General features: G+C 72.3%; 204 protein-coding genes, 2 tRNA genes and 1 pseudogene (2 of these 207 cut by a window edge). 154 read left to right on the top strand and 53 right to left on the bottom strand.

The features are described from left to right. The 5 genes from epsC to ASG23_RS05565 form a co-directional block, all read right to left on the bottom strand. A protein-coding gene (epsC, locus tag ASG23_RS05585) for a serine O-acetyltransferase EpsC (protein WP_235520902.1) crosses the window boundary here: on the bottom strand, positions 1 to 49 show its beginning. The gene continues 539 nt to the left of window position 1, outside the view; only the first 49 of its 588 coding nucleotides appear in the window; the start codon lies at positions 47 to 49; its stop codon lies beyond the left edge, outside the window. Positions 50 to 96: 47 nt separating this feature from the next. Continuing rightward, positions 97 to 1,032: a cysteine synthase A gene (gene cysK / locus ASG23_RS05580; protein WP_056021440.1), complete on the bottom strand. Its 936-nt coding sequence runs from the start codon at positions 1,030 to 1,032 to the stop codon at positions 97 to 99. Between the two features lie 402 nt (positions 1,033 to 1,434). After that, on the bottom strand, positions 1,435 to 2,073 hold the full coding sequence (locus tag ASG23_RS05575) for an SGNH/GDSL hydrolase family protein (protein ID WP_056021438.1): 639 nt from the start codon (positions 2,071 to 2,073) through the stop codon (positions 1,435 to 1,437). A gap of 70 nt (positions 2,074 to 2,143) precedes the next feature. Next, positions 2,144 to 3,337, bottom strand: a complete 1,194-nt coding sequence (locus ASG23_RS05570) for an NAD(P)-binding domain-containing protein (RefSeq protein ID WP_056021436.1) — start codon at positions 3,335 to 3,337, stop codon at positions 2,144 to 2,146. 9 nt (positions 3,338 to 3,346) lie between these two features. Beyond that, positions 3,347 to 3,763 carry a VOC family protein gene (locus ASG23_RS05565; RefSeq protein ID WP_056021433.1) on the bottom strand — a complete coding sequence of 139 codons (417 nt, stop codon included), beginning with the start codon at positions 3,761 to 3,763 and terminating at the stop codon, positions 3,347 to 3,349. 500 nt (positions 3,764 to 4,263) lie between these two features. On the opposite strand from ASG23_RS05565, the gene ASG23_RS05560 reads away from it, so the two are divergent. Continuing rightward, positions 4,264 to 4,464 (top strand): hypothetical protein, encoded by a 201-nt coding sequence (locus ASG23_RS05560; protein WP_056021429.1) that lies wholly within the window; start codon positions 4,264 to 4,266, stop codon positions 4,462 to 4,464. Between the two features lie 94 nt (positions 4,465 to 4,558). Here the strand turns inward: ASG23_RS05560 and ASG23_RS05555 are convergent, their stop codons facing one another. Beyond that, positions 4,559 to 5,308 carry a GH25 family lysozyme gene (locus tag ASG23_RS05555; protein WP_235520900.1) on the bottom strand — a complete coding sequence of 250 codons (750 nt, stop codon included), beginning with the start codon at positions 5,306 to 5,308 and terminating at the stop codon, positions 4,559 to 4,561. A gap of 100 nt (positions 5,309 to 5,408) precedes the next feature. Between ASG23_RS05555 and ASG23_RS05550 the strand changes: the two genes are divergently transcribed. The 11 genes from ASG23_RS05550 to ASG23_RS05500 all read left to right on the top strand — a co-directional run bounded on the left by ASG23_RS05550 (position 5,409) and on the right by ASG23_RS05500 (position 19,777). Then, positions 5,409 to 6,428 carry a LacI family DNA-binding transcriptional regulator gene (locus ASG23_RS05550; protein WP_235520899.1) on the top strand — a complete coding sequence of 340 codons (1,020 nt, stop codon included), beginning with the start codon at positions 5,409 to 5,411 and terminating at the stop codon, positions 6,426 to 6,428. After that, positions 6,425 to 7,432 carry a LacI family DNA-binding transcriptional regulator gene (locus ASG23_RS05545; protein WP_056021427.1) on the top strand — a complete coding sequence of 336 codons (1,008 nt, stop codon included), beginning with the start codon at positions 6,425 to 6,427 and terminating at the stop codon, positions 7,430 to 7,432. The genes ASG23_RS05550 and ASG23_RS05545 overlap by 4 nt, the downstream gene beginning before the upstream one ends. Before the next feature lie 260 nt (positions 7,433 to 7,692). After that, complete coding sequence (locus ASG23_RS05540) at positions 7,693 to 9,348, top strand: extracellular solute-binding protein (RefSeq protein WP_056021423.1); 1,656 nt, start codon at positions 7,693 to 7,695, stop codon at positions 9,346 to 9,348. Between the two features lie 189 nt (positions 9,349 to 9,537). After that, a complete protein-coding gene (locus ASG23_RS05535) occupies positions 9,538 to 10,434 on the top strand; it encodes an ABC transporter permease (protein ID WP_235520897.1) in 897 nt (298 codons plus the stop codon). 26 nt (positions 10,435 to 10,460) lie between these two features. Then, positions 10,461 to 11,387 (top strand): carbohydrate ABC transporter permease, encoded by a 927-nt coding sequence (locus tag ASG23_RS05530; protein WP_056021421.1) that lies wholly within the window; start codon positions 10,461 to 10,463, stop codon positions 11,385 to 11,387. After that, positions 11,387 to 12,055, top strand: a complete 669-nt coding sequence (locus ASG23_RS05525; protein WP_056021418.1) for a YesL family protein — start codon at positions 11,387 to 11,389, stop codon at positions 12,053 to 12,055. The genes ASG23_RS05530 and ASG23_RS05525 overlap by 1 nt, the downstream gene beginning before the upstream one ends. Positions 12,056 to 12,120: 65 nt before the next feature. Beyond that, on the top strand, positions 12,121 to 14,160 hold the full coding sequence (locus tag ASG23_RS05520; protein ID WP_056021415.1) for a glycoside hydrolase family 31 protein: 2,040 nt from the start codon (positions 12,121 to 12,123) through the stop codon (positions 14,158 to 14,160). 62 nt (positions 14,161 to 14,222) lie between these two features. Beyond that, entirely contained in the window at positions 14,223 to 15,743 is a 1,521-nt protein-coding gene (gene arfA, locus ASG23_RS05515) for an arabinosylfuranosidase ArfA (RefSeq protein ID WP_056021412.1), read from the top strand. Further along, on the top strand, positions 15,743 to 18,031 hold the full coding sequence (locus tag ASG23_RS05510; protein ID WP_056021409.1) for a beta-L-arabinofuranosidase domain-containing protein: 2,289 nt from the start codon (positions 15,743 to 15,745) through the stop codon (positions 18,029 to 18,031). The genes arfA and ASG23_RS05510 overlap by 1 nt, the downstream gene beginning before the upstream one ends. Positions 18,032 to 18,591: 560 nt before the next feature. Beyond that, the gene (locus ASG23_RS05505) at positions 18,592 to 18,900 is read left to right on the top strand and encodes a hypothetical protein (RefSeq protein WP_157465531.1); all 309 of its coding nucleotides are present in this window, start codon (positions 18,592 to 18,594) and stop codon (positions 18,898 to 18,900) included. A gap of 316 nt (positions 18,901 to 19,216) precedes the next feature. Continuing rightward, positions 19,217 to 19,777, top strand: coding sequence for an AMIN-like domain-containing (lipo)protein (locus ASG23_RS05500; RefSeq protein ID WP_056021403.1), 561 nt, complete (start codon positions 19,217 to 19,219; stop codon positions 19,775 to 19,777). 27 nt (positions 19,778 to 19,804) lie between these two features. Here the strand turns inward: ASG23_RS05500 and ASG23_RS05495 are convergent. Then, positions 19,805 to 19,875, bottom strand: a tRNA-Gly gene (locus ASG23_RS05495). A gap of 102 nt (positions 19,876 to 19,977) precedes the next feature. Between ASG23_RS05495 and ASG23_RS05490 the strand changes: the two genes are divergently transcribed. From ASG23_RS05490 to ASG23_RS05450, 9 genes are all read left to right on the top strand, one after another. Next, positions 19,978 to 20,051: transfer RNA gene (locus tag ASG23_RS05490), tRNA-Pro, on the top strand. An 88-nt stretch (positions 20,052 to 20,139) separates the two neighbouring features. Continuing rightward, on the top strand, positions 20,140 to 21,102 hold the full coding sequence (locus tag ASG23_RS05485; protein ID WP_056021400.1) for a DUF389 domain-containing protein: 963 nt from the start codon (positions 20,140 to 20,142) through the stop codon (positions 21,100 to 21,102). A gap of 72 nt (positions 21,103 to 21,174) precedes the next feature. Then, positions 21,175 to 22,467 (top strand): glycosyltransferase, encoded by a 1,293-nt coding sequence (locus ASG23_RS05480; RefSeq protein WP_056021397.1) that lies wholly within the window; start codon positions 21,175 to 21,177, stop codon positions 22,465 to 22,467. Between the two features lie 194 nt (positions 22,468 to 22,661). Continuing rightward, entirely contained in the window at positions 22,662 to 24,065 is a 1,404-nt protein-coding gene (tig, locus tag ASG23_RS05475; protein WP_056022615.1) for a trigger factor, read from the top strand. Between the two features lie 212 nt (positions 24,066 to 24,277). Then, positions 24,278 to 24,895 carry an ATP-dependent Clp protease proteolytic subunit gene (locus tag ASG23_RS05470; RefSeq protein WP_056021395.1) on the top strand — a complete coding sequence of 206 codons (618 nt, stop codon included), beginning with the start codon at positions 24,278 to 24,280 and terminating at the stop codon, positions 24,893 to 24,895. Between the two features lie 48 nt (positions 24,896 to 24,943). Then, positions 24,944 to 25,645, top strand: a complete 702-nt coding sequence (locus ASG23_RS05465) for an ATP-dependent Clp protease proteolytic subunit (RefSeq protein WP_056021393.1) — start codon at positions 24,944 to 24,946, stop codon at positions 25,643 to 25,645. A gap of 222 nt (positions 25,646 to 25,867) precedes the next feature. Beyond that, positions 25,868 to 27,148: an ATP-dependent Clp protease ATP-binding subunit ClpX gene (clpX, locus tag ASG23_RS05460; protein WP_056021391.1), complete on the top strand. Its 1,281-nt coding sequence runs from the start codon at positions 25,868 to 25,870 to the stop codon at positions 27,146 to 27,148. A 31-nt stretch (positions 27,149 to 27,179) separates the two neighbouring features. Continuing rightward, entirely contained in the window at positions 27,180 to 27,494 is a 315-nt protein-coding gene (locus ASG23_RS05455; RefSeq protein ID WP_056021389.1) for a chorismate mutase, read from the top strand. A gap of 115 nt (positions 27,495 to 27,609) precedes the next feature. After that, the gene (locus ASG23_RS05450) at positions 27,610 to 28,806 is read left to right on the top strand and encodes a baeRF2 domain-containing protein (protein ID WP_056021386.1); all 1,197 of its coding nucleotides are present in this window, start codon (positions 27,610 to 27,612) and stop codon (positions 28,804 to 28,806) included. A 113-nt stretch (positions 28,807 to 28,919) separates the two neighbouring features. On the opposite strand, the gene ASG23_RS05445 is transcribed toward ASG23_RS05450, so the two are convergent. Together ASG23_RS05445 and valS are read right to left on the bottom strand one after the other, a co-directional pair. Continuing rightward, complete coding sequence (locus ASG23_RS05445) at positions 28,920 to 30,722, bottom strand: AMP-dependent synthetase/ligase (protein WP_056021383.1); 1,803 nt, start codon at positions 30,720 to 30,722, stop codon at positions 28,920 to 28,922. A 1-nt stretch (position 30,723) separates the two neighbouring features. Then, a complete protein-coding gene (gene valS, locus ASG23_RS05440) occupies positions 30,724 to 33,360 on the bottom strand; it encodes a valine--tRNA ligase (protein ID WP_056021381.1) in 2,637 nt (878 codons plus the stop codon). A gap of 172 nt (positions 33,361 to 33,532) precedes the next feature. Between valS and ASG23_RS05435 the strand changes: the two genes are divergently transcribed. From ASG23_RS05435 to ASG23_RS05420, 4 genes are read left to right on the top strand one after another with little or no spacing between them, the layout of a single operon-like run. Continuing rightward, positions 33,533 to 37,378, top strand: coding sequence for a Pls/PosA family non-ribosomal peptide synthetase (locus ASG23_RS05435; RefSeq protein ID WP_082515857.1), 3,846 nt, complete (start codon positions 33,533 to 33,535; stop codon positions 37,376 to 37,378). Beyond that, complete coding sequence (locus ASG23_RS05430; RefSeq protein ID WP_200941520.1) at positions 37,375 to 38,721, top strand: M1 family metallopeptidase; 1,347 nt, start codon at positions 37,375 to 37,377, stop codon at positions 38,719 to 38,721. Before ASG23_RS05435 ends, ASG23_RS05430 begins: the two co-directional genes overlap by 4 nt. Positions 38,722 to 38,775: 54 nt before the next feature. After that, the gene (locus tag ASG23_RS05425) at positions 38,776 to 39,792 is read left to right on the top strand and encodes a TIGR03557 family F420-dependent LLM class oxidoreductase (RefSeq protein ID WP_056021371.1); all 1,017 of its coding nucleotides are present in this window, start codon (positions 38,776 to 38,778) and stop codon (positions 39,790 to 39,792) included. Further along, the gene (locus tag ASG23_RS05420) at positions 39,789 to 40,556 is read left to right on the top strand and encodes a coenzyme F420-0:L-glutamate ligase (RefSeq protein WP_056021368.1); all 768 of its coding nucleotides are present in this window, start codon (positions 39,789 to 39,791) and stop codon (positions 40,554 to 40,556) included. Before ASG23_RS05425 ends, ASG23_RS05420 begins: the two co-directional genes overlap by 4 nt. Here ASG23_RS05420 and ASG23_RS05415 read toward each other — a convergent pair. Then, entirely contained in the window at positions 40,540 to 41,118 is a 579-nt protein-coding gene (locus ASG23_RS05415; protein ID WP_056021366.1) for an HhH-GPD-type base excision DNA repair protein, read from the bottom strand. The genes ASG23_RS05420 and ASG23_RS05415 overlap by 17 nt on opposite strands. Positions 41,119 to 41,154: 36 nt before the next feature. On the opposite strand from ASG23_RS05415, the gene cofC reads away from it, so the two are divergent. After that, positions 41,155 to 41,757 carry a 2-phospho-L-lactate guanylyltransferase gene (gene cofC, locus ASG23_RS05410; RefSeq protein ID WP_056021363.1) on the top strand — a complete coding sequence of 201 codons (603 nt, stop codon included), beginning with the start codon at positions 41,155 to 41,157 and terminating at the stop codon, positions 41,755 to 41,757. A gap of 9 nt (positions 41,758 to 41,766) precedes the next feature. Beyond that, positions 41,767 to 42,816, top strand: a complete 1,050-nt coding sequence (locus ASG23_RS05405; RefSeq protein WP_082515855.1) for a zinc-binding metallopeptidase family protein — start codon at positions 41,767 to 41,769, stop codon at positions 42,814 to 42,816. Here ASG23_RS05405 and cofD read toward each other — a convergent pair. The 6 genes from cofD to ASG23_RS05375 all read right to left on the bottom strand — a co-directional run bounded on the left by cofD (position 42,813) and on the right by ASG23_RS05375 (position 48,780). Then, a complete protein-coding gene (gene cofD / locus ASG23_RS05400; RefSeq protein ID WP_056022611.1) occupies positions 42,813 to 43,778 on the bottom strand; it encodes a 2-phospho-L-lactate transferase in 966 nt (321 codons plus the stop codon). The genes ASG23_RS05405 and cofD overlap by 4 nt on opposite strands. A 5-nt stretch (positions 43,779 to 43,783) precedes the next feature. Then, positions 43,784 to 44,554, bottom strand: a complete 771-nt coding sequence (locus ASG23_RS05395; RefSeq protein ID WP_056021360.1) for a putative F420-0 ABC transporter ATP-binding protein — start codon at positions 44,552 to 44,554, stop codon at positions 43,784 to 43,786. Then, positions 44,545 to 45,564 (bottom strand): putative F420-0 ABC transporter permease subunit, encoded by a 1,020-nt coding sequence (locus ASG23_RS05390; protein WP_200941519.1) that lies wholly within the window; start codon positions 45,562 to 45,564, stop codon positions 44,545 to 44,547. The genes ASG23_RS05395 and ASG23_RS05390 overlap by 10 nt, the downstream gene beginning before the upstream one ends. Continuing rightward, positions 45,561 to 46,544 carry a putative F420-0 ABC transporter substrate-binding protein gene (locus tag ASG23_RS05385; RefSeq protein WP_056021357.1) on the bottom strand — a complete coding sequence of 328 codons (984 nt, stop codon included), beginning with the start codon at positions 46,542 to 46,544 and terminating at the stop codon, positions 45,561 to 45,563. Before ASG23_RS05385 ends, ASG23_RS05390 begins: the two co-directional genes overlap by 4 nt. A gap of 452 nt (positions 46,545 to 46,996) precedes the next feature. Further along, positions 46,997 to 47,659, bottom strand: a complete 663-nt coding sequence (locus tag ASG23_RS05380; protein WP_056021354.1) for a response regulator — start codon at positions 47,657 to 47,659, stop codon at positions 46,997 to 46,999. After that, positions 47,656 to 48,780 (bottom strand): sensor histidine kinase, encoded by a 1,125-nt coding sequence (locus ASG23_RS05375; protein ID WP_056021351.1) that lies wholly within the window; start codon positions 48,778 to 48,780, stop codon positions 47,656 to 47,658. The genes ASG23_RS05380 and ASG23_RS05375 overlap by 4 nt, the downstream gene beginning before the upstream one ends. A 190-nt stretch (positions 48,781 to 48,970) precedes the next feature. Here ASG23_RS05375 and ASG23_RS05370 point away from each other — a divergent pair, with 190 nt between their 5' ends. Next, the gene (locus tag ASG23_RS05370; protein ID WP_056021347.1) at positions 48,971 to 49,447 is read left to right on the top strand and encodes a DUF6223 family protein; all 477 of its coding nucleotides are present in this window, start codon (positions 48,971 to 48,973) and stop codon (positions 49,445 to 49,447) included. Between the two features lie 58 nt (positions 49,448 to 49,505). Here the strand turns inward: ASG23_RS05370 and ASG23_RS05365 are convergent, their stop codons facing one another. Beyond that, on the bottom strand, positions 49,506 to 50,891 hold the full coding sequence (locus tag ASG23_RS05365) for an aminotransferase-like domain-containing protein (RefSeq protein WP_056021345.1): 1,386 nt from the start codon (positions 50,889 to 50,891) through the stop codon (positions 49,506 to 49,508). A gap of 225 nt (positions 50,892 to 51,116) precedes the next feature. Between ASG23_RS05365 and ASG23_RS05360 the strand changes: the two genes are divergently transcribed. The 11 genes from ASG23_RS05360 to ASG23_RS05310 all read left to right on the top strand — a co-directional run bounded on the left by ASG23_RS05360 (position 51,117) and on the right by ASG23_RS05310 (position 64,154). Further along, complete coding sequence (locus ASG23_RS05360) at positions 51,117 to 51,965, top strand: nitrilase-related carbon-nitrogen hydrolase (protein WP_056021343.1); 849 nt, start codon at positions 51,117 to 51,119, stop codon at positions 51,963 to 51,965. Between the two features lie 25 nt (positions 51,966 to 51,990). Next, on the top strand, positions 51,991 to 53,409 hold the full coding sequence (gene hydA / locus ASG23_RS05355) for a dihydropyrimidinase (protein ID WP_056021341.1): 1,419 nt from the start codon (positions 51,991 to 51,993) through the stop codon (positions 53,407 to 53,409). Between the two features lie 11 nt (positions 53,410 to 53,420). Continuing rightward, positions 53,421 to 54,449 carry a TIGR03842 family LLM class F420-dependent oxidoreductase gene (locus tag ASG23_RS05350; protein ID WP_056021338.1) on the top strand — a complete coding sequence of 343 codons (1,029 nt, stop codon included), beginning with the start codon at positions 53,421 to 53,423 and terminating at the stop codon, positions 54,447 to 54,449. Next, a complete protein-coding gene (locus tag ASG23_RS05345; protein ID WP_056021335.1) occupies positions 54,446 to 55,381 on the top strand; it encodes an ABC transporter permease in 936 nt (311 codons plus the stop codon). Before ASG23_RS05350 ends, ASG23_RS05345 begins: the two co-directional genes overlap by 4 nt. Next, on the top strand, positions 55,378 to 56,172 hold the full coding sequence (locus ASG23_RS05340; protein WP_056021332.1) for an ABC transporter ATP-binding protein: 795 nt from the start codon (positions 55,378 to 55,380) through the stop codon (positions 56,170 to 56,172). The genes ASG23_RS05345 and ASG23_RS05340 overlap by 4 nt, the downstream gene beginning before the upstream one ends. Further along, a complete protein-coding gene (locus tag ASG23_RS05335) occupies positions 56,169 to 56,930 on the top strand; it encodes an ABC transporter permease (protein WP_056021329.1) in 762 nt (253 codons plus the stop codon). Before ASG23_RS05340 ends, ASG23_RS05335 begins: the two co-directional genes overlap by 4 nt. A 67-nt stretch (positions 56,931 to 56,997) precedes the next feature. After that, positions 56,998 to 58,164, top strand: a complete 1,167-nt coding sequence (locus ASG23_RS05330) for an ABC transporter substrate-binding protein (protein ID WP_056021325.1) — start codon at positions 56,998 to 57,000, stop codon at positions 58,162 to 58,164. 65 nt (positions 58,165 to 58,229) lie between these two features. Further along, the gene (locus ASG23_RS05325) at positions 58,230 to 59,534 is read left to right on the top strand and encodes an aspartate aminotransferase family protein (RefSeq protein WP_056021322.1); all 1,305 of its coding nucleotides are present in this window, start codon (positions 58,230 to 58,232) and stop codon (positions 59,532 to 59,534) included. An 84-nt stretch (positions 59,535 to 59,618) separates the two neighbouring features. Continuing rightward, positions 59,619 to 60,383 (top strand): SDR family oxidoreductase, encoded by a 765-nt coding sequence (locus tag ASG23_RS05320; RefSeq protein WP_056022606.1) that lies wholly within the window; start codon positions 59,619 to 59,621, stop codon positions 60,381 to 60,383. A gap of 106 nt (positions 60,384 to 60,489) precedes the next feature. Then, on the top strand, positions 60,490 to 62,316 hold the full coding sequence (locus tag ASG23_RS05315; RefSeq protein ID WP_056021318.1) for an ABC transporter ATP-binding protein: 1,827 nt from the start codon (positions 60,490 to 60,492) through the stop codon (positions 62,314 to 62,316). After that, a complete protein-coding gene (locus tag ASG23_RS05310; RefSeq protein WP_157465530.1) occupies positions 62,313 to 64,154 on the top strand; it encodes an ABC transporter ATP-binding protein in 1,842 nt (613 codons plus the stop codon). Before ASG23_RS05315 ends, ASG23_RS05310 begins: the two co-directional genes overlap by 4 nt. Positions 64,155 to 64,208: 54 nt before the next feature. Here ASG23_RS05310 and ASG23_RS05305 read toward each other — a convergent pair whose 3' ends face one another. Both ASG23_RS05305 and ASG23_RS05300 read right to left on the bottom strand, forming a co-directional pair. After that, positions 64,209 to 64,964: a MerR family transcriptional regulator gene (locus ASG23_RS05305; protein ID WP_056021315.1), complete on the bottom strand. Its 756-nt coding sequence runs from the start codon at positions 64,962 to 64,964 to the stop codon at positions 64,209 to 64,211. 51 nt (positions 64,965 to 65,015) lie between these two features. Further along, positions 65,016 to 65,693: an HAD hydrolase-like protein gene (locus ASG23_RS05300; protein ID WP_082515852.1), complete on the bottom strand. Its 678-nt coding sequence runs from the start codon at positions 65,691 to 65,693 to the stop codon at positions 65,016 to 65,018. 37 nt (positions 65,694 to 65,730) lie between these two features. Here ASG23_RS05300 and pnuC point away from each other — a divergent pair, with 37 nt between their 5' ends. The 39 genes and pseudogenes from pnuC to whiG all read left to right on the top strand — a co-directional run bounded on the left by pnuC (position 65,731) and on the right by whiG (position 107,874). Then, the gene (pnuC, locus tag ASG23_RS05295) at positions 65,731 to 66,321 is read left to right on the top strand and encodes a nicotinamide riboside transporter PnuC (protein ID WP_157465529.1); all 591 of its coding nucleotides are present in this window, start codon (positions 65,731 to 65,733) and stop codon (positions 66,319 to 66,321) included. Then, positions 66,318 to 67,397 (top strand): AAA family ATPase, encoded by a 1,080-nt coding sequence (locus tag ASG23_RS05290; protein WP_056022600.1) that lies wholly within the window; start codon positions 66,318 to 66,320, stop codon positions 67,395 to 67,397. Before pnuC ends, ASG23_RS05290 begins: the two co-directional genes overlap by 4 nt. Next, positions 67,394 to 68,989, top strand: coding sequence for an AAA family ATPase (locus ASG23_RS05285; protein ID WP_056021307.1), 1,596 nt, complete (start codon positions 67,394 to 67,396; stop codon positions 68,987 to 68,989). Before ASG23_RS05290 ends, ASG23_RS05285 begins: the two co-directional genes overlap by 4 nt. Continuing rightward, complete coding sequence (locus tag ASG23_RS05280; protein WP_157465528.1) at positions 68,986 to 69,939, top strand: hypothetical protein; 954 nt, start codon at positions 68,986 to 68,988, stop codon at positions 69,937 to 69,939. Before ASG23_RS05285 ends, ASG23_RS05280 begins: the two co-directional genes overlap by 4 nt. Next, positions 69,936 to 71,675: a hypothetical protein gene (locus tag ASG23_RS05275; protein ID WP_056021300.1), complete on the top strand. Its 1,740-nt coding sequence runs from the start codon at positions 69,936 to 69,938 to the stop codon at positions 71,673 to 71,675. Before ASG23_RS05280 ends, ASG23_RS05275 begins: the two co-directional genes overlap by 4 nt. Beyond that, on the top strand, positions 71,656 to 72,300 hold the full coding sequence (locus tag ASG23_RS05270; protein WP_056021297.1) for a hypothetical protein: 645 nt from the start codon (positions 71,656 to 71,658) through the stop codon (positions 72,298 to 72,300). The genes ASG23_RS05275 and ASG23_RS05270 overlap by 20 nt, the downstream gene beginning before the upstream one ends. Then, positions 72,287 to 73,738, top strand: coding sequence for an AMP-binding protein (locus tag ASG23_RS05265; RefSeq protein WP_056021293.1), 1,452 nt, complete (start codon positions 72,287 to 72,289; stop codon positions 73,736 to 73,738). The genes ASG23_RS05270 and ASG23_RS05265 overlap by 14 nt, the downstream gene beginning before the upstream one ends. Beyond that, a pseudogene (locus ASG23_RS05260) lies at positions 73,735 to 75,018 on the top strand (glycoside hydrolase family 9 protein); the annotation flags it as partial. The gene ASG23_RS05265 and the pseudogene ASG23_RS05260, both read left to right, overlap by 4 nt. 23 nt (positions 75,019 to 75,041) lie before the next feature. After that, positions 75,042 to 75,482, top strand: coding sequence for a glycoside hydrolase family 9 protein (locus ASG23_RS20675; protein ID WP_268760887.1), 441 nt, complete (start codon positions 75,042 to 75,044; stop codon positions 75,480 to 75,482). A gap of 235 nt (positions 75,483 to 75,717) precedes the next feature. Beyond that, complete coding sequence (gene ileS / locus ASG23_RS05255; protein ID WP_056021286.1) at positions 75,718 to 78,954, top strand: isoleucine--tRNA ligase; 3,237 nt, start codon at positions 75,718 to 75,720, stop codon at positions 78,952 to 78,954. After that, on the top strand, positions 78,951 to 80,348 hold the full coding sequence (locus ASG23_RS05250) for a bifunctional folylpolyglutamate synthase/dihydrofolate synthase (protein WP_056021283.1): 1,398 nt from the start codon (positions 78,951 to 78,953) through the stop codon (positions 80,346 to 80,348). The genes ileS and ASG23_RS05250 overlap by 4 nt, the downstream gene beginning before the upstream one ends. Before the next feature lie 198 nt (positions 80,349 to 80,546). Continuing rightward, positions 80,547 to 81,536, top strand: coding sequence for a dihydroxyacetone kinase subunit DhaK (dhaK, locus tag ASG23_RS05245; protein ID WP_056021279.1), 990 nt, complete (start codon positions 80,547 to 80,549; stop codon positions 81,534 to 81,536). Positions 81,537 to 81,589: 53 nt separating this feature from the next. Further along, positions 81,590 to 82,222 (top strand): dihydroxyacetone kinase subunit DhaL, encoded by a 633-nt coding sequence (dhaL, locus tag ASG23_RS05240; protein ID WP_056022596.1) that lies wholly within the window; start codon positions 81,590 to 81,592, stop codon positions 82,220 to 82,222. Next, a complete protein-coding gene (dhaM, locus tag ASG23_RS05235; protein WP_056021276.1) occupies positions 82,219 to 82,935 on the top strand; it encodes a dihydroxyacetone kinase phosphoryl donor subunit DhaM in 717 nt (238 codons plus the stop codon). Before dhaL ends, dhaM begins: the two co-directional genes overlap by 4 nt. A gap of 71 nt (positions 82,936 to 83,006) precedes the next feature. Beyond that, on the top strand, positions 83,007 to 83,630 hold the full coding sequence (locus tag ASG23_RS05230; protein ID WP_056021273.1) for a TetR/AcrR family transcriptional regulator: 624 nt from the start codon (positions 83,007 to 83,009) through the stop codon (positions 83,628 to 83,630). A gap of 36 nt (positions 83,631 to 83,666) precedes the next feature. Then, positions 83,667 to 85,367 (top strand): MDR family MFS transporter, encoded by a 1,701-nt coding sequence (locus ASG23_RS05225; RefSeq protein WP_056021270.1) that lies wholly within the window; start codon positions 83,667 to 83,669, stop codon positions 85,365 to 85,367. Between the two features lie 19 nt (positions 85,368 to 85,386). Beyond that, the gene (locus ASG23_RS05220) at positions 85,387 to 85,791 is read left to right on the top strand and encodes a DUF4233 domain-containing protein (protein WP_056021267.1); all 405 of its coding nucleotides are present in this window, start codon (positions 85,387 to 85,389) and stop codon (positions 85,789 to 85,791) included. A 42-nt stretch (positions 85,792 to 85,833) separates the two neighbouring features. Further along, positions 85,834 to 86,268 carry a nucleoside-diphosphate kinase gene (ndk, locus tag ASG23_RS05215; protein ID WP_056021264.1) on the top strand — a complete coding sequence of 145 codons (435 nt, stop codon included), beginning with the start codon at positions 85,834 to 85,836 and terminating at the stop codon, positions 86,266 to 86,268. A 59-nt stretch (positions 86,269 to 86,327) separates the two neighbouring features. Next, positions 86,328 to 89,894 (top strand): chromosome segregation protein SMC, encoded by a 3,567-nt coding sequence (gene smc / locus ASG23_RS05210; protein ID WP_056021261.1) that lies wholly within the window; start codon positions 86,328 to 86,330, stop codon positions 89,892 to 89,894. 93 nt (positions 89,895 to 89,987) lie between these two features. Continuing rightward, a complete protein-coding gene (locus tag ASG23_RS19775; RefSeq protein ID WP_056021259.1) occupies positions 89,988 to 90,317 on the top strand; it encodes a hypothetical protein in 330 nt (109 codons plus the stop codon). Positions 90,318 to 90,385: 68 nt separating this feature from the next. Then, positions 90,386 to 91,594, top strand: coding sequence for a signal recognition particle-docking protein FtsY (gene ftsY / locus ASG23_RS05200; RefSeq protein ID WP_056021256.1), 1,209 nt, complete (start codon positions 90,386 to 90,388; stop codon positions 91,592 to 91,594). 258 nt (positions 91,595 to 91,852) lie between these two features. Then, a complete protein-coding gene (locus ASG23_RS05195) occupies positions 91,853 to 93,160 on the top strand; it encodes an ammonium transporter (RefSeq protein ID WP_056021253.1) in 1,308 nt (435 codons plus the stop codon). Then, positions 93,160 to 93,501, top strand: coding sequence for a P-II family nitrogen regulator (locus tag ASG23_RS05190; RefSeq protein ID WP_056021250.1), 342 nt, complete (start codon positions 93,160 to 93,162; stop codon positions 93,499 to 93,501). Before ASG23_RS05195 ends, ASG23_RS05190 begins: the two co-directional genes overlap by 1 nt. 22 nt (positions 93,502 to 93,523) lie before the next feature. Then, a complete protein-coding gene (locus ASG23_RS05185; RefSeq protein ID WP_056021247.1) occupies positions 93,524 to 95,320 on the top strand; it encodes a [protein-PII] uridylyltransferase in 1,797 nt (598 codons plus the stop codon). A gap of 24 nt (positions 95,321 to 95,344) precedes the next feature. Further along, positions 95,345 to 96,937, top strand: a complete 1,593-nt coding sequence (gene ffh, locus ASG23_RS05180) for a signal recognition particle protein (RefSeq protein ID WP_056021244.1) — start codon at positions 95,345 to 95,347, stop codon at positions 96,935 to 96,937. Positions 96,938 to 96,943: 6 nt separating this feature from the next. Beyond that, positions 96,944 to 98,026, top strand: a complete 1,083-nt coding sequence (locus ASG23_RS05175) for an amidohydrolase family protein (protein WP_056021241.1) — start codon at positions 96,944 to 96,946, stop codon at positions 98,024 to 98,026. A 185-nt stretch (positions 98,027 to 98,211) separates the two neighbouring features. Continuing rightward, the gene (gene rpsP / locus ASG23_RS05170) at positions 98,212 to 98,637 is read left to right on the top strand and encodes a 30S ribosomal protein S16 (protein ID WP_055922285.1); all 426 of its coding nucleotides are present in this window, start codon (positions 98,212 to 98,214) and stop codon (positions 98,635 to 98,637) included. Then, positions 98,637 to 98,876: an RNA-binding protein gene (locus tag ASG23_RS05165; RefSeq protein WP_055922281.1), complete on the top strand. Its 240-nt coding sequence runs from the start codon at positions 98,637 to 98,639 to the stop codon at positions 98,874 to 98,876. The genes rpsP and ASG23_RS05165 overlap by 1 nt, the downstream gene beginning before the upstream one ends. 97 nt (positions 98,877 to 98,973) lie before the next feature. Continuing rightward, positions 98,974 to 99,534: a ribosome maturation factor RimM gene (gene rimM / locus ASG23_RS05160; protein WP_056021237.1), complete on the top strand. Its 561-nt coding sequence runs from the start codon at positions 98,974 to 98,976 to the stop codon at positions 99,532 to 99,534. A gap of 1 nt (position 99,535) precedes the next feature. Further along, positions 99,536 to 100,306, top strand: coding sequence for a tRNA (guanosine(37)-N1)-methyltransferase TrmD (gene trmD, locus ASG23_RS05155; RefSeq protein ID WP_056021234.1), 771 nt, complete (start codon positions 99,536 to 99,538; stop codon positions 100,304 to 100,306). Positions 100,307 to 100,541: 235 nt separating this feature from the next. After that, positions 100,542 to 100,910, top strand: a complete 369-nt coding sequence (rplS, locus tag ASG23_RS05150) for a 50S ribosomal protein L19 (RefSeq protein WP_056021231.1) — start codon at positions 100,542 to 100,544, stop codon at positions 100,908 to 100,910. Between the two features lie 196 nt (positions 100,911 to 101,106). After that, on the top strand, positions 101,107 to 101,973 hold the full coding sequence (gene lepB / locus ASG23_RS05145) for a signal peptidase I (RefSeq protein WP_235520893.1): 867 nt from the start codon (positions 101,107 to 101,109) through the stop codon (positions 101,971 to 101,973). Beyond that, positions 101,970 to 102,776 (top strand): ribonuclease HII, encoded by an 807-nt coding sequence (locus tag ASG23_RS05140; RefSeq protein WP_056021228.1) that lies wholly within the window; start codon positions 101,970 to 101,972, stop codon positions 102,774 to 102,776. The genes lepB and ASG23_RS05140 overlap by 4 nt, the downstream gene beginning before the upstream one ends. Positions 102,777 to 102,834: 58 nt before the next feature. Continuing rightward, positions 102,835 to 103,158 carry a DUF2469 domain-containing protein gene (locus tag ASG23_RS05135; protein ID WP_055922267.1) on the top strand — a complete coding sequence of 108 codons (324 nt, stop codon included), beginning with the start codon at positions 102,835 to 102,837 and terminating at the stop codon, positions 103,156 to 103,158. Between the two features lie 116 nt (positions 103,159 to 103,274). Continuing rightward, positions 103,275 to 103,631 carry a YraN family protein gene (locus ASG23_RS05130; protein ID WP_056021226.1) on the top strand — a complete coding sequence of 119 codons (357 nt, stop codon included), beginning with the start codon at positions 103,275 to 103,277 and terminating at the stop codon, positions 103,629 to 103,631. Further along, positions 103,632 to 105,155 (top strand): YifB family Mg chelatase-like AAA ATPase, encoded by a 1,524-nt coding sequence (locus tag ASG23_RS05125; protein WP_056021223.1) that lies wholly within the window; start codon positions 103,632 to 103,634, stop codon positions 105,153 to 105,155. Further along, complete coding sequence (gene dprA, locus ASG23_RS05120) at positions 105,152 to 106,357, top strand: DNA-processing protein DprA (protein WP_056021220.1); 1,206 nt, start codon at positions 105,152 to 105,154, stop codon at positions 106,355 to 106,357. The genes ASG23_RS05125 and dprA overlap by 4 nt, the downstream gene beginning before the upstream one ends. Positions 106,358 to 106,555: 198 nt before the next feature. Next, positions 106,556 to 106,945 carry a hypothetical protein gene (locus tag ASG23_RS05115; protein WP_056021217.1) on the top strand — a complete coding sequence of 130 codons (390 nt, stop codon included), beginning with the start codon at positions 106,556 to 106,558 and terminating at the stop codon, positions 106,943 to 106,945. Positions 106,946 to 106,965: 20 nt separating this feature from the next. Then, positions 106,966 to 107,874 (top strand): RNA polymerase sigma factor WhiG, encoded by a 909-nt coding sequence (gene whiG / locus ASG23_RS05110; protein WP_082515950.1) that lies wholly within the window; start codon positions 106,966 to 106,968, stop codon positions 107,872 to 107,874. Between the two features lie 70 nt (positions 107,875 to 107,944). Here whiG and ASG23_RS05105 read toward each other — a convergent pair whose 3' ends face one another. Further along, entirely contained in the window at positions 107,945 to 108,508 is a 564-nt protein-coding gene (locus tag ASG23_RS05105) for a M23 family metallopeptidase (RefSeq protein WP_056021214.1), read from the bottom strand. A 487-nt stretch (positions 108,509 to 108,995) separates the two neighbouring features. Between ASG23_RS05105 and rpsB the strand changes: the two genes are divergently transcribed. From rpsB to dxr, 8 genes are all read left to right on the top strand, one after another. Continuing rightward, on the top strand, positions 108,996 to 110,042 hold the full coding sequence (gene rpsB, locus ASG23_RS05100; RefSeq protein ID WP_056021211.1) for a 30S ribosomal protein S2: 1,047 nt from the start codon (positions 108,996 to 108,998) through the stop codon (positions 110,040 to 110,042). Between the two features lie 109 nt (positions 110,043 to 110,151). Further along, positions 110,152 to 110,997 (top strand): translation elongation factor Ts, encoded by an 846-nt coding sequence (tsf, locus tag ASG23_RS05095; RefSeq protein WP_056021208.1) that lies wholly within the window; start codon positions 110,152 to 110,154, stop codon positions 110,995 to 110,997. Between the two features lie 84 nt (positions 110,998 to 111,081). Further along, positions 111,082 to 111,825: a UMP kinase gene (pyrH, locus tag ASG23_RS05090; protein WP_056021205.1), complete on the top strand. Its 744-nt coding sequence runs from the start codon at positions 111,082 to 111,084 to the stop codon at positions 111,823 to 111,825. 56 nt (positions 111,826 to 111,881) lie between these two features. Then, positions 111,882 to 112,439, top strand: a complete 558-nt coding sequence (frr, locus tag ASG23_RS05085) for a ribosome recycling factor (RefSeq protein ID WP_056021202.1) — start codon at positions 111,882 to 111,884, stop codon at positions 112,437 to 112,439. Next, positions 112,439 to 113,281, top strand: a complete 843-nt coding sequence (locus tag ASG23_RS05080) for a phosphatidate cytidylyltransferase (RefSeq protein ID WP_056021199.1) — start codon at positions 112,439 to 112,441, stop codon at positions 113,279 to 113,281. The genes frr and ASG23_RS05080 overlap by 1 nt, the downstream gene beginning before the upstream one ends. Positions 113,282 to 113,312: 31 nt before the next feature. Next, positions 113,313 to 114,440 carry a 23S rRNA (adenine(2503)-C(2))-methyltransferase RlmN gene (rlmN, locus tag ASG23_RS05075; protein ID WP_056021196.1) on the top strand — a complete coding sequence of 376 codons (1,128 nt, stop codon included), beginning with the start codon at positions 113,313 to 113,315 and terminating at the stop codon, positions 114,438 to 114,440. Next, entirely contained in the window at positions 114,437 to 114,991 is a 555-nt protein-coding gene (locus ASG23_RS05070) for a DivIVA domain-containing protein (protein WP_056021194.1), read from the top strand. The genes rlmN and ASG23_RS05070 overlap by 4 nt, the downstream gene beginning before the upstream one ends. Before the next feature lie 52 nt (positions 114,992 to 115,043). Beyond that, a complete protein-coding gene (gene dxr / locus ASG23_RS05065; RefSeq protein ID WP_235520892.1) occupies positions 115,044 to 116,201 on the top strand; it encodes a 1-deoxy-D-xylulose-5-phosphate reductoisomerase in 1,158 nt (385 codons plus the stop codon). Between the two features lie 4 nt (positions 116,202 to 116,205). On the opposite strand, the gene ASG23_RS05060 is transcribed toward dxr, so the two are convergent. Together ASG23_RS05060 and ASG23_RS05055 are read right to left on the bottom strand one after the other, a co-directional pair. Then, positions 116,206 to 117,561 (bottom strand): NAD(P)/FAD-dependent oxidoreductase, encoded by a 1,356-nt coding sequence (locus ASG23_RS05060; RefSeq protein WP_056021190.1) that lies wholly within the window; start codon positions 117,559 to 117,561, stop codon positions 116,206 to 116,208. A gap of 91 nt (positions 117,562 to 117,652) precedes the next feature. Beyond that, complete coding sequence (locus ASG23_RS05055; protein WP_056021188.1) at positions 117,653 to 118,129, bottom strand: Lrp/AsnC family transcriptional regulator; 477 nt, start codon at positions 118,127 to 118,129, stop codon at positions 117,653 to 117,655. Positions 118,130 to 118,302: 173 nt separating this feature from the next. Here ASG23_RS05055 and ASG23_RS05050 point away from each other — a divergent pair, with 173 nt between their 5' ends. Then, a complete protein-coding gene (locus tag ASG23_RS05050; RefSeq protein WP_056021186.1) occupies positions 118,303 to 119,748 on the top strand; it encodes a gamma-aminobutyraldehyde dehydrogenase in 1,446 nt (481 codons plus the stop codon). Positions 119,749 to 119,754: 6 nt separating this feature from the next. Here ASG23_RS05050 and gabT read toward each other — a convergent pair whose 3' ends face one another. Further along, the gene (gabT, locus tag ASG23_RS05045; RefSeq protein WP_056021184.1) at positions 119,755 to 121,095 is read right to left on the bottom strand and encodes a 4-aminobutyrate--2-oxoglutarate transaminase; all 1,341 of its coding nucleotides are present in this window, start codon (positions 121,093 to 121,095) and stop codon (positions 119,755 to 119,757) included. A 205-nt stretch (positions 121,096 to 121,300) separates the two neighbouring features. On the opposite strand from gabT, the gene ASG23_RS05040 reads away from it, so the two are divergent. From ASG23_RS05040 to ASG23_RS05030, 3 genes are all read left to right on the top strand, one after another. Next, positions 121,301 to 122,611: a M50 family metallopeptidase gene (locus ASG23_RS05040; RefSeq protein ID WP_056022583.1), complete on the top strand. Its 1,311-nt coding sequence runs from the start codon at positions 121,301 to 121,303 to the stop codon at positions 122,609 to 122,611. Positions 122,612 to 122,702: 91 nt separating this feature from the next. Beyond that, complete coding sequence (ispG, locus tag ASG23_RS05035; protein WP_056021182.1) at positions 122,703 to 123,863, top strand: flavodoxin-dependent (E)-4-hydroxy-3-methylbut-2-enyl-diphosphate synthase; 1,161 nt, start codon at positions 122,703 to 122,705, stop codon at positions 123,861 to 123,863. An 81-nt stretch (positions 123,864 to 123,944) separates the two neighbouring features. After that, positions 123,945 to 124,859, top strand: coding sequence for a GNAT family N-acetyltransferase (locus tag ASG23_RS05030; protein ID WP_056021179.1), 915 nt, complete (start codon positions 123,945 to 123,947; stop codon positions 124,857 to 124,859). 7 nt (positions 124,860 to 124,866) lie between these two features. Here ASG23_RS05030 and ASG23_RS05025 read toward each other — a convergent pair whose 3' ends face one another. Next, positions 124,867 to 125,757, bottom strand: coding sequence for an Fpg/Nei family DNA glycosylase (locus ASG23_RS05025; protein WP_056021176.1), 891 nt, complete (start codon positions 125,755 to 125,757; stop codon positions 124,867 to 124,869). Positions 125,758 to 125,823: 66 nt separating this feature from the next. Between ASG23_RS05025 and ASG23_RS05020 the strand changes: the two genes are divergently transcribed. Then, positions 125,824 to 127,620 (top strand): proline--tRNA ligase, encoded by a 1,797-nt coding sequence (locus ASG23_RS05020; protein ID WP_056021173.1) that lies wholly within the window; start codon positions 125,824 to 125,826, stop codon positions 127,618 to 127,620. 22 nt (positions 127,621 to 127,642) lie between these two features. On the opposite strand, the gene ASG23_RS05015 is transcribed toward ASG23_RS05020, so the two are convergent. After that, a complete protein-coding gene (locus ASG23_RS05015) occupies positions 127,643 to 128,713 on the bottom strand; it encodes a DUF4439 domain-containing protein (protein ID WP_056021170.1) in 1,071 nt (356 codons plus the stop codon). Between the two features lie 129 nt (positions 128,714 to 128,842). On the opposite strand from ASG23_RS05015, the gene rimP reads away from it, so the two are divergent. The 5 genes from rimP (at position 128,843) to rbfA (ending at position 134,466) form a co-directional block, all read left to right on the top strand. Further along, positions 128,843 to 129,424 carry a ribosome maturation factor RimP gene (gene rimP / locus ASG23_RS05010; protein ID WP_056021167.1) on the top strand — a complete coding sequence of 194 codons (582 nt, stop codon included), beginning with the start codon at positions 128,843 to 128,845 and terminating at the stop codon, positions 129,422 to 129,424. A gap of 1 nt (position 129,425) precedes the next feature. Beyond that, on the top strand, positions 129,426 to 130,496 hold the full coding sequence (nusA, locus tag ASG23_RS05005; RefSeq protein ID WP_056021163.1) for a transcription termination factor NusA: 1,071 nt from the start codon (positions 129,426 to 129,428) through the stop codon (positions 130,494 to 130,496). A gap of 116 nt (positions 130,497 to 130,612) precedes the next feature. After that, positions 130,613 to 130,903 carry a YlxR family protein gene (locus ASG23_RS05000; RefSeq protein WP_082515842.1) on the top strand — a complete coding sequence of 97 codons (291 nt, stop codon included), beginning with the start codon at positions 130,613 to 130,615 and terminating at the stop codon, positions 130,901 to 130,903. A gap of 148 nt (positions 130,904 to 131,051) precedes the next feature. After that, positions 131,052 to 133,940, top strand: coding sequence for a translation initiation factor IF-2 (infB, locus tag ASG23_RS04995; protein ID WP_056021157.1), 2,889 nt, complete (start codon positions 131,052 to 131,054; stop codon positions 133,938 to 133,940). 82 nt (positions 133,941 to 134,022) lie between these two features. Continuing rightward, complete coding sequence (gene rbfA / locus ASG23_RS04990; protein ID WP_056021154.1) at positions 134,023 to 134,466, top strand: 30S ribosome-binding factor RbfA; 444 nt, start codon at positions 134,023 to 134,025, stop codon at positions 134,464 to 134,466. A 53-nt stretch (positions 134,467 to 134,519) separates the two neighbouring features. On the opposite strand, the gene ASG23_RS04985 is transcribed toward rbfA, so the two are convergent. Beyond that, entirely contained in the window at positions 134,520 to 135,953 is a 1,434-nt protein-coding gene (locus ASG23_RS04985; protein ID WP_056021151.1) for an MFS transporter, read from the bottom strand. A 74-nt stretch (positions 135,954 to 136,027) separates the two neighbouring features. Between ASG23_RS04985 and ASG23_RS04980 the strand changes: the two genes are divergently transcribed. From ASG23_RS04980 to ASG23_RS04935, 10 genes are all read left to right on the top strand, one after another. Then, the gene (locus ASG23_RS04980) at positions 136,028 to 136,621 is read left to right on the top strand and encodes a TetR/AcrR family transcriptional regulator (protein WP_235520890.1); all 594 of its coding nucleotides are present in this window, start codon (positions 136,028 to 136,030) and stop codon (positions 136,619 to 136,621) included. Next, entirely contained in the window at positions 136,618 to 137,592 is a 975-nt protein-coding gene (gene truB, locus ASG23_RS04975) for a tRNA pseudouridine(55) synthase TruB (protein ID WP_056021148.1), read from the top strand. Before ASG23_RS04980 ends, truB begins: the two co-directional genes overlap by 4 nt. A gap of 119 nt (positions 137,593 to 137,711) precedes the next feature. Continuing rightward, positions 137,712 to 140,753 carry a glycoside hydrolase family 9 protein gene (locus tag ASG23_RS04970; protein WP_082515840.1) on the top strand — a complete coding sequence of 1,014 codons (3,042 nt, stop codon included), beginning with the start codon at positions 137,712 to 137,714 and terminating at the stop codon, positions 140,751 to 140,753. Between the two features lie 114 nt (positions 140,754 to 140,867). Next, complete coding sequence (locus tag ASG23_RS04965) at positions 140,868 to 141,950, top strand: bifunctional riboflavin kinase/FAD synthetase (protein ID WP_056021144.1); 1,083 nt, start codon at positions 140,868 to 140,870, stop codon at positions 141,948 to 141,950. A gap of 92 nt (positions 141,951 to 142,042) precedes the next feature. Beyond that, positions 142,043 to 142,312, top strand: a complete 270-nt coding sequence (gene rpsO, locus ASG23_RS04960) for a 30S ribosomal protein S15 (RefSeq protein WP_055922151.1) — start codon at positions 142,043 to 142,045, stop codon at positions 142,310 to 142,312. A gap of 225 nt (positions 142,313 to 142,537) precedes the next feature. Beyond that, positions 142,538 to 144,796 (top strand): polyribonucleotide nucleotidyltransferase, encoded by a 2,259-nt coding sequence (locus tag ASG23_RS04955; protein ID WP_056021141.1) that lies wholly within the window; start codon positions 142,538 to 142,540, stop codon positions 144,794 to 144,796. Positions 144,797 to 144,798: 2 nt separating this feature from the next. After that, a complete protein-coding gene (locus tag ASG23_RS04950) occupies positions 144,799 to 146,145 on the top strand; it encodes a M16 family metallopeptidase (protein WP_082515836.1) in 1,347 nt (448 codons plus the stop codon). Between the two features lie 83 nt (positions 146,146 to 146,228). Beyond that, on the top strand, positions 146,229 to 147,056 hold the full coding sequence (locus ASG23_RS04945) for a hypothetical protein (RefSeq protein ID WP_056021135.1): 828 nt from the start codon (positions 146,229 to 146,231) through the stop codon (positions 147,054 to 147,056). Between the two features lie 17 nt (positions 147,057 to 147,073). Next, a complete protein-coding gene (dapB, locus tag ASG23_RS04940) occupies positions 147,074 to 147,829 on the top strand; it encodes a 4-hydroxy-tetrahydrodipicolinate reductase (protein ID WP_082515834.1) in 756 nt (251 codons plus the stop codon). A gap of 2 nt (positions 147,830 to 147,831) precedes the next feature. Continuing rightward, entirely contained in the window at positions 147,832 to 148,296 is a 465-nt protein-coding gene (locus ASG23_RS04935; RefSeq protein WP_056022572.1) for a hypothetical protein, read from the top strand. Here ASG23_RS04935 and ASG23_RS04930 read toward each other — a convergent pair. The 5 genes from ASG23_RS04930 to ASG23_RS04910 form a co-directional block, all read right to left on the bottom strand. Next, positions 148,293 to 148,859 carry a GNAT family N-acetyltransferase gene (locus ASG23_RS04930; protein WP_056021132.1) on the bottom strand — a complete coding sequence of 189 codons (567 nt, stop codon included), beginning with the start codon at positions 148,857 to 148,859 and terminating at the stop codon, positions 148,293 to 148,295. The genes ASG23_RS04935 and ASG23_RS04930 overlap by 4 nt on opposite strands. Then, complete coding sequence (locus ASG23_RS04925) at positions 148,859 to 149,485, bottom strand: TIGR00645 family protein (RefSeq protein ID WP_200941518.1); 627 nt, start codon at positions 149,483 to 149,485, stop codon at positions 148,859 to 148,861. Before ASG23_RS04925 ends, ASG23_RS04930 begins: the two co-directional genes overlap by 1 nt. 108 nt (positions 149,486 to 149,593) lie before the next feature. After that, positions 149,594 to 149,914 carry an AzlD domain-containing protein gene (locus ASG23_RS04920; protein ID WP_056021130.1) on the bottom strand — a complete coding sequence of 107 codons (321 nt, stop codon included), beginning with the start codon at positions 149,912 to 149,914 and terminating at the stop codon, positions 149,594 to 149,596. After that, on the bottom strand, positions 149,911 to 150,603 hold the full coding sequence (locus ASG23_RS04915; protein WP_056021127.1) for an AzlC family ABC transporter permease: 693 nt from the start codon (positions 150,601 to 150,603) through the stop codon (positions 149,911 to 149,913). The genes ASG23_RS04920 and ASG23_RS04915 overlap by 4 nt, the downstream gene beginning before the upstream one ends. A 41-nt stretch (positions 150,604 to 150,644) precedes the next feature. Then, positions 150,645 to 152,117 carry an NAD-dependent succinate-semialdehyde dehydrogenase gene (locus tag ASG23_RS04910; RefSeq protein WP_056021124.1) on the bottom strand — a complete coding sequence of 491 codons (1,473 nt, stop codon included), beginning with the start codon at positions 152,115 to 152,117 and terminating at the stop codon, positions 150,645 to 150,647. 71 nt (positions 152,118 to 152,188) lie between these two features. Between ASG23_RS04910 and ASG23_RS04905 the strand changes: the two genes are divergently transcribed. The 4 genes from ASG23_RS04905 to ASG23_RS04890 are packed head-to-tail and all read left to right on the top strand — an operon-like array spanning position 152,189 to position 156,169. Next, positions 152,189 to 152,992, top strand: a complete 804-nt coding sequence (locus tag ASG23_RS04905; RefSeq protein ID WP_056021121.1) for a thymidylate synthase — start codon at positions 152,189 to 152,191, stop codon at positions 152,990 to 152,992. Continuing rightward, positions 152,989 to 153,489 (top strand): dihydrofolate reductase, encoded by a 501-nt coding sequence (locus ASG23_RS04900; RefSeq protein WP_056021120.1) that lies wholly within the window; start codon positions 152,989 to 152,991, stop codon positions 153,487 to 153,489. Before ASG23_RS04905 ends, ASG23_RS04900 begins: the two co-directional genes overlap by 4 nt. Positions 153,490 to 153,539: 50 nt before the next feature. Then, the gene (gene dapA / locus ASG23_RS04895; protein ID WP_056021117.1) at positions 153,540 to 154,457 is read left to right on the top strand and encodes a 4-hydroxy-tetrahydrodipicolinate synthase; all 918 of its coding nucleotides are present in this window, start codon (positions 153,540 to 153,542) and stop codon (positions 154,455 to 154,457) included. 26 nt (positions 154,458 to 154,483) lie between these two features. Continuing rightward, a complete protein-coding gene (locus ASG23_RS04890) occupies positions 154,484 to 156,169 on the top strand; it encodes a ribonuclease J (protein ID WP_056021114.1) in 1,686 nt (561 codons plus the stop codon). Between the two features lie 56 nt (positions 156,170 to 156,225). Here the strand turns inward: ASG23_RS04890 and ASG23_RS04885 are convergent, their stop codons facing one another. Both ASG23_RS04885 and ASG23_RS04880 read right to left on the bottom strand, forming a co-directional pair. Next, the gene (locus ASG23_RS04885; protein ID WP_082515832.1) at positions 156,226 to 157,170 is read right to left on the bottom strand and encodes a DMT family transporter; all 945 of its coding nucleotides are present in this window, start codon (positions 157,168 to 157,170) and stop codon (positions 156,226 to 156,228) included. 62 nt (positions 157,171 to 157,232) lie between these two features. Next, positions 157,233 to 158,183 (bottom strand): GlxA family transcriptional regulator, encoded by a 951-nt coding sequence (locus ASG23_RS04880; RefSeq protein WP_056021111.1) that lies wholly within the window; start codon positions 158,181 to 158,183, stop codon positions 157,233 to 157,235. A 70-nt stretch (positions 158,184 to 158,253) separates the two neighbouring features. Here ASG23_RS04880 and ASG23_RS04875 point away from each other — a divergent pair, with 70 nt between their 5' ends. Continuing rightward, complete coding sequence (locus ASG23_RS04875) at positions 158,254 to 159,012, top strand: MBL fold metallo-hydrolase (RefSeq protein ID WP_056021108.1); 759 nt, start codon at positions 158,254 to 158,256, stop codon at positions 159,010 to 159,012. Between the two features lie 10 nt (positions 159,013 to 159,022). Here the strand turns inward: ASG23_RS04875 and ASG23_RS04870 are convergent, their stop codons facing one another. Both ASG23_RS04870 and ASG23_RS04865 read right to left on the bottom strand, forming a co-directional pair. Further along, positions 159,023 to 160,141 (bottom strand): winged helix DNA-binding domain-containing protein, encoded by a 1,119-nt coding sequence (locus ASG23_RS04870; RefSeq protein ID WP_056021105.1) that lies wholly within the window; start codon positions 160,139 to 160,141, stop codon positions 159,023 to 159,025. Positions 160,142 to 160,179: 38 nt separating this feature from the next. Next, positions 160,180 to 160,758 carry a TetR/AcrR family transcriptional regulator gene (locus ASG23_RS04865; RefSeq protein WP_056021102.1) on the bottom strand — a complete coding sequence of 193 codons (579 nt, stop codon included), beginning with the start codon at positions 160,756 to 160,758 and terminating at the stop codon, positions 160,180 to 160,182. Between the two features lie 72 nt (positions 160,759 to 160,830). On the opposite strand from ASG23_RS04865, the gene ASG23_RS04860 reads away from it, so the two are divergent. The 6 genes from ASG23_RS04860 to ASG23_RS04835 all read left to right on the top strand — a co-directional run bounded on the left by ASG23_RS04860 (position 160,831) and on the right by ASG23_RS04835 (position 167,924). Beyond that, positions 160,831 to 161,241 (top strand): hypothetical protein, encoded by a 411-nt coding sequence (locus ASG23_RS04860; RefSeq protein WP_056021099.1) that lies wholly within the window; start codon positions 160,831 to 160,833, stop codon positions 161,239 to 161,241. Between the two features lie 64 nt (positions 161,242 to 161,305). Then, complete coding sequence (locus tag ASG23_RS04855) at positions 161,306 to 163,984, top strand: FtsK/SpoIIIE family DNA translocase (protein WP_082515831.1); 2,679 nt, start codon at positions 161,306 to 161,308, stop codon at positions 163,982 to 163,984. Continuing rightward, positions 163,981 to 166,179: a putative bifunctional diguanylate cyclase/phosphodiesterase gene (locus tag ASG23_RS04850; protein ID WP_056021096.1), complete on the top strand. Its 2,199-nt coding sequence runs from the start codon at positions 163,981 to 163,983 to the stop codon at positions 166,177 to 166,179. Before ASG23_RS04855 ends, ASG23_RS04850 begins: the two co-directional genes overlap by 4 nt. An 82-nt stretch (positions 166,180 to 166,261) precedes the next feature. After that, positions 166,262 to 166,855: a CDP-diacylglycerol--glycerol-3-phosphate 3-phosphatidyltransferase gene (gene pgsA, locus ASG23_RS04845; protein ID WP_056021094.1), complete on the top strand. Its 594-nt coding sequence runs from the start codon at positions 166,262 to 166,264 to the stop codon at positions 166,853 to 166,855. Then, positions 166,821 to 167,330 (top strand): CinA family protein, encoded by a 510-nt coding sequence (locus ASG23_RS04840; protein ID WP_235520888.1) that lies wholly within the window; start codon positions 166,821 to 166,823, stop codon positions 167,328 to 167,330. Before pgsA ends, ASG23_RS04840 begins: the two co-directional genes overlap by 35 nt. A gap of 252 nt (positions 167,331 to 167,582) precedes the next feature. Continuing rightward, entirely contained in the window at positions 167,583 to 167,924 is a 342-nt protein-coding gene (locus ASG23_RS04835) for a helix-turn-helix domain-containing protein (protein ID WP_056021088.1), read from the top strand. A gap of 156 nt (positions 167,925 to 168,080) precedes the next feature. Here the strand turns inward: ASG23_RS04835 and ASG23_RS04830 are convergent, their stop codons facing one another. Both ASG23_RS04830 and ASG23_RS04825 read right to left on the bottom strand, forming a co-directional pair. After that, a complete protein-coding gene (locus tag ASG23_RS04830; RefSeq protein WP_056021085.1) occupies positions 168,081 to 168,848 on the bottom strand; it encodes a DNA-formamidopyrimidine glycosylase family protein in 768 nt (255 codons plus the stop codon). A 6-nt stretch (positions 168,849 to 168,854) separates the two neighbouring features. Further along, entirely contained in the window at positions 168,855 to 173,732 is a 4,878-nt protein-coding gene (locus ASG23_RS04825; RefSeq protein ID WP_056021083.1) for an ATP-dependent helicase, read from the bottom strand. Positions 173,733 to 173,793: 61 nt separating this feature from the next. On the opposite strand from ASG23_RS04825, the gene ASG23_RS04820 reads away from it, so the two are divergent. From ASG23_RS04820 to rny, 6 genes are all read left to right on the top strand, one after another. Continuing rightward, positions 173,794 to 174,027, top strand: coding sequence for a DUF3046 domain-containing protein (locus ASG23_RS04820; RefSeq protein WP_056021080.1), 234 nt, complete (start codon positions 173,794 to 173,796; stop codon positions 174,025 to 174,027). A 48-nt stretch (positions 174,028 to 174,075) separates the two neighbouring features. After that, positions 174,076 to 176,118, top strand: a complete 2,043-nt coding sequence (locus tag ASG23_RS04815; protein ID WP_235520886.1) for an alkaline phosphatase family protein — start codon at positions 174,076 to 174,078, stop codon at positions 176,116 to 176,118. Continuing rightward, positions 176,115 to 176,891 carry an MBL fold metallo-hydrolase gene (locus ASG23_RS04810; RefSeq protein WP_056021073.1) on the top strand — a complete coding sequence of 259 codons (777 nt, stop codon included), beginning with the start codon at positions 176,115 to 176,117 and terminating at the stop codon, positions 176,889 to 176,891. The genes ASG23_RS04815 and ASG23_RS04810 overlap by 4 nt, the downstream gene beginning before the upstream one ends. Before the next feature lie 207 nt (positions 176,892 to 177,098). Continuing rightward, positions 177,099 to 178,139: a recombinase RecA gene (gene recA / locus ASG23_RS04805; protein ID WP_056021071.1), complete on the top strand. Its 1,041-nt coding sequence runs from the start codon at positions 177,099 to 177,101 to the stop codon at positions 178,137 to 178,139. An 8-nt stretch (positions 178,140 to 178,147) separates the two neighbouring features. Continuing rightward, complete coding sequence (locus tag ASG23_RS04800; RefSeq protein WP_056021068.1) at positions 178,148 to 178,735, top strand: regulatory protein RecX; 588 nt, start codon at positions 178,148 to 178,150, stop codon at positions 178,733 to 178,735. Positions 178,736 to 178,977: 242 nt separating this feature from the next. Beyond that, positions 178,978 to 180,477: a ribonuclease Y gene (rny, locus tag ASG23_RS04795; RefSeq protein ID WP_056022567.1), complete on the top strand. Its 1,500-nt coding sequence runs from the start codon at positions 178,978 to 178,980 to the stop codon at positions 180,475 to 180,477. On the opposite strand, the gene ASG23_RS04790 is transcribed toward rny, so the two are convergent. From ASG23_RS04790 to ASG23_RS04775, 4 genes are all read right to left on the bottom strand, one after another. Beyond that, complete coding sequence (locus ASG23_RS04790) at positions 180,478 to 181,338, bottom strand: amino acid ABC transporter permease (protein WP_056021065.1); 861 nt, start codon at positions 181,336 to 181,338, stop codon at positions 180,478 to 180,480. It abuts the gene before it with no gap. After that, on the bottom strand, positions 181,335 to 182,024 hold the full coding sequence (locus ASG23_RS04785) for an amino acid ABC transporter permease (protein ID WP_056021062.1): 690 nt from the start codon (positions 182,022 to 182,024) through the stop codon (positions 181,335 to 181,337). The genes ASG23_RS04790 and ASG23_RS04785 overlap by 4 nt, the downstream gene beginning before the upstream one ends. Positions 182,025 to 182,104: 80 nt before the next feature. Continuing rightward, on the bottom strand, positions 182,105 to 182,977 hold the full coding sequence (locus ASG23_RS04780; protein WP_056021059.1) for a glutamate ABC transporter substrate-binding protein: 873 nt from the start codon (positions 182,975 to 182,977) through the stop codon (positions 182,105 to 182,107). A gap of 64 nt (positions 182,978 to 183,041) precedes the next feature. Next, entirely contained in the window at positions 183,042 to 183,824 is a 783-nt protein-coding gene (locus ASG23_RS04775; protein WP_056021056.1) for an amino acid ABC transporter ATP-binding protein, read from the bottom strand. A 123-nt stretch (positions 183,825 to 183,947) separates the two neighbouring features. Between ASG23_RS04775 and miaB the strand changes: the two genes are divergently transcribed. Next, positions 183,948 to 185,516: a tRNA (N6-isopentenyl adenosine(37)-C2)-methylthiotransferase MiaB gene (miaB, locus tag ASG23_RS04770; RefSeq protein ID WP_056021054.1), complete on the top strand. Its 1,569-nt coding sequence runs from the start codon at positions 183,948 to 183,950 to the stop codon at positions 185,514 to 185,516. Positions 185,517 to 185,520: 4 nt separating this feature from the next. Here the strand turns inward: miaB and ASG23_RS04765 are convergent, their stop codons facing one another. Further along, entirely contained in the window at positions 185,521 to 186,042 is a 522-nt protein-coding gene (locus ASG23_RS04765) for a YbjN domain-containing protein (protein WP_056021051.1), read from the bottom strand. A 49-nt stretch (positions 186,043 to 186,091) separates the two neighbouring features. Continuing rightward, the gene (locus ASG23_RS04760) at positions 186,092 to 186,688 is read right to left on the bottom strand and encodes a YbjN domain-containing protein (protein ID WP_056021048.1); all 597 of its coding nucleotides are present in this window, start codon (positions 186,686 to 186,688) and stop codon (positions 186,092 to 186,094) included. A 78-nt stretch (positions 186,689 to 186,766) separates the two neighbouring features. Here ASG23_RS04760 and ASG23_RS04755 point away from each other — a divergent pair, with 78 nt between their 5' ends. From ASG23_RS04755 to ASG23_RS04735, 5 genes are read left to right on the top strand one after another with little or no spacing between them, the layout of a single operon-like run. Continuing rightward, positions 186,767 to 187,504, top strand: coding sequence for a hypothetical protein (locus ASG23_RS04755; RefSeq protein WP_056021046.1), 738 nt, complete (start codon positions 186,767 to 186,769; stop codon positions 187,502 to 187,504). 39 nt (positions 187,505 to 187,543) lie between these two features. Next, complete coding sequence (locus tag ASG23_RS04750; protein WP_082515828.1) at positions 187,544 to 188,059, top strand: YbjN domain-containing protein; 516 nt, start codon at positions 187,544 to 187,546, stop codon at positions 188,057 to 188,059. 5 nt (positions 188,060 to 188,064) lie between these two features. Beyond that, on the top strand, positions 188,065 to 189,021 hold the full coding sequence (gene miaA / locus ASG23_RS04745; RefSeq protein WP_056021043.1) for a tRNA (adenosine(37)-N6)-dimethylallyltransferase MiaA: 957 nt from the start codon (positions 188,065 to 188,067) through the stop codon (positions 189,019 to 189,021). Next, entirely contained in the window at positions 189,018 to 189,974 is a 957-nt protein-coding gene (dapF, locus tag ASG23_RS04740) for a diaminopimelate epimerase (protein WP_056021040.1), read from the top strand. The genes miaA and dapF overlap by 4 nt, the downstream gene beginning before the upstream one ends. A 5-nt stretch (positions 189,975 to 189,979) precedes the next feature. Continuing rightward, complete coding sequence (locus tag ASG23_RS04735; protein WP_235520883.1) at positions 189,980 to 190,303, top strand: thioredoxin family protein; 324 nt, start codon at positions 189,980 to 189,982, stop codon at positions 190,301 to 190,303. Here ASG23_RS04735 and ASG23_RS04730 read toward each other — a convergent pair. Together ASG23_RS04730 and ASG23_RS04725 are read right to left on the bottom strand one after the other, a co-directional pair. Beyond that, complete coding sequence (locus tag ASG23_RS04730) at positions 190,252 to 191,631, bottom strand: MFS transporter (RefSeq protein ID WP_056021038.1); 1,380 nt, start codon at positions 191,629 to 191,631, stop codon at positions 190,252 to 190,254. The two genes, ASG23_RS04735 and ASG23_RS04730, sit on opposite strands and share 52 nt — an antisense overlap. Further along, entirely contained in the window at positions 191,628 to 192,233 is a 606-nt protein-coding gene (locus ASG23_RS04725; RefSeq protein WP_056021035.1) for a class I SAM-dependent methyltransferase, read from the bottom strand. The genes ASG23_RS04730 and ASG23_RS04725 overlap by 4 nt, the downstream gene beginning before the upstream one ends. Positions 192,234 to 192,338: 105 nt before the next feature. Here ASG23_RS04725 and hflX point away from each other — a divergent pair, with 105 nt between their 5' ends. The 3 genes from hflX to ASG23_RS04710 are packed head-to-tail and all read left to right on the top strand — an operon-like array spanning position 192,339 to position 196,985. Further along, positions 192,339 to 193,862, top strand: a complete 1,524-nt coding sequence (gene hflX / locus ASG23_RS04720; protein WP_056021032.1) for a GTPase HflX — start codon at positions 192,339 to 192,341, stop codon at positions 193,860 to 193,862. Positions 193,863 to 193,901: 39 nt separating this feature from the next. After that, complete coding sequence (locus ASG23_RS04715; protein WP_056021024.1) at positions 193,902 to 195,974, top strand: ATP-dependent DNA helicase; 2,073 nt, start codon at positions 193,902 to 193,904, stop codon at positions 195,972 to 195,974. A 9-nt stretch (positions 195,975 to 195,983) separates the two neighbouring features. After that, positions 195,984 to 196,985 (top strand): L-lactate dehydrogenase, encoded by a 1,002-nt coding sequence (locus tag ASG23_RS04710; protein WP_056021021.1) that lies wholly within the window; start codon positions 195,984 to 195,986, stop codon positions 196,983 to 196,985. 48 nt (positions 196,986 to 197,033) lie between these two features. On the opposite strand, the gene lexA is transcribed toward ASG23_RS04710, so the two are convergent. After that, the gene (gene lexA / locus ASG23_RS04705) at positions 197,034 to 197,786 is read right to left on the bottom strand and encodes a transcriptional repressor LexA (RefSeq protein WP_056021018.1); all 753 of its coding nucleotides are present in this window, start codon (positions 197,784 to 197,786) and stop codon (positions 197,034 to 197,036) included. A gap of 328 nt (positions 197,787 to 198,114) precedes the next feature. Here lexA and ASG23_RS04700 point away from each other — a divergent pair, with 328 nt between their 5' ends. The 3 genes from ASG23_RS04700 (at position 198,115) to ASG23_RS04690 (ending at position 201,513) form a co-directional block, all read left to right on the top strand. Next, on the top strand, positions 198,115 to 198,537 hold the full coding sequence (locus tag ASG23_RS04700) for a LysM peptidoglycan-binding domain-containing protein (protein ID WP_056021015.1): 423 nt from the start codon (positions 198,115 to 198,117) through the stop codon (positions 198,535 to 198,537). Positions 198,538 to 198,936: 399 nt separating this feature from the next. Continuing rightward, complete coding sequence (gene nrdR / locus ASG23_RS04695; protein WP_056021011.1) at positions 198,937 to 199,473, top strand: transcriptional regulator NrdR; 537 nt, start codon at positions 198,937 to 198,939, stop codon at positions 199,471 to 199,473. Between the two features lie 51 nt (positions 199,474 to 199,524). Beyond that, positions 199,525 to 201,513 (top strand): S9 family peptidase, encoded by a 1,989-nt coding sequence (locus ASG23_RS04690; protein ID WP_056021008.1) that lies wholly within the window; start codon positions 199,525 to 199,527, stop codon positions 201,511 to 201,513. A 2-nt stretch (positions 201,514 to 201,515) separates the two neighbouring features. On the opposite strand, the gene ASG23_RS04685 is transcribed toward ASG23_RS04690, so the two are convergent. After that, on the bottom strand, positions 201,516 to 202,547 hold the full coding sequence (locus ASG23_RS04685; protein ID WP_056021005.1) for an aldo/keto reductase: 1,032 nt from the start codon (positions 202,545 to 202,547) through the stop codon (positions 201,516 to 201,518). A 113-nt stretch (positions 202,548 to 202,660) separates the two neighbouring features. On the opposite strand from ASG23_RS04685, the gene ASG23_RS04680 reads away from it, so the two are divergent. Next, positions 202,661 to 202,861, top strand: coding sequence for a DUF5302 domain-containing protein (locus tag ASG23_RS04680; RefSeq protein ID WP_056021003.1), 201 nt, complete (start codon positions 202,661 to 202,663; stop codon positions 202,859 to 202,861). A gap of 60 nt (positions 202,862 to 202,921) precedes the next feature. Here the strand turns inward: ASG23_RS04680 and serA are convergent, their stop codons facing one another. Beyond that, a complete protein-coding gene (gene serA, locus ASG23_RS04675) occupies positions 202,922 to 204,121 on the bottom strand; it encodes a phosphoglycerate dehydrogenase (protein WP_056020999.1) in 1,200 nt (399 codons plus the stop codon). 82 nt (positions 204,122 to 204,203) lie between these two features. Beyond that, positions 204,204 to 206,432 (bottom strand): HelD family protein, encoded by a 2,229-nt coding sequence (locus ASG23_RS04670; RefSeq protein ID WP_442856807.1) that lies wholly within the window; start codon positions 206,430 to 206,432, stop codon positions 204,204 to 204,206. A gap of 253 nt (positions 206,433 to 206,685) precedes the next feature. Here ASG23_RS04670 and ASG23_RS04665 point away from each other — a divergent pair, with 253 nt between their 5' ends. The 5 genes from ASG23_RS04665 to ASG23_RS04645 all read left to right on the top strand — a co-directional run bounded on the left by ASG23_RS04665 (position 206,686) and on the right by ASG23_RS04645 (position 211,377). Beyond that, positions 206,686 to 207,867, top strand: a complete 1,182-nt coding sequence (locus ASG23_RS04665) for a PP2C family protein-serine/threonine phosphatase (RefSeq protein ID WP_082515826.1) — start codon at positions 206,686 to 206,688, stop codon at positions 207,865 to 207,867. After that, on the top strand, positions 207,864 to 209,432 hold the full coding sequence (locus ASG23_RS04660; RefSeq protein ID WP_056022559.1) for a sensor histidine kinase: 1,569 nt from the start codon (positions 207,864 to 207,866) through the stop codon (positions 209,430 to 209,432). Before ASG23_RS04665 ends, ASG23_RS04660 begins: the two co-directional genes overlap by 4 nt. A gap of 14 nt (positions 209,433 to 209,446) precedes the next feature. Beyond that, a complete protein-coding gene (locus ASG23_RS04655; RefSeq protein WP_056020993.1) occupies positions 209,447 to 209,887 on the top strand; it encodes a response regulator in 441 nt (146 codons plus the stop codon). A 79-nt stretch (positions 209,888 to 209,966) separates the two neighbouring features. Further along, positions 209,967 to 210,902 (top strand): proteasome assembly chaperone family protein, encoded by a 936-nt coding sequence (locus ASG23_RS04650; RefSeq protein WP_056020990.1) that lies wholly within the window; start codon positions 209,967 to 209,969, stop codon positions 210,900 to 210,902. A gap of 271 nt (positions 210,903 to 211,173) precedes the next feature. Then, positions 211,174 to 211,377, top strand: coding sequence for a cold-shock protein (locus tag ASG23_RS04645; protein WP_055921997.1), 204 nt, complete (start codon positions 211,174 to 211,176; stop codon positions 211,375 to 211,377). Between the two features lie 44 nt (positions 211,378 to 211,421). On the opposite strand, the gene ASG23_RS04640 is transcribed toward ASG23_RS04645, so the two are convergent. After that, positions 211,422 to 212,300, bottom strand: a complete 879-nt coding sequence (locus ASG23_RS04640) for a spermidine synthase (protein WP_056020987.1) — start codon at positions 212,298 to 212,300, stop codon at positions 211,422 to 211,424. 99 nt (positions 212,301 to 212,399) lie between these two features. Between ASG23_RS04640 and ASG23_RS04635 the strand changes: the two genes are divergently transcribed. Genes ASG23_RS04635 through ASG23_RS04625 form a run of 3 tightly spaced genes read left to right on the top strand, consistent with a single transcriptional unit; the run spans position 212,400 to position 214,645 of the window. After that, entirely contained in the window at positions 212,400 to 212,870 is a 471-nt protein-coding gene (locus tag ASG23_RS04635) for an SAV_6107 family HEPN domain-containing protein (protein WP_056020984.1), read from the top strand. Between the two features lie 55 nt (positions 212,871 to 212,925). After that, the gene (gene dinB, locus ASG23_RS04630) at positions 212,926 to 214,200 is read left to right on the top strand and encodes a DNA polymerase IV (RefSeq protein ID WP_056020981.1); all 1,275 of its coding nucleotides are present in this window, start codon (positions 212,926 to 212,928) and stop codon (positions 214,198 to 214,200) included. Positions 214,201 to 214,240: 40 nt separating this feature from the next. Next, entirely contained in the window at positions 214,241 to 214,645 is a 405-nt protein-coding gene (locus ASG23_RS04625; RefSeq protein ID WP_056020978.1) for a DUF3040 domain-containing protein, read from the top strand. Here the strand turns inward: ASG23_RS04625 and ASG23_RS04620 are convergent. Genes ASG23_RS04620 through ASG23_RS04610 form a run of 3 tightly spaced genes read right to left on the bottom strand, consistent with a single transcriptional unit; the run spans position 214,590 to position 219,120 of the window. Continuing rightward, positions 214,590 to 216,875, bottom strand: a complete 2,286-nt coding sequence (locus tag ASG23_RS04620; protein ID WP_056020977.1) for a transglutaminase family protein — start codon at positions 216,873 to 216,875, stop codon at positions 214,590 to 214,592. The genes ASG23_RS04625 and ASG23_RS04620 overlap by 56 nt on opposite strands. Beyond that, the gene (locus tag ASG23_RS04615; protein WP_056020974.1) at positions 216,872 to 218,119 is read right to left on the bottom strand and encodes a DUF58 domain-containing protein; all 1,248 of its coding nucleotides are present in this window, start codon (positions 218,117 to 218,119) and stop codon (positions 216,872 to 216,874) included. Before ASG23_RS04615 ends, ASG23_RS04620 begins: the two co-directional genes overlap by 4 nt. Further along, positions 218,119 to 219,120 (bottom strand): AAA family ATPase, encoded by a 1,002-nt coding sequence (locus ASG23_RS04610; RefSeq protein ID WP_056020971.1) that lies wholly within the window; start codon positions 219,118 to 219,120, stop codon positions 218,119 to 218,121. Before ASG23_RS04610 ends, ASG23_RS04615 begins: the two co-directional genes overlap by 1 nt. Before the next feature lie 379 nt (positions 219,121 to 219,499). Here ASG23_RS04610 and mraZ point away from each other — a divergent pair, with 379 nt between their 5' ends. The 10 genes from mraZ to murG form a co-directional block, all read left to right on the top strand. After that, positions 219,500 to 219,976: a division/cell wall cluster transcriptional repressor MraZ gene (mraZ, locus tag ASG23_RS04605; protein ID WP_055921977.1), complete on the top strand. Its 477-nt coding sequence runs from the start codon at positions 219,500 to 219,502 to the stop codon at positions 219,974 to 219,976. Between the two features lie 153 nt (positions 219,977 to 220,129). Continuing rightward, on the top strand, positions 220,130 to 221,155 hold the full coding sequence (gene rsmH / locus ASG23_RS04600) for a 16S rRNA (cytosine(1402)-N(4))-methyltransferase RsmH (RefSeq protein WP_056020968.1): 1,026 nt from the start codon (positions 220,130 to 220,132) through the stop codon (positions 221,153 to 221,155). Between the two features lie 146 nt (positions 221,156 to 221,301). Then, the gene (locus ASG23_RS20475; protein ID WP_235520881.1) at positions 221,302 to 221,577 is read left to right on the top strand and encodes a hypothetical protein; all 276 of its coding nucleotides are present in this window, start codon (positions 221,302 to 221,304) and stop codon (positions 221,575 to 221,577) included. Beyond that, positions 221,574 to 223,472 carry a peptidoglycan D,D-transpeptidase FtsI family protein gene (locus tag ASG23_RS04590; RefSeq protein WP_056020962.1) on the top strand — a complete coding sequence of 633 codons (1,899 nt, stop codon included), beginning with the start codon at positions 221,574 to 221,576 and terminating at the stop codon, positions 223,470 to 223,472. The genes ASG23_RS20475 and ASG23_RS04590 overlap by 4 nt, the downstream gene beginning before the upstream one ends. Before the next feature lie 60 nt (positions 223,473 to 223,532). Further along, positions 223,533 to 225,110 (top strand): UDP-N-acetylmuramoyl-L-alanyl-D-glutamate--2,6-diaminopimelate ligase, encoded by a 1,578-nt coding sequence (locus tag ASG23_RS04585; protein WP_056020958.1) that lies wholly within the window; start codon positions 223,533 to 223,535, stop codon positions 225,108 to 225,110. Continuing rightward, positions 225,107 to 226,558: a UDP-N-acetylmuramoyl-tripeptide--D-alanyl-D-alanine ligase gene (locus tag ASG23_RS04580; RefSeq protein WP_056020955.1), complete on the top strand. Its 1,452-nt coding sequence runs from the start codon at positions 225,107 to 225,109 to the stop codon at positions 226,556 to 226,558. Before ASG23_RS04585 ends, ASG23_RS04580 begins: the two co-directional genes overlap by 4 nt. Continuing rightward, entirely contained in the window at positions 226,555 to 227,637 is a 1,083-nt protein-coding gene (gene mraY, locus ASG23_RS04575; protein ID WP_056020952.1) for a phospho-N-acetylmuramoyl-pentapeptide-transferase, read from the top strand. The genes ASG23_RS04580 and mraY overlap by 4 nt, the downstream gene beginning before the upstream one ends. Continuing rightward, entirely contained in the window at positions 227,638 to 229,074 is a 1,437-nt protein-coding gene (gene murD, locus ASG23_RS04570) for a UDP-N-acetylmuramoyl-L-alanine--D-glutamate ligase (RefSeq protein WP_056020947.1), read from the top strand. 19 nt (positions 229,075 to 229,093) lie between these two features. After that, entirely contained in the window at positions 229,094 to 230,347 is a 1,254-nt protein-coding gene (gene ftsW / locus ASG23_RS04565) for a putative lipid II flippase FtsW (protein ID WP_056020944.1), read from the top strand. 22 nt (positions 230,348 to 230,369) lie between these two features. Next, positions 230,370 to 230,686 carry the beginning of an undecaprenyldiphospho-muramoylpentapeptide beta-N-acetylglucosaminyltransferase gene (murG, locus tag ASG23_RS04560; protein ID WP_056022557.1) on the top strand. Its footprint extends 790 nt past the window's final position, so the window shows 317 of its 1,107 coding nt (coding positions 1-317); the start codon lies at positions 230,370 to 230,372; its stop codon lies off the right edge, out of view.

The raw sequence follows: 230,686 nt of genomic DNA, 5'->3' as shown, positions 1-230,686 counted from the left end.
CGAGGTCTTCCCTGAGGGTCGCGAAGAAGTGCAGGTGGTGGTCGGACACGGTGCCTTCGTCCTGTCGGTGGGGTGGTCGTGCGCGCGTGCCCGAGGTCAGTCGACGAGGTCCGCGTAGAGCACGGTCGACAGGTAGCGCTCGCCGAACGACGGGACGATGGCGACGATGAGCTTGCCGGCGTTCTCCGGGCGCTGGGCCAGGAGTGTCGCGGCGTGCAGGGCGGCGCCGGACGAGATGCCGACCAGCAGGCCTTCCTCGGCGGCCGCGCGGCGGGCGACCTTGACGGCCGTCTCGGCGTCGACGTCGATGATCTCGTCGTAGACCGTCGTGTCGAGGATCTCCGGCACGAAGTTGGCGCCGATGCCCTGGATCTTGTGCGGGCCGGGGGCGCCACCGTTGAGGATCGGCGACTCGGCCGGCTCGACGCCGACGATCTTGACGCCGGGCTTGCGGGCCTTGAGCACCTGGCCCACGCCGGTGATGGTGCCACCGGTGCCGATGCCGGCGACGAGGATGTCGATCTCGCCGTCGGTGTCCGCCCAGATCTCCTCGGCGGTCGTCGTGCGGTGGATCTCGGGGTTGGCCTCGTTGGCGAACTGGCGGGCCAGGATGGCACCCGGACGCTCGGCGACGATCTCGTCGGCACGGTTGACGGCCCCGCGCATGCCCTCGGAGCCGGGCGTGAGGATGAGCTCGGCGCCGAACGCGCGCAGCAGGAGCTTGCGCTCCTTGGACATGGTCTCCGGCATGGTCAGGACGACGTCGTAGCCGCGGGCCGCACCGACGAACGCGAGGGCGATGCCCGTGTTGCCGCTGGTGGCCTCGACGATCGTGCCACCGGGCTTGAGCTCGCCGGACGCCTCCGCCGCGTTGATGATCGCGACGCCGATGCGGTCCTTGACCGAGTTGGCCGGGTTGTAGAACTCGAGCTTCGCGACGACGGTGGCGGGGGCCCCGTCGGTGATCTTGTTGATGCGGACGAGCGGGGTGTTGCCGATGAGCGCGGTGGCGTCGTCGTAGATGCGTGCCATGGTTCCTCTTTGGTCGAGCTGCCGGCCGGCCGACAGCTGGTGGGGGACTGACTAGCGATGCGTCTGGGGCTCCGGCGGCGCAGGTGTGCCGGCCGGGGGGGCGGATCGGCCCGAGGGCGGTCCGTCGGGTGCGGGGCGAGCGCTGGCGCGGGAGGCGGCCCCTGGGTCAGGGGTCCTCGCGCGAAGGAGCAGCCAGCGCTCTACAGACAGCGACAACAGGTCAGCGCCACGCAGGCGCGACCGAGGACGGCGGGGGCGGCAGGCTGCACGCGCATCGCTTCGTCCTCCGGGACCATTCGGTCGGCTGTCGATCGCGGGGATCCCGCGAGTGCGGGACACGATCGGCCACGACGCTAGCGTCAACGCCCACGCGTGCGCAAAGGATCCCCACCAGGCGGACGCTCAGCCGAGGCCGACCGCCACCAGCCAGGCCTCCGCGAGCAGCCCGTGACCGGCCGGCGTGGGGTGCACGCCGTCGTCTGCCCAGGTCGCGGGACCCGTCCAGGCGGCCGCGGCGGCGAACAGTCCGTCCGCCGGAACGAGCACGGCACGCCGCTCGGTTGCTAGGCGGCGCACGACCGCGATCCGCGGGTCCAGGTCCTCGCGCCAGGCGTGCTGCGCCGCGGTGACGGGTACGACGAACGGCTCGATCAGCACGAGCCGGTCGACGGTCCCGACGACGGCCCGAAGGTTCTCCTCGTACTCGTCGGTGGAGGTCGGGTCGCCCGAGTCGTACCGGCGCCACGTGTCATTGATGCCGATGAGGATCGAGACGACCGTCGGCGCGAGGGCGACCCCGTCCTGCTCCCACCGCGCGCGCAGCATGGCGGAGGTGTCGCCGCCGACACCCCGGTTGAGGAACGTGAGGCCGAGGTCCGGCCGCCGGGCTCCGGCGAGCGCCGCGACGATGCCCGCGTACCCGTGCCCGAGGCTCGTCGGGTCGGATCGGTCGCGGCCCCAGTCGGTCACCGAGTCGCCGGTGAGCAGGATGTGGTCGCGGGGCTGCAGGAACGTCTCGGGCGTCGTCGGCACGGGTGGCATGGGGTCACTCCACCATGCCGCGGCGCGAGCGTGAGCGAGGTGTTCGCCGTGTGACGTCCGCCGTGGCCGATCACCTCCCGAGGTGCCGGACCACCTCGTCGGCGACGGTGGCGGCATCGTGCGGCATGCCGACGAAGTTCCCGGACCCGCGCCGGGTCATCCACCGCAGCCCCATGAGCAACACCCCGGGCACCGGCGACCGTCCGTGCGACTGGAGCGGCCGCCCGTCCGGGTCGAGTGCCGACGCCGGCAGCCAGGCGTGGCTGCCCCGCATGCCCGCGCACCACACGACGCTCGTGACACCCTCTCGGCGCAAGTCGATCTCGTCCCGATCGTCGACGTCCCATGGCAGGTCGGCGTCGGGCTCCGCGGGCGGCGCGTCGACGCCGAGCCGTGTGATCACCTCGTCGGCCAGCACCCGCACCATCTGAGCGAACGTCTCGCCGGCGGCGACGTTGGCCCGTGCGGACCCGTCGAGCCGGATGCGCGTCCCGTCGACGGCGGTCGCCCGGCCGAGCAGCGTCACGCCGTCACGAGCGAGGGCCCGCAGGTCAGGTCCGTGACCCCCGGGGGCGAGCAGCGGGTTGGGCATGCGCTGCAGCGCGAGCGGGACGTCCTCCGGGCGCTGGTCGAAGAAGCCTGCCGCGATCAGCCACGCGACCATCGAGCGACCGCGGTAAGGCGTCGGCAGCCGGCCGACCGCGGAGGTGGCGAGCAGGACCCGGCGACCGGCCCGCAGCAGGTCGTCGACCACCTGGACGCCCGACTGCCCGCTCCCGACCACGAGGACCCCGCCGTCGGGCAGCTCGTCGGGGGAGCGGTACGTCCCGACCGCGCGCTGGGCGACGTCCCGGGGCAGCGAGGCGGCGCCGGGTGGGACGCGCGGCACGTTCTCGCCGCCGGTGGCCGCGACGACCGCCCGTGTGCGTACCGGTCCGGCGGACGTCGTCAGCAGGAGGTGACCGTCGCTGGGCTCGAGCTCGGTGACCGGTGTCCCGGTGCGCACCGGGCAGGGCTCGGCGAGCAGGTCGAGCCGCTGGACCACCTCGTCGCGGGTGGAGTACTCGTCGTCGCCGAGCGGCCCGAGCATCGGGTTGATGAGCCCCGGTGTGTTCAGCCGGAACGAGTCCCACCGTCCGCGCCACGACTCGCCGACCCGGGCACTCTCGAGCACCTCGTGCTCGACGCCTCGCGCGGTCAGCGCAGCGCTCGTCGCGAGGCCGGCCGGTCCGGCCCCGACGACGATCGCGTCGACGACGCGCACCAGGGACCGCTAGGACATTCCGGGACCGCAGTTCACGAGCCAGGGGGTGCCGAACTTGTCGTTGAGCATCCCGAACCTCGCTCCCCACGGCGCGTCCTCGAAGGGCTGGAGAACCGTGCCGCCTTCCGCCAGCTTGTCCCAGTAGCCCTGGAGCTCCGCAAGGTCCTGGCCGCTGATCGAGACGGAGATGCTCGTCTTCGCGGCCAGCTCCATGTCGGCGGGTGTGTCCGCGCCCATGAGCACGAGCCCGCCGGGCGTCTCGAGCTGGCCGTGCATGATCTTGTCGACCTCGGCGGGGTCCTCGCTGGCGTGGAAGTCACCGAATGTGCTGAGGACGAGCTCGCCACCGAAGACGGACTGGTAGAACTCCAAGGCCTCGCGGGCGTTGTCCCGGAAGCTGAGGTACGGGTTGAGGTACGTCGCCATGGGTGTCTCCTTCGACGGTGGTCCGACGCGATCCACCCTGCCACCGTCCACCCCGGACGCACAGGATCGGAAGGGACCGCTTCGAGGTCGCGCACCGCCGGCTCCACAAACCTCACCTGTCTGTCAGCCCCTGACGCGAAACTAGACAGGTGACCAAAGTCTGTGTATAGTCCAACTTGGGATCTCCCGGTCTGCGTGATGGTGTCAGCATCCCATCGCGAAGGATCGGCCCGGATGTGGAACGCGTTGCTACGAGAGCGACTGACGGCCATGGTCCGGGTGGCTGATCTTCGACAGCCCCCAATGGCGCTGGGGGCGGTTCAAGCCGCGCGCAACAAGGACAAGCGGGCGCGGTGGGCGAAGGCCAACAGGTGCTGACGGACATGCGGCCCCGGTGCAGCCCGCGACGAGAGTCGCGGCGCAGCACCGGGGCCGTTGTCGTCCCTGTGCGGGCCCTTCGGCCCTGCCGACCGCGTGACCGCGAGGGAAGCATTGTCCACATGCTCATCACGTATGCCGAAGGCTGGCTCCGTCTCACCCAGAACGACCGCCGGCAGCACTTCTTCCGCGACGGCATGAGCGTCTGCGGGCGGTTCGTCACACCGATCAACCGGTTCCCCGAGGACGACGGACCCGACAGCAGCGAGTGCCCCGGGTGCCGGCACATCTTCGACACCGAGCGGGGCGGCTCCACGTACTGACGCGTCAGCCCTGGTAGAGCCGCACGGCGTTCGCGTCGGGGCCACGCACGGTCACACCGTCGCGTCGTGCGGACGACCTCATGTGGCCCGAGGGTCAACCGCGGGATCGCAGCAGGCGCAGGTCGGCCAGGTCTCCCCGGAAGACGTTCATGTCGATGAAGGACTCCTCGCCGTCGTAGCCGTCGAGGCGGTCCCGGTGGGAGTACTGCCAGAAGGTCCAGTCGCGACCGTCGGACACGCGTGGCGGGAGGTAGACCGCCCGGATCCAGAGGGGCGTGTCGGGGAGGCCTCCGGCGACGTACCGGCTGTACGCGGCCTGCGTCGCGTAGATCACGGGCTCGACGCCGTAGTGCTCGCGCAGCATCGCGACGAGCACCTCGAGCTCCGCGCGGACCTTGTCCGCGTCCGGAGGGTCGCGGAAGAACGTCCCGTAGTGCTCGACGTCGACCGCGACCGGGAGCAGCCCTCGGTCGGCCGGCACGGTCGCGATCACCTGCTCCGCCTGCGAGCGCCCAGGGCTCTCGAAGCTGAAGAAGTGGTACGCGCCGACGAGCAGCCCGGCGTCGCGAGCGCCCCGCAGGTTCTCCGCGAACCGGCTGTCGACGAACCCGGAGCCCTCGGTCGCCTTCACGTACGCGAAGTCGATGTCCTGTCCCGCGAGCACGGGCCAGTCGATCTCCCCCTGGTAGGAGGACACGTCCACGCCGCGCACCTCGTACCGCGCGGCCAGCAGACGGTTGGGCCAGAGGACCCCGCGGACGACCAGCGCGGCCACGAGCGCGACGACGACGAGCGCGACCGTGGCCGCCCCGACCACGACGAGCGCCTTGCTCCGGGTGTGCACCCGGGAAGTGTGGCGGACGACCGGGTGATGGTGTCGGCGACGTCCGTGCGTGTCTGGCGGGTCAGGTGGCTCGGCGCGTCGCCGCATCTACGCTGTGCCCGTGGCCACCACTGTGCGAGACGTCGCCGCCCTGGCGGGCGTCTCGGTGAAGACGGTCTCGCGGGTGGTGAACGGTGAACCGCACACTCGCCCCGAGATGGTCCGGCGTGTCATGGCCGCGATCGAGGAGCTCGACTGGACCCCGAACACGAGCGCCCGGACCCTGCGGTCGCGACGGACGGGGTTGATCGGCGTAGGCGTGGCCGAGCTGCGGCGCCCGTACCTGGCGACGCTGGTGCAGGCGCTGGTCACGGAGGCCGACCGGCGCGGGATCCCGGTCGCTGTGGAGCCGCATCACGGCGATCCGGGCCGGGTGGGCTCGCTGTTCGACGCGCGGGGCCGGTTGTTCGACGGTCTGGTCCACATCGGTCCGCTGGCGCCGGGCGTTGCGACCGAGGGTGCACTCACGAACCGCCCGGTCGTGGTGGTCCAGGGCGGCACCGAGTGCGCAGGCGTGGACCAGGTGCGCGAGGACGTCGACGATGCGGTCGCTCTCATCGTCCGTCACCTGGCCGTGATGGGCCGACGGCGGCCCGTGCTCCTCGGGCCGGACCGGGCGCACCGGGCCGACGAGGACCCCGGGGCCCCGTCGGCCTCGATGCGGTCGGCGCTCGCCCTGGCCCGCCTCGACGCCGACGTGCCGGTGGTGCCGCTCGATCGGGCGGCGGACCGCCGGGCCGGAGCCGATGCGGCGGTGCGCGCGCTGGCCGACCACCCCGACGTCGACGTGCTGCTCTGCGCCAACGACGAGGTGGCGCTCGGGGCGCTCGCCGTCCTGAGCGAGCGCGGGGTCGACGTCCCCGGCAGGGTGGCCCTCATCGGCTACGACAACCTGGACGACGGTCAGTTCACGACGCCCACGCTCACCACCATCGACCCGGGTGCCGGCCGGCTCGCGCGGGTCGCGCTCGAGCTGCTCGCCGACCGGCTCGCGGGCCGCGCACCGCAGGAGCCGACCGTCGTCACGCTTCCGGTCGACCTGGTGCGTCGGGACTCGACGCTCGGGCAGGACGGGCCGTGAGACGCCCCACCCTCGCCGACGTCGGTGCGGTGGCGGGGGTCTCCGCCAAGACCGTCTCCAACGTCATGCTCGGCCGTCGCGAGGTCTCCGAGGCGACGCGTCTCGCGGTGCTCGCTGCCGTCGCCGAGGTCGGTTACGAGGTGAACCTCGCAGGTCGCGGGCTGGTGTCCGGGCAGACCGGCCGCATCGCTGTCGTCGTGCCGAACGTGTACCAGCCCTACTTCGCCGAGCTCGCCGAACGGCTGATCCTCGCCCTCGAGCCGCACGGCTACACGACCATGCTGCGCATCGCGAACGGGGGAGCGGCGGAGCTCGACGCGGTGCTGGGCGCCGCGGTCAGCAACGTCGACGGGGTGATCTACTGCCCGCACTTCCGCCCCGACCACGACGGGTCGTTGCAGCCCCGGCGGCCGGTCGTGCAGCTCGGGGGCGCGCCGACGCCCCACTGGGACTGCGTCGTGATGGGCGAGTTCGCAGGCGCGGAGGCGATGACGCGGCACCTGCTGGAGAGCGGGCGTCGCCGGATCGCGCTCGTCTGGAACAGCTCACCGGGTGACAAGCCCGGTGGTGACCGGTTCGAGGGCCACCTCGCGGCGCTGCGCGCGCATGGTGTGGAGCGGGACGACGCGCTGTTCGTCGCGGGTTCGGACTGGGACCGACGCGCGTCCGGCTACGAGGCGATGGTCGGGCTGCTACGGTCCGGGGCCTCGTTCGACGCGGCCCTGTGCGTGAACGACGCGATCGCCGTGGGAGCGCTCCGCGCCCTGCGTCGCCACGGCCTGCGCGTGCCGCAGGACGTCGCCGTCACCGGGTTCGACAACACCGACGAGGGCGAGTTCACGGTGCCCTCGCTGTCGTCGGTGAGCCCGCGGCAGGAGGAGATGGTCGAGCACGCGGTCGCCATGCTGCTCGATCGCATCGCCGGTGACGCCGTCCCGCCGCGCGAGGTGCACACGGGCGCTGACCTGGTCCTGAGGGCGTCGTCGAGGCTTCAGCCGAGCTGATTTCGCGGCCTCACGACCGCTGGGCCGCCCCTGCCCGCGTGCGCACGGTCGCGCCCACTTCCCCCGGATCGCCCTGCGAAACCGGTCGCTTGTCCACTATTGACATCGCTGAAGTACCTAGGCACGATCGTCCACGCCACCGCACGCGGAGCGTTCGTCCCCCGGGATCCGGACGCGGCGCGGTCGCAGCTGGCCGCACGACAGGACTCTCGCGACGACCGTCTCGATGGCGCCGTTTGGCATCTCAAGGAGGAGATCTCATGGCTCGTTCCATCCGCCCCGCGTGGGCCCCGACCCCGGGTCCTCGGCCCGCTCGACGGGCTCTGACCTCGACCGTCGCCTTCGCGGCCGCGTCGACCTTGCTCCTCGCGTCCTGCTCCTCCGGCGGTGACGACGCGTCGGACGACGGCGCGGACGGGTCCGGTGGTGGTGAGGAGCTGAACATCCTCGTCGTCAAGCACCCGCTGACCAAGAAGATGTCCGAGATGGCATGGGTGGCCGAGATCGAGGAGGCGGCCGACGTCTCGATCAAGTGGGAAGAGGTGACCGCGGACTGGGACCAGAAGAAGTCGACGATGCTCGCCGCGGGCGACACCCCCGACCTGATCATCGGCGCCAACGCGATCACGGACTCCGACCTGGCGACGTTCCGGACGCTGTTCGAGGACCTCAGCGACGACATGGACGCCCTGCCCAACGTGCAGGCCATGTTCGACGAGGTCGACGGTGCCGAGGCGATGGCCAGCCAGGCCGACGGGACCGTCTACGCGTTGCCGAGCTGGAAGGAGTTCTGGCCGCAGGCCATCACCCGCCAGTACATCAACCAGCAGTGGCTGGACAACCTCGGTCTCGCGATGCCGACGAACTGGGACGAGCTCTTCGACGTCCTCGTGGCGTTCAAGGAGCAGGACGCCAACGGCAACGGCGACCCGAACGACGAGATCCCGTTCGACTGGTCGCCGGTCGGCACGACGGGCTACGGCTATTTCCAGCCCACCGCCCTTCTCGGCAGCCTCGGTCTGCCGATCACCGGCGGCGGCGGCACCGGCTACTTCGTCGAGGACGGCGAGGTGGGCAACTTCCTCGCCGACGAGCGCTGGAAGGAGGTCCTGACCTTCCTCAACCGCGCCTACGCGGCGGGACTCGTGAACCAGAACGTCATCACGCAGGACTACTCGGCGTACCAGTCGGTGGCGCGCGGCTCGGGTGACACGGCCTCGGTCGGGTTCAGCTGGGGCTGGACCGCGTCAGACCGCTTCGGCGCCCAGCTCGCCCCGCAGTACACCTCGATGGCACCGGTTCCCGCGGAGGCCGGTCAGGATGCTCCGCTCACCTGGAGCTACGACTTCGAGAACCTCACCGCGAACCACATCGTGGTCTCGGCCCAGACGAAGGCCAAGGCCGCCGCACTGCGGCTGGTGAACGCCTTCTACGACCAGGACACCTCGGTCCAGGTGCTGTTCGGCGACTTCGGCACCAACGTCACCAAGGTCGACGACAACACCTACGAGGTCCTGCCGCCGGCAGACGGTGAGAGCGACCCGTCGACGTGGAAGTGGACGTCCACGCTCGCCGACGCGGGACCGCTGTGGATCCGTGAGGGCATCGACCTCACGCTCCCCACCGACCTTGCCGAGGCGGTCGAGCAGAGCATCCCGCTGGAGGAGGCCGTCGCCAACGTCGACCCGGAGACGGACGTCCTGCCGCCCTTCCTCAAGATGAGCACGGAGGACCTCAGCACGATCTCGCTGAACAACTCCACGATCCTCAACCTCACCCAGACCAAGTTCGCCGAGTTCGTCACTGCCGGCGGCATCGAGGACGGCTGGGACGACTACGTCGCCCAGCTCGAGTCGGCGGGTCTGCCCCAGAACGTCGAGCTGTACCAGAAGTACTACGACGAGTTCAGCGGGTGAGCCCCGGTGTGGCGGCGGGCTTGACCGTCCGCCGCCACACCGCACCGTGGACAGCGAGTGGCCCAGATCCGCGACGGAGCGGGACGGAAGGTGGGTGGTGTCGTGGCGTTGACTCTCGACGAGACCGCGGCAAAGGTGCCGGGGAGCCCGGTGGTCGGACCGATGACGAAGGGCCGTCGGAGGCGCGCGGTGTCGAGGCACCTGCGCACCAGATGGCAGCTGTGGCTCATGGTGGCGCCGGCCGTCGCCGTGACCCTCGTGTTCGCGTACTTCCCGATGTACGGCATCCAGCTCGCGTTCCGCGAGTTCGACTTCACCGCCGGCCTCACCGGTGGCGAGTGGGTCGGGATGAAGTACTTCAACCAGTTCTTCACCAGCCCGCTGTTCTGGGACCTGATGCGCAACACGGTGGCCATCAGCCTGACGACCCTGGTGGTCGGGTTCATCGCCCCCATCGTCCTGGCGCTCGCGGTCAACCAGGTCGTCGGCCTGCGGCGCAAGCGGTTCACGCAGACCGCGACCTATCTGCCGCACTTCATCTCGATCGTCGTGGTCGTCGGCATGCTGCAGGTCTTCCTGTCGCCGACCACGGGAGTGATCCCCAACTTCCTGAGCTTCTTCGGCGTCACCGACACCAACTACCTGGGTGACCCCGACGCGTTCGTCCCGGTGTACGTGATCTCCGAGGTCTGGCAGCACTGCGGGTGGAACAGCATCATCTACCTCGCGGCGCTCTCGAGCATCGACACCCACCTGTACGAGGCGGCCCGGGTCGACGGCGCCAGCCGCCCGCAGATCATCCGGCACATCGACCTTCCGGCGCTCATCCCGACGATGGTCGTGCTGTTCATCCTCAACATGGGCGGGGTCCTGAACGCGGGCTTCGAGAAGGTCTTCCTGATGCAGAACCCGCTCAACCTGTCGGCGTCCGAGGTCATCTCGACGTACGCGTACAAGATCGGGATCCTGCAGAGCCAGTTCAGCTACGCCACCGCCATCGGCCTGTTCAACACGGTCATCAACTTCGCCTTCCTGGTTCTCACCAACCAGCTCGCCAAGAAGTTCGCGAACACGAGCCTCTGGTGACGGCGACCACGAGCGGGAGAACTCCCATGACGACGACGACTCTGCGTCCGACGACTCTGCGTCGCGGCAGGACCCTGGGTGACCTGCTGTTCTCGATCGGTCTCGGCACGTTCATCGTGCTGGTCCTGTTCGCGACGCTCTACCCGATCTACTTCGTGATGATCGCCTCGGTGAGCGACCCGACCCTGGTGGCCACCGGCAAGGTCTGGGTCATCCCGCAGGGGCTGAGCACCTTCGGCTACGAGCAGATCCTTGCGGACCCCCGCATCTGGACCGGCTACCGCAACACCCTGCTGTACACGGTGGTCGGCACGACGCTGAACCTCGTCGTGACGCTGCCGGCCGCCTACGCGCTCTCCCGGCGGGAGTTCGCACCGCGCAAGTTCCTGATGTTCTTCTTCGCCTTCACGATGTTCTTCAGCGGCGGGCTCATCCCCATCTACCTGCTGTACCGCGACCTCAACCTGCTCGACAACTGGCTGGTCTTCGTCATCCCGTCGGCGCTCAACGTCTACAACCTGATCATCGCGCGGGCCTTCTTCGAGAACTCGCTGCCCGAGGAGCTGTTCGAGGCGGCGACGCTGGACGGCGTCGGCTATCTGCAGTTCTTCTGGCGCATGGCGATCCCGCTGTCGAAGGCGATCATCGCGGTGATCGGGCTGTACTACCTGGTGCAGCACTGGAACGACTTCTTCACCGGCCTGATCTTCGTGCGGGACTACGAGAAGCAACCGCTGCAGATCGTCCTGCGGGACATCCTGCTGTCGAACCAGGCGTTCGCGGGCGGTGCCGGCGGCGCGGGCGGCTCCGGTGGCGGGGCGTACGCGCAGCAGTTCGCCGACCAGATCAAGTACGGCGTGATCATCGTCTCCACGTTGCCCGTGCTCCTCTTCTACCCCTTCGTGCAGAAGTACTTCGAGAAGGGCGTCATGGTCGGGTCGGTGAAGGGCTGATGAACCGGCTCCTCGGGTGGCACACGAAGGCAGGCGATCTCGGTCTGCGGCTCCTGCAGCTGCACCTGCTGTGGATCTGGTGGACGCTGCGCGGCGCGGTCGTGCTCGGCGTGTTCCCGGCCACCGCCGCGGTGCTCGCCGTGGTCCGCCGCGACGCGATGCGGGGTGACGAGGGCCGCGACCGGCCGCCGCTGCGGCAGGAGTTCCGTGCGTTCTGGCGCCAGGAGCTGGGTGCGGCCAACGTGGTCGGCTACGCGGTCACGGTCGTGTGGGTCGTGCTGCTGCTCGACCGCCAGCTGCTCGCCGTGGTGGACCTCGGTCCCGCGGGGCCCGTGCTGGCCGGCGTCCTGTGGGTCGTCACCGCGTTCGCCTTCATCATGACGGTGTCGCTGCCGGCGCTGTCGGCGCACTTCGCCGACCGTCCGGGGGCCCTGCTGCGGCGTGCCGCGGTGCTGGTGGTGGCGCGTCCCCGCCAGGCTCTGCTCAACGCCCTCGTCGTCGGCATCGTGCTGTGCACCTACTACGTCGTCCCCGGGCTGATCCCTGTCTTCGGCGTCGCCATGCCCGCGTACCTGTCGTTCTCCTACCTCTGGGGCAGCGGGCTCCTGGGCGCTCCGGCGGCGGGCACGGTGGCGGCCGAGCCGGTCGCCGCCGGAGCGGCCCGCTGACCGACCTGCGCCCTGCCCCTCCAACCACACACGCACGCCCGACACGGGCGGGAGATGAGACGTCCGTGACCGACCTGTTCACCGTCGACGGCACCACGCTGCGCTGGCGCGGCGGCGGCGAGACCTTGGTGGTCGAGCCCTGGGGCCGGGACAGCGTGCGGGTGCGTTCCGCGCTCGGCGACGTCGTCGACGCCGACTGGGCACTCCTCGCCCAGGACCCGTCGGCCCACGCCCAGGCCACGGTCGTGGTCGACGGCGCGACGGCGACCCTGACGAACGGCCGGATCCGCGTGCTCGCGACGGCGTCGAGCGGGCGCGACTGGCAGACCGGATCTCTGGCCCACGACTGCCGGCTCGCGTTCCACGACGAGGACGGGCGGCTCCTGTTCTCCGAGACGGCTGCAGGCGGCGCCCTAAAGCTGCGCTCCCGGACCTACCGTCCGCTGCCCGGCGGTGGCGTCCACGCGGAGCTGACCCTCGAGACGCCGGCCGGCGAGCACCTCGCCGGCATGGGCCAGTACCAGCAGGACCTGGTGGACCTCAAGGGCGCCACGTTCGAGCTGGCCCACCGCAACTCCCAGGCCAGCGTGCCGTTCGTGCTCTCGAGCGCGGGGTACGGCTTCCTCTGGCACAACCCGGCGATCGGCCGCGCGACGTTCGGGAGCAACCGGACCGAGTGGTCGGCCCAGAGCTGCCGGCAGCTGGACTACTGGGTCACCGCGGGCCCGACACCCGCGGCGATCACGCGCCGCTACGCGGAGGCCACGGGGCACGCGCCGATGATGCCCGAGCACGGCCTGGGGTTCTGGCAGTGCAAGCTGCGCTACAGCAGTCAGGCCGAGCTGCTCGAGGTCGCCCGCGAGCACACCCGCCGCGGGCTGCCGCTCGACGTCATCGTCGCGGACTTCTTCCACTGGCCGCACATGGGGGACTACCGGTTCGAGGACGAGTTCTGGCCCGACCCAGCGGCGATGGTCGCGGAGCTCGACGAGCTCGGGGTCGAGCTCATGGTGTCGGTCTGGCCGCAGGTGTCACTGGAGTCGGAGAACTTCGCGGAGATGTCGCGCCGCAACCTCCTGGTGAGCAGCAACCGGGGCATCGACGTCCAGATGTGGTTCGGCGGGCCCAGCCGCTTCGTCGACGTGACCAACCCCGAGGCGCGCGCGTTCCTGTGGGATCGGTGCCGCGAGGGCTACGGACGGCACGGGATCCGGCTCTTCTGGCTCGACGAGGCGGAGCCCGAGTACGGCGTGTACGACCACGACGCCTACCGCTACCACGCCGGTCAGGGGCTGGAGGTGGGCAACCTCTACCCCCAGGCGTTCTCGCGTGCGTTCGCCGAGGGCCTGGCCGCCGACGGGGAGGAGGCTGTCGTCAACCTCGTGCGGTGCGCGTGGGCGGGGTCCCAGCGGTACGGCGCGCTGGTGTGGTCGGGAGACATCCACTCCGACTTCCCGACCTTGCGCCGGCAGATCGTCGCGGGTGTGCACATGGGCGTGGCCGGCATCCCGTGGTTCACCACGGACATCGGTGGGTTCGGCGGTGGGCGCACCGAGGACCCGGCCTTCCACGAGCTGCTGATCAGGTGGTTCCAGGTGGGCACGTTCCTGCCGGTCATGCGGCTGCACGGCGACCGCGCACCAGCGAGCGAGGTCCTCGCGGCGGACGGCTCGTCGCGGCAGCCGACCGGGGCCGGCAACGAGCTGTGGTCGTTCGGCGCGGCCGTCTACGACGTGCTCGAGCACTACGTGCACCTGCGCGAGGACCTGCGGGACTACACGCGGGAGCTCATGTCCGCCGCCCACACCGACGGGCAGCCCGTGATGCGCGGCCTGTTCCACGAGTTCCCCGACGACCCGGTCGGCTGGACCGTCGCCGACGAGTACCTGTACGGCCCGTCGCTGCTGGTGGCTCCCGTGCTCGAGGCCGGTGCGACGTCCCGGCGCGTCTACCTGCCCGAGGGTGCGACGTGGACGTGCCTGAGCTCCGGCGAGGCCTACGACGGCGGCCGGTGGGTCGACGTCGACGCCCCCCTCTCCGTCATCCCGGTGTTCGCGAGGGACGGTGCGCTGCACCAGCTGGTGGGTCGTCTCGCGTCGGCGTGAGCACCGCAGTCCCGTCCCGACGCAGCTGTTCTTCTCTTCCCTTCTCGTCACAGGAGGCTCCCGTGAGTCAGCAGGCATCCGTCTCTATCGACCCGGCGTTCGTGGTCGCCCCGGTGAACCGGAGGGTCTTCGGCTCCTTCGTCGAGCACATGGGCCGCTGCGTCTACACCGGCCTGTACGAGCCCGGTCACCCCACCGCCGACGAGGACGGGTTCCGCGGCGACGTGCTCGACCTCGTCCGTGAGCTCGGGGTCACCACGATCCGGTACCCCGGCGGCAACTTCGTCTCCGGGTACAGGTGGGAGGACGGCGTCGGCCCGGTCGGAGAACGACCCACCCGGCTGGACCCCGCCTGGCGGTCGATCGAGACCAACGCATTCGGTCTGAACGAGTTCATGACGTGGGCCACGAAGGCCGACGTCGAGCCGATGATGGCGATCAACCTGGGCACGCGCGGACTGCAGGAGGCCATCGACCTCCTCGAGTACACCAACCACCCGCAGGGCACCACCCTGTCCGACCTGCGCATCGCGCACGGCGCCGCGGAGCCGCACGATATCCGCATGTGGTGCCTGGGTAACGAGATGGACGGTCCCTGGCAGCTGGGCCACAAGACGGCGTCCGAGTACGGCAGGCTCGCGGCCGAGACCGGGCGCGCCATGCGGCAGTTCGACCCGACCCTGGAGCTGGTCGCCTGCGGGAGCTCGAGCCGGGCGATGCCGACGTTCGGGGCCTGGGAGGCGACCGTCCTCGAGCACACGTACGACGTCGTGGACTTCATCTCGGCCCACGCGTACTACCAGCTCGACGGGTCCGACCACGCGAGCTTCCTGGCCTCGTCGGTCGACATGGACCGGTTCATCGACCAGGTCGTCGCGACGGCCGACCACGTGGGGGCCCGCCTGAAGTCCGACCGGCGGATCAACATCTCGTTCGACGAGTGGAACGTCTGGTACCAGCGCGAGCTGAGCAGCGGCGGTCTGCCGGCGGACTGGACCGAGGCGCCCCGGACCAGCGAGGAGGCGTACACGGTTCTCGACGCGGTGGTCGTGGGCTCGTTGCTCATCACGCTGCTGCGGCACTCGGACCGGGTCACCGCCGCGTCGCAGGCGCAGCTGGTGAACACGATCTCGTCGATCCGCACCGAGCCGAACGGCCCGGCCTGGCGGCAGTCGATCTTCCACCCGTTCGCGCTGATGGCGAAGCACAGCGCCGGGCAGGTTCTGGACCTGCGCCTGGACGCCCCGACCCTGCCCACGACGAAGTTCGGGGACGTCCCGCTGCTCGACTCGGTCGCCACCTACGACGCCGACGACGGGCGTGTCGCGGTGTTCGTGGTGAACCGGCACCCCTCCGAGCCCGCGTCGCTGTCCACCGCCCTGGGCGGGTTCGGTGGCGGTGAGCTCGTGGAGGCGGTCGTGATCGCCGACGACGACCTCACCGCCGCCAACACCCAGGACGACCCCGACCGCGTGACCCCGCAGCCACACCCGTCGGCGCGGGTCGTCGACGGCGTCCTGCGCGCCGAGCTCCCGCCGGCCTCCTGGAACATGTTCCTGCTCCGGGTGGGGACCCTGGCCTGATGCACGCCTTCCCGCTCGCCGACGTACGGCTCCAGGAGGGTCCCTTCAAGGACGCCCAGGAGGCTGACGTCCGGTACGTGCTCGCGCTCGACCCCGACCGGCTGTGCGCTCCCTATCTGCGCGAAGCCGGCCTGGAATCTCCGGCTCCCGGGTACGGCAACTGGGAGGGCGACGGGATGGGCGGCCACATCGGCGGGCACTACCTCTCGGCGTGCTCGCAGCTGTGGGCGGCGACCGGGGACGACCGGCTGCGCGAGCGCATCGAGCACGTCCTCGACGTGCTCGAGCGCTGCCAGGACGCGATCGGGACGGGTTTTGTGGGCGGCGTCCCCGGGGGAGCGGCGCTGGGCGAGGAGCTGGCCGCGGGCGTGCTCGATGCGGACACGTTCAGCCTCAACGGTCGGTGGGTCCCGCTCTACAACCTGCACAAGACGATCGCGGGTCTGCTGGACGCGGCCACGATCGGCTCGTCCGACCGGGCCCTGAAGATGGCGACGTCGTGGGCGGACTGGTGGCTGTCGGTCAGCCGTCGACTCTCGGACGAGGCGTTCGAGGAGATGCTGCACACCGAGTTCGGCGGCATGACCGAGGCGTTCGCCGCCCTGGCCGACGTCACCGGTCGACCGGAGTACCTCGCCGAGTCCCAGCGGTTCGCGCACCGCGAGGTCCTCGACCCGCTCGTCGAGGGCCGCGACGTGCTCGACGGCCTGCACGCCAACACCCAGATCGCCAAGGTCGTCGGCTACGCCCGTCTCGCCACCCTCGTCGACGACCCGCGGTACCGCGACGCGGCGGAGTTCTTCTGGCGCACCGTGACCGGGCGCCGGACGGTCGCTATCGGCGGGAACAGCGTCCGCGAGCACTTCCACGCGGTCGACGACTTCACCACGATGATCTCCGAGCGCCAGGGCCCGGAGACGTGCAACACGTACAACATGCTCAAGCTCACCGCCCTGCTCTATCTCGCCTCGGACGACGTCTCCTACCTGGACTTCTACGAGCGGGCGACGCTCAACCACGTGCTCTCGTCGCAGCACCCGACGCGTGGCGGGTTCGTGTACTTCACCCCGCTGCGGCCGGCGCACTACCGCGTGTACTCCCAGCCCGAGACGTCCATGTGGTGCTGCGTCGGCTCCGGTATGGAGAGCCACGCGCGGTACGGCAGCCTCGTCTTCGCCCAGTCCGACGGCGACCTGGCGGTGAACCTCTACCTGGCGGCCACCCTGGACTGGGCGGACCGCGGGCTGACCGCGCACCTCGAGGCCGACCTCCTCACCTCGGACACCGCCGTCCTGCACCTGGCAGTGACGTCACCCCTCGCGCTGGCTGTGCGGCTGCGCCGCCCCGGCTGGGCACACGACGTACACGTCGACGTCGACGACGAGCCGGTCGAGGCGGAGGAGGTCGGGGGGTACCTCGTCGTGCGCAGGACGTGGTCGGGAACGCACACGGTGACCGTGCGGTTCGACACCGGACTCACAGCAGAACCCTTGCTCGACGACCCCAGCTGGGTCGCCCTGCGCTGGGGACCCGTCGTGCTGGCCGCGCGTGCCGGCGAGGACCGGCTCGACGGCCTTCTCGCCGACGAGCAGCGGATGGGTCACGTCGCCAGCGGTCCCACCCGCCCGCTCGCGGCCACGCCCGTGATCGCCACCACCGACGCACTCGATGCTGCCGTGCTGGTCAGCCGCGACCCGCTGGAGGTCGACCTCACCGTGTGGCAGGACGGCGCCGACGCGCCGACCACCGTCCGGCTCACCCCCTTCGCTGCCATCCACGACGCGCGCTACACCCTGTACTGGCCGGTCGGGACCGACGTCGCCGCGCGTCGCGCCCAGCTCGCCGCGCAGGACAGGGCCGAGGCGTCGGACGTGGTGGTCGTCGCCGAGGTCGTCGCCGGCGAGCAGCAGCCCGAGTCCGACCACGAGTTCGCGGGCGAGCACACCCGCGCCCACACCGTCGACGGAACCCACACCCGGAGCGCCACGGGCTGGTTCTCCTACGCGCTGCACGACCCCGACAGAGTGGCGACCCTGCTGCAGCTGACGTGGGTCGAGCCGGATGTCGCAGACCCCCGCGCGCACGAGCTGAGGATCAACGGGACGGTGCTGGGGACGCCGGCCCGGACCTGGGTGGCGGACGGCGTCGTGCACGTCGACCACGTGGTGGAGGACGCGCTGCGAGTCGACGATCCGGACGGTCGCCTCGTCCTGTCGGTCCACAGCCGCGACGGCCTCGCCACGCCGGACCTGCTGCGGGTGCGGCTCGTCGTACCGCAGGCGGCGTGAACCTGGCCTCGGTCGTGCTGTCGAGACATCCCGAGCGGACGACGGGAGAACCCGCGTAGCCGGTCGCACGACGCCGGACGTCCGGCGGCAAGCTCTCGATGGCTCGATTCGAACCGGTGCGGGCATCACCGATCGATCAGCGAGGCACGACCGAATTGATCCAGGACCTTGGTCCTCTCATGTCGTTCGGCCTAGATGCCGATGATTAGTGCATGAGCAACACCGCACCACGCGGGCGATCAGCGGCACGGTCGACAGCCGCGTGCAGTCGCGCCGTCGTCTGACTGCCCCTGTGGCGTGTCGCTCATCCCGTCCCCAGCACCCTCGGTACCCGGCTCCGCGCCACTCGCACCAGTCCTGTCGCTCTGCGCCTTCTTCCCTAGGGCGGAGCTCGAACACACAAGAGAGAGCCGCGGGACGTCCGCGGGTCCACGCCACCAAGAGAGACGAGAAAGAGCAGCCGTGATCGACATCAAGCAGCGCCACGTCAACCGTGGGGTCTGGTGGATCATCGCGATCGGCGCCGTCTTCACGGTCCTCGGCACGATCGAGATCCTGACGTGAGAATCCGCAGCCTGTGGGCGATGGTCCAAGAGGACCCCGTGTTCATGCGGAAGATCAACGGCTGGGCGACCATCTTCTGGCTGGTCAACTTCCCACCCGTCATCCTCATCTACGCCTTCGCGCCGGACGTCTGGCAGCAGATGTCGATCCTCTACCTGGCGCTGGTGTCCATCTACGCCAACGTCGCCGGGCACCTGGCCGCGTGGCAGGCGTCCCGCATCGAGGTGGTCCAGAACGAGGACGCCAACGTCGAGGACGTCCTGGTCAAGCTGGAGCAGATCCACGAGGACGTCGGGACGAAATGAGTGACCGCCGCATCATCACGCCGAGCGTCGCTCACGATCGCGGCACAGTCCGCGCGGTCGTCGACCGGCACGAACCAGCTTCTGCTTCGGCACGTCCAGGCCGGCGGCGATCATGGACCACGGCACGCCGCTAGCCCGATGACGTGGGATCACCTCGACGCGCCGCTCGAGCGATCCTCGAGCGCAGGTGGCCTCATTGGCACGAACTGGGCACAAAGTGGGGCAAAGGCGTATAATTTCCTCGGCAACCGCGCCGGGGCGGAGTGCCCGCTCCGCGGTCCTGGACGCGGACGGCCCTCGATTCGAGGTGTCCACCATGCGTAGGCGATTCGCTGGTCTCGGACTCGTTCTGCTTCTTCTTTCAGGGCTGACCCTGCTCGCCGCGCCTGCTGCGTCGGCGCACCCCTACTGCGGCCAGGTCTGGGGCTCCTCAGCCAAGGGGGCGGGCGACCTGTCGGCCGGCACTCTGACGAACGTCCGCGCCGGGCGGCACGCGTGCTTCGACCGGCTCGTCCTGGACATCGACGCGCCCCTCACCGGATGGTCGGTGAGCTACGTGGACGCCGTTCGCCAGGACGGATCAGGCTTCGTCGTCCCCGTGGCCGGCGGCGCGCGGCTTCAGGTCGTCGTGGGAGTTCCCGTCGTACCGACCGACTCGTTCTTCGTGGGCCCGGGCAAGATCGTCGACACGTCGTCGTACCGCACGTTCCGCGACGTCGCGTGGGCAGGCAGCTTTGAAGGTTCGAGCACGGTGGGGCTCGGTGTCAGAGCTCGGCTGCCGTTCCGAGCGTTCGTGCTGGCTGGCCCAGGGTCAGGCTCGCGACTGGTCGTCGACGTGGGGCACCGCTGGTGCGCGCCCGGCCACTCGACGTGCTGAAGGTCGCCGCGTGCAACGCAGGTCGCGAGCGGACGACGGGAATCGAACCCGCGTAGCCAGTTTGGAAGACTGGGGCTCTACCATTGAGCTACGTCCGCACAGGTCCTGGCTCTGCGAGCCAGGACCGCGGCACCCAGGGTACCGGGTGCGCGAGGGCGCAACGTGCACCTCCCTCGGCCTCAGGGTCCGGTGGGGTGCGCCGGGATGTGGCGCAGGTTGGTAGCGCGTCCGCTTTGGGAGCGGAAGGTCGTGGGTTCGAATCCCGCCATCCCGACAACGAGAGATCAGGGACGTGCCCGACGTCGAGGGCGTCGCCGGAGCGGCTCCCACGTTCGCAGGCTCGACGACGACACACTGACCCCGTGCTGCACCTGCGGATCTCGGTCCCGGCGGACCTCACGAGCGGCGTCGTCGCCGTGCTCGAGCGAGCGCCGGCGGTGAGCAGCCTGGCGGTCCTCGATGGTGCGTCGCGCCGACCGCAGGGCGACGTGGTGCTCGCGGACGTCGCGAGGGAGGCAGCCAACGACATCTGCGACGAGCTCCTGGAGCTCGGCGTGCAGCGCGAGGGCACGCTCAAGATCGAGCCGGTCGAGACGTGGGTGTCGCACCCGGGGTACGACGCCGAGCGGCTCGCACCGGGCAGCAGCGCGGACGCCGTCGTCTGGATCGACGTCACGAAGCGCGCCTACGCGGACTCCGAGCTCAACTGGACCTACCTGAGCTTCATGTGCTTCGCGACGCTCATCGCTGCGATCGCCATCGTGCTCGACTCGCAGATCCTCGTCATCGGCGCGATGGTGCTCGGGCCGGAGTTCGGCCCGATCGCCGCACTGGGCATCGCAATGGTCCGCCGACGGTTCCACCTGCTGCGCAGTGCGCTCTGGACGTTGGTGGTCGGGTTCGCCATCGCCATCGCCGTCACCTGCGCGGCCTCGCTCGTCGCCAAGCAGCTGGGCTGGGTGACGGTCGAGCAGGTCACCGCACCTCGGCCTGCCACGGAGTTCATCTACACGCCCGACAAGTGGTCGTTCATCGTGGCGGTCATCGCCGGGGCTGCGGGGGTGCTGTCGCTGACGTCCGCGCGGGTCGGTGGGCTCGCCGGGGTCTTCATCTCGGTCACGACGGTGCCGGCCGCGGGCAACGTCGCGCTGGGCCTCGCGTTCGGCCAGCTGACCGAGGTCCGGGGGAGCGCGCTGCAGCTCGGCCTCAACATCGTCGGGATGGCCCTCGCGGGCTGGCTCACGCTGCTCTTCCAGAAGACCGTGTGGAACCGGTTCGCCGAGCGGCGCGAGCGTCTGCGGGAGAAGATCCTGCGCCGGGGCTGACGGGGATGTATCAGGGCGAATCGCCCAGGGTCTTGATCGGGGAATGCCCCCGTCACCTCTGGGAGAACCACGATGAGCAGGATCCTGTTCACCCTCACGCCCGTCACCGGCCACGTGCGGCCCGCGCTGCCGCTGGCCCGCGCCCTCGTCGAGGAGGGCCACGACGTCGTCGTCTACACGGGCCGCAAGTTCGCGCAGGCCATCACCGCGACCGGCGCCAAGCACGCGCCGATCGTGCGGGGCCGCGACCTCGACGACGCCGAGTTCGACGCCTGGTCGATGGCGCACGGCGCTCCGGCCCCCGGCATCAAGCGGCTGCAGTGGGACGTGCTCCACCACTTCGTCGCCACCGTGCCCGGGTTCCTCGCGGACCTCGACAGCGTCGTCGCGGCCGAGCGTCCCGACGTGATCGTCATGGACAACGGGTTCCTGGCCGGGTCGATCGCCGCGCGCCAGCACGACCTCCCGTCGGTCCTGTTCTCGGTCTCGCCGCTGGCCGTCTCCAGCAAGGACACCGCCCCGTTCGGCATGGGACTGCAACCCCCGCGGACGGGCCTCGACGGTCTGCGCTACGCGTTCCTCGCCTGGCTCACGCGCACTGTCGTGTTCCGGGACGCGCAGAGGGCGGCCGAGAAGGTCGTCTCCGACGCGGGCCTACCCGTCCCTGACGGCTTCTTCGTCGACTGGGCCCACACCGAGGTCACCCGGGTGCTGCACACGTCGGTCCCGTCGTTCGAGTACCCGCGCAGCGACCTGCCGGAGCACGTCGAGCTCGTGGGTCCGTACCTGCCGGCGGGCATCGACCGGTTCGAGCCGCCCACCTGGTGGGACGACGTGCTCGAGGCGCGGGCGAGCGGCCGGCCCGTCGTCCTGGTTACGCAGGGCACGGTGGCGACGGACCCGGAGCGGCTCCTGTGGCCGGCGATCGACGGCCTGGCCGACGAGGACGTCCTGGTCGTCGCGACCACCGAGCCGATCGACGCGTACCCCGCGAACGTGCGCGCGACGCCGTTCGTGCCGTTCGACCGGCTGCTGCCGCTCGTCGACGTCCTGGTCACCAACGGCGGCTTCGGCGGTGTCCAGCAGGCGCTCGCCGCGGGCGTCCCCGTCGTCGTGGCCGGGCGCTCCGAGGACAAGGCCGAGGTCGGCGCGCGCGTGGTCTGGTCCGGCGTCGGTCTCGCACTGGCCACCGACAAGGTCACGGACTGCACGACGTCCCAGGCCGTCCGCGAAGGCGTGAACCGGGTGCTGGACGACCCGTCGTTCGCGCGCCGGGCCGCCGAGCTGGCGCAGGAGTACGCCGAGCACGACGGCATCGCGCGGACCGTCTCGGTCCTGACGGAGGTCGCGGGCAGCGGTCGGTGAAGGTGCCCGTGAGGACGTTGCCAGGCCCACAGCCTGCTGGCTTGGGACCGCCGCCCGCCGTGGCGTAAGGTCGAGGGTCGCCAGCGTGCGGTCGTCGGCCCCTTGTGCGGGGTGTGGCGACGGCGTGCGGCCCTGAAGCAACGGAGATCGCCGGAGTCGCCGGCGCCCGCCCCGATCAGTTGGAGACCATCGAAGTGAAGAGCGCCGTCGAGACCCTGGAGCCCACCAAGGTCAAGCTGACCGTCGAGGTGACGTACGACGAGCTCAAGCCGAGCATCGATCACGCGTACGAGCACATCGCCCAGGACGTCGTCGTCCCCGGCTTCCGCAAGGGCAAGGTCCCCCCGCGCATCATCGACCAGCGCGTCGGTCGCCCCGCCGTCCTCGAGCACGCGATCAACGAGGGCCTGTCCGGCTTCTACGCCGAGGCCGTCCGCGAGAACAAGCTGCGCCCCCTGGGCCAGCCCGAGGTCGAGGTCACCAAGGTCCCCGGCCTGACCGCCGCACCCGCCGGCGAGGAGGGTGAGCTGCACTTCACCGCCGAGGTCGAGGTCCGCCCCGAGATCACCGTCCCGGCGCTCGACGGCATCGCGGTCACGGTCGACGACGTCGAGGTCTCCGACGAGGACGTCGCGGCCCGCCTCGACGCCCTGCGCGAGCGCTTCGGCACGCTGGTCGGCGTCGACCGCCCGGCCGCCGAGGGCGACTTCGTCGTCATCGACCTCACCGCCACCATCGGCGACGAGCAGGTCGACAACGTCTCCGGCGTCAGCTACCAGATCGGCTCGGGCAACATGCTCGAGGGTCTCGACGAGGCGCTCACGGGCCTCTCGGCGGGCGAGTCGACCACGTTCGAGACGGCCCTCGCGGGCGGCGACCACGCCGGCGAGACCGCCCAGGTCAACGTGACCGCCACGACCGTCAAGGAGCGTCAGCTCCCCGACGCCGACGACGACTTCGCGCAGCTGGCCAGCGAGTTCGACACGCTCGAGGAGCTGACGGCGGACCTGCGCACGCAGGCGTCCAGCATCAAGGCGTCCAACCAGGCCGTGCAGGCCCGCGACCTGCTGCTCGAGCAGCTGCTCGCCGGGACCGAGATCCCCGTCCCGGCGGGGGTCGTCGAGACCGAGGTGAACCGTCACCTCGAGGGCGAGGGTCGCCTGGAGGACGACGAGCACCGCGCCGAGGTGGGCGAGCAGGCCACCACCGCGCTGCGCAACCAGATCCTCCTCGACACGCTCGCCGAGCAGCTCGAGATCAAGGTCAGCCAGAACGAGCTGCTCGACTACCTGGTGAACGCGTCGCGCCAGTACGGCATGGACCCGAACACGTTCATCCAGACCATCGACCAGCAGGGCCAGATCCCGACGATGGTCGCCGAGGTCGCACGGTCGAAGGCGCTCGCCGTCGCGCTGCGCCGCGTGGCCGTCACGGACGGCTCCGGCCAGGCCGTCGACCTGTCGGAGTTCATCGGCTCCGACGCCGAGGACGCCGCCGAGGCCGCGGAGGCCGCTGAGCCGACGTCCGACGCCGCGACCGACATCTCGGCGTTCGACGAGTTCGACGACGTCGAGACCGCCGAGGACTCCAAGGCCTGACATCGGCCCGGAAGGCCCCGCACCCCGCTCGGGTGCGGGGCCTTCGACGTTCTCGCGGGGTCCCCGGCCCCGGGCTCTGCCGTCAGCGAAAACGCTCGGTGGCGGGCCATGTCCGAGCGTGGGCGCGCGTTAGGGTCACTGCATCGCACGGGTTCCCCAAGGGACTGGCGTGCGGTGCAGGACAGACGTCACCGTCAGATGAGGGAGCCTTCGTGAACGAGCTAGTGCCGATGATGGCCAGGGCGGACGGCCCGGCCTTCGGCCTCAATGACTCCATCTACAACCGACTGCTCCGTGAGCGCATCATCTGGCTCGGCTCCGAGGTGCGCGACGAGAACGCCAACGCCATCTGCGCGCAGATGATGTTGCTCGCCGCGGAGGACCCGGACAAGGACATCTGGCTGTACATCAACTCGCCCGGTGGCTCGATCACCGCGGGCATGGCGATCTACGACACCATGCAGTACATCCAGCCGGACGTCGCCACCATCGCGATGGGCATGGCCGCGTCGATGGGCCAGTTCCTGCTCTCGTCGGGCGCCAAGGGCAAGCGCTACGCCCTGCCGCACGCTCGCGTGATGATGCACCAGCCCTCGGGCGGCATCGGTGGCACCGCGACGGACGTGCGGATCAATGCCCAGCTGATCCTCCACATGAAGAACGTGCTCGCCGAGCTCACCGCCGCCCAGACGGGCAAGAGCATCGACCAGATCAATGCCGATGCCGACCGGGACCGCTGGTTCACCGCCCCCGAGGCGCTCGAGTACGGCTTCGTGGACAAGGTCGTCACGAGGGCCGACTCGGTCGCCGGCGGCGGCGGCACGGCCTGACGGCCGACTCGAGTCCGTCGATCATTGTCATCTTTTGAGGAGAAGCACATGAGCATGGAATCTCAGTTCATGGCGCGTGCCGGGATGCTGGCCGGTCCCGGCGGGCTCGCGCCGTCGTCGCCCGCCGCCCGGTACGTGCTGCCGCAGTTCGAGGAGCGCACCGCCTACGGCTTCAAGCGCCAGGACCCGTACACCAAGCTGTTCGAGGACCGCATCATCTTCCTCGGCGTGCAGGTGGACGACGCCTCGGCCGACGACGTCATGGCCCAGCTGCTGGTGCTCGAGAGCACCGACCCGGACCGCGACATCATCCTGTACATCAACTCGCCCGGCGGCTCGTTCACCGCGCTCACGGCGATCTACGACACGATGCAGTACATCAAGCCGCACATCCAGACGGTCTGCCTCGGGCAGGCAGCCTCGGCGGCTGCCGTCCTGCTCGCGGCCGGCTCGCCCGGCAAGCGCCTGGCGCTGCCCAACGCGCGGGTGCTCATCCACCAGCCGGCGATGGAGGGCGGCGGCTACGCGCAGGCGTCCGACATCGAGATCCACGCCAACGAGCTCATCCGCATGCGCGAGTGGCTCGAGCTGACCATTGCGCACCACACCGGCCGCGACATCGAGCTGGTCCGCAAGGACATCGAGCGCGACAAGATCCTCACCGCCCAGGCGGCGCTGGAGTACGGGATCGTCGACCAGGTGCTCGCCAGCCGCAAGGGCGTCATCCCGACGACCGTGCAGGCCAAGTAGCACGTCCCTCGAGCCGGACCCGCTGCGACGGGTCCGGCTCGAGCGCGTTCGGCGCGACACGCCTGGTGCATGTCAACAACACGCCGAGACCCGCCGTGCCGTGTGTTCGGCTGACATCACGGCCCGGGTGGTGTGCAATGGGGGAGGGCGCGCACCCTGCGGGGTGACGTGTGACGACGCACCGCCCGTCGGGCGGAGGGCGACACGAGGAAGGGGATCGACGTGGCTCGTATTGGGGACGGGGCCGATCTCCTGAAGTGTTCCTTCTGCGGCAAGTCGCAGAAGCAGGTCAAGAAGCTGATCGCCGGCCCCGGGGTCTACATCTGCGACGAGTGCATCGAGCTCTGCAACGAGATCATCGAGGAAGAGCTGGCGGAGGCCACGGAGGTCGGCCTGGTCGAGCTGCCGAAGCCGAAGGAGATCTTCGAGTTCCTCGAGCAGTACATCATCGGCCAGGAGTCGGCCAAGCGGGCCCTCGCGGTGGCGGTCTACAACCACTACAAGCGGGTCCAGGCCGGTGAGGCGCGCACGTCGACGACGGACGACCACATCGAGATCGCGAAGTCGAACATCCTGCTGGTCGGACCCACGGGCACCGGCAAGACGTACCTCGCGCAGACCCTCGCCCGCATGCTGAACGTCCCGTTCGCCATCGCCGACGCCACGGCCCTGACCGAGGCCGGCTACGTCGGCGAGGACGTCGAGAACATCCTCCTCAAGCTCATCCAGGCCGCCGACTACGACGTCAAGAAGGCCGAGTCGGGGATCATCTACATCGATGAGATCGACAAGATCGCCCGCAAGAGCGAGAACCCGTCGATCACGCGCGACGTCTCCGGCGAGGGCGTCCAGCAGGCGCTGCTGAAGATCATCGAGGGCACCACCGCCTCGGTGCCGCCGCAGGGCGGTCGTAAGCACCCGCACCAGGAGTTCATCCAGATCGACACGACGAACGTCCTGTTCATCGTGGCCGGCGCGTTCTCGGGACTGGACGACATCATCGCCGCCCGCGCGCGCAAGCGCGTCGTCGGCTTCGGCGCCCCGCTGCTGGACTCGGTCGACGAGGGCGACCTGTTCGCTGAGGTCCGCCCCGAGGACCTGCAGAAGTACGGCCTCATCCCCGAGTTCATCGGTCGCCTCCCCGTGGTCGCCGCGGTCTCCCGCCTCGACCAGGAGGCGCTCGTGCGCATCCTGACCGAGCCGAAGAACGCGCTCGTCAAGCAGTACCAGCGCATGTTCCAGATCGACGGCGTCGAGCTCGAGTTCGACGACGAGGCCGTGGCCTCCATCGCGGACCAGGCGCTGCTGCGCGGCACCGGTGCCCGTGGCCTGCGGGCCATCATGGAGGAGGTCCTCCAGCAGGTGATGTTCGAGGTGCCCAGCCGCGACGACGTGGGCCGTGTCGTCATCACGCGAGACGTGGTGCTCGAGAACGTCAACCCGACGCTCATCCCTCGGGACAGCGGCGAGGAGAAGCGCACACCCCGCGAGAAGAGCGCCTGACGTTCCCACCATCGCGCCTAGGATCGCGACCGTGACCGACGTTCCGACCCCGATCCCTGCCGAGCTGGCGCGTCTGCGCGGAAGCATCGACAACATCGATGCTGCCCTGGTGTACCTGCTGGCGGAGCGGTTCAAGGCGACGCAGCAGGTGGGCGTGCTCAAGGCGACGACAGGGCTGCCGCCGTCGGACCCCGCGCGCGAGGAGCAGCAGGTGTCCCGGCTGCGGGAGCTCGCCCGCACCGCCGACCTCGACCCGGTGTTCGCGGAGAAGTTCCTCGCGTTCATCGTCGAGGAGGTCATCCAGCACCATGAGGCCATCGCCCAGGGGCACGCACAACGCGACTGAGCGTTCGGGGTGGCGCCGCGTGCCGCAGGAGCGGAAGGTAGGTGGGGTCAGCTCCGGCCGGCCGCGGGGGTGACTGCGAGCGGCCGCCGGGGATCTCGATCCCGGAGGGATGCCCATGGACCTGCACTGGCTCAAGCCGCTGCTCGGACGGCCGTCGCCGTTCACGACCGTCTACCTGGATGCCACCAGGACCGGCGCCAACGCAGACGCCGAGGCAGCGGACCGCTGGCGGGGCGTGCGGCGCTCTCTGGAGCGTGACGGCGCGTCGGCGGGAGTGCTCGACGACATCGCCGAGCTCGTGTCCGTCCCGACCGGGGTGCGAGGCCCGCACGGTCGGGTCGTCGTGGCCGACGCCGACGGCGTCGTCGTGGACCGGGTGCTCTCGGAGCCGCCGGCCCGGTCGCACGCCGTGTTCGGCCCTGCGCCGGCGCTCCTGCCGGCGGTGCGCGCAGCGGACGAGACGGTGACGTATCTCCTGGTCGCGGTGGACCGCAACGGCGCGGACCTGACCTGGGCGGCCGGCGGCACGGTCCGTACCGAGGGTGGTCCGGAGACGGAGACCGTCGACGGTGGGCACGACGACGTGCACAAGACGCGTGAGGGTGGCCTGGACCGACGCAGCCAGACGCGCGCGGAGGACTCCTGGGGACGCAACGCCGAGGCGGTCGCCGCGGTGCTGGACAAGCGCGTCGCCGAGCGGGGCCCGGACCTGGTGCTGATCACGGGGGACGTGCGCGCGGTCTCACTCGTGCGGGACGCGGTCGGCCAGCCCACGGGTGAGCTGCTCGTCGACGTGCCCGGGGGAGGTCGGGGCGAGGGACTGAAGAAGGGCTCGTTCGAGGCGCATGTGGCGCAGGCTCTGGCGGCGTTCCGGAGACGGCGCAGCGACGCGGTGCTGGACCGGTTCCGGGAGGCACAGGGACGCGGTGGCGGGGCCGTGACGGCTCTGGAGGACGTGATCGAGGTGCTCCGGCGCGGTCAGGTGGCCGAGCTCGTGCTGCACGTCGACTCCCTGACGTCGGGGCTCGCGGAGCGCACCCTGTGGGTCGGGCCGGAGCCGCTCCAGGTGGCCACCAGCGCGAGCGACCTCGCGTCGATCGGGGTGACCAGCGGAGCCGAGGAGATGGACGCCAACGTGGCGCTCGTGCGGGCTGCGCTGGGTCAGGACGCCGGGCTTACGTTCGCCGAGGACGGCACGGTGGATCTCGTCGACGGCATCGGTGCGGTCCTGCGCTGGTCCGACGACTCGACGCCGAGCGAAGCGGTCCCGACGCAGTCGGCGGACCAGGCCCGCCTCCGCACGGTGGTCTAGCAGGCGCGCAGCGTCCGCACTCGAGCGGGTCCGAGCCCGCTCGAGCGCGGACGTCGCATGGGAGGGATGGGTTGCGTCCGCAACACGTCGGAGTGCGACGTTGCGGTGCAGGGTCAGTCGACTCGGGTGTCCGTGTAGAGGGTGTCGATGTCGCCAGCGAAGTCCTTGAGGATCAGGGCGCGCTTCACCTTGAGGGACGGGGTGAGGTAGCCGTTCGCCTCGGTGAAGTCGGTGGTGAGCACGCGGAGCTTGCGGATCGACTCGGCGCGGGAGACCGCCTCGTTGGCGCGGTCGGCGGCGCGGTCGAGCGCCTCGAGGACTGCCGGGGCGGCGGCGGCCTCATCGACGGACATGGCAGGCAGCCCGTGGTTGGCCAGCCAGCCCGGGAGCATCTCCGCGTCCAGGGTGACCAGTGCGCCGATGAACGGCCGCTGGTCGCCCACGACGACCACCTGGCTGACCAGCGGGTGGCCGCGCAGCCGGTCCTCGAGGACCGCGGGGGCCACGTTCTTGCCGCCCGCGGTGACGATGAGCTCCTTGGTGCGGCCGGTGATCCGCAGGTTGCCCAGCTCGTCGAAGGAGCCCAGGTCGCCGGTGCGGAACCAGCCGTCGACGAGCACCTCGGCGGTCGCCTCGGCGTCGTGCCGGTAGCCGCGGAACACGTGCGGGCCGGAGACGAAGATCTGTCCCTCGTCGTCGACCCGCAGTGCCGTGCCGGGGTACGGGGGGCCGACGGTGCCGATGGTCGTCGCCCCGGGACGGGTCACGGCCGTCGCGGCCGTGGTCTCCGTCAGGCCGTAGCCCTCGAGGACCTCGACGCCGATGCCACGGTAGAAGTGGCCGAGCCGCTCGCCCAGCGGGGCACCGCCGGAGATCGCGAACTCGGCGTGGCCGCCCAGCGCCGCGCGCAGCTTCGCGTGCACGAGCCTGCCGGCCAGGGCGTGGCGGGCACGCAGGGCGGCGCCGGGGCCGCCGGTCTCCAGCGATCGGGAGTAGTCCTCGGCAGCTCGGGCGGCCCAGCGGAAGAGCTTGAGCTTGGTCCCGGAGCCCGCCTTCTGCTCGGCCGAGTTGTAGACCTTCTCGAAGACGCGGGGCACCGCGAGGATGAACGTCGGCTGGAACGTCCCGAGATCCTGGACCAGGGACTTGGTGTCCGGCGTGTGGCCCAGCACCGCCCCCGAGGGCACGCAGAGCACCTGGATGAACCGCGCGAACACGTGCGCGAGAGGCATGAACAGCAACGTGCGCGAGTGGGGCATCGCGACGACGTCGCCCAGACCGGCCACCCCGTTGCGCGTGATCGCGACGAAGTTCCCGTGCGTGAGCTCGACGCCCTTGGGCCGGCCGGTGGTGCCGGACGTGTAGATGACGGTCGCGAGGTCGTCGGCGCGGGCGATGGCGCTGCGACGGCGGATCTCGGCGTCCGCGACGGCGGTCCCCGACTCGACGAGTGCCGCGACGGCGCCGTCGTCGATCACGAGAACCTCGGTGAGGCCGGGCAGGTCGTCGCGGACCTGCGCGACGACCTCCGCGTGCTTCGCGTTCTCGACGAGGGCGAGCCGGACCCCGGCGTCGGCCATGATCCAGCGGACCTGCTCGGCCGACGACGTCTCGTAGACGGGCACGCCGAGGGCTCCGGCCGCCCAGCAGGCGAAGTCCAGCAGGGTCCACTCGTAGCGCGTGCGGGACATGATCGCGACGCGATCGCTAGGCCCGATGCCGTGCGCGACGAGGCCCTTGGCGACGGCCGTCACCTCGGCGACGAACTCCGCGACGGTGACCGCGGTCCACGTGCCGCCGACCTGCCGCTCGGCGAACGTCCCCGTGGGGTCACGCAGCAGCCGTTCGGCGAGCATCCCGGGGATGCTGTCCGCGGGGTCGACCTCGACGAGGGTCTCGGACCGGATCTCGCGCATGTCAGGCCTTCGGCTCGGGGGGCACCAGCTCGGCGTCGCGGGCGACACAGGTCTCGCCGTCGCCGTCCACCAGGGTGAGCGTGCCGGTGACCCGGCCCGCGGCTCGGATGTCGTCCAGCGCCGCGTCGACGCCAGGACGCAGCGCGGGAGGGACGGCCAGGACGACCGCGGTGATCTCCGTGCGCATCGACAGCTTTGCCTCGGACTTCACCTTGCGCAGCGCGGCGAGCGCTGAGCCGGCGGCCACGACGACCGTGGGGTCCGCCGCGGTGCGCAGCGGCTCGGCAGACGGCCACGGCGCGCGGTGCACCGAACCCTCGCGCCACCACGACCAGACCTCCTCCGTGGCGAACGGCAGCACCGGCGCGAAGAGGCGCAGGAGCACGTCGAGGGCGACAGCGAGGGCGACGCGTGCCGAGACGGTCTCCGGCGACGGGTCCCCGTAGGCGCGGTCCTTGACCAGCTCGAGGTAGTCGTCGCAGAACGTCCAGAAGAACGTCTCCGACAGCTCCAGCGCGCGCGTGTGGTCGTACGCGACCAGCGCGGCCGTGGCCTTCTCGACGACGTCCGCCAGGCCGGCCAGCATCGCGCGGTCGATCTCGGAGGTCACCAACGCCGGGTCGAGCGAGAGCGGCTCGTCGGCGGCGCCGAACGACAGCGCGAACTTCGAGGCGTTGAGCACCTTGATGGCCAGGCGGCGGCCGATCTTCATCTGCCCGATCTCGAAGGCAGCGTCCGTGCCGAGGCGTGCCGAGGCGGCCCAGTACCGGACCGCGTCGGACCCGTGCTCCTCGAGCAGGCTCATGGGGGTGACCACGTTGCCCTTGGACTTCGACATCTTCTTGCGGTCGGGGTCGAGGATCCAGCCGCTGATCGCCGCCGACGACCACGGCAGGGAGCCGTGCTCCAGGTGCGAGCGGACCACCGTGGAGAACAGCCACGTGCGGATGATGTCCTGGCCCTGGGGGCGCAGGTCCATCGGGAAGACCCGGCTGAAGAGGTCGGGGTCCGTGCGCCAGCCGCCGACGATCTGCGGCGTCAGCGAGCTCGTGGCCCAGGTATCCATGATGTCCGGGTCCGCGGCGAACCCGCCCGGCACCCCCCGCTGGTCGGCGGTGTAGCCCTCGGGCACGTCGGACGACGGGTCGATGGGGAGCTGGTCCTCGGTCGGCAGCAGCGGCTTGTCGTGCTGCGGCTCGCCCGACTCGTCGAGCGGGTACCAGACCGGGAACGGCACGCCGAAGAACCTCTGGCGCGACACCAGCCAGTCGCCGTTCAGGCCGCTGACCCAGTTCTCGTAGCGGACCTTCATGAAGTCGGGGTTGAACCCCAGCTCCGCTCCGCGGGCCAGGAGCGCGTCGCGCAGGGCATCGTCGCGACCGCCGTTGCGGATGTACCACTGGCGGCTGGTGACGATCTCGAGCGGCTTGTCGCCCTTCTCGTAGAAGTTCGCCTTGCGCTGCGTCGTGACGGGCTCGCCGTCGAGGTCACCCGTCTCGCGCAGACCGGCCACGACGGCCTCGCGCGCGGAGAACGTGGTCTTGCCGGCCAGCTCCTCGTAGCGGGCGCGGGCCGCCTCGGAGCCCAGCCACTCGGGCGTGTCCCGCAGGATGCGGCCGTCACGCCCCACCACGGACCGCGTCGGCAGCTGGAGCTCGCGCCACCACTGCACGTCCGTGAGGTCACCGAACGTGCAGCACATCGCGATGCCGGCGCCCTTGTCGGGCTCGGCCAGGGTGTGCGCCAGGACGGGGATCTCGACGTCGAACAGCGGCGAGCGGACCGTGGTGCCGAACAGGTGCTGGTACCGCTCATCGTCGGGGTGCGCGATGAGCGCCACGCACGCCGGAAGCAGCTCCGGACGGGTCGTCTCGATGTACACCGGACCACCCCCACCGTGGAACGCGACGCGGTGGAACGCGCCGGGGTAGTCGCGGGCCTCGAGCTCGGCCTGGGCGACCGCCGTCTGGAAGGTCACGTCCCACAGCCCGGGCGCCTCGGCCTGGTACGCCTCGCCGCGCGCGAGGTTGCGCAGGAACGCCTGCTGCGCGACGGCACGGGACTCCGCGGAGACGGTCTGGTAGGTCCGCGACCAGTCCACCGAGAGGCCGAGCCGACGCCAGAGGGCCTCGAACAGCCGCTCGTCCTCGATCGTCAGGCGCTCGCACAGCTCGACGAAGTTCCTCCGGCTGACCGGCACCTGCGGACCCGACTTGCCCTCGCCGCCCTCGAACGGGGGCGTGAAGTCGGCGTCGTACGGCAGGGACGGGTCGCACCGCACGCCGTAGTAGTTCTGCACGCGGCGCTCGGTGGGCAGGCCGTTGTCGTCCCAGCCCATCGGGTAGAAGACCTCGCGGCCGCGCATGCGCTGGAACCGGGCGACGACGTCGGTGTGCGTGTACGAGAACACGTGGCCGACGTGCAGCGAGCCGGACACCGTCGGGGGCGGCGTGTCGATCGAGTAGATCTGCTCACGGGTCGCGGTGCGGTCGAAGGCGTACAGGTCCTGCGCGGTCCACGCCTCGTCCCAGCGGGTCTCGACACCGTCGAGGGAGACCCGGTCCGGTACCTGCCGCGTGCCCGTGGTGGTCAGGGGTGCAGCAGGCGGGACGGACGCAGTGGGGGACTCAGAGCTCATGGGTCGACATCTTCCCAGATCGGCGGGCGTGGAGGCTCCGTCGACGATCAGGCGAACACTCGGTGAACGGGGATGGACGTGGCACGGTCTCCCCGGCGCCGGGTGCAAGGATCGCCAGTCGCCGGGTCGTGAGCGCATGATCGGGGAACACGAGCGGACGGGGAGGCTGGCGATGGCGGCCGAGGCATTCCTCCGGTCCGCCCTCGCGCCCGCACCTCGCACCCTCGTGGACATCCTCGAGGCCACCGCCGCGGCGCACGGTGACGCTCCCGCGATCGACGACGGCAGCACGGTCCTGACCTACCGCGAGCTGCTGGTGGCGGTCCGGGCGGCCGCCGCTGGCCTGGCCGGTGCAGGCATCGGGTCCGGACAGCGCGTCGGGGTCCGGATCCCGTCGGGGACGGCCGAGCTGTACACGGCGATCCTCGCGGTGCTCGCCGCCGGTGCGTCCTACGTGCCCGTGGACGTGGACGACCCCGACGAGCGCGCGCAGACCGTGTTCCGCGAGGCCGGCGTGGCCCGGGTGCTGACCGAGGGCGACCTCGCCGGGCTGGCGCGCACCGCGGAGCCGCGTCGCCCGACGCTCGACGACGACGCCTGGATCATCTTCACGTCGGGCTCCACGGGCGCGCCCAAGGGCGTCGCGGTCACGCACCGGTCGGCCGCCGCGTTCGTCGACGCCGAAGCCCGCCTGTTCCTCCAGCACGCCCCGCTCGGACCGGGCGACCGGGTCCTGGCCGGCCTCTCCGTGGCCTTCGACGCCAGCTGCGAGGAGATGTGGCTCGCGTGGGGGCACGGCGCCTGCCTCGTCCCGGCGCCGCGCGCGCTGGTGCGGACGGGCATGGACCTCGGTCCCTGGCTGGTCGCGCAGGGCATCACCGTCATCTCGACCGTCCCGACGCTCGCCGGGCTGTGGCGCGCCGAGGAGCTGGCCGGCGTCCGGCTGCTCATCTTCGGCGGCGAGGCCTGCCCGCCCGAGCTCGTCGCGCGGCTGGTGGGGGACGGGCGTGAGGTCTGGAACACGTACGGCCCCACGGAGGCGACCGTCGTCGCGTGCGCCGCGCTGCTGACCGGCGACGGTCCCGTGCGGATCGGGCACGCGCTCGACGGGTGGGACCTCGCGGTCGTGGCGCCCGACGGGCTCCCGGTGGAGGAGGGCGGCCTCGGCGAGCTGATCATCGGCGGTGTCGGCCTCGCGCGGTACCTCGACCCGGTCAAGGACGCCGAGAAGTACGCGCCCGTCGAGGGGCTCGGGTGGGAGCGGGCGTACCGCAGCGGCGACCTCGTGCGGTACGAGCCCGAGGGACTGGTCTTCGTCGGGCGGGCCGACGACCAGGTCAAGGTGGGCGGCCGACGGATCGAGCTGGGCGAGGTCGACTCCGCGCTGCTCGCGCTGCCGGGGGTCGCGGGAGCCGCGGCGGCCGTGCGGCGCACCCCGGCGGGCACGTCGGTGCTCGTCGGCTACCTGGTGCCCGATCCCGGCGTCGAGCTGGACCTCGCCGACGCCCGCCACCGCCTGACCGGCACGCTCCCCGCCGCGCTGGTGCCGCTCCTCGCTCCCGTGGCCTCCATCCCTACCCGGGGGTCCGGGAAGGTCGACCGGGACGCCCTGCCGTGGCCGCTCGGACGCGCCGACCAGGAGGCCACCCACGGGCCTGCCGTCGGTCTGACCCCGACGGGGGAGTGGGTGGCGCAGCGGTGGACGGCCGCGCTCGGGGTCGCGGTGGCCGGTCCGCGCGACGACTTCTTCGCGTCAGGCGGCGGGAGCCTGGTCGCGGCGCAGCTGGTGAGCGCGCTGCGGGCTCGGTTCCCGACCGTCACCGTCGCGGACGTCTACGAGTACCCGCGGATCGGTGACCTGGCCCGCCGGCTCGACGAGTTCGAGCCGACCGTCGTGGCCGAGGCGCGGGTCGTCGCGCCCACGCCGGTCCGGGCGCAGCTGGCGCAGACCCTGCTCGGCATCCCGCTCGCCGCGCTGGTCGGCCTGCGGTGGCTGACGTGGCTGCTCGCGGCCGACGCGGTGCTCGTCGCGACGACCGGTGCCCCCTGGGTGCCCGTCGTGCCCGGGGTCTGGTGGTGGGTGGCCGCCGGGTGGCTGGTGCTCATCAGCCCGCTGGGACGCATGGGCACGACGGTGGTCGTCGCGCGGACCCTGCTGCGCGGCCTCCTGCCCGGACGGTATCCGCGCGGCGGCTCCGTGCACCTGAGGCTCTGGTTCACCGAGTCGTGGGCCGCCGCGGCGGGTGCCGAGAACCTGTCCTGCGCGCCCTGGACCGCGCAGTACGCGCGTGCGCTGGGCGCGACGATCGGCCGTGACGTCGACCTGCACGCCCTGCCCCCGGTCACGGGGCTGCTCACGCTCGGCAACGGGTGCGCGGTCGAGCCCGAGGTCGATCTGCGCGGGCACTGGCTGGACGGGGACGTGCTGCGGGTGGGCCGGGTGCGGATCGACAAGCGCGCGACCGTCGGGACGCGCAGCACGCTCGCGCCCGGCACCCGCGTCGGGGCCTGGGCCGAGGTCGCGCCCGGGTCCGCCGTCCTCGACTCCGTGCCGCCGGGCGAGCTCTGGGTGGGGTCACCAGCCGTGTTCGACGGGCCGTCGCGCCGGCACTGGCCGCGCGACAAGGCTCCGCGCGGCGGCCGCTGGGTGGCCGCGTACGGCGCGACGGCCGCGGCGCTGGCTGCGCTTCCGGTGGTCGCCGCCGTGTGCGGGCTGCTGGTGGTCGGGGTCGGGCTCCGAGACGCGACGACCTGGTCCGAGGCAGCACTCGACGCCCTGCGTGCCGTCCCGCTCGGCGCCCTCACGATGGTCGTGGTGCTCGCGGTGGTCACGCTCGTGGCCGTGCGGCTGCTCGGGCTCGGCTTCCGCGAGGGGTACCACGCGGTGCGCAGCCGGGCCGGCTGGCAGGTGTGGGCGACGCTGCGGCTCATGGACGACGCGCGCACCACCCTGTTCCCGCTCTACTCGAGCATGGCGACCCCGGTCTGGCTGCGGGCGCTCGGGGCGGACATCGGCAAGGACGTCGAAGCGTCGACCGCGCTGATGCTTCCCACCCTCACCACTGTCGGCGATGGGGCGTTCCTCGCCGACGACACCCTGATCGGCTCCTACGAGCTCGGGCACGGCTGGCTCCGGGTGGAGCGCAGCAAGGTGGGCAAGCGCGCGTTCCTCGGCAACTCGGGGATGATCGCGCCCGGCCGCACGGTGCCGAAGCGCGGTCTGGTCGCCGTGCTCTCGGCGACGCCCGAGGACGCTCGCGCCGGCACCAGCTGGCTCGGGTCGCCGCCGGTGAAGCTGCGCCGGGTGGCGGGCGAGTCCGACGACGCCCGCACGTTCGCACCCCCGACCCGGCTGCGGGTCGCTCGCGCGCTCGTCGAGCTGTGCCGGATCCTGCCGGTGATCTGCACCTTCGGGATCGGCGTGGCGGTGCTCCTGGTCCTGCAGGCGGCGCTCGACAGGTGGGGTCTGGGGGCCGCCGCGGCGCTCTCCCCGCTGGTCGTGCTGGCGGCGGCGGGCGTCGCGTGCGCCCTCGCGACGGCGGCGAAGTGGCTGCTCGTCGGCAGGCTCCGTCCCGGCGACCACCCCCTGTGGAGCTCGTTCATCTGGCGCAACGAGCTGGCCGACACGTTCCTCGAGGTCGTCGCCGTGCCGTGGCTGGGACCTGCCACCGTCGGCTCGCCCGCCCTCACCGTGTGGCTGCGGACGCTCGGCGCCCGCATCGGCCGCGGGGTCTGGTGCGAGACCTACTGGCTGCCCGAGGCCGACCTCGTGACGCTCGGTGACGCGTCCACCGTGAACCGCGGCTGCGTGCTGCAGACACACTTGTTCCATGATCGGGTCATGAGCATGGACACGGTGGAGCTCGGACGGGGCGCGAGCCTGGGCCCGCACGGCGTGGTGCTGCCCGCGGCGAGCCTCGACGACGGCGCCCGCGTCGGGCCGGCGTCGCTCGTGCTGCGCGGCGACACCATCCCCGCCGGGTCCCGCTGGACGGGCAACCCGGTGTCCCCGGCGTGACTCACCCGCCGGAGGACCCCTACCTCCCCGGTCGCCCGGAGGGCGGCCTCTCCGTGGACCGGTACGAGCTCGAGCTCGACTACCGGGTGGCGACGAACCGCCTCGACGCCCGCGCCGTGGTCCACGCCCAGGCGTCCCGCACGCTGGACCGGTTCTCGCTGGACCTGCGCGGCCTGCGGGTCAGGCAGGTGCTGGTGGGCGGGAAGCGCCCCGAGCGATGGGCGCTCCACGACGGTCGGCTCACCGTCCGGCTCGGCCGGGAGGTCCTCGCGGGCACCAGCCTGCTCGTCGAGGTCCGCTACGGCGGGCAGCCGGGGCCCGCACGCGGACCGTGGGGTGAGGTCGGCTGGGAGGAGCTGGAGGACGGGCTCATCGTGGCCGGCCAGCCCGACGGCGCGCCCACGTGGTTTCCGTGCCACGACAGCCCGGCGGACAAGGCGACCTTCGGCGTCACCGTCACCGCGGAGGCCGGCTACGAGGTGATCACCAACGGACGCCTGATCTCGCGCACGCCGCGCGCCGGGCGCGTCCGATGGGTGTACGACCAGCCCGAGCCGATGGCGCCGTACCTCGCGACGCTGCAGATCGGGCGCTACGAGCGGCTCGCGACCGGGAGCGGGACCGAGGCGTTGGTGCCGCCCCGGCTGGAGACGGCCGCGCTGTACGACCTGGGGCGGCAGCCCGAGATGATCGCGCTCTTCGAGGAGCGGTTCGGGCCGTACCCGTTCGCCGCCGGGTACACGGTCGTGGTCACCGACGACGTCCTCGAGATCCCGCTGGAGGCCCAGGGCCTGTCCGTGTTCGGTGCCAACCACATGGACGGGCGGCGCGGGTCCGAGCGGCTGGTGGCCCACGAGCTCGCGCACCAGTGGTTCGGCAACAGCCTGACCGTCGGGCGGTGGCGAGACATCTGGCTGCACGAAGGCTTCGCCTGCTACGCCGAGTGGTTGTGGTCGGAACGGTCCGGCGGCTGGACGGCCCACCGTATGGCGCGCTCGGTGCGCGCACGCCTGTCCCTGCTGCCCCAGGACCTGCTCATCGGAGATCCCGGCGCGGCGGCGATGTTCGACGACCGGCTCTACAAGCGCGGTGCCCTCACCCTGCACGCCCTGCGGCTGACGGTCGGGGACGACGTGTTCTTCGAGATCCTGCGGACGTGGACCGCGCGGTACCGGCACGGGACGGTCAGCACCGAGCAGTTCGTCGCGTGCGCGTCCGAGGTGGCCGGTACGTCGCTCGTGCTCCTGGTCGAGTCGTGGCTGTACCGGCCCGCCCTCCCGGAGCTGCCACCTCTGCCGCCCAGCGGCGGGGGATCATCCGGCCTGGTCCCGCGGTTAGGGTGATTCGGGGACGACCTCGCGGAGCACCGCGGACCCCGCGCTCACAGGAGTCACTAGATGGCAACGGTCACGGCGGACGGCCTCACGGTCGGGTACGCGGCGATGCTCGAGCAGTTCCACCCGACCGAGGCGGTCGCGCTGTCCGTCCACGCGGAGGCCCACGGGTTCTCCGGCGTGATGGCGGCCGACCACTACCAGCCGTGGGTCCCGGCGCAGGGGCAGGCGGCGTTCGTCTGGAACGTGCTGACCGCGCTCGGCGAGCGGACCACCGGTGACATCGGCCCCGGGGTGACCGCGCCGACGTTCCGCTGGCACCCCGCGATGGTCGCGCAGGCGTCCGCCACGCTGGCCGCGATGTACCCCGGACGGCACTGGCTGGGACTCGGCTCCGGAGAGGCGCTCAACGAGCACATCGTCGCGAACTACTGGCCCGAGGCGCCCGAGCGGATCAACCGCATGTTCGAGGCCATCGAGATCATCAAGAAGTTGTTCACTGCGTCGATCGCGGGCAAGGACGTCAAGCACGCCGGGCAGTTCTACAAGGTGGAGTCGACGCGCCTGTGGACGATGCCCGAGGTCGCGCCCGAGATCCTCGTCGCGACGGCCGGCCCGGTCACCGCCAAGCGCGCGGGCCGCCTGGCCGACGGGCTCATCACCGTCGGGGCGCCGCTGGAGAAGATCTCCGGGCTGTTCGGCAAGTTCGACGAGGGCGCCCGCGAGGCCGGCAAGGATCCGGACGCGATGCCGAAGGTCCTGCAGCTGCACCTGTCCTGGGCGGAGACCGACGAGCTGGCCCTGGCGCACGCGATGCACGAGTGGCCCAACGGCGGCATGAAGTTCCCGAAGGCCGACATCCGCTCGCCGTTCGACTTCGAGCAGATGGCCAAGCTGGTGCGCCCTGAGGACTTCGAGGGCCGGATGGTCATCTCCGCGGACCCCGACAAGCACCGCGCCGAGATCCAGAAGTACGTCGACCTCGGGTTCGACCGGATCTACCTGCACAACGTCGGGCGCAACCAGCGCGAGTGGATCGAGACGTTCGGGGCGGACGTGCTGCCCAAGCTCGTGCGATGAGCACGCGCCTGGAGGTCTGGGCACCCGACGGGCTGCCCGAGATCGCGCCCGGCGACGACCTCGTGGAGCTGCTCACCGAGCTGCTCCGCGACGACTCGCTGATCGACGGTGACGTCCTCGTCCTGACCAGCAAGGTCGTCTCCAAGGCCGAGGGCCGGGTGGTCTCCGCCGACGACCGCGAGCAGGCGATCACCGACGAGACCGTCCGCGTCGTCGCCACCCGCGAGCATGCGTCGGGGGTGACCCGGATCGTCGAGAACCGGCTCGGGCTGGTCATGGCTGCGGCCGGTGTCGACGCGTCGAACACCCCCGAGGGGACCGTGCTCCTGCTGCCGGTCGACCCGGACGCGTCGGCCCGTGCTCTGCGGGCCGGCCTCTCGGCAGCCTTCGGGGTGCGGATCGGCGTTGTCGTCACCGACACCGCGGGTCGGCCGTGGCGGCAGGGCGTCACCGACATCGCGATCGGCGCCGCCGGGCTCGTCGTGCTCGACGACCTGCGCGGCCAGGTCGACACCTTCGGCCGGCCGCTGGTCATGACGCAGGCGGCCGTCGCCGACGAGATCGCGTCGGCCGGAGAGCTGGTCAAGGGCAAGGCCGAGGGGCGTCCGCTCGCGATCGTCCGCGGACTCGGCCACCTGGTCACCGAGGACGACGGGCCCGGCGCACGCGTGCTCGTGCGCCTCGGAGCCGACGACATGTTCCAGCAGGGCAGCGCCGAGGCCTACTCCCAGGGGTGGAAGGACGCGCTCAGGGACCAGCCGTAGCCTTAGCGGCCGCCTTGGCGGCCTGCTTCGTGGCTCGGACCTCGCTCAGCGACACCGGGTCGGTGACGTCCGCGATGGAGCGCCGCGCGCCGGGTTCGCCGTACGCGCCGGCCGCCTCCGCCCAGCCGGCCGGCTGCACGCCGCGTTGCTTGCCGAGCAGCGCCAGGAAGATGCGCGCCTTCTGGTCGCCGAAGCCCGGCAGCGCCTTGAGCCGCTTGAGCACGGTCGTCCCGTCGGGAGCACCATCGGTCCACAGTCGCGTGACGTCACCGTCGTAGTCCTCGACCACCGCGGCGGCCACGGCCTGGATGCGGCCCGCCATCGAGCCGGGGTAGCGGTGGACCGCCGGGGGAGTCGCGCACAGGGCCGCGAACGTCTCCGGGTCGGCCTCCGCGATGCGGTGGACGTCGAGCCCGTCCATGCGCGCCGCGATCTTGGCGGGTCCCGCGAAGGCGGACTCCATGGTGACCTGCTGGTCGAGGAGCATGCCGATGAGCAGGGCGAACGGGTCGTCGGTCAGGAGCTGGTCGGCGGTCGGGTCGCCGGTGAGCCAGAGAGTCATGACGGCATCCTCTCGCGAGTGGGGGAGGATGCGCCGATGCGATGGGTCGTGGTGGTGCCCGTGAAGCCGGCCGCGGACGGGAAGACGCGGCTGGCCGGCGTGCTGTCCGCGACGGGGCGGGAGCGGCTGGTCCGGGCGATGGCGCTCGACACGATCGCGGCGGCCGTCGCGACCCCCGGGGTGGTCCGGGTCGTCGTGGTCACCGCGGACGCGACGCTGCGGACGCTGCTGGAGGGGTCCGTCGACCTCGTCGACGAACCCGGTGGCGGACTGAACGGAGCGGTCCGCGCGGGCATCGACCGGGCGGCGAGCGACACCGACGGTGTCGCCATCCTGCTCGGCGACCTGCCTGCCCTGCGCCCCGACGACCTCGAGGACGCCCTGAGCATGGCGAGCGCCCACGAGCGCGCCTTCGTGGCCGATGCCGACGCTACCGGCACGACGCTGCTCACGGCGCTGCCCGGCGTCACGCTCGATCCGCGGTTCGGTCCGGGGTCGGCGGCGGCGCACGAGCTGGGCGGGCACGTCCGCCTGGCGGTCGTCGCCACGTCCACCGTGCGTCGCGACGTCGACGTCCCGCACGACCTGGTCGAGGTGGCACGGCTCGGCGTCGGCCCCGCGACGCGTGACGTGCTCTAGCGTCAGCGCGTGCGCCTCTTCCGTTGTCCTCGCTGCGCGAACGTGGCATTCATCGAGTCCCTGTCCTGCGACGGCTGCGGGCTGGAGCTGGGTCTGCACCCGCCCACCCTGACGATGCGTGCCGCGCCCGCGCAGGGCAGCGACGTCGACGGCACGTGGTGGTTCCCCTGCGCCAACCGGCAGTGGGAGTGCAACTGGCTCGTCGCGTCGGACTCCGGCTCGGGCAAGTGCATCGCGTGCCGCCTCACGCGCACCCGGCCGAGCAACGACGACACCCTCGCGCTCGAGAAGCTCGCGACCGCGTCGGGCGACAAGCGCCGGCTCCTCGTCCAGCTGGCCGACCTGGGGCTGCCCATCACGCCCTGGTACGAGCGCAAGGGTGGGCTCGGGTTCGACCTGCTCTCGTCGCGCTCGAACGGTGCCCGCGTCACCATCGGGCACGCCAACGGGATCGTCACGATCGATCTGGCCGAGTCCCTCGACGCGCACCGCGAGGCTCTGCGGATCAGCCTCGGCGAGCCGTACCGCACGATGCTCGGCCACTTCCGCCACGAGGTCGGGCACTACTACGAGTGGATCCTGGTCGAGCAGACCGGGTGGATCGACGAGTGCCGGACGATCTTCGGCGACGAGCGCACGTCGTACCGGGACGCGATCTCCCGGCACTACAAGAGCGGGGCGCCGCGGGACTGGGCGGAGAGCTTCATCTCCGAGTACGCCACGATGCACCCGTGGGAGGACTTCGCGGAGTGCTTCGCCCACTACCTGCACCTGACCAGCACGCTGCAGACCGCGGCGGCCGGTGGGCTGACGGTCCGGATGGAAGGCGTGCCGCAGATCGCGGACGGTGAGGTCAGCCCGCGGACCAGCTACGCGGACGCGACGATGGCCGAGGTCCTCGCCGACTGGCTGCCGGTCTCGACGTTCCTCAACCGGGTCAACCGGGCGATGGGCAAGAGCGACCTCTACCCGTTCACGATCGCCGAGCCCGTGGCCCGCAAGCTGGACTTCGTGCACCGCGTGGTGACCGCCTCCCGCGTCGAGAAGCCGCTCGGCTAGGGGAGGGCACCGACCAGGGCGAGCGCGTCCGCGGCGATGCGGGCGGTCGTCGGCACGTCGGTCATGAGGGTCGGAGCGGCGCCGGCCAGCCAGCCCTCGGACCGCAGCGTCTCGGCGGCGTCGGCGTCCCGGTCGTCGACGAGCCAGGCGTCCAGCACACCGTCCGGCCGCCGGCCGTAGTGGCGTGCCACGGCGACCGCGCTGGTCTCGACGCCGATCGCGGTCAGGCACGCGTCGGCCATCCCGCGCACGGGTGCGCCGCCGATCACCGGGCTGACGCCCACCACCGGGGCGGAGGTCGTGCGCAGGGCGTCGCGGATGCCGGGGATCGCGAGGATCGTGCCGACGGAGACCACGGGGTTCGACGGCGGGACGACGACCACGTCGGCGTCGGCGATCGCCGCCAGGACACCGGGAGCGGGTGCGGCCGTCGCCAGGTTCGTCTGCACGAAGCGCACTGCCGGGAGCGCGGCGCGGTGCCGGACCCACCACTCCTCGAAGTGCATCTCCTGCATCTCCTGACCGTCGGCGACCACGACGTGCGTCTCGACCTCGTCGTCGGTCATCGGCAGGAGCGTCACGCCCGGTGACCAGCGTTCGGCGAGGCGGGCCGTGACCTGCGACAGCGGCAGACCTTCACGGAGCAGCGCGGTCCGGGCGAGGTGGGTCGCCAGGTCCAGGTCCCCGAGAGTGAACCACTCCCAGCCGAGGCCGTACGCGGCGAGGTCGTCGCTGGTCCGGCTGCTCTCGTCGCGCCGGCCCCAGCCCTGCTCCTCGTGCACCGCGCCGCCGAGGGTGTACATCAGGGTGTCGAGATCGGGGCAGACGCGGACCCCGTGCAGCCACATGTCGTCGCCGGTGTTCGCGATGACGGTGACCTGGCCGCGGTGGCCCAGGAGGCTCAGCAGGCCGCGGGTGAAGCGCGCGCCGCCGACCCCGCCGGACAGGACGGTGACCTTCAGGATCGTCATTCGGACCTCGTCGGCTCGTGGAACGCGATGACCGGTCGGCCGGTGCGCGGGTGCTCCAGGATGTCGGCCTCGACTCCGTAGACCTGCCGCAGCAGGGCCGGCGTCAGCACCTCGCGCGGATGGCCCGCCGCTGCCAGGTGCCCGTTCGCCAGCACGAGCACGTGCTCGCAGAACGCGGCCGCGAGGTTGAGGTCGTGCAGGGCGGCGACCGTCGTCGTGCCCAGGTCTCGGACGAACGCCAGCAGGCTCAGCTGCGCGCTGACGTCGAGGTGGTTGGTGGGCTCGTCGAGCAGCAGGAGCTCGGGCTCCTGGGCCAGCGCCCGGGCGATCTGCACGCGCTGCCGCTCGCCGCCGGACAGTGAGGACCACGGACGCTCGGCCAGGTGGTCCGCCCGCGCGCTGACCAGCGCGCGGTCGACCGCCGCCTCGTCGGGGTCGGTGCCCCACAGGCTCCGGTACGGGATCCGGCCCAGCGACACGACCTCACGGACGGTGAGCGGGACGGTGCTCGTCGACTCCTGCTCGAGCAGGGCGATCCGCCGCGCACGCGCCTTGCGCGGGAGGTGGTGCACGGCGACGTCCTGGACGAGCACCGCGCCCTTCTCCGGCGGAAGCAGGCCCGCGACCAGGCGGAGCAGCGTCGTCTTGCCGGCGCCGTTCGGGCCCAGCAACCCGGTCAGGTGCCCGGACGGAGGTGTCGCGTCGATCCCGTCCACCACCCAGCGACCCCCGAGCCGGGTGCCGACGCCGTCGAGGGTCAGGTCCATGCGGCCCCCTTCCCGCGGCGCAGCAGGAACGCGAAGACCGGGACCCCGATGAGTGCGGTGACGATGCCGACGGGGAGCTCGCGCGGGTCGAACACGGTCCGGGCCAGCGTGTCCGCCCAGATCAGGAACACCGCACCGCTGAGCGCCGCCACCGGCAGCAGCCGGCGGTGCGCAGGACCGGTCAGGGACGACACGGCGTGCGGGAGGATCAGGCCGACGAACCCGATCGCGCCGCTGACCGCGACCATCGCGCCCGTGAGCAGGGCGACGACCGTCATCAGGGTCCAGCGCGTGCGGTCCACGTCGATACCGAGGGCCGCCGCCGACGTGTCGCCGAACGCGAACGCGTCCAGCCGCGTCGCGCTCAGCACCAGGACGGTGCCGACCACCACCACCGCGATGCCGGCGATCGCGACCGACGCCCACGTCGCGCCCGCCAGCGAGCCGAGCAGCCAGTTGAGGATCTCCCGGTAGGAGTCGCCGGTGGAGCTCCAGAAGATGACGAAGCTGGTCCCCGCGGCGGCCATCTGGGACACGGCGAGCCCCGCCAAGACCGTGCGGCCCGGCGACAGGGTGCTCCCCGAGCGGGCGAGAGCCAGGGTCGCGACGAGGGCCAGCAGCGCACCGGCGAACGCCGCGACCGGCAGCAGCAGGCTCACGCCGACGACGAGCACGGCGACCGCGCCGAGCGACGCACCCGAGGAGAGGCCGAGCAGGTACGGGTCGGCCAGCGGGTTGCGCGTGAGGCTCTGCATCACCGCGCCCGCGATCGCGAGGCCGGCACCCACGGCCGCGGCGGTGAGCACCCGGGGGAGGCGCAGGTCCCACACGATCGCGTCGTGCAGCCGCGGCACGGCGTCGACCGGCAGCCCGAGATGACCCCCGATGCTGCGCGCGACCTCGTCGACCCCGAGGTCCGCCGGGCCGATGGTGACCGTGACCAGGATCGTCACGACGAGCGCCGCCAGCCCTGCGAGGACCAGGAGCGTCAGAGGCGTGCGGGCCTTCACCCCAGCTCGGCGAGCTGGTCGCTGAGCGAGGCGACCGCGTCCGCGTTCCGGACTCCCGCCTCGCCCGCCGCGAACGGGACGACGAGGTACCGCTCCTCCCGGACCGCCGTGAGCTGGCTCGTCGCGGGGTTGGCCTCGAGCAGGCCGATCTTCTTCTCCGCGGTGTTCCAGGCGGCATCGACGAGCACGATGACGTCCGGGTCCGCCGCCACGACCTGCTCCCAGCCGGCCGACGTCCAGCTGTCGTGCACGTCGGCGAAGATGTTGGTCAGTCCGGCCGCGTCCATGATCATCTGCGGCGCGCCGATCCCCGCTCCGACGTACGGGGTGTCCGTCCCGGAGCTGTACCAGAGCGCGGTCGTCTCCTCGGCCGGCTGCTCCGCGGTCTCCAGCGTCGCCTCCTGCTCGGCGATCAGCGCCTCCGCGCGCTCCGGCACGCCGAAGATGGCCGCGACCTCGCGGATCTCATCAGCGACCCTGTCGAACGTCAGCGGGTCGGGCACGTAGCCCTCCTCCTTGCACGCCGCGGGGGAGACGTACGTGGTGATCCCGAGGTTGTGCAGGGCCGCACGGTCGCCGGCGCCGTCGGCCGAGAAGTTGGACTCCCAGCCGCCGTAGACGAAGTCCGGCTCCAGCCCGAGCAGCGCCTCCTGGCCCGGCACCTTGTCCGAGACGACCGGGACCTTGTCGTAGGCAGCCGTGTACTCCGCCGGCACCGGTCCGTCCGCGAACGCCGTGCCCACCAGCACGTCCTCAAGCCCCAGCGCCAGGAGCATCTCCGTGGCGGTCGACTTGATGGTGACGACCTTGGTCGGGGGCGCGGTGACCGTGACCTCGGTGCCGCAGTTGTCGAGGGTGACCGGGGCGAACGTGACGCTCGTGGTCTCGGTCGGTGCTGCCTCCGGGGTGCTCTGGGCGGAGCACGCCGCGAGCGCCAGTGCGGCGACGGCTGTCAGAAGGGCGGGACGGATCCTGGGCATCGGGATGAGGGCTCCGGGGCTCTGCGGGGTGCGGGGCGCGCGGGCACATGCTCGAGCGCGGGGGGTGGGGTGCACGTCGCACCTCCGGAGGGCCGCCCACGTCCGGGCGGCGCGACCCGGCCACAGCTGGTCGGGTTCCGCGCACAGAGTAGGCCTGAGGGGTGGCACGTCGGCAAGTGGGGCCCGGCTCGTGCGTGCAGGTCAGGGAGCGCTTGTCGGTCGACGATGGCAGCGACGGCGGCACGGCGACCAGCTTGGCGGTAGCGGTAGCGCTCCGTGGCAGGCACCCTCGCAGGGAGGCTTGCCGAGCGCTCAGGAGGGCGGTAGGGTCGAACGTATGTTCGATGGGTCGTGAGGGGTGATCCGGGGCGCGGGGAGGTCCCGGATCGCCGCTCATGCCTGCATGGACCGGCTGCACACGGCATCCGGGGTGCCGTCAGTCGGTGCGGACGTCACCGGCCGCCCGGCGCCACGAGCCCGGACTCGTAGGCGAGCACGACGAGCTGGCCACGATCACGGGCGTGGAGCTTCGCCATGGCCCGGTTCACGTGGGTCTTGGCGGTCATCGGCGTGATCACCATCCGGGCTGCGATCTGGTCGTTGGTCAGCCCTTCGGCGACCAGCGCCACGGCCTCGCGCTCCCGGGTGGTCAGGTCGCCCAGCACCGCGCCGCCGGCCCGGTGGGGCGGCCTGGCGACGTACCGGTCGATCAGTGTGCGAGTGATCGACGGTGCCAGGAGGGCGTCGCCGCGTGCCGCGACGCGGACGGCGTGCAGGAGGTCCTCCGGGACGATGTCCTTGACCAGGAAACCCGCCGCCCCGGCACGGAGCGCCTCGAAGACGTACTCGTCGAGCCCGTAGTTGGTGAGAATGACGACGTGCACCCCGGCCAGGTCCGGGTCGAGGGCGATGCGCCGCGTCGCCTCGATGCCGTCGACGACCGGCATCTGGACGTCGATCAGCGCGACGTCCGGCCGGAGCTCGCTCGCGAGTGCGACGCCTTGCTCCCCGTCCGCAGCCTCGCCGACCACCGTGATGTCATCCTCCAGGTCCAGGAGCGCGCGGAACCCGCTGCGCAGGAGTGGCTGGTCGTCGACCAGCAGGACGCGGATCACGGTGTGTGGTCGACGGGGAGCTCGACCCGGACGGTGAACCCTCCCTCGCTGCGGGCTCGCGCACGGAGGCGACCGCCGAGTGCGCTGACGCGTTCCTGCATCCCGAGCAGTCCCACACCGGGCACGGGCACGGTGTCCGGTGCGGCCCGGCCGTCGTCGTCGACCTGGACAGAGAGCAGGTCGGGGCGGCAGTCGATCGTGACCGTCGCCGTCGTGGCGCCGGCGTGCCGGGCGATGTTCGTGAGCGACTCCTGGACGATCCGGTAGGCGGTCCGGCCCACCGCGGCCGGCACATCGCCACCGTCACCGTTCATCGTCAGCGTCGCGACCAGCCCGATCGACCGGGCGCCCTTCACGAGCTCGTGGACGTTGTCGAGCCCACGTGCCGGCGTCATGTCGTCGTCACGCAGTGCCGTCAGCGTCGCCCGCAGCTCCCGAGTGGCTTCACGACCGGCCTCCTGGATGGCCAGCAGGGCCTCCGGCACCTGCTCCCCGCGCCGACGTGCGACGTGGACAGCGACCTCGGACTGCACCTTGATGATCGAGATCTGGTGCGTGAGCGAGTCGTGCAGCTCGCGTGCGATGTGCAGGCGCTCCTCGTCGGCACGGCGCTTCGCGGCCTCCTCCCGGGTGCGCTCCGCCTCGTAGGCCCGCCGCTCCGCCTGTCGCAGCGCCTCGCCCGCGGCGGCCGCCGCGATCAGCCACGCCAGCTCGAGAGCGTCCCGGGCATGCACGAGTGCGGCCCCTGCATCGCGCCCGGAGACCAGGGCCACCAGCGGGAGTGCGGCGAGCATCGCCACGCTCGCGATCACCGTGGCGGTGCGGTGCCCTGCCCGCATCGCGATGAACACCGCGAACAGGAAGGCCACCGCGGGGACGTCGTAACCGACGGCCTGGTAGCCCACGGCGCACAGCCCCGTGACGGTCAGGACGGCGACCGGAGCGCGACGACCGGCGGCGAGCGCCAGCCCGCCGGACGCCAGCAGTGCGAGACCGAGCACGTCGCGCCCGCCGGGCGGCGGCTCGCTCGACAGGCCGGCGAGCACGAGCGCCCCCGCCACGCCGATGGCGATCGCTCCGTCTCTGACGGGCGCAGGCACGTGCAACCGTCCTGAGCTCATACGGGCACCGTAGCCCGGTGCTCCCTGCGCCCGGATCCCGCCCGGGGACGAGAACACCTACCGCGGACGCGGTACCACGCACAGCTCCTGCGACGTCCGTGGCAGCCCACAGTGTCCGCGTCAGGGGGACGACCAGCAGACCGACCGGCGAGAGGCTTCAGATGACATCCGACGACCAAGGAGAGCGACCATGCGAACACCACCAGCACTGACGTCGGTCCGGCGGGTGCTTGCCGCAGCCGGACCAGTCGTCGTCGCCACCTACGCTCTCGCCGCACCGGCGGCCGCGAACGGCCACGTCCAGGCAGCCGGCGGCACGACGTACGGCTTGACCTCCGGGCGTATCGGTCCCACCGTCGTCGCCGTCCTTGCGCTGGTCGGCGCGGTCCTGGGCGTGCTCGCTCTCACGCGCAGGGCGGGCCGGTCCGGAGCCCTCTGGGCACTGGTGCTAGGGCTGGTCGGCGCAGCGCTCGGCGTGGTGTTCGCCGTCTCCGCCGACGGGGGCCTGGGCACGGGGAACGGGCTCGGCGGAGCCATCGTGGCCACGGTGCTCGGGGTGCTCGCCGTCGTCCTCGGTGGGATCGGTCTGGCACGGTCCCGGCGCACTTCTCCTGCTCCGTCGCGCAGCGTCGGGGCCCGACGGTCCGTCGCAGTCGACGATCAGTAGTCGACGGCCTCCAGGCAGCGGAGCGCCATCCCCGAGGCTCAGCCGGTCCAGCTCGCGCTCAGGGTGCCGCGGCAAGGGCCAGGGCTCGGGCGACGTCCTCGACCTCGGCGCCGAGGAGGCCGACCGTGACACGGACGTGGGCGCGGGGCGTGGAGCCGGCAAGCGACCCGCTGTCCTCGCCCATGAGATCGGTGCTCCCGCCCGACGAGGTCGTGCCGCCGTCCGCGGAGAACGGGGTGCCCGGCGCGACGCGGATGCCGGCGGCCTCGAGGCGGACCAGGGCGGTGCGCTCGTCGTGGACCGGGAGCCAGACGTTGATGCCGTCGCCCGGGTCGATCGTGACGCCGTGGGTGGCGAGCGCGTCGCGCAGGGCTCGGCGGCGGGCGTAGTAGACGCGGCGGGCGTGGGCGACCGCCTCGATGGCGCTGCTGTCGGTGAGGAGGTCGACCAGGACGTGCTGGAGCAGGCGGCTGGTCCAGCCGGGGCCGAGCATGCGGCGGGCGACCAGTCCGTCGAGCACGGAGGCGGGTCCGCCGACGGCGGCGATGCGCAGGTCGGGGCCGTGGGACTTGGAGTAGGAGCGGACGTGCACGACCCGGTCGGGCAGGAGCGACCCCAGGCTGACGTCGCGGGCGGACGCGATCTCGCCCGAGTGGTCGTCCTCGAGGACCAGGGCGTCGTGCCGGCGCAGGACGGCGGCGAGGTCGCGGGCGCGGGTGGCCGTCATGCTCACGCCGGTCGGGTTGTGGGCGCGCGGTTGCAGGACGACGACGCCCGCCCCGGCGTCGAGTGCCCGCTCGAGCGCATCGGGCCGCATGCCGTGGCGGTCGAGCGTGACGGGGACGCGCACGAGGCCCAGCTGGTCGAGCAGGTCGAACAGGGGTGGGAACCCAGGGTCCTCGACGGCGACGCGTGAGCCGTAGCCGGCGACGCGCTCGAGGGTGCGGCTGATGGCGTCCAGGGCCCCGTCGACGACCGTGATGCGCTGCGGCGCGAACGGCCACGAGTCGCGGAGCAGCACCTCCAGGGCGGGCACGACGGGGGAGGTGACGTAGGCGCCGGTGTCCGCGGCGGGCCGCTGGAGGGCGACCCGGGACAGGGCGGGACCGATCAGGGGCAGCAGCTCGGGGTCGGGGGTGCCGGTCGACAGGTCGAGGCGGGCGGGCGCACCGCCGGCCAGGTCGCGGTAGCGGGGCGGGAGCCAGCTGGCGGGCGGGGGGAGCACGACGGTCCCGGCCCTGCCGCGGGAGATCACGATGCCCACCGCCGACAGTGCCTGCCATGCGCCGCTCACGGTCGCGGGGCTGACGCCGAGGTCGGCGGCGAGGGTGCGGACCGTCGGCAGCCGGTCGCCGGGTCGCAGGTCACCGCCGCGGACCAGGCGCGCCACAGTCGCTGCGATACCGCGAGGACTGCGGTCGTCGACGTGGGAGGCGAGGTCCATGCGGGTCAGGATGCACGCCCGGACGGGGGGCGCGCGGACCGTGCGGGCGACGGCGCAGATGTTTACGTGGGCGTCCCCGATGTTCCCGTCCAGGTACCCGTCAGTAACGGTGCAGAAATGTTCAACCCGGACAGTCACATTCCAGGCTACGGTGCCAAGAACGGGCACTGCGGCGCCACGTCGGGGCTCCGAGGCCGGTCGAGCTGAGAGATGCGGAGGAGCCCTATGACCGTCGTACGCGTCGCGTTCACCCAGGCCACCTGGACGGGCGACAAGGAGTCGATGATCGCGCTCCACGAAGCGTGGACCCGTGAGGCCGCCTCGCAGGGCGCGCAGATCATCGCGTTCCAGGAGCTGTTCTACGGCCCGTACTTCGGGATCACGCAGGACACCGCCTACTACGACTTCGCGGAGTCGGTCCCCGGGCCGACGACGGAGCGGTTCGCGGCGCTGGCCAAGGAGCTCGGCATCGTCATCGTGCTCCCGGTGTACGAGGAGGAGCAGCCCGGCGTCCTCTACAACACGGCTGCGGTGATCGACGCCGACGGCAGCTACCTCGGCAAGTACCGCAAGCACCACATCCCGAACCTGCCCAAGTTCTGGGAGAAGTTCTACTTCCGCCCCGGCAACCTCGGGTACCCGGTGTTCGAGACGGCCGTCGGCACGATCGGCGTGAACATCTGCTACGACCGGCACTTCCCGGAGGGATGGCGGGTGCTGGCCCTGAACGGGGCGCAGATCGTGTTCAACCCCAACGCCACGGCCCCCGGCATCTCGAACAAGCTGTGGGAGATCGAGCAGCCGGCCGCCGCGGTGGCCAACGGCTACTTCGTCGTCGCCAACAACCGCGTGGGGCTCGAGGACAACGAGTACGGCGACGAGGCGGTCAACTTCTACGGCTCGTCGTACGCCGTCGGACCGGACGGCAACTACGTCGGCGAGGTCGGCTCGTCGAGCGAGAACCAGCTGATCGTCCGGGACCTCGACCTGGACCAGATCCGCATCGTGCGCGAACGGTGGCAGTTCTTCCGGGACCGGCGGCCGGACGCCTACGGCCCCATCGTGGCTCCCTGATCTCGACGGAACGGTAGGCCCAGCCATGACGACCCTCATCACCGGCGGCACCCTGGTCAGCGCGACCGGGCGGACGACCGCCGACGTGCTCATCGACGGCGAGACCATCGCCGCGGTGCTCAGCCCGGGCTCGACGCTGCTCGGCCACGACCTCGCAGCGAGCGTCGACCAGGTCATCGACGCAGGCGGGAAGTACGTGATCCCGGGCGGCATCGACGCCCACACGCACATGGAGCTGCCATTCGGCGGTACCAACGCGTCCGACACGTTCGAGACCGGGACCCGGGCCGCCGCCTGGGGCGGGACGACGACGATCATCGACTTCGCCGTCCAGCGCACGGGCGAGCGCGTCATGGACGGGCTCGGCGCCTGGCACGACAAGGCGGCCGGGAACTGCGCGATCGACTACGGCTTCCACCAGATCGTCGGCGGCGTGGACGAGGACTCCCTCAAGGCGATGGAAGGGCTGGTCGCCGAGGGGGTGACCAGCTACAAGCTGTTCATGGCGTACCCGGGGGTCTTCTACTCGGACGACGCCCAGATCCTGCGGGCGATGCAGAAGGCCGCCGATCTCGGGCTCCTCACGATGATGCACGCGGAGAACGGTCCGGCGATCGACGTCCTGGCCGCGCAGCTCGTCGCGCAGGGCAAGACCGACCCGTACTTCCACGGCATCGCCCGCGCCTGGCAGCTGGAGGAGGAGGCCACGCACCGGGCGATCATGCTGGCCGACGTCACCAACGCCCCGCTGTACGTGGTGCACGTGAGCGCCAAGCAGGCTGTCGCGCAGCTGGCGTGGGCGCGGGACAACGGCAAGAACGTGTTCGGGGAGACATGTCCGCAGTACCTGTACCTCAGCCTCGAGGAGCAGCTGGGAGCCCCCGGCTTCGAGGGTGCCAAGTGGGTGTGCTCCACGCCGCTGCGCTCGCGGGCCGAGGGGCACCAGGAGCACATGTGGCAGGCGCTGCGCACGAACGACCTGCAGATGGTCTCCACCGACCACTGCCCCTTCTGCATGAAGGGTCAGAAGGACCTCGGTGTCGGTGACTTCCGGGCCATCCCGAACGGGATCGGCTCCATCGAGCACCGGATGGACCTGATGTACCAGGGCGTCGTGACCGGGCAGATCACGCTGGAGCGCTGGGTCGAGCTCACCTCGACCACCCCGGCGCGGATGTTCGGGCTGTATGGGAAGAAGGGCGTGATCGCGCCGGGGGCCGACGCCGACGTCGTCATCTACGACCCGGCCGGGCACACGTCGATCGGGGTGGGCAAGACGCACCACATGAACATGGACCACTCGGCGTGGGAGGGCTACGAGATCGACGGGCACGTCGACGTCGTCCTCTCACGGGGGGCCGTCGTGGTGGACGAGACCGGCTACCGCGGGCGCGCGGGGCACGGGAAGTACGTGCCGCGCGGCCTGTCCCAGTACCTGCTGTAGAAGGGCACCCCATGGACTTCGGCGTCGTCCTGCAGACGAACCCGCCCGCCTCCCGCACGGTCGAGCTCGCGCGCCTGGCCGAGACGCACGGGTTCAGCCACGTGTGGACGTTCGACTCGCACCTGCTCTGGCAGGAGCCGTTCGTCATCTACTCGGCGATCCTCGCCGCCACCCGCAAGGTGATGGTCGGGCCCATGGTGACCAACCCGGCGACACGGGACTGGACGGTGATCGCGTCGCTGTTCGCCACGCTCAACGAGATGTACGGCAACCGCACCATCTGCGGCATCGGTCGAGGCGACTCCGCCGTGCGGACGCTGCACGGGAGGCCGTCCAACCTGGCGACGCTGCGCGAGTCGGTGCACGTCATCCGCGAGCTGGCCAACGACCGGTCCGTCGAGGTGAACGGCGCCAAGGTGCACTTTCCCTGGTCGCGCGGGTCGACCCTCGACATCTGGGTCGCCGCGTACGGGCCTCTGGCGCTGAAGCTCACCGGTGAGGTGGGCGACGGGTTCATCCTGCAGCTCGCGGACCCGGACATCGCCGCCTGGACCATCAAGGTGGTCCGGGACGCCGCCGAGCAGGCTGGCCGGGACCCCGACGCGATCCAGTTCTGCATCGCCGCGCCCATGTACATCGGCGAGGACTTGCCCGACAGCAGAGCGCACATGCGCGAGCAGTGCCGATGGTTCGGGGGCATGGTCGGCAACCACGTCGCGGACATCGTCGCCCGCTACGGCGCCGACTCGTCCGTGCCGAAGGCCCTCACCGACTACATCGCCGGGCGCCAGGGCTACGACTACAACGAGCACGGCCGCGCGGGGAACACCCACGCGGCGTTCGTGCCGGACGAGATCGTGGAGCGGTTCTGCATCCTCGGCAGCGCCCAGGAGCACGTCGAGCGGCTCGAGGCGCTGCGGGACCTCGGCGTCACGCAGTTCGCCGGCTACCTCCAGCACGACAACAAGGAGGAGACGATGCGCGTCTACGGCGAGCACGTCATCCCCGCGCTGGCGACCCCGGTCGTGGCCACCGCATGACCGATCTGGCCACCACGCTCGCGCCGGAGCGCACCGCACCGGTGCCCGTCCGCCCGCGCGAGCGGTCGACGGTGGGCCGACGGATCCTGGTCGCCGTCCTCGCGATCCTCCTGCTCGCCGCGCTGTGGGAGCTGGTCAAGGTCGTCGTGCCCGACGCGGGCGGGCACCTCGGCGAGGCGAGCGTGCTGCCGCGGACCGACGACCTGGCGATGCCGCACGTGTGGGACGTCGCCGACCGGGTGCTCCAGCCGGAGACGTCGGCCGCCGGCTCACCGACGGTGCTGAGCGCGATGCTCTCGGCCTGCTGGTTCACGCTGCGGGTCGCGCTCGCGGGCTGGCTGGTCGGGTCGATCGGTGGACTGCTGCTCGCCGCGCTCATGATGCGGTGGCAGATGGCCGAGTCGGCTCTGGTGCCGTGGGTGGTGCTGAGCCAGACCGTGCCGCTCATCGCGCTGGCGCCGCTGGTCGTCGGCTGGGGCGGGCGCATCCACATCGGGACGTTCGAGTGGCAGCGGTGGATGTCGGTCGCGCTCATCGCGAGCTATCTCGCGTTCTTCCCGGTGACCATCGGTGCCCTGCGGGGCTTCCAGTCGCCGCCCGCCGCGCAGGTCGAGCTGTTCCGCGCGCAGGCCGCCAGCTGGACCCGCACCATGCTGTCGCTGCGGCTGCCGGCGAGCGTGCCGTACCTCCTGCCGGCGCTGCGGCTCGGGGCGGCGACGGCGGTGGTCGGCGCGATCGTCGCGGAGGTGTCGACGGGCACGAAGGGCGGCATCGGGCGGCTGATCATCGGCTATGCCCAGTCCGCCAGCGGCGACCCGGCCAAGCCGTGGGCGGCGATCATCGCCGCCGCGATGCTGGGTCTGCTGGCGGCTGCTCTCGTGTCCCTGCTCGGGCTCGGCCTGGGCCGCTACCGGTATGCGGAGGTCAGATGACGAACGCCGTCGAAGCCCGGGGCGTCGGGAAGGTCTTCTCGTCACGCTCCGGAGAGGTGATCGCCCTGGACGGCATCGACCTCACCGTCGCCGCCGGGGAGTTCGTCTCCCTCATCGGCCCGTCCGGCTGCGGGAAGTCGACGCTGCTGCGTCTGATCGCCGACCTCGACACACCCACGACCGGCGAGCTCACGGTGTTCGGCAAGACGCCTCGGCAGGCCCGCGAGGCACAGGACTACGGCATCGCGTTCCAGCAGGCCGGACTGCTGCCGTGGCGGACGGTGACCGCGAACGTGGAGCTGCCGCTGGAGCTGCACGGCGTCGGCAAGGGCGAGCGCGCCGTGCGCGCGGCCGAGCTGCTGTCGCTGGTGGGGCTCGACGAGTTCGCCGGGCACTTCCCGCACCAGCTGTCCGGCGGCATGCAGCAGCGCGTCGCGATCGCCCGGTCGCTCGCGGAGCGGCCCAGCATGCTGCTCATGGACGAGCCGTTCGGCGCGCTCGACGAGATGACGCGGGAGCGCATGCAGACCGAGCTCGTGCGGATCTGCGCGGAGAGCGGGGCGGCGGTCGTGTTCGTCACGCACTCGATCCCCGAGGCCGTGTTCCTGTCCCAGCGGGTGGTCGTGATGTCACCCCGACCGGGGCGGATCAGCGCGGTCGTGCCGATCACGCTCGGCGACGAGCGTGGGGAAGGGCTTCGGGAGGACGCGTCCTTCTTCGCCGCGGTCACCGCCGTCCGCGAGGCGCTGCACGGCACGCCGGTCACCGCTCGCGGTGTGGACCTGCGATGAGCGGCGTCGCGGTGCGCCGCTGGGTCGCGCCGGTCCTGCTGGGCGTGGTCGCGCTCGTCCTCTGGCAGGCGGTCGTCGTCGGCGCGGGGATCAAGCCGTACCTGCTGCCCAGCCCGACGGCGATCGTCGAGCAGCTCGTCCTCGTCCTGCCGCTCGTGTGGTCCGCGGCGCTCGCCACGGGGATGAACGTGCTGGTCGGGCTCGTGGTCGGCAGCCTGGTGGGCGTCGGCGCCGCGATCGTCGCGGCGCGCAGCCGGATGGCGGACACGCTCCTGTCGCCGACGGCCGCGGCCCTGTCGGTGATGCCGATCGTCGCTCTCGCACCCGCGCTGAACACGATGTTCGGCACCACCTCGACCACCCCGCGACGGCTCGTCGTGGCGGTCGTCGTCTTCGCGCCGGTGTTCGTCAACATGCTCCGCGGGCTGCGCCAGGTGCAGCCGGTGCACCGCGACCTGCTCGCGGCGTATGCGGCCACCCCTCGCCAGATCACGCGGACGGTGACGATCCCCGGCGCGCTGCCGTACCTGTTCACGGGGCTGAGGATCGCGTCGTCGACGGCTGTCATCGCGGCGATCGTCGCGGAGTACTTCGGCGGGCTGCAGAACGGGCTCGGGTCGCGCATCACGTCGGCGGCGTCCAACAGCGCCTACGCCCGGGCGTGGGCGTTCGTGCTCGGCGCCATCCTGCTGGGTCTCGTGTTCTACCTCGCCACGCTCGCCCTGGAGCGCGCGGTGGCGAGGCGCCACGGGGGCTAGAGACGTCCGCCTGTCAGCGACGCCGGGCCGGCCGATTCCGCACAGACAGCCAACGAGAGGGAGAACGATGAGACTCACCAGGCGTACTGCGTGGGGCGCGGCCGCGGTCGGCGTCGCCGCCGCGCTCGTCCTGTCCGGATGCAGCTCCGACGACGACGGCGGTTCCGACGAGCCCGCGGCGAGCGACGCTGCCGACGGCGAGCTGACCCCCGTCAAGCTCCAGCTCCAGTGGTTCACCCAGGCACAGTTCGCCGGCTACTACGCGGCGGTCGACCAGGGCTACTACGAGGAGGAGGGCCTCGACGTCGAGATCGTCGAGGGCGGCACCGACATCGTCCCGCAGTCGGTCCTGGCCGACGGGTCCGTCGACTACGCGATCGCGTGGGTGCCCAAGGCGCTGGCGTCGAGGGAGCAGGGCGCCGGGATCACCGACGTCGCGCAGATCTTCCAGACGTCGGGGACGCTGCAGGTCGCGTTCGCGGACAAGGGCATCTCGTCCGCCGCCGACCTCGAGGGCAAGACGGTCGGCAACTGGGGCTACGGCAACGAGTTCGAGCTGTTCGCCGGCATGACGAAGGCCGGCCTCGACCCGGCGACCGACGTCACGCTGGTCCAGCAGCAGTTCGACATGAACGCGTTCCTGGCGGGCGACATCGACGCCGCACAGGCGATGACGTACAACGAGTACGCCCAGCTGCTCGAGGCGGAGAACCCCGACACGGGCGAGCTGTACACGGCCGACGACTTCACGGCCGTCGACTGGAACGACGAGGGCACCGCGATGCTCCAGGACGCCATCTGGGCGAACTCGGAGAAGCTCGCGGACGACGAGGCGTACCAGGACACGACCGTGAAGTTCATCAAGGCGAGCCTCAAGGGCTGGATCTACGCGCGGGACAACCCGGAGGCGGCGCGGGACATCGTCGTGGCCCAGGGGTCGCAGCTGGGCAACAGCCACCAGCTGTGGCAGACCAACGAGATCAACAAGCTGATCTGGCCGTCGCCGGACGGCATCGGCATGATCGACGAGGCTGCCTGGGACCAGACGGTCGAGGTCGCGCTGGAAACGAAGAACGACCAGGGCGCGACCGTGATCACGGCTGAGCCCGACGCCGACGCGTACACGAACGAGTACGTCGAGAAGGCCCTGGCCGAGCTCGAGGACGAGGGTGTCGACGTGTCGGGCGAGGGCTTCGAGCCGATCGAGGTCACACTCGAGGCCGGCGGCAACTGAGCACGTCCGCGCGCGGGCGTCAAGATCGGCGCCCGCGCGCGGCCCGCACCAGAAGGAGATGCACCATGACCACCGACGACGACGCCACCGCGCTGCGTCTCGACCGCGACCACGTCTTCCACTCCTGGTCGGCGCAGGCGCACCTGAGCCCGCTGGTCATCGCCGGCGGGCTGGGTTCGACCGTGTGGGACCACGCGGGTCGGCGGTACCTGGACTTCTCCAGCCAGCTGGTCAACACCAACATCGGGCACCAGCACCCTCGCGTCGTGGCCGCGATCCAGGAGCAGGCCGCGACGCTCACGACGGTCGCGCCCGCGACGGCGAACCTCACCCGCGGCCGCGCTGCCGAGAAGGTGCTGAGCCACGCCCCCGACGGTTTCACCAGCGTGTTCTTCACCAACGGCGGGGCCGACGCCAACGAGAACGCGATCCGGATGGCCCGCCTGCACACCGGTCGGGACAAGGTGGTGTCGGCGTACCGCTCGTACCACGGCAACACCGGCGCGGCGGTGGTGGCGACGGGGGACTGGCGGCGCGTGCCCAACGAGTACGCCCGCGCGCACGTGCACCACTTCGGCCCCTACCTGTACCGCTCGGAGTTCTGGGCGACCACGCCGGAGCAGGAGTCCGAGCGCGCGCTGCACCACCTCGAGCGCGTGATCCAGGCGGAAGGTCCGGCGTCGGTCGCGGCGATCCTGCTGGAGACCATCCCGGGCACGGCCGGCGTGCTCGTCCCACCGCCCGGCTACCTGGCCGGCGTGCGCGCGATCGCCGACAGGTACGGCATCCTGCTCATCCTCGACGAGGTCATGGCCGGGTTCGGCCGCACGGGGAAGTGGTTCGCGTTCGACTCGTTCGACGTGGTCCCGGACCTGATCACCTTCGCCAAGGGGGTCAACTCCGGCTACGTCCCCGCGGGCGGGGTCATCCTCAGCGAACCGATCGCGAAGACCTTCGACGACCGGGTGTTCCCCGGTGGGCTGACCTACTCGGGCCACCCGCTGGCGATGGGGTCGATCGTCGCCGCGCTCGACGCCATGGCCGACGAGGGGATCGTCGAGAACGCCGCCGCGATCGGCCGCGACGTGCTCGGTCCGGGGTTGGCGGAGCTGGCCGCGACCAACCCGCTGGTCGGCGAGGTCCGCGGGCTCGGCGTGTTCTGGGCCGTGGAGCTGGTCACGGACCAGGCCACCCGCGAGCCCGTCGACGCCGCGCTCATGGGCCGCATCAAGGCCGGCGCGCTGGCCCGCGGGCTGCTCCCGTTCCTCGCCGACAACCGGGTGCACGTCGTGCCGCCCTGCGTGGTCACGTCGGACGAGGCCGCGACCGGCCTCGGTCTCCTGAGCGAGGTCCTCGCCGAGGTCGCTTAGCCTGCTGCCCGTCCCCACCGTCCTGCCGTGCCGACGACGGTCGGCATGCCCGCGCCTCCACCCACCCACCACCGGGAGACCCCCATGAGCACCGCCCTCGACCGACCCCGTCGCGCCCTCGTCACCGGCGCCTCCTCCGGGATCGGCGCGGCCACCGTTCGCCGTCTTCGCGCGGAGGGCTGGGACGTCGTCGCGACGGCCCGCCGTGCGGACCGTCTGGAGGCGCTGGCCGACGAGACCGGCGCGAGCACGATCGTCGCCGACGTCACCGACGATGCCGACGTCGCGCGGCTCGCGGCGCAGGTGGCCGACGGCGGTCCGCTCGACGCGCTGGTCAACAACGCCGGCGGCGCCTTCGGGCTGGACCCGGTCGAGTCCGCGGACCTGGACCACTGGCGTCAGATGTACGAGCTCAACGTCCTCGGCACGCTGCGCGTGACGCAGGCGCTGCTCCCGCAGCTGCGCGAGGACGACGGCGGCGACATCGTCGTGGTGACCTCGACGGCCGCGCACGGCACCTACGAGGGTGGCGCGGGGTACGTCGGGGCCAAGCACGCGGAGCGGATGCTCGCGACGACGCTGCGCTGGGAGATCCTCGGCGAGCCGATCCGCATCATCGAGATCGCGCCGGGCGCCGTGGCCACCGAGGAGTTCTCGATGGTCCGCTTCGACGGCGACAGCGAGCGCGCCGCCGCCGTGTACGCGGGGTACGAGCCGCTCGTCGCGGACGACATCGCCGACGCCATCGCGTGGTCGCTCGGCCGGCCGGCGCACGTCAACGTCGACCTGCTGGTGGTCCGCCCGCGAGCGCAGGCCAGCAACAACCGGGTGGTCCGCGCCGGAGTCTGAGATCGGCGGGGCAACTGTCAGTGGCCGTACGTAGGGTGGAGGAGTGCCTTCTGCTCCACCCGCACGTCCAGCTGCACGGCCCACCTCCCCGGAGTCCACCACCCGGGTGCTCCTGCGCCTCCGGCGGTGGGCTCGACCTGCCCTCCCGCGGATCGCGCTCGGCGGGCTGACCGCGCTCGGGGCGAGCCTGCTCGCGCTCGCGGTCCCGCAGGTCCTGCGCGTGATCGTCAACGGTCCGCTGCTGTCGGAGGGCTCGCAGCGGGGGGTGGTCCTCGGCGCGCTTCTCGTCCTCGGTCTCGGCGTGCTCGAGGCGTTCCTGGTCTGGTGCCGACGCGCCCTGATCCTCACGCCCGGCACCACCGTCGAGCGCGACATGCGCACGGACCTGTTCCAGCACCTGCTCGACCTGCCGGTGGAGTTCCACGACCGCTGGTCAGGTGGTCAGCTGCTGTCGCGGATCATGTCCGACCTCGGCACCATCCGGCGCTGGACCGTCTTCGGTCTGGTGATGCTGCTGGTCAGCGCCACGACCGTGATCGTCGGCATCGGCCTGATGATCGCGACCAGCTGGGTGCTCGGGCTCGTCTACCTCGTCGGCGCGGTGCCCATGCTCTGGCTGGGCTTCCGGTTCCGCGAGAACTACAAGCTCGCCGCCCGCCGAGCCCGGGACCAGGCGGGGGACCTGGCCACCACGGTCGAGGAGTCGGTGCACGGCATCCGCGTGCTCAAGGCGTTCGGCCGGGGCGACGACGCGCTCGACGACTTTGCCCGCCAGGCCGACGCGCTGCGCACCGTTGAGGTGCACAAGGCGAAGACGCTGTCGCGCGTCTCGTTCGCGCTCGGCGCGATCCCGGAGTCGATCCTCGCGGTGTCGCTCGGCCTCGGGGTCGTCCTGACCTCGCGCGGGGAGCTCAGCGTCGGCGCGCTGGTCGCGTTCTTCGCCACCGCGGCCGTGGTCAACAACCCGGTGGAGCGCCTCGGCATGCTCCTCGCGATGACGCTCGACGCGAAGGCTGCGACCGACCGGTACCTGCAGGTCATGGACACCGGATCGGCCGTGCGGGACCCCTCCGAGCCGGTCGCGCTGCCCGCGGCGGACCCGGCCGGCTCGCGGGTGGAGCTGTCCGGCGTCCACTTCGCGCACCCGCGCACCGCCATCGCCGGCGGTGATCGCGGGGGCGGACCGGACATCCTCGCGGGGGTCGACCTGGTGCTGGAGCCCGGGGAGACCATGGCGCTCGTCGGCCTCACGGGCAGCGGCAAGACGACGCTGCTCCAGCTGGTGCCACGGCTCTACGACGTCACCGCGGGCAGCGTCCGGATCGACGGCGTGAACGTGCGCGAGCTCAGCCGAGCCGACCTGCGGGCAGCCGTGTCGATCGCGTTCGAGGACCCCATCCTGTTCTCGGCATCGGTGCGGGAGAACGTGCTGCTGGGCACGGACCTGACCGGGCAGGCGGCCGACGACCTCGTCGCCGAAGCGCTCGACGTCGCCCGCGCGGGATTCGCCTACGGGTTGCCCGACGGGCTCGACACCGTGATCGGCGAGGAAGGGCTGAGCCTGTCCGGCGGTCAGCGGCAGCGCGTCGCCCTGGCCCGTGCCATCGCAGTCCGCCCGCGCGTGCTGCTGCTCGACGACCCCCTCTCGGCGCTCGACGTCACCACGGAGGCTGCGGTCACCGGCCGCCTGCGCGAGATGCTCACCGGCACCACCACGCTGGTCGTCGCGCACCGGCCGTCCACGGTCGCACTGGCCGACCGGGTGGCGGTGCTCGAGGACGGCCGGATCACGGGCGTCGGCCGGCACGCCGACCTGCTGTCCACCCATCCGCACTACCGGTACGTGCTCACGGCGCTCTCGGCGCTGGACGACGCGGACGGGGACGGCATCGACGACGCGCAGACCGACGAGCTCGCGCAGGTGCGACCGTGAGCGCCACGCCGAGCACGACGAGCGCCGGGACCTCCGTGACCGCCGAGGGTGTCGAGGACGAGGCCGGAACGGCCGAGTCGCGACGCATCCGACGACGGTCGCTCGCACTGCTCAGCTCGTTGCTGCGGCCGGTCTCCGGTGCGGTGTGGTGGACTGCAGCCCTGGTGGTCGGTGCGCAGCTGGCGGCCGTCGCCGGGCCCGCCCTCGTCGCCTACGGCATCGACCAGGCGCTCCCGGCCCTGACGGACGGCGACGCCCGGCCGATCACGCTGGCGACCGGCACCTACCTCGCACTGGCGGTCCTCGGCGGGCTGCTGACCGCCGCGACCGTCAGGACGTCTGCGCGGGTGAGCCAGACGATGCTGCTCGACCTGCGTCGCCGGGTGTTCCGGCACACGCAGCGGCTCAGCCTGGAGTTCCACGAGAAGTACACGTCCGGCCGGATCATCTCCCGGCAGACCTCCGACGTCGACGCGCTGCGCGAGCTCCTCGACGGCGGCGTCACCACGCTCGCGTCGGGCGTGCTGGCGATGGTGTTCACGGCGGTCTCGCTCGTGATCCTCGACTGGCGCAGCGGCCTGGTGCTGCTCATCGCGGTCGTCCCCGGGATCGTCCTCACGCGCTGGTTCCAAGTCCGCTCGCAGGTCCAGTACCGCAAGCAGCGGACGGCGGCGGCGCGGCTCATCGTGCGGTTCGTCGAGACCATGACCGGTATCCGCGCGGTGCAGGCGTTCCGCCGGGAGCCTCAGGTGCGCGGCGTCTACGGCGAGCTGGCCGAGAGCTACCGCGACACCAACGCCACCTCGATCCGGCTCAACGGCGTCTTCGACACGGGGTTGACCCTGATCGGGAATGTCACGGTCGCGGCCGTGCTGCTGGTCGGTGGCCTGCGCGCCCTGGACGGCGGCATCGAGGTCGGGGTGCTGGTCGCTGCCGTGCTGTACGCGCGGCGGTTCTTCAACCCGCTCGCGCAGATCGGCATGTTCTACAACTCGTTCCAGTCGGCGACGGCGGCCCTCGAGAAGCTCGCGTCGTTGCTCGCCGAGGAGCCCACGGTGCCCGAGCCCGCGCAGCCGCAGCGGCTCGCGGACGCTCGCGGGGACGTCCGGTTCGAGGACGTCGAGTTCGGGTACGGCACCGGGCCGACGGTCCTGCCGCACGTCGACCTGCACATCCCGGCGGGCCAGTCGATCGCCCTCGTCGGCGAGACGGGGGCGGGCAAGTCGACGATCGCGAAGCTGCTCGCCCGGTTCTACGACGTCCGTGAGGGCGTGGTCCGCCTCGACGGGATCGACCTGCGCGAGATCGACCCCGTCGACCTGCGCCGGGCCGTCGTGATGGTGACCCAGGAGGCGTACCTGTTCTCGGGCTCCCTCGGGGCCAACATCGCGCTGGGCAAGCCCGAGGCCACGCCTGAGGAGATCGAGGCGGCCGCGCGCGCGGTCGGCGTGCACGACCTCATCGCGGCGATGCCCGACGGGTACGACACCGAGGCCGACAAGCGCGGCGTGCGGCTGTCGGCCGGACAGCGCCAGCTGGTGTCGTTCGCGCGCGCGTTCCTGGCGGACCCGGCGCTGCTCATCCTCGACGAGGCGACCAGCTCGCTGGACGTGCCGGGGGAGGCGCTCGTGCAGCTCGGCCTGCAGACGCTGCTCGCGGACCGCACGTCGGTCGTCATCGCGCACCGGCTCTCCACGGTCATGGGGTCGGACCGGGTGCTGGTGATCGAGGGCGGGCGGATCGTCGAGGACGGCTCGCCCGTCGCCCTGGTGGCGGCCGGCGGGCGGTTCGCGGACCTGCACGCCGACTGGCAGCGCTCACTACGACGCACGCCGTAGTCCGCCTCGCCCCCGTGGGGAGGCCCGTCAGGACGACGGGCCTCCCCACAGCCCCTACAGGTGCCGGGCGGCGTACTCGTGCAGAGCGTCCCGGACGAACGCCGCGCCGACGACGCCGCCGTAGTTCGCTGCGAACCGCTCGTCGGCGACGTACATGTCCGCAAGTCCCAGCACGTACTCCTTGACCGGAGCGGCGCCGTGGCCGGGCGTCCCCGGGATCCCGCTGAGCCACGCGACGTGTCGCCCCGCGAGCTCCTGCGCCTCGTCGGAGACGGGGTCGGTGCCGGCCGCAGCCGCCTCGCCCCACTCCGTGGCGAGCCGCGCCGTCGTCGCCTTCCACGCGGCGCGCTCGTCGTCGCTCATCCCACGCCACCAGCTGTCGGACGACGCGTACGCGTCCTTGCCCCAGCGCTGCTCGACCTCGTCCTTGTACTGGGTGTGGTCGAACCCGTCGAACATGTCCTCGGCCACGAGTGGCCCTCCGTTCTCCCGTGCGGTGATGGTTCGTTCGACCGAGGCGGCCTGCCGCTCCAGTCGTCGCTGCTCGCTGCGCAGCCAGTCGAGGTGGTGACGCAGGGCTGCGGTCTCGTCCTGCTCGCGGTCGAGCACGCGCCGGATGTCCGGCAGCCCGAGCCCGAGCCCGCGCAGCAGCAGGATCCGCTGCAGCCGCACCAGGGCGCGGTCGTCGTACCAGCGGTATCCGTTGTCCCCGACGCGGCTCGGCTCGAGCAGCCCGATCGCGTCGTAGTGCCGCAGCGTGCGGCTGGTGGTGCCCGTCAGGCGGGCCACCTCCTGGATCGAAGCCTCCATGCGCCCTCCTCTCGTGTCAGATCCACGGTAGGAGTTGACGCCGCGTCAAGGTCAAGCCCTCGGCGTGACCAACCGGTCGAGGCGCGCGAGAACCGTGCGCCGCAGCTCGTCCACCGTGTCGACCACGACGACCGCGCCGGCGGCCGCGAGCTCGCCGGGCGCGGCGTACCCCCAGGTCACCCCTACGCAGTCGAGGCCGTTCTCGCGGGCGCCGTGCACGTCGTGCTCGCGGTCCCCGACCATGACCGTGCCCTCGGGCGACGCCGGCTGCGACTCGGCGGCCAGCGCCCGAGCGATCACGTCCGCCTTGGTGTCGGACTCGTCGAGGGAGGCGCCGAACACCCCGTCTAGGAGCGGGGCGAGCCCGTGGTCCGCGCAGATCGGCACGGCGAACACCTCCGGCTTCGACGTCGCCACGGCCAGCCGGCACCCCGCGGCCCGCAGGTCGGCGAGCAGCTCGGGGACGCCGTCGAAGACCGTCGCGTCGTGCATCCCTGTCGCCGCGAAGTCCTCGCGGTACGCCCGGACGACCTCCTCGATGCGGTCGGCGGGGACGCCGTGCGCGCGCAGGCTGACACCGATCGGCGGCCCGACGAACGTGCGGAGCTCCGCGGGTGTCGGGACGGGCAGGCCGCACCGGCGGAACGCGACGGTCATGGAGCCCGTGATGCCGGGGTAGGAGTCGATGAGCGTGCCGTCGAGGTCGAGGAGGACGAGGGGTGAGGTCACGCCCCGATCCTCTCCCATCACCGTAGGGTGTCCGGTCGTGAGCTGGGTCGAGGTCCTCGGGTTCGTCAGCGGCGCCGCGTGCGTCTGGCTCGCGACCCGTCAGAACGTCTGGAACTTCCCCGTCGGCATCGCGAACAACCTGCTGTTCCTCTGGTTGTTCGCCGACGCCGGCCTGTACGCGAACGCGGGACTGCAGCTGGTCTTCGCCGCGCTCGCCGCGCTCGGGTGGGTGTGGTGGGTACGCGGCGGGCCGGATCGGGGGGCGCTCGGCGTCACGCGGACGCCCCGCTGGGTGTGGCCGGCCGGTGCGGCGGTCGTCGCCGCCACCACCGCCGGGCTGACCGTCCTGCTGTCGGCCACCGAGGGTTCTGCGGCACCGTTCTGGGACGCGCTCACCACGTCGTCGAGCCTTGTCGCGCAGGTCATGCTGGGCCGCAAGTGGCTCGGCAGCTGGAGCGTGTGGATCGGCACCGACATCGTCCTCGTCGGCCTCTACGCCAGCCAGGGCCTCGTCCTGACCGCCGTCCTGTACGCCGGCTTCATCGGGCTGTGCGCGCTCGGGTGGCGCGACTGGCGGCGTGCGCTGGCGCCCGGCGCCGTGCCCGCGCCGGTGGCGGTCCCGGCATGAGTCCCGGTGTGAGCCACGGCCTCGTCATCGGCAAGTTCTACCCGCCGCACGCCGGCCACCTCGCCCTCGTCCGGGCCGCGCTGGCCCGCTGCGACCGGGTCACCGTCCTGGTCCTCGGGTCCTCGCAGGAGAGCATCCCGGCCGAGCTCCGCGCGCGGTGGCTTCATGACGAGCTGCCCGGCGCGAACGTGGTCCCGGGCCTCGACGACGAGCCTGTCGACTACGCGAGCGAGACCGCCTGGCGGGCGCACACCGCGATCATCGGGGACCTGCTCGACGCCCCCGTCGACACGCTGTTCAGCTCGGACGACTACGGCGAGGAGCTCGCGCGGCGCCTCGGTGCGACGTGGGTGCAGGTCGACCCCGCCCGGCGCGGGACTCCGGTCAGCGCACGGGCCGTCCGGGCCGACCCGGCCGGGTACTGGTGGGCGCTGCCGCCCGCGGTGCGCGCGTGGTTCGTGCGCCGAGTGGTCGTCATCGGGGCCGAGTCGACCGGCACGACGACGCTCGCGGAGGCGCTCAGCGCGCACCTCGGGCTGCCGACGGTCCCGGAGTTCGGGCGCGAGTGGTCGCAGGTCCGGCCCGGTGGCTTCGCGGCGCCGTGGCACACCGCGGAGTTCGAGCTCATCGCGCGCGAGCAGGCGCGGCTCGAGGACGACGCCGCCGCGCGCACCCCCGTGCCGCTGCTCGTCTGCGACACCGACGTACTGGCGACCGCGGTCTGGCACGAGCGCTACGTCGGGCGTCCGTCGCCGTCGGTGCGCGCGCTCGCCGCGGCCCGCGTCCCCGACCTCTACCTGCTGACCGGCGACGAGATCCCCTTCGTCCAGGACGGTCTGCGCGACGGCGAGCACGTCCGGCACGCGATGCAGGACCGGTTCCGAGAGCTCCTCGCGGCGCAGGACGCCCCGTGGGTCGAGCTGCGGGGGACACCCGACGAGAGGCTCGCCCGAGCGCTGGCGCTCGTCGAGCCGCTGCGGAGGCGGCCACGGTGGCTCGCCGAGCCGATGGAGCAGCGCCACGAGGTGGTCCCCGACCTGGCCGCGGCCCTGTCTCTGCCAGACTCGGGCGCGTGACGACGCACCCCGACGAGACGTTCGCGCAGGTCTCCGCCGCCCCGACGCGGGCAGGGACGGGAGCACCGCGCGGACGCCTGGAGCTCGACGTCGACCAGCTCTTCGCTGGCGCCGACGCATCGACCGGGACAGCCGGACCTGCCCTCGACGAGAAGCTGCGTCAGGCGTACTTCTGGATGGTCAACCACGGGATCATCAGCCCGCACTACGACGTCGAGTTCCACGATCCGGACCGTCCACGCACGCGCTTCCGGCTTGGGGATTCCAAGGCCGAGGTGGACCTGCCCACCGACCAGTCGTACTCGTCGTTCGTGCTGCTCCCGCTGCTGACGTTCGCGGTGCGCGGCCGCTGCCTGCTCGTCGGCGGACCCGGCCGCGGGAAGACGGCGAGCGCCGTGCTCATGGGAGTCCTCGCGGGCTACCCGGTGCGTGAGGTCCGGCGCGCCATGCAGCACGGCCACCCGCAGCTGACGGTGCAGGACATGTTCGGCACGCCGCTGCCGAGCGACCTGGTCGCCGCGAGGAGCCTGGCGGACATCGACGTCGCCTGGCGGTCATGGCTGGGCCGCCGCGTGAAGATCGTCGACGAGTACAACCGCATCCCGACGCGCACCCAGTCGGCACTGCTGACGGTGCTCGCGGACGGCTACGTCGAGGTGTTCGACCAGGTGTACGAGACGGGTGCCGCAGCCTGGTACCTCACGGCGAACGACGACGCCGGCGGCGGGACGTTCCAGGTCGTCGACGCGTTGCGCGACCGCATCGACGTCGTCGTCAAGGCCCTGTCGTTCAACTCCCGCTTCGTCGGTGAGCTCGTGGACCGGGCCGAGCGCCGGTTGCGGCCTGAGGAGCACGTCCCGCCCGCCGTCGTGTTCGACGCCGACGAGCACGACCGGATGCACCGCGAGGTCGTCGCCGTGCCCGTGCCGCCCCACGTGCGGCGCCGGCTCGAGTACTTCGCCTCGCAGCTCGAGCTCGCGGAGCGCGGCGCCGTGCAGCTGGAGTACCGCACCAAGGACACCGTGCGGCTCGCGGGGGAGGACCCGCACCGGATCCTGGCGCAGGACACCGGCCGTGACCTGCGGGCCGACATCGGCGCGCAGACGCTCAACGGCCTGTCCGTCCGCGCCCTGCAGTCCCTGGTGCTGTACGCCAAGGCGATGGCGTACTTCCGGGGGCAGCCCGAGGTCGGGCTCGACGACCTGCGCGCGGTGCTGCCGTTCGTCCTGCACGACAAGCTGCAGCCGGACCTCGCGTCGCCCTCGTTCGAGGACCCGGCCCGCGAGGCGATGCGGATCGACCGCGTCTCGTGGCTGCGCGACCTGTTCGACAGCGCGTGCGTGCTCTACGACGCCGAAGGGCTGGACACCGATGACCCCGTCGGCGCCGTCCTCGCCGAGCTCCACGCGGGGCTCGACGGGCTGCCGGAGGCGGAGGTGCGCCGCCGCCTCGCCCACATCGAGGGGATCCTCGCGGGCTGGCAGGACGCCACCAAGCTGCACGGCAGCCTCTACGAGGACGCGCTCGCCCTGAAGTACGCCCACCAGCGGTACTCCGGGTACCTCGCGTGGCTGCGCTGGAGCGGCGCGTGACCGCAGTGCTCGACCGGGCGACGGCGTTCGGCCGCTTCGTGGTGCAGGACCGCGCGTTCGTCGACGACGTGCTGCGTGCGGCCGCCGCGCGCTGCGGTGACCCGGAGGTCGTGCGGACCACGGTCGTGGACGTCGCGACCGTCGCCGACGCACTGGCCGACGACGGCGTGCTCGACCCTCAGGTCGGGCGTGCGCTGCTGAGTTCGGCGACCGACCTCGCCGCGCGCGGCCGGTGGCGGGCGGGCACTGCAGAACGCTCGGCGGTGCTGGAGGTCGTGCCCCGGGCCCAGACGCTGGTGCGGGCGAGGCCTGACGTGGTCGTGCCGCTGCTCGTGGCGTCCGCGCGCACCGTCGAGCGCAGCGCCGACGCGGCTGTCCTCGCCGACCTGCTCGCCGCCGCGCCGCCCACGGACGACGTCGACCACCTGCGGGCGACGATCCTCGTCGCGACGTGGCGCGCGGGCGCTGTCCGCTTCCGGGCTGCCGCGCTGGCGGCCGCCGTCTCCCTCCCCGCACCGCTGGCCGTCGCCGCCCTCGGGCTGGCCCCGGGGACCGCGCCGGGGGCAGTGCTGGACGCGCACGCCGCCGACCCGTGGTGGTGGCCCGGACGCGAGCAGGCCCCGGGGGTGCTGCGCCGCGTCGGCGGCTTCCGCGGGTTCGGCGGACCGTGGCTCGCCGTGCCGCGCGTCTCGTCGGGCGCAACCGAAGCCGGCCCGGGATGCCACGTCCGGGCTGACGGCGAGTGCTGGGCCGTGCTGGCCGACCTCCACGGGAGCGCCGTCGTGCGGCTCGACACGACCGACGTGCCCGAGCGCGCTCCCGCACCGCACCTCCGGGTCCCGTGGGACGACGAGGTCACGGGGTGGTCCGCCGCCGGCGGCGACCCCCGCGTCGTCGTCGTGAGCCGCCGCCACTCGTACTGGCTCGACGTGGTGAGGGTCGCGTCGTGACGGACATGGCCCTGACCATGGAGGACGTCGAGCGGCGCTGGCGCGAGACCTGGCCCGTCGCGCTCGCTACCTGGGGCCGCACGTCGCGCCTGCACGCCCCGGTGCTGCACACCGACCCCTGCGGCATGCCGTCGTGGGCGTGGTACTCCCTCGAGGACGTGGAGGTCCACGTCGACCTGACGGTGGTGCGGGAGCGGCACGTCGAGGACCACGCGCTCGCGGTCCTGGCGCACGAGATCGGCCACCACCTGCTGGCCCCGGTGGACCTGGCGTCGCACGTGCGCATCGCCGCGCGTGTCCAGATCGGGCTCGTCGACCTCGACCACCTGGTCGGGCTCGTGTCGAACCTCTGGTGCGACCTGCTGATCAACGACCGGCTGCAGCGCCAGCTCGGGGTGGACCGTGCGGCGCTGTCCGCGGCGGCCGGCCCGCCCGATCCGGACGACGCGCTCATGCTCCTCGTCCTGCGCACGAACGAGATCCTCTGGGGTCTGGACCGCGGCGCCCTGGTCGGCGAGCACACGGCGCCCGACGACCAGGCGCTGCTCTGCGCCCGGCTCGTGCGCGCCTACTCCCGGGACCCTGTCGGCGGCGCCGCCGGCTTCGCGGCGCTCGTGCGGTCCACCATCCCCGCTGAGCAGCTCCGGGCGCAGCAGCCGGCGGTGATCGTCGCGTGCGGTGGCTCTGCGGGCGGCGACGGGTCGGTGCCGTTCGGCGTCGCCACCGACCCGACACTGGGTATGCCCGCGATCCACCCGTCGCGGGACCCCCGCGTCGTGGGTGCCGTCCAGGTCGAGGAGAGCACCCCGGAGGTGGACCCGGCCCCGGCGGCGTCCACCGGCGGGAACACCCTCATGCCGGGCGCCCTGCACGCCGTGCTGCAGGCGCTCGGGTCGACGACGACCGCGGAGGAGGTGGCGATCGCCTGGTACCGGGAGCACGCGGCCCGCCATCTCGTCCCGTTCCCGACCCGGCCCCGGCCGCGGCCCGCCGACGAGCTGCTGGCAGGGCTCGAGCCGTGGGAGGTCGGTGACGACCTGTCGACCGTCGACTGGACGGGCACGATGACGGCGTCGCCCGTCGTGGTGCCGGGCATGACGACCGTGCGCCGGGCGTACCTGGACGACCCGGAGGAGATCGTCGAGGCCCGTCCGGTCGACCTCGACCTGTACCTCGACTCGTCCGGGTCGATGCCGGACCCCCGCCGCACGCGCGCCCCGATCGCGCTGGCCGGGGCGATCCTCGCCCTCTCGGCCCTACGAGCCGGTGCGCGGGTGCAGGCCACGACGTGGAGCGGTCCGAACGAGGTCGCGGGAACGGGCGGGTTCACGCGTGACGCCGACGAGGTCCTGCGGGCGGTCGTCGCGTACTTCGGCCGTGGCACGGCCTTCCCGCTCGATCTGCTGCGCCGCACCCACCTCGGATATCCCGCCGCCGGCATCACGCCCACGCGGCGCGGTCCGACCCACATCGCCGTCATCTCGGACGACGGCATCGAGACCATGTTCCAGCAGCGCAGGGACGTCGCCGACCCGACGGCCGGCGAGGCGCTGCGCGCGGCGGACGGAGGCGGAACCCTGGTGCTCCAGGTTCCGCCCGAGTGGGCCGCGCGCTTCGAGGAGCGGGCCGACGGCTACGCCGTGCACAGCGTCGTGACCGACGACGACCTGATGACGTTCGTGCGCCGCATGGCCGCGAGCACCTGGGGAGGTGAGCGTGGACCGACGCCCCGATGACCTGGAGCGGGCGCGCGCCGGGCACGGCGACGGGCCGCCGCTCGCCGCCCTCGTGCACCGCCTGGCGCTCGCTCCGCCTGACCTGTTCGAGCCGTCCGTGAGCGTGTCCGCCCTGGTCGCGGACGTCGCCGTGTCCCTCGACGGCACGGTCCTCGACCGGAAGGTGCTGCGCGCGCTCGACGCGGACCTGACGGGTCCCGCCGACCAGGCGTTGCACCGCGCGCCGCTCGTGGGCCTCGTCTGCTGGCTGGTCCTCGATCCGGCGGTGCACGGCGCACCCGGGGTCGCAGCGGCTGCGGCGGGTGCTGGTGGGCGCTCGGGATGGTTCCTGCGGATCGTGGACGGTGTGCAGCGCGTCCTGGCCGGGCAGCGCCCCGACCGCGAGTGGGTGCAGGACGAGGTCGCGCGCGAGGAGCTGGCCCGCGCGGTCTGCCGGCTCGGCGGGGTGCTGCCCGCGGGCGAACGCGCCGAGACCGCCGACGACCGGTGGCTCGCGGTCAGCTCGGCGTACCAGCGCAAGGTCGCACAGTCGATGGCCGTGGAGGTCGCGCGGGCGGAGGAGCTCGCCCGCGCGCTCGCCGCGCAGCGGGCGAAGGAGGCGGCGGCGCAGTATGCGAACTACTGAGGAGTCCACGCCGGTACCGGACCCGGCGCTCGGCGAGTACGCCGCGATGGGGTCGGTCGCGCTGACGGACACGGAGCGGTGGCCGACGCTCGACGCCGACGGGCTGGCCCGCGTCGACGCGTGGCGGGCACGCCCCGACGCGCCGGTGTGGGTGCATGCGACGGGGGACCGGCTCGAGACCGCCGACCTGGCGGTGCTCGAGCAGGTCGCCCGGCTGAGACAAGAGCCCACCGAGCCCGCCTGGGTGGCCGAGCTGGTCGCCCGCGTCCACGCGACCGTGCCCCGGTGGCGGCGGGCTGCGCGCGAGGGACGCAGCGGCCCGACCACCCCGCTGGGGGACCTGCCGACGACGAGCCGCGCGGACCTCGCGGACGTGGCGGCGCACGTGCCGCTCGACGTGCCCCTGGACCGGGTGCTGGAGGGCAGCAGCTCGGGCCACACGGGTGCGGCGCTCAACGTGCCGCTGCATCCGGTGTCGGTGGCGGCGGACCTCGTTCTGCTCCAGCACCTGGTGGCCTCGGCGGGTGCTGACTGGCGCGCGGACCCGGCCCGGCTCGGCCTGGTGAACCTGGTCGACCAGCGGGCGTCGTTCACGTACGTGTCGGCGATGACGGCGTTCGGCCGCCCCGCCGGATCGCCGGCGCCGGTGATGGCGCGCGTGAACCTGAACCGGTCGGTGTGGCGGGCGGACGGTGACCGGGAGCGGTACCTCACGGCGGCCGACCCGCAGGTCATCAGCACGTCGACCCTCCCGCTGCTGCGGCTGCTCGACCTGGCGCGCGACGGCCTGGACCTGCACCCCGTCGCGGTGGTGAACGGAGCGACGGACCTGCCGCCGGCCGTGCGCGACGCCGTGCGCGCGACGTGGGGCTGCCCGGTGATCGACCTGTACGGGCTGCGCGAGACGGGACCGATCGCGGCCTCGATCGACGGGGACGGACACGTCGTCGTGCCGCGCCGGGTCTGGGTCGAGGTCCTCGACGACCAGGGTCGTCCGGTGCCGGACGGGCATCGCGGGGAGGTGGTGGTGACGGTCGACGAGAACCCGTACCTGCCGCTGTTGCGCTACCGCACGGGGGACACCGCGGCGCTCGTCCGCGACCACCGCGGCACCGTGCTCGTCGGTCTCGAGGGTCGGGCGCCGGTGCGCTTCCTCGCGGCGGACGGGTCGTGGCACTCGTCGATCGACGCGACGCAGGTCCTCCAGGCGTACGGCCTGGCCGGGTGGGAGCTCCTCCAGGACGCGCACGGCACGGTCCGGCTGACGGCGCTGCCGCTCGCGGGCGTTCCGGTCGACCCGACCGCCGCGGGCGACGCCATCGGTCGCTGGCTCGACCGTCCCGTCCGCGTCGATGTCGTGACCGACCCGTCGGCGTTCGGAACCGGCAAGCCTCGCCGCTTCCGCTCGGACGCGGCGCTCGGGCAGGAGGACCGATGACCGCACCGCGCGTCCGCGTGAACCAGGTCGGCTACCTGACCGACGGCCCCAAGGCGGCGACGCTCGTGACCGGCGCGACCGCTCCGGTGCCGTGGCGGCTGCGGTGCGGTGGCGTGGTCGTCGCGGAGGGCGACTCGCAGCCGCGCGGCCACGACCCGTCGGCGGGGCTGGACGTGCACGTCCTCACGTTCGACGAGGTGCGGCAGCCGGGCGACGGCTTCGTGCTCGAGGCCGACGGGGCGACGTCGGACCCGTTCGCGATCGGGTCCGACCTGTACGACGACCTGCGCGTCGACGCCCTCGTGGTGTTCTACGGCCAGCGCAGCGGCATCGCGATGGACGAGGCGCTGCTGGGTCCTGGGTACGGGCGCGCCGCCGGACACGTCGACGTCGCCCCCAACCGCGGCGACGGCGCGGTCCCGTGCCTCCCCGCGGGCCACGCGACGACGGCGGCCGGCGTGGACCTCTACGACGGCTGGACCGGCGGCTACGCCCTCGAGGTGACGGGCGGGTGGTACGACGCGGGCGACCAGGGCAAGTACGTCGTCAACGGCGGCATCGCCGTCGCGCAGCTGCTCGGCCTGTACGAGCGTGCGCTGCGGACGGGGACGGCAGACGCGCTCGGCGACGGCTCGCTGCGGGTGCCCGAGCGGGGGAACGGCGTGCCGGACGTGCTCGACGAGGCGCGCTGGGAGCTGACGTGGATGCTGCGCATGCGCGTCCCGGCCGGGGAGCGGTACGCGGGGCTCGTCCACCACAAGGTCTCCGACGAGCGGTGGGTGCCGCTGCCGGTGCTGCCCGCCGACGACCCCCAGCCGCGGTACCTGCACCGCCCGTCGACCGCCGCGACGCTCAACCTCGCGGCCGTCGCAGCCCAGGGCGCGCGCCTGTTCGCACCGCACGACGAGGCGTTCGCCGCGCAGCTGCGCACCGCCGCACGTGACGCCTATGACGCGGCCCGGGAGCACCCCGTGCTGCTCGCGCCCGACACGAACGTCCTCGCGAACGCGGGCAGCGGCCCCTACGACGACGCCGACCTCGACGACGACTTCCTGTGGGCGGCCACCGAGCTGTACCTGACGACCGGCGACGACCGGTACGCCGACGACCTGCGTGCCAACCCGTACGCGCCCGTGTTCCGGCCGGAAGGGTTCGACTGGAACCACGTCGCCGCGTGGTCGCGGCTGCAGCTGGCGACGGTGCCGAGCGCGCTGCCCGAGCGTGACACCGTCCGCGCCTCCGTCGTCGAGGCCGCCGACGCGATCCGCGAACAGCAGGCCACCCAGCCGTTCGGCACCCGTACGTGCCGTCGACCGGCCGGTACGACTGGGGCTCCAACGGCCTCCTCCTCAACAACCTCGCGGTGCTGGCAGCCGCTCACGAGATCACCGGCGACGCCGCGTACCGCGACGCGGTCCTCTCCGGCGTCGACTACCTGTTCGGCCGCAATGCCCTCGGCGTCTCCTATGTCACGGGGTACGGCACGCGGGACGTCCGCAACCAGCACAGCCGCTGGTACGCCCACCAGCTCGACGCGACCCTCCCGCACCCGCCGCGCGGCACGGTGTCCGGCGGCCCGAACTCCGACTGCCCTGACCCCGTCTCGGCCGCGCTCGTGGGCAGCCCGCCGCAGTGCTGCTTCGTCGACGACATCGGTGCCTACGGCGTCAACGAGATGACGATCAACTGGAACTCGGCCCTGGCGTGGGTCGCGGCCAACCTGGCCGGAGTCGGAAAGAACTAGACACCTGGGTATCCTGGGCGCACAGGCGTCGACCCGGCCATCACCGGTGAGCCTCCGGAAGAACAGGTCGCGTGAGCGGCCCCAGTAGAACCGGACGGGGCAGGCCCGTCACAGCCGCAGAGAGTGGTCGACGACCCCCCGGGGACGCCGGCAAGCGAGGTGGTACCGCGGTCGTCCCCGTCCCGGGGGTGGTCGTCCTCGCGGCCGTGAGCGAGATCGACCAGGAGAACCGACGGTGACTGCCGCACCGCGCTACCCGCTGCACCGCCCCAGCTCGTCCGTCCCCGCGTCGCCGGACCTGCCCGCCCTCGAGAAGGACGTCCTCGCCTTCTGGGAGGAGGACGGCACGTTCCAGGCGTCCATCGATGCGCGCGAGGCGGGCGAGCACGGCAGCAACGAGTACGTCTTCTACGACGGCCCCCCGTTCGCCAACGGCCTGCCGCACTACGGGCACCTGCTGACCGGGTACGCCAAGGACGTCGTGCCGCGCTACCAGACGATGCGCGGACGCCGCGTCGAGCGCCGGTTCGGCTGGGACACGCACGGGCTCCCGGCCGAGCTCGAGGCGCAGCGCCTGCTGGGCATCACGGACACCTCGCAGATCGAGGAGATGGGGCTCGCCGCGTTCAACCAGGCTTGCCGCGAGTCGGTGCTGCGGTACACGGGCGAGTGGCGCGAGTACGTGACGCGCCAGGCGCGCTGGGTCGACTTCGAGCACGACTACAAGACGCTCGACGTCACCTTCATGGAGTCGGTCATCTGGGCGTTCAAGCGCCTCTACGACCAGGACATGGCGTACGAGGGCTACCGCGTGCTGCCGTACTGCTGGCGCGACGAGACGCCGCTGTCCAACCACGAGCTGCGGATGGACGACGACGTCTACCAGTCGCGCCAGGACCCGGCTCTGACGGTCGGCCTGCGGCTGGAGAGCGGCGAGCTGGCCCTCATCTGGACGACCACCCCGTGGACGCTGCCGAGCAACCTGGCGATCGCGGTCGGGCCCGACGTCGACTACGTGACCGTCGAGCCGGGACCCGACTCGACGCTCGCGGGGGAGCGCGTGGTGCTCGCGGCCGCGCGCCTGGGCGCCTACGCCAAGGAGCTCGGCGCGGAGCCGACGGTCGTCGCCACCGTCAAGGGACGGGACCTCGCCGGTCGGCGGTACACCCCGCCGTTCGACTACTTCGTCGGCCGGGAGAACGCGCACCAGGTGCTGCTCGGCGACTTCGTGACCACCGAGGACGGCTCGGGCATCGTGCACCTGGCGCCCGCGTTCGGTGAGGACGACATGGTCGCGTGCGAGGCCGTCGGCATCGTGCCCGTCGTGCCCGTCGACTCGCAGGGCAAGTTCACCACCGAGGTGCCGAACTACGTCGGGCAGCTCGTGTTCGACGCCAACAAGCCGATCACCGCCGACCTGAAGGCGGGCACCGGCCCGCTCGCGCGCGTCCCCGCGGACCAGCGCTCCGTGCTGGTGCGCCACGAGACGTACGAGCACTCCTACCCGCACTGCTGGCGGTGCCGGAACCCGCTGATCTACAAGGCGGTGACCAGCTGGTTCGTGCGCGTGAGCGACTTCCGCGACCGCATGGTCGAGCTCAACCAGGACATCGCCTGGACGCCGGAGCACATCAAGGACGGCCAGTTCGGCAAGTGGCTGTCGGGCGCGCGCGACTGGTCGATCAGCCGGAACCGCTACTGGGGCACGCCGATCCCGGTGTGGGTGTCGGACGACCCGGCGCACCCGCGCGTGGACGTGTACGGCTCGCTGGCCGAGCTGCAGGCGGACTTCGGCCGGCTGCCGACGAACGAGGCGGGCGAGCCGGACCTGCACCGGCCGTTCATCGACGAGCTGACGCGGCCGAACCCGGACGACCCGACGGGCGCCTCGACCATGCGCCGGATCCCCGACGTGCTGGACGTGTGGTTCGACTCGGGCTCGATGCCGTTCGCGCAGGTGCACTACCCGTTCGAGAACGCCGACTGGTTCGAGCACCACTACCCGGGCGACTTCATCGTCGAGTACATCGGCCAGACCCGCGGCTGGTTCTACACGCTGCACGTGCTGGCCACGGCGCTGTTCGACCGCCCGTCGTTCCGCAACGTGCTGTGCCACGGCATCGTGCTGGGCGACGACGGCCGCAAGGCCAGCAAGTCGCTGCGGAACTTCCCCGACCCGGCCGAGATGTGGGACCTGTACGGGTCCGACGCCGTCCGCTGGTTCCTCATGTCGAGCTCGATCCTGCGCGGGGGCAACCTCATCGTCGGCGAGGACGGCATCCGCGACGGCGTGCGCCAGGTGCTGCTGCCGCTGTGGAGCACGTACTACTTCTTCTCGCTGTACGCGGGCGCTGCGGACAACGGCGCGGGCTACACCGCGAAGGCGGTGGACGCTGCACGCGCAGCCACGCTCGCGCCGATGGATCGCTATGTCCTGGCGCGCACGCGGGACCTCGTCGCGACGACCACCGCGCAGCTCGACGCGTACGACATCTCCGCGGCCTGCGAGACCGTGCGCGAGCACCTCGACGTCCTGACCAACTGGTACGTCCGCACCCAGCGGGACCGGTTCTGGGCCGAGGACGCCGACGCGTTCGACACGCTCTGGACCAGCCTCGAGGTGCTCACGCGCGTCATGGCGCCGCTCGCACCCCTGGTCACCGAGGAGGTCTGGCGCGGGCTGACGGGTGGCCGCAGCGTGCACCTGACCGACTGGCCGGACGTGGACCTCGCTCCCGCCGACGCGGCTCTCGTGACGGCGATGGACCAGGTGCGTGCGGTGACGTCGACTGCGCTCGGCCTGCGCAAGGCCGCGAGCGTGCGTGTCCGGCAGCCGCTGCACACGCTCACGGTCGCGGTGGACGACGCGGACGCCCTTGCGCCGTACCGCGACCTGCTCGCGGCCGAGCTCAACGTCAAGCGCGTCGACCTGGTCACGGCAGACGCCGGCACCGCAGAGCGGTTCGGGATCACGCAGCGCCTCGCGGTCAACGCCCGTGCGGCCGGTCCCCGGCTCGGCCGTGGCGTGCAGGCAGTCATCAAGGCTGCCCGCGCGGAGGCCTGGCGCGTGGACGGTGACACGGTCGTCGTCACCACCGACGACGGGGACGTCGCGCTCGAGCCTGCCGAGTACGAGCTCACGACCGTGGTGGGGGCCGAGGGAGGTGCCGCGGCGGTCCTGCCGGGCGGTGGCTTCGTGGTCCTGGACCTGACCCTTGACGACGCCCTGCGCGCCGAGGGCTACGCCCGGGACGTCGTCCGTGTCGTGCAGGACGCCCGCAAGGCCGCCGGCCTGCAGGTGGGGGACCGGATCCTGCTGAGGCTCGACGTCCCGCCGGAGCACGTGGCCGCGGTCGAGCAGCACCGCGACACGATCGCGCGCGAGACGTTGGCGCTGTCGGTCGAGATCGAGACGGGGTCCGCGCTGCGGGCCGCCGTGGAAGCCGTCGACGCCGGAGGGTACGAGGCATGAGCCCACGCGAGCACGGCAGGGCCTCAGGGGCCGACCACCTGCGCACGGAGGCCGAGAAGGAGGCCAGGGCGGCCGCGGACGAGGTGTACCGCGGCATCCTGGCGCGCGCCCCGGAGCACGAGATCGACCCGAGCTTCGACCGGACGCTCGCCGTCATGGAGCTGCTGGGCGACCCGCAGAAGGCGTACCGGGTGGTGCACATCACGGGCACCAACGGCAAGACGTCGACGTCGCGCATGGTCGAGCGCCTGGTGCGCGAGCACGGCCTGCGCACGGGCCGGTTCACCAGCCCGCACCTGTCGCGCGTGAACGAGCGGATCGTGATCGACGGCGAGCCCATCAGCGACGAGCGGTTCGTCGAGGTGTGGCAGGACGTGGCGCCGTACGTGCACATGGTCGACCAGCGCTCCGCGGAGACCGGCAAGCCGCAGCTCTCGTTCTTCGAGGTCTTCACCGTGATGGCGTTCGCGGCGTTCGCGGACGCGCCGGTGGACGTCGCGGTGATCGAGGTCGGCATGGGTGGCCTGTGGGACTCGACCAACGTCGCGGACGGCGAGGTCGCGATCATCACGCCGATCTCGATGGACCACGAGCGCTACCTGGGCGACACGCTGCTCGACATCGCGTCGGTCAAGGCGGGGATCGTCAAGGACGGCGCGACGCTGGTCCTGGCCGCCCAGCAGGAGGACGTCGAGGGCGTGGTGCTCGCCGCGGCGGCGGAGAAGGGTGCCCGGGTCGTGCGCGAGGGCGTCGACATCGAGGTGGGCGAGCGACAGGTGGCGGTGGGCGGTCAGCTCATCACGCTGCAGTCGCTGGGCGGCACGTACACGGAGATCTTCCTGCCGCTGCACGGCGAGTTCCAGGCGCACAACGCCCTGCTCGCCCTCACCGCGACGGAGGCGCTCCTCACGGGTGGCCGGGCGCTGGACCCGGGGATCGTGGAGACGGCGTTCGCTGACGTGGACTCGCCCGGCCGGCTCGAGGTCGTGCGTTCCAGCCCGACGATCATCGTCGACGGCGCGCACAACCCGGCGGGGGTCGAGGCGCTCGTCTCCGCGGTCGAGGAGGCGTTCGAGTTCCACCGGCTCGTCGGCATCGTCGGCGTCATGGCGGACAAGGACCCCGAGGGCATGCTCTCGCTGCTCGAACCGGTGCTCGCCGAGGTGGTGATCACCCGTGCGTCGAACACGCGCGCCCTCGACGTCGAGGACCTCGCGGAGGTGGCGATCGACATCTTCGGCGAGGACCGGGTGCACGTGGCCGAACGACTGAGCGACGCCCTCGACCTCGCGGTGGCCCGTGCGGAGAGCGAGGTCGAGCGCGGGTCCGGCGTCCTGGTCACCGGCTCCATCCTGCTCGTCGCGGAGGCGCGTCGGCTGCTCGGTCGTCCCTGACTCCTGGTCACCCGTCCGGGTGACCAGGCAACCGGTGGGGTGGAGGTCGTGCCGCATCCTGCACGAACGTGCACCGACGACGCACGTCCTCCCCTTGACGACCCCTCGCGCCGACAACATGGTGAGACCAGTCGGGACGTCGGGGTCGCGACGGACGTGCGGTGCCCGCCGTGGGCGCCCGGTGGAAGGGATGCCGCTGTGAAGAAGCTCATCAACGACCCGCAGACCGTCGTGGCCGAGTCTCTCGAGGGGTTCGGGGCGGCCCATCCGGACGTGGTGGCGATCCACAGCGACCCGTGGTTCGTCACGCGCGCCGGAGGCACGACGGCCGGGAAGGTCGGGCTCGTCAGCGGGGGAGGCAGCGGGCACGAGCCGCTGCACGGCGGCTTCGTCGGCGTCGGCATGCTCGACGCGGCGGTCCCGGGGGCGATGTTCACGTCGCCCACGCCGGACCAGATCGCCCCGGCGCTCCAGGCGGCCGACGCTGGGGCGGGAGTGCTGGCGATCGTCAAGAACTACACGGGCGACGTGCTGAACTTCGAGATGGCCGCGGAGGTGGCGGACGACACCGAGGTCCGGACCGTCGTGGTCAACGACGACGTCGCCGTGGAGGACTCGCTCTACACCGCCGGGCGCCGTGGGGTCGCCGGCACGGTCGCGGTCGAGAAGATCGCGGGCGCGGCGGCGGAGCGCGGGGACGACCTCGACGCGGTCGTGGCGATCGCCGAGAAGGTCATCGCGAACGTGCGGTCGATGGGCGTCGCGCTGACCGCCTGCACGGTCCCGCACGCGGGCAAGCCGAGCTTCGACCTGCCCGACGACGAGATCGAGATCGGCATCGGCATCCACGGCGAGCCGGGGCGTCGGCGGGTCCCGCTGGCAGGTGCCGACGAGATCACGGAGCTGCTGCTCACGCCGGTCGCGGACGACCTGGGACTGACCGGCGGTGAGAAGGTGCTGCTGTTCGTCAACGGCATGGGCGGCACCCCGGCCTCGGAGCTCTACGTGGTCTATCGTCAGGCCCGCGCGTTGCTCGAGGGGCGGGGGGTCGAGGTGTCCCGGTCGCTCGTCGGCAACTATGTGACATCGCTGGAGATGCAGGGCGCGTCGGTCACCGTCCTCCGTCTGGACGACGAGCTGACCGCCCTGTGGGACGCCCCCGTGCACACGACCGCCCTGCGGTGGTGACCGCACCGGGTGCGGTCGAACCGGGAATCCGAGCTGCTCGAGGGAGCGTGGGCATGACGCTGGACGTGGCGTGGGCGGTCGACTGGGTGCGCCTCTCGGCGCAGACCGTCACCGAGCACCGGCAGGAGCTCATCGAGCTGGACCGGCAGATCGGCGACGGGGACCACGGCGAGAACCTGTTCCGGGGCTTCTCGGCCGTCGTCGCCAAGCTCGACGCGCTCCCCGCGGAGCCGGCGGACATCGGTGAGGTTCTCCGGCTGGTCGCGACGACGCTGATGTCGACCGTCGGCGGTGCCGCCGGCCCGCTGTACGGCACCGCCTACCTCCGCGCCGCCAAGGCCACGGGTGTCGCCCAGCTCGACAGCCACGGGGTCGTCGCGCTGCTCGAGGCGGCGCTCGAAGGCATCGTCGCCCGGGGCAAGGCCACCACCGGCGAGAAGACGATGGTCGACGCGTGGACACCCGCCACGGAGGCGGCCGTGACGGCCGCCGACGGGGGAGCGTCGCCGGCCGAGGTGCTCGCCGCCGCTGCCGACGCAGCGCACGAGGGCGCCGAGGCCACGATTCCGCTCGTCGCGACCAAGGGCCGCGCGAGCTATCTCGGCGAGCGGTCGGCCGGGCATCTCGACCCGGGCGCACGGTCGACGGAGCTGATCCTGCGGGCCGCTGCCCAGGCGGCCGCGTGAACGACAGCACCCGAGAGCACGCCCCTGTCGCGCTCGTCCTGGTGTCCCACTCGCGCGCGCTCGCCCAGGGTGCGGTCGAGCTCGCCGGCCAGATGGCGCCCGGCGTGCTGCTGATCGCCGCCGGCGGGATGGCGGACGGCGGCCTCGGGACCAGCTACGACACGGTCGAGGAGGCCGTCGTCGAGGCGACCGGGGACGGCCGTTCCGCGGTCGTGCTGACGGACCTCGGCTCGGCGGTGCTCACGGCCGAGTCGGTGCTCGACCTGCTCGACGAGGACGTGGCGGCGCGGGTGCGGATCGCTGACGCGCCGTTCGTCGAAGGGGCGGTCGCCGCGGCCGTCACCGCGCACGGCGGCGCTGATCTGGCGACGGTCCTGGCGTCTGCGGTGCACGCAGGCTCGACGTTCGGTGAGGCCGCCGGCGCGCCGGCGGTCGCGGTCGCGGCGCAGGACGACGGCGTCCTGCGGACCACCGCGGTGCTGCGCAACCCGCTCGGCCTGCACGCTCGGCCTGCGGCGGTCGTCGCCCGGATGCTGGCGGCGTACGACGCCAAGGTCCGGGTCAACGGGGCAAACGCGGCGAGCGTGCTCGAGCTGATGAAGCTGGGCGCGACGAAGGGCGTCGAGCTGCGGATCGAGACCGAGGGGCCGCAGGCGGCGCAGGCGCGCGACGCGCTCGTCGCGGCGGTCGAGGGTGGCTTCGGCGAGATCTGATCGTTGCTGTGAGAAACCACACATAACAGTGCGGCCGATGCAAAGTTGCAGTGTGTGTAAAGTTGCACCTCGTGCAGAACTCTGTGGTCGACGAGCCGGCCCTCGGGCTGCGTGAGCGCAAGAAGCGCGCCCGCCGCGAGGCGCTGATCGACGCAACCCACCGCCTCGTCGCCGAGCACGGGCTCGACGCCGTCACGGTCGAGGCGATCTGCGAGGAGGCCGGCGTCTCCGCGCGCACGTTCTTCAACTACTTCGAGACGAAGGACGACGCCGTGCTCGGCCACACCCCGTGGCCGCTCGACACGGCCGCCACGGAGGAGTTCGCGACCGGGGGCCCGACGGGTCACCTGCTCGCCGACCTCCAGACGCTCGTGAGCTCGTTCCTCACCGACGCGCCCATCGGGCCCCAGCGCGTGGCACGGGCCCTCGAGCTCGCCGCCAAGGAGCCGCGGCTGCTCGCCCGGCACCTCGCCTGGATGGAGCAGCACAAGGGCCAGCTGTCCGCGCTGATCGAGCGGCGCATCCAGCACAGCCCCGCCGCGGACGCGCCGTACTCCTCGGAGATCGTCGGCGCGACGCTGCTCTTCCTGACCCACGCGACGTTCATGCGCTGGGACGCGGCCGGCGGGACGGGCAGTGCCGACGAGCACATCGCCGCCGTCGTCGCCGACCTGCGCTCCATCCTCACCGACTGACACCCCGTCCCCACCCCCAGAACGAGGTCCTCCCGTATGGCCATCGCAGCACCTCAGGCACCAGCGGCCGACAAGCCGCTGATCCACCTGACCCCCAAGACCGTCTGGCTCATCTTCGGTGCGCTGATGGCGGGCATGTTCATGTCCTCGCTCGACCAGTCGATCGTCGGCACAGCGATGCCCACCATCGTCGGGGAGCTCAACGGCGTCGAGCACCAGGGCTGGGTGGTGACCGCCTACATCCTGGGGATCGCGATCGTCATGCCGCTGTACGGCAAGTTCGGTGACCTCTGGGGCCGGCGCTGGCCGTTCCTGATCGCCATCGGCCTGTTCACGATCGCGTCAGCCGGAGCCGGGTTCGCCCAGTCGTTCGGCGAGCTCGTGTTCTGGCGAGGTGTGCAGGGCCTCGGCGGCGGCGGTCTGATGATCCTGTCGCAGGCCATCATCGCGGACATCGTGCCCGCCAAGGACCGCGGCAAGTACATGGGCCCGATGGGCGCGCTGTTCGGCATCTCGGCCGTCGTCGGGCCGCTGATCGGTGGCTTCTTCACGCAGCACGCGGACTGGCGCTGGTGCTTCTGGATCAACATCCCGATCGGTGTCGCCGCGTTCCTCGTGGCCTGGTTCACGCTCAAGCTCCCCACGCACCGCTCCGGCAAGAAGATCGACGTCGCGGGCATCTTCTTCATGGTCATCGCCACGACCGGTCTCGTGCTGGCCACCAGCTGGAGCAGCTGGACCGGCAACCGCGGCTACGACTGGTCCGACCCGGGCCTGCTCACCCTCGTGATCGGCACGCTCGTGTCGATCGCGGCGTTCATCATGGTCGAGCTGCGCGCCGAGGAGCCCCTGCTCCCGCTGCGCCTCTTCAAGAACCCGACGTTCACCATCGCCACCGCGATCGGCCTCATCCTCGGCATGGGCATGTTCGCCGCGCTGGCGTTCCTGCCCACGTTCCTGCAGATGTCGACCGGCGCGGGCGTCACCGAGTCCGGCTTCCTGCTGCTGCCGATGATGGTCGGTGTCATGATCACCGCGATCGGTTCCGGTCTCGCGATCACCAGGACGGGCCACTACAAGATCTACCCGGTGGTCGGCCTGGCCATCACCACGGGCGGCGTCGCGTGGCTCACGCAGATCACCGGCGACATGTCCATGTGGCTCTTCGGCGCCATGATCTTCGTGCTCGGGGCCGGCATGGGCCTGGTCATGCAGACGATCGTGCTCGCCGTGCAGAACTCCGTCGACCCGCACGAGATCGGGACGGCGACCAGCACCAACAACTTCTTCCGCGAGATCGGCGCGGCGGTCGGCACCGCGCTGTTCAGCACTGTGTTCACCACGAAGCTGGCGGACAACCTGTCGGAGGTCTTCGCCGGGGTGCCCGCGGGTTCCGGTGCCGACGCCGCCAGCCTGACACCCGCCGCGGTCCAGGCCCTGCCCGAGCCGCTGAAGACGGGGGTCGTCGACGCCTTCACCAACGCGCTGGCGCCCTCGTTCTGGTACCTCGTGCCCGTGATCGCCGTCGGCTTCGTCCTCTCGCTGTTCCTGCGCGAGGTCAAGCTCTCCGACGTGGCCGGCATGGTCGCCCGTGGCGAGGCCCTCGCGGCCGACGGTTCTGGTGTCGTCACCGAGACGGTGGACGGGGCGATCGTCGTGGACGACCTCTCCGCGGGCGAGCTCCCGACGCAGCGCGACAGCGCCGCGGACCAGGTCGACGCGTCTGCTCGTCAGTAACCGCCGGTAGCCTTCCCCCATGAGCTCCACCGTCCCGGACGGCGGCCAGGCCGTACGCCGCAAGCGCCCCGCGAAGCCCCAGTTCACCCAGACGATCCTCGTCCTCGAGGCCGTCCTGGTGTTCTTCGCGACGCTCGTGGCGTACGGCCTGCGGCTCGCAGAGCCGGCGGCGATCTGGTGGGTCGGGGGGAGCCTGTCCGTCGTCCTGATCCTGCTCTCCGGGATGATGTCCCGGCCCGGCGGCTACCTGGCCGGCTCGATCGTCCAGGTGCTCGTGCTGGGCGTGGGGTTCTTCGTCCCGATGATGTTCGTCGTGGGCGGGATCTTCGTCGTCCTGTGGGTGGTGGCGCTGCGGCTCGGGGGCAGGATCGACCGCGAGCGCGCCGAGTACGACGCCGCGAACCCGGGGGCGGTCGGCCCGTGAGCGGCCGCGCCCGACGCCGCTGACCCGACATAGGGTCAGCCCATGACTGACGCACCCACCACGCAGCGCACCCTCGTCCTGGTCAAGCCGGACGGTGTCCGCCGCGGACTGTCGGGCGAGATCGTCCGCCGCATCGAGGCCAAGGGCTACACGCTCGTCGCGGTCGAGCTCCGCCAGGCGGACGAGGCCCTGCTCGCCGAGCACTACGCCGAGCACGCCGGCAAGCCGTTCGTCACGCCGCTGATCGAGTTCATGCGCTCCGGCCCCGTGCTCGCGGTCGTCGCCGAGGGCCACCGGGCCATCGAGGGCTTCCGCTCGCTGGCCGGCGCCACCGACCCGACCGCGGCCGCACCCGGCACCATCCGCGGCGACCTCGGGCGTGACTGGGGGCTCAAGGTCATCCAGAACCTGGTGCACGGCTCGGACTCTGAGGAATCGGCCGCCCGCGAGATCGCGCTCTGGTTCCCCGCGCTCTAGCCAGCGTGGGTAGGCAGAGCCTCCCAGGGCCGCGGCCTCCCGCACCTTAGGCTCAGTGGGTGCACCTCAAGACCCTCACCCTGCGGGGGTTCAAGTCGTTCGCCTCGGCGACGACCCTGAACTTCGAGCCGGGCGTCACCTGCGTGGTCGGGCCCAACGGCTCGGGCAAGTCCAACGTCGTCGACGCGCTCGCCTGGGTGATGGGGGAGCAGGGCGCCAAGTCGCTGCGCGGCGGCAAGATGGAGGACGTCATCTTCGCCGGCACGGCCGGACGACCGCCGCTGGGCCGCGCCGAGGTGGCGCTCACCATCGACAACTCCGACGGCGCCCTGCCGATCGAGTACTCCGAGGTCACCATCTCGCGGACCCTGTTCCGCAACGGCGGATCCGAGTACGCCATCAACGGGCAGGGCTGCCGCCTCCTCGACATCCAGGACCTGCTGTCCGACTCGGGCCTGGGCCGAGAGATGCACGTCATCGTCGGGCAGGGTCAGCTGGACGCGGTGCTGCGCGCGACACCCGAGGAACGCCGTGGGTTCATCGAGGAGGCCGCGGGCGTCCTCAAGCACCGCAAGCGCAAGGAGAAGGCGCTCCGCAAGCTCGAGGCCATGCAGGCCAACCTCACGCGGCTGGGTGACCTGACGGGGGAGATCCGGCGCCAGCTCGGTCCGCTCGGCCGGCAGGCGGAGGTCGCCCGCAAGGCGGCCGTCGTCCAGGCGGACCTGCGCGACTCCCGCGCCCGGCTGCTGGCCGACGACCTCGCGCAGCTGACCTCCACGCTCGAGCAGGAGATCGCCGACGAGAGCGCGCTGCGCGTCCGTCGCGAGGAGGTGGAGGGCGCGCTGGCCGCCACCCGTGCCCGCCTGGCCACGCTCGAGCGGGAGGCCGCCGAGGCCGCACCCGCACTGAGCGAGGCGAGCGAGGTCTGGTACCGGCTCTCGTCCTTGCGCGAGCGCCTGCGCGGCACCGCGTCCCTGGCTGCCGACCGGGTCCGGCTGCTCGGCAGCGCCGGACCGGAGCGCACCGGCGGCTCGGACCCCGACGACCTGGCCGCCCAGGCCGAGCGGGTGCGCTCCGCCGAGGCGGAGCTGGCCAGCGAGGTGGAGCTCTCCCGAGCCGCCCTGGAAGCGGCCGTGGCCGCCCGGCAGCAGGCCGAGGCCGGAGCCACGGCGGCCGAGAAGGAGGTCGCGACGGCCCTGCGCGGAGCCGCCGACCGCCGCGAGGGCGTCGCCCGCCTGGCGGGCCAGGTCGCAGCCCGACGCAGCCGCGTGGAGGCCACCCAGGCCGAGCTCGGTCGCCTCCGGGACTCTCTCGCCGCCGCCGAGCAGCGAGGTCAGGAGGCGACGACCCAGTTCGCCGTGCTCGAGTCGCAGGTCGCGGGCGTCGAGGAGGGCGAGGAAGGGCTGGACGCCGAGCACGAGGCCGCCGTCGAGGCCCTCGAGCGCGCGACGGAGCGGCTCACGGCCCTGCAGGAGCAGCTGAGCGCCGCCGAGCGCGAGCGCACCGCGCTGGAGTCCCGCGCCGAGACGCTCGAGCTCAGCCTCACCCGCAAGGACGGCGTCGGAGCGCTGCTCGCCGCCGACGGCCAGCCCGGTCTCGTCGGCTCGGTCGCGGCGCTGCTCGCGGTCGACCCGGAGAACGAGGAGGCGATCGTCGCCGCGCTGGGTGCGGTGGCCGACGCCGTGGCGGTCGACTCGGTCGATGCCGCCGTCGACGCGATCCGCTACCTCCGCACCGAGGATGCCGGTCGGGCAACGCTGCTGGTCAGCGGCGCGTCCACCCCTTCCACGGCTCTGACGGACGTCCCCGCCGGCGCGTCCCGGGCGGTCGACCTGGTGCGGGCACCCGAGCACGTCCGTGCGGCTGTCGAGACCCTGCTCGCCGACGTCGTCGTCGTGGACGACCTGGCAGCGGCGCGCGCGATCGTCGCCGCACGCCCTGACCTCGTCGTCGCCACGCGCACCGGGGACGTGCTGTCCCGGCACCGCGCGTCGGGCGGCTCCGCGACGGCGCCGAGCGCCCTGCACCTGCAGTCCGCCCTCGACCAGGCGCGCTCCGGCGCGGCGAAGGCGACCGCGGACGCCGAGCGCGTCCGGTTCGAGCTCACGGGCGCCACCGAGGCGCTGACCGCGGCGCGCGACGCGCACGAGCGCACCCTGGACCGGCTCAACGAGTCCGACGCCGCGCTCGCCGCCGTGGCCGAGCAGCTGGGCCACCTCGGCTCGGCGGCCCGGGCCGCGAACGCCGAGGCCGCGCGGCTGCAGCAGTCGCTGGAGGCCGCGTCACGCACGCTGGAGGCCGACACCGCCGAGCTGACCGAGCTCGCCGAGCGCCTCGCGGCAGCTGAGGTCGAGCCCGCCGAGAGCGAGGCCGCGATCGTCGAGGGCAGCGCACGCCGGGACCGGTTGGCCGAGCTCGCCACCGGCGCGCGCGCCCGGGAGACGGAGGCGCGGCTGACGCTGCGCACCGGCGAGGAGCGTGCGCGGGCCCTGTCGGGCCGCGCGGAGTCCCTCGAGCGGGCCGCCCAGACCGAGCGGGTCGCCCGCGAGCGGGCCGCCGAGCGTGAGCGTGCCCGGTCGCGCCAGGCCACGGTGGCTCAGGCCGTGCGCGACGGGGCCACCCGTGCGCTGGTCGTGCTCGATGAGTCGCTGCGTCGCGCGTCTGCCGAGCGCGATGCCGCCGAGACGGCCCGCGGCGAACGGGACCGCGAGGTCACCGCCGCCCGCGCCGAGGTCGACGTCCGTGCCGCCGAGCTGGCCCAGCTCACCGACGTCGCCCATCGGGACGAGGTCGCCCGCACGCAGCAGCGCCTGCGCATCGAGGCGCTCCAGGCCCGCGCGGTCGACGACCTCGGCCTCGACCCCGCGGTCCTGCTCGAGGAGTACGGCCCGCACCAGGACGTGCCCGTGGTCCCGCTGCCCGGCGCCGACGTGGACCCAGAGGCCCCGACCACGGTCCCGTACGTGCGTGAGCAGCAGGAGAAGCGCCTGCGGGCCGCCGAGCGGGCACTGTCGCTGCTCGGCCGGGTCAACCCGCTCGCGCTGGAGGAGTTCGCCGCCCTCGAGGAGCGCCACCAGTTCCTGGTGGAGCAGCTGGCGGACCTCAAGAAGTCTCGTGCGGACCTCCTCGAGATCGTCAAGGAGATCGACGAGCGTGTCGAGCAGGTGTTCGCGGAGGCGTACCGCGACACGGCCGCGGCATTCGACGTCGTGTTCCCGCGGCTGTTCCCCGGCGGAGAGGGCCGGCTCGTCCTCACCGATCCGGACAACATGCTCACCACCGGCATCGACGTCGAGGCGCGACCGGCCGGAAAAAAGGTCAAACGGCTGTCGCTGCTGTCGGGCGGCGAGCGGTCACTGACGGCGGTCGCGCTGCTCGTGGCCATCTTCAAGGCGCGGCCGAGCCCGTTCTACGTGATGGACGAGGTCGAGGCGGCCCTCGACGACGCCAACCTCGGTCGGCTGCTCGAGATCTTCCGCGAGCTCCAGGAGGACTCCCAGCTCATCGTCGTCACGCACCAGAAGCGGACCATGGAGATCGCCGACGCCCTGTACGGCGTGACGATGCGGGGCGACGGCGTCACCACCGTCATCAGCCAGCGGATGCGCGAGGACGTCGCGGTCTGACGGTCCGGGTCCGCCTGTGGAGATTGTGTGCCGTTCGGCGCCACCAGTGCGTCGATCGATGACTGACCCCCGAAGGGCGGGGACACTGGTGTCATGGCTGTCCTCGTCGCGATCCTCCTTGCCGTCCTCGTCGCCGCAGCCGTCCTGATCGGCGCCAGCGTCTACGCGGCGCGGAAGGACGAGCGCGAGTCGCCGCTCGCCACGTTCCGCAGCGGGTGGACGGGCCGCACCAACCCCGATGCCGACCAGCAGGCCGCGGCCGCGGCGGCCGCCGTCGAGCCCGTCGACCTCTCGCTGGCCCAGTTCCTGCGCGAGACGGTCGACGAGGGAGAGGCGTACCTCCAGGTGGACGACCTGGCGGCCACCCTCCAGCGCGCCAAGGAGAAGGCCACCGGCGTCCTGCCGGGCCGCCGCGACCGCTAGACGGTCGCGGGACACCGTCGTGACGCGCCGGTTCGCGTCCTGAGCCCGCCGCCAGACACACTGTCCCGGTGACCAACGAGACGCTCGAGATCCTCCTGTCTGCCGGCATCCCGGTGGCCATCGTCGTCGCGCTGACGACCCTCCTCGTCCGCCGGCGCCGCGGTTCGGCCACCGACGAGGCCCCGCCCACCCTCGACGTGCCGACCCCCGCGCCCGCACCCGAGGCCGAGACCGAGACCGAGACCGAGACCGAGACCGAGACGACGGTCGCACCGGTGCCCCCCGTGGACGTGGTCCCCGAGGTGGCCGACGCACCGCCAGTCCTGGAGGTGCCGGCTCCCGTCGCCGGCCGTCTGGCCCGGCTGCGCGGCAGGCTCTCCAGGTCCGGCTCGCCCCTGGGCGCCCGGTTGCTCGCGGTCCTCTCGAAGGACCACCTCACAGAGGACGACTGGGACGAGCTCGAGGAGACGCTCCTGCTCGCCGACGTCGGCGCCGGCCCGACCGGGGAGCTCATCGACGCGTTGCGCACCCGGGTCCGCGTCGAGGGCCTCAAGGACCCCGCTCACGTCCGCGCGCTCCTGCGCGAGCAGCTGATCGCGCTCGTCGACCCGACCCTGGACCGCAGCCTGCACACGGCGCCGGGTGCCGCGGCTGACGGTTCCCGTGTCCCCGCGGTCGTTCTCGTCGTCGGCGTGAACGGGACCGGGAAGACGACCACCGTCGGCAAGCTCGCCCGGGTGCTCGTGGCCGACGGCCGGACCGTCGTGCTGGGTGCCGCGGACACGTTCCGCGCCGCCGCCGCCGACCAGCTCCAGACCTGGGGCTCGCGCGTCGGCGTCCACACGGTCCGCTCGGACCGCGACGGTGCCGACCCGGCCGCCGTGGCGTTCGACGCCGTCCGCACCGGCCGCGCCGAGGGGATCGACGTCGTGCTCGTCGACACGGCCGGGCGTCTGCAGAACAAGGCCGGCCTCATGGACGAGCTGGGCAAGATCACGCGCGTCATCACGCGCGAGGCGCCGCTGTCGGAGGTGCTCCTGGTCCTCGACGCGACCACGGGCCAGAACGGTCTGAACCAGGCGCGGGTGTTCAGCGAGGTGGCCGGCGTCACGGGCATCGTGCTGACCAAGCTCGACGGCACCGCCAAGGGCGGGATCGTGGTCGCCGTGCAGCGCCAGCTGGGCGTCCCGGTCAAGCTGGTCGGCCTCGGCGAGGGCCCGGACGACCTCGCGCCGTTCGACCCGGAGGCCTTCGTCGACGCCCTGCTGGAGGGATGAGCGGGAGTGCAGCGGAGGGTGTGGGTCGCGCCAGCGGCACGCGCCCGGAGCGGAGCGCAGGCTGGTCCCGACCATCGGATCCAGGGATGACAGGGACCGCCTGTTCCTGGACGTCCGATCACCACGAAACCGAACGTTTACGTGCGGGTGAGGCTTGTCACACCGACGTAACCTCCTTCGCCTCTGACGGAAATCCCGTTCGTCGACTGTGATCCCCGGACCAGCCACCCCCGGCTGGCGAGTGGAGAGGCGATCTCGATGGAATTCGAGCTGGACAGCGGGAACACGGCGTTTATGCTCACCGCCGCGTCGCTCGTGCTGCTGATGACGCCGGGGCTGGCGTTCTTCTACGGCGGCATGGTGCGCGGCAAGAGCGTGCTCAACATGATGATGATGAGCTTCGGCGCGATCGGCGTCGCCGGGCTCGTCTGGGTGCTGTACGGGTACTCGGCCGTCTTCGGTGCGGACCTCGGTGGCGGGTGGCTCGGCAACCCGTTCGAGTTCTTCGGCCTGCAGGGCGCCACGGACGACCAGAGCCTGATGGCCGCGTCCGGTGTGCCGTTCCTCGTGGCCGCGGGCTACCAGGCGACGTTCGCGATCATCACGGTCGCCCTCATCTCGGGCGCCGTCGCGGACCGCATGAAGTTCGGTGCCTGGCTGGTCTTCACGGCCGTCTGGGTCACCGTCGTCTACCTGCCGCTCGCCCACTGGGTGTGGGGCGGCGGTCTGCTCAGCGCGACCGGCCTCACCGAAGGGTTGTCGACCCCCATCGACTTCGCCGGTGGAACGGTCGTCCACATCAACGCCGGTACCGCGGGCCTGGTCCTGGCGATCGTGCTCGGCAAGCGCCGTGGCTTCGGCAAGGAGGCCATGCGGCCCCACAACCTGCCGTTCGTCATGCTCGGTGCCGCGCTCCTGTGGTTCGGCTGGTTCGGCTTCAACGCCGGCTCCGAGTTCGCCGCGGACGGCGTCGCTGGTCGGGCGTGGCTCAACACGCTGCTGGCCACGGGCATCGCGATGCTCGCCTGGCTCGCCACGGAGAAGGTGCGTGACGGTCACGCCACGTCGCTCGGTGCCGCGTCCGGCATCGTCGCGGGCCTCGTCGCCATCACGCCGGCCGCCGCGGCGGTCGACACCTGGGGTGCCATCGGGATCGGCATCGTGGCGGGTGTGCTCTGCGCCCTCGCCGTCGGCCTGAAGTTCAGGTTCGGCTACGACGACTCGCTCGACGTCGTCGGTGTCCACCTCGTCGGTGGTCTGGTCGGCACGATCCTCATCGGCTTCTTCGCCACCGACACGAACAGCACCTGGTACCCGGACGGTGCCCAGAACGGTCTGTTCTACGGTGGGGGCCTCACTCAGCTGGCCACGCAGACGATCGTCGCACTGGCCGCCGTGCTCTTCAGCTTCACGGCGACCTACGTCATCGCGCTCATCCTGCGGGCGACGATCGGTCTGCGGGTGTCCGACGAGGCCGAGGTCGGCGGTATCGACCTGGCTGTTCACGCTGAGACCGCATACGAGACGCTGGGCGTCGGCGCCCGCGTCGTGACGGAGGTGAAGTGATGACGAAGCTCGTGACGGCGGTCATCCAGCCGCACCGGCTGGACGATGTGAAGTCGGCCCTCGAGGCCGCGGGTGTCCGTGGTCTGACCGTGAGCGAGGCCAGCGGCTACGGCCGTCAGCGCGGTCACACCGAGGTCTACCGCGGCGCGGAGTACACGGTCGACCTGGTCCCCAAGGTCAAGATCGACGTCCTCGTGAGCGACGAGGACGCGGTCAGCGTGACCGAGGTCATCGTGCGCGCCGCGCAGACCGGCAAGATCGGCGACGGCAAGGTCTGGGTCGTGCCGGTCGAGGACGTGGCTCGCGTCCGCACCGGTGAGCACGGCGACGACGCCCTCTGATCAGGACGGTCACCAGACACACATGACACAGGAACGGCCGCCCGCGGGGGGCGCGGCCGCGAACGGGTCGCCCGAGGTCCCGCACCCCGCGATCGGGGTGCGGGACCTCCGCTCTGAGCGGCTCGAGCTCGCTGCCGGCCTCACCGGCCCCGGCTCCGACGGCATCGCCAGGCGGGCCGCGATCGTCGAGCTTGTCGTGGGTCGGCTCCGGGAGCAGTGGGAGCTGGCGACCGACGGTGAGGACGTCTCGGGCATCGCGCTCGGGGCCGTCGGCAGCGTCGGGCGCGGCGACGCCAGCCCGGTCAGCGACCTCGACCTGCTGCTCGTGCACGAGGGCCGCGGCCACTCGACCGAAGCGCTCTCGGCTCTCGCGCAGAAGCTCTGGTACCCCATCTGGGACGCGGGCCTCGACCTGGACCACTCGGTCCGCTCGCTCGCCCAGTGCCGCCAGGTGGCGTCCAAGGACCTCCCGGCGGCCGTCGGGCTGCTCGATCTGCAACCCGTCTCGGGCGACGCCGTCGTCATCGCCCGCGCCAAGTCCGCCCTGCTGGAGGACTGGCGGTCGGCCGCACGCCGGCGGCTCCCGGAGCTGCTGGCCTCCACCCGTCAGCGCGCCGACCGGCACGGTGAGCTGGCCTACCTCATCGAGCCGGAGCTCAAGGAGTCGCGCGGCGGCATCCGGGACGCGGTCGTGCTGAGCGCGCTCGCCGCGACCTGGCTCACCGACCGGCCGCACGGCGCGGTCGACATGGCCTACGCCCACCTGCTCGACGTGCGCGACACGGTCCAGGTGGTGACGCGGCGGCACACGAACCGGCTGCTGCTCGCGGACCAGGACGAGGTCGCGGCACTCGTCGGCTTCGACGACCGCGACGACCTGCTGGCGAGCATCGCCGAGGCCGCGCGAGTGATCTCCTACGCGTTGGACACCACCGTGCGCAACGCACGACAGGCCCTGCAGAGACCCGCCCGCGCGGCGATGCTCGTGCGCGGTCGGCGCACCGCCCCGCGGTTGCGGACCATCGCCGAGGGTCTGGTCGAGCACGACGGCGAGATCGTGCTCGCAGTCGACGCGCGTCCGGCCGAGGACCCTCTGTTGTCCCTGCGCGCCGCCGCGACGGCGGCGCGGACGGGGCTGAGTCTCTCGCCCGTCACGGTCGCGAGCCTGACGGCCACACCGCCGCTGCCGGCGCCGTGGCCCCGAGCAGCGCGCGGCTACCTGCTGCACCTGCTGGGCTCAGGTCCCGCGCAGGTGCCCATCTGGGAAGCCCTCGACCTGGCCGGCGTCGTGACCACGTGGATCCCCGAGTGGGCGGGCGTCCGCAACCGGCCGCAGCGGTCGGCGATCCACCGGCACACCGTCGACCGTCATCTCGTGGAGACCGTCGCACGGGCGGGACGCGACAAGCGCGTCGTCGAGCACGGGGAGACGCTCCTGCTCGCGGCCCTCCTGCACGACATCGGCAAGCGTGCTGGTGCCGGCGACCACTCGACCGAGGGTGCGCGGCTGGCGGGGCCGATCGTCACGCGGATGGGGTTCGACGACCAGGTGGCCGCGGACGTCACGCGGCTCGTGCGCGAGCACCTGACGCTCGCCGAGCTGGCCACGACCGCCGACCCCGACGATCCCGCCACCGTGAGCCGGCTGCTCGACGCCGTCGACCACCGGCCGGACCTGCTCTCGTTGCTGCGCGCCCTGACCGAGGCCGACGCCGGAGCGGCCGGTCCGCAGGCGTGGAGCACGTGGCGCGCCACGCTCGTCGACGATCTGACGGCACGAGCCACCAGGGTGCTGGCAGGTACCCTAGGTCGTCCGTGAAACCCGAAGCGTGAGGACCCGCAGGTGTTCGCCACCCTGTCCGACCGACTGACGTCGACCTTCAAGAACCTGCGCACCAAGGGCCGGCTGTCCGAGGCGGACATCGACGCCACGGTGCGCGAGATCCGCCGAGCCCTGCTCGACGCCGACGTCGCTGTCCCCGTCGTCCGGTCGTTCACGGGCGCGGTGCGCGAGCGCGCGCTGTCGGTCGAGGTGTCCGGCGCGCTGAACCCGGCGCAGCAGGTCGTCAAGATCGTCAACGAGGAGCTCGTCGCCATCCTCGGTGGCCAGACGCGCACGCTGAACCTCGCCAAGAACCCGCCGACGGTCATCCTGCTCGCCGGCCTGCAGGGTGCGGGCAAGACGACGCTCGCCGGCAAGCTCGCTCTGCACCTGAAGGGTCAGGGCCACACGCCGCTGCTCGTCGCGGCGGACCTCCAGCGTCCGAACGCCGTCACCCAGCTCCAGGTGGTGGGGGAGCGCGCGGGCGTGCCCGTGTTCGCCCCGCACCCCGGCAACCAGGGCAGCGAGGACCTCCTGCCGTTCGGTGCGGACCCCGTCGCCGTCGCGCGCGAGGGCCTGGCGACCGCCAAGACGAAGCTGCACGACGTCCTGATCGTCGACACGGCCGGTCGCCTCGGCGTCGATGCTGAGCTGATGCAGCAGGCGTCGGACATCCGCGACGCGCTCGACCCGGACGAGATCCTCTTCGTCATCGACGCGATGATCGGCCAGGACGCGGTCACCACCGCGCAGGCGTTCGCGGACGGTGTCGGGTTCACCGGCGTGGTGCTGTCCAAGCTCGACGGTGATGCCCGCGGTGGCGCTGCGCTGTCGGTCGCCAGCGTGACCGGCAAGCCGATCATGTACGCGTCCACCGGCGAGAAGCTCACCGAGTTCGAGGTGTTCCACCCCGACCGCATGGCGTCGCGGATCCTCGACATGGGCGACGTCCTCACGCTCATCGAGCAGGCCGAGAAGGCGTTCGACGCCGGCCAGGCCGAGGAGATGGTGGACAAGCTGGCGTCCGGGAAGGACCTCACGCTCGAGGACTTCCTGACGCAGATGCAGCAGCTGCGCAGCGCGGGACCGCTGAAGAAGATGATGGGCATGCTGCCCGGCATGGGGCAGATGCGGGAGGCGCTCGACAACTTCGACGAGCGCGAGGTGGACCGCATCGAGGCGATCATCCGCTCGATGACTCCGGCCGAACGCCGGACCCCGAAGATCATCAACGGCTCGCGCCGGTCCCGCATCGCGGCCGGTTCCGGCACCAAGCCGAGCGACGTCAACCAGCTGCTGGAGCGGTTCGACGGCGCGCAGAAGATGATGCGCCAGATGGCCAAGGGTGGAGGCATGCCCGGCATGCCTCCGGGCATGGGCAACCTGCCCGGCATGGGCGGCAAGAAGTCGCGCGGCCGCTCTGCGGCGCCGGTGCGCAAGGTCAAGGGCAAGTCGGGCAACCCGGCGAAGCGCGCGGAGCAGGAGCGGGGCATCACGAGCAAGCCGGCCGCACCGCAGGGTTCCGCGTTCGGCATCGCACCCAAGGCAGAACCCGCTCAGCCGGCCGAGATCGAGCTGCCGGCAGGGCTGGACCGCTTCCTCGGCGGACGCTGAGCCCACGTGGTCCTGCACCTGCGCGGCACGGTCGTCCTCGACGACGAGCGTGAGGTCGGCGAGGCGTGGGTCGTCGGCGGCCGGATCACGTTCGATCGTCCGTCGGCGACGCCCGACGCCGTGCTCGAGGGCTGGGTGCTGCCCGGGCTGGTCGACGTGCACTGCCACATCGGTCTCGCCTCGGACGGCCCCGTGGACGACGGCACGGCCGAGAAGCAGGCTCTCGCCGACCGTGACTCGGGAGTGCTGCTCGTCCGGGACGCGGGCTCGCCCGCCGACACCGGCTGGGTGCACGACCGCGACGACCTGCCGCGCCTGATCCGCGCGGGCCGGCATCTCGCCCGCCCCAAGCGGTACCTGCGGCACTACGGGCGTGAGCTCGAGTCCGTCGACCAGCTGCCGTCGGCCGTCCGCGAGGAGGCAGCGCGAGGCGACGGCTGGGTCAAGCTGGTCGCGGACTGGATCGACCGCGACCTGGGCGCCGACGGCGACCTGCGCCCGCTGTGGCCCGCGGATGTGCTGGCCGACGCCGTGGCCGCCGCGCATGCGGCGGGCGCCCGGGTCACCGCCCACACCTTCGCGACGGAGTCGCTCGACGCGCTCCTCGACGCCGGCATCGACTGCCTCGAGCACGCCACGGGTGCGACTCCCGACCACATCGACCGGATCGCCGCCGCCGGCATCCCGGTCACCGCGACGCTGCTGCAGATCGGGCAGTTCGAGGCCATCGCCGCGCAAGGATCTCGCTACCCGCTGTTCGCCGCGCGGATGCGCGCGCTGCACGCCCACCGCTACGCGCTCGTCCGTGACCTGTACGAGGCGGGGGTGCCCGTGCTCGTCGGCACGGACGCCGGCGGGACCATCGGGCACGGCAAGATCGCCGACGAGGCCGCGGAGCTGGTCCGCGCGGGCATCCCCGCCCGCGACGTGGTGGCCGCGGCCAGCTGGCGCACGCGCGCGTGGCTGGGCGCTGAGGGGCTCGGCGAGGGCGCGTCGGCGGATCTCGTCGTCTTCGGGGCCGACCCACGCGAGGACATCGGTGTGCTCGGCGCACCCCGCGCGGTGGTGCTGCGAGGAGCGGTCGTCTGAGACGTCGGTGACCTGGGCGACATGGTTGGGACCGGCCCACCACATCTGGCACAATGGTCGGCTGTACCCGGCGTCCGCAGCCCCTCTACCTGCGTTCGTCGTGTCCCCGACCTTCCCGGCGCGCCCACCCCACGGGCAATGCGCGGAGAGGTCACCCACAGCAGACATCAGGAGAAGACCACACCGTGGCCACCAAGATCCGCCTCAAGCGTCTCGGCAAGATCCGCGCTCCGTACTACCGCATCGTCGTCGCCGACTCGCGCACCAAGCGCGACGGCCGCGTGATCGAGGAGATCGGCAAGTACCACCCCACCGAGGAGCCCTCATTCATCGAGGTCAACTCCGAGCGTGCGCAGTACTGGCTCGGCGTCGGCGCGCAGCCGACCGAACAGGTCGCCGTGCTCCTCAAGATCACCGGTGACTGGCAGAAGTTCAAGAACCTCCCCGGCCAGGAGGGCACCCTGCGCACCAAGGCCGACAAGGTCGACCCGAAGGCTGCCATCGACGCCGTCGCGCTCGACGCCGAGAAGGCCAAGGCCAAGGCGTCCGAGAAGGCTGCCTCGCAGAAGGCCGCCGCTGCCGAGGCTCCCGCCGAGGACGAGCAGGCCTGATGCTCGCCGACGCTCTCGAGCACCTGGTGCGTGGCATCGTCGACCACCCGGACGACGTCCGCGTGAACGCGTCGACGCTGCGTCGTGGCGACCTGCTCGAGGTGCGCGTGCACCCCGACGACCTCGGCCGAGTCATCGGCCGTGGCGGTCGGACGGCCCGCGCGCTGCGCACCGTCGTCGGCGCGCTCTCGACGGACGGCGCCGTCCGCGTCGACGTCGTGGACGTCGACCGGCGCTGAACCATCGCGCAAGGCCCGGTCCCCTAACCTGGGGACCGGGCCTTCGCCATGTCTGACCACCTGACCGACACCCCGTGCCCGAACGTGAGGAACTTCCATGCAGCTGACCGTCGCGCGGATCGGCCGTGCCCACGGCCTGCGTGGAGAGGTCGCCCTCGACCTGCGCACCGACAACCCCGAGGACCGGTTCGGCGTCGGCGCGGTGCTCGCCACCGAACCGGCGGCGCGGGGACCACTGACTGTGGTGAGCACGCGCACCCAGCAGGACCGCTGGTACGTGACGTTCGCGCAGATCACCGACCGGACGACGGCCGAGGCGATGCGTGGGACCGAGCTGGTGGTCGACGAGGACAGCTCCGACGAGGACGACGCCTGGTACCCGCACGAGCTCGCCGGGCTGCGCGCGGAGCACGCCGACGGCCGGGTGCTGGGCGAGATCGTCGGGCTCGAGCACCTGCCGGCGCACGACATGCTGGTCCTGCGCGAGCCCGACGGCGCGCGGACCCTCATCCCGTTCGTGAAGGCGATCGTGCCCGTCGTCGACGTCGCCGGCGGCCGCGTGGTCATCGACCCGCCCGGTGGTCTGCTCGCCTCCGACGCCGCCAACCTGGTCGTGTCCGAGGAGACGGTCCTGCCCCGAGACGCAGACGACAACTGACGTGCGCATCGACGTCGTCTCGATCTTTCCCGAGTACCTGGCTCCGCTCGAGCTCTCACTCGTCGGCAAGGCGCGCACGAGCGGTCTGCTCGACCTGCGCGTGCACGACCTGCGGGACTCGACCACGGACCGGCACCGGACCGTGGACGACACCCCGTTCGGCGGCGGTGCGGGCATGGTCATGCGCCCCGACGTGTGGGGGACCGCGCTGGACGCGCTCCTCGACGACGAGGCGCACCTGCTGGTGCCGACGCCGTCGGGGGAGCCGTTCACCCAGCGCACCGCCGAGGCGCTGGCGGGCGAGAGCCATCTGGTCGTGGCGTGCGGTCGGTACGAGGGGATCGACGCGCGGGTGGCCGAGCACTACCGCTCCCGCGTCCGTGTCACCGAGCTCTCCCTCGGCGACTACGTGCTCAACGGCGGTGAGGTGGCCGCGCTGGTCGTCGTCGAGGCCGTCGCGCGCCTGCTGCCCGGGGTCGTCGGCAACCCGGAGTCGCTGGTCGAGGAGTCTCACGGTGCGGCGGGTCTTCTCGAGTACCCCGTCTACACCAAGCCACCGGCGTGGGCGGGGCTGGACGTCCCCGAGGTGCTCCTGTCCGGGCACCACGCCCGGATCGCACGATGGCGCCGGGACACCGCGCTCGAGCGGACGGCTGCGCGTCGGCCGGACCTCATCGCGCAACTGCCCGTCGACGGGCTCGACAAGCACGATCTCGCCCTGCTCGAGGCGCTCGGCTGGCAGCTCGTGGACGGACGCCTCGCCCGTCCGTGAGCCCCGCGTGATGTTGAGCACCCGATTTACCGTGGGTGCGGCCTCTGTGGCAGACTTGCCCGTTGGTGCGCGCAGGTTGCGTCTCTGCCACAGGGGAGACGATCACGACCACCCGGGGATTCGCCCGGACGCACCAGACCATCAGACCAAGGACGCCGGTCCTGCCCTGCAGAGGGTGACCGAGACGCCCTCGACGACGTTCCTGACCTGTGGCAGGGCGGGGAAGTGACATCACATGCACACGCTGGACCAGGTCGACGCAGCATCGCTGCGGTCCGACATCCCGGAGTTCCGCGCCGGCGACACGCTCAAGGTCAACGTCAAGGTCGTGGAGGGCAACCGCTCCCGCATCCAGGCGTTCCAGGGCGTCGTCATCGCCCGCCAGGGCGACGGTGTCCGTGAGACGTTCACGGTCCGCAAGGTCAGCTTCCAGGTCGGCGTCGAGCGCACGTTCCCCGTGCACTCCCCGAGCCTGGACTCGATCGAGGTCGTGACGCGCGGCGACGTGCGGCGCGCGAAGCTGTACTACCTGCGCAAGCTCCGTGGCAAGAAGGCCAAGATCAAGGAGAAGCGCGACTTCACCCCCGCCGCGAAGAAGGCCTGAGCCTCCTCGCACGCTCTGTCCCGACGGGCGGCCACCGATCCGGTGGTCGCCCGTCGGCGTCCCGGAGCGCTCGTGCCCTGGTCATAGGCGCAGCGGTGTCGACGAAGGGTCATGGCGACGATGACCCGGTCACGACTCGCGATCTCGTGGGGTGGGCGTGTGCGCGTCTGGGGCCGGCGCATGCGAGAGTGTGCGGGTGATCGACCGACCTCCCCGCGACCTCGACGAGGACTCGTCCCCCACGTCGTGGCTGGGCCGGGAGTCGCTCGACGGAGCCGGTGCAAGCGCCCAGCAGAGCTCCGCCGGGCCTCGGTTGCCGGACGTGACGGTGCCCGACGACGGACGGAACGCGGACCACTCGACCTCGCGCCGGCACGCGGCTGCCCGCCGTCCGAGCGGCGCCGGGTCCTTGCTGCGCGAGACGGCGATCATCCTCGTCAGCGCGATCATCCTGTCGCTGCTGGTCAAGACCTTCCTGGTGCAGGCGTTCTTCATCCCGAGCCAGTCGATGCACGACACGCTGATCGAGCACGACCGGATCCTGGTCAGCAAGCTCACGCCAGGCCCGTTCGACCTCCGTCGCGGTGACATCGTCGTCTTCAAGGACCCCGGCGGCTGGCTGCCGGCCGACGCCGCACCGGACCCGGGCCCGGCGCAAGGTGCGATCAACTCCGCTCTGACGTTCATCGGGCTCTATCCGGCCGACGCCAACGAGCACCTGGTCAAGCGCCTCATCGGCCTGCCCGGCGACCACGTCTCCGCGGTGGCAGGTGGACCGGTGACGGTCAACGGGGTCGAGATCGACGAGCCGTACCTGGCGGCGGGCGTGGCGCCGAGCGACATCGCGTTCGACGTCACGGTGCCGGAGAACAGCATCTGGGTCATGGGTGACAACCGGTCCCACTCGTCGGACTCCCGCTACAACCAGGGCAAGCCCGGCGGGGGCTCGGTGCCGGTCGACAACGTCGTCGGCATGGCCTTCGTGACGGTGTGGCCCATCGAGCGCATGGGACTGCTCCGCAACCCGACCAGCACGTTCGCGGACGTGCCCGACCAGCCGTGAACCTGCTCGCCGCACCGAGGGCGACCGCTCCACGCGTCGCGCCGCACCTGCGCCACGAGCGGCTGCTGCTGCGGGACGGTGCGCGGCTCCTGGCCGGCATGGACGAGGTCGGTCGCGGCTCGCTGGCGGGCCCGGTGAGCGTCGGCGTGGTCGTCGTGGACGTCACGACCCGGTCCGCGCCGAAGGGCGTCGCGGACTCCAAGCTGCTCGCACCTGCGGCGCGCACTCGCCTGCTCCCCGCCCTCGGTCGCTGGGGGCTCGCGCGTGCCGTCGGGCACGCGAGCGCCGCGGAGATCGACGAGGTCGGCATCATCGCGGCCCTGCGGCTCGCGGGCACGCGCGCTCTCGGTGCCGTCGCGACGTCGGTCGGGCCGGTCGACGTCGTCCTGCTGGACGGGTCGCACGACTGGCTCAGCCGCCCGGCCCAGGCCGATCTCTTCACGCTCGACGACGAGCCGACCCTGCCCGTCCCTCGCGTGCACATGCGCGTGAAGGCCGATCGGACGTGCGCGTCCGTCGCTGCCGCGAGCGTGCTCGCCAAGTGCGAGCGGGACGCCATGATGGTCGGTCTGTCCGCAGAGCACCCCGCATACCGCTGGGACGAGAACAAGGGCTACGCGTCGCCCGAGCACATGGCGGCGCTGCGCGAGCTCGGCCCGAGCGTGCTGCACCGCCGCTCGTGGCGGCTGCCGGGGACGACGGGCGGCGAGGGTCTGGTCGACGAGGTGGCCGGTCTCCCGGTCGACGACGACGTCGATGCGGCCCTCCTCGGGCTGGCCTCGGATCCCGACGAGGCGTTCTGACGGTTCGCTCTCGTGGCGTCGCGCCGCCCCGGCTGCACGCATGAGGGATGATGTCCCGGTGAGCGCGGAGGACCTGGAGAACTACGAGACCGACATGGAGCTCGCGCTGTATCGCGAGTACCGCGATGTCGTAGGGCTCTTCTCCTACGTCGTGGAGACGGAGCGGCGGTTCTACCTCGCCAACCAGGTGGACCTGCAGGTCCGTTCGGCCGCCGGCGAGGTCTACTTCGAGCTGACGCTCGCCGACGCGTGGGTGTGGGACGTGTACCGCTCCGCCCGGTTCGTGAAGTCGGTGCGCGTCGTCACGTTCAAGGACGTGAACGTCGAGGAGCTGGCGAAGGCCGAGCTCGACCTGGGCGGCAGCGCGGGCTTCGCCCGCTGAGGCGGCTCCAGCCGAGCCGCCCACAGCCCACCTTGGCGTGACCGCCTCCACGAGGTGGTGCTCGGGCGTCCCGCTCCCCGTCGCGCGCTGGCAGCGTCCTGCGCGGAGGTGGTCCGGTGCGCGCGAAGGACGCAGTGGGACGGTACGGGGAGGACGTGGCGGAAGCTCATGTCCGGGATCGCGGATGGGACGTGCTGGACCGGAACTGGCGGACCCGTGACGGTGAGCTCGACCTCGTCGCGCTAGACGGCCACGAGCTGGTCGTCATCGAGGTCAAGACGAGGCGGTCGATCGCGTACGGGCATCCCGCCGAGGCGGTGACCGCCCGCAAGCTCGCGCGCGTGCGACGGCTCGCGGCGCAGTGGCTCGTGGCGCACGACGTGCACCCGAGGTCCGTCCGCGTCGACGTGATCGCCGTGCTGCTGCCCGCTCGGGGCGCTGCGCAGGTCGACCACCTCATGGGGGTGGTCTAGGTGGTCCTCGGTCGGACGCTCGGGGTCGCGCTCGTCGGGCTGACGGGGCACGTCGTCGATGTGGAGGCGCACCTCGCGCCCTCGCTGCCGGCGTTCACGCTCGTGGGGCTGCCTGACGCCTCGTTGGCCGAGTCGCGGGACCGCGTGCGGGCCGCCGTGACGTCATCGGGACTCGCCTGGCCCAACCGGCGCATCACCGTCAACCTGTCGCCCGCCACGCTGCCGAAGTCGGGCTCGGGCTTCGACCTGGCGATCGCCGTGGCGACGTTGGCCGGTGCAGAGGCTATCGATCCGGCCGCACCCCGCGGGGTGGTCCACCTCGGGGAGCTCGGGCTGGACGGTCGGCTCCGGCCGGTCCGCGGCGTGCTGCCCGCGGTCGCGGCCGCCGTCGCGGCGGGGTGGTGCCGGGTGGTCGTCGCAGAGGCGAACGCGGCGGAGGCGCGCCTGGTGCCCGGTGCACGGGTTGTCGGGGCGACGAGCCTGGCCGAGGTCGCGGCGGGTTACGGCGCGACCGTCGACGTCCCGGCGGTCGCGCCGGTGTCCCCCGAGGCCGTGCCACCGCACCGCGGCAGCTCGGCGCTGGACCTCGCGGACGTCGTCGGTCAGGACGACGCGCGGGCGTGCCTCGAGGTCGCCGCGGCAGGTGGGCACCACCTGCTGATGGTGGGCCCGCCGGGGACGGGCAAGACGATGCTTGCGGCCCGCCTGCCCGGCTTGCTGCCGGACTTGTCGGAGGCGGACGCCGTCGAGGTCACGGCGGTGCACTCGGTGGCCGGCGCGTTCGACCCGGGGGACGGCCTGCTGCGCCGACCCCCGTTCGAGGACCCGCACCACACCGCGACACCGGCGAGCGTCGTGGGCGGAGGCTCGGGAGTTCCACGTCCGGGGGCGGCCTCGCGGGCCCACCGCGGCGTCCTGTTCCTCGATGAGGCGCCGGAGTTCTCGACCGCCGTGCTCCAGACGTTGCGGCAGCCGCTGGAGCACGGCGAGCTGGTGCTCCACCGGGCTGCCGGGACGGCTCGCTACCCGGCACGGTTCCAGCTCGTCCTCGCCGCCAACCCGTGCCCGTGCGGACAGGGAGTCGGGAAAGGGCTCGCGTGCACGTGTCGCAGCGAGCAGCGCCGCCGGTATTTCGGCAAGCTGTCGGGACCGTTGCTGGACCGGGTGGACCTGCAGGTCGAGATGATCCCGGCCCGGGCGGGTGCCGGGGCGGGGGAGTCCTCCGCGGTCGTGGCCGCGCGGGTGCTCGACGCGCGGGCCGCCCAGGCGCAGCGGCTCGTGGGGACGCCGTGGCGCACCAACGGCGACGTCCCGGGCAGCTGGCTGCGGGAGCGGCTGGGACCTGATCGCACGTTGGTCGCTGACCTGGACCGCGCGCTCGATCGCGGCACCCTGAGCCTGCGCGGGGTGGACCGGGTGCTGCGCGTCGCGTGGACCTTGGCCGACCTGGCGGGGCGGGCGGCACCCGGACGCGCCGACGTGGGGCACGCCCTCCTGCTGCGGACACGCGGGAACGGCGCATGAGGGGCGACGGCACGGAGGTGCTGGCACGTGCGACGTGGAGCGCTCTGGTCGAGCCGGGTGACGCCGTCGCCGGCACGCTCGTGGCACTCCTCGGGGCCGTGGACGCCCTCGAGTGGGTCCGCGCGGCCGTCCAGCACGGTCCGGACATCGCCGGGCTCGAGGACCGCCATGGTCCTCTCGCCGACGCCGACCGGCGACGGCTGACGAAGGGCCTCGCGCGGTGGGCCGTCCGCTTGCCTGACTGCGACCCGCGCCGCGATCTCGTGCACCTCGACCGGCTCGGCGGCGCGCTGCTGGTGCCGGGGGACCCTCGATGGCCGTCCACGCTCGACGATCTGGGGGCCGAGGCGCCGTTCTGCCTGTGGGTCCGTGGCGAGCCGGACCTCGGTGCGGTGCTCGCTCGGTCGGTGGCCGTCGTCGGGTCGCGGGCGGCGACGTCCTACGGGGAACGCGTCGCCTTCGACCTCGCCGACGGCCTGACAGCGGAGGGGCTGTGCGTGGTCTCGGGCGGGGCGTATGGCATCGATGCGGCGGCGCACCGCGGAGCCGTCGCGCGCGGCGGGCGAACCCTCGTGGTCCTCGCGGGTGGTGTGGACCGGGCCTATCCGGCGGGGAACGCGCGCCTGCTCGACACGATCGTCGGGGTCGGCGGAGCGCTGGTGTCGGAGGTGCCACCGGGCAGTCTGCCCACCAAGAGCCGGTTCCTGCAGCGGAACCGGCTGATCGCCGCTTCGGGCCAGGCCACGGTGGTGGTCGAGGCTGCGTGGCGGTCGGGCGCGATGAGCACCGCGCACCACGCAGCGCGGCTCCTGCGACCCGTCGGTGCCGTGCCGGGGCCGGTGACGTCGATGGCGTCCGCCGGCTGCCACCGTCTGCTGCGGGAAGGGATTGCGGTGTGCGTCACGGATGTCGCCGAGGTGCGTGAGCTCGCGGGGTCCATCGGCTCCGGTCTCGTGGCCGGGGCGGCTGCCGCCCGCTCCGCCGACGACCGCGCTTCCCGGCGTCAGGACTCTCTCGACCCGGTGTCGCTGCGTGTCCTCGACGCTCTCTCTCGTCGCGTGCCCACCGAGGTCGACCGAGTGGCGAGCCTCGCCGGGGTCACCGTCGCCGAGGCGCGGGGCGCGGTGGGTCTGCTGGAGCTGGCCGGGTGGGCGGTCCGACGCGGGGGCGGCTGGGTCGCGGTGACGATCGACACATCATGACGGCGGCACGCTGTCCAGGAGGCGCGCCGGAAGGCGTCGCGGATGAAGTGTGGGTGAGAAGTTCTCCGGGTGAAAAAAACGCGCATTCGGGCCATTGTTCGTCGAAGAATCGGACATTCACCGGGATTCGCCCACCGTTAGGCCGGGCAGGTGAAAGTGCTTCTTGTGACCGGCTGTGTTTCAGGTCACCGTACTCACATGGACAGCATCGAGGTCGCGACGGGGACGCCTGATCAGGCGCTCCTGCGGTCGGAGTTCTCGGCCCGCCTGGGTGCTCAGCGGGCAATGTCCGGGCACGCGAACCGTACATTTCTCGGTGCTGTCGATCTTCTTCCCGGTCATTCCTCGCGGCACGGTCGGACGGCCCGCTCGGTCGTCCACTCCGTCGCTGCACTCTCGAGCGTCGACGACGTGACGCCCCACACGCTCAGCCACACCGGTGCTGCCCTCGTCCTCAAGGGTGGCTCGGCCGCGCACAGCGTCCAGCAGTTCCTCGGTCACGCGATCCTCGCCGCGACGCCGCGCTCCATCGATGTCTCTGCCGAGCGACTCTGCTCGGCTCCTCAGCCAGCGCACCCCCGAGCATGACGAAGACGATGGAGTCGACGATGACGACGCAGCTGGACGCCGCCTTCCCGGTGCGCACCCGCCGGACCAGCACCGCGCCCGAGGGCGTCATCCCGCAGCCCCGGTCGGCCCCGATCACTCGCGGAGTGCCTGCCCCCCGGACCCCGGTGGCGCCGAGCCGCTCCGTCGAGGAGATCGACGCGCTGTGGGAGGACTACAAGGCGACGCCGTCCGCCGCTGCCCGTGAGGGCCTGATCCTGCACTACGCCCCGCTCGTGGCGGCAGTCGCCGGCCGGGTCGGCATGCGCCTGCCGAGCACCGTGGAACAGGCCGACCTGGTCTCCTACGGCATGTTCGGCCTGATCGACGCCATCGAGAAGTACCAGACGGACCGCTCCGTGAAGTTCGAGTCGTACGCCTCGTCCCGGATCCGCGGTGCGATCATCGACGAGCTGCGCGCGATGGACTGGGTGCCGCGCTCGGTCCGCACCAAGGCCCGCTCCGTCGACCGCGCGTATGCCGAGCTCGAGGCCAAGCTTCACCGCACGCCGACCGAGGACGAGGTCGCCCGGCATCTCGAGCTGCCGGTCGAGGACCTGCGCGCGATCTACTCCCAGCTCTCGACGGTGAACGTCGCGGCGCTGGACGAGCTGCTCGGCGGCGGCGACGACCGCCCCGGCGGCGTCTCCCTCGGTGACACGCTCGGTGACGACCGCACACTCGACCCCGCCAGCTCGATCGAGGCGGCCGAGACGAAGTTCCTCCTGGCCCGCGCGATCGAGTGTCTCGGCGAGCGCGAGCGCATCGTCGTCGTCCTCTACTACTACGAGGGCATGACGCTCGCCGAGATCGGTCGCGTCCTCGGTGTCACCGAGTCCCGCATCTCGCAGATGCACACCGCAGCGATGGTCCGGCTCCGCACCCGTCTCGTCGAGGCCGAGCGCGCCTGACCGCCCACGCCGCGGCACGGCGACGGCTCTCGGCGTCGGCAGCGGACGAGAGCGAGACGGCTGACCGGACTCACCGGGTCACAGCCTCGGGGTCGAGCGGGAGCAGCACCACCGGTCCCGCACCGGCGAGCAGGCTGAACGGGTCGATGTAGTCGTTGTCCGCGATCCGCACACCCCAGTGCAGGCACGTGCTCGGAGCGCAGTGGGAGCCCTCGACGGCGAGGGTGCCGAGGCGCGCCCCGGCCGGGACGAGGTCACCGACCCCGACGCTCGGCACGAGGGGTTCGAGGCTCGACCGCCTGCCTTCGGCGTCGGTCACCGTCACGACCGGTCGACCGCCCACGGTGCCCGCGTACGTGACCACCCCGGCGACGGGGGAGACCACCTCCGCACCGAAGGTCGATCGCAGGTCGACGCCACGGTGCCCGGCTGCCCAGCGTGCGGGCGGAGGCTCGAAGGCGCGCACCACGTCCGCCGTCCCTGCGAGGGGCAGACGGTACGTCCCGGCCGGTGTCGGCGATCCTGGTGGACCGGCAGAGCCCGCCGACGCTGCGGCGACGACCACCAGGCTGAGCAGCACGGTGAGGGTGCCGAGCGTGGCGGCCAGGCGAGCGGTGGGAGTTCCTCGGGTCATGACGGCGATCGTCGGCGGCGCAGGTGCTGGTCGGGGACGATGACGGCAGCCGTGTGGAGGACGCAACGCCCGGGTGGGCTGTGGTCGGCTCGCCGACCCCGCGTCGACCGTTCCGAGTGCAGATGCGGCGAGGGGCCCGGGCTGCCGATGCGGGCGCTGCCAGGCGCTCTCGCTGGTATCCAGCCACCCTGTGCTGAGCTGGGGTGGTGATCGGCTAGACTTCGAGTGCGACCGGTCCGTACCGGTCGACTTCGCGCGTCATCCACCCGATCACCGGACCTACGGCTCAGTGCCGACCAGGACCAGGACGGGGTCGATCTCCGCAGCGGTCCGAGCACCTGCCCACGTGGCTGGCGCCGGAGCGGACGACGACATGGCGCCAGGGGCGCCGGCCAGCTGGTCGGAGCCGACAACCGAGATGCGGGCCCGCGGAAATCGGGTCCGCCTTGACGCGTGCACCTCGCGGTGCGCGCCGGAAGGACGTGCCATGGCCGTCGTGACCATGCGCCAGCTGCTCGAGAGCGGTGTCCACTTCGGACACCAGACCCGCCGCTGGAACCCCAAGATGAAGCGCTTCATCTTCACCGAGCGCAACGGCATCTACATCGTCGACCTGCAGCAGTCGCTGTCGTACATCGACAACGCCTACGACTTCGTCAGCCAGACCGTCGCACACGGTGGCACGATCCTGTTCGTCGGCACCAAGAAGCAGGCGCAGGAGCCGGTCGCCGACCAGGCCGCCCGCGTCGGCATGCCGTACGTCAACCAGCGCTGGCTCGGTGGCATGCTCACCAACTTCAGCACGGTGCACAAGCGTCTCCAGCGCCTCAAGGAGCTCGAGCAGATCGACTTCGACGACGTGGCGGGCTCCAACCTCACGAAGAAGGAGCTGCTCGTCCTGCGCCGCGAGAAGGACAAGCTGGCCAAGACGCTCGGTGGCATCCGTGACATGGCCAAGGTCCCCTCGGCCGTGTGGATCGTCGACACGAACAAGGAGCACCTCGCGGTCAACGAGGCGCGCAAGCTCGGCATCCCCGTCGTCGCGATCCTCGACACCAACTGCGACCCGGACGTCGTCGACTACCCGATCCCGGGCAACGACGACGCGATCCGCGCCGTCCAGCTGCTGACCCGCGTCATCGCGGACGCCGCGGCCGACGGTCTCCTGAAGCGCCACTCGGGTCGCACCGCGGCCGCCGAGGGTGCCCCGGCCGACGCCGAGCCGCTCGCCGAGTGGGAGCGCGAGCTGCTCGCCGGCGCCGAGGCCGACCTGGCCGGTGCCGCTGTCGCGGCCGACGCGACCGAGGCCGTCGCCGAGGCGACGACCGAGCTCGCCGAGGAGACCGCCGCTGCCGAGGTCGTGACCGACCCCGTGGCAGACGAGGTCGTCGCCGAGGCTCTGGCCGACGAGGTCGTCGCGGAGGCCGTGACCGAGGACGTGGCTGCGGCCGAGGTCGAGGCTGAGGTTCAGACCGAGGCGGCCGAGCCGGCCGCCGACGAGGCTGCCGCCGAGGGCGACGCCGACTCCAAGTGATCCTGCCGGTGCCGGTGGCCCCTCGACGGGGTCGCCGGCACCGCGGCACGTCACCGGACCGTTGAGGTCCCGCATCAACGTCACGACACACGAGGAACGGACACGACTGATGGCGAACTACTCGCTCGCAGACATCAAGGCGCTGCGCGAGAAGACCGGTGCCGGAATGATGGACGTCAAGAAGGCGCTCGAGGAGGCCGACGGCGACACCGACAAGGCGCTCGAGCTCATCCGCGTCAAGGGCCTCAAGGGCGTCGGCAAGCGCGAGGGCCGCTCGGCCTCGGACGGCCTCGTCGCCGCGCACGTCGGCCCGACGGCTGACGGCGAGGGCCAGACGGGCGTGCTCGTCGAGGTCAACTCGGAGACGGACTTCGTCGCGAAGAGCCCGAACTTCGTGGCACTCGCCGCCCGCGTCCTCGCGGCCGCGGTCGACTCCCCGGCCCGTGACGCGGACGCGCTGCTGGCCACCGAGGTCGACGGCACGAGCGTCCAGACGATCGTCGACGAGACTGCCGCCACCCTGGGTGAGCGCGTGGTCGTGCGCCGCCTGGCCCGTGTGGCCGGCGAGCACGTCGAGGTCTACCTGCACAAGGTCAGCAAGGACCTGCCCCCGCAGGTCGGCGTGCTCGTCGCGACCGACGCGGCCGGCGCCGGTGTGGCCCGGGACATCGCGACGCACATCGCGGCGTTCTCGCCCACGTACCTCACGCGCGAGGAGGTCTCGGCCGACGTCGTCGCGAACGAGCGCCACATCGCCGAGGAGACGGCCCGCAACGAGGGCAAGCCCGAGGCCGCGCTGCCGAAGATCATCGAGGGCCGCCTCAACGGCTTCTTCAAGGAGAACGTCCTGCTCGAGCAGGCGTTCGCCAAGGACAACAAGAAGACGGTCGCGCAGGTTCTCGCCGAGGCCGGCGGCACGCTGACGGGCTTCGTCCGTTACCGCGTGGGAGCCTGACCTCAGGTGATCGACGGTGGCCCCGGCCCTGCGGGGTCGGGGCCACCGTCGCGACCAGCCCGACCCAACTCTCCTGGAGGCGCCGTGACCCTGGACCGCGAGTCGACCCGCGGGGCCGTGCCGGACCGGCGCGTCCTGCTCAAGCTGTCCGGCGAGACGTTCGGTGGTGGTGACGTGGGCCTCGCGGCCGACGTCGTCCAGCGCGTCGCCGCCGAGATCGCCGTCGCGGTCCGCGCCGGTGTCCAGGTCGCGATCGTCGTCGGCGGGGGCAACTTCTTCCGTGGCGCCGAGCTCTCGCAGCGCGGCCTCGACCGTGCGCGTGCCGACTACATGGGCATGCTCGGCACGGTCATGAACTGCCTGGCGCTCCAGGACTTCCTCGAGCAGGCCGGCGTGAGCACCCGTGTGCAGACCGCGATCGCGATGGGCCAGGTGGCGGAGCCGTACATCCCGCTGCGGGCCATCCGGCACCTGGAGAAGGGCCGCGTCGTCATCTTCGGCGCCGGTGCCGGCATGCCGTACTTCTCGACGGACACCGTGAGCGTGCAGCGCGCGCTCGAGACGCACTGCCACGAGGTCCTCATGGGCAAGAACGGCGTCGACGGCGTGTACTCCGCGGACCCGCGGACCGACCCGGACGCCGTGAAGCTGGAGCACCTGACGTACACGGACGCACTGGTCAACGACCTGGGCGTCATGGACGGGTCGGCGCTCAGCCTGTGCCGTGACAACGACGTGCGGATGCGGGTCTTCGGCCTCGAGGAGGCCGGAAACGTCACCCGAGCCCTCCAGGGTGAGAAGATCGGCACGCTGATCACGGCAAGCTGAGCAGCTCGGCACAGCACAGAACGACCCCCGACGACAATTCGCACGAAGGAGCTCCGGTGATCGACGAGACCCTCTTCGAGGCTGAAGAGAAGATGGACAAGGCCGTCGAGGTCGCCAAGGAGGACTTCTCGACGATCCGCACCGGTCGGGCCAACGCCGCGATGTTCTCCAAGGTGTTCGTCGACTACTACGGCAGCCCGACGCCGCTCCAGCAGCTGGCGTCGTTCAACGTCACCGAGGCACGCACGATCCTCGTCTCGCCGTTCGACAAGTCGTCGACCGTCGCGATCGAGAAGGCGCTGCGCGACTCGGACCTGGGCGTGAACCCGACCAACGACGGCAACGTCATCCGCATCGTCCTGCCCGCCCTCACGCAGGAGCGCCGCAAGGACTTCGTCAAGCTCGCGAAGTCCAAGGCGGAGGACGCCCGCATCTCGGTGCGCAACGTCCGGCGGCGGGCCAAGGAGGAGCTGGACCGCATCGTCAAGGACGGTGAGGCCGGCGAGGACGAGGTCTCTCGTGCGGAGAAGGAGCTCGAGTCCTTGACGAAGAAGCACGTGGACCTCATCGACCACCTGCTCGCGTCCAAGGAGAACGAGCTCCTCGAGGTCTGATGAGTCAGACAGCCATCGCCTCCACCCGGACCCCGCGCCCCGGTCGTGACCTCCCGGTCGCGATCGTGGTCGGCGTCGCCATGCTCGTCGCGGTGGTCGCGTCGCTGTTCATCCGCAAGGAGGCGTTCGCGGTCGTCGCCGTCCTGGCGGTCGGGGCCGGGCTCTGGGAGCTGGCGCAGGCGTTCACGCGCCGCAACATCCACCTCCCGCTGCTCCCGCTCCTGGTGGGCTCGGTCGGCATCCTGGTGTCGGCGTACACCGCCGGACCCGAGGCGCTGTTCGTCGCGTTCATGCTGACCGTCGGCGGTGTCGTCGTCTGGCGGGTGCTCGACGGGAGCGGCCAGCCCGCCCTGCGGGACGCGACCGCGGGGGCGTTCGCGGCGGCGTACCTGCCGTTCCTCGGCGGCTTCGTCATGATGATGCTCGCCGAGCCCGACGGCGCTGCCCGCGTGATGCTGTTCATCCTCCTGTGCGTCGCCAGCGACGTCGGCGGGTACACGGTGGGCGTCCTGCTCGGCAGGCACCCCCTCGCTCCGTCGGTGAGCCCGAAGAAGACCTGGGAGGGCCTGGCCGGCTCGCTTGTGCTCGCGTGCGTCGTCGGCGTGGTGGGTGTGCAGGTCGCGTTCGACGGGGAGCCGCTGGTCGGCGTGATCCTCGGCCTGGCCACGGTGGTGACCGCCACGCTCGGCGACCTCTCCGAGTCGCTGCTCAAGCGCGACCTCGAGCTCAAGGACATGGGTCGGCTGGTGCCGGGCCACGGCGGCCTGCTGGACCGGCTCGACTCGCTCGTCCTGACCGCCCCCGCCGTGTACGTGGTCCTCACGGTCTTCCAGCCCGCGTGACACTTCCTAGTCCGAGAGGGGGTACACGGCTATGACCGGTACACCCGTGCGCCTCGACCTTTCCTCGCCCAGCCGGGGACCCCGGGGCAAGCCACCCAAGCACTTCGTCGACCTCACGCCCGAGCAGCGGATCGAGGCTGTCACCGAGCTGGGCGAGAAGCCGTTCCGCGCCAAGCAGCTGGCGACGCACTACTTCACGCACCTCACCAACGACCCGGCCCTGATGACGGACCTGCCGAAGGCGACGCGGGACAAGCTGGTCGAGGGCCTGTTCCCGCAGCTGCTGACGGCGCACCGCACGCAGACGGCGGACAAGGGCACCACGGTCAAGACGCTGTGGCACCTGTTCGACGGCGCGAAGGTCGAGTCCGTCCTGATGCGGTACGCCAACCGCACGACGCTGTGCGTCTCGAGCCAGGCGGGCTGCGGGCTCGCGTGCTCGTTCTGCGCGACGGGCCAGCTCGGTCTGACGCGCAACCTGTCCACGGCGGAGATCGTCGAGCAGGTCCGTGCGGCGGCGCGCTCGCTGGCCGACGGTGAGGTGCCCGGCGGTCCGACCCGCCTGAGCAACGTCGTGTTCATGGGCATGGGCGAGCCGCTCGCCAACTACAAGTCCGTGATGGAGACCGTCCGGCGCCTGGTCGCCCCGGCACCCGACGGCCTCGGCATGTCAGCCCGGAACGTGACCGTCTCGACCGTCGGGATGGTGCCGGCGATGGACCGCCTCGCCAAGGAGGGCATCCCGGTCACGCTCGCCCTGTCGCTGCACGCCCCGGACGACGAGCTGCGCAGCGAGCTGGTGCCGGTGAACACGCGCTGGAGCGTCGACGAGGCGCTCGACTCCGCGCACCGCTACTTCGAGATCACCGGCCGGCGCGTCTCCATCGAGTACGCGCTGATCCGGGACATCAACGACCACGCCTGGCGCGCGGACCTCCTGGGGGAGAAGCTCAACGCCCGCGGTCGCGGCTGGGTGCACTGCAACCCGATCCCGCTGAACCCGACGCCGGGCTCGAAGTGGACCGCGAGCGATCCCCGGGTCGAGCAGGAGTTCGTGGCACGCTTGCGGGCGCACGGGATCCCGACGACTATCCGGGACACGCGCGGCAGTGAGATCGACGGCGCCTGCGGACAGCTGGCAGCGGAGGAGGACGAGTGAGCGACGGGATGTTCCGGACCGTCTCGGGCGTGAAGCAGGGGTACGACCCGGACGAGGTCGACGACTTCTTCGCCCACGCACGCGCCGTCTACGAGCAGGGCCCGGCCTCCGGGCTGGCCAGCAAGGACGTCCGTGGCGTCGCGTTCGACATGGTGCGAGGCGGGTACGTCACCGCGGCGGTCGACGCGGCGCTCGACCGGTTGGAGGCCGCGTTCGTCGCTCGGGCCCGAGCGGAGTACGTCGCGACGAAGGGCCAGCAGGGGTGGATGGATCACCTCAGCGAGCAGGCGCGCACGCTGTACGGCCGCCTCGGTCGTCCCGACGGGGACCGGTTCGCCCCGCCGGAGGGTCGCCAGCAGGGCTACGAGCCGGCCGACGTCGACGAGCTGTGCCAGCGCCTCGTCGCCTACTTCGACAAGGGCACCCCGCTGTCGGCCGCCGAGGTCCGGTCCGCGACGTTCCGCCGCCGCAAGGGTCGCAACGCGTACGCGGAGGGCCCGGTCGACGCCTTCCTGGCCCGCGCGGTCGAGGTTCTGCTCGGCGTCGAGTGAGCTGGTAGTCAGCACGGTGCTCGACGCACGGACGATGCACGAAGATTGCACCGTGACACAGCGCAGCGTCGTCCTCCTCGGGTCCACCGGGTCCATCGGCACCCAGGCTGTCGACGTCATCACCCGCAACCCTGACCGGTTCTCCGTGACGGGTCTGTCCGCGGGTGGAGGGGGCGTCGACCTGCTGGTTCGGCAGGCCCGAGAGCTGGGGGTGTCGACGGTCGCGGTCGCCGACCCTCGCGCAGAGTCGCCGCTGCGGGACGCCCTGCCCGGGATCGAGGTCCTGGTGGGCCCGCAGGCGTCGACAGAGCTGGCCGGTCGCGGGGCGGACGTCGTCCTGAATGGCGTCACCGGCTCGGTCGGGCTGGGTCCGACGCTCGCCGCCCTGCGGGCGGGCAGCACGCTCGCGCTGGCCAACAAGGAGTCGCTCGTCGTGGGCGGTCGGCTGGTGCACGCCGCGCGGCAGCGCCCGGACCAGATCGTGCCCGTCGACTCCGAGCACTCGGCCATCGCGCAGGCGTTGCGCGGCGGCACCCATCCCGAGGTCCGCCGGATCATCCTCACGGCGTCCGGGGGGCCCTTCCGCGGCTGGTCCCACGACGACGTCAAGGCGGTCACCCCGCGGCAGGCGCTCGCGCACCCCACGTGGTCGATGGGCCCGGTCGTGACGATCAACTCCTCGACGCTGATGAACAAGGGCCTCGAGCTGATCGAGGCGCACCTGCTGTTCGACGTGCCGGTCGCGGACATCACCGTGGTGGTGCACCCGCAGTCGGTGGTGCACTCGATGGTCGAGTTCGTCGACGGCTCCACGCTGGCACAGGCGTCGCCGCCGGACATGCGCCTCCCCATCGCCCTCGGGCTGTCGTGGCCTGACCGGGTGCCGCAGGTCGCGCCGCCGTGCGACTGGGCGCAGGCCACGGCCTGGACCTTCGAGCCCTTGGACGAGGACGTCTTCGCGGCCGTGCGGCTGGCGCGCGAGGCGGTGGCCACGTCCGCGACGCACCCGGCGGTCTACAACGCGGCGAACGAGGAGTGCGTCGAGGCGTTCCTGGCCGGCCGGATCGGCTTCCTGGACATCGTGACGACGGTCGAGCGGGTGCTCGGGGAGCACGAGGGCACCGCGCCGGACGACCTGACGCTCGACGCCGTCCTGGCCGCCGAGGTCTGGGCCCGGGCCCGCGCGCAGGAGATCCTGGCGCGCGCCTGACGGCTCAGTGCCCGAGCACCTGGCTCAGCAGATCGTCCAGCCGGCTGTGGTGACCGGTCCGTGCCTCGGTGCGGTCCGCCCACGCCGACGCCCTCTGGGCAGCGGTGATGCCCGCCCAGCGCACCGGCTCCGGCTCCCAGGCCGGGGAGCGGTGGCCCACCCACGGCAGCCTGACCAGGTCGCTGTCCGCCCCGGTGAGCAGGTCCGCGAGCGTCCTGCCCGCGAGGTTGCTCAGCGCGACACCGTCGCCGACGTACCCGCCCGCCCAGGCGATGCCGGTCTCGGCGTCGAGCCCCACGGACGGGTGCCCGTCGCGCGGCACGCCGAGGGGACCGCCCCAGTGGTGGGTGATCTCGGCCCGTTCGAGCACCGGGAACAGGTCGACGAGCTCCCGCACCAGGTGCGCGGCGCTGGAGTCGTCGTGGTCGTATCTCGGCCGGATGGCGGAGCCCAGGTGGTGGGGCGCTCCCCGCCCACCGAACGCGAGGCGGTCGTCGGTGGTGCGCTGGCCGTGCACGACCAGGTGTCGCGCATCAGTGAACGTCTGCGCGCGCTCCAGCCCGATCTGCGCCCAGACCTCGGGCGGCAGCGGCTCCGTGGCGATCATGTGGGAGTAGACCGGTGCGACGTCGCGACGCGACCCGGGCAGGTGCCCGCTCCAGGCCTCCGTCGCACGGACCACCCAGCGGGCGCGGACGATGCCGTGGTCGGTGACGACCGCGCGGGGCGAGAGGCGCATTGCGCGTGTCCCCTCGGCCAGCCGAGCGCCGCGCGACAGCACGACGTCCAGGAGCCCGCGGACCAGCCGCGCCGGGTGGACCCGAGCACAGTCGGGCGTGAACGAGCCACCCACCGCCCCGGCCACGTGGACGTGCTCGGCCACCCCGTCGGCGCCGAGCAGGTGCGACTCGTCACCCCACCGGGCGTCGGCGGCGACGGCGTCGGCCACGCGCTCAAGCTGCGGGCGGTTGCGGGCGACGGTGACGGTGCCACCGAAGGCGAAGCCGCAGTCGATCAGCTCCGCGGCGGCGACCCCGCCCACCTCGACCACGGTGTCCCGCATCGCGGCGCGCATCGCGGTGGCGGCGTCGCGACCGTGCCGACGAGCCAGCTCGTCGGCCGACAACGGCAGGAGCGCGGAGCACCAGCCGCCGTTGCGTCCGCTCGCCCCGAAGCCCGCGACGTGCGCCTCGACCAGGAGCACGTCGAGCGACGGGTCCGCCTCGAGCAGGTAATACGCGGTCCAGAGTCCCGTCAGGCCGGCCCCGACGATGACGACGTCTGCCTGGGCGTCCCCGTCGAGCGGGTCGAGCGCGGCGCGCTCCTCGACCTGGTCGGACCAGAGCGGCCGTCCCGTCACCGACGGGCCCAGGCGTCGGTGAGCACGCTCCGCAGCATCCCCGGGATCTCCCGGGTCGCCGCGGCGCCGGTCGTGCCGGTGGGTGTCCTGCTCATCTGGTCCCCCAGTTGTAGGGCTGCTTGCGCAGCCTCAGGTAGACGAACGTCTCGGTAATCCGCACCCCGGGGAGCGTGCGGATCTTCTGGTTGAGCACCTCGAGGAGGTGGTCGTCGTCCTCGCACACGACCTCGCACAGCAGGTCGAAGCCGCCGGCGGTGATCACGACGTAGTCCACCTCGGTCATCTCGGCGAGCGCGTCGGCGACGATCGAGAGGTCACCCTCGCACTTCAGGCCGATCATCGCCTGCCGCGAGAAGCCCACCTGCAGCGGGTCGGTCACGGCGACGATCTGCATGACGCCGGAGTCCGTGAGGCGCTGGACACGCTGGCGCACGGCGGCCTCGGACAACCCGATCGCCTTGCCGATGGTCGCGTAGGGTCGCCGGCCGTCTTCCTGGAGCTGTTCGACGATCGCCTTGGAGACGTCGTCCAGTGCCGGGTGCCCCGGTGCTGCTCTGCGTGTGCCCACCCGCCGATGGTGGTGCGCAGGAGGGCCTCGTGCAAGGGAATCCGTCGTGACAGGCCGTGAGGACTTCTGATTCCGGCGTCCACGGTGGTCCGGTCGGCCGAACCGGCCCTCCGGGCTCCCGCCCGGAGGTGGAGCGGCGTAGCGTGCGGCGCACCGACCGTGAGGAGAGACCCGTGAGCCAGACCGCCGAGCTGATCGAGCTGCGCAACGTGATCGGAGGCGCCGAGCGGCCTGCTGCGGACGGTCGCACGACGTCGGTGATCGACCCGTCGACAGGGCAGGAGTACGCCCGTGCTCCGCTGTCCGGCACGACGGACGTCGACGCGGCCTACGGTGCCGCGTCAGAGGCGTTCACCACCTGGGGTCGCACCACACCGGCGGAGCGCCAGCTGGCGCTGCTGCGCCTCGCCGACGCGATCGAGCAGCGCGCCGAGGACTTCGTCGCGGTCGAGTCCCGCAACACCGGCAAGCCGCTGCACCTGACCGCCACCGACGAGGTGCCGCCCTGCGTCGACCAGCTGCGGTTCTTCGCCGGCGCGGCCCGCGTGCTCGACGGGCTGAGCGCGGGGGAGTACATGGCGGGTCACACCTCCTGGGTGCGGCGTGAGCCGGTCGGGGTCGTCGGTCAGGTGACGCCCTGGAACTACCCGCTGATGATGGCGATCTGGAAGATCGCCCCGGCGCTCGCGGCCGGCAACACGATCGTCCTCAAGCCGTCGGACACGACGCCCGCCTCGACGCTGCTGCTCGGGCAGGTGGCCAACGAGGTGCTCCCGCCCGGGGTCCTCAACGTCGTCTGCGGTGACCGCGACACCGGCCGGGCCCTCGTCTCCCACCAGCGACCCGACATGGTGGCCATCACCGGGTCGGTGCGCGCGGGATCACAGGTGGCCGCCGCCGCCGCGGCGAACGTCAAGCGCGTCCACCTGGAGCTGGGCGGCAAGGCGCCGGTGATCGTGTTCGCCGACGCGGACCTCGCCGCCGCCGCCGAGGGCATCGCGGGCGCCGGGTACTACAACGCGGGCCAGGACTGCACGGCGGCCACCCGCGTGCTCGTGCACGCGTCCGTGCACGACGACTTCGTCGCGGCGCTCGCGGAGGCGGCCAAGGGTCAGCGCACCGGAGTGCCCAGCGACCCGGAGGTCGCGTTCGGTCCCGTGAACAACGCGCTGCAGCTGGACCGGGTGACCGGCTTCCTCGACCGGCTCCCGGACCACGCGGCGATCCTGGCCGGCGGGCACCGTGTCGGGGACGTCGGGTACTTCGTCGAGGCGACTGTCGTGGCGGGGCTCCAGCAGGACGACGAGGCCGTGCAGGACGAGATCTTCGGGCCGGTCATCACGGTCCAGACGTTCACCGACGAGGACGAGGCGATCACGCTGGCGAACGGCGTGCGGTACGGGCTGTCGAGCTCGGTGTGGACGCAGAACCACGGTCGGGCGCTGCGGGTGTCCCGCGCGCTGGACTTCGGCGTGGTCTGGATCAACACCCACATCCCGTTCGTGGCGGAGATGCCGCACGGCGGGTTCAAGCACTCCGGGTACGGCAAGGACCTGTCGATGTACGGCTTCGAGGACTACACCCGCATCAAGCACGTGATGTCTGCGTTCGACGCCTGAGCCCGCCTACAGTGCGCGGACCGCGTCCTCGAGCACGGTCAGGGCCTCGTCGAGGAGGTCGTGCCCGATGACCAGCGGGGGGAGCAGGCGCAGGACGTTCCCCCAGGTCCCGCAGGTGAGCACAAGGACGCCCTGTGCCGCGCACGCCGCCGCGACCCGCTGGGCGCCGGCCTTGTCGGGCTCGAGCGTCCCAGGGGTGACCAGCTCGAGTGCGAGCATCGCTCCTCGCCCACGCACGTCCGCCACGGCCGGGACCTCGTCCCGGAGGGTCGTCAGCCGGGGGACGACGACCGCCTCGATCGCCCGCGCAGCGGCCGCCAGGTCGTCACGCTCGTAGATCTCGATCGACGCCAGAGCCGCGGCGCACGCGAGGGGGTTCCCGCCGAACGTGCCGCCCAGCCCACCGGCGTGCACGGCATCGAGCAGCTCGGCGCGCCCGGTGACTGCGCCCAGCGGCAGCCCACCCGCGATGCCCTTCGCCATGGCGACGAGGTCGGGCACGACCCCCTCGTGCTCCATGGCGAACATCGCGCCGGTCCGGGCGAACCCGGTCTGCACCTCGTCGGCGACGAGCACGATCCCGCGGTCGGCCGCCCACGTGGCGAGCGTCGACAGGAACCCCGGCGCCGGGACGACGAAGCCCCCTTCACCGAGGATCGGCTCGACGACGAGTGCTGCCACCTGGTCGGCGCCCACCTGGCGCTCCGCCACACCGATGGCCCGCAGCGCCGCCTGCGTGCCGGTCATCCCCGCGGGGTCCCGCAGCGGGTAGGACGCCGGCACGCGGTAGACCTCGCCCGCGAACGGGCCGAAGCCCGTCTTGTAGGGCATGGCCCGCGCGGTCATCGCCATCGTGAGGTTGGTGCGCCCGTGGTAGGCGTGGTCGAGCACGAGGACCGCCGGACGGCCGGTGGCGCGGCGCGCGATCTTCACCGCGTTCTCGACGGCCTCGGCGCCCGAGTTGACCAGGACCGACCGCTTGTCGTGGGTGCCGGGGGTGATCCGCGCCAGCGCCTCGCACACGGCGACGTACTCCTCGTACGGGCTGATCATGAAGCAGGTGTGCGTGAAGTCCGCCGCCTGTGCGGCGACCGCCGCGACGACCTCCGGCGCGCTCGATCCGACGGACGTGACCGCGATGCCGGAGCCCAGGTCGATCAGCACGTTCCCGTCGACGTCCTCGATCACCGCACCCGCCGCTCGGTTCACGTACACCGGGAGCGTCGACGAGACCCCGGCGGCGACCGCGGCAGCGCGCCGCGCGCCCAGGGCGATCGAGCGCGGTCCGGGGATCGGTGTGTGCAGGACGCGGCGCTGCTCGAGGGGAGGGGCGGAAACGGTGGTCATGAGGGGACGCTAGTGCCGATCTCGTGCTCGGAAAAGGATCACACGACGAAATCCGCCGACCGCCATTCCACCTGGCCATCGAGCTGATCGGGTGACCGCGGCGGGCGTGCAGGAGGTTCCCAGGGACACGAGGCAAGATGTCCTCCGCGGTGTCGACGAGACCCGTTCTCTGCGCGTGCGTGCGGGGCTGCTGACGGAGGGGTCGATGGAGTACCTGGTCGCTGTACTCATCGTGTTCGTGGTGCTTCTGCTGTCCATCGGGCTGCACGAGGTCGGCCACATGGTGCCCGCCAAGCGCTTCGGCGTCCGGGTGAGCCACTACATGGTCGGCTTCGGCCCGACGCTGTGGTCGCGCACGAAGGGCGAGACCGAGTACGGGCTCAAGGCGATCCCGCTCGGTGGCTACGTCCGCCTCGTCGGCATGTACCCGCCCGAAGCTGCCGTGGGCAACCCGCCGGCGCGCACCTGGACCGGCCGGCTCGCACGCGACGCCCGGCAGGCCAGCGCCGAGGAGATCCGTCCCGGCGAGGACGCCCGCGCCTTCTACCACCTGTCCACGCCCAAGAAGCTGGTCGTGATGCTCGGCGGGCCCGTCATGAACCTGGTCATCGCGTTCTTCCTGATGGCGATCGTGCTGGTCGGGATCGGCCTGCCGACGTTCACCACGAACCTCGCGAGCGTGTCCACCTGCGTCATCCCGGTCGACGCCGACCAGTCGTTCGAGTGCACGGCGGCCGATGACGCCGCGCCGGCCGCCGCGGCCGGCATCGAGCCGGGGGACAGCGTCGTGTCCTACGACGGCACCGAGATCACGTCCTGGGACCAGCTCTCCGGCCTGATCCGAGCCTCCGACGCCGAGGCCGTCCCGATCGTCGTCGAGCGCGACGGCGAGCTGGTGGACCTCACGATCACGCCCGTCGTGGCGGACCGTCCCGTGTACGACGAGGCCGACAACCCGGTCCTCGACAGCGCGGGAGACCCGGTGACCGAGTCCGTCGGCTTCCTCGGGATCACCCCGTCGCGGGAGCTGGTCCGGCAGTCCCCGGTGAGCGTGCCGGTCGCGGTCGCCGACACCACCTGGCAGACGATCAAGGTCGTCTCCACTCTGCCCGCCCGCGTCGGGGACCTGGTCGAGTCGCAGGTGAACGGCACCCCGCGCGACGCCGACAGCATCATCGGCGTGGTCGGCGTCGGTCGGTTCGCCGGGGAGATCGCCTCGGTCGACGGCATCGAGTGGCAGCTCAAGGCTGCGGCCCTGCTCCAGATGCTCGCCGCGCTGAACATCGCCCTGTTCGTGTTCAACCTCATCCCCCTTCCGCCGCTCGACGGTGGGCACGTGGCCGCCGCCCTCTGGGAGGGTGGCCGACGGCAGGTCGCGCGTCTGCGGGGGCTGCCTCGGCCGGGTCCGTTCGACTCGGCCAAGCTGGTCCCGCTCGCGTACTCGGTGTTCGTCCTGCTCGGTGCGGTGGGTCTCCTGCTCATCTACGCCGACATCGTCAACCCGGTCCAGATCTGACGAGGTCCGACGCGTGGTAACCCTGGGGTGATCTCGTGCACACCCGCCTCCCCGGGCGGGCGCGTGACCGACCGGGTGCGATGATGAGCGCGTGAGCATCCCGATCAGCCTCGGCATGCCGGAGGCGCCCCCCTTGGTCCTGGCACCCCGGCGGAAGACCCGCAAGATCAAGGTCGGCAAGATCGACGTCGGCGGCGACGCCCCGGTCAGCGTCCAGTCGATGTGCACGACGCAGACGACAGACATCAACGCGACGCTGCAGCAGATCGCCGAGCTGACCGCCGCCGGCTGCGACATCGTCCGCGTGGCCGTCCCGACGCAGGACGACGCGGACGCGCTGCCCGCCATCGCGCACAAGTCGCAGATCCCCGTGATCGCGGACATCCACTTCCAGCCGAAGTACGTCTTCGCGGCCATCGACGCCGGCTGTGCCGCGGTCCGCGTGAACCCGGGCAACATCCGCAAGTTCGACGACCAGGTCAAGGAGATCGCCCGCGCGGCGACCGACGCCGGCACCTCGATCCGGATCGGTGTCAACGCCGGCTCGCTGGACCCGCGCCTGCTGGCCAAGTACGGCAAGGCCACCCCGGAGGCGCTCGTCGAGTCCGCCGTGTGGGAGGCGTCGCTGTTCGAGGAGCACGGCTTCCGCGACTTCAAGATCTCCGTCAAGCACAACGACCCCGTGATCATGGTCCGCGCCTACGAGCTGCTCTCCGAGCGTGGCGACTGGCCGCTGCACCTCGGCGTGACCGAGGCCGGTCCGGCGTTCCAGGGCACCATCAAGTCCGCGACCGCGTTCGGCGCCCTGCTCAGCAAGGGCATCGGCGACACCATCCGCGTGTCCCTGTCCGCGCCGCCCGTCGAGGAGGTCAAGGTCGGGATCCAGATCCTGCAGTCCCTCAACCTGCGCCCCCGCAAGCTCGAGATCGTCTCGTGCCCGTCGTGCGGTCGCGCCCAGGTCGACGTCTACTCGCTCGCCGAGCGCGTCACGGCCGGGCTCGAGGGCATGGAGGTGCCGCTGCGCGTCGCCGTCATGGGCTGCGTCGTCAACGGTCCCGGTGAGGCCCGCGAGGCGGACCTCGGCGTCGCTTCCGGCAACGGCAAGGGCCAGATCTTCGTGCGGGGTGAGGTCATCAAGACCGTGCCCGAGGCTCTCATCGTCGAGACGCTCATCGAGGAGGCCATGCGCCTCGCGGAGAGCATGGATCCCGTGGAGTCCGGCGACGGAGCGCCCGTCGTCACCGTCGGCTGACCCGCTGCTGCCGCCCGGCGTTCACTCGATCGACGTGTGGGAGATGGGGTGAAGCGGACGCCCGTGGTGCAGGATCTACCCATGGTGCAACGCCGCGCTGCTCTGCTCGACGGTCGGGCCGGAGGTCGCGTCCTCGGGGACGTCGACCTCGAGGCCGCCCTCGCTGTGTGCGCGCGCGACGCGGTCGGTTCCGTCCTCGCGACCTCCCGGCTCGAGCAGGCTGTCGGACGGACGCTGCGCGCCGCGGGTGGGACGCTCTGGGGCTACGAGGAGAACGGCGAGCTTCTCGCCGTCTGCTACGCCGGAGCGAACATGGTTCCGGTCGTCCCGGTGGACGACCCCCAGGTGGTGAATCGCGCGCTCGACGCCTTCGCCGGGCTCGCGCGCGGGCAGGGCCGACGCTGCTCGTCGATCGTGGGACCCGCCGAGGCGGTGCTCGGGCTGTGGGGCAGGCTCCGCTACTTCTGGCCGGCCGCCCGGGAGGTCCGCGACGACCAGCCGTCGATGGTGATCGAGCACGCGCCGCTGATCGGGGCCGACCCCCGCGTGCGCCGGTCCCGGCCCGAGGAGTTCGACACGGTGCTCCCGGCATGCGTCCGGATGTTCACCGAGGAGGTCGGCTACTCGCCCGTCAGCGGCCCCGGCGGACCGTACGAGACGCGGGTGCACGGTCTGATCGCCCAGGGGCGCTCGTTCGTGCGCATCGACCCGCCGGCGGGCGTCGCCGGCCGTCGACGCTCGGGTGACGTCGTGTTCAAGGCCGAGCTCGGTGCCGTTGCCGGGGGAGTGGCGCAGGTCCAGGGTGTGTGGGTGGCGCCGGACCGGCGCGGCGAACGGCTGTCCGAGGCTGGGATGGCCGCCGTGGTGCAGATCACCCGGGGCGAGGTGGCACCGTTGGTGTCGCTCTACGTGAACAGCTACAACACGCGGGCGCTCGCGGCGTACCGCGCGGTGGGCTTCCGGCAGGTCGGCACCTACGCGACCGTCCTGTTCTGAACGCGCCTCAGCGCAGGAGCCGGGACATCCGCCGGTCGGCGAGCGGCTTGCCGCCGGTCTGGCAGGTGGGGCAGTACTGCAGGGACGAGTCCGCGAACGACACCTCGTGCACCGTGTCCCCGCAGGGCACGTCGTCCCACCCCGGGCACGGCTGACCCGTCCGCCCGTGCACCTTCATGCCGCGGCGTTTGGCGTCCTTGAGCTCGGCCGCGGGCTTTCCCGACGCCGACTCGACGGCACCGGTGAGCACCTCGCGGATCGCCTCCCAGAGGATCCGGGTGCGGTCCGCGTCGAACGACCTCGTCATCGCGAACGGGCTCATCCTGGCCGCGAGCAGGATCTCGTCCGAGTACGCGTTGCCGATCCCCGCGATCGTCCCCTGGTCGCGCAGCAGGCCTTTGACCTGCTGGTTGCGCGACGCGAGCAGCTCGGCCAGGCGGTCCTCCGTGAACTCGTCGGACAGCGGCTCCACGCCCAGCGACGCGATCTGTGCGACGTCGGTCGGGTCCTCGACGACGTGCACCGCGAGCCGTTTGCGGGTGCCCGCCTCGGTCAGGTCGAAGCCGGAGCCGTCGTCGAGGCGGACGCGCAGCGCGAGCGGTGACTTGCCGGGCCGGACAGGGTTGGTCGACAGCTGCTCCGACCAGCGCACCCACCCGGCGCGCGACAGGTGCCAGATCAGGTGCAGTGGCTCACCCGTGGGCGTCGCGACCATGAGGTCCAACCACTTGCCGTGCCGCTGCGCGTCGATCACGGTGCCGCCGACCAGCGCGTCGGGCGGTGGCCGGAACGTCTTCAGCGCGCTGATCGCGCCGATCGACACCTCGGTCACGACATGGCCGTCCGTCCGCCCGCGCAGGAACTGCGCGAGCGCCTCCACCTCGGGCAGCTCTGGCACGGCCCCATCGTGGCGTACGCCGGAATCTCGTGCGAGTCACATCGAGCGGGCAACTACGCTCCTCACATGCTCATCCGCCTGTCCCAGCTCTTCTTCCGCACTCTGCGTGAGGACCCGGTCGACGCCGAGGTCGCCAGCCACCGTCTGCTCGTGCGCGCGGGCTACATCCGCCGGGCCGCCCCCGGCATCTACACCTGGCTGCCGCTGGGTCTGCGGGTGCTGGCCAAGGTGGAGCAGGTCGTCCGCGAGGAGATGGCCGCGGCCGGCGCGCAGGAGGTCCACTTCCCCGCGCTGCTGCCCAAGGAGCCGTACGAGGCCACGGGCCGCTGGAGCGAGTACGGGCCGAACATCTTCCGGCTGAAGGACCGCAGGGGCGGTGACTACCTGCTCGCGCCCACGCACGAGGAGATGTTCACGCTGCTGGTCAAGGACCTGTACTCGTCGTACAAGGACCTGCCGCTCACGCTCTTCCAGATCCAGACGAAGTACCGCGACGAGGCGCGTCCGCGCGCCGGCCTCATGCGCGGACGCGAGTTCATCATGAAGGACGCCTACTCCTTCGACGTCGACGACGCCGGGCTCGAGGCCTCGTACCAGGCGCAGCGCGACGCCTACGAGCGCATCTTCACCAGGCTCGGACTCGAGTACGTCGTCGTCGCGGCCACGTCCGGCGCCATGGGTGGCTCGCGCTCCGAGGAGTTCCTCACGCCGACCCCGATCGGCGAGGACACCTTCGTGCGCTCGCCGGGCGGCTACTCAGCGAACGTCGAGGCGGTGACGACTGTCGTCCCCGACGACATCCCCTTCGACGACGCCCCGGCGGCCCACGTCGAGGACACCCCGGACACCCCGACCATCGACACCCTCGTCGCCGTCGCCAACGAGAAGTTCGCGCGCCCGGACCGGCCCTGGACCGCAGCCGACACGCTCAAGAACGTCGTCCTGGCCCTCGTCCACCCGAGCGGTGAGCGCGAGCTGCTCGTCGTCGGCCTGCCTGGCGACCGCGAGGTGGACCTCAAGCGCCTCGAGGCGGCCGTCGCGCCGGCCGAGGTGGAGGCCGCCGGCGACGCCGACTTCGCACCGCACCCGGAGCTCGTTCGCGGGTACCTCGGACCCGAGGTCCTCGGCCCGAACGTCCCTGTCGCCGACGGTGCCGAGCGCACTGCCATCCGCTACCTGCTTGACCCGCGCGTCGTGGCGGGCACCCGGTGGATCACCGGCGCCAACGAGCACGGCAAGCACGTGTTCGACCTCGTCGCCGGCCGGGACTTCACTGCGGACGGCACGGTCGAGGCGGCCGAGGTCCGCGCCGGGGACCCGGCACCGGACGGTTCCGGACCGCTCGAGCTCGCGCGCGGCATCGAGATCGGCCACATCTTCGCGCTCGGGCGCAAGTACGCCCAGGCGCTCGGCCTCACGGTGCTGGACCAGAACGGCAAGGCGCAGGTGGTGACGATGGGCTCCTACGGCGTGGGTGTCACCCGCGTGCTCGCCGCACTCGCCGAGGCGAACAACGACGAGCGCGGGCTGGCCTGGCCGGCGCACGTGGCCCCTGCGCACGTGCACGTCGTCGCCACGGGCAAGGACCCGGCCGTGTTCGAGGCTGCGGACGCGCTCGCCACCGAGCTGTCGTCGCGTGGCGTCGAGGTGCTCTACGACGACCGACCCGGCAAGGTCTCGCCCGGCGTGAAGTTCGCCGATGCGGAGCTCCTCGGTGTCCCGCTGGTGGTCGTCGTCGGCCGCGGCCTGGCCGAGGGCGTCGTCGAGGTCCGTCCGCGGGTCGGCGGGACGGCCGAGCAGGTGGCCGTCACCGAGGCGGCCGACCGGGTGTCGGCCCTCGTGGCGGAGCTGCTCACGGCCTGAAGCCGCACCCGGCCGAGCACACCTAGCCGGGCTGCTGGGCGCGTTCCGGCAGACCCGGGAACGGGACCGGTGTGGCGCCCCACGCGGCAGCGTCGACCGTGCCGCGGCGCAGGCCGTCGATGAGCGTCGACCGGTGACCGGGGTCGGCCAGGGCGACCGCGTTGGCGTGCGCGTCGGCGATCGAGGTCTCGAGCGTGCGGGCCAGAGCGCTGGAGACCGCGGGGTCCTCGAGCCCGGCGGGCAGCGTGTACGACGCGCGCCGCGGGTCCAGCGCGGAGCCGTCGATGCCGGCAGCGGCCGCCCAGTCCTCGCTCCGGTCGCGGTGCGCGGTCGCCGTCGCGAGCGCCGCGGAGCGCTGGTCTCCCGAGAGCTTGGCGGCGATCACCTCGAAGCCGTACCCGGCCTCGTCGTGCACGAACGCCAGTACGCCGACGTCATCGGTGCTCATCCCGGCGATGCCGGAGGTCGGCGTCGGGCTCGCCGTGCTGGTCGTGCTCGTCGGGCTCGGAGCCGGGTCGGTGGGTGGCACCTCGTCGGGGACCAGCGACGGCACCTCGACCCCGGTAGCCGCGGCGAGGCGCGTGGCCAGCTCCCCGCGGGCGGTCGCGACCGAGGCGACGAGCCGTGCGAGGGGGCCGTCGGTCACCGCGTCCGCGTCCGCGAGGGCGGTCCGGGTCGCCGTTCCCAGCTCCTCGAGCACCTCGGCCACGGAGGCGGTCGTCGGCGCGCCGGTCGCGGTGGGGGAGTCCGTCGGTGCCGGCAGCCCGGACACGTACACGCCGCCCAGCTGGTCGGCGTGCTGGTCGGAGAAGCTGGTCACGTCCGCCAGCACCGGAGCGACCGGCTCGACCGCGCCGTCGGGGAGCAGCACGGCCGCTGTCGCCGCGGCCGAGAGCGCAAGCGAGTCGGCGACCGTCCGGGCACGGACCTGCTCGACGGCGTCGGGGCTCGGCTCGACGGGCGGTGGTGTCTCCACCCGCAGACCGCAGGCGGCGAGCGTGAGAACCGTCACTGCCGCGGCCAGCGCGCGCGCGATCGAGCGAGTCGGGCGCGCGTGATCCCGGTGGCCTGCAGGGTTCTCGTCCACGCTCATCGCCGGTGATCCTGCCATGCCGAGGGGCCGCGGCCGTCGGGCACGCCCGGACTCGTTACTGTGGTCCCACAACATCACAGGGTCGCAACGTCGCTCGCCGACGACCCGCTGGACCGACAGGAGGCTGACATGGTCGCGCCAGCGCACGCAGAGCGGGTCCGGCACGTCGTGGAGCCGGCTGTCGCGGACGTGGGACTCGTGCTCGAGGACGTCACGGTGCGCAAGGCAGGCTCGCGCTCCGTCGTCGAGGTGGTCCTCGACGTGACGGAGGACGACGAGGGCGGCCTGGACCTCGACCGCGTGGCGGAGGCCACCCGTGCCGTCTCCGACGCCCTGGACGCTGCCGACGTCATCGTCGGTGAGTACACCCTCGACGTGATGAGCCCCGGCGTCGACCGCCCTCTGACGCAGCGCCGTCACTTCACGCACGCGGTGGGGCGCACGGTCACCGTGACGCTGTCGGACGGCGGGTCGCTGGCCGGCCGGCTGACCGAGGTGGACCGCTCGGGGCCCGACGACTCGATCGTCGTGGTGCCTGTGACACCGGGGCTCAAGGGTCGCAAGCCGGTGGTGGGCGAGCCCGTCCGTGTGTCCCTGTCGGAGGTGCGCCACGCGCACGTCGAGGTGGACCTGTCGGGCATCGGCCCTGTGGACGACGTGGACCAAGACGAGATAGCCGGCCACGACGCCGCTGCCGGCAAGGAGAGCTGAGATGGACATCGACATGCAGACGCTGCGGCTGCTCGAGCGCGAACGGGAGATCAGCCTCGACGTGCTGGTCTCCGCGATCGAGCAGGCGCTGCTGTCCGCCTACCACCGCACGCCGGGCGCGCAGACGCGGGCGCGGGTCGAGGTGGACCGCAAGACCGGGCACGTGACGGTGTGGGCGCGCGAGGCCGCACCCGTGGGTGAGCCCGACGACGAGGGCATCATGCCGCCGCCCGGGCCCGACGGCCCCGAGTTCGACGACACCCCGGACGGTTTCGGGCGCATCGCGACCGCGACAGCCCGCCAGGTCATCGTGCAGCGCCTGCGCGACGCCGAGGACGACCAGGTGCTCGGCGCCTTCCGCGGCAAGGAGGGCGAGGTCCTCGGCGGGGTCATCCAGCAGGGGCGTGACCCCCGCACCGTACTCATCGACGTCGGTGGCACCGAGGCGGTCCTGCCCGCGCACGAACAGGTCCCCGGCGAGGAGTACGTCCACGGCGACCGGATCCGCGGCTACGTCCTCGAGGTCGCCCGCGGCCAGCGTGGCCCGCAGGTGACCCTGTCCCGCTCGCACCCGAACCTCGTGCGCAAGCTGTTCGAGCTCGAGGTGCCCGAGGTCGCCGACGGCACCGTCGAGATCACCGCGATGGCGCGCGAGGCCGGCCACCGCACCAAGATGTCCGTCCGTGCGACCGTCGCCGGCGTGAACGCCAAGGGCGCCTGCATCGGCCCGATGGGCGGCCGCGTGCGTGCCGTCATGGCCGAGCTGCACGGCGAGAAGATCGACATCGTCGACCACGCCGACGACCCGGCGGAGATGATCGCCCACGCCCTGTCTCCTGCCCGGGTGCTCTCCGTGACCGTCGTCGACCCCGAGGCGCGCTCGGCGCGCGTGATCGTGCCGGACTACCAGCTGTCGCTCGCCATCGGCAAGGAGGGGCAGAACGCTCGCCTCGCCGCCAAGCTGACCGGGTGGCGCATCGACATCCGTTCGGACGCCGAGGTCCCGGGGGAGCGCGAGAACGCGTCGCACGCAGCCCAGGGTGCCGACGACGGTGGGGACGGCAGTGAGTGACCTCACGTGTGACGCCGCCGGAGCCGCGGCGCGGTAGACTTGCTGCGGCTGGGCCGGATGTCCGGCTCCTCCCGTCGAGCCGGCGGACCCCACAGACACTCGAACGTGTCTCTGGCATGGGTCCGCTGCGCACGTGCGTGGGGTGCCGAGCCACCGGCCCGAGGTCAGCCCTGCTGAGGGTGGTCGCTGTCCAGGAGAGTGCAGGCGGGAGCCCCGCCGTTCTTCTCGTGGATGTCGGTCGCCGGATGCCGGGCAGGGGGGCATGGCTGCACCCCGATCCTGGATGTCTCGAGAAGGCCGAACGCCGGCGAGCGTTCGGGCGCGCCCTGCGAGTTGCGGGGCAGCCCGGCACGAGCGCGGTGCACCGCCACCTCGAGGAGCAGCAGGAGCAGGACGTCGTCGGGTAGTTCCCGGCGGCGAGGCCGATCGTCGATACGGAAAGCGGGTTGGAAGCCGATGGCTGCCCGATGAGCACGCACCGATGAGTACCCAGCGATGAGTACCCAGCACTAACGACGGTCCGACCCTGTCCGGGCGGACCGAGACAGGAGAGATGTGGCCAAGGTCCGCGTCTACGAGCTCGCCAAAGAGCTCGGGGTCGACAGCAAGACCATCATGACCAAGCTGAACGAGTTCGGTGAATTCGTCCGCTCGGCATCCTCGACCATCGAACCGCCGGTCGTCCGCAAGCTGCGGGACACCTACCCGGTCGGTGGCGGAGGTTCCGCCCCTGCAGCAGCACCCGCCCCGAAGGCACCGGCACGCCCGGCGCCCGCCCCGGCCGCTGCCGCCCCCACAGCACCCGCACCCGCTGCACCGGTCGAGGCCCCCCGGCCTGCGCCTGCAGCGGCTGCCGCGCCGGCAGCCCCGCAGGCACCGGCTCCGGCAACCTCCGCCCCGGCACGTCCGGCTCCCGCGCGCCCGGCCCCGGCCGCCGCGCAGGCCCCGGCCGCCGCGGCACCGGCTGCTTCCTCGAGTCCCTCGAGCCCGGCCGTCCGTCCCGGCCCGCGTCAGGCCCCGCCTGCCGCTCGTCCGGGCAACAACCCGTTCGCGCCGTCCCAGGGCATGCCCCGCCAGGGCGAGCGCCCCGGTGGCGGCGGTCCCCGTCCGCCGCGTCCGGGCAACAACCCGTTCGCGCCCTCGCAGGGCATGCCGCGTCCAGGTGACCGTGACCGTCGTCCCGCCGCCGAGGGTGCTCCGGCCGCCTCGGCCGGAGAGCGTCCGGGCGGTCCCCGTCCCGGCGGTCCCCGTCCCGGTGGCCCCCGCCCCAACCCGGGGATGATGCCGGGCAAGACCTCCAGCGGTGTCGGTCGCCCCGGCGAGCGTCCTGCTGGTCCTGGCGGCGGCCGTGGTGGCCCCGGCGGTGCCGGTGGCGGTGCGCGCGGCGGTTACGCCGGTCGTCCCGGCGGCGGCGGCGGTGCGCCCGGTGGCGCTCCCGGTGGCGGTGGCGGTTTCGCCGGTCGTCCCGGCGGCGGTGGCGGTCGTCCCGGCGGTGCCGGTCGTGGCAGCACGCAGGGTGCGTTCGGTCGCGCGGGCGGTCGTCCCGTCCGTGGCCGCAAGTCGAAGCGCGCGAAGCGTCAAGAGTTCGAGCAGATGCAGGCCCCCTCGCTGGGTGGCGTGCAGGTCCCGCGCGGCAACGGCAAGACCGTCGTCCGCCTGCGCCACGGCTCGTCGCTGAACGACTTCGCGGACAAGATCGACGCCAACCCGGCCTCGCTGGTCACCGTGCTGTTCCACCTCGGTGAGATGGCCACGGCGACCCAGTCGCTCGACGAGGACACCTTCGGGACCCTCGCCGTCGAGCTCGGCTACGTCATCGAGATGGTGTCGGCCGAGGAGGAGGACCGCGAGCTGCTCGGGGCCTTCGACATCGACCTGGACGCCGAGCTCGAGGCCGAGGGCGACGAGGACCTGACGGCACGGCCGCCGGTCGTCACCGTCATGGGTCACGTCGACCACGGAAAGACCAAGCTCCTCGACGCCATCCGCCAGACGGACGTCGTCGCGGGCGAGGCCGGCGGGATCACCCAGCACATCGGTGCCTACCAGGTGCACACCGTGCACGAGGGCCTCGACCGTGCCGTCACGTTCATCGACACCCCGGGCCACGAGGCGTTCACCGCCATGCGTGCCCGTGGTGCGCAGGTGACCGACATCGCGATCCTCGTGGTCGCGGCCGACGACGGCGTGATGCCCCAGACCATCGAGGCGCTCAACCACGCCCAGGCGGCCGGCGTGCCGATCGTGGTCGCGGTCAACAAGGTGGACAAGGAGGGGGCCAACCCCGCCAAGATCCGCCAGCAGCTCACCGAGTACAACCTGGTGGCCGAGGAGTACGGCGGCGACACGATGTTCGTCGACGTCTCCGCCAAGCAGAACCAGGGCATCGACCAGCTCCTCGAGGCGGTCCTCCTCACGGCGGACGCCGCTCTCGACCTGCGGGCCAACGCCGACAAGGCTGCTCGTGGTGTCGCCATCGAGGCCAACCTCGACAAGGGCCGCGGTGCCGTCGCGACGGTGCTGGTCCAGTCGGGCACGCTCGAGGTCGGCGACGCCGTCGTGGCGGGAACGGCCTACGGTCGCGTCCGTGCCATGTTCGACGAGCACGGCGAGCCGGTCACGATCGCCGGTCCGTCGCGTCCGGTCCAGGTCCTCGGCCTGACCTCGGTCCCCCGCGCTGGCGACACGTTCATCGTGGCGCCGGACGACCGCACCGCTCGCCAGATCGGTGAGAAGCGCGAGGCGGCCGAGCGTGCCGCACTCCTGGCCAAGCGTCGCAAGCGCATCAGCCTCGAGGACTTCACGCAGGCACTCCAGCAGGGCAAGGTCGAGACCCTCAACCTGGTCCTCAAGGGCGACGTGTCGGGTGCCGTCGAGGCGCTCGAGGACGCGCTGCTCAAGATCGACGTGGGCGACGAGGTCGAGCTGCGGGTCATCCACCGTGGGGTGGGTGCCATCACGCAGAACGACGTCAACCTGGCCACCGTCGACTCGGCGATCATCATCGGGTTCAACGTCAAGTACGCGGAGCGCGTCGAGGAGCTGGCGGACCGCGAGGGCGTCGACGTGCGCTTCTACTCGGTCATCTACCAGGCGATCGACGACGTCGAGGCAGCCCTCAAGGGCATGCTCAAGCCCGAGTACGAGGAGACGCAGCTCGGTACCGCCGAGGTGCGCGAGGTCTTCCGCTCGTCGAAGTTCGGCAACATCGCCGGCTCGATCGTGCGGTCGGGCCTCATCCGACGGAACTCGAAGGCGCGCATCACGCGTGGCGGCAAGGTCATCGGCGACAACCTGTCGATCGAGTCGCTCAAGCGGTTCAAGGACGATGCCACGGAGGTCCGCGAGGGCTTCGAGTGCGGTATCGGCCTGGGGTCGTTCAACGACGTCGAGACCGGCGACATCATCGAGACCTGGGAGATGCGCGAGAAGCCTCGCGCCTGACCCAGTGATCAACAGACCGCGGGGCGGGCGAGGAATCCTCCTCGCCCGCCCCGCGGTCTCTCACCACGAAAGGACAACGCCGATGGCGGACACCGCCCGCGCCCGCAAGCTGTCCGAGCGCATCCAGCAGGTCGTCGCGCAGATGCTCGACACCCGGATCAAGGACCCGCGACTCGGCTTCGTCACCGTGACCGACGTGCGCGTCACGGGTGACCTCCAGCACGCCGACGTGTTCTACACGGTGCTCGGAGACGACGCCGCACGCACCGACACCGCCGCCGCGCTGGAGAGCGCGAAGGGGATCATCCGGTCCGAGGTGGGCAAGCAGACCGGCATCCGTCTGACCCCGTCGCTGGACTTCCACCTCGACGCGCTGCCGGACACCTCCGCGCAGCTCGACGCCGCGCTGCTCGAGGCTGCCCGTCGCGACCGCGAGGTCGCCGCGCTGGCCGCCCAGGCGAGCTTCGCCGGCGACGCCGACCCCTACAAGAAGGCCGACGAGGACGTCGCCGAGTCGGACGACTGACACCGGCATGACGACGCCCCCGAGGAGATCTCCTCGGGGGCGTCGCGCTGTCCTCAGGCGGTCGCGCGACCGGTGCTGCGGGGCATCCAGAGGAGCACCATCAAGGCGCCCAGAGCGGTGACCGCCGCGGCCACGAGGGCGGCCGGCTGGAGCCCGGCGACGTAGCCGTCGGGGGTGAGGGTGCCGTCCGAGGCGGTGAAAACCGCCACGAGCGCGGCGACACCCAGCGCGCCGCCGATCTCCCGGATCGTCGAGTTCACGGAGCTGGCGGTCCCGTGGTCGTCGGGCGCCATGTCGAACAGGACGGCGGTGGCGCTCGGCGCGAACGTCAGGCCCATGCCGATGCCCGCCAGGGCGAGCCCGGGGACGAGGTCGGCGTACGCGAGGCCGTCGGTGGAGACGACGAGCCCTTGCCACGCCAGGCCCGCGGCCTGGAGGGCGAGCCCTGCGGCGAGCAGCGGGCGCACCCCGATCCGCGGAGCGAGCATCCCCGCGATGGGCGCGAAGATCATGGGCGCTGCGGTCCACGGCAGCGTGCGGACGCCCGCCTCGAGGGGCGTGTAGCCCATGCCGATCTGCAGGTACTGGGCCAGCAGGAACACGAGGCCGAAGACGCCGAACGAGAACAGCAGCGCGCTGGCGTTGGCCACGGCGAACGAGCGGACGCGGAACATCCGCAGCGGGATCAGCGGGTGGTCGGTGTGCGCCTCGCGGACCAGGAACGCGCCGAGCAGGAGGGCCCCGAGCAGCATCCCGCCGACGACGGTGAAGGAACCCCAGCCGTCGTCGTTGCCCCGGATGATCGCCCAGACGAGCGCAAGGATTCCCGCGCCCGCCAGGGCCAGTCCGGCAAGGTCGAGCGGCTGGCGTCGGCCGTGCGACTCGGGCAGCGCCCAGAGCACCAGCGGGATCGCGACGACGGCAACGGGGACGTTGATCCAGAAGATCGCCTCCCAGGAGATGCCGCCGACCACGGCGCCGCCGATGACCGGGCCGAGGGCGACGCCGAGCCCGGAGACGCCGCCCCAGATCCCGATCGCCATCGCGCGTCGGGCGGCGGGGACCGCGCCGGCGAGCAGGGTGAGGGACAGCGGCATGATCGCGGCGGCACCGGCGCCCTGGACGGCGCGGGCGGCGATGAGCAGCTCGGCGCTGGTGGCCAGTGCGGACGCGATGGAAGCGAGCGCGAACACGACGATGCCGGCGACGAACACCCGGCGACGGCCCCAGCGGTCGCCCAGGGTCGCGGCGGCGATCATCAGGGTGGCGAAGCTGAGCGTGTAGGCGTTCACCATCCACTGCAGCTGCTCGAGCGTGGCGGACAGCTCGGTGCGCAGGACGGGCAGCGCGGTGGTCATGACGAGGTTGTCGAGGGTCGCCATGAACATCGGGACGGACGCGGCGATGAGCGCGATGGCGGTGCCTCGGCGGCGCGCGGGTGGTCGCGCGACGGGCAGCTCCGCGGGTGCCGACAGCGTGGTGGTCACGGGAGGCTCCTTGATGGCATTGATTGATTACTAACAAGAGGAGACGGTAGGCATCGACTGATAACATGTCAACCATGTCTCTCGATGAGCCCGTCGACTGGACGGCGAAGAAGCCGGCCCAGCGCATGTCCGGCGCCCAGCGGCGCGCCGAGATCCTCGTCGCCGCGCGCAAGGTCTTCGCGGAGCGTGGCTACGCCGCCAGCACGGACGAGGTGGCCCGCGCCGCAGGCGTCTCCCAGCCCTACGTGGTGCGCTTGTTCGGTACCAAGCGCGAGCTCTTCCTCGCGGCGTACTCCGAGGCCAGCACCCAGATCCTCGCGACATTGGGAGCCGTTCCGGCGGGGCCGGACGCCGGGCACGCGATGGGGGACGCGTACGTCAGCCTGCTCGCCGACCGCGACCTGCTGCGGCTCGTCATGCACGGCTTCATCGCGGGCGCCGACGCGGAGGTCGGTCGCGTCGCGCGGCACACGCTGGGGGAGGCGTTCCGCCTGTTCCGGGAGCGGTCGGGCGCCGACGACGAGGCCGCCCGCGCCTTCGTCGCGCAGGGCATGCTCATCAACGTGCTGCTCGCGGTCGACGCGCCGGCGCACCGCGGCGAGGACGGCGGCATGGACGCGCTCGTGCAGTGCGTGCAGGACGGCATCGCTGAGCGGCGCACCGCGTGACGCGTTCCACGCAGGGGTCGACGGGGCGGTCGAAGGATCGGTCGACGGAGCCCCGACGGCCGACGGCCGCGGACGGCGTGGTCGTCGTCGACAAGCCCGCGGGGTGGACGAGCCACGACGTGGTGGCGCGCATGCGCCGCCTGGCGAGCACCCGCAAGGTCGGGCACGCGGGCACGCTCGACCCGATGGCGACCGGCGTGCTCGTCGTGGGTGTCGGCCGGGCGACCCGGCTGCTGACCTACATCGTCGGGGCCGACAAGGAGTACACCGCGACCATCCGGCTCGGGGTCATGACGACCACCGACGACGCCGAGGGGGAGGTCCTCGAGACGGTCGACGCCTCGGGCGTGACGCGTGCGGACGTCGTCGCGGGAGCCGCGGTCCTCACCGGCGCGATCCAGCAGGTGCCCAGCGCCGTCTCCGCCATCAAGGTCGACGGCCAGCGCGCGTACGCCCGGGTGCGCGCCGGCGAGGAGGTCGAGCTGACGGCTCGGCCCGTCACCGTCAGCAGGTTCGACGTGCACGGGGTGCGGGCGGCGCAGAGCGACGCCGGTTCGCCGGTCCTCGACGTCGACGTCACGGTCGTCGTCTCGTCCGGCACGTACGTCCGCGCCCTGGCGCGCGACCTCGGCGCCGGGCTCGACGTGGGCGGCCACCTGACGGCTCTTCGGCGCACGCGTGTCGGTGGGTACGGGCTGGACGTCGCCAGGTCGCTCGACGACCTCGCCGCACTGCCGGTGGACGAGCCGATCGACGTCGTGTCGCTGGCCGACTCCGCCCGTGCGACATTCCCGGTGCGAGAGCTGACCGCCGAGGAGGCCCGCGCCCTGTCGTACGGGCAGGCGATCGACGTGGTCGACGGCGACTCGGCGGGCACGGCGGCGGGGATCGACCCGGCCGGTGAGCTGATCGCCCTGCTGGAGGAGAGGGACGGCAAGATCCGTCCGGCGCTGGTCTTCGCTCCGGCCTGACCTGGCTCACGGGCGCGAGGACCACGACTCTTCCGATATGTCCGGTGAGCGACTACTCTGCGCGGAGCGTCACTGGCGCCCCACAGGGTCGTGGGAGCGCTCCTACCGAGGGAGACACCGTGGTTTCTCGCAGCATCTGGCGCACGGGCGCCGCACTCACCGCCGCCGCCGCGCTGGCCCTCGTGGGCCTGTCGCCCGCAGCGGCCGACGTCCCGGTCGAGTCGTTCGAGGACGGGCCGGGCGCCTGGGTGGCGTACGGCCACGACGGGCCCATCGACAGCAGCGGTGGGAGCTTCTGCGTCGACGTGCCCGCCGGATCGGCCCAGTACGGGGTCGGGGTGCTGCTCAACGGCGTCGCGGTGGAGCAGGGTTCGACGTACACACTGGCGTTCTCCGCGTCGGCCACGGTGGACGTCGCGGTCCGCGCGCTCGTGGGGCAGAACGGGGCGCCGTACGGCACCGTGCTGGACACGAGCCCGGCGCTGACCTCGGACCTCACGGACTTCTCGTACGAGTTCACCGCGGGCGCCAGCTACCCCGCGACGGCGACGCCGGACGACCCCGAGGGCCAGATCGCCTTCCAGCTCGGCGGCTTCAGCCCTGACGCCTGGACGTTCTGCCTGGACGACGTCTCGCTCTCCTCCGACGTCGAGCTCCTGCCGCACACCTCGTTCGCCGAGTCGCTGGGCCCCTGGGGGCTGTACGGCGGGTCTGACCCGGTGTTCGCCGACGGCGCGGTGTGCACCGCGCTGCCCGGCGGGCAGAGCAACCCCTGGGACGCGGGGCTCGCGTTCACCGGGATCCCGGTCGAGGAGGGCCAGAACTACGTCCTGACCTTCACCGCCAGCGCGACGCCCGACACCCCCGTGCGCGTCATCGTCGGCGAGGGCGGTGGTGCGTACCGGACCACGTTCGAGCAGGCCTCCGTGCCGCTGACCAGCGAGCTGACCACGTACACCTACCCGTTCACGGCGAACCTGACGTTCCCCGCCGACGGTGCGGCGCCCGGGCAGCTGGCCTTCCACCTGGGCAAGTCGACCGCGTACGAGTTCTGCATCTCGGACGTGTCGCTGCGGACCACGGCGAGCCCGCCGCCGCCGTACGAGCCCGAGACCGGGCCGCGCGTGCGCGTCAACCAGGTCGGCTACGTGCCCGAGGGGCCGAAGCGCGCGACCGTCGTGACCGACGCGACCGGCGCGCTTCCGTGGGAGCTGCGCGACGCGGCCGACGCCGTCGTGGCGACCGGCACCACTGCGCCCGAGGGTGCGGACGGGTCCACGGGCCTCGATGTGCACGTCATCGACTTCTCCGACGTGACCACGCCCGGCGCCGGGTACACCCTCGTCGCCGACGGGGAGACGAGCCGGCCGTTCGACATCGACGCCGACCTCTACCAGCAGCTCCGCCAGGACGCGCTCGACTACTTCTACCTCTCCCGCTCCGGAACGCCGATCGACGGCGCGATCGTGGGCGACGAGTACGCCCGCGTGGCGGGGCACGTCGGCGTCGCACCCAACCAGGGCGACACCGCGGTGCCGTGCATCGGGCCGCGCGACTACTACGACGGCTGGACCTGCGACTACACGCTCGACGTCACGGGCGGCTGGTACGACGCCGGCGACCACGGGAAGTACGTGGTCAACGGTGGGATCTCGGTGGCCCAGCTGCTCGGCACCTACGAGCGCACCCTGACGGCCGCTTCGGCGACCCCGGGGGCGCTGGGCGACGGCACCCTCGACGTGCCCGAGCACGGCAACGACGTGCCCGACGTCCTGGACGAGGCGCGCTGGGAGCTCGAGTGGATGCAGAAGATGATCGCGCCGTCCGGCGAGTACGCGGGCATGGTGCACCACAAGATCCACGACGAGGGCTGGACCGGCCTGCCGCTCCTCCCGGCAGCGGACCCGCAGAAGCGGTCGCTGGCGCGGCCGTCGACGGCCGCGACCCTCAACGTCGCTGCGGTGGCCGCACAGGGGGCCCGTCTGTTCCGCGAGCACGACCCGGCCTTCGCCGACTCGCTGCTCGCCACCGCGCGCTCGACGTGGGCGGCGGCGCTCGCCCACCCGGCCGTGTACGCGCCCGCAGCGGCGGGGTCCGACGGCGGCGGCCCGTACGACGACAGCAACGTCGCCGACGAGTTCTACTGGGCGGCCGCCGAGCTGTTCCTGACCACCGGCGAGGACGCGTTCGAGCAGTTCGTCCTCACCAGCCCGCAGCACACCGCGGACATCTTCACGCCCGACGGCTTCAGCTGGGGGAGCGTCGCGGCGCTCGGCCGGATCGACCTGGCCACCGTGCCGAGCGACCTGCCGGGACTCGACGCGGTCAAGGCGTCGGTCGTCGCCGGGGCCGACGGGTACGTGGCCGGCCAGGCGGCGCACGCGTTCGGCTCGGTGTACTCGCCCCCCAGCGGCCAGTACGCGTGGGGCTCGAGCTCGTCGGTGACCAACAACCTCGTCGTCGTCGGCGTCGCGTACGACCTCACGGGCGACCAGAAGTACAGCCGGTCGGTGCTCGAGGGCATGGACTACCTGCTGGGCCGCAACGGCCTCAACCAGTCGTTCGTGACCGGGTGGGGCGAGGTGGCCTCCCACCAGCAGCACAGCCGCTGGTTCGCCCACTCGCTCGACCCGGCGCTGCCGGAACCGCCGCCCGGGTCGCTGGCCGGTGGTCCCAACTCGTTCACCGGCACCTGGGACCCGACGATGCAGTCGACCTTCACGCAGGGCTGCGCCCCGGCGATGTGCTACCTCGACGTCATCTCCTCCTGGGCGTCCAACGAGATCACGATCAACTGGAACTCGTCGATGTCGTGGGTGGCGTCGTTCGTCGCGGACCTGGGATCCGGCGCACCCGCCCAGGTGGCTCCCGTCGTCACGGAGCAGCCCGTGCCGGTCCGCGCGAAGCTCGGGTCGATGGTGACGTTCACCTCGGCGGCCACCGGCAACCCGGAGCCGACGGTCCGCTGGCAGGTGCGTTGGTTCGGCGGCCCCTGGGTCGCCGTGCCGGGCGCGACGAGCACGACGCTCAGCGTCAGGGCCACCCCGCTGCGCGTCGGCACGGAGTACCGGGCGGTCTTCACCAACGAGGTCGGTACCACGGCGACGAACCCGGCCCGGCTCACGATCGTCCTGCCGGGGCACCACAGGAATCCCTCGTAGATCCGCAAGGCCACCCGGCGCGCGCCCTCGATGGCGTGCGCCGGGTGGCCGGGATGGCAGGCTTGTCCGTCGAGCCCGCGATCGCACGCGGCGCACGGACGACGAGGAGCAGGTGTGCAGGTCTGGAGGGAGCTGTCCGACGTGCCCGCGGACTTCGGTCCGTCGGTGGTGACGATCGGCAACTTCGACGGCGTCCACCGCGGTCACGTCAGCGTGCTGCGCCGGATGTGCGCCGACGCCGCGGCGGCGGGCGCGCAGGCCGTGGCCGTGACGTTCAGCCCGCACCCGCAGCAGGTGCACCGGCCGGACACCGCGCCGCCGCTGCTCACGGGCGACGCCGACCGCCTCGAGCTCCTCGAGCAGACGGGTCTCGACGCCGTGCTGCTGCTCGAGTACACCCTCGAGTTCTCCCGCCAGTCACCCGAGGAGTTCGTGCAGCGGTACCTGGTGGACGTGCTGCACGCGCAGACGGTCGTCGTCGGGCGCGACGTGCGGTTCGGCTGGAACAACTCCGGCGACCTGTCGACCATGGTCGACCTCGGACGCACGCACGGGTTCGACGTCGAGGTCATCGACGACGTGACGCCTGCCGCGTCTGCCGACCCCGGCAGCGCGGAGGACCGAGCGGCGGACCCGCTGCGGCGACGCTGGTCGTCGACGTGGGTGCGCGAGCTGCTCGACGCCGGCGACGTCGTCCAGGCGGCGCGGGTGCTGGGCCGCCCGCACCGCATCCGAGGGGTCGTCGTGCACGGCGACGCGCGGGGACGCGATCTCGGTTTCCCGACTGCCAACCTGAGCCAGGACGCCCAGGGCATGGTGCCGGCGGACGGTGTCTACGCCGGCTGGCTCCGTCGGGTGCTGCACCCCGACGGGAGTGCCGTCGACGTCGCCGACGTGGACCGGGTCCTGCCTGCCGCCGTCTCGATCGGCACCAATCCGACGTTCGACGGTGTCCAGCGCCGGGTCGAGGCGTACGTGCTGGACCGCACGGACCTCGACCTCTACGACGAGGTGGTCGTGCTCGAGCTGGTCGAGCGGCTGCGACCGACGCTGAGGTTCGACTCGGTCGACGAGCTGCTCGTGCGGATGCACGACGACGTCGAGCGGGTGCGGGAGATCCTCGGAACGGCACCGGGCGCGCAGCCTGCTGCGGATGCCAGTGCGGATGGCAGTGCGGGTGGCGTGCCCGCAGCCTGATAGTCTATGGGCGCCGTACGAACGGCCGCGGACAGAGAGAGCCCGGGTGGACATGCCCCGGCGCACCGCGCAACGAGACAACCTGGAGAACCGTGCCGCTCGAAAGTGCCGTCAAGCAGTCCATCATGACCGAACACGCCACCCACGAGGGTGACACCGGTTCCCCCGAGGTCCAGATCGCGATGCTCACGCAGCGCATCAAGGACCTCACGGAGCACCTCAAGACCCACAAGCACGACCACCACAGCCGCCGCGGCCTGCTGCTGCTCGTCGGCAAGCGTCGTCGCCTGCTGGGTTACCTCCAGAAGGTCGACATCAACCGCTACCGCAGCCTCATCGAGAAGCTCGGCCTGCGCCGATAACGCCTCGCACCAGCCCGGACCCGCTCAGGGTCCGGGCTGGTGCCGCGTCGGGCCCCACGGGGCCCACACCAGCACCACCTGCAATACCAGCACCACCACACCGCGTCGGTCCGCTCGGTTCGGTCCTCGGTAGTGGCTTCCGGAAGCTCCGCGAGGGGAGTCCGGTGGCCTCGATCGAAGATCGCTCGCGGACGGCCGGCGCCTTCGAGAATGAGGAGGGCACCCGTGGAGGGTCCCGAGATCCAGTTCGCCGAGGCAGTGATCGACAACGGTCGCTTCGGCACCCGCACCGTCCGCTTCGAGACCGGCCGCATCGCCAAGCAGGCCGCCGGTGCCGCCGTCGCCTACCTGGACGGTGAGACGACGCTGCTCGCCGCCACGACGGCCGGCAAGCACCCGAAGGAGCAGTTCGACTTCTTCCCGCTGACGATCGACGTCGAGGAGCGGTCGTACGCGGCCGGCAAGATCCCCGGCTCGTTCTTCCGTCGCGAGGGTCGTCCCAGCACCGAGGCCATCCTCGCGTGCCGCCTGATCGACCGCCCGCTGCGTCCCCTGTTCGTCAAGGGCCTGCGCAACGAGGTCCAGGTCGTCATCACCGTGCTGTCGATCCACCCGGACGACTCCTACGACACGCTGGCCATCAACGCGGCGTCCATCTCGACGCAGCTGTCGGGCCTGCCGTTCTCCGGCCCCGTCGCCGGTGTGCGCATCGCGCTCGTCGACAACCAGTGGGTCGCGTTCCCGCGGTACTCCGAGCGCGAGCGCGCCACGTTCGACATGGTCGTGGCAGGCCGGGTTGTCAGGAACGCTGACGGCTCTGCTGATGTGGCTATCGCCATGATCGAGGCCGAGGCGCCCGAGAAGTCCTGGAACCTCATCAAGTTCGAGGGTGGCACCGCCCCCACGGAGGAGATCGTGTCCCAGGGCATCGAGGCGGCCAAGCCGTTCATCAAGGTGCTCGTCCAGGCCCAGCAGGAGCTGGCGTCGAAGGCCGCCAAGGAGACCCAGGTCTTCCCGACGTTCCCCGACTACCAGGACGACGCGTACGCGGCCGTCGAGGGTGCCTCGACGCAGTCGCTGAGCGACGCGCTGAGCATCGCGGACAAGCAATCCCGCGAGAACCGCCTCGACGAGATCAAGGCCGAGGTCGTCGAGCAGCTCGCCGCGCAGTTCGAGGGTCGCGAGAAGGAGCTCTCCGCCGCGTACCGCTCGGTGCAGAAGAAGCTCATCCGCCAGCGCATCCTCACGGACGGCTTCCGCATCGACGGCCGTGGTCTGCGGGACATCCGCACCCTCTCGGCCGAGGTCGAGGTCCTGCCCCGCGTGCACGGCTCGGCGATCTTCGAGCGCGGCGAGACCCAGATCCTGGGTGTCACCACGCTGAACATGCTGCGCATGGAGCAGCAGCTCGACACGCTCTCCCCGGAGACGCGCAAGAGGTACATGCACAACTACAACTTCCCGCCGTACTCCACGGGCGAGACGGGTCGCGTCGGTTCCCCGAAGCGTCGCGAGATCGGCCACGGGGCGCTCGCCGAGCGCGCGCTCATGCCGGTGCTCCCGAGCCGCGAGGAGTTCCCGTACGCCATCCGGCAGGTCTCCGAGGCGCTGAGCTCCAACGGCTCGACGTCCATGGGCTCGGTCTGCGCGTCCACCCTGTCGCTGCTCAACGCCGGTGTGCCGCTGCGTGCGCCGGTCGCCGGCATCGCGATGGGCCTCGTGTCCGACACGGTGAACGGCGAGACGCGCTACGCCGCACTCACGGACATCCTGGGCGCCGAGGACGCGTTCGGTGACATGGACTTCAAGGTCGCCGGTACCCGCGAGTTCGTCACGGCCATCCAGCTCGACACCAAGCTCGAGGGCATCCCCGCCTCGGTGCTCAGTGGCGCGCTCACGCAGGCCAAGGAGGCTCGCCTGGCGATCCTCGACGTCATCGCCGAGGCGATCGACGTGCCCGACGAGATGAGCCCGTTCGCTCCTCGCGTCATCTCCGTGAAGGTTCCCGTCGACAAGATCGGCGAGGTCATCGGGCCGAAGGGCAAGATGATCAACCAGATCCAGGAGGAGACCGGCGCCGACATCTCGATCGAGGACGACGGCACGGTCTACATCGGCGCCACCGACGGTCCGTCGGCGGAGGCCGCGCGGGCGGCGATCAACGCGATCGCCAACCCGCACATGCCCGAGATCGGGGAGCGCTTCGTCGGCACGGTCGTCAAGACCACGACGTTCGGCGCGTTCATCTCCCTGTCGCCGGGCAAGGACGGTCTGCTGCACATCTCGCAGATCCGCAAGCTCGTCGGTGGTCGCCGCGTCGAGAACGTCGAGGACGTCCTGGCCGTGGGCCAGAAGGTCCAGGTCGAGATCGGCGAGATCGACCCGCGCGGGAAGCTGTCGCTGCACGCAGTGATCGAGGAGGGCAGCGACGGCGACGCTGCTGCTTCCTCGGTCGAGGGCTCGGCCGAGTCGGTCGACGCCTGACGATGCCTCTGGACCTCCCGCTCGTCCGCCCGGGTCAGCCCGGGGCCGAGCAGTCCGTCGGGCAGGACGGCGACGCCATCGTGCGTCGTTCCGTCCTGCCCGGCGGGGTCCGGGTGCTCACGGAGCACATGCCGGGCCTGCGCTCGGCCACCGTGGGCGCGTGGGTGGGTGTCGGCTCGCGTGACGAGTCCGACGGCCACCACGGCTCGACGCACTTCCTCGAGCACCTGCTGTTCAAGGGCACCGCACGACGCACCGCGATGGACATCGCGGAGGCGTTCGACGCCGTCGGTGGCGAGGCGAACGCCGCCACCGGCAAGGAGCACACCTGCTACTACGCACGGGTGCTCGACACGGACCTCCCGATGGCGGTCGACGTCATCGCGGACATGGTCACGTCCGCGCGCCTAGACACCGACGAGCTCGAGACCGAGCGCGGGGTGATCCTCGAAGAGCTCGCGATGAACGACGACGACCCGAGCGACGTCGTCCACGAGCAGTTCGCCGCGGCGGTGCTGGGCGCCCACGCGCTCGGCCGACCGATCGGTGGCACCCCTGACACCATCCGCGCGGTCCCGCGCGACGCGGTCTGGGAGCACTACCGCGAGCACTACCGCCCGTCGACGCTCGTCGTCACCGCCGCCGGTGGCGTCGACCACGACGTGCTGTGCGCCCAGGTCAGCGAGGCGCTCACCACCGGTGGCTGGCCGCTCGACGCCGGTGCCGAGCCGCGCAGCCGCCGCATCCCGACCGACGTCGCGGTGCAGGCCGGGCAGGGCGGGATCCCCGCCGAGGGGGTCGAGCTGACGATCCGTCGGCACACCGAGCAGGCGAACGTCATCATCGGCGGCACCTCGCTGACCGCGACGGACCCGAAGCGGTTCACGCTCTCGGTCCTGAACGCGGTGCTCGGCGGAGGCATGTCGTCGCGACTGTTCCAGGAGATCCGCGAGCGCCGTGGCCTGGCCTACTCCACGTACTCGTTCGCGTCCGGGCACGCCGACACCGGCATCTTCGGCCTCTACGCGGGCTGCACTCCGGGCAAGGTCGACGAGGTCGTCGCCCTGATGGTGACCGAGTGGGAGCGCATGGCCGACGCGCCGATCACGCAGGCCGAGCTCGAGCGGTCGATGGGGCAGCTGGCCGGCGGCCTGGTGCTCGGCATGGAGGACTCCGGCTCGCGCATGAGCAGGCTCGGCAAGTCCGAGCTGGTGCACGGGTCTCTGCTGAGCATCGACGAGTCGCTCGACCTGATCCGCGCCGTCACCGTGCAGGACGTGCAGGACCTGGCAGCCGAGCTGGCGTCACGTCCGCGCTCGGTCGTCCGCGTCGGCCCCTTCGGAGACTGAGGCCACCTTTCCTCGTGGGGGCGGTCGTCGGCCACGGCGACCGGAGGCGGCCCGTTCTTGACGCGGCGCGCGATGATGGGTCCATGGCCCGCGACCAGGTCGTCTACCGCCGTTACGCGCCCCCGCCCGGCGGGCACGGGATCGTCGAGCACCTCTGGGTGGTCACCGTGCCGGACGGTGCCGCGGAGCGTGAGGTCCTGCTGCCCGACGGGCACGGGCTGGTGACCGTGGCTGTCGGCACGACCGGTGTGCACATCGATCCACTGACCCTCGAGCGCACGCCCGACGGCAGCGGCGTCCGCGGGCTCGCCGACCGGGCGTTCGTCCGTGAGCAGCACGGACCGTCCGTCCGTCTCGGTGCCCAGCTCGACCCGGTGGCGCTCGCGCGTATGGGCGTCCGCTCACCCGCACACGCGTCCGTCGCGGTGTCCGCGGTGCTCGGTGCCGGGGTGGAGGAGGAGTGCGCGACCGCGCTGGGCCAGGGGCGGGACGCGGACGCGGCCTGGGCCCTCGGCACGGCAGTGGCGGCCCACGCGCTGCCTGCGCCGGTCGGATCCCCGCTCGAGGCGCTCACCCCGGTGCTGCGCAGCGTCGTCGAGCAGCGCGGCCTGGTGCGGGCGTCGGACCTCGCCCGGCACGCCGACCTGGCGATCGGTGTCCTGCACCGGGAAGTCGTCGAGACGCTCGGGATCACCCCCGAGGCGTTCCTGGCCGCCGTGCGGTTCTCGGCCTTCGTCCGGGACGCGGTCGGTCCCGGTCCCGTGCGGCCCCAGGACGCGCTCGCGGTCCTGCAGTGGTACCTGCGGGCGGGCTACCCGCCCCGGGAGGTGGAGCGGTTCACCGGACTCAGCCACGTGGAGCTGCGCCGGCTGGAGGAAGGGATCGCGGCGGCACTCGGCGTCGCCGCCTGACGTTAGGGTTTCTCCTCGTGAGCGAGCGCATCAGGGTGGCCGTGCTGGGTGCGGCGGGACGCATGGGACAGACGGTCGTGCGGGCCGTACAGGATGCTCCCGACCTGGAGCTGGTCGCCGCGCTCGACGCCGACGCGGACCTGTCGGCGGTCGTCGGCGCCGGTGCGCAGGTCGCGGTCGACTTCACCGTCCCGTCGGCCACCGAGGGGAACGTGCACGCGCTCGTCGACGCCGGGGTCCACCTGGTCGTCGGTACCACCGGCTGGGACGACGACTCCCTGGCCCGCGTGCGGGACCACCTCGCCGACCGGCCCGGCGTCGGCGTCCTGGTCGCCCCGAACTTCGCGCTCGGCGCCGTGCTGGCCATGGCGTTCGCGGCGCGGGCGGCACGCTGGTTCGAGTCCGTCGAGGTGATCGAGCTGCACCACCCCGACAAGGTCGACGCGCCGTCGGGGACCGCTCGGCACACTGCCGCGGCGATCGCCGCAGCGCGCGCAGCCGCCGCGATGGGTCCCGTGCCGGACGCGACCACGCAGGCCCTCGACGGGGCTCGCGGAGCCGACGTCGACGGTGTGCGGGTGCACTCGGTGCGGCTGCGCGGGCTCGTGGCGCACGAGGAGATCCTGCTGGGCAACGCCGGCGAGCAGCTGACCATCCGGCACGACTCGTTCGACCGGGTCAGCTTCATGCCCGGTGTCCTGCTGGCCGTGCGTCAGGTGGGCTCGCGGCCCGGGCTGACCGTCGGGCTCGAGCCGCTGCTCGACCTGGCGTGACCGTGGCCGCCCGCTCGAGCCGCCTGCGCTGGACCTCCGTCGCCGCTGCTGTGGCTCTCACCGGGCTGCTCGGCCTGTACCTGTGGCTCGTCGCGACGCGCGCAACCGCCCTCATCCGCACCGGCGAGCCCGTCGGGATCGGGCTGGGGATCGCGTTCTGGATCCTGCCGCTGCTCGTGATCTGGCTGGTCGCGCGCGAGTGGCGGCTGGCGATCGACGTGCAGCGGATGGCCGACGAGCTGGCCGGCGCCGACGAGCTCCCGGTCGACGACCTGCCCCGGTCGCCCGGCGGGCGCATCGACCGAGCCGCTGCCCGGGAGGCCTTCGAGCCGGCGCGCGAGCGGGCCGAGGCGCAGCCCGACGACTGGCGCTCCTGGTACCACCTCGCGTTCGCGTACGACGCGGCGGGGGACCGGCGGCGCGCCCGCGAGTCGCTGCGGACGGCCAGCCGGCTGCATCGCGCCTAGATCGAGGCGGACCAGCGGTGCTCGGTGACGGTGCGCGTCGACCCGTCGGGCATCCGACCGGAGACCAGCTCGCGGACCACGTCGTCGGGACCGAGGCCGGCTGACGACAGGAACTGCGCGCGGGCGTCGTCGCCGTCGAGCACCCAGGTGTGCACCTGGTCGGCGCCGTCCTCGCGGAGCGTGTCGACGGCCGCCGCGAGCAGGCGCGAACCGTGGCCCACGCGCTGGTGCGCGGGCTCGACCTCGAGCGCGAGGATCGCCCCGCCCGGGGCGTCGAACGGTCGGTCCTCCGACGTCGGGACCGGGGCGACCGACACCACACCGACGACCGTCGGACCGTCGCAGGCGACCAGGACGCGGTAGCCCGCTCCGGGCGGGGAGGAGACTGCCGACGCCCACTGCGCCTCGATCGCCGCGGCGTCGAGCATGTCCAGTGCGCCTTGCCCCAGGACGGCGGCGTGGGACAGCCGCCACGCCTCGACCTGGATGCGGGCGATCGCGTGCTCGTCGCCGCGGACCGCGGGGCGGACCGAGACGTCGGCGGTGTCGGTGAACAGGGGCATCAGAGGACGCCCACCGGCTCGCGCCGGTCGTCCGGGGACTTCGGCGGGTTCGCGACAGGCCCGCGAGGCTCGTCGAGCGCGGGCACCGGCTTGGGCGGGTGCTTGGCCGACATCTTGTCGATCCAGGCCAGGGCGACGGCGGAGAGGATGAAGGCGAGGTGGATCGCGGTCTGCCAGAGCAGGACGGCGTTGCCGTGCGGCTCCTCCAGGATCGACTCGGCGCGGATGAAGCTGGCGAGCAGGTGGATCGAGGAGATGCCGATGATCGACATCGCCAGCTTGGTCTTGAGCACGTTGGCGTTCACGTGCGACAGCCACTCCGGCTGGTCCGGGTGGTCGTCCAGCCTGATTCGGGAGACGAAGGTCTCGTAGCCGCCGATGATCACCATGATCAGCAGGTTCGCGATCATGACGACGTCGACCAGGCCGAGGACCGCGAGCATGATCGCCGCCTCGTCCATGCCACCGTGGAAGAAGACCTCGGAGAAGATGTGGCCGAGCTCGACCATGAACTGCCAGACGTAGATCGCCTGGGCGACGATCAGCCCGAGGTAGAGCGGCACCTGCAGCCAGCGCGACAGGAAGATGATCGAGCCGAGCGAGCTGCGTGGGGCGGGAGTGGCCACGGGGTCCTCCGGGAAGTTTCGGTGCGGGCGCGTGTGCAGCGCTTCGCCGGTGTGTGCGAGGCGTTCGGACACCCCAACGGCCGGCGGCCGCCGATGGTGCCCATGGTCTCAGGGCATGCCGAGTGCGCGAAGCACGGCCGCGGTGACGGCGGCGAGCAGGACGACGACGATGAACGGTGCGCGCAGGGCCAGCCCGATCGCGGCGACGACCAGCGCGGGCAGCCGGGCGTCGAGGACGAGCTCGTTCCCACGGGTGGCGGTCTGCACGGCGACCAGCGCGGACAGCAGCGCGACCGTCACGAGGGCGGCGGTCCGGGCGACGCGCGGCTCGGCGAGCCAGTGCTTGGGCACCAGGTGGCCGGCGAGCTTCAGCGCGAAGACTACGGCGCTGGCCACGAGCAGCGCGATCCAGGTGGCGACCGTGCTCATGCGACCTTCTCCGGCTCGCGGGCGACGAGCCCCGCGACGATCGCGACGAGGGCAGCCAGCAGCACCGGGATCCCCGTGGGCACCACGGGAGTGAGGGCGAGCGCGACGACGACCGCGCCGGCCGCCACCGTCTGCGCGAGGCGCGAGCCCGGGCCGGTGATCCGCGGCCAGACCAGAGCGAGGAACGCAGCGGCCGCGGCGGCGTCGAGGCCGTACCTCGCCGGGTCGCCCATCCGGTCTCCCGCGACGGCTCCGACCAGCGTGAAGACGTTCCACAGCACGAACACGCCGACCCCGGTCCACCAGAAGCCGAGCTGTGCGGCGTGGGGCGCCTTGTGCGCGGTCGCGACGGCGGTCGACTCGTCGATGGTCACGTGCGCGGCCAACGGCCGGCGCCAGCCGCGGGAGTCGATGAGCGGCGCGACCTGTGGCCCGTAGAGCCCGTTGCGTACACCGAGCAGTCCGGCGGTCGGGATGGCCGCGCCGGCGAGCCCGCCTGCACCGACGACGCCGATGAACGCGAACTGCGAGCCGCCCGAGAACATCAGGAGACTGAGCGCCATCGCCTGTGGCACGGAGAGCCCGGCCGCGACGGCGAGCGCTCCGAACGAGACGCCGTACAGTCCGGTGGCCAGCGAGACCGAGACGGCCTGTCGGATGGCGGCCCGTCCCTCGTCGTCCTGCGTCACGCGGGCAACTGTGACACAGGGTGCACCCGTCAGCCGGCAGCTCAGATCGCGACGTACACGCTGTCGAGATACTCCTCGATGCCGGCCTCGCCACCCTCGCGGCCGAGGCCCGAGGACTTCACACCGCCGAACGGAGCGCTCGCGTCCGACACGAGGCCGCGGTTCACGCCGAGCATCCCGGTCTCGACCGACTCCGCGAGCCGCATGACCCGGGCGATGTCCCGTGTGTACGCGTAGGCGACCAACCCGAACGGGGTCGAGTTCGCGAGCGCGACCCCCTCGTCCTCCGATCCGAACGTCACCACGGGGGCGACGGGGCCGAACGTCTCCTCGGTGACCACGCGCAGGTCCGCGGACACCTGGTCGAGGACCGTCGGCGCGTAGAAGTAGCCCGGGCGGCGAGGCCGGTCGCCGCCGATGCGGACGCGCGCACCGGCGTCGACCGCCTCCGCGACGACCTCCTCGACCCGCTCGACGGCCGAGGACTCGATGAGCGGGCCGACCGTGGTGCCGTCGTCGGCGCCGTGCCCGACGACCAGCCTGTCGAACGCCTCGGTGAGCCCGGCGGTGAACTCCTCGGCGACCGACGCGTGCACGAGGAACCTGTTGGCGGCGACGCACGTCTGGCCCGCGTTGCGCATCTTGGCCTGCACGGCGCCCTGCACGGCGGCGGGGATGTCGGCGTCCTCGAACACGAGGAAGGGTGCGTTGCCACCCAGCTCCATCGAGGTGCGCAGGACGTTGTCCGCCGACGCCTTGAGCAGCGCGGCGCCCACCTCGGTGGAGCCGGTGAACGACAGCTTGCGCAGCCGCGGGTCCGCCAGCAGAGGACCCGAGATGGTGCGCGCCGACGTCGACGGCACAACGTTGATGACGCCCGTCGGCAGGCCGCGGCCCTCCAGCTCCTCGCGGATGATCTCCGCGACGTACGCGGTGGTCAGCGGGGTGAGCTGGGCCGGCTTGATGACGACGGTGCACCCGGCAGCCAGCGCCGGGGCGACCTTGCGGGCGATCATCGCGATCGGGAAGTTCCACGGCGTGATGAGCAGGGCGGGACCGACCGCGCGGCGCAGGACGAGCTGGTGGTTCGCACCCGACGGGGCTCGGCGGGCCAGACCCTCGAATCGGACGGCCTGCTCGGAGTACCACCGGACGTAGTCCGCTCCGTAGGCGACCTCGGCGCGGGACTCGGCCAGCGGCTTGCCGCCCTCCGCCGTGACGAGCGCGGCGATGTCCTCCGTGCGCGCGGTGATCGTCTCGAAGACCGCCCGCAGCAGCTCGGCGCGCACGCGCGGGGCCGTCGCCCGCCACTGCGGGAAGGCGCCGTGGGCCGCGGTCAGGGCGTCGAGCGCGTCCTGCTCGCCACCGTCGGCCACGTCGAAGAGCGTCTCGGTGGTCGCGGGATCGGCGACCTCGAACGTGCGACCGCTGCTCGCGGGGCGCCACGCCCCGTCGATCAGGACCCCGGTGGGCACGTGAGCGGCGACGGTGGGAGGCAGGGACGACGGCGTCACACTGTCGAGTATGTCGCCCGCGGCGCGTCGGCGCGACGAGCGGCGGACGACCGGCACCTACGATTGCGCGCATGACCGAGACGCCCACGCCGTACGAGGACCTCCTCCGGCTCGTCCTCGAGACCGGCACCCCGAAGGCCGACCGCACGGGCACCGGGACGCGCAGCGTCTTCGGCCACCAGATGCGCTTCGACCTGTCGGCGGGCTTCCCGCTGGTCACGACGAAGCGCGTCCACCTGCGCTCGATCGTCCACGAGCTGCTGTGGTTCCTGCGGGGCGAGTCGAACGTCGCCTACCTGCACGAGAACAACGTGACCATCTGGGACGAGTGGGCGTCGCCCGACGGCGAGCTCGGCCCGGTGTACGGCGTGCAATGGCGCAGCTGGCCGACGCCCGACGGCGGTCACGTCGACCAGATCACCGAGCTGCTGGCCAACCTGCGTCGCGACCCGGACTCCCGCCGGCACATCGTCTCCGCGTGGAACGTGGCAGACATCCCCTCGATGGCGCTCGCGCCGTGCCACGCGTTCTTCCAGTTCTACGTCGCCGACGGCAAGCTCTCCTGCCAGCTCTACCAGCGGTCCGCGGACCTCTTCCTCGGGGTGCCGTTCAACATCGCCTCGTACGCGCTGCTCACGCACATGGTCGCCCAGCAGGTCGACCTGGAGGTCGGCGACTTCGTGTGGACCGGCGGGGACTGCCACATCTACGACAACCACGTCGACCAGGTCCGCGAGCAGCTGAGCCGGACGCCGTACCCCGCACCGACGCTCGAGCTGCGCAAGGCCGGCTCGCTGTTCGACTACACGTTCGACGACGTCCAGGTGGTCGGCTACCAGTACCACCCGGCCATCAAGGCCCCGGTGGCCGTGTGAGCCTGGCACTCGTCTGGGGCCAGACGCCCACGGGGATCATCGGGCGCGACGGCACGCTGCCGTGGCACATCCCGGAGGACATGGCGCACTTCCGCGAGCTCACGCGCGGCCACCCCGTGATCATGGGGCGCGCCACGTGGGCGTCGCTGCCGGCGAGGTTCCGGCCGCTGCCCGGGCGCGACAACATCGTTCTCACGCGGACGCCCGGCTTCGAGGCCGCGGGAGCGCTCGTCGCGCACGGGGTCGACGAGGCGCTCCGGCTGGTCGGGGACCGCGACGCGTGGATCATCGGCGGGGGAGAGGTGTACCGGACCTTCCTCCCGCTCGCGCAGCGCGTCGAGGTCACCGTCGTGTCGCTCGATGTCGGCGGAGACACCCGTGCCCCCGCGCTCGACAGCGGCTCCTGGCGGCGTACCGGCGCCGATCCCGACCACGGCTGGCACGTCTCGGCCGCCGGCGGCACGAGGTACCGGTTCGAGACGTACCTGCGCGCCTGAGTCGCGGAACCCCACCACGACGGGCGCGCGCGGGGCGGTACCGTGGCCCCATGCCTCGCACCTCCACGCCCACCCGCCCGTTCGGGTCCGTGCTCACCGCGATGGTCACGCCGATGACGGCGGACGGCGCGGTCGACCTCGCCGGGGCCGTGCACCTGGCGACGCACCTCGTGGAGCACGGTCACGACGGGCTGGTGCTCAACGGCACCACCGGCGAGGCGTCGACGACGCACGCCCCCGAGAAGGCCGAGCTGGTGCAAGCGGTGGTCGAGGCGGTGGGTGAGCGCGCCTGGGTGGTCGCCGGCGCCGGGTCGAACGACACCGCGCACGCGGTGCGCATGGCCGAGCAGGCGGCTGACGCCGGCGCGCACGGCCTGCTCGTGGTCAGCCCCTACTACTCGCGCCCCTCGCAGGAGGGTGTCCGCCGGCACGTCGAGGCCGTCGTGGACGCCACCGACCTTCCGGTCATGCTCTACGACGTCCCCGGCCGCACAGGAGTGCGGTTCGCACCCGAGACCATCGCGGCGCTCGCGGGCCACGACCGCGTCGTCGCCATGAAGGACGCCGGCGGTGACGCGTACGCGGCGGCCAAGTCGATCGCCGAGACCGGTCTGGCCTGGTATTCCGGAGACGACAGCGCTCTGCTGACCCTGCTGGCGCACGGTGCCGTGGGCGTCGTCAGCGTCTCGGGCCACGTCGTGGGCCGGGAGCTGGCGCAGGTCATCGCCGCGTTCGACGCGGGCGACCACACGGCCGCCCTCCAGACCTTCCGATCGATCATCCCCGCGATCGACGCACTCAACGGTGCCGGCTTCCAGGCCGTCGCCGCGAAGGCCGCGCTCCAGGTGCTGGGCATCCTGCCCGAGCGCTCGGTGCGCCTCCCGCTCGTCCCCGCGACCGACGACGAGCTCGCGCTGATCCGCGACGGCCTGCGGGCCGCCGGGCTGCTCGATGTCGTCGTCGGCTGATCGCATCTGATCCCACCAGGAGCCCCATGAGTCACCCGCACCCCGAGCTCACCCTGCCACCGGCACTGCCGGCCGGCGCCCTGCGCATCGTCGCACTGGGTGGTCTCGGAGAGGTCGGCCGCAACATGGCCGTCCTCGAGCACGCCGGACGTCTGCTCGTCATCGACTGCGGCGTCCTGTTCCCCGAGGACCACCAGCCCGGCGTCGACCTGATCCTGCCCGACTTCGAGTACATCAAGGATCGCCTCGACGACATCGAGGCGATCATCCTCACGCACGGCCACGAGGACCACATCGGCGCGGTGCCGTACCTGCTCCGCCTGCGTCGGAACATCCCGCTGGTCGGTTCCAAGCTCACGCTCGCGTTCATCGAGGCGAAGCTCAAGGAGCACCGCATCCAGCCCGTGACGCGCGAGGTGCGCGAGGGGCAGACCGCGACGTTCGGCGGGTTCGAGTGCGAGTTCGTCGCCGTGAACCACTCCATCCCCGACGCGCTGGCCGTCGCCGTGCACACCGCCGCCGGAACGGTGCTGCACACCGGCGACTTCAAGATGGACCAGCTGCCGCTCGACGGCCGGATCACCGACCTGCGCGCGTTCGCGCGGCTCGGCGAGCGCGGCGTGGACCTGTTCATGGTCGACTCCACCAACGCCGAGGTGCCCGGGTTCGTCGCGCAGGAGCGCGGGATCGGCCCCGTCCTGGACCAGGTCTTCGCCGACTCGACCAAGCGGATCATCGTCGCGTCGTTCGCCTCGCACGTGCACCGCGTGCAGCAGGTGCTCGACGCCGCGTACGCGCACGACCGCAAGGTCGCGCTCGTCGGGCGGTCGATGGTCCGCAACATGGGCATCGCCTCGGACCTCGGCTACCTCAAGGTGCCCGAGGGCGTGCTGGTCGACCTCAAGCAGGTGGACTCGCTGCGCGACGACGAGATCGTCCTGATGTGCACCGGCTCGCAGGGCGAGCCGATGGCTGCGCTGTCCCGGATCGCGAACAACGACCACAAGGTCTCGGTAGGCCCCGGCGACACCGTGATCATGGCGTCGTCGCTGATCCCCGGGAACGAGAACGCCGTCTTCCGCGTGATCAACGGGCTGACCCGGCTCGGCGCCCGCGTCGTGCACTCCGGCAACGCCAAGGTGCACGTCTCCGGGCACGCCAGCGCCGGCGAGCTCCTGTACTGCTACAACATCCTCAAGCCCCGCAACGTCATGCCCGTGCACGGCGAGATCCGGCACCTCGTGGCCAACGCCGCGCTCGCGGTGCAGACCGGGATCCCCGCCGACCGCGTGGTTCTCGCCGAGGACGGCGTGGTGGTCGACCTGATCGACGGCCGTGCGCGGATCGTCGGTGCCGTGCCGTGCGGGTACGTGTACGTCGACGGCTCCAGCGTCGGGGAGATCACCGAGGTCGAGCTCAAAGACCGCCGGATCCTGGGCGACGAGGGCTTCATCTCGATCTTCGCCGTGGTCAGCTCGGCCGACGGCAAGGTGCTCGCCGGGCCGCAGATCCACGCCCGCGGGTTCGCCGAGCAGGACGCCGTGTTCGACGACATCCTCCCGGAGCTCACCGCCGCGCTGGAGGAGTCGGCCCGCAACGGAAACTCCGACGCGCACGTGCTCCAGCAGGTGATGCGCCGGGTCGTGGGCCGCTGGGTGTCCAACCGCCTGCGTCGCCGGCCGATGATCATCCCGGTGGTCGTGGAGGCCTGACCGCCGCTCGATCCGCACGGCCCCCGTCCTGTCCGCAGGCCGGGGGCCGTCGTTCGTCAGGTGGGCGTGACCCGAACCTCGTCGCCGGCCGCGACGTCCTCGACGGTCTGCGGCGCATGGTCGGCGTCCTGCCCGGCATCGTCGGCGTCGCGCGGGCGCCGCGAGGCCGCGGCCGAGCCCACCAGGATCAGGGCCGTCGCCGCGAGCACCGTGATCGTGATCGTCTCGTCGAGGACCAGGGCGCCGAGCGCCACCGCGACGACCGGGTTGAGGTAGGCGACGAGCGTGGACCGGGCGGCGCCGACCTCGACGATCAGCCGGAAGAACAGCACGAACGCCAGCGCGGTGCAGAGCGCGCCGAGACCGGCGAGGGCCAAGACCGCGTCCACCGGCGGCCAGGCGTGCGGGCCGGTCACGAGAACGACGGGTGCGTACACGAGCGCGGTGATGCCGAGGCAGGTGGCCGTGAGCGGGATCGCGGGGACGTCACGCAGCGCCCGGTCCGCGATGATCGGTGCGGCCGCGTACCCGAGGGCCGCCAGCAGCACCTGGGCGACGGCCCACGGGTCACCGCCGGCCGCGCCGGGCCCGAGGAGCAGCGCCACCCCGCCGAGGCCCACGAGCAGGCCGACCCAGCGCACGAGCGCCACGGGACGGCGGTCGCCCACCAGCCGTCCGAGGATCACGGCGGCGATCGGCACGGTCGCCACGAGCAGGCCCGTGGTCGAGCTGGACAGCGTCCGCTCGGCGTTCGACAGCAGGATCCACGGCAGCACGATCTCGAGCACCGCGAAGGCGAGGACCGCCGGCCAGTGGCCGCGCAGCACCCGCAGACCGCCGCCGCGCAGCGCGAACGGCAGGAGGAGCAAGGCGCCGAGCGCGGTGCGGACGAACACGACCATGACGGGCGTGACGTCGGTGACCGCGATCTTGATGAGCAGGTACGGGACGCCCCAGATGATGCCGACGGCGACCAGGAGGATCCATCCGCGGCGGCTCACGTGGGCACCGCGCAAGAACGGGAGTGCATGGAAGCCACCGTAGGACCGACCACCGACATGATTCACGGGGACGTGCGGAACGTCGCCCGGTGCTGGCGCGGGCTGGTCCGGAACTCGCGTGCGAAGTGCTGGCGCAGTGCCGCCGACGAACCGAAGCCGGCCGACGCAGCCACCTGTTCGACGGGGGCGTCCGTCGACTCCAGCAGCACACGGGCACGCACCAGGCGCTGGCGCAGGAGCCACTGCGACGGGCTCGCGCCGGTGCGAGCACGGAACTGGCGGGTGAACGTCCGCCGCGACAGGTGCACGCTGCACGCCCAGGTGTCCAGGTCGAGCGGCGTGTCGAGCCGGGCGGCCGCCCACCCCATCGCGACCTCGACCGGGTCCGCGGACGGCGTGGGGGACACCGGTGCGGGGATGTACTGCGCCTGGCTGCCGTCCCGGTGGGGTGCGAGCACGAGCGCTCGGGCCACGTCGGCGGCGAACGCGGCCCCGTGGTCGGTGCGCACCACGTGCAGGCAGCAGTCGAGGGCGGCCGCGACCCCGGCCGAGGTGACGACGTCGCCGAGGTCGCACCACAGCACGTCGGACCGCACCGTCGCCGACGGGTGGCGGCGGGCGAGCTCCGGCGCCGTCGACCAGTGCGTCGCCACCTCGCGGCCGTCGACGAGCCCGGCTGCGGCGATCACGAACGAGCCGACGCAGAGGCCGACGATCCGGGCGCCACGCTCGTGCGCGGTACGGACCGCGGTGAGCAGGGCCTCGGACGGGTCGCGATCGACGTGCCAGCTGGGGATCACCACGGTCTGCGCGTCGCCGAGCGCGTCGAGCCCTCGGGCGACGAGCAGGTCGTAGCCGGCATCCGTGGGCAGGGCGCCGGGCTCCTCGGCGCAGACGGTGACGCGGTAGCGCGGGGTCGGTGCGCTGCTGGAGCGCGCCATGAAGACCGTGGACGGCACGGCGAGGTGGAACGGGCTGATCCCCGGGAACGCGACGACGGCGACCTCATGCATGGCCCGATCCTAGCGAACGGTGCCCCACGGGCCACTGGTTCACCTCGGCGTCCCTGACCACGCTGGGTGCATGACCTCCTCGATCACCGCGACGTTCGTCGGCGGACCGACGCTGCACCTGCGCTACGCCGGCCAGGCGTTCCTCACGGATCCCACGTTCGACCCGCCGGGGGAGGAGTACCCCGTCACCGGCGGCACCCTCCGCAAGCTCGTCGGGCCCGCGGTGCCGCTCGCCGAGCTGGGCGAGGTCGACGTCGTGCTGCTCTCGCACGACCAGCACGCGGACAACCTCGACCACGCCGGCCAGGCGCTGCTGGCGTCCGTCCCGACGGTCCTGTCGACGCCGGACGCCGCGGCTCGGATCCCGGGTGTGCGAGGCCTCGTCCCGTGGGAGGACGCGACCGTCGGTGCCATCACGGTGACGGCCGTCCCGGCGCGGCACGGTCCGGAGGGCTCCGAGCCGTTCACCGGTGCGGTGACCGGGTTCGTCCTGCGGTCCGACGGGTGGCCGACGGTCTACGTGTCCGGGGACAACGCGTCGCTCGACGTGGTCGACGCGATCGCCCGACGCGTCCCGGGCATCGCGCTCGCCGTGCTGTTCGTGGGTGGCGCCAACGCCAGCCGGTTCGGCACCGAGCCGCTCACGCTCGACGCGATGCGAGCCGGTGCGGCGGCGGACCTGCTGCCGGACGCCCGGATCCTGCCGGTGCACCACACCGACTGGGCGCACTTCGTGGACCCGCTCACCGCCGTCGAGGAGCGCTTCGACGCGACCGGCCGGCGGGACCGGCTGGTCGTGCTCGAGCGTGGCCGTCCGACGGACGTCTGACCGGGAGCTGTCAGGCCGGCGCCACGCCACGGAACTGCGCCAGGCGCTCGTGCTCGACCTCGACCGCGGCCTTCGTGCGCGTGGACCACGGCACCCACTCGTCGAGCTCGATCGCGAGCTGCTTGCCCTTCGCGCGCGGTCGCCACGTGCCGACGATCTCCCCGTCGGCGAGCACAGCACCGGGCCGGCCGATGGTGGGCCAGAGCGGCTTGTGGTGGGCCTTCTCGGGGACCAGGAGATCGCGGTCGCGGCCCTGCAGGAACAGGTCGTAGGGGCCGAGCAGCCGCACGAGCGGCTCGTACGGCGGGTCCTGCAGCGCCGCGAGGTCCTCGTCGAGCACGTACGCAGGACTCCCGTCCACGTCGACCTCGACCGCGTCCTGCGGCCACCGGGCCTGCACCTCCCGGACCGGGGAGTCGAGGTACTCCGCCGCCTGCTTGACGGTCGACGGACCGAGCAGGTGCAGGAGTCCGCGCAGCAGGTCCAGCGGTCCGTCGTCAGCGTCGTCCGACCGCTCGAGGTTCCCCACCTGGCTCGCGGGCCAGCGCGGGATCCGGCGGACCACCGGCGGAGAGGTGTACGGCTCCAGCTCGAGCCCCGCGTGCAGCGTGGCGAGCCGGAACGGCATCTCGTACATGTGGGTGGCCTTGCAGCCCGGGCACCAGCGCAGGTAGGGCTCGATCATCTCTGCCGTCATCCGGGTCGAGAGCTCGCCCTTCACGATCGGCTTCTCGACGACGTCGCGCATCGTCCGTGACACCACGGCGAGCGCCTCCAGGACGGGGATGCCGGCCTGCGCCAGAGGAGCCGACGCGTTGATGACCCGCTTGGCGGCGTCGGCCTCGGAGTAGGGGCGCAGCGCCTTCTCGACAGCCGGTAGGTCGGACCGCCGGTAGGCGTGCGGTGAGGCGCGCACGGTCCACGCCAGCGCCAGCTCGCGCGGCCAGTCGTGCGCCGTCACGGGAACTCCGCGCAGCGCGAGGGCCCAGAGCGCCCCGTCGGGCCCGGTGTCCTGCACTCCGAGATCGAGGATCGCGGCGGCGTCGGGCCGGCGGTCCTTCCTGGTCGCCCGGTCGAGCTGCTGTGCGTGGACGCGATAGCGGAGCACCTGCGTGCGGGTCACAGCCATGCCTCCACCGTGGCACGGACGTCCGACACGTGGCAGGGTCAGCCGCCGAGGATCGCCGGCCCCGCGGCACGCAGCACGTGGGTGTACCGCTGCTCCGACCCCTCCGGCAGGAGCCCGTCGAGCTCCAGCTCGACCAGACCGTGCACGAGCGCCCACAGCCCGAGCGCGGGTTCCTCGGCCGCTGTGCCGGGGGCATCGAGGACCCGGGCCACCGCGTCGCGCAGCACGAGGAACGTCGCGCTCGCCGTGGCCGAACCCCGGCTGCCGTCCTGGAGCCCCGCGCCGGTCGCGCCGAACATGACGCGGTAGAAGTGCGGGTGGGCCAGGGCGTTCTCGCGGTAGGCGAGCCCCAGGCCGAGCAGGTCCGCACCCGGGTCCGCGGTGCGCGGGACCGCGGCGAGGCGCTGGGCGAAGCGGGCGAACGCCTCGTCGCCGACCGCCCGCACCAGGTCCTCCCGGCTGCCGAACAGGGAGTACACCGCCGAGGGAGAGGTGCCCGCGCGCCCCGCGAGGTCGCGGACGGTGAGCCCGGCCGCGCCACCGGTCGCCACGATCGACGACGCCTCGTCGAGAAGCCGGGCGCGCAGGGCGTCGTCGTGCACGCGGGGGCGGGCCATCCGGCGAGTGTAGGGGTTGACGCGCGTTTCCGCACGGTGTTCTATAACAGTGTTCGTAAACGAGGAGGCCTCATGATCGAGCTGACCGACGCGGCCCGGACCACCGCCGGCATCGTCGCCCTGTCGGTGGTCGCGATCGAGTCCGGTGGCGCGTTCCTGCTGCGCGTCGTCACGGGCAAGGAGCAGGCCACCGACTTCCAGAAGAGCTTCTTCCGTGCGGGGCACGCGCACGCGGGGGTCCTGGTGACGCTCGGGCTCGTCTGCCTCGTCCTCGGGGAGGCCACGACGCTGACGGGCTTCTGGCGATGGCTCGCGCAGACGGGGGTGCTGCTCGCCGCGATCGTCATGTCCGCCGGGTTCTTCTTCGCCGCGATGGGACGCGGCCGTCAGGAGCCCAACCGGGCCGTGATCTTGCTCGGCGTCGGCGCCGTGCTGCTCGCCGCAGGGGTCGTGACCTTGGGTGTCGGTCTGCTGCTCGGGTGAACGGGCTCCCGACACGCGCCCGACGGTCGACGTGGCACGGGTGGCCCCGACTAGTTTGAGGACCATGGCGACTCGCACGTCCACCCCTCGCGCCCGCTCCGGTGCGCCGGCGACGTCGCGCGCGTCCGGCAAGTCGAGCGGCTCCTCCCGGCCGCAGGGGCGCAGGCCCGCGCCGCCCCCGCCCCGGCCGGCCCTGCCGGTACGCATCGTCAAGGGCGTGTTCATGGGCACCGCCCACCTTGTCGGCGGGACCGCTCGGCGCGTCGGGCACGGCGCGCGGGACCTCGACCCGGCGCACCGCCGGGACGGTCTCGCGTTCACCCTCCTGGCTCTCGCGATCGTCATCGCCGCGCGCGAGTGGTGGGACCTGTCCGGGACGGCCGGGGACGTGGTGCACAACGTCGTGGCCGGGACGTTCGGCAAGGTCGGCGTCGCGGTACCCCTCGTCCTGCTGGGGCTCGCCGTGCGGCTCATGCGGCACCCCGAGCGTGTCGAGGCCAACGGCCGCATCGCCATCGGGATCGGCGCCATCACCCTCGCCGTCTGCGGGCTCCTGCAGATCGGCGCCGGGCTGCCCGGCACGGACGACATGGCGGCGCTGCGCGAGGCAGGCGGGGTCGTCGGGTTCCTGGTCGGCACGCCGCTGGCCAGCCTGCTCACCCCCGGTGTGGCCGTCGCGCTGCTGATCCTGCTCGCGTTCTTCGGGATCCTCGTCGTCACCGCCACTCCCGTGAACCAGATCGTCCCGCGCCTGCGCGGCGTCTACGACAAGCTCACCGGGAACGCCCGGACCCCGGTCGAGCCGGTCGACGACGACGTGCCCCTGGTCATCAACGCCGGGCACACGGCCGTCGCCCAGATCGAGGCCCCGCCCGCCAAGCGTGGGCTGCTCGGGCGGCGACGCAAGCGCGCCGAAGGGGTCGACGAGCCCGACGACACGCGGCTCGACGCCTACGACGGTGACGAGGCCTTCGAGCGCGCCGCCATCGTCGCGGCGGCCGAGGCCGAGGCGGAGGCACGAGCGGAGCGCGACTCTGTATCTCACACGTCACCGGACACCGAGCCGACGACGGTCGTGAGCACCAAGCCGCCGCTGCGCGCGCCCGAGCCGACGCCCGTCCCGCGCGGTGAGCAGCCGATGCTCGGCGGAGACGTCCTCTACACGCTGCCCTCCGAGGAGTCCCTGGCCAAGGGCGCCCCGCACAAGGTGCGCTCCGCCGCGAACGACCGCGTCGTGGAGTCGCTGACCTCCGTGCTCGAGGCGTTCGAGATCGACGCCCAGGTCACCGGGTTCACGCGCGGCCCGACGGTCACGCGGTACGAGGTCGAGCTCGGCCGGTCGGTCAAGGTCGAGCGCGTCACGGCGCTGAGCAAGAACATCGCCTACGCGGTGGCCAGCGCGGACGTCCGGATCCTGTCGCCGATCCCCGGCAAGTCCGCGATCGGCATCGAGATCCCCAACACGGACCGCGAGACCGTCTCGCTCGGCGACGTGCTGCGCTCCAGCGCGGCCAAGCGCACCGAGCACCCGATGGTCATCGGTGTCGGCAAGGACGTCGAGGGCGGCTACGTCGTCGCCAACCTGGCCAAGATGCCCCACCTGCTCGTCGCCGGTGCCACCGGCGCGGGCAAGTCGAGCTTCGTCAACTCGATGATCGTCTCGATCCTCATGCGCGCGACGCCCGACGAGGTCCGCATGGTGCTCGTCGACCCCAAGCGCGTCGAGCTGACCCTCTACGAGGGCATCCCGCACCTCATCACACCGATCATCACCAACCCGAAGAAGGCTGCCGAGGCCCTCGAGTGGGTCGTGCGGGAGATGGAGGCGCGCTACGACGACCTGGCGAACTTCGGGTTCAAGCACATCGACGACTTCAACACCGCGGTCCGCGCGGGCAAGGTCAAGCCGCTGCCGGGCTCGGAGCGCAAGATCGCGACCTACCCGTACCTGCTGGTCGTCGTCGACGAGCTCGCCGACCTCATGATGGTCGCCCCGCGCGACGTCGAGGCGTCCATCCAACGCATCACGCAGCTGGCCCGCGCCGCCGGCATCCACCTGGTCCTGGCGACGCAGCGCCCGAGCGTTGACGTCGTCACCGGCCTCATCAAGGCGAACGTGCCGTCGCGGCTCGCGTTCGCGACGAGCTCCCTGACCGACTCCCGGGTCGTGCTGGACCAGCCCGGCGCCGAGAAGCTCATCGGCCAGGGTGACGCGCTGTTCCTGCCGATGGGTGCGGCCAAGCCGATGCGCACGCAGGGCGCCTGGGTGTCCGAGTCGGAGATCCACTCGGTCGTCGAGCACGTCAAGAAGCAGCTCAAGCCGGTGTACCGCGAGGACGTGGCCGCGGCGCCGGTCAAGAAGCAGGTGGACGAGGACATCGGCGACGACCTCGACCTGCTGCTGCAGGCCGCGGAGCTGGTGGTCACCACGCAGTTCGGGTCGACCTCCATGCTCCAGCGCAAGCTGCGCGTCGGGTTCGCCAAGGCGGGCCGCCTGATGGACCTGCTGGAGTCGCGCGAGATCGTCGGACCGTCCGAGGGGTCCAAGGCGCGCGAGGTGCTGGTGCAGGCCGACGACCTGCCGGGCACGCTCGCGATGCTGCGGGGCGCACCCGGCGAGGACGACGGGGACCGGTACACCACCACCGACGGCGCCCTGCCGGGCGAGCCACCGGTGGCGACCGACTACTTCGACGGCGCGGAGGAGGACGACGCCGGACGCTGGTCCGGCGGGGGTCGGTGAGCACCGACTTTCCCGACCCCTGGGGGGTCGTCAGCACGGGGATCGCGATCGTCGCGATCGTGGCGCTCGTCGCCGTCCTCCTCCTGCTCGGAAGGCAGCGCGCGCAGGTCCGGCGCGCGAACGACCTGCTGGACCTGTCGCGCGAGCTGCGGCACCGCTACGACGCGCTCCAGGCCGTGACGAAGGAAGGCGTGCTCGTCCAGTCGCTGGGCGGCCGCGTGCTCGACATCTCCGAGCGGGCGGCGGCGATCCTGGGTGTCGACGCGAAGGCGTCCGTCGGCAAGTCCGTCGGCGACCTGCCGGTCGTGCTGGTGAACGAGATGGGCCTGGCGATGAACCCGGCGGCGGTCCTGGGGCACCGCGCAGGTGTGACCCGCGCCGGCTGGACGGTCGACTCCGAGCTGGTCGGTGTCGCGCTCCCCGGCACCGACACCACGCAGGCACGGATGGTGCAGGTGTCGAGCCAGCTGGTGCCGGCCGGGGACGGTGACGCCGCGGCGGTGCTCACGACCCTCGTCGACGTGACGGGCCGCCGGGAGGTGGAGGCCGCCCTGACCCGCAGCGAGCTGCAGTTCCGGGTCGCGATGGAGAACGCTCCGATCGGCATGGCGCTCGTCGACGTCGACTGGCGGATCGTGGAGGCCAACGCGGCGTTCGCCGAGCTGCTGGGCACCAGCGTCGGTGCCCTGCGGGGGTATCGCATGGAGGACCTCAGCACCCCGGAGGGCCGGCCCGCGGAGCGCCTCGAGGTGGACCGGCTGCTCGGCGGCGGCCAGCACAGGTTCTCGCTCGAGAAGCGGTACCAGCGGGCCGACGGCCACCAGGTGTGGGTCGCGCTGGACGCCGCGCTCGTGCGCACCCCGACCGGCGCACCGGACCACTTCGTCGTCCAGGTGCGGGACTCGACGGAGTCGCGGCTGCAGGCGGAGATGCTCACGCACCGGGCGATGCACGACCCGCTGACCGGGCTCGCCAACCGCACGCTGCTCCAGGAGGTGCTCCAGTCGGTGCTGGAGCAGCCGGGCGTCGTCGACCGGGTGGCGGTCCTGGCCTGCGACCTCGACGGGTTCAAGGAGATCAACGACCGCTACGGCCACGCCGCCGGCGACGAGGTGCTCGTGCACGTCGCCGGCGTGCTGCGCGCGGCGACCGCACGCCGGGGCACCGTGGCGCGGCTCGGCGGCGACGAGTTCGTGGTCGTCGTGCAGGACCTCGACGGCCCCCGCGCGGTGTTCGAGGTCGCCGCCGCCATCCACGCCGGGCTGCAGGAGCCGGTCCGCGTGGGTCGTCGACGGCTCACCGTCGCCGCGAGCATCGGGATCGCCCTCGCCGACCCGGACGCGATCGACGGTGGGGCGCCCGGCCTGCTCGCAGCAGCCGACGCCGCGCTGTACCGGGCCAAGGGTGCAGGTCGGGGACGGACCGAGGTCTACGACGCGTCGATGGCGATGGGATCACCGTCGGACCTGCACCGGGAGCTCGCCGCGGCGATCGACGAGGACCAGCTCGTGGTGCACTACCAGCCGATCGTCGACCTGGCCGACGCCCGGGTGGTCGGGTACGAGGCGCTCGTGCGCTGGGAGCACCCGCACCGGGGGCTCCTGCTGCCCGCCTCGTTCCTCAGCCTCATCCAGGAGGCGGGCATGTCCGTCGCGCTCGGTCAGCTGGTCGCCCGGCGGGTCGTCGAGTTCGTCGCCTCCATCCACGACAGGACGCGGTGGGTGTCGGTGAACGTGTCGGCCGACCAGCTCGGCGACGGGGAGTTCGCGACGACCCTGCTGTCGGAGATCTCCCGGCACCGGCTCACGGCCGGGCGGATCGTCGTCGAGCTCACCGAGTCGTCGCTGGTCGCCTCCGGCACCCGGATCCGGCACGAGCTGACGCAGCTCTCCGCGGCAGGCGTGCCGATCCTGCTGGACGACTTCGGGACGGGCGTGTCCCCGCTGTCCTACCTGCGGGACCTGCCCGTCGCGGGCGTGAAGCTCGACATGTCGTTCACCTCGGGGATCCCCGAGGACCCGACGGCCGGCAAGGTCGCCCGTGCGCTGGGTGCGCTGGCGCGCGAGCTCGCCATGGTGACCATCGCGGAGGGGATCGAGCACGAGGAGCAGGCCGAGTACCTGCACCGCAACGGTTGGCGCTACGGCCAGGGCTGGCTGTACGGCAGCGCCCAGCCGGGCGACATCAGCCGCTGACGAGGGGACGACGACGGGCGCACGCCGTCCGGCGCGGACGGCGTGGGTCGGGGCATCTCGCGCGCCCCTCTAGGCTGTCCGGGTGGTCGACGCCGTCCCCTCCGCCTGGAACCTGGCGAACGTGGTCACGGTGCTGCGCATCGCGCTGGTGCCGTTCTTCGCCTGGGCTCTCCTCGCCGACGGCGGGCACACCACGACCGGTCGACTGATCGCGACGGCGCTCTTCGTGGTCGCTGCCGCGACGGATCGACTCGACGGCTGGCTCGCCCGCCGTTCGGGCCAGGTCACCGACCTCGGCAAGATGCTGGACCCCATCGCCGACAAGGTCCTCATCGGCACCGCCCTGGTCCTCCTGTCGTGGCTGGGTGACCTGCCGTGGTGGGTGACCGTGATCATCCTCGTGCGCGAGCTCGGCATCACGGCGATGCGGTTCTTCCTCCTGCGCTACGTGGTGCTCCCCGCCTCCCGAGGCGGCAAGCTGAAGACCGTGCTGCAGTCGGTGGCGATCGGCCTCTACCTCCTCCCGCTCGACGCGCTTCCCGCGTTAGTCTCGGTCGTCGCGATGATCTTCATGGGCGCCGCCTTGGTGGTGACGGTGGTGACCGGCCTCGACTACGCCCGGACCGGCCTGAAGATCCGGCGTGAGGCCAGCCGGCCACCCGCCGCCGGGCTGTGACGTGCCGCTCGCGTCGGACCTTCTCGCGGCTCTCGGGTCTCGCGGCTGGTCGCTGGCTGTCGCCGAGTCGCTGACCGGAGGTCTCGTCTCGGCCACCCTGGTCGACGTGCCGGGGGCGTCGAACGTCCTGCGGGGCGCCGTTGTCGCTTATGCCACCGACCTCAAGGCGACGCTGCTCGACGTGGACCGTGCGCTGCTCGACGAACGAGGAGCGGTCGATCCCGACGTCGCCGGAGCGATGGCGCGCGGCGTCCGGGCGCGGCTGGGAGCGGACGTCGGGCTCGCGACGACGGGGGTGGCCGGTCCGGACCCGCAGGACGGGCAGCCGCCCGGCACCGTGCACGTCGCGGTGTGCACACCGGACGGCACGACAGTGCGGTCGCTGCTGCTCGCGGGAGACCGGGCGCAGGTCCGCGCGCGATCGGTGGAGGCGGTCCTGGCGCTGGCGGTGGAGATCCTGGGTCGACCGGGGTGAATCTGCCGCCAGGTGTAGGTGGAGCGCCCCGCGGGCGGGAACACTCTGAGCGGTCACGTCGTTGGAACGACCGTGATGAGCACTCGACCTCCGGCACGACGCATGCCTTCGCGTGTCGGCGGTGCAAGGTACGGTGGAATCCTCCCGGCTAAGGGACAGCCGGGAGCGGTGAAGGGTTCCGAGGTTTCGGGTCCGCGACGGACTCCGGCTCCCGGAGTGGATGTGGCACGTGACGCGAGAGGGGGAGCCCGAATGGTTGTACTCCGTCGAGAGATCGGCGATGTGCTGCGGGACGCGCGACAGCGCCAGGGGCGCACCCTGCGTGAGGTGTCGTCGGCAGCCCGTGTCTCGCTCGGGTACCTGAGCGAGGTGGAGCGGGGTCAGAAGGAAGCGTCGTCGGAGCTGCTCAACAGCATCTGCGAGGCGCTCGACGTCCCGATGTCGCTCGTCCTGCGCGAGGTCAGTGACCGCGTCGCTGTCGCCGAGGGTCTGCTGATCCCCGATACGGTGCCCGCGGACCTCGCGGCGTCGGTGGCCGGTGCCGCCGACTCCGGATGGGCGCGGTCGCGGTCGGAGCTCGCCGCCATCGGCTGATCGGATGGCTCGGCCATCCTCGAACTGACCGGACGGACGCATCCGTCCCGGTTGACGGGTCGCTGTCCAGCGCCCGTGACGACGGGCAGCGATGTCCGCACGTCTCCTGCGCGGTCCGTGGACTCCTGTCCGCGGACCGTTGCCATGTCCGGCGGCTCACAGGCCTGTCGGCTCCTGCTGGCAGCGGGGGCAGTAGAAGATCGGCCGCTCCATCGGCGGCTTGCGGGCCTGGCCGACCGCGATCCGGGTCCCGCACCGGTGGCACGGTTGACGCAGCCGACCGTGCACGTGCCCGGGCGGCCTCCCCTCGGCGACCGACCGCTGGAGCTGCCGGCGCGCGACCCCCAGCAGCTGCGCGGGGTCCGCGACGTGGTCGGCGGGCGTCCACGGCCACAGCCGCTCCGCGAACAACGACTCCGCCGCGAAGATGGTGCCGATGCCCGCGACGACCGTCTGGTCGAGCAGCACCTCCGCGACCGGCGTCGACCCGCGAGCGGTCCAGCGTCGCAGCGCGTCGTCGAGGTCGACGGTCTCGCCGAGCAGGTCCGGCCCGAGGTGGCCGATGAGGGAGTGCTCGTCGCGGGTGCGCACCACGTCGAGCATGCCCAGGTGGTACCCGACCGTCGTCCACTCCGCGGTCGCCAGGACGGCACGGACCTGCGGTGAGCGGGCGGCCGACTCCGGTGACCCCGTGCGCGCGATCCGCCAGTACCCCTCCATGCGCAGGTGGGTGTGCAGGGTGCGACCGTCGTCGAACCGCGTGAGCAGGTGCTTGCCGTAGGACCGTGTCTCCAGCACCGTGCGACCGACCAGGTCGACTGTCGCGGCGGTCGGCCAGCGCAGGTCGGAGCGGACCAACACCCGTCCGCCGATCGCCAGCTCGAACCGGTCGGCGGTCCGGCGCAGGACGTCCCCTTCAGGCACGCGCGCTCACGACTGACCCCGCAGGCGCAGGCCTCGGGGCGTCGCCGCGAACCCGGCTGCCACGAACGCCTGCCCGAGCGCGCCGTGCAGGGCTCCGGCGAGGACCTCGACCCCGTCGACGCGCTGGATCGTGAGGCGGCCGGTGTGGCGGGTGCGGGCGGTCGTCGCGAGCCCGTCCGCGGCCGCCGCCAGGACGGAGTCGTCGGCGGTGAACGACAGGACGGTCCGCCCGCCGCGTTCCAGGTACAGGACCAGCGCGCCGTCGACGAGCACCACCAGGGCGCCGGCCTTCCGGCCGGGCCGGTGCCGCCCCGCTCCGGCGTCCGTCGGGTCGGGGCCCGCGACCGGCCACGGCAGTGACGCGCCATAGGGGTTGGCGGGGTCGGTCGCGGCGAGGACGACGACCTGGAGGTCGGTCGGCCCGTCCTGGTCGGCGGACCGCTCGACCACCTGGGCGTCGACGCGCAGCCGGTCGACCGCGCCCGGCAGCGCGAACTGCGAGCCGCCGAGGCGTTCCACGAAGTAGCCGCGCCGGACCTGCCCACCCTGCTCCAGCGCGGACAGCACGCGGTACACGTCGGTGAACCGGGCGCCGATGCCCTCCGCAGGAGCGACGGCCCGGGTGAGGATCCCGTGCCGGTCCAGTAGCTGGGCGGCCAGCGCGTGCGCGCGCAGCGTCGGGTCCGGCTCGCGTCCGGGCAGCAACGACCACCGCCCGCCGCTCGCGGCACCGTTCAGCCCTCGTCCCAGCGCTGTCGCGCGGCTCCTCGGGTCCCCGGCCAGCTGGACGGCGGCGCGCAGGCCGAGCCGCGGGCGCAGGGCACGGCCGCGTGGCGCGGCGGCGCGCGTCCGGTGTGCCGTGCTCCCGCTGCCCAGCCACGCGCGCAGCGGGGCGAGCCCGTCGTTCGTCACGTGCCCGGTCCAGACGAGGTCCCACACGGCGGCGGACACGTCCGCCTGGCTCGGCGAGGCGTCGTCCGGGCGCAGCTCGCGGACCCGTTCCGTGAGTGCGCCGAGGAACCAGGCGCCGCCACCGCCGAGCGCCTCCAGCAGGGCGTCGTGCAGCGGTGTGTCCGGGGCCGCCTCAGCGGCCCTAAGCGTGAGGTCTGCGACTGCGGTGGGGTGCATCGAGACCAGCCCATCGTGCCCGGCGAGCGCTCCGTGCCCCGCCCAGACCACCTCACCCGCGGAGGTCAGCTCGTCGAGCATCGCGGGGCTGTAGTCGATGACGCGGGCGGGCAGGACATGGGTCTCGAGCGCCGACGCCGGCATGACGGCCCCGGCCAGCTGCTCGACCACCCGCGCGACGCCGTCCACACCGCGCAGGGTGCCGGTCGCGGAGGTCCGCCCCGTCCGACCGACGGGCTGCACACCCTGCCAGCGCGGCAGGAAGACGCCGAGCGCCTGCGGATCGACCGGCTCCACCTCGGCCCGCAGCGCGGCGAGCGACCGGCGGCGCAGCGTCCGCAGCACATCGGCGTCGCAGAACTCGTCGCCGGTGCCTCCGAGCACGTCCGGGCGCAGCCGACCCTGCACGAGCACGCCACGGCCCTCGAGCCGGCGCAGGGTCTCCGTCACGACGGCGACCCCCCAGCCGTAGCGTGCAGCGGCCTGGGCGGCCGTGAACGGCCCGTGCGTCCGGGCGTACCGGCGCAGGAGATCGCCCACGGGATCCGGCACGACCTCGGTGAACACCTCGGGCACGCCGACGGGCAGCGCGACACCCAGCGCGTCCCGCAGCCGACCGGCATCCTCGATCGCCGCCCACTGCTCCGCACGCTCGGGCAGCACCCCGCCCAGCCGGATGCGGATCAGACGACGCGCACTCTCGAGCTCGACCAGCCAGCCCGGGACCTGGTCGCGCGCCTCGGGCTTCGTCCGCTCGGCGACCTCCGACACGGTGAGCGGACCGTGCCGCCGCACGGCGTCGGCCAGCTGCTCGAGCGTGCCGGCCTGCCGCTCGGGCGCGCGTCCGCTCAGCTCTGCCTCGGTGCGCACGACCGCCTCGGGGTCGAGCAGGTCGGCCAGCTGGGACTCACCGCCCTGGCCGAGCAGCTCGGCCAGCAGGGTCGGGTCGAGCGTCAGGGCAGCGGCGCGACGCTCGGCGAGCGGGGCGTCACCGTCGTAGAGGAACTGCGCCGTGTAGCCGAACAGCAGGGACTGCGCGAAGGGCGAGGGCTGGGTCGTGGTGACCTCGACGACGCGGACCCGGCGCGCGACGACGTCCCGCATGAGCGTGGTGAGCGCCTCGGTGTCGAAGTCGTCCTGGAGACACTCGCGGACGGCCTCGAGCAGGATCGGGAAGTCGGGGTACTCGGACGCGACGGACAGCAGCTGCGCGGACCGCTGGCGCTGCTGCCACAGCGGCTGGCGGCGGTCCGGCCGGCGGCGCGGGAGCAGCAGGGCGCGGCTCGCGGCCTCGCGGAACCGGGCACCGAACATGGCCGACGAGCCGAGCTCGGCCTTGACCGAGTCGAGCACCTCGTCGGGATCGACCAGGAGGTCCGCCAGGTCGATCGCCGGTCCGCTGGAGTCGGCCCACGGATCGTCGACCATCGAGCCGTCGCCGGCGTCGAGCATGTCCGGCAGCCGCAGGACGATCCCGTCGTCCGAGTGCATGGCGGCGGCGTCGACGCCGTACCGCTCGCGCAGCCGCGCGCCGATGACGATCGCCCACGGCGCGTGCACGCGTGCCCCGTAGGGGGAGTGCACGACCACCCGCCAGTCGCCGAGCTCGTCCCGGAACCGCTCCACCACCAGGACGCTGTCGGTCGGGAGCTCACCGGTCGCCTCGCGCTGCTCACGCAGGTACGCCAGGAGGTTGTCGGCCGCCCACGGGTCCAGCCCGGCGGTCTCGACGCGCACTCGCGCGTCGTCGTCGGACAGGGCGCCGAGCTCGCGCACCCACGCGCCCATCGCCTGACCCAGCTCCGCCGGCCGACCGGGCGAGTCGCCCTTCCAGAACGGCAGCCGGCCCGGCACGCCCGGTGCGGGTGTCACCAGCACGCGGTCGGGCGTGATGTCGTCGATGCGCCACGTGCTGGAGCCGAGCGTGAACATGTCGCCGACCCGCGACTCGTAGACCATCTCCTCGTCGAGCTCGCCGACGCGCTTGCCGCCCCGGACCGTGCCGCCCGATCGCTCGGCGTCGACCGGCACGTCGCTGGTGGTGGCGCTGCCCGCCAGGAATACGCCGAACAGGCCGCGGTCGGGGATGGTGCCGCCGCTGGTCACCGCGAGCCGCAGCGCGCCGGGTCGGCCGCTGAGCACGTCGCGCACCCGGTCCCACACGATCCGGGGCCGCAGCTCCGCGAACTCCTCGCTCGGGTACCGGCCCGCGAGCATGTCGAGCACCGCGCGCAGCGTCGCCTCGCCGAGCCCCGAGAACGGGGACGCGCGCCGGACGACTGCCGAGAGCTCGTCGAGGGACCAGTCCTCCACGGCGACCATCGCCACGATCTGCTGCGCGAGCACGTCGAGCGGGTTGCGCGGGATCCGCATGGCCTCGAGCGACCCGTCCCGCATGCGCTGCGCCGTGACCGCCGCCGGCACCAGCTCGCCCCGGAACGTCGGGAACACGATCCCGCGGGACACGGCGCCCACCTGGTGACCGGCGCGGCCCACGCGCTGCAGCCCGCTGGCGACCGACGGTGGGGACCCCACCTGCACCACCAGGTCGATTGCCCCCATGTCGATGCCGAGCTCCAGGGAGCTGGTGGCCACCACGGCGGGCAGCAGCCCGGCCTTGAGCTCCGACTCCGTCCGGGTCCGCTCCGCGCGGCTCATCGACCCGTGGTGCGCGCGCGCCAGGATGGTCGCCGCGTGCCGGGTGTCGATCCCGACCGCCGTGCCGGACTGCGCAGGGACCGCCGCCGCGCGCAGCGTCGCGGGGTCGGGGACGTCCTCGCCCGAGCGCTCGGCCCAGACCTCGTTCATCCGCGCGGTGAGGCGTTCCGCGCCGCGCCGGGAGTTGGTGAACACCAGCGTGGAGCGGTGCGCGGCGACCAGGTCGACGACGCGCTCCTCGACGTGCGGCCAGATCGACGGTCGGGGCAGCGGTCCGGCGGCGGCGCCGGACAGGTCGAGGTCGTCGGGCGTGACCTCGGTGCCGCGCAGGTCCGACAGGTCCGGCACGGGCACGACGACGTCGACCACGATCTTCTTGGTCGACGGCGGCTGGACGACCGTGACGGCACGCCCTCGGTCCTCCGGGGTCCGTGCGCCGCCCAGGAACGCGGCGACCGCGTCGACGGGCCGGACCGTGGCGGACAGCCCGATGCGCTGCGCCGGACCGGGACCGCCGGGGCGGTCGAGCAGGGCGTCGAGCCGCTCGAGCGAGACAGCGAGGTGGGCGCCGCGCTTGGTCCCGGCCACGGCGTGGATCTCGTCGACGATCACCGTGCGCACTCCCGCGAGCCCCGCCCGGGCACCGGACGTGAGGACCAGGTACAGCGACTCGGGCGTGGTGATGAGGATGTCCGGCGGCTTCGTCGCGAAGGCCCGGCGCTCGTTCGGCGGGGTGTCGCCGGTGCGGATGCCGACCGTCACGTCCGGCAGCTCCAGCCCCAGCCGGGTGGCCGCCTGCCGGATGCCGACCAGCGGCGAGCGCAGGTTCCGCTCGACGTCCGTGGCGAGCGCCTTGAGCGGCGAGACGTACACGACGCGGCAGCGCTCGACAGGGTCGTCGGGCCGCTGGCCGGTCAGCAGGCCGTCGAGCGCCCAGAGGAACGCGGCGAGCGTCTTGCCTGACCCGGTGGGGGCGACGACGAGCGCGTGCTCCCCGCTGGAGATCGCGGTCCACGCGCCCAGCTGTGCGGTCGTGGGCTCGGCGAACGCCCCCGTGAACCAGGACCTGGTCGGGTCGGAGAAGCGCTCGAGCACCACCCGGCCATTGTGTCGGCCGCCACCGACACCCGCGCCCCCTGGAGAGTGGCAGGCTGTCACCGTGAGGTTACGAGAGTTCTGGCTGCTGGTGGACGAGGTCCTCGGCAGCGCGCACGGCCGGGAGCTCACGCGTGAGCTCGTGCTGCGAGGGCTCGACCAGCGCACCGCGATGCAGGCCCTCGACGACAACGTCGAGCCGCGGACCGTCTGGCACGCGCTCTGCGACGAGCTCGAGATCCCGGAGAACGCCCGCTGGGGCGCCGACGCCCGCCGCCCGGCGCCACCACGGGCCTAGGAGAGACCACCGATGACACCCTCCACCGGACCGCGTACGCCGTCCTGGATGCCCACGCTGCGTGACATCGGCGAGGCGGTGCTGACCCTCCTCACCACCACCGTCGGTCTCGCCGTCGCCGTCGCAGTGATCGACGGAATCCGCTCCGACTCGCCCGCGGCGATCGTGTTCGCTGCCGCAGTGGTGGCCGCCGGGGACCTGCTGCTGCGGGCGCCGCTGCGGTTCCTGGCGCGGCGAGGCAGTGCCGCTCTGGCTCTCGGCCTGGGGCTGCTCGCGCAGGTGGCCGTGCTGTGGCTCGCGCTGTCGCTCGTCCCCGGCATCGACGCGGACACCCTGTGGGCCGTCCTCGGCGTCCTCGTGGTCACGGCGATCGTCATGGCGATCGGGCGTTGGCTGATCGGCGCCAGCAACAGCGACTACGTGGTCTCGGACCTGGTCCGGCGCGCGCGCCGGCAGGCCCGCCGCGAGGGCGTCCGCGCACCGTCGGCGGGGGAGCCGCGTCCCGGCGGGATGCTCGTCGTGCAGCTGGACGGCGTCGCCGCGCCCGTCCTGCGGGAGGCCATCGAGGCGGGGCTCGCGCCGAACATCCAGCGGTGGCTGAGCACGGGCAGCCACACGCTCGAGGACTGGTGGGCCCGGATCCCGTCGACGACGCCCGCGAGCCAGGCCGGCCTGCTGCACGGCGACTCGTCGCAGATCCCCGCGTTCCGCTGGTGGGACCGGGACCTCGGGCGGCTCGTGGTGACCAACCACCCCGAGGACGCTGCGCTCGTCGAGCAGCGCCTGACCACGGGCAAGGGACTGCTCGCGGGCGGAGGGACGGCCGTCTCGACGATGTTCTCCGGCGACGCCGAGACCGCCTTCGTGGTGATGAGCAGGTCGCGCACCAAGGGTCCCGACGGAGGCCTCGGCCCGGGGCCGGCGTACGTGCGCTTCTTCGCGAGCCCGTTCGTGCTGGCCCGCGCCGTGAGCGTGTCCGTGGGAGAGATGCTCAAGGAGCTCTACCAGGCGCACCGCCAGCGGATCCGTGACGTGCAGCCGCGCATCTCCCGCGGCGGCTGGTACGTGGTGCTGCGGGGGATCACCAACGTGCTCCTGCGGGACCTGAACACCTCCCTGGTGGCGGAGGCGCTGCTGCGCGGTGCTCCCACCATCTACGTCGACCTCGTGGACTACGACGAGATCGCGCACCACGCGGGACCGACACGCCCCGAGTCGCTCCGGTCGCTGGAAGGCCTGGACCGGGTGCTCGGCACGCTCGAACGGGTCGTCGCCGTCGCGCCGCGTGGCTACGAGATCGTCGTGGTCTCCGACCACGGCCAGGCGCTCGGTGCCACCTACGAGCAGCTCGGGGGCGAGACGTTGCTCGACTCGGTGCGCGTGCTCATGGCAGAGCCGGCCGCCGACGGCGTCAAGAGCGACACGGGGGAGGACTGGGGTCTGCTCAACGCACTGGTCAACAGCGCACTGAACCTCTCCCGCGGCTCTGCTGTCCTCGGTCCCGACCAGGGGCGCCCCAAGCAGCCCGCCGCGGCGGGGGACCTGCCGGACGTGGTCACGGTGGGCTCGGGGAACCTGGGGCTCGTCTGGTTCCCGCAGGTGCCGCACCGGTTGACGCTCGAGGACTTCCAGGAGCGCTGGCCCGGTCTCGTGACCGGGCTCGCGGAACGGCCGGGCGTCGGCGTCGTCGTGGTCGACACGGAGGAGCAGGGCCTCGTCGCGATCGGTCCTCGCGGCCTCGTCCTGCTGGAGCAGGAGGGCGCGGTGCCCGAGGGCGAGGACCCCCTGCTGCCGTACGGTCCGCGCGGGCACGCGGACCTCGTGCGTGCGGCGCGGCTCCCGCACACGGGCGACCTGCTGCTCATCTCGACCGTCACCGACCGCGGCCACGTGCACGCCTTCGAGGGCCAGGTCGGGTCGCACGGCGGAATCGGAGGTGCGCAGAACCACGCGTTCCTGCTGCACCCCACCCGGTGGGAGATGGCCGACGAGCTGCGCGAGCCCGTCGGTGACGACGAGATCCTGGTGGGCGCCGAGATGGTGCACGAGCAGCTGGTCCGCTGGGCGGACGCCGCCGGTCTGCGGCCATGACCCTGCGGCTGCGCTGGCTGGGTCACGCGAGCACGGTGCTCGACGTCGACGGCGTCCGGCTGCTCACGGACCCGCTGCTGCTGCGGCACGCCGGGCTGCTGCGCCGTCGGGGCGCCGCACCGCGTCCGGAGGACTGGCAGGGTGCCGGCGCGGTGCTGCTGTCGCACCTGCACCACGACCACGCCGAGCTCGGCTCGCTGCGGCTGCTCGAGGACATCCCGGTGCTGACCGCCCCCGCCAACGCCCGGTGGCTGCGGAGCCGGGGCATCGACGCGGCCGCGGGTCTCCTGGACGCGCAGTGGTGGCAGGTACCCGGCTCCGACGTGCGACTACGGATGGTGCCGGCGGTGCACGCCCACCGTCCGATGCCGCACCGGCCCAACGCGACGCACGGGTTCCTGATCGCGACGGAGTCGTTCCGGGTCTGGTTCGCAGGGGACACCGCGCCGTTCGCGGCGATGGTGGACATCCCGACGCTCGCGGGCGGCCCGATCGACCTCGCGCTGGTGCCCGTGGGCGGGTGGGGCCCGCGGTTGTCCGGGGGGCACATGGACGCGGTCCAGGCCGCGCGGGCGTGCGTGAGCGTGGGTGCGCGGGCTGCCGTCCCGGTGCACTGGGGGACGCTGCACGCCCCGGTGTCGCGACGGCTCCCGCCGGGCTGGATGGACCGCGCGGGACCCGCGTTCGCGCACGCCGCCGCCCGGGTCGCGCCGTCCCTCACGGTGCACGTGGTGCAGCCGGGGGAGCAGATCGAGCTGGCCCCGACACGCTGACGGCGTGTCGCATACATCGAACACCTGTTCGGCTAGGCTGGTGGATGCGGGTGCACGACCGACCCGCCCACAGCCCCGCCGGCAGCAGCCGGATCCCGGGGACGAGGGCGGTGCGGTCGGGATGTCGGTGGTCGGACATAGCGTCGCTCGCAACAAGACCAGCCCCCGTACCCGCAGCAGACGCTGCTCGAGACAGACGAGGTCGACATGCCCGCACCGAAGGATCGCGAGAAGGCCCTGGAGGCCGCGCTCAGCCAGATCGACCGCCAGTTCGGCAAGGGGTCGATCATGCGGCTCGGGGACGACGGCCGCGCCCCGGTCGAGGTCATCCCCACCGGCTCCATCGCCCTGGACGTCGCGCTCGGCATCGGCGGGCTGCCGCGCGGCAGGGTCGTCGAGATCTACGGCCCGGAGTCCTCCGGCAAGACCACGCTCGCGCTGCACGCGGTCGCCAACGCGCAGAAGGCCGGCGGCATCGCCGCCTTCATCGACGCGGAGCACGCGCTGGACCCGGAGTACGCCAAGAAGCTCGGCGTCGACACCGACGCGCTCCTCGTCTCCCAGCCGGACACCGGTGAGCAGGCGCTCGAGATCATGGACATGCTGATCCGCTCCGGTGCCATCGACGTCATCGTCGTCGACTCGGTCGCCGCGCTCGTGCCCAAGGCCGAGATCGAGGGCGAGATGGGTGACAGCCACGTCGGCCTCCAGGCCCGGCTCATGTCCCAGGCGCTGCGCAAGATCACCGGTGCGCTCAACTCGTCCGGCACCACGGCCATCTTCATCAACCAGCTCCGCGAGAAGATCGGCGTGATGTTCGGGTCGCCCGAGACGACCACCGGTGGCAAGGCGCTCAAGTTCTACGCGTCGGTGCGCCTGGACATCCGCCGCATCGAGACCCTCAAGGAGGGCACGGAGGCCGTCGGCAACCGGACCCGCGTGAAGATCGTCAAGAACAAGATGGCGCCGCCCTTCAAGCAGGCGGAGTTCGACATCCTCTACGGGGTCGGTATCTCCCGCGAGGGCAGCCTCATCGACATGGGCGTGGAGCACGGCTTCGTGCGCAAGTCCGGTGCCTGGTACACGTACGAGGGCGACCAGCTGGGTCAGGGCAAGGAGAACGCCCGCAGCTTCCTCCGGGACAACCCGGACCTGGCCATCGAGCTGGACAAGAAGATCAAGGAGAAGCTCGGTATCGGAGCACGGGTCGACGCGCCCGCCGACGCCGTGCCGACCGTGGACTTCTGAGCAGTCGGATGACTAGCAGTACTCGACGTCGAGGGCGGTTCGGGACCGAACCGCCCTCGACGGGCGCGGCTGCGCAGGACGCCGAGCCGGACCAGGAGTCCGTGGCGCGAGCGATCGCGCTGCGCCTCCTGACCTCCGCGCCGCGCAGCCGGGCGCAGCTTGCTGAGGCGATGGCGCGCAAGGACGTTCCCGATGAGGTCGCGCAGCGGGTGCTCGACCGGTTCACCGAGGTCGGGCTGATCGACGACGCCGAGTACGCCCGGATGGTCGTCCGGACGCGGCACGCGGAGCGCGGGCTCTCGCGCCGGGCCATCGCCGTCGAGCTCCGCCGCCGCGGGATCGACGACGAGCTGGCCAGCGAGGCGCTGGAGCAGGTCGACGCGGACGACGAGGAGTCGGCAGCGCGGATGCTCGTCCGGCGCAAGCTCGCCTCGACGTCGGGACTGGATGCGCTGACGCGGTCGCGACGGACGTTCGCAGCGCTCGGGCGCAGGGGATACCCACCGGGGCTCGTGGCTCGGCTCGTCCGCGAGGAGCTCGCTGCGCAGGAATCGACAGCCAGCAGCGACCTGGACGGGTTCGACGCGGATCAGTGACCGTCCGGGCGGCTCAGACACCCCGCGAGCCGCGACCGTCCGGGTCGGCTCGGACACAGCGGGAGGCGTGACCACCCGGGCGGCTCGGCCACACCCAGCAACGCGACCGTCCGGGACGGAGCAGACACACCGGGTGACCCCGGAGGTGGCGGTGTGCCGAACGGCGGTGCGTGTGCGCGACAATGGCCGCAACCCCCGCACCGGCACCGGTGCGCGGCGTGCGGTCGGACCAGGAGGACGTTGTGGACGCAGGCGCCACCGGCACGATCGTCGGGCTGCTCGGCGCCTGCCTCGTGGCCCTCGTGCTCGTCCTCGTCGCCCGTCGGGAGGCCGCCCAGCACCGTTCCCGAGCAGAGGCGGACGTCGCCTCCATCAAGGACGCGGCGCGCGCGATGCGCGAGGACGTCGAGCTGCGTGAGAAGCGCCTGGTCGAGCGCGAGCAGTCCGCCGCGACGAAGCGGATCGAGATCGACGAGCTCGAACGCCGGGCGCGCGCCGAAGCCGATGCCGCCGCGGAGGCCCGCCGAGCGAGCACACGGGTCCTGGAGGAGTCGGAACGCACGGCAGCGGAGCGGGCGGCGGCGGCGGAGCGAGCCGCACTCGTGGAGCTCGAGACCGTCACCGGCCTCACCGCGGACGACGCCCGCACGGAGCTGACCCGTCGGATCGTCGAGCAGGCGCAGAACGACGCGGCCGCACAGGTCCGACGCGCCGAAGCCCAGGCGCGCCGGACCGCGGACGCCCGGGCGCGGCGCATCGTCACCACAGCCGTCCAGCGGCTCGCCGTGCCGACGAGCACGCAGTCACCGCTCACCGTCCTTCCGCTCCCGTCCGACGAGATGAAAGGTCGGATCATCGGCAAGGAGGGCCGCAACATCCGGTCCTTCGAGGCGCTGACAGGTGTGAACGTCCTCGTCGACGACCAGCCCGACGCGGTGGTCCTCTCGTGCTTCGACACCGAGCGCCGCGAGGTTGCCCAGGTCGCCCTCGAGGCCCTCATGGCGGACGGTCGCATCCACCCCCAGCGGATCGAGCAGGCCTACGCCGAGGCGCTCGCCGGCGCTGACGACCGCACCGACTCCGCAGGACACGACGCCGCCGAGCGAGCCGGGGTGAGCAGGCTGCACCCGACGCTCGTCCGCACGCTGGGGCGGTTGCGCCTGCGCACGTCCTACGGGCAGAACGTGCTGGAGCATCTCGTGGAGTCCGCACAGCTCGCCGCTGCCCTCGCCGCGGAGATCGGCGCGGACGTCGAGGTCACCCGCCGTGGTGCGTTCCTGCACGACGTCGGAAAGACCCTGACGGCGGAGCTGCAGGGCACGCATGCCGCGCTCGGTGCGGACCTCGCCCGCCGGCACGGAGAGTCTGCCCAGGTGGTCAACGCGATCGCCGCGCACCACGACGAGGTGGCACCGGAGACGGTCGAGGCCGTGCTGGTGCAGGTCGCGGACGCGATATCCGCCTCCCGGCCCGGTGCGCGCCGTGAGGAGCTGGGTCAGTACGTCGAGCGCATCGACAAGCTCGAGCAGCTCGTCGCTGCGCATGCCGGGGTGCGACGAGCCCTGGCCATGTCTGCGGGCCGTGAGGTCCGCGTGATCGTGGAGCCGTCCGAGGTCGACGACTACGCGCTGCCGCAGCTGGCGGTCGCGATCGCCCGCCACATCGAGGCCGATCTGGCGTACCCGGGCGAGATCACGGTGACGGTCGTGCGCGAGATGCGCGCGAGCGCGACCGCCGGCTGATTAGTCCTTCCCGGTCGCCACGACCAGGCTCGGCGCCTCGGTGCGCGGCTTGCCCGCGGTGCGCTTGCCGACGCGGCCGGCGAGCTGGTCGGCCAACCGGGTCAGCGCGTAGTTGATGACGATGAAGACCAGCGCCGCGACGACCAGTGCCTGCAGGATGTTGCCGTTGCCGGAGCCGAACCGCCGCGCCGCGTCCAGCAGCTCGGGGTAGGTGACGATCAGGCCGAGCGCTGTGTCCTTGAGGATGACGACCAGCTGGCTGGCGATGGCGGGGAGCATCGCGATGAGAGCCTGCGGGACCTCGACCAGCCGCAACGACTGGCCCCCGCGCAGGCCGACAGCCAGTGCCGCCTCCCGCTGACCGCGGGGCAGCCCGTGCACCCCGGAGCGGACGAGCTCGGCGAACACGGAGCCGTTGTAGAACGTCAGGCCGAGGACGACGGCAACCAGGGGGACGTCGGACGGATCGAGGATCTGGAGCTTCCCGAGGCCGAGGTAGAAGAAGATCATCATGAGCAGCACGGGGACGGCTCGGAAGAACTCGACGATCGTGCCGCTGACGCCACGCACCGCCCGGGACGGCGAGAGCCGGCCGAGCCCGAACACGAAGCCGAACACAGCGGCGGTCACGATGGAGATGCCGGCGGCCTTGAGGGTCTCGACCAGTCCGGGGATCAAGTAGTCGACCCAGGGGCTGGCCGTCAGGAAGGGCTTCCACAGGGCGGCGTCGAGCTGGCCCTTGGCGTTGAGGCGGAGCAGCACCCACACAGCGATGCCGACGACGACGATGGTGGCGGCGATGTTGACCCACACCATGCGTCGGCGGGCGACGGGACCGGGGACGTCGAACAGGGTGCTCATCGGGCCACCGTCAGTCGTCGCGAGAATGAGGTGGTCGCCAGGCCGATCGGCACGACGATGAGGACGAAGCCGAGGGCGAAGGTGAGGAAGATGGCGACGATCACGTCCGGCCTGAACTCGATCATCGTGCGCATGAGGCTGGAGGCCTCGGCGACGGACGCGGCGGCGGCCACCGTCGAGTTCTTGGTCAGCGCGATGAGCACGTTGCCCAACGGGGCGACGGAGCCGCGGAACGCCTGCGGGAGGATGACCAGTCGCGCCGCGGGCCAGAACGACAGGCCGATGGCGCGGGCGGCCTCGGCCTGACCGACCGGAACGGTGTTGACGCCGGATCTCAGCGCCTCGCACACGAACGCGGCGTGGTAGACGGTCAGCCCGACGACGGCGAGGCGGAAGAAGTTGGTCGTGAAGTCGGGGGAGAGCGTGATGCCCAGCTGCCCCCAGAGCCCGAGCACGCAGAAGACCATGATGATCGTCAGCGGGGTGTTGCGCAGGAGCGTGACGTAGGTCGAGCCCGCCCAGCGCAGGCTCGGCACCGGCGAGATCCGCATGGTCGCGAGGAGCGTCCCGAGGATCAGCGCGAGGATCCCCGCGAAGAACGTCAGCTGGATGTTGACCCAGAACGCGGCGAGCACGTCGAACTCGTCGAACAGCGACAGGTACTGCTGGAGGAAGCCGTCGTCCACCGACGCTCCTTGCTCTCGGAGGGCTCTCGGAGGGACAGGGGGCCCGCGCGCAATGCGCGAGCCCCCTGTCCGTCAGCGGGTCAGGCGCAGGCGGCGGGGGTCGGAGGGTTGAGCTCCTCGTTCGCCACGTAGCCGGAGGCGCCGACGTTCTTGTCCAGCAGCTCCTCCCACGTGCCGTCCTCGATCATCTTGGTGATGGCCTCGTTGATGGCCTCGCACTGCTCGCTGTCCTTCGGGATGCCGACGCCGTAGTTCTCCTCGGAGAACGGCTTGCCGACAACCTTGACCTTGCCCTCGTTCGCGGGCACGGCCGCGAGACCGGCCAGGATGATGTCGTCCGTCGTGACCGCGTCGACCGTCCCGGCCGTCAGCGCGGTGACGCACTCGGCGTACCCGGGCTGCTCGAGCAGGTTGGTGCCGGCGGCGTACTCGTCCTTGATGCGCTGCGCGGACGTGGAGCCGGTGACGGAGCAGAGGTTCTTGCCCTCGAGGTCCTCCGGGCCGTTGATCGTGTCATCGTCGGCGGCGACCAGGAGGTCCTGGCCGGCGACGAAGTACGGTCCGCCGAAGGAGACGACCTCCTTGCGCTTGTCGTTGATCGAGTAGGTCGCGAAGATCATGTCGACCTGGCCGTTCTGCAGCAGGGTCTCGCGCTGCGCGGACGGTGCCTGGACCCACTCGATCTGGTCCTCGCCGTATCCCAGCTCGCCGGCCACGAACTTGGCGACGTCGACGTCGAACCCGGTGTACTCGCTGCCGTCCTGGTATCCCAGGCCGGGCTGGTCGAACTTGATGCCGATCTTGATCGTGCCCTCGGCACCGCCGGTCTCCTCCGTCTCCTCGCTCGTCGCGCCGGCGTCGGCGTCGGCGTCGTCCCCGCCGTCGCTCGAACAGCCGGCGAGCGTCAGCGTGGCTGCGGCGGCGAGCGCCACTACCAGTCGTCCTGTGCGCATGGTGTGTCCCCTTCGTGTGGTGTGCAGTGTCGGTTCGGTCCGGTGGGGTCTGGGCGGTCTCGGCTCAGTGGGTCAGGATCTTCGACAGGAAGTCCCGGGCGCGGTCGCTCTTCGGTGCGGTGAAGAAGGTCTCGGGGTCCGCTTCCTCGACGATCTGGCCGCCGTCCATGAACACGACCCGGTTCGCGGCCTTGCGGGCGAAGCCCATCTCGTGGGTGACGACGATCATCGTCATGCCGTCCCGGGCGAGGCCGACCATGACGTCGAGCACCTCGTTGATCATCTCGGGGTCCAGCGCGGACGTCGGCTCGTCGAAGAGCATGACCTTCGGCTGCATGGCGAGCGCGCGGGCGATGGCGACGCGCTGCTGCTGACCGCCGGAGAGCTGCGCGGGGAGCTTGTCCGCCTGGTCCCGCACACCGACACGGTCGAGCAGGTCGATGGCGATCTTCTTGGCCGCCGACGGCTTGACGCCCTTGGCCTTGACCTGGCCCAGCACGACGTTCTGCAGGACGGTCATGTGCGCGAAGAGGTTGAACGACTGGAAGACCATCCCGACGTCCGCCCGGAGCCGGGCGAGCGCGCGGCCCTCGGCCGGAAGCGGCACGCCGTCCAGAGCGATGGTGCCCGAGTCGATGGTCTCCAGCCGGTTGATCGTGCGGCAGAGCGTCGACTTCCCGCTCCCGGATGGCCCGATGATGACGACGACCTCGCCGCGACGCACGGTCAGGTCGATGTGCTGCAGGACATGCAGGGCGCCGAAGTGCTTGTCGACGCCGCGGAGCTCCACGAGAGCGTCGGAGGTCGTGTCGGTCGGGGCGGGCGGTGCGGCCGAGATGTCCACCATTGGACGAACCTACGGGGGGATTGCCCGATCTGGCGAACAGAACCGGTCACGGTTCGGCAACGTAGCCGTCAAGCAAGACCCCAGGTGAGGGGCTCAGGGCGGGCGGCCGTACCCTTGACGGTGATGTCCACGTCCTTGCCTGCCGCCCTGCCCGAGCTGCGCCCGTCCGCGCCGGACGACGCCGCGCGCACCTATCTGGTCAAGACGCTCGGCTGCCAGATGAACGTGCACGACTCCGAGCACATGGCGGGGATGCTGGAGCAGGCCGGGTACGTGGCTGCGAGCCCGGTGCAGGCGGCTGCGGAGGACGCGGACGTCATCGTCATCAACACGTGCGCGGTCCGCGAGAACGCGGCCGACAAGCTCTACGGGAACCTCGGCCGGCTCGCCGCCTCCAAGCGGGCGCGGCCCGGCATGCAGATCGCGGTCGGCGGCTGCCTGGCGCAGAAGGACCGCGCCGGCATCGTCGAACGGGCGCCGTGGGTCGACGTCGTGTTCGGCACGCACAACCTGGACGTCCTACCGGTCCTGCTGGAGCGCGCGCGGCACAACGCCGCGGCTCAGGTCGAGATCGAGGAGTCGCTCAAGGTCTTCCCCAGCACGCTGCCCACGCGACGCGAGTCGGTCTACGCGGGATGGGTGTCCATCAGCGTCGGCTGCAACAACACGTGCACGTTCTGCATCGTCCCGCACCTGCGCGGCAAGGAGCGGGACCGCCGGCCGGGGGAGATCCTCGCGGAGGTTCAGGCGCTCGTGTCGCAGGGCGCGATCGAGGTGACGCTGCTCGGCCAGAACGTCAACTCCTACGGGGTCGAGTTCGGGGACCGCAGCGCGTTCGCCAAGCTGCTCCGCGCCGCTGGCGCGATCGAGGGCCTCGAGCGGGTGCGCTTCACGTCGCCGCACCCCGCCGCGTTCACGGACGACGTCATCGCCGCGATGGCGCAGACGCCGACCGTCATGCCGCAGCTGCACATGCCGCTGCAGTCGGGCTCCGACCGGATCCTGCGGGCCATGCGCCGCTCGTACCGCTCGGACAAGTTCCTCGGCATCCTCGACCGCGTGCGCGCCGCGATGCCGGAGGCGGCGATCACCACCGACATCATCGTCGGCTTCCCGGGAGAGACCGAGGAGGACTTCGCCGAGACCCTTCGTGTGGTCGAGGCCTCGCGGTTCTCCTCCGCCTTCACGTTCCAGTACTCACCGCGTCCCGGTACCGCCGCGTTCGACCTGCCCGGCCAGCTGCCCAAGGCCGTCGTGCAGGAGAGGTTCCTTCGTCTGACGGCCCTGCAGGACCGAATCTCGCACGAGGAGAACCAGGCACAGGTCGGTCGCACTGTCCAGGTGCTCGTCGCGGAGACCGAGGGGCGCAAGGACGGGTCGACGCACCGGGTCACGGGCCGCGCCGCCGACAACCGCCTGGTCCACCTCGCGGTCCCGCCGGCGACGGCCGACGCCCCGCGCCCGGGGGACCTGGTGACAGTGACGGTGACCCACGCCGCGCCGTACCACCTGGTGGCCGACTCCGCGGTGCTGGGCGGGACGTTCGAGGTCCGTCGCACGGCTGCGGGCGACGCGTGGAACCGCCGACGCACTGGCGAGGAGCACAGCCACGGCGGTTCTGGAGACTCCTGCGGCACGGGCGCCCCGCGCGGACCGGTCGTGCTGGGTCTGCCGACGTTGGCCCGACGCTGACGGCCTAGTTGTCCGGCACGTCCGGAGGCGGGACGTCGTCGCGGGGCAGCACGGCCTCGAGCGACGAGAACATCTGCACCCCGGTACCCAGCCCGCACGCCAGCAGCTGCGCCAGCTGCGGCTCGGTCACGCCGGGCTCGAAGTCGGCCGACACCTCGCTGTAGAGGGCGAGCACGCCCTCTTCCTCCCGCAGGTACGCCTTGGGCCAGATGCGCTCCCGGTTCCAGTCGTTGACCGCGAGCGACGCGATCTCGCGCTGGTCGAGCTGCAGGCTCCGGTGCCAGCGGCCGCGGACCTGGAGGATCTCCTGCTGCTCGCCGAGGAGCAGGAACCAGAAGCGGCTCCCGTCCCACGTGCCCGTCAGGTCGCCGTCATCGTCGATCACGAAGCGGTAGCCGCGGGCGACGAGGTAGTCCGCGATCCGCTCCCGGGTCAGCGGACCGGGCGGCTCGTCGTCGGGCGTCGGCCGCTTGGTCGGCTTGGGCAGCCCACCGAGCACCCGAAGCAGCCAGCCGGGCCCGCTCATGAGCCCACCTCGCTCGCGGTCCTGCGGGCGACCACGCCCTCCGGCCCGCTCACGGAGCCACTCCTGCCGGGTCCGGGTACCGCTCGTCGAGCGCGTCGAAGAACATGCTGCCGGTGGACAGGCCGCAGAAGAGCATCTGGCTCAGCTGGGCGTCCGTCGCGCCGTGCTCGAGATCGGTCGCCACCTCGGAGACCACGTGCACGCGACCGTTGTCCCGGACACGGACGTACGCCTTGGGCCAGATCCGGTCGGCGTTCCACTCGTTGCAGACGTCGAGCACCTCCTCGAGCCGTTCGATGGCCACCTCGCGGTGCCACTGGCCGCGCACCTGGAGGATCTCCGACTTCTCTCCGAACAGGAAGAAGTAGAAGAGCCGCCCGCGCCACAGGCCGCCCAGGTCGCCGTCGTTGTCCACGAAGTAGCTGAACTGGTTGTTCGTCATCCACGCGGCGATCCGGGCCGGCGTCACGTCGGACGGGAGGTCCGCGGCGGGCTCGGCGACACCCAGCTCGCGGGCGAGCAGCTCCGCGACGCGGTCGTGCAGCTCGTCGTCGGCAGGCTCGAGCCCGGACCCGGTGTCCGAGGCAGCCGCGGGCTGCGGACGCCCCTGCCACCAGCGCCGTGCACGATCCCCGAGCGACCCCATGCGCACGACAGTACCGGCGCACGCCCACACCGGGGCGCTGACATCCGGGTGGCGGCGGGTCTCCCGTAGGTTCGGGGCATGCTCGTCGTCGCCGCCCTCGTCCCGGACACCGCGCTGCTGGTTCCCGGCACCTCGGGCGACGCGGAGGTGCTCGTCGGGCTCCGCACGGCCGCGGTCTCGGCCGTGGCCGAGGTGGTCGCGGCCGACGTCGCGACGATCGTCGTCGTGGCGCCGGGGCCGGCCCCGCGGGAGCTCTCCGGGACTGTGCGACCGTCTCTCGGGGCCGCCGGAGTGCCCGACGACCTGCTCTGGTGGCCGGTCCCCACCGCGACCCTCCCCGGGAGCGGGCAGGACGTCCCGAGCGTCCCGAGCGCAGTCGGCCTGCACCTCCTGGCGCGGGCACGGTGGCGCTCGCGACTGCGGGTCGTCGAGGTGACCGGGCAGCAGAGCGCCGACGCGCTGGCCGACCTCGGACGCGCGCTCGTGGGCGACGGACCGACCGGGCTCGTCGTCGTCGGGTCCGGCAGCGGCCGGCACGGCCCCGACGCGCCCCTCGCGGACGACCCGCGGGCACCGGACCACGATGCGCGCGTCCTGGCCGACCTGGCCGACGCCGGCCCCGAGGCCCGGGCGCGCCTCGCGGCCGACGACCCCGACCTCGCCGACGAGCTGGCGGTGCGGGGCTGGGCGCCGTGGCAGGTGCTCCTGGGTGCCGCGGGGGACGAGCCGGTCCGCGCACGCGTGCTGGCGGAGTCGACGGAGCTCGGCGCACAGCACGCGGTGCTCGTCTGGGAGCTCCTCCGGGACGCCCGGTAGGGTCTCTCGCTGTCCGTCCCCGACACCCCTGAGGTCCCGATGGCACCCGCCGAGCACGAGCCCACCACCCTGCCCCCGCTGACGACCGCCCGGATCGCCGAGCGGCTCGACGCGCGCGGGTCGGTGTACGGCACGGACAAGGACGGCGACCTGGTGGGCCGCTGGGACGGTCACCCGTTCTGGTTCATCACCCTGGGTCGCGCGAAGGAGTACCTGCAGGTCCGCGGCCGCTGGGCGCGCCAGGTCCCCGGCACCGAGTTCGGGAACGTGCTCCTGGGCGCCAACGCCTGGTCCGAGACGATGGTCTGGCCCAAGATCTTCGTGCGGATCGAGGCCGAGCAGGTCGCCGTCTACACCGAGCACACGGTCGACTACGAGCACGGCCTCACCGACGAGCAGCTCGACCTGCACCTGACCATCGGGATCGCGAGCGCGCTGCGGTTCTTCGCGGGGCTCGACGAGAAGTACCCCGACGCGGTCCCGACCGCTCCCGCGGCCCCGGCGCCCGAGGAGCCCATCGCCTACCACGACCCCGCCCGACCGACCCTGGACTGACGCCGATGACCCTCGTGGTCGCGCTCGTCGGACCGACGGCGACGGGCAAGTCGGACCTCGCTCTGGCGCTCGCGCACGTCCTGGGCGGCGAGGTGGTGAACGCCGACGCGATGCAGCTGTACCGCGGCATGGACATCGGCACGGCCAAGCTCGCGCCTGAGGAACGCCAGGGCGTCCCGCACCACCTCCTGGACGTCCTGGACGTGCACGAGGACGCCTCGGTGGCCGACTACCAGGCACGCGCCCGCACCGCGCTGCGCGCGATCGAGGATCGTGGCAACCGGCCCGTGGCCGCCGGCGGCTCGGGGCTGTACGTCCGGGCGCTGCTGGACCACATGGAGTTCCCCGGGACCGACCCCGACGTCCGGGCGCGGCTCGAGGCGCGCGCGGAGGCCGAGGGTGCCAGGGCGCTGCACGCCGAGCTCGCGGCGGCGGACCCGGTGGCGGCCGACGGGATCGGCCCTCGCAACGCCCGGCGGATCGTGCGTGCGCTGGAGGTCATCGAGATCACCGGCCGCCCCTACTCCGCGAGCCTCCCGCAGCACGTCTACGAGGTGCCGGCCGTCCAGATCGGCCTCGACTGCGACCGGGCAGTCCTGGACGCGCGGATCACGGAGCGCGTCGAGCGGATGTGGTCGCGCGGGCTCGTCGACGAGGTCGAGCACCTGCGCGCCAACGGGCTGGGTCGCACTGCGTCGCGGGCCGTGGGCTACGCCGAGGTCCTCGCGATGCTCGACGGCGACCTGACGGCCGACGAGGCGCGGGCCGCGATCACCGCCGGGACGCGTCGGCTCGCGCGCAAGCAGATGGGCTGGTTCGGCCGGGACCCGCGGGTGCACTGGCTCGACGCCCGGGACCCGGACCTCGTCGCGAAGGCGCTCGGGCTCGTCGCCGACGCCGACGCCGGCGGGCTGGGACTCGCCACGGACGACCCGGCGCCACGACGTAGCCTGGGTTCATGACCGTGGTGGCCGCTCCGACGCTGCACGTGACCAAGGGTCACGGCACACAGAACGACTTCGTGCTGCTCGACGACCGCGACGCGCTGGTCGACCTGTCGGCCGCCCTGGTCCGCGGGCTCGCCGACCGTCGCGCAGGCGTCGGCGGTGACGGGGTCATCCGGGTCGTCGCCAGCGAGCACCTGCCGGAGGGCGTCGCGGCGTTGGCCGACGACCCGTCGGCCCGCTGGTTCATGGACTACCGCAACGCCGACGGCTCGGTCGCGGAGATGTGCGGCAACGGGGTGCGGGTGTTCGCCGCCTACCTGGAGCGGCTCGGGCTGTGGAACGCAGCGGACGGTGAGCTCGCGCTCGGCACCCGTGCAGGGGTCCGTCGTGTCCGACGGGTCCCGGTGCCCGCCGGCGTCGGCGACGACGTCTGGTACTCCGTCGACATGGGGCGCTGGCACCTGCCCGGCGGGTCGCAGGCCGTGCGCGACGGCGCCGACGCGGAGGTCGTCGTCGCCGGTCTCGAGGTCGCCCGCGCGGGCCTGAGCGTCGACGTCGGCAATCCGCACGTGGTCCTCGCGCTCGGCGACGAGGACGAGCTGACCGCGGCCGACCTCACGCGGGCACCCCAGGTCACCCCGGTGCCGCCGCACGGCACGAACGTCGAGCTCGTCGTCCCGCTGGGTGAGCACGAGGCTCCCGACGGGTCGCAGATCGGCCGGGTCCGGATGCGCGTGCACGAACGGGGTGTCGGGGAGACCCGGTCCTGCGGGACGGGTGCGTGCGCCGCCGCACTGGCGGTCCGCACGTGGGCCGGGACCGGCGCGCCCGACGTCTGGCTCGTGGACGTGCCCGGTGGGACCGTCCGCGTCAGCGTCCTGCCCGACGGCCACGTCGAGCTCGCCGGACCAGCCGTGCTCGTGGCCGCGGCCGACGTGGACCTCGCGGCGCTGGCCGCCGGACGCTGACGGACGTGCGTCTCAGCCCGGCGGACCTGGGCGTGCCGCTCGGCGAACGTGCCACCGTGGTCCAGTTCTCGAGCACGTTCTGCGCGCCGTGCCGCTCGACCCGCTACGTCGTCGAGCGCGCCGTGGCGACCACCGACGGGGTCGCGTACGCCGACCTCGACGTCGCGGACCACCTCGCGCTGGGGGAGCGGCTCGGCATCGACGTCACGCCGACGGTCCTCGTGCTGGATGCCGTCGGCCAGGTGGTCCGTCGCGCGACCGGGGTGCCGAGGCTCGCTCAGCTGCGCAGCGCGCTCGATGCGGCGTCGTCGGCGGTGCCCTCCACCTGAGCCAGCCCTCCACCCACGCGAGGGCCGACGAGTGCGGCGCCCACGGCGAAGACGGCGGCGACCGCCAGCGCGGCGGTGAACGGCGCGTCCGGGCTGCGGTCGGCGGCGGCGAACGCGAGGCCCGTGAGCGCCAGGGCGAGGGCTGCCCCGATCGAGTCCGCGATCGACAGTGCCGAGCTGTTGACGCCCTGGGTCCCGGGGGCGGAGTACGCGAGCACCAGAACGGTCAGCCGCGAGTACACGAGACCCATCCCGGCTCCGGCCAGGGTCCAGGACGAGATCGCGACCGTGGGCGGGAGATGGGCGGCGGCCGTGACCAGGACACCGGCGACCGAGACGACGACCAGGGTCGAGCCGACGACGACTGCCGTCCGGTGCGGCAGCCGGTCCCCGAGGCGCCCCTGCAGCCACGACGTGCCCGCCCAGGCGATGCCCGCGAACGTCAGGGCGATCCCCGCGGTCGTCGGCGAGAACGCGTACCCCTGCGTCAGGAGGTACGGCAGGTACACCTCGGCGCCCAGGAACGCGCCCGAGACCAGACCGCGGCTGGCGATCACGCTCGGCAGGCCGCGAGCCGCACGCAACGTGCCCGCAGGCACCACCGCGCGCAGCGCGACCAGGGCCACGACGCCCGTGCCGACGGCCACGATCACCGACCACGGCAGCGGGACCTGCGCGGCAAGGTTCAGGCCGAGCACGGCGGCGGCGGCGAGCGCAGCCCAGGCGAGCCGCCCGCGCGGGGGGGCGTCGCCCGCTGTCTCGGGTGGTCCGATCCTGCGCAGCGCCGGGACGAGCATCAGCGTGGTCGGCACGACGAGCAGCGCGACCCCGAGGAACACCCAGCGCCACCCGGCGTGCTGGGCGACCGCGCCGGCGCCGGCCGGGCCGACCAGGGACGGGATGATCCAGGCCGCCGCGAACCACGCAAACACCCGCGGGTGCAGCATCGCCGGGTAGAGCCGGGCGACCACGACGTACAGCGCGACGGTCATCGCACCGCCACCGAACCCCTGGAGCAGGCGCCCCCCGACGAGCACCTCCATCGTGGGCGCAGAGCCCGCGACGAGGATGCCGGCGGTGAACAGCCCGACGGCCGTCAGCAAGGGCGTCCGGGGTCCGCTGCGGTCGCTCCACGGACCGGCCAGGACCATGCCGACGACACCGGTCGCCAGCGGCCCGGCGAACGCGAACGCGTACAGCGACGCACCGTCGAGCGCGGCGGAGACGGTCGGCATCACGGTCGTCACGGCCAGCGACTCGAACGCGACCATGAAGATCAGCGCGACCATGCTCCAGGTGGTGGTGCGCAGCTCCCGCCAGTCGCTCATGGGTCGTGCACGGCGAGCACGCGGAACCCCTTGGCGCTCGCGGTGCGGTCGACGGTCACGCCGAGCTCGGTGGCGATCCACCGCTGCAGCGAGTCGGCGCCCAGGTTCTTGCCGACCACCAGGTGCGCCTCGCCGCCCGGGGCACGGCGACCGAGCCACTGCGTCAGCATCGCGTGCAGCGCGACCTTGCCGACACGGATGGGCGGGTTGGACCAGATCGCCGCGAAGAGCACGTCGGCGGGTACCTCGTCGGGCCGCACGGCGCGCAGGTTGGTGGCGCCGAGGCGCTCGGCGTTGCGGCGCGTCAGGTCGAGCGCCCGCTCGTTCACGTCGACCGCCCAGACCGTGGCGGCTGGCGACTCCAGCGCCAGCGTGAGCGCGATCGGACCCCACCCGCAGCCGAGGTCGAGCAGGTCCCCGGCGGCAGGCGGCGCGGGGACGTGGTCGAGGAGCACCCGCGTGCCCAGGTCGACGTGGTCCGGGGAGAAGATGCCCCCGGCGGTCTCGACCTGGACCTCCCGTCCGGCGAGGTGCACAGCCAGCAGCCGGCGCTCGTCGGGGGAGGCCGGCTGTGCCGTGAAGTAGTGGTCCTGCTCGCTCACGCGCCGACGATACCCACGCCGACCCGCTCGGCCCGCAGCGAAATACCTCGGCGGTCCTGGGTGCCCCGTGGGACCCTGAGATCAGCCGACGAGACGAGGAACACCTTGACCGACCAGCAGCACACCACCAGCCAGACCGAGGACACACCGCTGGCGCGTACCGCGCAGGAGGTGGCCGACGACGTCGTGGCTCGTGTGCTCGCCAGGGCAGGGGCCACGCTCCACGCGGGCGCCACGGTGCACTCGTCGTACGACGGGGACCAGCTCGAGCTCGAGGAGCGCACGTCGCTGCGCCGCGTCGCGGGGCTGTCCACCGAGCTCGAGGACGTCACCGAGGTCGAGTACCGCCAGCTGCGCCTGGAGAAGGTCGTCCTCGTCGGTGTCTGGGGCTCCGGCACCGTCACCGATGCCGAGATATCCCTGCGCGAGCTCGCGCAGCTCGCCGAGACCGCCGGCTCACAGGTCCTCGACGGCCTGCTCCAGCGCCGTCAGAAGCCTGACCCCGGCACCTACCTCGGCTCGGGCAAGGCCGCCGAGCTGGCCACGCTCGTCGCGAGCGTCGGGGCGGACACCGTGGTCGTCGACGGCGAGCTCGCCCCCTCGCAGCGCCGTGCGCTGGAGGACATCGTCCGCGTCAAGGTCATCGACCGCACGGCGCTGATCCTCGACATCTTCGCCCAGCACGCCAAGTCCCGGGAGGGCAAGGCCCAGGTCGAGCTGGCGCAGCTCGAGTACCTGCTTCCCCGCCTGCGCGGCTGGGGTGACTCGATGTCCCGGCAGGCGGGTGGCCAGGTCGGCGGAGCGGCCGCGGGCATGGGGTCGCGCGGTCCCGGTGAGACGAAGATCGAGCTGGACCGGCGGCGCATCCGCAACCGCATGGCCAAGCTGCGCCGCGAGATCGCCGCGATGGAGCCGGGGCGCGTCACCAAGCGCGCCTCGCGCAAGAAGCACGCGATCCCGTCCGTCGCCATCGCGGGCTACACCAACGCGGGCAAGTCCTCTCTGCTCAACCGGTTGACGCACGCGGGAGTCCTCGTCGAGAACGCCCTGTTCGCGACGCTCGACCCGACGGTCCGCCGGGCGGAGACCGCCGACGGGCGCGTCTACACGCTCGCGGACACGGTCGGATTCGTCCGCGCGCTCCCGCACCAGCTGGTCGAGGCGTTTCGCTCCACGCTGGAGGAGGTCGCCGACGCGGACCTGATCCTGCACGTCGTGGACGCGTCCCACCCCGACCCCGAGGGTCAGATCGCGGCCGTCCGGCACGTCTTCGCTGACATCCCTGGCGCGATGGACGTCCCCGAGATCATCGTGCTCAACAAGGCCGACCTCGCGAGTCCCGAGGCGATCGCTCGGCTCCGCTCGCGCGAGGTGCACTCGATCGTCGTGTCGGCGCACAGCGGCGAGGGCATCGAGGAGCTGCAGGCTCTCGTCGCCGACCAGCTGCCGCGGCCGGGCGTCAGCGTGGACCTGGTCATCCCGTACGACCGCGGCGACCTGGTGAGCCGAGTGCACGAGCACGGCGACATCCAGGTCGAGGAGCACACGGCCGACGGCACAGCCCTTCGCGCGCGGGTCGACGCGGGCCTCGCCGCCGAGCTGGAGGCTGCCGCACAGCTGCGCCGATGACGGTCCGTGACCGCGGCCGGCCACCACTAGGCTGACGCGGTGCCAGACGCCGACCCCTCCGTCGAGAACCTCCTCGACGTCGCGGTCGATGCTCTCGGCGGGGTCCGTCGTGACGGCCAGCACCAGATGGCAGTCGCCGTCGCGGAGACGATCGAGAAGGGCGAGCACCTGCTCGTCCAGGCGGGGACGGGCACCGGCAAGTCGCTCGGCTACCTGGTGCCCGCGCTGCGGCACGCCGTCCTCGAGAACGAGCACGTCGTCGTCTCCACGGCCACGCTCGCGCTGCAACGCCAGATCATCACGCGCGACCTCCCGCTCGTCGCCAAGGCCCTGGCGCCGCACCTGCCGCGCACGCCGGCCATAGCGCTGCTCAAGGGCTGGCACAACTACGTGTGCGTGCACAAGGTCGCCGGCGGGTACCCCGACGACGACACGGGCACGCTGTTCGACCTGGGGGACCACGCCGGCGCCGCCGAGCACCCCGCTCCGGCGCGCACCGGGGCGACCACGCTCTCCGAGAGTCTCGGGGAGCAGGTCCTGCGGCTGCGGGAGTGGGCCGAGGAGACCGACTCCGGAGATCGCGACGACCTCGTGCCCGGCGTCACGGACCGCGCCTGGCGGCAGGTGTCCGTCACCTCGCTGGAGTGCCTGGGCGGCAAGTGCCCGATGCTTGCCGAGTGCTTCCCGGAGAAGGCGAAGGCCGCGTCGCGGGAGGCGGACGTCGTCGTCACCAACCACGCGATGCTCGGCATCGCCGCCTCCGGCTCGCCCGGCGTGCTGCCCGAGCACCAGGTCCTCATCGTCGACGAGGCGCACGAGCTGACGGACCGGGTGACGGCGCAGGCGACCTCCGAGCTGTCCGTCGCCACCATCGAGCACGCCGCCCGGCTCGCTCGTCGGCACGGTGGTGTCCCGACGACCGATCTCGACTCGGCGAGCCAGGCGCTGGCGAGCGTGCTCGTCGGGCTGCCGGAGACCCGGTTCCGCGACGGGCTGCCCCCGGCCGCCCGGGATGCCGTCGCCAGCGTGCGTGACGCCACCCGCGCGCTGCTCACGGTGCTCAAGCCGGAGACCGGACCGAACGTGCCTCCGGAGGGTGGTCGCAAGGTCGCGCAGGCCACGATGCTCGCGCTGTACGAGGTGGCCGACCGGATGGCAGCCGACCCGGAGGACCACCGGCACACCGTCCTGTGGTGCGGCCGCAGCGAGGACCGCCGTGGCTCGGTGCTCACCCGCCTGTACGCGGCACCGCTCGCGGTCAACGGCCTCATCCGCACCAACCTCCTCGCCGGCCGCTCGGGCGTACTCACCTCCGCGACGCTCGAGCTGGGCGGCTCGTTCGACCCGATCGCCCGGGCGGTCGGTCTCGAGGTCCGCCCCGACGCCGAACCCGTCGGTCCGACCTCCCTGGCGGGGGAGGCGCCCTCCGCGCCGGCGGGCGTGCCGTGGCGCGGGCTCGATGTCGGCAGCCCGTTCGACTACCCCCGGCAGGGGATCCTGTACCTCGCGCGGCACCTGCCGAAGCCCGGCCGCGAGCCTGCGACGGACGCGCAGCTCGACGAGATCGCCGACCTCATCACGGCCGCCGGCGGTCGGACGCTCGGACTGTTCTCGTCGCGGCGCGCAGCCAACGCGGTGGCGGCCGCCATGCGGGAGCGGCTCGACGTGCCGATCCTCGCGCAGGGCGACGACCAGCTGCCCACCCTCGTCTCGCAGTTCATCGCCGACGAGGCCACGTGCCTCTTCGGGACGCTGTCGCTCTGGCAGGGCGTCGACGTCCCGGGCTCCACGTGCCGGCTGGTCATCATCGACCGCATCCCCTTCCCGCGGCCGGACGACCCGGTCAGCTCCGCCCGGTCCGACGCGATCGAGAAGGCGGGAGGCAACGGCTTCCTGGCGGTGTCCGCCACGCACGCGGCGCTGCTCCTCGCGCAGGGGGCCGGCCGGCTGATCCGGACCAGCGAGGACCGTGGAGTGGTCGCCGTGCTCGACCCCCGGCTCGCGACGGCCGGGTACAGCGGCTTCCTCACGCGGTCGCTGCCGGCGTTCTGGCGCACCACGGACCGGGCCGTGGCCATCTCCGCGCTGCAGCGGCTCGCTGCCGCCGGTTAGCCTCGTCGGATGACTGAGAGCCTGGACATGGAAGACGTGGGCATGGCCCCGTTCCGCAGCGGCCGTCGTACGTCCAAGCTGGCGATCGTCGGGGCAGGTGCAGTCGGGTCGACGATGGCCTACGCGGCTCTCCTGCGCGGCGCGGCGCGGTCCGTGGCGCTCTACGACATCAACGCGGCGAAGGTCGAGGCCGAGGCGCTGGACCTCGGGCACGGCATCCAGTTCATGCCGATGGCCGAGGTCGTCGGGTCCGACGACATCGCGGTGTGCGCCGACGCCGACGTCGTCATGTTCACGGCCGGCGCCAAGCAGAAGCCCGGCCAGTCACGCCTCGAGCTCGCGGAAGCCACCATCGGACTCGTCCGCAAGGTCCTGCCGGCCCTCGTGGAGGTCGCACCGGAGGCCGTCTACGTGATGGTGACCAACCCCGTCGACGTGGTCACCTACGCGGCGCTCCAGATCTCCGGCCTGCCGCCGTCGCAGCTCTTCGGGTCCGGCACCGTCCTGGACTCGTCCCGGTTGCGCTACCTCATCGCGCAGCACACCGGGGTCGCGGTGCAGAACGTGCACGCGTACATCGCCGGCGAGCACGGGGACACCGAGCTTCCGCTGTGGGGGTCGGCGAGCATCGGCTCGGTCCCGCTGCTGGAGTGGACCGGGTCCGGCGGTACCGGACCCCTGACCTCGGAGGTCCGGGAGCGCATCGCGCACGAGGTGGTCGACTCCGCCTACCGCATCATCGAGGGCAAGGGGGCGACGAACTACGCGGTCGCCCTGGCCGGCTCCCGGATCATCGAGGCGGTCGTGAAGGACGAACGACGCGTGCTGCCCGTCTCGTCGTTGCTGGACGACTTCTACGGGATCAGCGACGTCTGCCTCTCCGTGCCCGCGATCGTCGGCGCGCACGGCGTGGGTGAGCGGCTGCCCGTCCCGTTGTCCGACACGGAGCTGGCGGGGCTGCGCGCCTCCGCGGACGCGGTGCGTGCGGTGGCCCGCCAGTTCGGCTTCTGACACACGTCGGGCCGCACCCCGTCGCAGGTGCGGCCCGACGGTGGCATGTCAGAGGCTGCGCAGGACGCTCACGACCCGGCCGAGGATCGTGGACTCGTCGCCCGGGATCGGCGAGTACGCGGCGTTGTGCGGCATGAGCCAGACGTGGCCGTCGATGCGCTTGAAGGTCTTGACCGTGGCCTCGCCGTCGATCATCGCCGCCACGATCTCGCCGTTCTCGGCCACGGGCTGACGTCGGACCACGACCCAGTCGCCGTCGCAGATCGCGGCGTCGATCATGGAGTCGCCGCTGACCTTGAGAAGGAAGAGCTCGCCGTCGCCGACCAGCTGGCGGGGGAGCGGGAAGACGTCCTCGACGACCTGCTCCGCCAGGATCGGTCCGCCCGCCGCGATCCGGCCGACGACCGGGACGTAGGACGGTGCGGGCAGACGCTCGCCGTCCCCCTGCTCCGGGAAGGTGGAGCGGCTGCCGTCCGGCGCCGTCCACGTCCCGACGCCGCGCGAGTCGTCCGCGTGCACGACCTCGATGGCCCGCGGACGGTTGGGGTCGCGCCGCAGGTACCCCTTGCGCTCGAGCGCCATGAGCTGGTGCTTGACGCTCGACGGGCTGGTGAGGCCGACGGCCTCGCCGATCTCGCGCATGCTCGGCGGGTAGCCCCGGGACTCCACCGAGGACCGGATGGTGTCCAGCACGAGCCGCTGGCGCGCCGTGAGGCCGTCGGGTCCGGGCGCCCCGTCCGGGAGCGTGTGGACCGTCGCCAGGTCCTTCTCGAGCTGGGACGCGTCCCCTGAGTCCGTCACTGCGCTCCTCCTCCGTCCGGCGGCCGCCGCGCAGCACGCTCGGCCTTCTCCGCCTGGTCCAGCTCATGTCCTCGAGGTCCTGACCTGCGGCGACGGGGGACCCCGGCGGGCGTGTCAGTGGCTCGTGGTGCGCTTGTGCTGCATCGCCAGCCTAGGGAACTCACGGCTGAAGATCAAACATCTGTTCGATCGTGTCTCGACAGTGTCGGCGGATCCTGGTAGACATCGTACAGACGTTCGACGAACAGGCGTTCGATCATCAGATCGATGCTGATGTGGTGAAGAGCGGTAGCCCCGGGGAACCGGGCCGAGCAGGAACGAGAGACTCATGAGCGCGATGGTGGTGGGGCCGGCGATGCCGAGCCGGATGTCGGTCTCGTCGTCGAACCGGATGTCGTCGTCCGGTCGGCGATCGGCGGCGTCCAGCGCTCGCGCTGCCGCCACGGCTGCATCTCCCAGTGCCCACCTTCGCCTCACGGCGCGCGGTCGTGCTGTCCTGTGGATCCTGGCAGCCACGGTGGTCGCGCTGGTCACCCTGCTCGCCAGCCAGGCGTCCGCCGACGGTCCGGTCGCCGCGCAGGAGGTGGCGAGGCACGTGGTGCAGCCGGGGGAGACTCTCTGGCAGATCGCGCAGTCGGTCGCTGCGCCGTCGCAGGATGTGCGGGACGTCGTGGTCGACCTCGTCGTCCTGAACGAGCTTCCCGACGCCGGCCTCATGGCTGGTCAGGTCATCGTGGTCCCCGCCAGCTGAGCCCGTCGGGACATGCCGTTGTTGCGATCTCGCTGGTCGCACGGGTAGGTTAGCCTTACCTCATCAGGCGAGCTGGGGGGCTTGCCGGAGGTGCGGGATCCCACGAGTGAGAACTCGTGTGCTCGCCCGCTGTACAGCGCGGAACCGAGGCGAGTCGGTCCGTGACCAGGGACGGGGGCGTCCCCGCGAGGGCGGCCATCTTCGGATGGCCGCCCTCGTGCGTCCCGGCTCGCGGGAGCCACGCCTGATGGCCGCGATCGACCCGTATCCGAGCGCTCGACGAGGCGCCTTGCGACGCCGGTGCCGGTGGCCTAGCGTCACGGAGGCGTTCACCGATCGCCACCGCAGACGTCTGGCCAGATCTCGTGGCGACGACGCGCCAGCACGAAGGGGGTCACCGTGCACTGTCCGTTCTGCCGCCACCCGGACTCTCGGGTCGTCGACTCGCGGACCTCGGACGACGGCTCCACCATCCGCCGACGCCGGCAGTGCCCGCACTGCAACCGCCGCTTCACCACCGTGGAGACGGCCAGCCTGTCGGTCGTCAAGCGCTCCGGAGCCACCGAACCGTTCAGCCGGGAGAAGATCGCCGGCGGCGTCCGCAAGGCCTGTCAGGGTCGGCCCGTGAGCGAGGACGACCTCGCGCTCCTCGCGCAGAAGGTCGAGGAGACGCTCCGGAGCGCCGGCTCGGCCGAGATCGACGCGTACGAGATCGGCCTCGCCATCCTCGGCCCGCTGCGTGAGCTGGACGAGGTCGCCTACCTGCGCTTCGCCAGCGTCTACCAGGCGTTCGACTCCCTCGAGGACTTCGAGGCGGCGATCACGGTGCTGCGCGCCGAGCGTGACTCGGAGCACGAGTCCGAGCGCGACTCCGAGCTGGGCGACGATGCCGAGGACGAGAGCACCGCGACGGACGAGGACGTCCGCAGCACCTGAGATGCCGGTCCGCCGACTGCACCTGTCGGCGGCACCACGTAGGTTCGTCGGGTGCAACCTCGCGATCTCGAGCTCCTGCGTGTCCCCGGCGCGCCCGCGGTCCTGGCGGACGGCACCCGTGCCGTGGTGTCGGTCGTCCACCCCGATCTGACCGACGACGAGTACGTCGGTCATCTCTGGTCGGTCGACCTCGAGGGTGGCGACGCACCGCGTGCGCTGACCCGCGGGCACCGGGACACCTCACCGGAGCTGAGCCCGGACGGTCGGTGGGTCGCGTTCCTGCGGGCGGAGCCCGAGGGCAAGCCGCAGGTGCACGTCGTCGAAGCGTCCGGTGGCGAGCCGATCCGGCTCACCGACGCGCCTCTGGGCGCGTCCGAGCCTCGGTTCTCCCCGGACGGCACGCGCCTCGCGTACGTCGCCCGGGTGCCGGAGGAGGGCCGTTACGCGGCTGAGGGCAAGCCCGGCAAGGAGGACCCGCGGCACATCACCGAGCTGAAGTACCGGTCCGACGGTGTCGGTTTCCTCCGCGACCGCCCCCAGCACGTGTTCGTCGTCGACGTCCCGGTCGACGGCGAGCGACCTGCCACCCTGCCCGAGCCCGTACCGCTGACCGCCGGCGACGTCGGTGTGAGCGGGGTGCGGTGGCTGCCGTCGGGTGACGGGCTGGTCGGTGTCTCGTCGCGGCACGCGTCGCGGGAGTCGGACCTGCGCAGCGACGCGGTGCGCATCGACTCCTCACCGAGCGGCGACCCCGTCGCCCCGGTGCCGCTCACGGACGCGGACGCCGGGAGCACCCTCGCCGTCGAGGCCGTCCTCCCGTCGGCGGACGGCACCACGCTGTGGCTCCTCGCCGGCGACCTCGGGCCGACCGGCCGTGACTTCGTCGCCACCCAGGTGGGCCTCTACCGGCTGGCGCTCGACGGCACCGACGCGGCACCTGTGCGCCTCACGGACCCGGACCGCGACCAGCTGACGGGGGTCGTGGCGGAGCTGGACGGCGACCCGCTGGTCGTCGTCGAACGTCGCGGGGCCGCGCACCTGGTCCGGGTCGCGGCCGACGGCACAGCGACCACCCTGGTCGGCGGGACGCACGTCGTGTCGGGCGTCGCGGCCGCGGGCGGAACCGTTGTCGTGGCGGCGGCGACGCCGACGTCGGCGGGCGAGGTCTTCCGGGTCGACGTCGCGACGGGGACGGTCGAGGCGCGCTCCGACCTCGGGGCCGCCCTGCGCTCGACCGGTCGGACCCGCCTCCCGGTCGAGCTCGTCGCGACCGCGCCGGACGGCTACGAGGTGCACGGCTGGGTGGTGACGCCCGACGAGGAGCGGTACGGCGCCGGGCCACACCCGACGATCCTGATGATCCACGGTGGCCCGTTCGCGCAGTACACGCACGGGCTCTTCGACGAGGTGCAGGTGCTGGCCGAGGCGGGGTACGCGGTCGTCCTGGGCAACCCCCGGGGGTCCTCCGGGTACGGGCGTGCGCACGGGCTCGCGATCCACCGGGGCTTCGGCACGGTCGACACCGACGACGTGCTCGCCCTGCTCGGCGCGGCGCTGGAGGACCCCGCGCTGGACGGGGAGCGCGTCGGCGTCATGGGCGGCTCCTACGGCGGCTACCTCACCGCGTGGCTGACCACGCGCACGGACAGGTTCGCCGCGGCGATCGTCGAGCGCGGGTTCCTGGACCCGATCAGCTTCGTCGGGTCCAGCGACATCGGCTGGTTCTTCGGCCTGGACTACCTCGGGGACGCCGACGACGAGGCTGGTGCCGCGGCGCTGGCCGCCCAGTCGCCGATGGCGCACGTCGGCCGGGTCCGCACGCCCACCTTGGTCATCCACTCGGAGCAGGACTGGCGGTGCCCGGTCGAGCAGGGTCAGCGCTGGTTCGTCGAGCTGAAGCGGCGGGGGGTCCACGCGGAGCTGCTGCTGTTCCCGGGGGAGGGCCACGAGCTCACCCGGGCGGGCAACCCGAAGCACCGCGTCGTCCGATTCGAGCACGTGCTGCGGTGGTGGTCGACGCACCTGCCTGTCGAGGGCTGAGCTCAGCGGTCGCTGGACCGCACTCCCCACAGGTTGATGCCGGCGTCGACGGCGTGCGGCTCGATCGCGGCGTGCTCGTCGGCCGTCAGCGGTGGGAGGGCGACGGCGGCGAGGTTCTCGTCGAGCTGCGCGGTGGTGCGCGCGCCGACGAGGACGGACGTCACCCGCGGGTCCCGCAGCACCCACGCGAGCGCGAGCTGCGGCAGCGTGCGACCCCCGGCCCGGGCGATCGCGTCGAGCGCACGCACATGGTCGAGCGCCTCGTCGGTGAGCCACTCGGTCCGCAGCGGCCCACCGCGGGCCGCCCGGGAGTCGGCCGGAACCCCGTGCAGGTAGCGCGTGCTGAGCATGCCCTGCGCGAGGGGCGAGAACGCGACGACGGCCATGCCCGCATCGCCCGCGACATCGAGCAGGGACTGCCCGTCGGCGCCCGGCTGCTCGACCCACCGGTTGAGCATCGAGTAGGCCGGCTGGTGCACTGCGAGGCGCAGGTCGAGCGACCGTGCGACAGCGATCGCCTCGACCGTGCGGTCCGCCGAGTACGACGAGATCCCGGCGTGCCGCGCCTTGCCCGCCCGGACGGCCCGGTCGAGCGCACCGAGGGTCTCCTCCAGCGGCGTGCTCGGGTCGAACCGGTGGCTGTAGAACACGTCGACGCAGTCGACACCCAGCCGGCGGAGCGACGCGTCCAGGGAGGCGCGCAGGTACTTCGCCGAGCCGTGCTCGCCGTAGGGCCCCGGCCACGCGCGGTACCCGGCCTTGGTGGTGATGAGCAGCTCGTCGCGGCGTCCGTGCAGGTCGCTCGCGAGGAGACGACCGACTGACTCCTCGGCGGCGAACGGTGGGGGGCCGTAGTTGTTGGCGAGGTCGAGGTGCACGACGCCGCGGTCGACGGCGTGCAGGACGAGGGTCCGCTGGTCCGCGAACGGCGTCGTCGCGCCGAAGTTCTGCCAGAGCCCCAACGAGACGACGGGCCATGACAACCCACCGGCGCGTCGGTGGGGGAGAACCACACTGTCGGGCACCGCTGGCATCTTGCTGACGCTACCTGGCGTGAGAAGAGGTGGCGCCGCAGGCCCGAGTCGGTAAGGCTGGGCAGGTCGCGGGCGCAGACGTCCGCCGACACACAGCATCGAAGGAGACGCCCATGGCCCAGGACGACGACAAGGCGACCACGGAGGCGGCGGTGAGCGACGACACGAAGGCGAAGTACCGCGAGGCGCTCGAGCGCAAGAAGTCGAACCAGCACCGCACCGCGGACGGCTCGACCAACACCGGTCAGGTGCACGGCTCGGAGACCGCGGGTCCGTCGCAGCGTCGCTTCCAGCGCAAGTCCGGCTCCGCCTGAGCCCGAACGACGAGGGGCCTGACCACGGCGTGGTCAGGCCCCTCGGTCGTGCTCAGCGCGTCAGGACAGCAGGCGCAGGCGTACGGACTCCGGACGGGTCGAGAGTGCCTCGATCACGGCGGGGTCGACGCTGGCACCGGCGTCGGTGACCACGTAGCCCAGCTCCCCGCGGGTCGCGAGCAGCTGACCCTCGATGTTCACGCCGTGCTCGGCGAGCGTCGCGTTGACCGCCGCCAGCACACCCGGCACGTTGCGGTGCAGGTAGGCGAGGCGGTGCACACCGGGCTGCTGCTCGAGCGCGAGGTTCGGCAGGTTGACGCTCAGGGTGGTGGACCCCGTGGCGAGGTAGTCCCGCACCTTGTTGGACACGAACTGGCCGATGGCCTCCTGGGCCTCTTCCGTGGAGCCGCCGGTGTGCGGCGTGAGGATCACGTTGGCCAGCCCGCGCAGCTCCGACTCGAACGGGTCGCCCTTGCGCTTCGGCTCGACGGGGAACACGTCGACGGCAGCACCGGACACGTGCCCGGCGACGATCGCGTCGCGCAGGGCGGCGTAGTCGACGACGAACCCGCGGGAGAGGTTGAGGAACACGGCACCCGGCCGCATGCGCGCGAACTGCTTGGCGCCGAACAGCCCGGCGTTCCCGCTGCGTCCGTCGACGTGCAGCGTGACGATGTCCGCCGTCTCGAGCAGCTCGTCGAGCGTGCTCATGCGACGGGCGTTGCCCAGCGAGAGCTTCTCGGCGGTGTCGTAGAACACGACCGACATGCCGAGGTTCTCCGCCAGCACCGACAGCTGCGTGCCGATGTTGCCGTAGCCGATGATCCCGAGCGTGCGACCGCGGATCTCGTGCGCGCCGGTCGCCGACTTGTTCCAGATGCCGTCGTGCATGGCCCGGTCGAGCTCGGTCTGGCGGCGTGTCAGCGAGATGATGTCGGCGATCGCGATCTCCACCACCGAGCGGGTGTTCGAGAACGGCGCGTTGAACACCGCGACGCCACGGGCCGCGGCCTCGGCGAGGTCGATCTGGTTGGTGCCGATGCAGTAGGCCCCGATCGCCACCAGGGAGGGCGACGCCGCGAGCACCTCCGCCGTGACGTGCGTCTTGGAGCGGATGCCCAGCAGGTGCACGCCGTCGAGCGCCTCGATCAGCTCGGCCTCGTCGAGCGCCCCGGTGCGGGTCGTCACGTCGAAGCCGGCCGTCTCGAGGATCGAGCGAGCCTGGGGGTGGAGGTTCTCGAGCAGCAGGGCCTTCAGCACGCCCCTATGGTGCGCCCCACGGACCCAGCGGCCCACAACGGTCCGGCCCTCGGACACGCGTGAGACGTCCGCGACGGGTACGTCAGACCCAGCCGGGGGGCAGCGGGCGGTCGTGGAGCACGTGCAGTGCCTGCGTCGGGCGGGTCATGGCGACGTACAGGTCACCCGCGCTCGCATCGATCACCTCGGCCGGCTCGACGAGCACGACGACGTCGAACTCCAGTCCCTTGGCCTCGCGCGGGCTGAGCACCACGAGTGGGGCGTCGAGGTCTGCGGCGCTCGACCCGGAGCCGAGCGCCGGGCGCAGGCCCGCCTCCCGCAGCGCGGCACCGAGCGCGTCGAGCCGCGCGTCGACGGCGATCACCGCGATCCGCCCCGCGCCGGTGGCGTCCGTGACCTCCGCGACCAGCTTCTCGGTCGTCTCGGTGACGGCCGCAGGAAAGTCGTCGACCCGCGTGACCACCAGAGAGTCGTCCACGTCCCGCGCCGACGTCAGCGGGCTCACCGGCAGACGCGCTGCGACGGCCACCCGTCGGGCGGTGTCCGCGACCTCGGCGGGAGTCCGGTAGTTCACCGTGAGCTCGTTCAGGCGCCACGACGAGCGCAGCACCGGGTCCAGCGCAGCCGCCCAGCTGCGCGCACCGGCGGTCGCGGTCGTCTGCGCGACGTCGCCGACGATCGTCAGCGACCGCGTCGGCACCCGCCGCAGCAGGGACCGCCAGGCCATCGCCGAGAGCTCCTGCGCCTCGTCCACGACCACGTGCCCGTAGGTCCACGAGCGGTCGGCGGCCGCGCGCTCCGCCGTCGTCAGGGTCGGGCCGGTCGTGGCGAACCGGTCCGCGAGCATCTCCGCCGACACCATCCCGCCGCTCCCGGTCGACTCGAGCACCTGCCGGGCGTAGGCGAGCTCGGAGGCCCGCCGCTCGGTGGCGGCCCGCGCCTCGGCCCGGGCGGCCTGGTCGTCCTCCCCGAGCAGCTCGGCCGCCTCGTCGAGGATCGGGACGTCCGCCGGCGTCCAGGGCGCGTCGGCCTCGCGCACCAGCATCGCCCGCTGCTGCGGGCTGAGCTGCGGCGCCGCGGACGCGAGCCGGTGCGGCTTGGACCAGAGGTCGGACACCAGCTTCTGCGGCGTGATCGGCATCCACGCCAGGTTGAGCGCGATCCGGATCTCCCGGGTGGTCCGCAGCTCCTCGATGAGCTCGCCCCGCTCGTCGGCGGGTACGTCCCCGCCGAGCTGCTGCACGTACTGCTCGGCCAGCCGGCTGAGCATGTCCCGGACGAACGAGACGCGTGCCTGGTTGTGCGGCTTGTGGTTGCGCCGGGCACGCGCCATCGCCGAGGCGACGTCGTTCGGCCGGATGACGAGGTCGTGGCCGTCGACCCGGACGTGCACGGGCTGCGCGGGGATCCGCTCGCGGTCGCGGACGGCACGCGCGATCACGCTGCCCCACAGGGCGCGGCCCTTGAGCTCGGCGACGGCCTCGTCCTCCGTCGCCGTCGCCTGGATCCCCGGGTACAGCTCCGCGACCGTCGTCGTCACGACGCCCGTCTCCCCGAGCGAGGGCAGCACCTGGTCGATGTAGCGCAGGAACGTGCGGCTCGGGCCGACGAGCAGGACACCCGAGCGTTCGAGGAGACGTCGGTGCGCGTACAGCAGGAACGCCGCGCGGTGCAGGGCCACGGCCGTCTTGCCGGTGCCCGGGCCGCCTTGCACGACGAGCGCACCGCCCAGCTCGGAGCGGATGATCGCGTCCTGCTCGCCCTGGATGGTCGCGACGATGTCGCCCATCCGGCCCGTGCGGCCGGCGGCGAGACCGGCCAGCAGGGCGCCCTCACCGGACAGGCCGCTCAGCCGCTCGCCCGAGTCCTCGGTCAGCAGGTCGAGGTCGAGCACCTCGTCCTCGACGCTCGTCACTGCCCGCCCGCGGGTGACGACGTGCCGGCGACGGACGACACCGTCGGGGTGCGCGGCGGTGGCCCGGTAGAACGCCTGTGCCGCAGGCGCGCGCCAGTCGGTGAGCAGCTGGGTCTGCTCGGTGTCCGTCAGACCGAGGCGGCCGATGTAGCGGCGGCTCTCGTCGTCGAGGTCGAGGCGCCCGAAGACGAGCCGCTCCTCGACGGCCTCGAGCTGCGCGATGCGGTCCTCGTAGAGGGTCGCGAACGCGTCCCGCTCGCTGCGGTTCTGCGGGGAGCCCGACGGGCCCTCCCGTCGGACGTCGGCCAGACGCGCCCGCGTCTGCGCGCGCAGGTCGTCGAGCCGGCCGTACAGCTGGTCGACGACGCCTTGCTCGACGGCCAGCTCGTTGTCCATGCCTGCCACCTGGGCGATCTCCGTTCCGCCGGGGACACCGGCCGCGCGTACATGCGCTCCTGCGCGTGTCGAGGACGACGCGACGCCCGGAGCGGCCGTCCATTATCCGACCTCCGGCGCCCGGTCGCACGCATCCAACCGGGTTGGACCCGTCGGCAGCCGGGTGAGATGGCGCGCGACAGGGGTGCGCGACCCCTACGCTTCGGGTGTCCTGTCGAGAAGAGGCAGGTGAACCGTCGGGAGGAGAGGCCCGTTGAGCGACGCACGCACCGCCCCCGACACCGTCGGTCGCGTCCCGGTGACGAAACCCGCACCGATCCGCCTGCTGCTCGTCGAGGACGACGAGGGTGACGCGGTCCTCGTCCGGGAGCATCTGGCGGACGCCGGCATCGACGTCGACCTGACCTGGGTCCGCACGCTCGACGAGGCCATCGACCGGCTCCATGTCGACCTCGTCCTGCTCGACCTCGGGCTGCCCGACGCGATGGGCATCGCTGCGCTCGAGCGGCTGCTGGCCGCCGGCGCTCCTGCCGTCGTCGTGCTCACCGGCCTGTCCGGTACCGACGTCGGGCTGCAGGCCGTCGCCGCCGGCGCCCAGGACTACCTCGTCAAGGGCGAGGTCGACGGCGAGATGCTCGGCCGCTCGGTGCGCTACGCCGTCCAACGCCGCCGGCTCGAGGACACGGACCGCGCTCTCTACCGCAGTCTGGTGCGCGCCGAGGAGGTCAACCGGCTCGAGCGAGCCCTGCTGCCGACGCCGTCCGTGGTCGACCAGCGGCTCGAGGTGCGCGTCGGCTACCGCGCGGGGCGCGACGGCGTGCTCGGTGGTGACTTCTACGACGTGGTCGAACGGCCGGACGGCTCGGTGCTCGCACTCATCGGCGACGTCTGCGGGCACGGACCGGACGAGGCGGCGCTCGGTGCGACGCTGCGCACGGCGTGGCGAACCCTGGTGCTGGCCGAGGTCCCGACGGTCCACATCCTCGGTCTGCTGGAGCGCGTCCTCATCTCCGAGCGGGCGCGTCCGGAGATCTTCACCACCGTGTCCATGCTGGACGTCACCGCGGACCGGAGCTCGGTCGACCTCTACCTCGCCGGTCATCCCGTGCCCCTGCTCCTGGGCGAGCCGTCGACGCTCCTGCCGACGCACGGGCGGGGTCGAGCCCTCGGCATCCCGGTCCCTGGCGGCTGGGCACCGGTGCGGCTGGAGCTCGAGCCGTCGTGGCGCATCCTCCTGTACACCGACGGGGTGCTCGAGGCCACGATCGGCGACGGGTCCGACCGTCTCGGCAAGACCGGCCTCCTGCGCATCGTGGACGGTGCGGTCGCGGCGCCGGGCGACCTCGTCGACCGGGTTCTGCACGACGTCCGGGAGCTGCACGGCGGGGACCTGGTCGACGATGCTGCTGTCGTCGTGCTCGGGTGGCGTGCGTGAGCGTTGCCCCGACGCCCGGGCGGCGTTCTTTGACGCTGCGCCGACGGCTGCGGACCGCCATCATCGCCTCCGGCCTCGCCCTGGCCGTCGTGGTCGCCGGCACGGTGCTGGTCCTGGTCCGGATGTTCGACCGCCAGGAGGCGGTCACCCAGACGTACTTCACGGCGATCACCCAGGCTGACGGCGCGTTCATCCAGCTGGTCGATGCAGAGACGTCGGTGCGCGGGTTCGCCCTGACCGGTGACCCGGTCACGCTCGAGCCGTACGAGCGGTCCGTCGCGGACGACCTGTCGTTCCGCACGCTCGCCGACCGGGAGGCGCAGGGCACGGACGAGGAGCTCACCGCAGCGGCCGAGGCAGCCGCCGATGCGGGCCGACGCTGGAACGAGGAGTTCGCCATCCCCGTGATGGAAGAGGTCAGCACCGGCGGGGTGGGCGCCGTGACCACCGAGGAGATCGAGACGGGCCGGCTGCTGTTCGACGACGCGCGGGCCGCTGCGCAGGACTACGTCGACCTGCTGCGTGACCGGCGAACCGCCGCCGTCGGCGAGCTCGGGGCATGGACGCTCGTCGCGGCCGGGACCGTGGCGCTGCTGGTCCTCGCGGCGGTCGCCCTGGGCATCGCGCTGTGGGTCACGCTCCGCCGCTGGATCCTCGAGCCGCTCGACTCGCTCGCCGCCGACGCGCGCGCTGTCTCCTCGGGCGACCTGCGGCACGCCGTCTCCACCGTGGGGCCCGGCGAGATCGCGGCGCTCGCGGACGACGTCGAACGGATGCGCGTCACGCTCGTCGACCAGGTGCAGGTCCTCGAGGCGTCCCGCGCGGAGATCGAGCTGGCGCACGAGCTCCTCACCGAGCAGGCGGAAGAGCTGCGTCGGTCCAACCGCGACCTGGAGCAGTTCGCCTATGTCGCGTCGCACGACCTGCAGGAGCCGCTGCGCAAGATCGCGAGCTTCACGCAGCTCCTGCAGAAGCGCTACGGCGGGCAGATGGACGAGCGCGCCGACCAGTACATCGCCTTCGCGGTCGACGGTGCCAAGCGCATGCAGGCGCTCATCCAGGACCTGCTGGGCTTCTCCCGCGTGGGCCGCGTCGGCGGTGAGGTCAGCGACGTGGACCTGGCGGAGGCGCTCACCGACGCGCTGGACAACCTCAGCGAGTCCGTCGCGGAGTCCGGTGCCGTCGTGACGCACGACGAGCTTCCCGTCGTCCGCGGTGAGCGCCCTCTGCTCGTGCAGCTGTTCCAGAACCTCGTCGGCAACGCGATCAAGTTCCGCGACCCGGCCCGGCCCCCGACGGTCCACCTGTCGGCGCATCGCGTGGCAGAATCCTGGGAGCTCGAGTGTCGGGACAACGGCATCGGGATCGATGAGCAGTACGCGGACCGGGTGTTCGTCATCTTCCAGCGTCTGCATGCCAAGGACGTCTACGAGGGCACCGGGATCGGCCTCTCGTTGTGCAAGAAGATCGTCGAGTTCCACGGCGGTCGCATCTGGATCGAGCAGCCCGACGGCGCGGGCACCAGCATCCACTGGACCCTTCCCGCCGAGGTCCCCGAGCCCTGAACGGAGAAACCCGCGTGCCCAACAGCACCAAGATCATCGATGTCCTCCTGGTCGAGGACGACCCGGGCGACGTGCTCATGACGCGTGAGGCGTTCGAGGACAACAAGCTCCGCAACCGCCTCTCGGTGGTCTCCGACGGGGTGAGCGCCCTGGAGTTCCTGCGCAAGGAGGGTGAGCACGCCGACGCGCCGACGCCGGACCTGGTCCTGCTCGACCTCAACCTGCCGCGCATGGACGGCCGTGAGGTCTTGGAGGCGCTCAAGGCGGACGCCGACCTGCGGTCCATCCCGGTCGTCGTGCTGACCACCTCGGAGGCGGAGGAGGACGTGGTCCGCAGCTACTCGCTGCACGCCAACGCCTACGTCACCAAGCCGGTGGACTTCGACCGGTTCATCGAGGTCGTCCGCCAGATCGACGAGTTCTTCGTCGAGGTCGTGCGGCTCCCCGGTCGCTGACCGGCAGGACCAGGCTGGGAAGAACTCGTGGCGGGTGGGCGTTGTCCCCGGTAACCCGGACGGAAGTGAGCGCACACCCATGTTGAACCCGAGCGAGATCTACGACGTCGACCCCGAGGTCGCCGCCCAGGTCGAGGCGCGCACGGTGAACGGTGCCGGTCCCGTCCTCGTGCACGCCGTGCGCGGGTTCGTGGACGCGGGCAACGCCGGCCAGCTGGCGGCCGAGCACCTGGTTGACGAGCTGCCGACGACGCGCCTGGCGACCTTCGACGTCGACCAGCTGCTGGACTACCGCTCGCGCCGACCGGTCATGACGTTCGACCAGTCCACGTGGGCGTCGTACGCGGAGCCCGAGCTGGTGGTCGACCTGGTCAAGGACGCAGCGGGGGTCCCGTTCCTGCTCCTGCACGGTGTCGAGCCCGACGTGCAGTGGGAGCGCTACGTCGCGGCGGTCCGGCAGATCGTGGAGCGCTTCGACGTGCCCCTCACCGTCGGCCTGCACGGCATCCCCATGGGCATCCCGCACACGCGTCCGCTGTCCGTCACGGCGCACGCCACGCGGCCCGAGCTGGTGGCCGACCACACGTCATGGTTCGGCACCGTGCAGGTCCCCGCCAGCGCGAGCGCCCTGCTCGAGCTGCGGCTGGGCCAGTCGGGCCACGACGCCGTCGGGTTCGCCGTGCACGTGCCGCACTACCTCGCGCAGTCTGCGTTCCCGCAGGCCAGTCAGGCGGCCCTGACCAACGTCGAGCGTGCGACGGGCCTCGACCTGCAGGTCGCAGCGCTGACCTCGGCCGCCGACGAGGCGATGCAGGAGATCGACCGGCAGGTGAGCGGGTCCGAGGACGTCGCCGCCGTCGTGCACGCCCTCGAGGAGCAGTACGACTCGTTCACCCGCAACATCGGGCGCACCAGCCTGCTCGCGGGGTCGACAGATCTGCCGACGGCCGACGAGCTGGGTGCCGAGTTCGAGCGGTTCCTGGCCCAGCAGGGCGACGACTCCGGCCCTGCCTGACCTCGGACCTTTACCGGATCGTTGTCAAAGCGTGTGCGCCGACGGGGCGAAAGCGTGGCGCCGGCCACGGGCCTGATGTAAGGATGCTCACGTTGCAGTGACGTACTCGCTTGACCGGCTTGCTCGACAGGCATCGTCATCCGAACCACGGCTCGGAGGTCGGTTCCGACCAGTCGTCCTCGACTGGCCACCCGGTGCAGGACGTGAGGCATTGCGGCACGGCGTTGGCAGAAGGTCCGCGCCGTCACCGGTGGGACAGAAGGAAACGAACATGGCACAGGGTGCTGTCAAGTGGTTCAACGCTGAGAAGGGCTTCGGCTTCATCGCCCAGGACGGGGGCGGCGCCGACGTCTTCGTCCACTACTCCGCGATCGACTCCTCGGGCTACCGCAGCCTCGACGAGGGCCAGCGCGTCGAGTTCGAGATCACGCAGGGCGCCAAGGGGCCGCAGGCCGAGAGCGTCCGCCCGATCTGACCTGACGTACGAAGGGCCGCACCCGTCTCGGGTGCGGCCCTTCGTCATGCCGCCGGGTCCCGCAGGGGTGCGGCGTTCCCCACGAACGCGGTGGCGTCGGCGCCGTGCAGCAGGCGCGCGGGCGCGGGGAGGCTGCGGACGGCGCGGGCGAGCGCCGCCGAACCGAGGAGATCGAGGTCGTCGGTGGCTGCCAGGACGACGTTGCCATAGCCCCGGCCGCGCAGGAGCCCCGGCTCGGCGACCACAGCGACGTCGGCGAACGCGTCCCGCAGCGTGGCAGCCTCCGCCTTCGCGCCCGCCAGGGGCGGTCGGTCGGCGCAGTTGACCAGATAGAGGCCGCCAGGCCGCAGCACCCGAGCAACCTGAGCGACCATCTCGCGCGAGCGGACGTGGGCGGGGGTGGCGTCGCCGGCGAAGACGTCCCGCACGACGACGTCCGCGGACGCGTCGGGCAGCCTCGACAGCTCGGCGCGGGCGTCGCCCGCGCGGATCCGGAGCGCGGGGGAGCGCGGCAGGTCGAACCAGCCGCGCACGAGCTCCGGCAGGACCGTGTCGAGCTCGACGGCCAGCTGCCGCGATCCCGGGCGCGCGGCATCGACCGCCCGCGCGAGCGCGCAGCCGGCTGCGCCGAGGTGGACGACGTCCAGCGGGCCGCCGGCGTCGCCGATCCGGTCGATGACGGCCGCCATCTGCTGCATGTACTCGAACACGAGACGCGTCGGGTCGACGAGGTCGAGGTAGGAGCTGGGCACACCGTTGACCAGGACGGTCACGCCGTCCGGGTCGTCGAGGTCCCGGAGCAGCTCGACGGTGCCGGTGGGGATGGGAACCGGGCCGGTCGGCCAGAGCCCGTGGGCAGGGCTGCGTGTGGGTGGTCGGTGCGAGCCTGGGCTGCGTCGGGCGGAGCGGTCGCGGGCGGCCATGGCGCCCACGCTACGGCCCTCCCAACGGGCTTGACGGCAGTCGAACATATGTTCGATAATGGGGAAGACGAGTCGACGACCGGGAGAAGGGGCGGCGAGATGCACCAGCAGGTCGAGCAGCAGGGCTCCGGTGAGCCGGCCTCCGCCGCGCCCGTGCCGGCGCGCGTCTTCGAGCTGCTCGGCCGGGCTGATGCTGAGCTGGTGGCCGCGCAGTTCTCGCCCGAGCCGTGGGAGCAGCTCTCCCACGCCCACCTCGCTGCACTGCGTGCCGGGGCCGCGGTGGTCGCCGCCCGCGGGACGCCGACCGGACGGCGCGCACCGCGCACGGTCTGGAGCATGCTCGGCGTGGTCGCCCCGGAGCTGGGCTCGTGGTCGACGTACTTCGCGGAGGCCGCGTCGCTGCGCGCGGCGGTGGATGCCGGGCGGTTCGAGCTGGTGGGCCCCGCGCGGGCCGAGGAAGCGGTGTGCGCGGCCGAGGACTTCGTCGACGCGGCACGCGATCTCGTGCTCGGCGGGGTGGGCGCAGTCGCGGACCGCGCACTGAGCGTGCGCGTCCAGCGGGCGTCGTGAGCGCCGAGGCCGAGCCCGGTGAGCCCCGTGCCGGGTCCTGCGGCCCTGGCACACCATGAGCCGCGTACCCCGGTCGGCGCCGGACAGGCGGGACTGGGGTCATGAGGAGACCGGCTGCTCGATCCTGCACGTCGACCTGGACGCGTTCGTCGCCTCCGTGGAGCTCGCTCGTCGACCGCAGCTGCACGGCCTGCCGGTGATCGTCGGCGGGGCCGCCCATGGTGTCGTCCTCGCCGCAACGTATGAGGCGCGGGCGTTCGGCGTGCACGCGGCCATGCCGATGGCGACAGCCTTGCGGCAGTGCCCTCAGGCGGTCGTCGTCCCGCCTGACCACCACGCGTACCAGCAGGTGTCTGCCGGGGTCATGCGGCTGCTCGGCGACATCACCGTCCTGGTCGAGCAGGTGAGCGTCGACGAGGCGTTCCTGGACGTGGAGGGCGCGCGTCGACGGCTCGGGCCGCCCACCGTGATCGCCCAGCTGATCCGTCGGCAGGTCCGGGAGCGGTTCGGCATCACGTGCTCCGTCGGGATCGGCTCGACCAAGCTCGTCGCCAAGCTCGCGTCCGGTCACGCCAAGCCGGACGGCGTCGTTCTGGTCCCGCGCGCAGCGACCACCGACTTCCTGCGGGTCCTGCCCGTCGGTGCGCTCGGTGGCGTGGGTGAAAAGACGGAGGCCGCCCTGGCGCGCCGGGGGATCGGGACGGTCGCGGAGCTGGCGGACACCGGCCTGTCCACCGTCCAGCAGGCGGTCGGCCGGGTGGCGGGAGCGCACCTCCTCGACCTGGCGTGGGGGAGGGATCCGAGGCCGGTGAGCCCGGGGCGTGAGGAGACGTCGATCGGCGCCGAGCAGACCTTCGTGACCGACGTCGCGGACCTCACCGTGGTGGAGTCGAAGGCCCGTGAGCTGGCGGATCGGTGCGCCGTCCGGTTGCGAGCGAACGGCCTGGTCACCCGCACGATCACCGTGAAGATCCGGACCAGCGACCTCCGCACGCTCACCCGTTCCCGCACCCTGGCGACGCCGACGGACGTCGGCCGGGAGCTGTTCCTCGCAGCCCGTGAGCTGGTGGCAGGCGTCGACCTGCGTGGCCTGCCCGTCCGGCTGGTCGGGGTGCGTGCCGATGGGTTGTCCCGGGCGGCGGCGAGCATCCGGGCGCCCACCCTCGACGAGGCGTCGGACGCACCCGTGCGGGCGCGGCGGGAGGCGGAACGTGCCGTGGATCAGGTGCGCGGTCGGTTCGGGAGCGGGTCGCTCGGGGCCGGAGCCTCCCAGCCAGGTGGAGTATCCTCCCGCTCGACTACCACCATCGTTCCGGCGGATCTATCCTGAGCCGGAAGACAGGTCCACATAGCTGACAACGGGGGTCAGGATGCCTCTCTCCGAGTACGAGCAGCGCGTGCTCGAGCAGATGGAACGGCAGTTGACCTCTGACGATCCTCGGCTCGCGAACACGCTGACCCAGCGCGGGCACCGCCCGTTCGGCCGATACGTCATCGCGGGAGTCGGTGCGTCCGTCGGTCTGCTACTGCTCGTCCTCGGCGCTGCGAACAGCCTTCCGTGGCTCGGCGTCATCGGCTTCGTCGTGATGTTCGCCGCCGTGGCGTACGCGTTCGCCGCACCGCACCGCTCGACCGGGCACCGGTCCGGGCCGCGCGGAGTCGTGCAGAGCGATGGTCAGGTGAAGCCGGCGACGCCGACGGCTCGTCAGAAGTCGAGCTTCATGTCTCGTCTCGAGGAGCGCTGGGAACGGCGCCGCGGCGAGAGCGGTCGCTGAGCAGCGTCTCGACCCCGCTCATCATCTCGTCCACCCACCCGGCCAGCTCGGCCGGGTCCACGTCGGGCTGGACCCGCGCGTAGCGCTCGCGCTCGACGGTCCTGGCCAACGACTCCAACGCCTCGGCCGACGCCCCCGTCAGCGGGGCTCCCGCCGCCTGGCGCAGCTGCTCGTGCACCGACGCGACCACGGTGCGCGGTGAGTCGGCGTCCGTCCAGGTGACGCCTCGGGCGCCGAGTCGGCGGCGGGCGCGCAGCCAGGCACGCTCGGGTGTCAGGTCTCCGCGCAGGGTCGCGCGGCGCCGGACGAACGTCAGGACGAGCGACGCGACGGCCAGCACGATCGCGACGGTGATCGCCACAGGCAGCCAGGCCTGGTCTTCGTCCTGCGTGCCGGACGACGAGGACTGGCCGCCCGGTGCTGTGGACGACGTGACGCCGGGCGCGGGCACCGGGACGACCTCGTCGGGCAGGCTGTCGGGTGCGGAGATGCCGGTGAAGGGGTCTGCCCAGCGCGGCGGTGCGCTCGTCTGCACGGCGGGCGTCGGTTCGAACCGGACCCACCCGTATCCCTCGAAGAACAGCTCTGGCCAGGCGTGCGACCGCTGGCCGGAGACCACGAAGGTGCCGTTGCGGTCGGACTCGCCGGGCAGGTACCCGACGCCGACGCGGGCGGGGATGTCGAGCGTGCGGGCCATGATCGCCATCGAGGTGGCGAAGTGCACGCAGTACCCGCGGGTCGAACGCAGGAAGTCCCACACTGTGTCATTGGTGCGGGAGGGTGCCACACGGGTGTCGTAGGTGAAGTTCGACGTGGCGCGGAAGAACGTCTGGAGCGCCATCGCCTGCTCGTACGGGGTGGAGGCCCCGGCGGTGATCTCGCGTGCCAGCGCGGCGACGTCCTGGGAGCGGCTGGTCTGCGGCACTTCGAGCGACGCGCCGCCGTCGTCGGGGTCGCCCACCTCCGCGTCGACGAGGTCGTCCTTGGTGAGGGAGGGAATCTCGACCTGCATCGCGTAGGTCATGCCGTTGAAGGTGCCGCGCCGGCCGATGACCTCGTCGCGAACAGGGTCGTACTGCCACCCGCCGCTCACGCTCACGGTGCGCGGGAACGTGGTCACGGGCAGGCGCCGTTCGCGCAGGTTGGCAACCTCGACCTGGACGTTCGCGAGCGAGCCGCGCTGCGCGTCCGGTGCCGAGCCGCGGATCTGAGGGTCGGACGACAGGAGAGTTGCGGGGTCCCAGGTGGTCAGGTCGAGCGAGTCGGCCCGGGCCCACTTCTTGCCGTTGAACGCGGTCAGTGTGAAGGCTCGCAGTGGCCCGACCTCGCTGGCGGAGACGGTGAGGTCGCTCGACGCGCTGGGGGAGGGTGCAGGGTCGGCTCCCGGGTCGGCCTCCACCGGCGTGATGGAGTACCGCAGCGCGATCTGTCCGGAACGGGTGCCCAGGCTGTCGCGCAGGTCGAGGTCGTCGCCGAGGGACATGGGGCCGACGGGACCGGTTCCGAAGCTGGGCATGCTCATGGTCGCCCAGCCGGGGAACGCGGCAATCGCGGGACCGGCGACGAGGGTCGCCACGATCAGTGCCACCGAGCAGAGGACCGCGACGCCTGCCCGTCGCCCCCGGTCGCTGTGCGCCGTCGCAGGTGCCGCGCTGAGGGCGAGCAGGAGCAGGTAGAACAGGCTTGTCCAGGCGATCGACCAGCCGCTCGCGGGGAACCCGAGGATGATCGCGGGAGCCCAGAGGGCGGCGAACGCGAGACCGGACAGCGCGGGAGCGCCGAGGCCGATCGCGAGGAGGTCGGCCAGCAGGAAGACCGCGAGGGCGCCGACGACGACCAGGAGCTCGGCGGGTCGCACGCCGACCATCGGCACCAGCGACGCGTTGATGACGGCGACGCCCTCGCGCGCGGTCGCCAGGGTCCGGTCCACCGAGTCGGCGTCAGGCAGCACCTGGAGCCGTCCGGGAGGTGCCCCGTACCGCACGAGGACGATGCCGACGGCGACGATCGTGCCGGCGAGCGTGGGAGCCCACCAGGACCGCGTCACGGCGCGCACGCCGATCACGACCGCGGCGACGACGAGGACGATCAGCCACGCGGCGACGAGCCAGCCGCCGCGCACGATCAGGCCGGTCAGCGCGAACAGGCTGGCGCAGGTCGCGGCCGCGCACAGGGCCGAGCCGAGGGCCGACCGGGGGCCCCGGGGGATGCGCTGGAGGCGGCCGGTCACTGGGCCGACCCCAGCAGACGCAGCCAGCAGTCGACGATCGGTTCGCCGGGCGTCACCCGGCACGCGCGCCACCCGGCGCGCCGCAGCGCCTTGATCGTGTGCTCGGCTTCCGCCTCCTGCGCCGGTGTGTCGGCGCGGACGACGGCCCAGGCCAGGGCGGCGTCGGCGACGTGGGCGAGGGCAGCACGTGCGGAGGCGCCGAGCGGGCCCAGCACCGCGAGCACGATCTCACCGCCCGCCTCCGTGGTGTGCAGGAGGTGCGCCGCCGACACGAGTGCGGCCTCGCCCTGGATCGCCGTGCGAGGCGCCTCGAGGTCGATGGTGCGGTCGAGCAGGGCGCTGCGGGCGCCCGGGCCGGAACGGTCGTGCACGAAGGCGAGCGGGGACCCGGCGACGGTGTCCCGCCCACCGCTGACCAGGCGCACGGGATGGCCGCCGTCGAGCATCGCCAGCGACATGGACGCGGCCAGGGAGATCGACCACTCCAGGCTCGTCGTGCGGGCGGGCAGGTCCAGGAGCACCGACACGGGGCGCATCCCGGCGCGCTCGTCGGAACGGACCATGAGCGCACCTTTGCGGGCGCTGCTGCTCCAGTGCACGCGCCGCAGGTCGTCGCCCTCGCGGTAGTCGCGCAGCGAGGCGTCGTCGGTCGACGGGCTCCGCGCACCCAGAGCGACGCGGTCGGGCTCGCCGACCAGCACGTCGCTCGGTGTCGGCAGGGGGACGACGGCCGGCCAGACGGAGACCTCGGCCTGCTCGCCCAGCGTGGCGGAGGTGCGGACGACGCCGAACGGGTCGCTGCGGGTCACGACGAGCGGACCGAGCGGCCAGCGACCGCGCAGGGCGGCCTGCACCGTGTACGTCACGGTGACGCGGCGCGGGGCGCGGGTCACCCGGGCACGCAGCGGTCGGCCGCCGGAGAGCTCGGTTGCTGCCTGCTCGGCGAACTTCAGACCGGCCAGCCGGACGCGCGCGGCGGGGTCGGTCGCGGCGATCACGACCTCGATCTGCGCCTCCTCGCCCGCGTGCACGGGGTTGGGTACCGCGTGCCGCTGCACGCTGAGCCGGTGCTTGCCGCGGCCCGGGTCGAGCACACCGACGGCGACGGCCGCGCCGATGACGAGCAGCAGCGTCAGCGTCCCGATGCGGACCAGGTCGACCGCGCCGAGGACCACGCCCAGCTGCAGGGCCACGATGCCCGCGAGTCCGAGCGCGATGCCGCGCGGCGTCGGTCGGAGGCGCATCAGCCGGTCGCGCGTCGAGAGCGCGCGGTGGCCGCCGCAGACGGGAGCGGGACCCGGTCGAGGATGTCGGTGACGATGTCGGACGTGCTGCGCCCGGAGAGACGTGACTCGGTGCTCGGCAGGAGCCGGTGCGCGAGGACCGGCACGCCGAGCTGCTGGACGTCGTCGGGCAGCACGTGGTCGCGGCCGTCCATCGCGGCCAGCGCCTTGGCGGCCCGCAACAGCTGGATCGCCGCTCGGGGGGAGGCGCCGAGGCGCAGGCCCTGGTCCTCGCGGGTCGCCGTCACGAGGTCGACCACGTACCGCTTGATGCCCGGTGCCGCGAACAAGCGGCGGGTGGTCTCGATGAGTGCCTTCACCTGCGCGGCATCGGTCACGGGCCGGAGGGTGTCGAGGGGGTCGGAGGTCTCCTGCAGGTCGAGCATGTCGAGCTCGGACTCGATGCTCGGGTAGCCGACCGTCAGCCGGGCCATGAACCGGTCCCGCTGCGCCTCGGGCAGCGGGTAGGTGCCCTCCATCTCGACGGGGTTCTGGGTGGCGACGACCAGGAACGGTCGCGGCAGCGGGTAGGTCCGGCCGTCGACGGTCGCCTGCGCCTCCTGCATGCACTCGAGCAGCGCCGACTGCGTCTTCGGGGAGGCGCGGTTGATCTCGTCGCCGATGACGACGTGCGCGAAGACGGGCCCCGGCCGGAACTCGAACTCGTGCGTCTGCGACCGGAAGATGTTGACGCCCGTGAGGTCCGAGGGCAGCAGGTCGGGGGTGAACTGGATCCGGCCGACCGTGCAGTCGATGGTCTTGGCGAGCGCCTTGGCGAGCGTGGTCTTGCCGACTCCCGGCACGTCCTCGAGGAGCAGGTGCCCCTCGGCGAGCAGGACCGCGACGGTGACCCGGACGAGCTCGGGGCGACCGGTGACCACGCCCTCGACGGCCGCGCGCATCCGGCGGGTGGTGTCGACGACGTCCTCGAGCTCGCTCGTGGACGGGACGGCCTGCAGCATGACGCCTCCTTTGGCGGATCTGGGTCCGATCGTAAAGGTCGGGCGCCTGGAGTTCATCGCCCATTGGCCCCCCACTTCGCTCCACCACCTGCGCGGCGCAGCGGCGGCCGACGAGCAGTCGTGGGGGATTCGTCTGATCACTCCCGGATCTGGCGTCTGATCAGTCCGCCGACACGCCCCGGTGCGGCCAGGGTGGCCAGTTTCCCTCCACTCTGCACCACCGCTGTGACCTGCAGATATATCCCTACGATCGGGTGAATAACCTGCATCTCGGGTTGCTGGTGGAGCGAAGTGGAGTACCGTGGAGGCACGTGGTGAGGCGGGGAGAGTCGCACCAGCAGCCACACGTAGTCGCAGCGCGGGACCGGAGGGGGGCGGGGTGACGCATGAGTCGTCCGCCGGCGTCTTCGGCTCCTTCGCGCCCTTCCTGGGCACGTACACACCGCGTCTCGACGAGAAGGGCCGGCTCATCCTCCCGGCCAAGTTCCGCGGTCAGCTCGCCCCGGGCCTGGTCATGACCCGCGGCCAGGAGCGCTGCCTCTTCCTGCTCCCGATGCAGGAGTTCCAGCGCATGCACGACCAGCTCCGGCAGGCTCCGGTCACCAGCCGTCAGGCTCGCGACTACCTGCGTGTCTTCCTGTCCGGCGCCAGCGACGAGCTGCCCGACAAGCAGGGACGCATCTCCATCCCGCCGATGCTCCGCAAGTACGCGGGGCTGGAGCGCGACGTCGCCGTCATCGGCACCGGTACCCGGGTCGAGATCTGGGACCTCACCGCGTGGGAGACGTACCTGGCCGAGCAGGAGGCCGGGTACGCCGACACCGCGGAGGAGGTCTTCCCGAACGGTCCCTTCTGACAGATCAGGCCCACAGCATCGCCGCCCGGTAAGACCTCCCCCCGAATCTCTGACGCACTTCCCCGGTGTCAGAGGGTCGGTGGGGGATCTGGTCGGACGGCGGAGGGGCCGCCTGACCACACGCATCCGTGCCACCTGGGGAGGGGAGCAGCGATGACCGAGCACACGACCGGGGACACCTCGGACGATGCTGCCTCCCGGCACACCCCGGTTCTGCTGCAGCGCTGCCTCGACCTGCTGGCCCCGGCGTTCGACGTCGAGAACCCCGTGATGGTGGACTCGACGCTCGGCATGGGCGGCCACACCGAGGGCGTCCTGAAGGCGTTCCCGCACGTCCGGATCGTCGGTCTGGACCGCGACACGCAGGCGCTCGAGCTCGCCGGCCGACGGCTCGCGCCGTTCGGTGACCGCTTCACCGGCGTGCACGCCGTCTACGACGAGATCAACGACGTGCTCGACCGGCTGGGGATCAGGGGCGTCCAGGGCGTGCTCATGGACCTCGGCGTCTCGTCTCTGCAGCTCGACGAGCGCGAGCGCGGCTTCTCCTACTCGGCCGACGCACCGCTCGACATGCGCATGGACGCCACGACCGGGCAGACGGCGGCGGACGTGCTCAACACCTACGACGAGCGCGAGCTCGCGCGGATCCTGCGGGTCTACGGCGAGGAGCGGTTCGCTCCGCGCATCGCCCGGGCGATCGTCGCGCAGCGGGCCAGGCGATCGCTGGAGCGCACCGGTGAGCTGGTGAGCATCGTGCGCGCCAACATCCCCGCGGCAACGCGCAAGACCGGCGGGAACCCGGCCAAGCGCACGTTCCAGGCCTTGCGGATCGAGGTGAACGGCGAGATCGAGGTGCTCGAGCGCGCGCTGCCGCAGTCCATCGAGGCCCTCGCGGTCGGCGGGCGCATCGTCGTCGAGGCGTACCACTCGCTCGAGGACCGTGCGGTCAAGCGGGCGCTCGCCGTCGGAGCCACGTCCAGCGCCCCGCCGGACCTGCCCGTCGAGCCCGAGACGCACGCCCCGTTCCTGCGCCTGGTGACCCGTGGCGCCGAGGAGGCCGACGACGTCGAGCTCGCGCACAACCCCCGCTCGCAGTCGGTCCGGCTCCGCGCCGCCGAGCGCGTCCGTCCCACTCCCGACCACCTCAAGCCACGCCAGACCGGAAGGAGGGCAGCATGAGCGCCCAGACCGCTGCCCGAGCAACCGCCTACCCGGCACCGTCCCGACCGCGCCCGACCACGGGGACGACAGCGCCCGCACCGCGTCTTCGCGTCGTCCGCGCGCCGGAGCACGCTCGGACGCGAGTTCCCTTCATCCTTGCCTGCATGGCCGTCCTCGCCGGAGCGCTCCTGTCCGCACTGCTCCTCAACACCTCGATGGCCGCCAGCGCGTACGCCAAGTACGACCTGTCCAACGAGCTGGGGCGCCTGAACCAGGACCAGCAGGACCTGACGGCGGAGCTCGACGCCAAGGCGTCGCCCACCCAGCTCGCCGCGGCCGCGGCCGCGCTCGGCATGGTCCCGACCAACGGCACCGGCTGGTTGCGGCTGTCGGACGGCAGCGTGCAGGGCGTCCCCGAGCCGGCGGGAGCCGGCGGATGACGACACCGGTCGCGCGCCCGCGCGCCCGCACCGAGCAGACCCGTCGTCCCTCGGCGGGCAACCGCGCCGCCGGCGCGACCGTCCCGCGTCAGCGGCCCTCGACCGGTCCGCGCACGGTCGAGGTGCCTCCGCGCACCCGGGGCGGGAGGCCGCCGGCGGTCCCGGTCCAGCCGGGGTCCCGTCGGCGGATGGCGTTCCTCGCCGCTCTGGTCATCCTGGCGCTCGCCGTGTTCGGCGGGCGCCTGGTGTATGTCCAGGGGCTGCGGGGGGCGAGCATCGCGGAGGACGCGCGCAACGCCCGACTCACCTCGATCACCCTGCTCGGCGGCCGCGGCGAGATCACGGACGCCGAGGGCTCGCCGCTGGCGACGTCGGTCGAGCGGTACGAGATCTCGGTCAACCAGCGCCTGGTCGCGAACTTCAAGGGCTCGGAGGACCCCGACGTCCCCGACGGTGCTGCGGGCGTCGCAGCGATGCTCGCCCCGCTGCTCGGCATGAACGCCGCGGAGCTCGGCGGTGCGCTCGTCGGCGACCGGCAGTTCGTCTACATCCGCAAGGGCGTGCTGCCCCAGGTGGCACGCGACGTCCGCGCGCTCGGCCTGAGCGGCGTCAACGTCGACCGGGTCGCCGAGCGGGTGTACCCGAACAACAACCTCGCGGGGAACGTCGTCGGCTTCGTCAACTCCAACGGCGTCGGGCTCGCCGGGCTCGAGGCCTCGCTCGACGAGCGCCTCACGGGCACGGCCGGGAGCGAGACCTACGAGCGGGGGCGCAAGGGACAGGCCATCCCCGGCGGGTACTCCGAGGACACCCCGGCGACCCAGGGTGACTCCGTGCAGCTCACGCTGCTGTCCGACGTGCAGTGGAAGGCCCAGTCGGCGCTCGACGCGCAGGTCGCGGCCACCGGCTCGTCGTCGGGTTCGCTGATCGTGATGGACACCACGACCGGTGAGATCTACGCGCTCGCGGACTCGGGGTCGGTGGACCCGAACCACCCCGGCGAGGCGTCGGGGTCATTGTCCAGTGCCGTGTCCGACGTGTTCGAGCCGGGCTCGACGGGCAAGGTCATCACGATGGCGGCCATCCTCGACAACAAGATCGCCGACCCGCTCTCGCAGTGGGAGGTCCCGTACACGTACTCGCCCGACGGCAAGGAGACATTCAAGGACTCGCACGAGCACGGCGTCCTTCGGCTCACGACCACGGGGGTGCTCTCGGAGTCCTCGAACACCGGCACCGTGATGATCGGCCAGCATCTGCCCGTGCAGACCCGGTACGATTATCTGGCGAAGTTCGGCTTCGGTGCGCGCACCGGCGTCGAGATGTCGGGGGAGTCCGCGGGCATCCTGCACCCGGTCGAGAGCTGGCAGCGGCGGGACAAGTTCGCGGTCCTGTTCGGCCAGGCGGTGTCCGTGACGGCCCTGCAGGCGACCCAGGTGTTCGCGACGATCGCGAACGGCGGTGTGCGCGTGCAGCCGCACATCGTCAAGGGCTGGACGGCTCCGGACGGGACCTACACCCCCGCGCCGGCGCCGGCTTCCACGCAGGTGGTGTCCCCGGAGACCGCCAAGACCGTGCTCACGATGATGCAGAGCGTGGTCGACGACGGCACCGGCGCGCACGCGGCGATCCCCGGCTACCAGGTGGCGGGGAAGACCGGGACGGCGCAGAACTGGGTCGGTGGCGTGCAGGGCATCACGTCGTCGTTCATCGGGGTCGCGCCCGCCGACGACCCGCGCATCGCGGTCGCCGTGATCCTGCACAACCCGAAGACCTCGGTGTACGGCGGCACCGTCGCGGCACCGGTGTTCAGCGACGTCGCCGGGTACACGCTCAGCGAGCTCGGCATCGCACCGTCGGGCACCCCCGGGACGCTCTTCCCGACGACGTGGTGACGGATCCGTGAGGCGTCACGGAGAAGCGGCGGCCTGCCCTGTGCAGGGTAGATTCTCCCCATGACGACCCCCGCTCGGATGCGTCCGCTGCATCCCGCGGCCCACGTGGTCGCCGACCTCCTCTCGACGTTCGGCCTGGTCGCGCGGGGTGCGCCGCTGGCGGCCGACGCCGTGCTGACCGGGGTGAGCCTGGCCAGCGGCGACGTGGTCGCGGGTGACGTCTTCGTCGCGGTGACGGGGTTCCAGGTGCACGGCGCCGCCTACGCCGCGCAGGCGGTCGACGCCGGTGCCGTGGCGGTCCTCACGGACGAGGCCGGCGCCGCGCGGCTGGAGGAGTCCGGCCTCGCCCGAAGGATCCCCGTCCTGATCGCCGAGGACCCGCGCGCGATCGCCGGACCGGTCGCCGCGTGGGCGCACGACGCACCGGGGGAGCGGCTGATCACGGTCGGCGTCACGGGCACCAACGGCAAGACCACCACCGCCTACTTCCTCGACGCCGCACTGCGGGCAGTGCATCCGACGACCGCCGTGCTCGGCACCGTCGAGCTGCGGATCGGCGAGGACGCCGTCGAGAGCCCCCGGACCACGGTCGAGGCGCCCGCCCTGCAGGCGATCCTGGCGCTGGCGGTCGAGCGGGGCGCGACGGCGCTCGCCATGGAGGTCTCCTCTCATGCGCTCGCGCTCGGACGGGTCGGCGGGCTGACGTTCGACGTCGTCGGCTTCACCAACCTGCAGCGGGACCACCTCGACTTCCACGGGGACATGGACGGCTACTTCCGCGACAAGTCGCGGCTGTTCGCCGTCGGGCAGGCGCGTCGTGGGGTCGTCGTCGTGGACGATGAGTGGGGTCGCAGGCTCGTGGCCGAGTCGCCGATCCCCGTCGAGTCCGTGGCGACGCACGTCGGAGAGCCCGAGGGCGAGGACGCGGACTGGGCGGTGATCGCCGCCGATATCGGTCTCGACGGTGTCGGCTCCACGTTCACCCTGCGCGGTCCGGACGGCGCGGAGCACCAGGCGGCGAGCCCGCTTCCCGGGAGGGTCAACGTCTCGAACGCGGCGCTGGCCATCGTGCTGGCGCACGCGGCCGGGGTGGACCTCGACGTGGCCATCGCCGCGGTGGCCGTCGCGCACGAGATCCCCGGACGCATGGAGCGGGTCATCGAGCGGGGCGACGGCTTCCCCCTGGCGATCGTCGACTACGCCCACACCCCCGATGCGCTCGTCCTGGCCCTCGACGCCGTCCGCCCGATCACGCCCGGCCGGCTCGTGCTCGTGTTCGGCTCCGACGGTGACCGCGACCAGGGCAAGCGCCCCATCATGGGCGAGATCGCCGCACGGCTCGCCGACGTGATCGTCGTCACGGACGAGAATCCGCGTTCCGAGGAGCCGGCGGCCATCAGGTCCGCCATCCTCGACGGGGTCCGGCTCCAGCGGCCGGACCTGGTCGACGTGCACGAGGCCACCAGCCGCGCACAGGCCATCCGCGACGCCCTCGACCTCGCCTCCGAGCAGGACACCGTGATCATCACGGGCAAGGGTCACGAGCCGACACAGGAGATCGCCGGCGTGTTCCACCGGTACAACGACCGCGACGTGCTGATCGCAGCGCGCACCAGCCGGCGGGAGCAGCGCGCGTGATCGCGCTGACGGCGGCCGAGATCGCGGCCGCAACCGGCGGTGTGCTGCGCGGTGCAGCGGCCACCGAGCCCGCCCTCGTCGTCAGCGGACCCGTCGTGGTCGACTCGCGCGACGACGTCACCGGCGGCCTGTTCGTCGCGTTGCCGGGCGAGCACGTGGACGGGCACGACTACGCCGCGGTGGCGGTCGCCGCCGGAGCCGCGCTCGTGCTCGCGGCGCGGGACGTCATCGGGTCCGGTGGGCAGGTGCTGCCGAGCGTCGTCGTCACCGACGTCGAGAAGGCCCTCGGTGACCTGGCGCGCGTCGTGCTGGAGCGCCTGCGCGAGGTCGCGCTCGAGCCCGGCGGCAGCGACCTGCGCGTCGTCGGGATCACGGGGTCGGTCGGCAAGACCACGACCAAGGACCTGCTCGCGCAGCTGTGCGGGAGCGTCGGGCCGACGATCGCACCGGTCCGCTCGTTCAACAACGAGATCGGTCTGCCGCTGACGGTCCTGCGCGCCGACGAGTCGACGCGCTTCCTGGTGCTCGAGATGGGCGCCAGCGGCCCGGGTCACCTCACCTACCTCACCGACGTCGCGCCGCCCGACGTCGCGGTGGTCCTCATCGTCGGGCACGCGCACCTCGGTGGCTTCGGAGGCATCGACGCGGTCGCCGTCGCGAAGGCGGAGATCGTGCAGGGCCTGGTCGCGGACGGGGTGGCCGTGCTCAACGCCGACGACCCGCGCGTGTCGGCGATGGCGGCGCTCGCTCCCGGCGACGTCGTGACGTTCGGCGCCGCCCCGGACGCGACGGTGGGCGTGCGTGACGTGCGCCTCGACCGCACCGGGCGGGCGGCGTTCACGCTCGTGCAGCGGGGCGAGACCGAGCGCACCGCCGAGGTGTCGTTGCGGCTTGTCGGCGAGCACCACGTGCACAACGCCCTCGGCGCCGCGGCCGCGGCGCTCGCCGTCGGGCTCGACCTGGACGAGGTCGCTGCCGGGCTCAGCGCCGCGGACGCCCTGAGCCCGCACCGCATGCACGTGGTCGACCGGCCCGACGGCGTCACCGTCGTCGACGACTCCTACAACGCCAACCCGGACTCCATGCGCGCGGCGCTCAAAGCGCTCGCCGTGCTGGCAGGACGGGACCGGCGCTCGATCGCGGTGCTCGGCGAGATGCTCGAGCTGGGGCCCGACGCGCGCGAGGCCCACGACGCCATCGGGCGGCTGTGCGTCCGGCTCAACATCGGCCTGACGATCGTGGTCGGCGACGGTGCGCGGGCCATCCGCGACGGCGCCAACCACGAGGGGTCGTGGGGTGACGAGGTGGTGCTCGCGGACGGCCTCGCCGTGGCGACGGCCTTCCTCGAGAGCGAGCTGCGGCCCGGTGACGTGGTGCTGGTGAAGTCGTCGTACGGCGCCGGCCTCTGGAAGCTCGGCGACACCCTGGTCGAGGGGGGCGCCCGATGAGGGCGGTCCTCATCTCCGGTGGCCTCGCGATGCTCATCGCGCTGCTGGGCACGCCTCTGTTCATCCGCTTCCTGGTCCACAAGCAGTACGGCCAGTTCATCCGGCAGGACGGACCGACCGCGCACTTCACCAAGCGCGGGACCCCGACCATGGGTGGCGTCGTCATCATCGGCGCGACGCTGGCGGGCTGGGTCAGCGGCCTGATCGTGACCGGGACCGCGCCGAGCGCCTCGGCCGTCCTCGTCCTCTTCCTGATGACCGGGCTCGGCGTCGTCGGGTTCCTCGACGACTTCATCAAGATCTCCCGGCAGCGCAGCCTCGGTCTCAGCGCACGCTGGAAGATCATCGGCCAGGGCATCGTGGGCATCACGTTCGCGGTGGCGGCCCTGCAGTTCCCCAACGACAAGTTCCGCACGCCTGCGTCCACGCACATCTCCTTCATCCGCGACACCAACCTGGACCTCGCGACCTGGGGCGTGACCGTCGGCACCATCCTGTTCGTCATCTGGGCGAACTTCCTGATCACGGCGTGGTCCAACGCGGTGAACCTCACCGACGGCCTCGACGGGCTGGCCACCGGCGTCTCCCTCATCGTGTTCGGCGCGTACGTCATCGTCGGCGTCTGGCAGTCCAACCAGAGCTGCCAGTTCCTGGCCAGCGCCGGGCCGCAGTGCTACGAGACGCGGGACCCGCTGGACCTCGCGGTCGTCGCGGCGGCCATCACGGGCGCGTGCTTCGGCTTCCTCTGGTGGAACGCCAGCCCCGCCAAGATCTTCATGGGAGACACCGGCTCGCTCGCGCTCGGCGGTGCGCTCGCCGGCCTGTCGATCCTGTCCCGCACCGAGATCCTCGCGGCGATCATCGGCGGCCTGTTCGTGCTCGTCGTCCTCTCGGACGTGATCCAGATCGGCTTCTTCAAGCTGACCGGGAAACGTGTCTTCAAGATGGCGCCGCTGCACCACCACTTCGAGCTGTCGGGGTGGGGCGAGGTGACGATCGTGATCCGGTTCTGGATCATCGCCGGGTTGTTCGTCGCGCTCGGGGTCGGGATCTTCTACGCCGAGTGGGTGGCCGGGTAGGTGGCCTCTCTCGTGCTGGAGGGCGCCCTGGTGGTCGTCGCCGGGCTCGGGGTCTCCGGTCGCGCCGCGGTCGAGATCCTGGCGTCCCGGGGTGCGCGCGTGGTGCCGGTCGACGACCACGCGGAGGACGTCATCGGCCCCGCCGAGCTGCTCGCGGGCACCGTGCTGGACCGGGCGGACCTCGTCGTCGCATCGCCTGGGCTGCCGCCGCACCACCCGCTCCTCGTCGCCGCCCGCGAGCACGACGTGCCCGTGTGGAGCGAGGTCGAGCTCGCGTGGCACGTGCGCGTCGGCCGCGCGGGCGGGGGCGGGCCGGCGCCGTGGCTCGCGGTCACGGGGACCAACGGGAAGACCACCACCGTGGGCATGCTGGAGTCGATCCTGCGCGCCGCCGGGGAGAACGCCGTGGCGGTCGGCAACGTCGGCACCCCCGTCGTGCTCGCGGCGACCGACCCGACGCTCGATGTCCTCGCCGTCGAGCTGTCGAGCTTCCAGCTGCACCACACGTCCTCGATGTCCGCGCAGGCGGCTGCGGTGCTCAACATCGCACCCGACCACCTGGACTGGCACGGGTCGCTCGACGCCTACGCCGCCGACAAGGGCCGCATCTTCGAGCGCGCCCAGGTGGCGTGCGTGTACAACCTCGCCGACGGCGCCACGCTGGACCTGGTCCGGGAGGCGGACGTCGTCGACGGCTGCGTCGCCGTCGGGTTCACCACCGGCACACCGCTGGTCGGGCAGGTCGGCCTGGTCGAGGACGTCATGGTCGACCGCGGCTTCGCGCGGCTCAGGCACACGCACGCGGCCGAGCTGGGCACGCTCGACGACCTGACCCAGCTGGCCGGCCCGGACGGCACGGTGCCGCCGCACGTCGTCGCCAACGCGCTCGCGGCTGCCGCGCTCGCTCTCGCGCACGGCGTCACCCCGGCGGCTATCCGCGAGGGGCTGCGCGCCTACGGACCGGGGGAGCACCGGCTCGCGACCGTCGCCGTCGTCGACGGCGCCGCCTACGTCGACGACTCCAAGGCGACGAACGCCCACGCAGCCTCCGCGGCCCTCGGAGCGTTCCCGGCGGGCAGCGTGGTCTGGATCGCGGGCGGCCTGGCCAAGGGCGCGCAGTTCGACGAGCTCGTCGCTGCCCGGCACGACCGCCTGCGGGCCGTGGTGCTGATCGGCGTCGACCGGTCACCGTTGCGTGACGCTCTCGCCCGACACGCACCCGACGTCCCCGTGGTCGAGGTCGACGCCGGTGAGACTGGCCCGGTGATGAACCGCGCCGTGGACGAGGCCAGGAGGCTCGCTTCCGACCCCCGCGCGTCGAGCCCGGTCACCGTCCTGCTCGCGCCCGCGTGCGCGTCGATGGACCAGTTCACGTCGTACGCCGCCCGCGGCGAGCAGTTCGCCGCTGCCGTGCGGGCCCTCGGCGGGGACGAGTGACGCGCCGGGAGGAGGAGCGATGACGACGACGACAGGGCGTCCCCGCGCGGCCTCCCGCGAGCGCCCCCCGCAGGCGGGTTCCTCTACAGGCTCGCTGCTCGGGCAGTGGAACAGTGCGGTCACCAGCTACTACGTGCTCATCGGCGCGACCGCGCTGCTGCTCGTCATCGGGCTGGTCATGGTCCTGTCCAGCTCGAGCGTGGAGTCGCTCGACGACGGGGACTCGCCGTACGCGGTGTTCCTCGACCAGGCGAAGTACGCGCTCATCGGTCTTCCCCTGCTGTTCGGGCTGTCCCGGGCGCCCGTGAGGTTCTTCAAGACCATCGCCTGGCCGGCGCTGGCGTTCTCGATCGCGTTCCAGATGGCCGTGTTCACCCCGCTCGGCTGCGGCGCCGGCGGCAACCAGAACTGGGTGTGCCTCCCGGGCTTCTCCGCGCAGCCGTCGGAGACCATCAAGCTCGCGCTGGCCATCTGGCTGGGCGCCGTCCTGACCCGCAAGCTGCCGCTGCTGCGCCAGTGGAAGCACGCCATGATCCCCGCGGTGCCCGTCGCCGGAGTGGCGATCCTCGTCGTCCTCGCCGGGCACGACCTCGGCACCGCCATGGTGCTCATCATGCTGGTCGCGGGCGCCCTGTTCGTGGCCGGGGTCCCGATGCGCATGTTCGCGTTCGCCGCGCTGCCTGCCGCCGGCCTGACCGCCTTCCTCACGACGACCAGCACCAACCGCACCGACCGGATCACGTCCTGGCTCTCCAACGAGTGCGACGCCGCGTCGGCGTGCTACCAGACCCTGCACGGCGCCTGGGGACTGGCCAGCGGCGGCTGGGGCGGGCTCGGCCTGGGGGAGAGCCGGGAGAAGTGGTCCTACCTCCCGGCGGCGCACAACGACTTCATCTTCGCGATCCTCGGTGAGGAGCTCGGACTCATCGGCACCCTGCTCGTCCTCGGCCTCTTCGGTCTGCTCGCGTTCGCCATGATCCGGGTGATCCGTCGGCACCCTGACCCCTTCGTCCAGATCACGACGGGCGCGATCCTGTGCTGGATCATCGGCCAGGCGATGGTCAACGTCGCCGTGGTGATCGGCCTGGCACCGGTGATCGGCATCCCGCTGCCGCTGGTCTCCGCGGGTGGCTCGGCGCTGATCATGACGATGGCCGCGCTCGGGGTGCTCATCTCGTTCGCGCGCTCAGAACCCGGTGCGGCGGAGGCGCTCGCGGCCCGGCCCGGGGTGGTCCGTCGGTCGCTGGCCGTGATCGGGCGGTCTCGTGGCTGACGCCCGGTCAGCGCCTTCGGTGCTGCTCGCAGGCGGCGGCACGGCTGGGCACGTCAACCCGCTGCTGGCGGTCGCCGACGAGCTCCGTCGCCGACGCCCGACCATCCGGCTCACCGTGCTCGGCACCGCCGAGGGTCTGGAGTCCCGGCTGGTCCCGGAGCACGGCCTCCCGCTGGCGGTCGTCCCGCGCGTCCCGCTGCCGCGCCGACCCACTCTCGACTGGTTCCGGCTGCCGGGGCGCCTGCGTGACGCGGTCCGGGCCGCGGGGACCGCGATCGACGAGTCCGGCGCGCAGGTGGTGGTGGGCTTCGGCGGCTACGTCGCGACGCCGGCCTACCT

The organism is Cellulomonas sp. Leaf395 (assembly GCF_001424125.1).
Taxonomy (GTDB): Bacteria; Actinomycetota; Actinomycetes; order Actinomycetales; family Cellulomonadaceae; genus Cellulomonas.
Note: the sequence above shows the minus strand (reverse complement) of the source record. Positions and strands in the feature narration are given on the sequence as shown.

What these genes read in the sequence shown, in the direction of transcription:
- ASG23_RS04760 (WP_056021048.1), bottom strand. Translation starts at nt 186,688, where the DNA reads ATGGGGTCGCTCGGGGATCGTGCACGGCGCTGGTGGCAGGGGCGTCCG.
- ASG23_RS05350 (WP_056021338.1), top strand. Translation starts at nt 53,421, where the DNA reads ATGGACTTCGGCGTCGTCCTGCAGACGAACCCGCCCGCCTCCCGCACG.
- whiG (WP_082515950.1), top strand. Translation starts at nt 106,966, where the DNA reads ATGACGACGCAGCTGGACGCCGCCTTCCCGGTGCGCACCCGCCGGACC.
- ftsW (WP_056020944.1), top strand. Translation starts at nt 229,094, where the DNA reads ATGACGACGACGACAGGGCGTCCCCGCGCGGCCTCCCGCGAGCGCCCC.
- ASG23_RS04890 (WP_056021114.1), top strand. Translation starts at nt 154,484, where the DNA reads ATGAGTCACCCGCACCCCGAGCTCACCCTGCCACCGGCACTGCCGGCC.
- dapF (WP_056021040.1), top strand. Translation starts at nt 189,018, where the DNA reads ATGACCGTGGTGGCCGCTCCGACGCTGCACGTGACCAAGGGTCACGGC.
- ASG23_RS04945 (WP_056021135.1), top strand. Translation starts at nt 146,229, where the DNA reads ATGGCCCGCGACCAGGTCGTCTACCGCCGTTACGCGCCCCCGCCCGGC.
- ASG23_RS04810 (WP_056021073.1), top strand. Translation starts at nt 176,115, where the DNA reads ATGACCCTGCGGCTGCGCTGGCTGGGTCACGCGAGCACGGTGCTCGAC.
- miaA (WP_056021043.1), top strand. Translation starts at nt 188,065, where the DNA reads ATGACCCTCGTGGTCGCGCTCGTCGGACCGACGGCGACGGGCAAGTCG.
- ASG23_RS20475 (WP_235520881.1), top strand. Translation starts at nt 221,302, where the DNA reads ATGGCCGTCCTCGCCGGAGCGCTCCTGTCCGCACTGCTCCTCAACACC.
- ASG23_RS04930 (WP_056021132.1), bottom strand. Translation starts at nt 148,859, where the DNA reads ATGCCCCTGTTCACCGACACCGCCGACGTCTCGGTCCGCCCCGCGGTC.
- ASG23_RS05530 (WP_056021421.1), top strand. Translation starts at nt 10,461, where the DNA reads ATGACGACGACGACTCTGCGTCCGACGACTCTGCGTCGCGGCAGGACC.
- ASG23_RS05250 (WP_056021283.1), top strand. Translation starts at nt 78,951, where the DNA reads ATGAGCCCACGCGAGCACGGCAGGGCCTCAGGGGCCGACCACCTGCGC.
- ASG23_RS05465 (WP_056021393.1), top strand. Translation starts at nt 24,944, where the DNA reads ATGAGCATGGAATCTCAGTTCATGGCGCGTGCCGGGATGCTGGCCGGT.
- ASG23_RS04855 (WP_082515831.1), top strand. Translation starts at nt 161,306, where the DNA reads ATGGCGACTCGCACGTCCACCCCTCGCGCCCGCTCCGGTGCGCCGGCG.
- ASG23_RS04680 (WP_056021003.1), top strand. Translation starts at nt 202,661, where the DNA reads ATGGCCCAGGACGACGACAAGGCGACCACGGAGGCGGCGGTGAGCGAC.
- ASG23_RS05565 (WP_056021433.1), bottom strand. Translation starts at nt 3,763, where the DNA reads ATGGCGACGTACCTCAACCCGTACCTCAGCTTCCGGGACAACGCCCGC.
- rimM (WP_056021237.1), top strand. Translation starts at nt 98,974, where the DNA reads ATGCAGCTGACCGTCGCGCGGATCGGCCGTGCCCACGGCCTGCGTGGA.
- ASG23_RS05320 (WP_056022606.1), top strand. Translation starts at nt 59,619, where the DNA reads ATGAGCACCGCCCTCGACCGACCCCGTCGCGCCCTCGTCACCGGCGCC.
- rplS (WP_056021231.1), top strand. Translation starts at nt 100,542, where the DNA reads ATGCACACGCTGGACCAGGTCGACGCAGCATCGCTGCGGTCCGACATC.
- recA (WP_056021071.1), top strand. Translation starts at nt 177,099, where the DNA reads ATGCCCGCACCGAAGGATCGCGAGAAGGCCCTGGAGGCCGCGCTCAGC.
- ASG23_RS04920 (WP_056021130.1), bottom strand. Translation starts at nt 149,914, where the DNA reads ATGAGCACGGTCGCCACCTGGATCGCGCTGCTCGTGGCCAGCGCCGTA.
- ASG23_RS05265 (WP_056021293.1), top strand. Translation starts at nt 72,287, where the DNA reads ATGCGAACTACTGAGGAGTCCACGCCGGTACCGGACCCGGCGCTCGGC.
- ASG23_RS05220 (WP_056021267.1), top strand. Translation starts at nt 85,387, where the DNA reads ATGAGCTCCACCGTCCCGGACGGCGGCCAGGCCGTACGCCGCAAGCGC.
- ASG23_RS05325 (WP_056021322.1), top strand. Translation starts at nt 58,230, where the DNA reads ATGACCACCGACGACGACGCCACCGCGCTGCGTCTCGACCGCGACCAC.
- ndk (WP_056021264.1), top strand. Translation starts at nt 85,834, where the DNA reads ATGACTGACGCACCCACCACGCAGCGCACCCTCGTCCTGGTCAAGCCG.
- ASG23_RS05420 (WP_056021368.1), top strand. Translation starts at nt 39,789, where the DNA reads ATGAGCACGCGCCTGGAGGTCTGGGCACCCGACGGGCTGCCCGAGATC.
- dprA (WP_056021220.1), top strand. Translation starts at nt 105,152, where the DNA reads ATGAGGGGCGACGGCACGGAGGTGCTGGCACGTGCGACGTGGAGCGCT.
- dhaL (WP_056022596.1), top strand. Translation starts at nt 81,590, where the DNA reads ATGACGCTGGACGTGGCGTGGGCGGTCGACTGGGTGCGCCTCTCGGCG.
- ASG23_RS04585 (WP_056020958.1), top strand. Translation starts at nt 223,533, where the DNA reads ATGACGACCCCCGCTCGGATGCGTCCGCTGCATCCCGCGGCCCACGTG.
- ASG23_RS05080 (WP_056021199.1), top strand. Translation starts at nt 112,439, where the DNA reads ATGAGTCAGACAGCCATCGCCTCCACCCGGACCCCGCGCCCCGGTCGT.
- ASG23_RS19775 (WP_056021259.1), top strand. Translation starts at nt 89,988, where the DNA reads ATGGCTGTCCTCGTCGCGATCCTCCTTGCCGTCCTCGTCGCCGCAGCC.
- ASG23_RS05165 (WP_055922281.1), top strand. Translation starts at nt 98,637, where the DNA reads ATGCTCGCCGACGCTCTCGAGCACCTGGTGCGTGGCATCGTCGACCAC.
- ASG23_RS05105 (WP_056021214.1), bottom strand. Translation starts at nt 108,508, where the DNA reads ATGACCCGAGGAACTCCCACCGCTCGCCTGGCCGCCACGCTCGGCACC.
- ASG23_RS04905 (WP_056021121.1), top strand. Translation starts at nt 152,189, where the DNA reads ATGACCGAGACGCCCACGCCGTACGAGGACCTCCTCCGGCTCGTCCTC.
- ASG23_RS05290 (WP_056022600.1), top strand. Translation starts at nt 66,318, where the DNA reads ATGAGTCCCGGTGTGAGCCACGGCCTCGTCATCGGCAAGTTCTACCCG.
- ASG23_RS04635 (WP_056020984.1), top strand. Translation starts at nt 212,400, where the DNA reads ATGCACCAGCAGGTCGAGCAGCAGGGCTCCGGTGAGCCGGCCTCCGCC.
- ASG23_RS05330 (WP_056021325.1), top strand. Translation starts at nt 56,998, where the DNA reads ATGAGACTCACCAGGCGTACTGCGTGGGGCGCGGCCGCGGTCGGCGTC.
- nusA (WP_056021163.1), top strand. Translation starts at nt 129,426, where the DNA reads ATGGACATCGACATGCAGACGCTGCGGCTGCTCGAGCGCGAACGGGAG.
- ASG23_RS05365 (WP_056021345.1), bottom strand. Translation starts at nt 50,891, where the DNA reads ATGGACCTCGCCTCCCACGTCGACGACCGCAGTCCTCGCGGTATCGCA.
- ASG23_RS04640 (WP_056020987.1), bottom strand. Translation starts at nt 212,300, where the DNA reads ATGGCCGCCCGCGACCGCTCCGCCCGACGCAGCCCAGGCTCGCACCGA.
- ASG23_RS05030 (WP_056021179.1), top strand. Translation starts at nt 123,945, where the DNA reads ATGGTGCAACGCCGCGCTGCTCTGCTCGACGGTCGGGCCGGAGGTCGC.
- ASG23_RS05445 (WP_056021383.1), bottom strand. Translation starts at nt 30,722, where the DNA reads ATGCGCGAGATCCGGTCCGAGACCCTCGTCGAGGTCGACCCCGCGGAC.
- ASG23_RS04755 (WP_056021046.1), top strand. Translation starts at nt 186,767, where the DNA reads ATGCTCGTCGTCGCCGCCCTCGTCCCGGACACCGCGCTGCTGGTTCCC.
- ASG23_RS05560 (WP_056021429.1), top strand. Translation starts at nt 4,264, where the DNA reads ATGCTCATCACGTATGCCGAAGGCTGGCTCCGTCTCACCCAGAACGAC.
- ASG23_RS05415 (WP_056021366.1), bottom strand. Translation starts at nt 41,118, where the DNA reads ATGACTCTCTGGCTCACCGGCGACCCGACCGCCGACCAGCTCCTGACC.
- ASG23_RS04980 (WP_235520890.1), top strand. Translation starts at nt 136,028, where the DNA reads ATGTCTCTCGATGAGCCCGTCGACTGGACGGCGAAGAAGCCGGCCCAG.
- ASG23_RS04800 (WP_056021068.1), top strand. Translation starts at nt 178,148, where the DNA reads ATGACTAGCAGTACTCGACGTCGAGGGCGGTTCGGGACCGAACCGCCC.
- ASG23_RS04750 (WP_082515828.1), top strand. Translation starts at nt 187,544, where the DNA reads ATGGCACCCGCCGAGCACGAGCCCACCACCCTGCCCCCGCTGACGACC.
- valS (WP_056021381.1), bottom strand. Translation starts at nt 33,360, where the DNA reads ATGAGCTCTGAGTCCCCCACTGCGTCCGTCCCGCCTGCTGCACCCCTG.
- rpsB (WP_056021211.1), top strand. Translation starts at nt 108,996, where the DNA reads ATGGCCGTCGTGACCATGCGCCAGCTGCTCGAGAGCGGTGTCCACTTC.
- rimP (WP_056021167.1), top strand. Translation starts at nt 128,843, where the DNA reads ATGGTCGCGCCAGCGCACGCAGAGCGGGTCCGGCACGTCGTGGAGCCG.
- ASG23_RS04790 (WP_056021065.1), bottom strand. Translation starts at nt 181,338, where the DNA reads ATGAGCACCCTGTTCGACGTCCCCGGTCCCGTCGCCCGCCGACGCATG.
- ASG23_RS04780 (WP_056021059.1), bottom strand. Translation starts at nt 182,977, where the DNA reads ATGCGCACAGGACGACTGGTAGTGGCGCTCGCCGCCGCAGCCACGCTG.
- ASG23_RS05305 (WP_056021315.1), bottom strand. Translation starts at nt 64,964, where the DNA reads ATGGAGGCTTCGATCCAGGAGGTGGCCCGCCTGACGGGCACCACCAGC.
- ASG23_RS05450 (WP_056021386.1), top strand. Translation starts at nt 27,610, where the DNA reads ATGGACCTGCACTGGCTCAAGCCGCTGCTCGGACGGCCGTCGCCGTTC.
- ASG23_RS05395 (WP_056021360.1), bottom strand. Translation starts at nt 44,554, where the DNA reads ATGGACCTGACCCTCGACGGCGTCGGCACCCGGCTCGGGGGTCGCTGG.
- miaB (WP_056021054.1), top strand. Translation starts at nt 183,948, where the DNA reads ATGTCCACGTCCTTGCCTGCCGCCCTGCCCGAGCTGCGCCCGTCCGCG.
- ASG23_RS04765 (WP_056021051.1), bottom strand. Translation starts at nt 186,042, where the DNA reads ATGAGCGGGCCCGGCTGGCTGCTTCGGGTGCTCGGTGGGCTGCCCAAG.
- ASG23_RS05335 (WP_056021329.1), top strand. Translation starts at nt 56,169, where the DNA reads ATGAGCGGCGTCGCGGTGCGCCGCTGGGTCGCGCCGGTCCTGCTGGGC.
- ASG23_RS04645 (WP_055921997.1), top strand. Translation starts at nt 211,174, where the DNA reads ATGGCACAGGGTGCTGTCAAGTGGTTCAACGCTGAGAAGGGCTTCGGC.
- gabT (WP_056021184.1), bottom strand. Translation starts at nt 121,095, where the DNA reads ATGACCACCGTTTCCGCCCCTCCCCTCGAGCAGCGCCGCGTCCTGCAC.
- cofC (WP_056021363.1), top strand. Translation starts at nt 41,155, where the DNA reads ATGCGATGGGTCGTGGTGGTGCCCGTGAAGCCGGCCGCGGACGGGAAG.
- ASG23_RS05015 (WP_056021170.1), bottom strand. Translation starts at nt 128,713, where the DNA reads ATGAGCGTGGACGAGAACCCTGCAGGCCACCGGGATCACGCGCGCCCG.
- rsmH (WP_056020968.1), top strand. Translation starts at nt 220,130, where the DNA reads ATGACCGAGCACACGACCGGGGACACCTCGGACGATGCTGCCTCCCGG.
- dinB (WP_056020981.1), top strand. Translation starts at nt 212,926, where the DNA reads ATGAGCCGCGTACCCCGGTCGGCGCCGGACAGGCGGGACTGGGGTCAT.
- hydA (WP_056021341.1), top strand. Translation starts at nt 51,991, where the DNA reads ATGACGACCCTCATCACCGGCGGCACCCTGGTCAGCGCGACCGGGCGG.
- ASG23_RS05000 (WP_082515842.1), top strand. Translation starts at nt 130,613, where the DNA reads ATGGGTCCGCTGCGCACGTGCGTGGGGTGCCGAGCCACCGGCCCGAGG.
- ASG23_RS04875 (WP_056021108.1), top strand. Translation starts at nt 158,254, where the DNA reads ATGACCTCCTCGATCACCGCGACGTTCGTCGGCGGACCGACGCTGCAC.
- ASG23_RS05345 (WP_056021335.1), top strand. Translation starts at nt 54,446, where the DNA reads ATGACCGATCTGGCCACCACGCTCGCGCCGGAGCGCACCGCACCGGTG.
- ASG23_RS05190 (WP_056021250.1), top strand. Translation starts at nt 93,160, where the DNA reads ATGACGAAGCTCGTGACGGCGGTCATCCAGCCGCACCGGCTGGACGAT.
- ASG23_RS04730 (WP_056021038.1), bottom strand. Translation starts at nt 191,631, where the DNA reads ATGAGCGACTGGCGGGAGCTGCGCACCACCACCTGGAGCATGGTCGCG.
- ASG23_RS04700 (WP_056021015.1), top strand. Translation starts at nt 198,115, where the DNA reads ATGAGCGCGATGGTGGTGGGGCCGGCGATGCCGAGCCGGATGTCGGTC.
- ASG23_RS05375 (WP_056021351.1), bottom strand. Translation starts at nt 48,780, where the DNA reads ATGAGCTCAGGACGGTTGCACGTGCCTGCGCCCGTCAGAGACGGAGCG.
- ASG23_RS04865 (WP_056021102.1), bottom strand. Translation starts at nt 160,758, where the DNA reads ATGGCCCGCCCCCGCGTGCACGACGACGCCCTGCGCGCCCGGCTTCTC.
- ASG23_RS04610 (WP_056020971.1), bottom strand. Translation starts at nt 219,120, where the DNA reads ATGCTGCAGGCCGTCCCGTCCACGAGCGAGCTCGAGGACGTCGTCGAC.
- ASG23_RS05425 (WP_056021371.1), top strand. Translation starts at nt 38,776, where the DNA reads ATGGCAACGGTCACGGCGGACGGCCTCACGGTCGGGTACGCGGCGATG.
- tsf (WP_056021208.1), top strand. Translation starts at nt 110,152, where the DNA reads ATGGCGAACTACTCGCTCGCAGACATCAAGGCGCTGCGCGAGAAGACC.
- ASG23_RS04775 (WP_056021056.1), bottom strand. Translation starts at nt 183,824, where the DNA reads ATGGTGGACATCTCGGCCGCACCGCCCGCCCCGACCGACACGACCTCC.
- dapA (WP_056021117.1), top strand. Translation starts at nt 153,540, where the DNA reads ATGCCTCGCACCTCCACGCCCACCCGCCCGTTCGGGTCCGTGCTCACC.
- ASG23_RS05020 (WP_056021173.1), top strand. Translation starts at nt 125,824, where the DNA reads ATGCTCATCCGCCTGTCCCAGCTCTTCTTCCGCACTCTGCGTGAGGAC.
- ASG23_RS05385 (WP_056021357.1), bottom strand. Translation starts at nt 46,544, where the DNA reads ATGCCCAGGATCCGTCCCGCCCTTCTGACAGCCGTCGCCGCACTGGCG.
- rlmN (WP_056021196.1), top strand. Translation starts at nt 113,313, where the DNA reads ATGACCGGTACACCCGTGCGCCTCGACCTTTCCTCGCCCAGCCGGGGA.
- ASG23_RS04670 (WP_442856807.1), bottom strand. Translation starts at nt 206,432, where the DNA reads ATGGACAACGAGCTGGCCGTCGAGCAAGGCGTCGTCGACCAGCTGTAC.
- ASG23_RS04880 (WP_056021111.1), bottom strand. Translation starts at nt 158,183, where the DNA reads ATGCATGAGGTCGCCGTCGTCGCGTTCCCGGGGATCAGCCCGTTCCAC.
- cysK (WP_056021440.1), bottom strand. Translation starts at nt 1,032, where the DNA reads ATGGCACGCATCTACGACGACGCCACCGCGCTCATCGGCAACACCCCG.
- ASG23_RS04860 (WP_056021099.1), top strand. Translation starts at nt 160,831, where the DNA reads ATGATCGAGCTGACCGACGCGGCCCGGACCACCGCCGGCATCGTCGCC.
- ASG23_RS05370 (WP_056021347.1), top strand. Translation starts at nt 48,971, where the DNA reads ATGCGAACACCACCAGCACTGACGTCGGTCCGGCGGGTGCTTGCCGCA.
- ASG23_RS04615 (WP_056020974.1), bottom strand. Translation starts at nt 218,119, where the DNA reads ATGCGCCTCCGACCGACGCCGCGCGGCATCGCGCTCGGACTCGCGGGC.
- ASG23_RS04685 (WP_056021005.1), bottom strand. Translation starts at nt 202,547, where the DNA reads ATGCCAGCGGTGCCCGACAGTGTGGTTCTCCCCCACCGACGCGCCGGT.
- ASG23_RS05500 (WP_056021403.1), top strand. Translation starts at nt 19,217, where the DNA reads ATGCGTAGGCGATTCGCTGGTCTCGGACTCGTTCTGCTTCTTCTTTCA.
- ASG23_RS05525 (WP_056021418.1), top strand. Translation starts at nt 11,387, where the DNA reads ATGAACCGGCTCCTCGGGTGGCACACGAAGGCAGGCGATCTCGGTCTG.
- ASG23_RS05435 (WP_082515857.1), top strand. Translation starts at nt 33,533, where the DNA reads ATGGCGGCCGAGGCATTCCTCCGGTCCGCCCTCGCGCCCGCACCTCGC.
- ASG23_RS05195 (WP_056021253.1), top strand. Translation starts at nt 91,853, where the DNA reads ATGGAATTCGAGCTGGACAGCGGGAACACGGCGTTTATGCTCACCGCC.
- ASG23_RS05360 (WP_056021343.1), top strand. Translation starts at nt 51,117, where the DNA reads ATGACCGTCGTACGCGTCGCGTTCACCCAGGCCACCTGGACGGGCGAC.
- ASG23_RS05510 (WP_056021409.1), top strand. Translation starts at nt 15,743, where the DNA reads ATGCACGCCTTCCCGCTCGCCGACGTACGGCTCCAGGAGGGTCCCTTC.
- ASG23_RS04835 (WP_056021088.1), top strand. Translation starts at nt 167,583, where the DNA reads ATGGTTGTACTCCGTCGAGAGATCGGCGATGTGCTGCGGGACGCGCGA.
- ASG23_RS05540 (WP_056021423.1), top strand. Translation starts at nt 7,693, where the DNA reads ATGGCTCGTTCCATCCGCCCCGCGTGGGCCCCGACCCCGGGTCCTCGG.
- ASG23_RS05115 (WP_056021217.1), top strand. Translation starts at nt 106,556, where the DNA reads ATGGACAGCATCGAGGTCGCGACGGGGACGCCTGATCAGGCGCTCCTG.
- ASG23_RS05185 (WP_056021247.1), top strand. Translation starts at nt 93,524, where the DNA reads ATGACACAGGAACGGCCGCCCGCGGGGGGCGCGGCCGCGAACGGGTCG.
- ASG23_RS04950 (WP_082515836.1), top strand. Translation starts at nt 144,799, where the DNA reads ATGCCTCTGGACCTCCCGCTCGTCCGCCCGGGTCAGCCCGGGGCCGAG.
- rbfA (WP_056021154.1), top strand. Translation starts at nt 134,023, where the DNA reads ATGGCGGACACCGCCCGCGCCCGCAAGCTGTCCGAGCGCATCCAGCAG.
- ASG23_RS05040 (WP_056022583.1), top strand. Translation starts at nt 121,301, where the DNA reads ATGGAGTACCTGGTCGCTGTACTCATCGTGTTCGTGGTGCTTCTGCTG.
- ASG23_RS05480 (WP_056021397.1), top strand. Translation starts at nt 21,175, where the DNA reads ATGAGCAGGATCCTGTTCACCCTCACGCCCGTCACCGGCCACGTGCGG.
- ASG23_RS05340 (WP_056021332.1), top strand. Translation starts at nt 55,378, where the DNA reads ATGACGAACGCCGTCGAAGCCCGGGGCGTCGGGAAGGTCTTCTCGTCA.
- ASG23_RS04625 (WP_056020978.1), top strand. Translation starts at nt 214,241, where the DNA reads ATGCCTCTCTCCGAGTACGAGCAGCGCGTGCTCGAGCAGATGGAACGG.
- ASG23_RS04815 (WP_235520886.1), top strand. Translation starts at nt 174,076, where the DNA reads ATGCCCACGCTGCGTGACATCGGCGAGGCGGTGCTGACCCTCCTCACC.
- ASG23_RS04870 (WP_056021105.1), bottom strand. Translation starts at nt 160,141, where the DNA reads ATGGCTGTGACCCGCACGCAGGTGCTCCGCTATCGCGTCCACGCACAG.
- ASG23_RS04710 (WP_056021021.1), top strand. Translation starts at nt 195,984, where the DNA reads ATGACTGAGAGCCTGGACATGGAAGACGTGGGCATGGCCCCGTTCCGC.
- ASG23_RS05575 (WP_056021438.1), bottom strand. Translation starts at nt 2,073, where the DNA reads ATGCCACCCGTGCCGACGACGCCCGAGACGTTCCTGCAGCCCCGCGAC.
- ASG23_RS04590 (WP_056020962.1), top strand. Translation starts at nt 221,574, where the DNA reads ATGACGACACCGGTCGCGCGCCCGCGCGCCCGCACCGAGCAGACCCGT.
- mraY (WP_056020952.1), top strand. Translation starts at nt 226,555, where the DNA reads ATGAGGGCGGTCCTCATCTCCGGTGGCCTCGCGATGCTCATCGCGCTG.
- ASG23_RS05225 (WP_056021270.1), top strand. Translation starts at nt 83,667, where the DNA reads ATGGCCATCGCAGCACCTCAGGCACCAGCGGCCGACAAGCCGCTGATC.
- ASG23_RS04650 (WP_056020990.1), top strand. Translation starts at nt 209,967, where the DNA reads ATGTTGAACCCGAGCGAGATCTACGACGTCGACCCCGAGGTCGCCGCC.